This is a genomic window from Polaromonas sp. 39-63-25 (assembly GCF_002278925.1).
Classification (GTDB): Bacteria; Pseudomonadota; Gammaproteobacteria; order Burkholderiales; family Burkholderiaceae_C; genus Polaromonas.
The window spans coordinates 1-204,413 of record NZ_NCJH01000011.1 but is presented as its reverse complement, the minus strand read 5'-3'; the positions used below and the strand labels follow the sequence as shown (position 1 = coordinate 204,413).

The window sequence follows — 204,413 nt, the reverse complement described above, 5'->3', positions numbered from 1 at the left end:
ACAGCATAGCTATGCGTTCCAGGACGGCAGGCTTGTCCACACCGACAGCATTGCACACAACACCCCGAAGCCAAGCCTCGCCATGACAGACGCGGAGCGCCGCCTGTTCCGGGAGCAATCCGTCAACTGATACGGAGCGAGGAACCGAGCCGGGTGCAGGCCATCCGGACGATCCATTCATATCCTTAGGAGTTTTCCATGAAATCGAAGATTAATGTTTTTTTTGCGTCGGCCGTGCTTTCCATGAGCGCTACTGGATTTGCCATTGCTGCGATTGACGCTCCAGCCGGCGCCCAGAACACGGGCACGGTGACTGCCACAACGAGGCTGACAGCCGGTGAAGTGCGCAAGGTGGACCTTGAACAGAGCAAACTGACCATCAAACATGAGGCACTCGAGAACCTGGGCATGCCTGGCATGACAATGGTGTTCAAGGTTCCGGAAGCCACACTGCTCCAGGGCCTCAAGCAAGGCGACAAAATCCTGTTCCGAGCTGAAAAAGGCGAAGCAGGCTTCACAGTCGTGGCGCTTGAGCAAGCCAAGTAAGGCAATGGGTCCGGGAGACAACGATTGGCCATCGACTCAAGCGTACTTCGATCTAGCCTGACCCAAAGGTGGAGAACGGCCACCCGCGGTATGTCTTGAGCGCAGGCTGCGCACCCCCTTCCTGTTGCACTGATTCAACCTGTCCGATCCGGCTATTGATGATGCAGGTGCAACTTCACCCCGCGCAGCAGGACAGCTGGTTCACATCTTTGTTGAAGGTCTGCGCGCAGAGCTTCAAGCCCTCGACCATCGTCAAGTATGGGAACAACTGGTTGGCCAGATCCTGCACGGTCATGCGCGAGTGGATGGCCAACACGGCCGTCTGGATCAGCTCGCCCGCATCCGGCGCGACCGCCTGCACGCCGATCAACCGCCCCGAGCCAATTTCAGCCACCAGCTTGATGAAGCCGCGGGTGTCGAAGTTGGCCAGCGCGCGCGGCACGTTGTCCAGGCTCAGCGTACGGCTGTCGGTCTCGATGCCCTGCTGGCGGGCCTCGGCCTCGCTCAAACCCACCGTGGCCACTTGCGGGTCGGTGAAGACGACCGCAGGCATAGCGCTCAGGTCGAGCGCGGCGTCGCCACCGGTCATGTTGATGGCGGCACGGGTGCCAGCCGCTGCCGCGACATAGACAAATTGCGGCTGGTCAGTGCAATCTCCGGCAGCGTAGATCAGCGGGCTGTTCGTGTGCATTCGTTTGTCGATGACGATGGACCCCTGTGCATTGACGGCGACACCCGCCGTTTCCAAGGCCAGGCTGCGCGTATTGGGTGTCCGGCCAGTAGCGACCAGCAGCTTGTCGGCACGCACTTCGCCCTGCCCCGTGGTCAGCACGAATTCGCCGCTCACATGGGCGACCTGGCGGGCTTGCGTGTGTTCCCGCACCTCGATGCCCTCGGCACGAAACGCGGCTGTGACGGCCTCGCCGATGGCCGGGTCCTCGCGGAAGAACAAGGTGTTGCGCGCCAGGATCGTGACCTGGCTACCCAGCCGGGCGAAGGCCTGCGCCAGTTCCAGCGCCACCACCGACGATCCGATCACGGTCAGGCGTTGGGGAATGGTGTCGCTGACCAAGGCTTCGGTCGAAGTCCAGTAGGGTGACTCTTTCAAGCCTGGAATCGGCGGCACGGCCGGGCTGGCACCGGTGGCGACCAGGCAGCGGTCGAACGCCACCACGCGCTCGCCGCCATCTTTCAAACGGACGACAAGGCTTTGGTTGTCCTTGAAACGCGCATCACCGTGCAGAACGGTGATGGCCGGGTTGCTGTCCAGAATGCCCTCGTATTTGGCGTGGCGCAACTCATCGACACGGGCCTTCTGCTGGGCCAGCAGAAGGCCGCGGTCAATCGCTGGCGCGGTCGCTGCGATGCCACCGTCGAATGGGCTTTCTCGGCGCAAATGGGCGATGTGGGCGGCGCGGATCATGATCTTGGACGGCACGCAGCCGACATTGACGCAGGTGCCGCCGATGATGCCGCGCTCGATGAGGGTCACATGCGCGCCTTGCTCGACGGCCTTCAGCGCCGCCGCCATCGCGGCCCCGCCGCTACCGATGACGGCGATATGCAGTCCACCCCCATCACCGCCAGCCTTGTCGCCGCCGCCCAGCCATCCCAGCGCCTTGCCAATCAATCCGCCCGGCACTGAAGTGGATGGGGCATCGGCGAGTGTGGCCTTGTAGCCGAGCCCGGCCACGGCAGCGGTGAGCGCCTCTGGCGAGGTGCCGGGATCGGTGGCGAGTTGCGCAGAGCTGTTCGGGTAGGACACGAGCGACGACAGCACGCCCGGCACTTTCTCCAGGGCTTCCTTGACATGTGTCGCGCACGAGTTGCAGGTCATTCCGGTGATACTCAAATACATTGCATCGTTCCTTTTCGTTTCGGCAACTGCCAATGCAGTTAGCCGTGTTTGGGTGGTAGTTCGCAGCGGCGGTTGGCCGGTGAGAGCAGATCCCAGATCGACACCCCGACCATCAAGGCCAGACCGACATAGAGGAGGTTCGCCGTCCACCAATTGCCAAAAAACAAGAGCATGGCCGCCAGCACGATAGCTGGGCCGACCATCCCGAGCAGGCTCCGGTGCCATTGCCTGTGACTCAGCCAACCTAGCGCATATGCCAGCAAAGCCGGAGCGGCAAACAAGGCATAGCCGGGTGATGAACAGGCCCTCGTACTCGCTCAAAAAGCCCAGCCCTATGGCCGTGCCGAAGCTGGCGAGAGCCGGAAAGCAGGCCCCGCAGCCCATGGCGGACACGACGGAGCCCAGCCCGCCGGCCTTGTTGCCTATGGAGTCGAGAAGGTTTATGGTGATTCTCCAGAGTTGACGGGGTGGCTCAGCGCTTGACGCTGGATGGGTAGCCGGCGTCCTCGGTCGCCTTGGTGAGCTTCTGCACACTGGTCCTGCCATCGTCGAAGCTGACAACGGCTACCCGTTTCTCGTAGCTCACTTCAACCTTTTGCACGCCATCAACCTTGGAAATTGCCTTCTTGACGGTGATCGGGCAAGCGGCGCAAGTCATGCCCGGTACGGACAGAGTGACGGTCTGGGTAGCAGCCCACACGGGCGCAATGACGGCAACCAGGGCAAGGGCGGAAAACAACTTCTTCATGATGGGCTCCTGTGGTCAATAAAAAAGTGGTGCGATGTACGGGAATCCGAGCGCGACCATAACCAGTGCGGCCACGACCCAGAAAAGGAACTTGTAGATCGCTCGTATCTGAGGAATCGCGCACACGTCTCCCGGTTTACAGGCTTGCGCCGGACGGAAGATGCGCCGCCAGGCGAAAAACATGGCCACCAGTGCCACGCCAATGAAAACGGGACTGTAGGGTTCCAGCGTCGTCAGGTTGCCGATCCATGCTCCGCTAAATCCCAGGGTGATCAGCACCAGCGGCCCAAGGCAGCAGGTGGACGCGAGGATGGCGGCCAGCCCTCCAGTGAAGAGCGCCCCGCGCCCATTTTGCGGTTCAGCCATGTGCGTTTCCTTTCGAATCTGAATGGGATGGCGTAAGCTTACTTCCGTAGTCATGTACGGAGTCAAGCGATATGAAAAGCGAGTTGGAGAATCTGACCATCGGCGTTTTTGCCAAGGCGGCCGAGGTCAACGTGGAGACAATCCGGTTCTATCAGCGCAAGGGGTTGTTGCCAGAGCCCGACAAGCCTTATGGCAGCATCCGCCGCTATGGCGAGGCGGATGTCACGCGGGTGCGGTTCGTGAAATCAGCCCAGCGGCTGGGTTTCAGTCTGGATGAAATTGCCGAACTGCTGCGATTGGAAGATGGTGCGCATTGCTCGGAAGCCAGTAGCCTGGCCGAGCGCAAGCTCACGGATGTGCGCGCGAGAATGACCGACTTGGCGCGCATGGAGACCGTGCTGTCTGAGTTGGTGTGTGCCTGCCATGCGCGCAAGGGGAACGTTTCCTGCCCTCTGATCGCGTCGCTGCAAGACGGAACGAAGCTCGCTGAGTCGGCGCGGGGGAGTCACGGGTTGGCTACGCCTTAGTGTGCTTTATTTTCGGTTTTCTGAGACGCCCCATATTTACTCTTTTAAATCAATAGCTTAGGTTAATTTTTTCGAATTTTTCAGAAATCACGGCTACTCCTCGGATGTGCGTAGCGACAATTGGAGCCACAAAGGCAGAACGACATCATGCAACGAGAAGAACAGCATCTGGCTGGCGTGGGTATGAACCACGACCAAAACGCGGGCCACGGCCACCAGGGCAGGCCCATCAATTCAATGAAACTGCTGAGCCCGTTCGTACTGCGGAGCAAAACGAGTACACCTACCCAATGCACCCGCAGGTCCATCAGATCGGGACGCGGATTGAAACAGAGTTCGTCATGCGCCGAAAAATGAAAACAGACGCCCATCTGGATCCCGCCCTTGACGCCCGGCGTCGCTTGGGCACCCTCCTGTTCACGGTACCCAAGCTGTTGAACCGACACTTGCAGCCGGTACTCGGCTGGCGACGCTTTGTCCTCATTCCGAAACTCTTCGCTCTCGCAGGAACTTACAAGAAGCAATTCTCGAAGCCAGGCGACGACGCGCAACTGCGGCGGGTGAAAGACACTTTCCTGCTGGTTGGCGTCCTGTATAACGAACTGGTGAAGGCTCAGGGCGCCGAGCGGGCACTCTCCACAACCCAGTCCTTTCTGCACGACCTGGGATGTGCCGTCCAGCGGAAGGCGTACTTCCCGCCTGGCGGAAAGGCACGAACTTGGGATTTCTTCCACGATGCGCACGAAACGCAGATGCGGGAAGGTTTCATCAGTACCAACGAGAACGACGGCATCCAACGCTCGGACTCCCGGGTCACGCTCGACATCGTCCGGTGTCGGTTCCACGAATGTTTCAGGGACATGGGCAATCCGGCGATCACCCTGGCATTCTGCCGTTCAGACGAAACGGTTTTCAACGAGTATTCGCCGATCATGCGCTTCCATCGCGGCAACTCCCCAGTCAACACGATTGCGAGAGGCGCGCCGCGGTGTACGTTTATCTACGAACGGGTGTCGACCTGAAGCCGACGGGCTCGGACTATTTCAGCGCCAGTGTGAGTCTGATTTGCGGTAAGTCAATTGGCCGTCTGCTGAAGGCGTAGAAAATCTGGAAAAATGAGTGTGCTTACCCTAAACGCGGGTTAGACCGGCTTCAACGAGCGCGCATGGCTATCGCAAGCTCAACTTAGGTTCCGATTGATAAGCTAGGGTCGGCATTGGTTTTCGGGCACCGATCGCCGAAGACGGAACTTTCCAGCGCTTCACCGGTCACATGTCCCTTAAACTCAAGCAATGATCCGAAACCGCCGCCAACGTCTGATCACAGTGCTCTTCGCACTGGTAAGCCTGCTGTTCATGCAGCTGGCGGTGGCAGGCTACATCTGTCCCGGTTCTGAACCAAAAATCGCCGAAGCGTCCGCGATGTCCGAGGCCGGAATGCCCTGCGCCGAAGCCATGCCGCTCAACATGGACGATCAGCAACCCAACCTGTGCCAGGCACATTGCCAAGCGGGTCATCAGTCAGCCGACAAGCATGAGCTGTCCTCCCCCGTTGCCATCAGCGCTTTGCCTGCCAACTTCAGTTTGCAGATTGCCCTCCCGGTGTTTTCTGACGCGCCGCTGCAGGCGCCTCATCTGCAGCGCACCACCGCTCCCCCTGTCGCCATCCGGAACTGCTGCTTCCGCCTCTGACCTCCCGGACCACCTGGCTCCTGTCTGCTGCACCTCCCCGTGCATCGGCAGGTCGTTGTTCGTGCTCTGGAGGTTTTATGTCTATTTCTTTTCCGATTTCCCGGATCACGGCCGCCGCCTGGATGGTGGCCATCGCTTCTGCGTCGTGGGCTGCTGATCCTTTGACCCTGATCGAGGCGCAGCGCATTGCCGTTGATCGATCCCAGCAATTGGTCGCCCAAGAGGCACTGACCGCCGCCGCCAAGGAACAGGCCGTGGCGGCCGGCCAGCTCCCCGACCCGGTGCTCAAACTCGGCATCGACAACCTGCCGGCCGACGGCGCGGACCGCGGCAGCCTGACACGCGATTTCATGACCATGCGCCGCATCGGCGTCATGCAGGAAATCACCCGTTCCGCCAAGCGCCAGCTGCGCTCGGAACGCTTTGAACGCGATGCGCAGCGAGTGCAGGCGCAGCGCCAGCTGACGCTGGTGAACCTCCAGCGCGACACCGCGCTGGCCTGGTTGGACCGGTATTACACCCAGGCCATGCGCGAGCTGGTGCAGCAACAGCTCGAAGAAACCCGGCTGCAAATACAAGCAGCCGACATCGCCTTTCGCGCCGGCCGGGGGAGCCAGTCCGACGTGTTCGCCGCCCGTAGCGCGGTGATCCAGCTGGAGGACCGGGTCAGCCAGATTGGCCGGCAGTCACGCAACGCCGGCCTGATGCTAGCCCGTTGGGTGGGTACGACGGATGCGGATCGACCGCTCTCCGGCTCTCCGTCCTGGCAAACCACCTCCCTTCAGATTGGGGTTTCAAGCGAGCACATAAAGCAACACCCTGATCTGCGAGCGATAAGTGCAGAAATTGACACTGTGGAAACCGATGCACGGCTGGCCCAAGCGAACAAACAAGCCGACTGGAGCGTCGAAGCCAGCTACGCCCAGCGCGGTCCGACTTACTCCAACATGATCTCCATCGGCGTCTCCATCCCCTTGCAGTGGGACCAGAAGAACCGCCAGAACCGCGAGCTGGCCGCCAAGCTGGCCTTGGTCGACGAAGCCAGGGCCCGCTACGAAGACATGCTGCGTAACCATGAGGCCGAGGTGCGTGGCTGGCTGAATGACTGGCAAACGGGCAAGGACCGGGTCACCCGGTACCGAAATGAGCTGATACCGACAGCCCGGCAGCGCACCGAGGCCGCGCTGACCAGCTACCGCACGGGCAAGAGCGACCTGGCCGGGGCATTGGCCGCGCGCCGAGATGAGCTCGACATCCACATGCAGGCCCTGACGCTGGAAATGGAAACTGCGCGTTCCTGGGCCCAGCTCAATTTCCTCGTCCCCGAACACAGCATGCCGGCACAAGCCAAGGAACAGCCATGAACAAGAAATACCTTATTGCCGCGCTGATCGCTGCCGGTGTACTGGGCGCTGCAGGCTATGGCCTGTACGCCCTGGGCATGAAAAACGGCGGAAACATGGCCGCCACCGCCATTCCAGGTGAAGCGTCGCCGACCCCAGCGGCGACACCTACAGCTGGACCCCAGAGCGTTGCCGAGGGCGAAGAAGCCACCCGCCGCCACATCAGCGCAGGTCTCAAAGCGGGTGATACCGATCCCGTCAGCGGGCGAAAAATCCTGTACTACCAGGACCCTATGATGCCGGGCAACAAGTTCGACAAACCCGCCAAGTCCCCGTTCATGGACATGATGCTGGTGCCGGTCTATGCAGACAGCGATTCCGACCAGGGCAAGGTCACCGTTAGCTCCCGGATTCAGCAGAACCTGGGGGTGCGCACCACAGTAGTCACCGAAGGCACGCTGTCGCCTCAAGTCTCTGCGGTCGGCAACATTGCGTTCAACGAACGCAACCAGGCCACGGTGCAAGCCCGGGCGACCGGCTATGTCGAGCGCTTGCATGTGCGAGCCACGCTGGATCCGGTAGCCAAGGGTCAGCCTTTGGTGGACCTGTATGTTCCAGACTGGGTGGCGGCTCAGGAGGAATTTTTGTCCCTGAAACGCATGCAGGGGAATGACCTCGGTTCGCTGGTCGACGGCGCCCGCCAGCGTATGCGCCAGGTCGGCATGAGCGACGAGCAAATCCGCCTGGTGGAGACCAGCGGGAAAACGCAGGCTCGCACTACGATCACGGCGCCATTGGGCGGCGTGGTGGTGGAACTGCTGGTACGCGAGGGCATGACGGTGTCGGCGGGAATGACCCTGTTCCGCATCAATGGGCTTTCTTCCGTATGGGCCAACGCCGAGGTACCCGAAAGCCAGGCGGCGCTGTTGCGACCGGGTGCCAAGGTGCAAGCCCGCAGTCCGGCCGTGCCCGGGACGACCTTCGAAGGCAAGGTGCAAGCCATCCTGCCGGACGTCAATGCGGCGACGCGCACGCTCAAAGCTCGATTGGAACTGGCGAACCCGGGCTCACGCCTGGTACCGGGCATGTTCGTGACCATGCAGTTCATGGACATGCGGGCTGAGAAGTCCTTGCTGATCCCTACAGAAGCCGTGATCCTGACCGGCAAACGCACGGTCGTGATGCTGGCCGAGGAGAACGGACGCTTCCGGCCCGTTGATGTCGAAACAGGTATTGAAAGCGGCGGCCAGACGGAAATCAAGCGCGGCCTGCAGACGGGCCAGCGGGTGGTGGTGTCGTCGCAGTTCCTGATCGACTCGGAAGCAAGCCTCAAAGGCGTGGAGGCACGGCTCAACGAGGTGCCGAAACCCCCTGCCTCCGGCAGCGCACCACGACATACAGGCCAAGCCAAGATCGACGCCATTAGCAATGACGCAATCACTCTGTCCCACGGGCCGATTCCATCCCTTAAATGGGGAGCGATGAGCATGGACTTCAAGGCACCTCCGCCCCAAGAGCTACCGCGTAACCTGTCTGCTGGCGATACCGTAAATTTTGAGTTTTACATCGACCCTGAGGGACTGCCTCAGCTCACCCGGGTGTCGCCTTCGGTTGCCGCAACCGCCGCAACGCCAGCGGCCTCGAGGAGCACGAAGTGATCGCCGGGCTAATTCGCTGGTCCATTGGCAACCGCTTCCTGGTGCTACTGGCCACGCTGATGATCGCGGCCTGGGGCGTGTACTCGGTGATGAGAACGCCGCTGGACGCCCTGCCCGATCTCTCAGATGTGCAGGTCATCATCCGGACGACTTACCCCGGCCAAGCACCCCGCATTGTCGAGAACCAAGTCACCTACCCTTTGACCACGACCATGTTGTCGGTGCCTGGCGCCAAGACGGTGCGCGGTTACTCCTTCTTTGGTGACTCCTACGTTTACGTGCTGTTCGAGGATGGAACCGACCTCTATTGGGCGCGCTCTCGCGTTTTGGAGTACCTGAACCAGGTCCAGTCACGCCTGCCGGCCGCGGCCAAGGCCTCACTGGGGCCAGATGCCACCGGCGTTGGCTGGATCTACCAGTACGCCCTGATTGACCGCAGCGGCAAGCAGGATGCCGGGCAGTTGCGAGCTCTGCAAGACTGGTTCCTCAAATACGAACTCAAAACCGTGCCCAATGTGGCCGAGGTCGCCTCGATCGGCGGCATGGTGCGCCAGTACCAGGTCGTTCTGGATCCGGACAAGCTGGCCGCCTATGCGATTCCGCATACGAAAGTGGTGGAAGCCATCCAGAAGGCCAACCAGGAAGCCGGCGGTTCGGTGCTCGAACTTGGAGAAGCCGAATACATGGTTCGAGCCTCGGGCTACCTGCAGAGCCTGGAGGATTTCCGCTCCGTCCCACTAATGACGTCGGCAGCAGGCGTCCCAGTGCGCCTGGGTGATGTGGCCCGCATCCAGATCGGCCCCGAAATGCGCCGTGGCATTGGGGAACTGGACGGCGAAGGCGAAGCCGTCGGCGGCGTGATCATCATGCGCTCCGGCAAGAACGCCTTGGAGACCATCGCGGCTGTCAAGGCCAAGCTCCAGACTCTGCAGACCAGCCTGCCCAAGGGCGTTGAAATCGTGCCGACTTACGACCGGTCGGGTCTGATCGAGCGTGCCGTGGACAACCTCACCTTCAAGCTGCTGGAAGAATTTCTGGTTGTGGCCGTGGTGTGCTTCATCTTCCTGTTCCACCTGCGCTCGGCGTTCGTTGCGATCATCTCGCTGCCGCTAGGGATCCTGGCCGCCTTCATCGTGATGCATTACCAGGGCGTCAATGCCAACATCATGTCGCTGGGTGGCATCGCGATTGCCATCGGTGCAATGGTGGACGCTGCCGTGGTGATGATCGAGAACGCCCATAAACATCTTGAGCATTGGGGTCGCGATCACCCGGGCGAAACGCTGCATGGCGAGGCGCGCTGGCGGGTCATTGGCGACGCGGCGGCTGAAGTCGGGCCGGCGCTGTTTTTCTCGCTGCTGATCATCACCTTGTCGTTTATTCCGGTGTTCACGCTGGAGGCCCAGGAAGGACGGCTATTCTCGCCACTGGCATTTACCAAGACCTATGCCATGGCGGCGGCGGCCGGGCTGTCGGTGACCTTGATTCCCGTGCTGATGGGCTACCTGATCCGCGGCCGCATTCCCGATGAAAAGTCCAACCCCCTGAACCGCCTGCTGATTGCCATCTACCGGCCGATGCTGGAGGTCGTATTGCGCGCACCCAAGCTCACCTTGCTGGCTGCTGGGGTCGTCCTGGTCATCAGCCTCTGGCCGCTGCAGCATATCGGCGGTGAATTCATGCCGAGGCTGGACGAAGGTGATCTGCTCTACATGCCCTCTGCGCTGCCAGGCCTGTCGGCCGGTAAAGCCAGCGAGTTGCTGCAGCAGACCGACCGGCTGATCAAGACCGTCCCCGAGGTCGCCAGCGTGTACGGCAAAGCCGGCCGCGCCGAAACCGCGACCGACCCGGCGCCCATGGAGATGTTTGAGACCACCATCCAGTTCAAACCGCGAGAACAGTGGCGTGCCGGCATGACCCAAGACAAGCTGGTCGAGGAACTGGACCGCATCGTCAAGGTGCCTGGCCTGTCCAATATCTGGGTGCCACCGATTCGCAACCGCATCGACATGCTGGCGACCGGCATCAAGAGCCCGGTAGGTGTCAAGGTGGCGGGGACCGATCTGATCACAATAGACCGCCTGACTGGCGAGATCGAGCGGGCGCTCAAAGACGTTCCCGGCGTCACGAGCGCCTTGGCCGAGCGGCTGACCGGCGGTCGCTACATCGATGTCAATATCAAGCGCGATGCGGCATCACGCTTTGGCCTTAACATTGCCGACGTGCAATCGGTCATCAGCACAGCCGTAGGCGGCGAGAACATTGGTGAGACCGTCGAGGGTCTGCAGCGCTTCCCGATCAATGTGCGCTATCCCCGTGAAATCCGGGATTCACTGGAGAAGCTGCACAGCCTGCCCTTTGTAACCGAGCGCGGGCAGCGCCTGGTCCTGTCCGACGTGGCGGAGATCCGTATCACCGACGGTCCACCCATGCTGCGCAGCGAAAACGCCCGCTTGTCAGGTTGGGTCTATGTGGACATCCGGGGTCGCGACCTGCGCTCGGCCGTGCAAGACATGCAAAAAGCCGTCACCGACAAGGTCAAGCTACCGCCAGGCTATTCCGTCTCCTGGTCGGGGCAGTTTGAATTCCTTGAGCGCGCGACGGCCAAGCTCAAAGTGGTGGTGCCGTTCACCCTGCTCATCATCTTCGTGCTGCTGTATCTCACTTTCAAACGGTTCGATGAAGCGTTCCTGATCATGGCCACCCTACCGTTCGCTCTCGTAGGGGGCATTTGGCTGCTGTACATCCTGAGCTACAACCTGTCGGTGGCCGGTGCGGTAGGGTTTATCGCCTTGGCCGGTGTATCTGCGGAGTTCGGGGTGATCATGCTGCTTTACCTCAAATCGGCCTGGGATGACCGACTTGCGAGAGGCAAGACCACTACGGCCGATCTGCTGGACGCGATTCAGGAAGGTGCTGTATTGCGTGTGCGGCCCAAGGCGATGACGGTTGCTGTGATCTTGGCTGGCTTGTTTCCCATCATGTGGGGTACAGGCACAGGTTCCGAGGTCATGCAGCGCATTGCGGCACCCATGGTCGGTGGGATGATCACCGCCCCCTTACTGTCCATGTTCGTTATTCCAGCCGCATATCTGCTGATGCGGCGCCCTTCGTCCGGCGAAATGAAGTTGACAACATTTTGGAAATGAAAGTGTCAACACTCAATCACTTTCCTTAATCCATGCGGGTTCCGGGTCACTATTGCAATCCGTCGATTTCAAAAAATCCGCAGCTCGGTGGCTTTTTTCGGCCTTCTCTATGAAATGAAGTGCCAACAGGCTGTTGAATTGCGTTGAAGTCTGACCCGAGGGGATGCGGACAAAAACTTGGACTACCAGGAGGTAGTTCATGTATTCATACGAAGACAGGATTCGAGCGGTCGAGCTCTGCACCCCGCCTTCGCTTACGTGCTGATCAATCAAGTACCAACTGTACTAACGCTGAATTTTCTCTCCTCAATAAGACCGTCACCCAGCGTAAAGTAGAAACACGCGCCTTCACCCAATGCCGCCTCCGCCCAGATTCGGCCACCATGCCGTTCAACTATCCGTTTCACAATCGACAGACCGATACCAAGTCCAACAAATTCATCGGCACGATGGAGGCGCTGAAAGGGCTCGAACAAATGATTTGCGTGCGCAGGATCAAACCCGGCGCCATTGTCACGTACAAAGTAAATTTGCTGACCATCCACTGACTGAGAACCGATGCAAACCTTCGGATTGATTTCTTTTGACGAAAATTTGCATGCGTTAGACAGCAAATTTGAAAATACCTGTCGCAATAACACCCGGTCCGCCAAAACGGGCGATTGATCGGCAGGAATTTCTACCAGGCAATGCCTGGACATCACCTCAGGCATTTCTCGTACGACATTGCATACCAACTCGGCAATATTGACCGGTTGTTTATCCAGCGGCTTCCTCCCGAGACGCGAGAGCCTGAGTAAACCCTCAACCAACTGCTCCATCAAAATAACGCCGGAACGAATTCTGGAGAGGTACTGTCCAGCTTTGTCGTCAAGTTTCCCCTCAAATTTGTCAGCGAGCAACTTCGAGAATCCATCTACTACATGTAGCGGGGCGCGCAAATCGTGTGATACAGAAAAGGCAAATGCATCCAAATCCTTGTTCGTTACTTCCAGCTCGCGAGAGTAAGTACGAAGTTGGTGATTCGTCTTCTGCAAATCGTTTGCTTGGGCTTGGAGTTTGTCAGCCATTTCGTTGAAACTGACTCCAAGCCGGGCCAGCTCATCATTGCCTCGCACTGCAACTCGTACATCGTCCACACCGCTGGTGAGAGCTGTGGTCGCGTCACTAAGAGCTCTGATTGACCGGAGAATGCTCGCTGCAAAAAATAATCCCAAGCCGGCGGAGATACCCATGATTGCCAAAACAAGCAAGAGTTTTTCTCGCGCAGCCTTAGAAATTTCGGCCAAGATATTTTGTTCTGGGACCATGTAAAAAACAGTCCACGGCACGCTGGACAAACGATGTGCCACACCAAAGTTAACGGCATTGTTCAGTGGCGATGACCCACGAAATACCTCAGAATCGGTGCCTGCCGCGCGGGCGCGTTCAAAATGTTGCGGAAAAGCGTGCACATCTCCAAGAAATTCCCGCGTGCGGTCACCGAACCGGTTCACCGCCACCTGGCTTTCCACCTCATCCCGCCCGAGATCACCGCTTGGTCGGTAAAGCAAAGACTCTTCCCGCGACGTCCCGATCCGAATGCCCAGCTTGTCATACAGCACCGCAAAGCTGTTGGGCCCCGCCGTCCCGTGGGAGGATCGTAGAACTTTCCAGAACACCTCTGCGTGCACCCCCATGGCCACAATGCAAATGACCCGGTTCTGGTCATCACGTACGGGCTCCAAATAGACAACTGTCGGCTGCAACTGCCCCTGTCGGATCCCGAAGGCTATGTCGCTGGTGACAGATTGGCCGCGTAGCGCCTTGATGACATTGGGCCGTGTTGACCGGTCGGACCCGACAAGCGATTTCTCTGATGCAACGACTATTCGGCCAGTACCGTCCATGACAGTAAGTCCGTGAATAGCAGCATCGCTCTTATTGAAAGTAGCAAAAATCCCGAGCAAGCGATCCTGATGGTCTTGGCGCCCATTCTCAGGCGCAACGCAGTACGCCTTCACGGCAGGCAGGTTTGCAACACGAACGGCTGACTGCCGGTATCCGTTGTGCGTACTGTCCATTTCGCGTGAGATCTGCTCCGCACGTGCGGCAAGCAATGCTTCTGCATCTTTGATCCCTTTCTCACGCATTTCGCGAATGTCAAAGAAGGCCGACACACCCAGTGGAATCACCGATGTCGCCATCAGTAACCCAGCCAGTTTGGACCGTAAAGACAATTCACCAAGAAGCATTACTCATCCTATTCCTTTGGCCCACTTGCAGCCATTCGTCGGCCTGCAAAAATAAGAAAAAATACTCAATAGTCCATTTCTTCCGATAATTTATTCAAAAAAATGGGGAACTTGGAGTAAACACTAGCCCAGAACTTCCATGGAAGATGTGGTGCACCGAATTTGTAATAGTTTTAAATCGGCGGCCCGCAGACTTAGCGATTCGGAAAGACTCAAAAAAACTGAGTTGAAATTTCAATTTGTAGGCCAGTTTGTGGGGATATAAACTTGCATTCACCACAGAGGAGTAAAAAATCCGCCGGAGAGAAAAACCAGCATGCCTAAATCAAGTTGCATTGACAAGCTGCGGGCGGCGATTCAAGCGGAGCGGCTTAGTGGTCAGATAAATTTGGACCGCGATCGTGCGCTGCACGAAAAAATGATCGCCTATCAACAAGGAGGGCCTGCACCCACGGCAGAAGAATTAGTGCAGTGGCCTCAGGTCTACAGGAGACTTGAAGTCATACGTCAATTGAAAATGCCGTCTTGTCGGAGAGAGAGTGAGCAACGGCCCCGCAATATTTAAGACCTAAAAGAAATTCTCTAGTCCCTGAAATTGGCCCGCGGATCGCTGGGAGTTTTAAATGAACAATTGAGCTTAGCCTCAAGCCGCATGTGTGTCAGCTCCTGGGAGCGTGGCATCAAAAGCCAAAAGCCCAAAGCTCAACAAGGCCGCCGCGCTGGCTCACTGCCCAAGCCCACCAAAGCTCTAGTGCTACGCTGGGAAGCCGGCAGCCAGCTCGCACCGCGAAGGCCGTCTCGCCAGGCAAATACCAAGCGCCACCGCAACACGACGTCTGCACGCCCAAGTAGGCAACAGTGCATTGCCGGGATCAAAAAAAAGAAGGAGCAGTTTTGTCAGCCTTTATGCGATGGAGCCATCGATTAGGAAACTAATAGGGTGACCAGCCCGGCCGGCCATTGCAGCAGACTCCAAACCTCTTATCGCCCCTCACCTAGCAATGACGGACCATCAATAAATAGCGAAGATGAGATATCACTCTTGAGCACCCGCTGCATATATTTCAGCGCCTGTTTCTTCGCTGTGGCGGATTCTGCAGCCGTGCAGTCTTCAGGAACGTGCGTGCTGTAGCCTTGGAGGAAAGCATCGGCTACTGTGAGCTGGACACAGATATCCGCTGCGAGCCCCGTTACGATAATGCGTTTGGCACCAATACGGTTGAGAAGATAATCCAGTGGTGAACCCAAAAACGCTGAATGTCGAGGTTTGAGAACGGTTAGATCGCCTTTTTGCGGCGTTAACGCTCTCGCGATCTGAGCAGATTCGCCCCCACCTTCACTGACTTTTTTGACAATATCTCTGAAATTCGATTGCCAGCTACCGAAGTTGTCGTTTGCGTAGATCGTTGGAATCCCGCACTTTTGCAACCTTTGCTTTAATGCGGCTGTCGAATGGGCGGCCAACAACGCTTCGGACGCTAGATCCCCGGCTCCGGGGAAATCTAGAGGGTTGATGAAGTCAACGAGCAGCAACACGCAACCCGCCGAGGGCAGGTCAGTGTCATTCATTGGGACCCCGCATGCACATCATTGCCCGAATTCTTCAAGATGCTGATTTTTCCATCAGCCTCCAGGAAGGCAAATCGCATCTCCTTGCTATCGCAGTCGGCTTCGCGCAAAGCCTGTTCCATGTCTGCCAGGGGAACGCGCTGCCGGTTGAGAACGTCACGGTAGACTTGGCCATCCCTCCCAACCAGAATAGGACGGCCTTCCAATAGGTGCTGCACCTGATGTATTCGGGACGTCACTAACGCCACCGCCATGTTAAGAGTAACCAAGGTGAGAGCAGCAAGTAGCCCACCAGTGATTGACTCTTCCCCACCGTTGAGCGCTGATGAAACCGACTCGCTCAAAAGCATGACAACCAGCAGATCAAACGGCGTGAACTGGCCGACAGTTCGTCGACCTGAAACACGTACCATTGCCAGCAGCGCCAAATAAATAAGGGTGGCTCGTACAGGTAGCTCCCACCAGTTCACCCCAAGTTCAAACATTCGGCTTCCTTCGTAATTGATGTCGAGCCAAGTTAAGCCAGCATGCGGAAGGGTCGTGAATAAGAGATGGCTGTTGTATGTCCATTTGTCCAGCATTGCCCTTGAAGTTGAGCCCTCAGTAAAGGCTACCTCCAGACGTTGGCATGATCCTCAAAGTCAGAACGCTGAGGCCGCACGACGCAAAATCGCTGGCCTGTCGGCGCCTCCATCACCCACCAACGCTTGATCTGCGCGACGCGTCGCGCGCCCAGGCTCTCAAGACGCACGACCTCCGCCTCAATATCGTTTGTTTCGATATCAATATGCACTCGGCTGGAATGGGAGACTGACTGAACCAACACGGTTACTTCTCCTGGCGGCGTGGCCAGTTGGCGATAGTTCGAGTTTTCGGGGTCAGGGAGTTGCTCAGCTACCCCTCCCAATGCTTTTGACCAAAATGCAGCGGCTGCCTCCAGATTTTCGGTCTGACAGTCGATGACGATTGTTGCTAGCCGGCTTTGATGCATGTTCCCCGATTCCTCATTATCTCGATGGAATTGTGGACATCGTATGGTCCCGCTTTCGGCCGATTTTGTAGGACGGGTTCGATGCATTTTGGGAGAAAACTGCATTTGCTCCTGAATAGCAGGCCCGGTGCGCCGTCGAGTCACTTTGAACCGCACCTTGGTCAAGCCGAACTGGCGCTTGATCACGCGAAACGGATGCTCCACCTTGGCCCGGATGCTGGTCTTGCGGTGTTCTTCCTTCTGGATCCGGTCTTTGCCCTGCCTTCGGGTACCCGAACGGCCTCAGGCAGAGCTCATTCAGCCGTAGCGGACTACGTTAAAGCCCTCATCCGCGGCGGGTGCGACGAAATGACTCGTAATTTGGTCGAAATCCTCATCACTCGTTTCAAAGGGGTTCCCTCCTGATGTATTGCGAGCACGTAAACGGGCCCTACAGACTTCGTCGGAGACGTCAAGATAGTGCAGCAGATGTGACGAGCCCGCTTTCTCGAAGATCTCGCGTGCCCAAGCTCTTGTGCGGGTGGTATTTGATGGGAAATCGAGCACGACCGAAATTCCGGCGGTGAGCAGTGCTTCGATGTGGCTGGCCATCGCCCCACGTAATCTACCGGCACAGCGAACGTAGTCCAAGATGGCATGAATCTCGTTCGGATACAGACGTGCGAGCCAATCATCTTCGCAAATGAGAACCGTCATCGGCTCCATCGCAAGGCGCCTGGTCAACGTCGATTTTCCGGAGCCAATTTTTCCGCAAACCATGTGAAATACTGCTGGCGCGGAAAAGGCTTTCGCATTTTGCGTCGTTTCGAATGTACTCATTGCGATCTCCAGTGACTTTGAGAAGCCCCGGAAGACAGAAAAAAACCCGCCTCACGGGGCGGGTTGCTTATGGCTACACAGGCCGCGCGCTAACCCACCATCTTTCGAATGGTGTGAATAATCGACGCAATTTGCGAGCAAGCCATAGTGAGAAATGATAGCGGATGCCGGAGGTCTTGCCAAGCCATGTACGGCTGCTACCTACGTACCCTAGGGCGCGCGGAGGGGTTCGGCATGTACGTCCGTTGTTGGCCGCATTCTGCCATCTAAGCAAATGTCTATTGCTTGACCGATAGAAGCAAGTCGCTCTGCCGTGTAAGTCAGTAGTCAACATGGTCAAGAGCAGAACTTTTAGGGTTGCCGGTCAACGATTACCGGCACAGATGGTCAAGTAGACCGGAATATGCAGCCAGAATTCGGCTTGATTATTCCGCAGGGTATCGGTCACATTGCAATCCGTGCTCCCGAACTCATCGAAGATGCCACCAATGAATTGCCGGGATCATTCCGATTACTCGTTGAACGGCCACTCGATCACCTGAAGGTATTGGACAAGCAGGTAATTGAGTTGGAAGTCCAGATCAAGGCCTGGCATCGAGACAGCGAACTCAGCCGAAAGCTAGAGTAGCCACGATCGGTGATGCCAGGTGATCGAGTAGTGCTCGCCTTGGGCGCAGGACCTGACCCAGCAGCGCGGGCGCGGCTACAAGTACCTGAGCCAGATGCAGCACGAGATCAACCGCCAGCGCTCCAGAGTCAGGGCGTGGGTGGAACACGCCATCGGGGTGATCAAACGCATCTTCGGCTTTGCCAAAGTGCGCTACCGGGGTCTGGCCAAGAATGGCAACCGCCTGTTCGTGGCGGCCGCGCTGGGTAATTTATCCACCGTTATTCACCGTCAGAGGGCCCCTACTGGATGGCCTGCGGGCACAGGTGCGCCCGCTGGGGCCCCAAACGCGCCGCCAAGGTTCCAGAGGACCTCCTTTGACACTCAATCCACTTCGAATCCGCAGCTGGTCGACCCGTTGCGGGAGAAATCAGTGCTTGATCAGAGCTTCCCCTAGGAGTTGAGGCAAAAAAATCGCGGAAACAGCGGCGCACTGTGACGCAGATCCACAAACTCGCTCCTTCAGTTGCGTAGAACTCTACTTGCATAGAAATTCCAATCTGATAAGATAGTAATTGATTACTTACTTTAGGGGGCGAAACGATGAATGACCATGCTAAACATTTACCTGCCGACGAGCGGCGCGCAATAACCGTCGAGACGGTAGTCGAACTGGCTGCCGAACAGAATCCCAATGACATCACCACCTCCGCCATTGCCAAGCGCATGGGCCTGACCCAGGGCGCGATATTTCGCCACTTCCCCAGCAAGGATTCCATCCTGCAAGCGGTCATGGCGTGGGTAGCGGAACGCTTGCTCTCACGGGTGGACAAGGCCGCGCAGGACGTTGCTTCCCCGATTGCCGCGCTGGAGGCAATCTTTATGACGCATATTGATTTCGTGGCCGAGCATCCCGGGGTGCCGCGGATGATGTTTGGCGAATTGCAACGTGCGGGGGAGACGGCCCCCAAGCGCATGGTGCAGACGCTCATCCGCCACTATGGCGAGCGTTTGCATCGGCTGATTAAGGAAGGCAAAGCACAGGGGGAGCTGGATGCCGCGCTCGATACCGAGGCTGCCGTCACCCTCTTCATCGGCACCATCCAGGGGCTGGTGATGCAATCGCTGCTGGCCGGCGATGTTGCCAACATCCGCCGCGATGCGCCACGTGTATTTGCAATTTATCGGCGTGGCATCGGGAGCGCCCTATGAAACGTCTACCACTGCAAAGCCGCACCTTGGCGCTCCTGGCCGTCATCGTCCCGTTGCTTGCACTATTTATCTACGTTGGCCTCCGATCCGGCCCGCTGGCGCCGGTCGCGGTGACGGTCGTGACCGTGGAATCGCGGACAGTCACACCGGCGCTGTTCGGCATCGGCACGGTGGAGGCGCGCTACACCTACAAGATCGGGCCAACGTTTGCCGGGCGCGTCAAACGCCTGGAGGTGCATGTAGGCGACCAGGTCAAGGCCGGACAGGTGCTCGGCGAGATGGAGCCGGTCGACCTCGATGACCGAGTGCGCTCACAGGAGTCGGCATTCAAGCGTGCGGAAGCAGCTTTGCGCGAGGCAGAAGCCCGGCAAGCCTACGCGCAAACCCAGGCGCGCCGCTATGAGCAATTGTTTGCGGTGCGCTCGACCAGCGAGGAAATCGTCACCACCAAGCGGCAGGAGCTGCAGATCGCCGATGCCGGCCTATCCGCTGCTCGGGAAGATATTGCCCGGGCACGCTCCGACCGTGAAGCACTGGTTGCGCAGCGGAGCAATCTGCGACTGATCGCGCCGGTCGACGGTGTAGTCGCCGTGCGTGATGCCGATCCCGGCACGACCATCGTCGCAGGCCAGGCCGTGGTGGAAGTGATCGACCCCAAGAGTTTGTGGATCAATGTGCGCTTCGACCAGATCAGCGCATCGGGGCTGGCTGGGGGGCTACCGGCTCGTATCGCACTGCGTTCGCGTGGCGGCAAGACCTTGAAAGGTCGCGTGCTGCGGGTGGAACCCAAGGCCGACTCGGTAACCGAGGAAACGCTCGCCAAGGTGACATTCGATAACAAACCAGAACCTTTGCCACCGGTGGGTGAACTGGCCGAAGTCACGGTTGACTTGCCGGCGCTCCCGGCCGCTCCACTGATCCCCAACGCTGCCGTCCAGCGTGAGGGCGACAAAGTCGGTGTCTGGCAAATCGTGGATGGTGATCTGCGTTTCTCCCCGGTCAAGCTCGGGACTTCCGACCTCAATGGTTACGTGCAGGTGCGCGAAGGGCTCAAGAATGGGGACCAGGTTGTGACCTATAGCGAAAAGGCACTGACGGCGCGCAGCCGCATCCATGTGGTCGACCACATCCCCGGAGTGCCACGATGATCAGCTTGGCCGGCCGCGACATTCTCCATGCCTGGGGAAAGTTCGTCTTCACTGGCATCGGTCTGGGTCTGCTGATCGGCGTCACCCTAGTCATGGCCGGGGTGTACCGGGGCATGGTGGACGACGGCAAGGCGCTGCTCGACAACAGTGGCGCCGACCTTTGGGTGGTGCAAAAAGACACTCTGGGTCCTTATGCGGAGTCGTCAAGCCTCAACGATGACGTGCATCGCGCCATCCTCGCCATGCCGGGAGTCGCCCAGGCAGCGAACGTGACCTACCTGACCATGCAGGTGCGCAAAGGCGAGAGTGATGTACGCACCATGGTGGTCGGCATCGCGCCCGGCGCGTTGGGGGCTACACCCGGATGGCCTCCTTATCTCGTCGCTGGACGCCAGATCACGCGCGGTCACTACGAGGCAGTGGCCGACATCGCCACCGGCTTCAAACTGGGAGATCGTCTTGCCATTCGCCGAAATCATTACGCCGTCGTAGGGCTGACACGGCGCATGGTGTCGTCCAGCGGCGACCCGATGGTATTCATTCCGCTCAAGGATGCCCAGGAGGCTCAGTTCCTCAAGGACAACGACGCCATTTGGCAAAGCCGGCGTCGCACCGAAGCCAACCCGGCCTTCAATCGACCCGGTGTTCCAGGTTTGCTGGATGTCGTGATTGCTTCACAGAGCACCAACGCGTTCGTCAATGCCGTACTGGTCACACTGAAACCTGGCCATGCGCCGGACGAGGTTGCCGAATCCATCCGACGCTGGAAGCGTTTGACGGTCTACACCCGGGCACAGATGGAAGACATCCTCGTCGGCAAGTTGATCGCCACCTCGGCCAAGCAGATCGGCATGTTCTTAGTGATTCTGGCCATCGTTAGCGCGGCTATCGTTGCCTTCATCATCTATTCGCTGACGATGGACAAAATCCGCGAAATCGCGGTGTTGAAGCTAATCGGCACACGCAATCGAACCATCGCCGCGATGATCATGCAGCAGGCGCTCGCCCTGGGCGTGATTGGTTTCGTGGTCGGCAAGATCACAGCCACTTTCTCAGCGCCCCTGTTTCCCAAGTACGTACTGCTGATGCCATTCGACTCCATCGCCGGTTTTTTCGCCGTGCTCGTGATCTGCGTTCTAGCCAGCATCGTCGCCATTCGAATGGCGCTCAAGGTCGATCCGGCCGAAGCCATTGGAGGTTGAGATGAGCGGCAAAGGCATCCACATCGAAAGTTTAAGCAAGCGGTATGGCGATGGTGACACCGCTGTCTTTGCCTTGAGAGACGTGAATATGCATGTTGCGCCAGGTGAAGTGGTGGGACTGATCGGCCCTTCCGGCTCGGGCAAGAGCACGCTGCTCAAATGTCTGGGTGCGGTGATCGAGCCGACAGCCGGTCGCATGACGCTGGGCGATGAAGTGATCTACGACGATGGCTGGAAAGTCCGCGACTTGCGCGCCTTGCGGCGCGACAAGATCGGTTTCGTTTTCCAGGCACCATACCTGATTCCGTTTCTCGATGTCACCGACAACGTGGCGCTGCTGCCGATGCTTGCAGGCGTCGCGAATGGAGAGTCGCGCGCGAAGGCACTGGAACTGCTCACCGCGCTCGATGTGCAACACCGGGCTCGCGCCATGCCCTCGCAACTCTCCGGTGGCGAGCAGCAACGGGTCGCCATTGCGCGAGGTTTGGTCAATCGCCCTCCGGTGATCCTGGCTGATGAGCCCACAGCTCCACTAGACAGTGAGCGCGCCATGGCTGTAATCCGCATCCTCAATGACATGGCTCGGAAGTTCGAGACCGCCATCATCGTCGTCACCCATGACGAAAAGATCATCCCCACTTTCAAGCGCATCTACCACATCCGCGACGGTGTGACCCATGAGGAAGCTGGCGAAGGGCGTGGGTTTGATTGACTTTGAAAGTAAAGGAGCGGGCACCATGACGAGCGACAGCATGAATCGGTTCGAGCAGGAGCACCTCAAGCGATGGTGGGAAACCACGCGCTACTACCTGCTCGCGGATATGGGAAGTCTGCCTGGAGCCGCCGCCGTGGCCGAGGATGGATGGTCGCCTCCGCAAACGGACAGTCACGGTGGCCGGAAAAGGTTCATTGCCAGGGTGAGAGGCCGACTCTTGCGCTCAGTCAAGCGCGGGGGGGAAGACGACCCGCTGCGGGAACTGGAGAGCATATTCCAACAGCAGATCACGTTCATCGCCAGGCACCCCGACGTCCCCAGGCGCCTGTTGTCGTGGTTGGCACAGGATGGCCATCCCGGTCTTCAGCGGCGCGTGCGGATGCTCATCGGTTACTACGCCACCCGCCTGGCCCAAATCATCGCTCGCGCCGAACAGAAGGGACTCATCAGAGCGGACGTCAAACCACATGCGGCGGCAACTTCCCTTGTCGGCGTCATCCAGAAACTGGTGCTCGAAACCCATGCCATCCCGCAGCGGGGGGAATCGTTCCTGCGGAAGGCTGCCGAGGCTTGCGCCCTTTACCGGGCCGCACTGGCTGTTCCATCGAAATGAAAGCAGGCGGGAAATTTCTAGGAGATGGAAAAAACGTGAGGATATCCATGCCAAAAAACGGATTCCGTATCTGGGCAATTTCCGTAGTCGCTGTCGGCTTCGGCCTGCTGACCATCAAGGAAGGCGGCGCGATCCTGTTTGGTGGCGAAGCGGCGCAAGCCTCTGTCGGAAACTACGTGCCGTTCGTGCCCTGGTTCAACTTTCTGGCCGGCTTCGCCTACGTCATCGCTGGCGCTGGACTGTGGCTGCGGCATCGCTGGGCGGTGTGGCTGGCCGTCGTCATCGCCGCAGCGACTGCGTTTGCCTTTGCGGCATTCGGCGCGCACGTCTATGCCGGCGGGGCCTATGAAATGCGCACGGTCATCGCGATGAGCTTCCGAACGCTGGTGTGGGTGGCGATCGCAGCCATTTCCTGGCAAGGCCGGTCGCGCGGGAAACCCGCCATAACGGCGAGAGATATGAAATGAACCTGAAGAAGCGTCTCGCCACCGTGCGAACATGCGCGCCAGAACGTCAGCCCTGGACAAGGAGGAACGCGATGAGCACACATTGCTTGCAGCAGGTGCCGTTCGAAGCGCTCGGCAGCCCCAAAGTCTTCCAACGGCACGGGGACACCTTCGACAGCCCGGACCGGATCGCACCATCAGAAGGAAATACAAAATGAGCATCACCTTTCTCGGCGCAGCGCGCGAAGTCACCGGTTCGTGCTACCTGGTGGAGACTGCGGACACACGCTTCCTGGTGGACTGCGGCATGGTGCAGGGCGGGCGCGAGGCACCGGCGCGCAACCGCAAGCCGTTCGCATTCGACCCGAAATCCATCGATTTCGTGTTGCTGACTCATGCGCACATCGACCACAGCGGCCTGCTGCCCAAGCTCACCCGTGCGGGCTTCCAGGGGCCGATCTATGCCACCTCCGCGACCACCGACCTGCTCCAGGTGATGCTGCCCGACAGCGCGCATATCCAGGCGGGTGATGTCGAGCGGGCCAAGCGCAACAGCAAGTCGGCACATGATAGGAGCGCGGCGCCGACTCCGCTCTACACGATGCAAGACGCGCGCGACTGTCTGCGCCAGATGCGACCCATCGCCTACGACCAGGAACTCACGCCACATCCGGTCGTGCGCTGCCGCTTCCGCGACGCCGGCCACATCCTTGGCTCGGCCATCATCGAGGCTTGGGTCACCGAACACGGCCAGACCACCAAGCTCGTGTTCAGCGGCGATCTTGGCCAGCCGGGGCGTCCGATTCTGCGCGACCCGACGCCTATCGAGGAAGCGGACATCCTGCTCATGGAGTCCACCTACGGTGACCGCACGCACAAGGATCTGGCAGCAACAGAGGACGAGTTGATCGGGATCGTCGAGCGCACCCTGCACGAACAGGGGGGCAACGTGATTGTTCCGGCGTTCGCGGTCGGCCGCACCCAGGAGATCTTGTATCACCTGCACCGCCTCACCCGCGAAGACCGGTTGCGTAATCTAAAGGTGTTCGTCGACTCGCCGATGGCCACCGAGGCCACGCGGATCACCATGCAGCACCTTGAACTGTTCGATGACGCGGCTAAGCGGCTGGCGGACTGGCACACCATCGGCAAGGACTTGCCCTACCTGCACTTCGTGGCCAGCGCGGAGGAATCCATCGCGCTGAACCAGATCCGCTCGGGCGCCATCATCATTTCCGCCAGCGGCATGTGCAACGCCGGGCGCATCAAGCACCACCTGCGCCACAACCTGCCCCGGCGCGAATGCAGCGTGCTGATCACGGGATTCCAGGCGCAAGGCACCCTCGGTCGGCGTCTGGTTGATGGCGCGAAACGGGTGCGCATCTTCGGCGAAGACATCCTCGTGCGCGCGGCGATCCACACCGTGGGTGGATTGTCGGCACATGCCGACCAGCCCGCATTGCTGGGCTGGTCGGCCAACTTCCGCAAGCCTCCAGCCCGAACTTTCGTGGTGCATAGCGAGGCCAGCGCCGCGCTCGCAGTCGCCGAGCGACTGCGCACCGAACGTGGCTGGGACGTGGCAGTGCCGGAGCCCGGCACGCGCGTGCAATGGGGCGGCCGGACTGGAGGTGGCGGACATGACTGATTCTGACCAACGCAAGACGCTGCGAGAGGCTATCATGAACGGGCCGGCGTATCGGCTGGCTCATGAGGACGTCGAATTTCTCGCCCAGGACGACCTGCGTCCGCTGCGTCTGCAACTGGAACTGCTCAAGCCCGAGCATGAGCTGCGCGAGCAAGGGATCGGCTCAACCGTCGTCGTCTTCGGCAGCGCGCGCGTCGTTTCCCACGAGGAGGCGCAAGCAGGGCTTGCCGATCTCGAGGCGCGCATGGCAGCCGGACAGTCCGACCCGCTGCAGGCACGCGATCTTGCCACGGCCAGGCGTCAGTTGGCCCATGCGCGCTACTACGAAGAGGCGCGGCGCTTTACGCACCTGGTCTCGTCCCGTTTCCAGCAGGAAGAACGACGCGATTTCGTGGTTGTGACTGGGGGCGGCCCCGGCATCATGGAAGCGGCCAACCGCGGCGCATTCGAGGCCGGTGCGCGCTCCATCGGACTCAATGTCACCCTGCCGCACGAACAGGAGCCCAATCCCTTCATCAGCCCCGAGCTTGCATTCCGGTTCCGCTATTTCGCCCTGCGCAAAATGCACTTCCTGCTGCGTGCGCGGGCGCTGGTCGCCTTCCCGGGCGGATATGGCACGCTCGACGAGCTGTTCGAGGTGCTAACCCTGGTGCAGACCGGCAAGATGGCGCGCATTCCCATCGTGTTATTCGGGGGTGAATTCTGGCGGCATGCGGTGAACTTCGACTTTCTCATTGAGGAAGGAATGATCAGCGTCGCCGATACCGCACTGTTTACGGTCGTCGAAAAGGCTGAAGAAGCGGTAGCCGTTTTACACGATTTTTACCAAGGCACGCCACCGTGAGCTTCGCAACAGGTGCCCATTTGAATAGAGGTTCCGTCATGAACATTGAAGTTACGGATCAATTGGTCTCAATTACCACTGTTAGGGAGACGGGCGCGTGAGTGCAAGCCCCCAAACAATAGGGTGGGCACGCGTTGCCGCCACGCTGGGTCTGCTGCTGCTGTTTTCCGGCTGCGCGCACTATCAGGCGAATGCCAAGCTGGAGCGGCACGACCCGGCATCCGGCTACCGACTGGAAACCCTAGCCCCAGACGAAAATTCGGGCAGTCTGCTAGTGGTCCTGACATTCTCCGGCGGAGGCACGCGCGCCGCCACGATGGCCTATGGTGTGCTCGACCAACTCGCCAAAACCGAGATCATTTGGGAAGGTCGTCGCAAACGCCTGCTCGATGAGGTGGACATCATCTCCGCCGTGTCGGGCGGCAGTTACACCGCTGCCTACTATGCCCTGTACCGCGAGCGCCTGTTTACGGACTTCGAACGCGATTTTCTCAAGCGTGACGTGCAAGGCGAGATCGCGCGCAAGATACTGGCCCCAGCCAATCTGGTGCGCTCCTCGAGCCCACAATTCGGCCGCATCGATCTGGTTGCCGAATACCTCGACGAGAACATATTCCGCGGCGCCACCTTCGGTGACCTGCAGCGGCGGGGCCGACCGTTCCTCCTGATTAATGCCAGCGACATGTCGTTGGGCACGCGCTTCGAATTCACCCAGGATCAGTTCGACCTGATGTGTTCTGACCTGACGCCCTATTTGCTTGCCCACGCAGTAGCGGCATCGAGCGCCGTGCCCATCGCGTTCAGCCCGCTGACCCTGCGCAATTACGCGGGCGAGTGCGATTATCGGGAGCCGGACTGGGTGCCTCAAGCCTTGAATGACCGCGCCGAGTCAGCGCGCCGATTTTACAAGGCGAGCGAACTGCGCTCCTATCTCGATCGAGCGAGACGTCCATACATTCACCTGCTCGATGGCGGCATTTCGGACAACACCGGCCTGCGTGGCCTGCTCGATCGCATCCTCGCCGAACGCAACCCGCAGCGCCTGACCCGTGCCCTGGGAGCACCGGCGCTACGCAAGGTGGTACTGATCATGGTCAGCGCCGAAACCCGCCCCGACCTGTCGCTGGACCGGGTCGAAGCCGTGCCGACGGTGTTCCAGGTGATTCGCAACGTCAAGGACATTCCGATTAACCGCTATTCGTTCGAAACCACCGAGTTGTTCAAGTCACAAATCGAAAACCGCGTTCGGCGCGAAGGCGGGCAAGAGACCGAATTCTATCTGGTCGAAGTGACCCTCGAGGCGATCACCGACGAAAACGAACGGGAGCGTTACATGAGCATTCCCACCTCTTTCGCGCTGCCCGCCGAAACTGTCGACGAGCTACAGCGACTCGCGCGCCGCCTGCTCACAGATTCCCCCAACTATCGCCGTTTGCTGCTCAACCTCGGTACAGGCAAAGACGCCGATGTGCCGACTGGGCAGGCCATCCCTTAAGAACACGAACCAATCGCATAAGGAAACTTCCATGCAACACCGACATCCTTTCAAAACATATTTCACAGTCACAGCCATCGGCACGCTCCTGGCTATCACCTGCTTGCAGGCCTGGGCCGATAACGCTGGCAAGGCCAAGCCGCTGGCGCTCCGCAAGATCATGCAAGACATGGGCAAGAACATGCAGGTCATTACCGATGGCATTTCCCGTGAGGACTGGGAACTGGTGGCAAAAATTGCAACGCTGGTTGCCGACCATCCCCAGCCGCCACTGGGCGAGAAGATGCGCATCCTGAGTGTTGTCGGCGCCGATGCTAGCAAATTCAAGGGCTATGACGAAAAAACCCACCAGGCAGCACAAGCAGTGGGGCAGGCAGCTACGCGCGAGGACGGGCAAGCGGTGATTTCCGCGTTTGCGAAACTGCAAAACAGCTGCCTCGCATGTCACCAGGATTTTCGTAAGCCCTTCCTGGAGCATTTCTATGACAAACGCTGAAGTGGTCAGAGCCCGAAGCCTCGATCAGCACCCCGACCCTGGGCGGGCCAGGTGACACTATGAGCAGGGGGACACAAACCGTCGATGCCGAACTGGAAAAGATTCAGCATGCATCATTTAGCTACTTTCTGCATGAGACGAACCCCGTCAACGGGCTGGTGATCGACAAGACTGCAGCGGATTGGCCGGCCAGTATTGCCGCCACCGGCCTGGCGTTGGCGGCTTACCCGGTGGCTGTCGAGCGCGGATTCATGTCGCGCGGCGTGGCAGTGGGACGAACGCTTGCGACCCTGCGGTTTTTCTGGAACAGCCCGCAAGGCCCGGAGCCTGACGCCACTGGCTATCAGGGCTTTTACTATCATTTTCTCGACATGCAGACCGGTCGGCGTGCCTGGCAATGCGAACTGTCAACCGTAGACAGCGCTTTTCTGCTGGCGGGCGCGTTGACGGCGGGAATTTATTTTGACGCGGACACGGCCGACGAGCATGAAATCCGCACCCTCGCCGATGCGCTCTATCGCCGCGCCGATTGGCCGTGGGCGCAAGATGGCGGCGCCACGGTCACGCACGGCTGGACGCCCGAAAGCGGATTTCTCAAGTACCGCTGGGAAGGCTACGACGAGGCGTTGCTGCTGTATACGCTGGGGCTGGGCTCCCCCACTCATCCGCTACCCGAGAGCAGCTACGCCGCGTGGACTTCGACTTACCGGTGGGAGCAATGTTACGGACAGGAATATCTCTACGCCGGTCCGTTGTTCACACATCAGCTCTCGCATGTTTGGATCGACTTTCGCGGCATTCAGGACGCTTTCATGCGTGGCAAGGGCATCGACTATTTCGAGAACAGCCGCCGCGCGACTTATGCGCAACAACAGTACGCGATCGACAACCCGCTCAAGTTCGCTGGCTATGGTCGGCATTACTGGGGACTTACCGCGAGCGACGGCCCCGGCCCGGACACCATCAAAGTGAACGGCATCGAGCGCCAATTCTTCGATTATGTGGGGCGCGGCGTGCCGTACGGACCAGATGACGGCACCATCGCGCCGTGGGCCGTGGTGGCATCGCTGCCGTTCGCGCCAGAGATTGTGCTGCCAACGATGGCCCATCTTATTCGCCAGGTTGAATTAACAGAGTCCGATCCCTACGGCTTCAAAGCGACTTTTAACCAGACCCATCCCGCAATATCCGGCAACCCCTTTGGATGGGTATCGCGCTGGCATTACGGGCTTAATAAAGGGCCGATTATTTTGATGATCGAAAATTATCGAACCGGTTTGTTGTGGCAACTGATGCGAAACTGCCCATACATTGCCAGCGGCTTGCGGCGAGCGGGTTTCACGGGAGGTTGGCTATGAAGGCCTCGGTGACACCTGCCGATAGTTCGCGCCGTCGCAGGTGCGTTTCGCATGAATTTGCCGCAAATTTTCCTCCTCTCACGATGCCTCTGCCGCCAAGGCATGGGCGGGGAAAAGCCGCGTTGATACTCACGCTGTTTTTACACATGGCGCCGGCTATCGCCCAAGCCGCCAATGAAGATATCTCCAGAATCAAAGGTTGCAAGGCAGATGAGGTCCTCAGATTCAGGGGCTTGACCGCCAGACTGGAGAACGACCTCTTTGCCGACACCGACCAAAACTACACGAACGGAGTGGCTCTCACCGCTGTTTCACACGACATCGCCGGCAAGCTTCGAACCGAGTGCCTGCCGACCCCGGTGCGACTGCATGCGGAACTCATCAAGTTTGTGAACCCCGGTTTTTGGTCCGATGCGGAAGACTCCGTCCATACGCAAAACGTGGTGGTGAAGTTTGGCCAGTCCATGTTCACACCGAAAGATTTCGCCAGAACCGATCTGATCCTGGACGATCGGCCTTATGCAGGATTGCTGTACGTTGGCATGTCGTGGAACCGTCGCAAACATGAACCACAAAGCAACTTGGAGATACTCGACACGCGCGAGATCACATTGGGCGTCATCGGCCCGTTGTCTCTCGCGGAACAGTCACAAAATCTGGTTCACGATGTAATCGGTGCCGATAAATTTCTGGGTTGGCAACATCAGTTGAAGAATGAGCCTGCGATGCAAATGGCGATGGACCGCAAATTCAAGGACTATCGCGGAACGGGCGCGATTCAGCCTGGTTTCTCTGCCGATTCGATACGCTCACTGGGACTGCGACTAGGCAACATCGAAACCTCCGCTGCCCTGGGCATCGAAGGGCGTATCGGCTGGAATCTACCGAACGATTTCGGGACCTATCCGATCAGACCCGGCGCCGAAAACCGCCCGCCATCCGCAGCCTCCATCCACAGCGGCTCAAACCATGCCTATCCTACGGTGGCCAAACCGCGTCCAGGTATTCACCTTTTCGGAACGCTGGAAACAAAGCTCGTCGCGCACGACTTTTCACTCGACGGAAACCTCTTTAGATCAAGCCACAGTGTTACGCGTCGGCCGTGGGTGGCCCAGGCTGCTGTCGGGATCAGTGTTCATGGCCTGGTGGTTGGACATGGCGTCAAGTTGGCCGTGATGCGTGTTTACCGTTCACGGGAATTCGAGGAGCAGCGGACGAACCAAGCTTACGGCTCTGTCGCGCTGAGTATTGAGTTCTAAAAACGTATTGCGCATCTTGGCCCGCTCCCATCCACCGTTTAGACAAACAAAGGAAGAAAAAATGAACAGTCGAAATCACAGCCGAAAGTTGCAACCATGGGGGAAAATGGTTTTATTGTTACCTCTGGTCGCCGTGCTGGCGGGATGCGCGGTGGGTCCTGATTTCCAGCGTCCTGCTTCACCTGCTGTGACGGGCTATACGACCGCTCCGCTGCCTGTCGTGACCGTCGCCAGCCCAGGGATACAGGGAAACCAACAGCAGTTCGTTTCAGCACCCGTGCCAGCCGAATGGTGGAAAGAGCTCCGCTCCGACAAACTCACCGACCTGATCGGCCAGGCACTGCAAGCCAGCCCCACGCTGGCAGCGGCACAGGCCACCTTGCGTCAAGGGCAGGAGACTTATGCGGCGCGAGCCGGCTCCACCTTGTATCCCCAAGTCGATGCCAACCTGAGCGGGCAGCGTCAGCGCGTTAACCCCAGCACATTGGGGCAAACCGGCGACGCACGCGTGTTCAACCTCTACAACACCTCGGTGGGCGTGCATTACCAACTCGACTTGGCCGGTGGCAACCGGCGGGCACTGGAAGCACTGGCGGCCCGCGCCGAGTATCGGCGCTACGAATTGGAAGGTGCGCGGTTGACCTTGGCGGCGAACATCGTCACCACCGCCATCACCCAAGCCAGGCTCGCTGGGCAAATCCAGGCCACGGAGGCCATCCTCCGCGCCCAGGACGAACAATTGCACATCACCCGAGAGCGGGTTCGCCTCGGTCAGGCTGCGCCGGACGATGTACTGGCCTTGCAAACCCAGGTGGAACAGACCCGCGCTGGACTTCCCTTGCTGCGCAAACAACTCCAGCAGAACGAACATCTGCTGGCGGTGCTCGCTGGCCGGGCGCCGGGCGCGGGAGGCTTACCCACCTTCACCCTGGAGGAGTTCACCCTTCCGTCTGACCTGCCGCTGGTCTTGCCGTCCGAATTGGTGCGCCGCCGCCCCGACATTCAGGCCGCAGAAGCCCTATTGCATGCCGCCAACGCGGAATACGGCGTCGCGGTCGCCAAGTTGTATCCACAACTCAACATCAGTGCCAGCCTCGGTTCGCAGGCATTGAGCACCGGCGCATTGTTCGGCGGCGGCTCGGCGGTATGGAGTCTCATCGGGCAGTTGACCCAGCCGCTTTTCAATCCCGGCTTGCCCGCCGAAAAGCGGGCGTCGTTGGCCGCATTCGATGCGGCGGCAGCAAATTACCAAAGCGTCGTGCTCGAAGCCCTACGCAATGTGGCCGACGTACTGCGCGCATTGGACAACGATGCACAAACACTGGCTGCACTGGCAACCGCCGATATCGCAGCGCAGGGTTCTCTGGAATCCATGCAAAGGCAATATGCATTGGGCGCCGCCAGTTACGTCCAACTGCTTACTGCACAACAGCAGGCGCAACAGAATGGAATCAACCTGATAGCGGCTAAGTCACAACGCCTCGTCGATAGCGCCGCCTTGTACCAGGCATTGGGTGGGGGCTGGGTCGCGTCGGCTCAAAGCTTACGCTAAGGAGAATGATAGTTACTTTGGCGTTTGCCCCCTTGGAAACGAGCGTAAGTGCTTGAAAGCAAAGGCGGGTGGCCGACCCAGGATCGATAGGATGGTTGTTTACGAAGCACCCATACCATCTTTGCAAAGGTCCGCACGAACAGTGGCGGCGAGTATTTACTGACCGCATCATGGAACTGGCTGCGAATGAAGCCGATGTTTTGCAGGTTGCGGACTGGGCTATCCAGGCGCAAACGGTGCACGGTGGGCGCGATGCGACCGAGGTTGCCGGTGAGCAGTGGTGGAGCGGCGTGCCGCCTATTCCCGAGTAGGGAATTTTTCAAGGTCGGCTGAACCAGGAAGACCTGATGCAGGGACCGCATCAGGTCAGTGCGCCTCCCCTACCCCCTGGTTGGCCCCAGCCGGCCAAGTCTTAAGCCGCCAATTCCCCCAAGCGCGCCGCAGCCTCTGTTTTGCTCAGGCCTCTCAAGGCCGCTATGGATGCAAATTGGCTGGCACGTGGCCGTGTTTTCCCGTTCTCCCACTTGTAGACGGATTGATCAGAAACGCCTAACAACAAGGCTGCTTCCGAAGCCGACAGGCCCAGGCGTTTTCGTTGTGCCTGTAAACCGCTTGCGCTGAAACGAAAGCTGCTGGCCGGTTCATCGGACATGGCCACCGGTGCCGCTTTGGCAGCAGCTTTTCCGAGACGACCAACAAGTTTTTCGAGGGCCGAGATTCGGCGCTTCAAAGCTGCAATGTCCGAACGGTGGTGCGCTGACGCTTTCTTCAGCTGTTGCGTATCGGATCGCGTTTCCTTGCGGGCAACGCGGGCGATCTCTTCTTTCAGAATGGCGGCTATATTGGGCATGGTCTTTGTTCTTCTATGGCAAGGAGCACCATCATAAATGGCTGGTGTAGCTGTGAAGCCACAGCGTGCTGTTGATCGCGAGATCCGACTGTCAAGCCCAAGTGCCCGTCCGCACTATTGCTGTTAACTGACCTCAGGACAGAGCGACTGCGCCGCGGCCCACGTAGGCAATAACGACAATATGTACTTATCAATGGCCAGCTACGTATGACTGTGTCTGCTTTCGGCCAGGAGCAGTCATCAGAAAACTTCGGCGGAATGACAGCTTCAGACTGCAGGCAGACGTCGCGCCGCCAGCCGGCATGGGGTCGCTCGGCGGGCCACGTACGATGTTTGCACCAGTTTGTCGACGAGGCGGGCCACATAGCGGGAGTTGAGGAGTCAGGTGCCGTAGTTAAGGCGCTTTCGCAGTACGCGCGAGAGTTGTTCATCACGCGCGCGCTTTCGCCGCCGCTTGTTCGATCAGGATGCTCGAAATGATCTGCTCGCGCGTAGGTGTGGTGATGTAAGCGTCGACGTTGAGGCAGTTCACCAGCAGGCGCGTGAGCTGTATATATTCGTTCAGTGCCTTGACATCACCCCGATGATATTGAGCGACGTGCTTGACGACCTTGCCGACGTTCTCGCGCGCTTCGTCCAGGCCCATCTTAAGAGTCTGGATGGTTGCTACCTCGATCTTCTTAATGCGGCCGAACTCCTTTTGCATGTCATCGACTAATTCTTTGGACGCGTTGACTACGGCCCCATAGCTCGGCTCAATCAGTTGGAGCTGGTCTGCGACGTGCGCGAGAGCCAGCGCCCGCCGTAGCGGGAGTGGAATGGCTGCTGCAGCATAAACGAGAGCAGCGTTTTGATTGAGGAAGTCGCGAACCTCCGAATTCGTTTGCGCGATCAGTGACAGCTGTTCGCGCATGCGCTTAACGAAGTCGTCGGCCTCCGTTAGTAGCCCGGTAGTCAGCACAAAAACTTCCCGCCAGCGAGGCTCATTGGCATGTCGTTGGACCAGGTCCGCTGGGCCGCTTTGATTGGTGTTCTCGGTGATTGTGCGCGCAGTGAAGTATTCCTGAAACGTCAAGTGCGAGAACGAGTAGATGCGCTGGGCACGCTCGACCAGCACACCGTGCTGCGACTCGATTTCCTTGAGTACCTCAGCGGCATCCACATCTCCCGCATCAGTGCCGGGCGCTACCTTCAGGTTAGTCATGAACACGCCGATTTCCTGCTCGAGGTCAGACTGGCGAATGAAATAGGCGCCCCGCTCAAAAGACTTGGCCGCAATGCGGCTGAGCAGCAGCTCTTTCTTGGCTAGAGACAGCTGCTGGTAGGCTGTGTTTCGCCGGACCGAGCGAGAGGCATCCCACTTCTTCAAAAGAGCGTCCAACGCTTCCTTGTACAACTCGGCGCGATTGTTGGGGAACGTCATTCCCTCGTCGAAGGCCAAGCACATCAGCGTCAGGAGCAACGGCGTTTGGCATAGATCGCGAATGGCTTTGTTCTTTTCGAGAGAGAGCTCGGCCAGGCAGAGGTCGGCTTTCTGCGATTGATCGCAAAACCAGTTGCGCACGAATTGCTTGACCTGGCCTTGGTGAAAGTCGGCAAGTTCTACATCCGAGAATTGCTCGAACAGATAGTTGTAGGCGGCCGTACGGCAGCTGACGACGATTCGCACCTGCGGATACTTGCTCGCCAGATCTCGGATTTCCTTGTGCGCTTTGACGAGACGATCGCTGTCATTGACTTCGTCGAGCGCGTCGAACAGAAGGATGAGGGAGCCGGCCTCCAACATTCCTTCCACGAAAGCCTTCGGATCCTCGAAGCCGCAAATCTTGAACTCATCACGGATGTACTCAAGCAAGGTGTCCTTGCCATCGCTCCAGTCCTTCATCGGAATGAAGACCGGCATGCGGCGCTCCGTGAACTGGCCGTCGATAGCAGACAACGCGATCCACTTGAGAAAAGTGGTCTTACCGCCACCTGGCTTTCCCAACACGACGAGACGTGGCTCTCGATTGACCACCTGCTGACCCTCAAGGGTGTTAGACACCTGCCCGAAGCCGTTCTGGTCGCAATTGAGTTGCTCTTCGAGATCCTCGATGGAGGAGCGGCGCTGCGCCGATATTTTGTGAAGCATGTTCACCCGCACGAAGATGTTGTGGATTGGCATCGGTCGCGCCATGCCGATGATGCGCATCGTGCCGTACCGTTCCTGCACTCTCTCGCAATACTTCGCCGCCTCGAGTCCGAAAGGGTCTTCTTTCTCGTAGCGGTGTTTCACCCACTCGGGAACTTTTGCAACCTTGCTCCAGGCAGCCGTGATCACGTCCTTGATCAACTCCTTGCCAACAGTGACCACAAGTTGATCCGAAGTGGCATCGCCAGTGATGATCGTCATTGAAGTCCTTTGCATCTCGTCGAACACTTTGGTTGAGGCCGAACGCGTAGCGAATTGAGACCCGGTCTGAGAACTAATGCGATTACCGGAGCCGTGGCCAACGATTATCCGCCACACTTCGGTTGGCTGCTGATTGGCGCGCGATTGAAAGACTGCTTTGGCATCTCCGAGATGTTGAAGGCGGTGATCCTGCCATCCAGAAAAGCGTGGAGGTTACGTCTCGTCCCCTATGCGACGTAGGTTGTTCGCAGTCTTCTTTCGAAGAAGATATCCGGACTCTTTCGACGTCATAGAATCAAACGACTGCTTCCGCTGCGAAGCAGTCGTCGGCTCTTGCCGACCGTAGGACTGCATTGTGTGGATTTCCGCTCTTGTTTGATCCGTTTTTCCGTTGAGCGCGGAGCCATTAGTGGCACCCTTGCACAAGGCTGGATATCCACATTTCGGGGTTGAGATAGGGTCAAGCTGCTGTGAAAAAGGAGGGTCACATCGTCGTGAAACTCAAGAGTGCCAAGCCATGACTGCTTGAATCTGGGCTAAATTGACGTTGCTCCCATTCACCAATACCTTCCCCACCAAACGGCCGTAACGGTCGGTATTCTCCCCAACCACTTCTACCCACCTTCCGTAAACTAGGTCGGACAGGCGCGAGCGTGGCCTTTCCCTAACGCCACGGACCCTCAATGAAGGCCAGTGTCCCGGCTCGTAGCGCCTGGGTTAGCGGGACTGGAACTCCCGTACATTCCTTGATGTTGGATCACGGCGGCCCTCAGGGAATTGACAGCGCTACGAGACGTCAGGCCGTGAGCTTCTATCGGACGCTCGACCAGCCGGGCAATAAACAGCTTGCCATACCGCGGAAACACCACATAGCTCAGCCGGTCCTTGACGCCGAACATGCGATGGAGTTTCAGAGCCAATCCTGAGTGTGGTGACGGCAAGCGCAGTTTGCCACTTTTCCATTCATTGCGGCAGGTTTTGATCAGGCCCACCCGGGCAAGCTTTTCGAGAAACTCCCTCGCTTGGGGCGCTTGCGGCCTGGTGCTGGGAGCACGGGCGGAGTCTTCACGGTGCCTGACAGGAAGGTAAGTACACGGCCTCGCGCGTTTGCCGATCTTCCAACATCCGTCCTGCTCCACGGTGGCGCACCACCGGTACTTGCCGGCCATGACGGAAGTGTCCCAGCCCCACGATACGGACTGCTGCGCCACCATGCCAAGCATCCGCTCGTGGGCTTCCATCCACATCGAGGACAGTGCGAGGCCAGCCGCGTGCATCTCCAGCCATTCACAGGCAGCGTTGCCGAAGGCGTTCTTGTGGTTATAGCGCGGCAGCCCCGGCAAACTGGCTCCGCGCATGTAACCATTACTCGCGACCGTGGTACGTACTTGCCGCAGGTCGTGGCTGCCCCATACGGCGGCCAGCCATATCAGATAGGTAAATGCGGAACGGGCGTCGGGATACCGCTGCAAAAAACTCAAAATCACGTCACTGTCGCTGGACATCGAGATGCGATTGATCCAGTACTGTCCCTTTAGGACGTGCCTGCGTATATGCCGGTCAAACGATTTGAAAAACTGATGGCGCAGGGAAATGATTTCTTTCATCCGCTGAAAAACTTCTCCCGAAGAACGAGGAAATGGCCCCCCCCTCGCCTCAAACTCCGCTATCAGAGACTGCACGGCAGCAGGAGGCATAAAGGCGGAAGGCAAGCGAATCTTGGTCAAATCGCTCCACTGCTGCGCGGAGCACTCCAGGCTTCCTTCTCCCTGAAAGGTTTCCCATTTATCCTTCACACTCATCATGATGACGCGATCAGAGGTTTGTTCCAGCCACTGCGCCAGTTCATCGAACGCCTTTGTCTCCCCGGGCTCAAGCAAGGGCCGCCGCGCGGTTTCCCGGGTGAAGAAGCCGAGTTTTCCGCAATCACACTGACCGGGGATTTGGAAGAGCTCTGATCTGACGCAAGCGCTGATGGCGCGCCCGCATGGGCATTTATCGTCGATCTCGCAACCGTGAATGGGGCAGCGCTCCACGGCCCGCATGGACATCAACGTGCTGTGATAGCCAAGTCCCAGGCATTGCCGGCAAAATCGCACGGTAGCGGTATGAAACAGGTGATAGGTCCACGGGGCCAAAGCCTCCAACGTGGCAAGGCGGAAGTTAGAAATTGGCTCCCCCATCGCGTGGGCCAATTTCCCCAAATCAATCACGCTGTTGTTGGTGATCAAACTCTTTTGTCTTGCCGAATAACGAGAGCGTTGCTTAGCATAGGGGTCTATCAAGCGAGGCGTCCGAGCATTGAGCTGCACCACTCTGTGCATGGTGTGCCATAGGGATGCGTAGGGCAATAAAGATCCGGCATGCCAGGTCAGATCCGACAATTCAGAGGATTCAGTGGTAGGTTTGAGCATTTTTTGATGACCGCCCGGGAATAAACACGAGGCTCATGAGCCTCGTATGGCCGGTATCGGCCACGGCCTGCTTCCACGCGTCAAAGCTCGTGCATTGCTCCCACGCCGATCCGGCAGCAGCGGTCTTCAGCAGTACCTGCCGCGCTCCAATCGTAATGCTCTGCATTGGAAACTCGATGGGGCCACTGTAGTTAGCCGGCAGGAGCGTATTCAGAGCGCTCCATAGTTCGTGCGTGTAATTCTTGACGCGGAAACCCTCGGCAAAGGCTTGTTGTGCCAGACCGGCCGTATAGCTGATGCCCGAACCTTCGGGCCATTCGCTGTCCTCGTCGTAACCCTGTAGAACAAACTTAAGTTCTTCGGGGGTTCGAATTCCCCGGAAAGGCCAATCATGCAGCATAAACCGCGCTGACACATGGGCACTCCCAGTTAAGGCAAGGGTGCGCGGCCGGTCGTTGAACTGGAACGCGGCCACCGAAATGACACAGAGTTGCACTTTCTCGCCCTCCAAGGTCGCATGTAGTTGCACAAGCCAGCGCCACTCGCGCTCACTCATGCTTTGGGCTTCGTCGATAACTAGGACGACATAACGGTCCGACGAAAGACAGGCAATCTGGACAAAGCGCTCCACCAGTTGATTCGAGATCGTAGTGCCGCGCCGCTGTCCGATTGGGCCCTGTCCCGTTGCCGCCAAGAGCTTGCCATGCAGCATCCCCGGTGATGACGAACCTCCATCTTGGTGTGACCAGATCACCAAGGGAACCGGACCACCCATTCGCTCGGAAAGAAGTTTCCGCAGCCAGTATGTGAGCACATGGGTTTTTCCGAACTGCGATGGGCCGTAGATGATGGCGCCCTTGATTCTGTTGTAAAGCCAGGCGAATACGACGTCTGCCATCTCCGCGGCCGCTGGCGTAAAAAGGCCGTAGTCTTTGAGCACCACGGGGTGCCTGGAGTCAACCTGGCTGGGTACCAAGGGCGGGATCATAAAGCACTCCGGTTGGCGGCCTTACGCCGTTGGGGTAACTGCTCTTGCGCCTGAACGGGGGGGGCCTGATTCACAGGAGCATCCGAGGAGTTTGCCGGTCGGGCAGTATCAAAGTCAGGCGCATTGCTTGCCGACGGAGCACCACGCCGTGCCCGCTCCACCATGGATTCCCCAACCAGGCGTTCCGCGGTCACCTGCATGATCCGCCGCGCTTCCAGATAGGCCGGGTGAGGGGCGAGCTTGCGGTTGGGACTGTTTTCCGCATAGTCGATAAGTTGCATGACGGGACAGGTGTTTCGGCTGAGATGGATCAACTTGCGATAGGACAATGAGCGGATAGCAGACCTCACGTACAAACTGTGTGGGCTGTGATTCCAGGGGGGCGCCGCATTCATGAAGCCGAGGTCTTCGCCATCTTCCGTGGAGACAGAAACCAGCCGGACATCGTCCTCGTCCTCAGCGGATACCCACAGCAATTTGCCAACCAGTTCCAGTCTTGACTGAAGCCATTCACTCGAATACTCTGCGTTGAAAAAATTGACATGGATACCTGTCAGACCGTTGGAACTGGCCAAGACTGGGCAGAGTTTTCGGCGGCAAAGAAGGCGCCGGACTAAAGCAGGATCCGCCAGGCGGATGTAGTTTTCCGAATTGGAGGCCAGGAAAAGCAATTGCGAAAGCGGACTGCGATAGCCGAGACTGGAATGGGGCGTGGCGTTGTAGTTTGCTAGGGTGACCTCCAGCAGTTCGTGCAAATATTCCAGTTGAAACCCGCTCTTAATGGCCTCCTCCTCTGGGTCACGGCCACGCCTTTCGCTCGGCTTGGATCCGGTGCTCATCGAAAGTTTTTTCAGTATCGAAGCTATTTGCCTGAAAAAAGTTTCGATGAAAGGCCGGTCATCAAGGCTTCGCCGGCTGCTGTATGAGTCAGAATCTTGAGGACACACCAGATTGGCATCCACAACATCCTTCAGGATGTGCCTCACGCGCTGGCATACATTGGCAAGCGCGCCGTCTACACTGAACTCATCCCAACAGGCGCCCACCAACTTCGGGTCAAAGCCGCCAGGAAATCCAGCGCCGCTGCTGTACCCCTTATCTAAAGAAAACTGCAGCGGCTTCGGCTTCCAGGGCTGCAGGGCGAACTTGATCGCACCGATCACGTCATCAGCGGAGGGTTCCCGCCTTAAGGAGAGGAAATAACCCAGGACGCAGCGGCTGCGCACTTCGATGATGACAATAACCCAAAGCCTATGCACCAAAACAGGCTCCAACCTGCCGTCATGACTTGGAACGAGAACTGTGCAGCGGACGTCGAGTTTGTGGCCATCGCATTCGACCCGCCGGTATAGGGGTAAATGGGGCCGTTTCGTGCCATCTCCGGCCTTGGCTTTTTTGACTACTTCGGGCCCGCCCAGGATGGCTCGAGCTTCCTGTGGATTCTCAGCCAGCACTTTGTTGATGAATGCGCCTATGGTGACCTGGCCTTGCTTGGCAACGGTGAACGGCCACTTGCTGCCTGCGTCAGGGGTAAGTTTTCTTGCCTCTTCCAAAAACCAGAGAATCAAATCCTGCTTGGGTTGTCTGTGGCTTTCAAAGTGGCGCCGGTTTTTCTTGAGAATCTGGTTTATGAAGCGGTCCTTCAATTTGCTGCCCTTTTCGGTTGAAAAAAGCAGCTGTAAAGCACCTACAGTGCCCATTCCCCACGGATCGGGCTCAAGCGGTTTGCGGCGGATATACGCCTTGATACGTTGATGGGGGTTGATGCCTCTCCAACCATAAAGCCGTCCATCTTCGTGGGTCACCAGGCATCTTTCGGTGATGAGCCTGTGAATAGAGCCGCGCCCAAAACCTGTCTCGGCCTTGATGTCATCTTCGCTGGCTCCCTGCAAGTAAAGCAGGATGCCCTGCTTACGTCGGAGAAAGAGTTCCCTTCTCTTCTCAGTTAGGGCACCAACATCAAAATCTGGCCACGCATCAGTATCTAACTCAGTGCGAGCTATTGACGTTAGGCGTTCTCTCGCCCCAATCCGACGGCGCTTGCCCATGGTAATGAATTAAGTGCGCTACAAAGATACAACTTCGGTTATGCAAGTCAAGTGTTGTCAACTTTGGTTGCAACTTGGAACGTAGAAGTAAAAAAGGCGTTGAAATTTGCCCATGGCGAGAGCCTGACCGAAGCCTCGATTTGTTTACAACTTTGCTTAAGTAAACGGTTGTCAGCCGCACCCCATAAACCAGGGTCGGAGATCCGGGCAGTCACCCGCCCGCTCTGCCGACGATGCGACTCCGGCTGACCATGCAGCGGACCGGCCGGTAGTTCGACGGCGGTGTTGACGAGGCGGCGGACGGGCACGAGGCCAAGGTCCCGATTTGTGGCGTGACCACCATGCCTGGCAACAGTCTCCCTTATCCCAAGTGCAGATGACGGATCTGGGCGCTATTTGCGCCAGGTGACGGTTTCGCAGCGTGCCAGCATTGGGAAACGTCGTCTGTCCTTCAAACAATTCCTTGTGGGTACGATGATTTACAGCTACATTACTTCTGTGGGCGTAGCGCTGCCCACGCAAAAGTAAGCCCGCAACTAGCGGGCTTTTTTGTTTCCGAGACCTCGATGAATTTTCGTCGAGGTTTTTTTTCGCCCTTACTCCGGGCATCTACCTGAGCTGCACCATGCGTATATTGCGTGAGCTGCTGGAGTGGATCTTCATCGCGATGGATCTGTACGGTCTCATCGAAATGCTGGTTAACTTCATCAAATCCCTCTAAGCAACGCACAGCCTGCCCTGATTCCGACTCTCGCGCGATCGGGCTGACTTAAGCGAAAAAGTCAGTCTAGGCCCAAACTCGTCCAAAATTTGTGAAGTGTGGACTGTAGGCGCGGCTCGGACAGGTTCTGAAAATCAGCGGCCAAAGGCGCATGCCGCTTGATACCCTGATTACTTCGATGGCGCAGCTTCCTTGCCAGCCTTTTTACGGGCGGCTTCCACAGCCTTGTCTGCGGCCTCTTTGGTCGCTCGTGCCGCGTCGCGGCTGGCTTCATCGGCTTTGTGCAGGGCGTCGCGGGCCGCCTGGACGGCCTTGAGGGCATCTTCCTTGCTGGCGCGGCCGACCTGACGGGCGCCCTCTTCCGCTTTCTGCACGGCTTCGCGTGTGGCCTCGGTCGCCGTCTTGGCCTTGCTTTCGGCGTTGCGGGCCAGTTCCTTGCCCTCAGCACTTGCCTTATCCACCGCGACAGTGGCCAGCTCTTCCGCCTTGCGGGCGGCGACTTCGGCTTTCCGGGCCGCGCGATGTGTAGCTTCTGCGGCGCGCTTCGTGGCGTTGCCCAGCGCTGTTTCGGCCTTTTCCAATGCAGCCTTGGCACTGGAGGCGGCCTTGCGGCCGGCCTCGGCGGCGTCCTGGGCGGCTTTTCTGGCCGTTACGTTGGCCCGTTCCAGCGCGCTGTCGCTGGCGGCAAAACCTGCTGCACTCGCTACGGCCAGCGTGATGAGGATCAGGATGCGTTTGAAGTTCATGACGGTCACTCCAGGAAGGGTTGATGGAAAGCAACATCGCACCCCGCAGCCACACTCGTCTTGATGCAGCGCAAGGGTACCGGCGGGCTGCCGAGCTGGCCCGGACGGCCCTGCTTCGACGGCACAAAAAGCGGCCGCGCCGGCCTCTTGACTTGATCCATCTCAACGCCGGCCAGCCCGGCCTTTCCTACAGTGGCACGGAAGGGTGCGAGCCCTGTGTACAGCCCATCAACGACGCAGAGAAAACCATGGCCACCAGCAAACCCACAATGAACAAACGCCCCGCCTCGGGCAACGTAGCGGCTCTGAAACACCTTGCCGGAAAGGCCTGACATGCGGGTCGCACTGATCACCGGCGGCACTGCCGGCATTGGGGCCGCCACAGCGCAAGCCCTGCTCGCTGCGGGCTACCGCGTGGCCGTCAATTACGGCAGCAACCAGGCTGCAGCTGCGGCCTTCACGGCCCGCACCGGCATCGCGGCTTTTGCCTGGAACGTGGCCGACGCTGACGCCTGCGTGGCGGGTGTTGCGGAAGTCGAGGCCGCCTTGGGGCCCATAGAAGTTCTCGTCAACAACGCCGGCATCACGCGCGACGCGATGCTGCACAAGATGAGCGCTCAGCAATGGCGCGAGGTGATCGACGTCAACCTGGGCAGTTGCTTCAACATGTGCCGCGCGGTGATCGAGGGCATGCGCGAACGCCGTTTTGGCCGGGTGATCAACATGAGTTCGGTCAATGGACTCTCGGGCCAGGCAGGCCAGACCAACTATGCCGCGAGCAAGGCCGGGCTGATCGGCTTCACGAAGTCGCTGGCGCTCGAAGGCGCTTCCCGCAACATCACGGCCAATGTCATCGCACCGGGCTACACCGACACCGCCATGGTCAGCGCAGTGCGCCCCGAGGTGATGGAGCAGATCCTGAAAACCGTGCCGGTCGGCCGCCTGGCCACACCGGCAGAGATCGCCCGCGCCGTCGTTTTCCTCGCCGCCGACGACGCCGGTTTCATCACAGGCATCACGCTGTCGGTCAATGGCGGCAAGTACCTGGACTGAGCACTGTCGTTTTCGATAGGCTGCACTGTGGCGGGACCGGCAGCGGCATCGGGCCACACAGCACGATCCTGACGCGCTGCACCGGGGTCAGCGTCCGGGTACGACCAGGCCTGGAATGGCGTGCCCGCTCTCGTGGCAAGCAATGCGCTGGCGGTCGTCGGCGCTACGCAGCACCGGCCGTTCGGGGGCGAGCACGATCTTTTCCAGCGCATCGAGGCTGCCTTTTTGCGTCATGCTTTGCTTGTTGAGGGGGCCGACACCTCTCCTTGGATGAGAGGAACTTGGCCATGCTTGCGCGCCACCAATATCCGCCAGACCGCGACGCCCCCGGTCTGCCGGCGCTACGCGCGCTCCGGCGTCAATGCCGTGCGCAGTTTCTCCAGGGCAGCCACGCAATCGAGGACCACCACCTGAAGATGGGCGGCGGCATCGTCGGAATGCGGCGACGGGGCTGACGCGAGGTGCGCGTCCACGGTTTTTCCGAGCCGCGACTGGACCGATTGGAACAGGATGTCCCAGTCCTCGAACGGAATCTGCAGACGGCATGCCGCCCCCTGTCCAGCGGGATGGGTTTCCCCTGGCAAACCGGTGTTGTCCTGCGCCTGCAATTCCGTCGGCGGAGCGGTTGTGACGGGCGAAGGAGGCGCCTTGAACAGGAGATCGAGGTTGACGAAACCAAGCGCCTTGAGGGCTTTGTGCGCAAGATTTCGCATCTGTCTGGTGGGCAAGGAGGCTGTTCGCTTCATGCGGGAACCTGCGGAATTTGCTGCATAACGCTGCAGCGACGGTAAGGCGCTAATGCGACCGAGGCTCGGTACGCCATTGCCTTGGGTCGTTTATAGAAGTTTCAAAGACGACGGTCGGTCCGGTACCGGACTTAGCCGAAAAAAATGAAGAAATATGTAGGACGTCACGCCGTCTGGATGGGCGGAAAGCCCTTGACGGCCCCACAGGACAAGCCGCTCAGGGCGAACGGGTCCGGTGAACCGGATGGCCGCGAGGCGCTTGCGCCTAGCTGGCCATCTCCATCGGCAGCAAGCGGTCATATTCGTCCTTGACGACCTGGTAACACTCGCAGGAACGCTGCTCCAGCCCCTTTCGGTCCAATACCTTGATGCGGCCGCGGGCGTAGCTGATCAGCCCGGCCTCCTGCACCTTGAGCGCCGCTTCCGTGACGCCGACCCGGCGCACGCCCAGCATGTTGGCAATCAACTCCTGGGTCATCACCAGTTCGTTGCCCGGCAGGCGGTCCAGGCTCAGCAGCAGCCACCGGCACAGCTGTTCGTCCAGGGAGTGATGGCGGTTGCAGACGGCCGTTTGCGACATCTGCGTGATCAGCGCCTGGGTATAACGCAACAGCAGGTTCGTCACCGGCCCAGCCTTGTCAAACTCGTCCTTCATGAACTTTGCTTTCAGGCGGTAGCCCTTGCCGCCGCTTTGCACCACGGCACGGCTGGGCGTGGTGTTTCCGCCCATGAAGAGCGAGATGCCGACGATACCCTCGTTGCCGACCACCGCAATTTCGGCCGAGTCGCCATTTTTCATGACGTAGAGCAACGAGACGATGGACGAGGTCGGAAAATAGACGTAGTGCTCGACTTTGCCGGATTCATAAAGCACCTCGCCCAGCGGCATCTCAAACAGTTCAAGATGCGGCAACCAGGCCTTGAGCTGCGCGTCGGGTAAAGCGGCGAGCAGACGATTGAGTTTTATTTCGCTCGAACTGGCCACGACCGTCTTCGCAGGTGCGCTTGGCGAGGAGGAAGCCCGGAGCGGCTTTGTTTTGGGTGAAGGCATAGGCAATACAGAACCAGGTGATGAGCCTGTCTTCCCAGCTTGCCGAGGTGGCAGCTGGACGGCCTCAGCTTTCAGCATACGGTGGTGACACCCGCTGGTCTGTGCGATGGCGAACGGCCGGGAGTCGGCTCTCTTTGTAGGCGAATCGCTCGCCCAACAATCACGCACTTTCTAGGACTGTTTGCGCTCCATCAACTTCACCAGCGCCCACAACACCCGGTTCGCCGGCGTTGCCACGCCCAGCGCCGCGCCGCGCTTGACGATCAGTCCGTTGAGGTAGTCGATTTCGGTGGGTTTGCCGCGTGCCAGGTCCTGCGCGGTCGATGAAAACTGGCCGGGCATGCTGGCGGCGAGCTTGTCCACCGCGGCATACACGTCGCCCGCCACCTGCACGCCTTCGGCCTGCGCCACGGCCAGGCATTCGGCCACCACGTCGCGCATCAGGTCGGGCACACCTTCACCGGCCACCGTCTGGCCATACGGCAGCTGGGTGATGGCCGAGACGGCGTTGTAGGCGCAGTTGAGGATCAGCTTGGCCCACAAGGCGCCGCGCACGTTGTCGGAGATCTCGGTCGGCACGCCGGCGGCGATCAGCGCCTGCGCCACGGCCGCGCTGGCCGGGGACGGCTCGATCACCAGCTCGCCACGGCCGTGGTGTTTGACGTGGCCGGGACCGGCCATTTCAGTGGCGACGTAAACGACGGCGGCGGCCACCGTGTGTTGCGGCAGCACGGTGCGCAGCCGGTCGGCGTTGTCCACGCCGTTTTGCAGGCAGAGCACCAGGGCATCGGGCGCCAGATGCGGCCGTATCAGCGCGCCTGCGGCTTCGGTGTCGGTGGACTTGACGCAGAACAGCGCCAACCGGGCGCCCTGCACCGCGCCGGGCTCGCTGCTGGCGGCCAGGCGCACGTGCTCGTCGAAGGTCCGGGTTTCCATGTGCAGGCCGTCGCGTGTGATGGCTTCCACGTGTTGCGCCCGGGCGATCAGCACCACGTCGTGGCCGGCACGCGCCAGCATACCGCCGTAATAGCAGCCGACGGCGCCTGCGCCCATGACGGCGACCTTGAGAGGGTTCTGGGAAGGGATCAGGGAGGGGTGGGAGTTGTCTGTCATGGGTGAAATTTTGATGAGAACTGTGCCCCTGGCCAGGCCCGGGACAGGGCCCGCTCGGGGACAACGGATGGCGCATTCTAGAAAGACTTCGGCAAATGTGCTGGCGCCGACGTCGCCTGCCCGTTCTTGCTGCCCCGTCGCCCCGACCGTGCGCTGCCGGCAGGTTATCCTGCCCGCATGTGTATGCAATTTCCAGACTGGCGGGCGAAGAACCCGCAGCGTGCGGGGCAATGACGGCGTGGCAGATCGCGCTTTTCCTGCTGTGTGTGGCCCTGGCGACCTGCGCCCAGAACCTCAGCGGTTTTGCGTTCGCGCTGATCCTGCTGGGCCTGGCCGGCCTGCTGGAGCTCGCCCCGCTGGCGGACCTGGCCAACGTGGCCACCGTGCTGGCACTGGCCAACGCTCTGGTCGCCCTGCGTCGCTCGGGCCGCACGCTCGATGTGCCCGCCTTCCGCGACACCACGCTGGGCAGCGCCATGGGTATTCTGGCGGGTGTGCTGCTGGTCGGCTGGCTCAGCAGCAACGTCACGCTGGTTTTGCGTGTGCTGCTGGGCCTGACGGTGGTGGCCTGCGCCATCGTGGTGCTGCTGCAGGCCGCGGCCCTGCGTGAACGCTCGTCCGCCGCCTCGTTTCGCACCTGGGGCGTGGTCTCGGGCCTGCTGACCGGTCTTTTTTCGACCGGCGGGCCGCCGCTGGTCTACCACCTGTACCGCCAGCCGATGCCGCTGCGGACGGTGCGCGACACTCTGGTGGCAACGCTGGCGGCCAGTTCGCTGATGCGGCTGACCATGGTGCTGGGCACCGGGCAGTTCAGCGCCAACGCGCTCAAGCTGTGCCTGCTTGCCGCGCCGCTGGTGTTCGCGCTAAGCTGGTGGCTGGAGCGGCACCCGCCCGGCTGGTCGCGGCCCACGGTGCTCAAACTGGTCAGTGCGCTGCTGCTGCTGACGGGGGTCGGGCTGCTGGTTCCGGCGCTGCTGCAGATTGCCAAAGCCGGTCTTTAGAACCCATTGAACGCCTGAATCCATGAACTACTGGCTGATGAAATCCGAACCCGGGGAATGCTCGGTCGACGACGTACTGGCGGCCCCGAAAGCCACGGTGCCCTGGGTGGGCGTGCGCAACTACCAGGCGCGCAACTTCATGCGCGACACCATGCGGGTCGGCGACGGTGTGTTGTTCTACCACTCCAGCTGCGCTGAGCCGGGCATCGTCGGCATCGCGCGTGTGGCCTCCACCGCCTACCCCGACCCGACGCAGTTCGACCCGGCCTCGCCGTACTACGACGCCAAGTCCAGCCCCGACGCACCGCGCTGGCTGCTGGTGGACGTGCAGGTGCTCCAGAAGATCCCCACCATCACCCTGCCCGCGCTGCGCGACCGGCCCGAGCTGGCCGAGCTGCTGGTGCTCAAAAAAGGCAACCGCCTGTCCATCACGCCGGTGGAGGCGCGCCACTGGCAGTCCATTTCAAAACTCGCCGACAACCCGGCACCTGGCCACGCATAGCGCGGGTCAATTCCCGGTCAAGGCCTTCAGACACTGAACCAGGCGACCATCCGCGCGGTACAGCTCGTCCAGTATGGAAAAGTGGTTGCATCCCGTGATCGATTCAAGCTTGAGTTGGGCGCCGGCCCCGAGCGCGGCTTGCGCATAGTCCGTGGACTGACGTTTCAGTTCCGGCAGTTCGTCAGCGCCGAACACAAGACACAACGCAGGCTGTGACGCCTCGATCCTGTGCAGCGGGCTCAGGCGCATCGCATCGTCCTTGCTCAGGCCGAGCTTGTCGTTCAGGGCGCACAGGGAAATCGGCTCGAGGTCGAAAATGCCGCTGATGGCCAGCGCGCCTTTCAAGCGATGTTCACCAGCCAACAGCGCGGCAGCAAGATGGCCACCGGCCGACCAGCCACCGACAATCAGCTGGGCGGGGTTGAAATCCAGCTTCAGGGTCTGGGCGCGATCAAGCAGGAAATCGATGGCCCAGGCGCATTCATCAAGAATTTGCTGAAGGCTGGCCTCCGGTGCCAGGGTGTAACCCACGATGGCCACGTCAAACCCGTTTGCCATCGGGCCTTCGGCGACAAACGAGAACATGTCGCGGCTGTTGCGTTGCCAATAGCCGCCGTGGAGAAAAACAAACAGTGGCGCATTCGGCACGCCGCAGGCGAAGTAGTCGATTTTTTGCCTGTCTCCACTGCCGTAAGCCATATTGAGCCGGGTTCCGTGGCTGATGCGCAGCGCCTCGCTGCGCTGGCGCCACCGTTCGAGCCATTGTGGACTGTCGACCACGGCCCCGCTGTTGTTGTAGGCTTCGGTCAGGGCCTCGCGGTTCATGCCGCGATACACCGCCCCACTGGGTCCGACAGTGCTGACCTCCGGTATGCCGCTCATGCGTTCACCATCGCCGCATCCTGTCGTTGCGGCGCCAGATGGCTGGACAAACCATTCGTTATTTCGCGCCGCAAGGCATTGAATTCAACCGACGAGACATCGCGGGGGCGTGGCAGATCGATACGGATATCGCTGGCAATGCGGCCCGGGCCGGCGCTCATGACCACCACGCGATCGGCCAGAAAAATGGCCTCTTCCACCGAATGGGTGACAAAAACGACGGTCAACCGGGTTTCACGCCAGATCGTCAGCAATTCTTCCTGCAGTTTGGCGCGGGTCAATGCATCGAGCGCGCCAAACGGCTCATCCATCAGGAGGATGCGTCCGTTGTTGGCGAGGACGCGGGCAATGGCAACACGCTGCTTCATGCCGCCGGAGAGCTGACCTGGAAAGCGGTTGACGAAGCCGCTCAGGCCGACCATCTCGGCGAACCTGTCGGCGATCGCTGCCGTTTCCCGCCGGCTGCGGCCGGCATGTTGAGGGCCGAACCCGATGTTGTCACGCACGGTAAGCCAGGGGAACAGGCCGTAGTCCTGAAACACCATGCCGCGATCCGGGCCCGGCCCTGTGACGGGCAGGCCGTAGGTTTCGATGTGGCCCGCGGTGCTTTGTTCGAACCCGGCCAGAATGCGCAGCAGGCTGGACTTGCCGCAACCGGATGCGCCCAGCAGGCAAACGAACTCGCCCTGCGCAACCGTGAGGTTGATGCCTCGCAACGCCTCGACCGATCCGTTGGAGGCTTTGTAGGTCTTGTCGACACCGCTGACTTGCAGGGCAGGCACCTTGAAACGGTCAGCCGATGGAAGGGATTCGTCAAGCATGGTGTTGGGGGCTCCAGCGCATCAGGCGGTTGTTGATGAGGACAATCACGCGATCACATAAAAATCCGGCGATGCCGATAAAAATCATGCCGGTGATGACGAGGTCGGTGCGGGACAGGGTTCGCGCATCCATGATCACGGCACCCAGACCCAGCTGCACACCCGTCATTTCTCCAACCACGATCAGGATCCACGCAAAGGACAACCCAAGCCGCAGGCCATTGAAGATGCTGGGCAACGCCCCGCGCAAGGTCACCGACCGGAACTGGGCCGTGCCGGTGCAGCCCAGCATGGCTGCCGCTTCGAACAGCCGGGGATCGACTGATCGCACACCGAAAACGGTGTTGAGCATGATCGGGTAGAAAGCACCGAGAAACACCAGGAAAATCGCGGAATTGGCGCCCAGGCCGAAGAAAATCATCGCCAGCGGAAGCCAGGCGGTGACCGGTATCGGCCGCAGCAGCGACAGCATGGGGTCCAGCATCATGCGCAGGAGCTGCGAACGCCCCAGCATCAGGCCCAACGGTATTCCTGCCAAAGCGGCAAGGCCGAAGCCGAAAAACACGCGCCCGGTCGATGCCGACAAATGCTTCAGCAGCGTGGCGCTGAAGGCATCGTCATACACGCCGCCGAACGTGAAATCCCACATCATCACCGCCACGGCTTGTGGCAAGGGAATCAGCATCGTGCCGGACCATTTGACCCATGCCCACCACAGCAGCAGCAGCAGGACAGGCACCACCAGCGCCAGCGCCGTGGCACCGCGCCAGCCGGCTGGTGAATTTTGTGCCGTGACCGGCAGCGCCGGCGCGAGGGCCGCGGCGGCCGCAGGCTCGGCCATGGTTTGAGCGCTGACAGACATGATCAGGAAGACAGCGCGCTGAGTGTCGCCGTGGGGATCAGACGGCTGTAATCCGGCAGCGCCCTGATCTGCTTGCGCTCCAGCATTTGCGAGCCGTAATAGCGGGCCTGGGTCACGAACTTGTCGTCGATGCGCCAGGTCAGCTCCACATTCGGCGCAGCCAACTCGATCGAGCGCCGCTGCTGCCCCAGACGTTGCATGGCCATGGCAATGAAGGCTTCCTTGTCCGACATGGCAAATTCACTGGCGGCACGATGGATTTTCAGCAAGGCGCGCACCTTCTCCGGGTCTTTCTTCAGCATGGCTTCGCTGCTGGTCAGCACCATGTTCAGGGAACCGGTCGGGGTCGTGTAGGGGTACTCCAGAATGCGGCCGGTGCCGTTGGCCAGGCTGATGCCAGGTGCGGGCTCTGCACCGACATAAGCGTCCAGATCGCCGCGAGCCAGCGCCGACGCCATGTCGCTAAAGGAAACCCGCACGACTTCAACGTCGCGCAGCGTCATTTTCTCGGTGGCGAGGCGGTCCATGAACACGACCTCCTGGGTGGAACCGGGCCAGATGCCAATGCGTTTGCCCTTGAGGTCGGTGAACGTCGTCAATTTGGAGGATGCGGCAGCCACGATGGCCATGCCGCGGTTGCATGCTGCGCCGACGATCACCACGGGTTCGCCGGCGGCAGCACCCAGCGTCGCCGCGGCCAGGCCGTAGATGCCGAAATCGACCGTGCCGGTCACGACCGCATTCTTGCCATCCGTCGGGCTTTCAAAAGGGATCACCTCGATGGTGGTGCCGGCCGGCGCGAACTTTGAATAGAAATACGGGGTAACGCCATGAATCAGCTTGAGCGTGCCGACCTTGATAACGCGCTGCTGCGCAAAAACAGGCGACAGGCGCATGCCTGTCAGGGTGACGGCGGCGAGGGCCGCCGTGCGTTTGAGTACCGAGCGGCGGGTGGGATGGGTCATGGTCAAACTCCTTGGCGAGTCAAAAAAACAAACATTGAAGGACGACATCTATAAGCGCCACGCTATGGAGCCTGGCGCCGGGTGGCTTCTGCTGCATTGCAGCATTAAGGCAATATTAGGTTGAGAATTTACAAAAGTACATTCAGAAGTAAAAATGCCATCCATAAATTAAACTTATACATTTGGAGTCCGGATGCAAAATCCTCTCGACCTGCGGCTGCTCAAGACCTTCATCCTGCTGGTCGAAACCGGCAGCGTGTCAGAAACCGCCAGGCGGGTCAGCCGGACCCAGCCCGCGGTGACCCTGCAGCTGCAAAAACTTGAAGAACTCGTGGGCGCACGGCTGTACAACACCGTCGGTCGCAAACCCGTCCTGACGCCGGAGGGCGAACTCCTGCTGGGCTACAGCCGCACCATTCTTGGCCTGCACAACGAGGTGCTGACACGGCTGCACGCCCCCCGGCTGGGAGGCCGGGTCATCCTTGGCATACCGGATCTCTATGCCGCCTACGTGCTCCCGCCCGTGCTGTCGGCCTTCAATCTGGCGCACCCCAATGTCGATGTCGAAATTCGCTGCTCACTGTCGAACCGCCTGATGACGGCCATCGGGCGCGACGAAATCGATGTGGCACTGGTCACGGGCATGCCGGCCTTCAAGCAGGGTCTGGTGGTGGCGCAGGAGCCGCTCGTCTGGGTGGCCGGCGAAACAGGCCCACCGCAGCACGTCAACCCCTTGCCGCTGGCGATGCTGCCGCCCGGAAATATCTTTCGCGACCATGCGCTGGCAGCCCTCGATCAGGTGGGCCGGAGCTGGCGCCTGGTTTGCGTGAGCGAAAGCCTGAGCGGGATCCAGGCGGCGGTACTGGGCGGCATCGCGGTGAGTGTGGTCGGTCTGAGTTCAGTGATACCGGGCATGCGCGTGCTGGGGCGCAGCGACAGTTTCCCGGCGCTGCCCAAGGTCGACCTCACGCTGTACCGCGCCGCAGGGCGCAACAACCCGGCCTCGGATGCCCTGGTCGCTGTCATCACCCGACACTTCCGGCAATCGGCCATGGCGCCGACGGACCGCGTTGCGCCCACGCAGGCAGGAAGTGGCGCGCATGAGTAAGCACCTGAGAACGGCAGGGCATCCGCCCTGCCACCCTGCAACACACCCTGAACACCCGGGTGTGCTTGTTGGTTACCATGTTGCTGGTGCTCCGGCCTGATGCCAGGGCTCGCCCATCACCCCCCTGGTTGGGACGCCTCACTCAAACCATCTGAAGAACAAAGCCCGTGATCACTGCCCTCAAACTTGTTGTTCTCCTGCTTGCTGCTCTGCTGGTCATGCTGCTGGTGGCCGGTCAGCTGGGTTTGTTCGTGGGGAAACCGCCGCAAGACCTGGGCGTGCGGGATGGCCGCCTCAAGCCGCCGTCACCCACACCGAACAGCGTGTCCAGCCAGGCCGCCAGCCATGCCGACCACCCGCAGCGCAGTGGCGCCGACATCGCGCCCTTGCGCTACACCGGTGACGCCAGGGTCGCCCTGCGCCGCCTGTCCACCTTGCTGGAATCCACGCCCGGTTGCGTGCTGGTGACGCAGGAGCCGGCTTACCTTTACGCGCAGTGCCGCACCCGGTGGCTGAAATTCACGGACGATGTGGAGCTCTCCCTCGATGAAGCGGGCGGCGTGATTCATGTGCGCTCGGCCAGCCGGCTGGGGCGCAAGGACTTTGGCGTGAACCGCGCGCGCGTGGAGGCCCTGCGCGCACGTTTTGATCAAGCCCCAAGACCCTAGTTAGCTACCAAAACAATAGCTGGTTGCGCCCGTCCCTATTGGGCTGGAGGCACTTTTGGCATGTAATCAGGAACTCAGCCCGCTGCCGGCCGACGGTGGTGCGCAAAAAAGGTCCACATCATCAGCGTGGCGTCGGGGCCATCCGGCGCGCTGAAATCCACACTCGCATCGCCGCCGCTCCAGGCGTGGCCCAGGTGTTCTATCTCGCAACTCACCAGGTGCGGCTTTCTGCCGGCGTAATACGTGGCGCTTTCATAGGCATGGCGCGGATGGCGCCCGGTGGTGCGCGCCGGGTAGCGGCGCAGCACCGGTTCCGGGCGGGTGATGGCCGCGGCGTTGAAAATCGTGAACTGTTCGGTCAACTGCGTCATGTTGATGCGCCGCACCACGGCATCGCGCGCGCCGTGGATGAGAATCGCCGGCATGCCCGGGAAGGCCGGCAGGGCCGCGGTGAAGGACCGCGCCGCATCGCTGTGGGCTGCACCGGCGCCGTGCTGCATGGCCCGGTAGGCGCTCACGGGCGAATCGGTCGTGCCGAACACGGGTGCCGAGTGCAGGCCCACGGCGGCCACCCGGTCGGGGTAGCGCAGGGCCAGGATGTTGGCCAGCCCGGCGCCGGCCGACAGGCCCGCCACATAGGTACGCGTCGGGTCCAGCGCGTGTTTGGCCTGCACATGGGCCATCATTTCTGCAATCAGCCGAACGTCGCCCTGCCCCTCCTGGGTGGCACGTTGGTACCAGTGCCAGCAGCGGTGCGCGTCGACCGTGGCCGACTGGTGCGGGTAGAGCACGGCAAAACCCTTGCGTTCGGCCAGCTGGTTCATGCGCGTGGAAATGGCAAAGTCGGTGGCGGTTTGCTGGCAGCCGTGCAGCATGACCACCAGCGGCCGGGGTGCCGCGTTGGCTGCTGCCGGCAGGTAGAGCCAGTACAACATGCGCCGTGCGGGCGCGAGCTGGCCGGCGGCCGGCACGGAGAAATACGCCTTTTGCCAGGTTCCGGGCAGGCCGGACACGGCGCGCGTCGGCGGCGCAGCGGGTTTACGCAGGGCTTTCAGTGCCTTGGGCCTGGCCAGCTTGACGGGCTTGGCGCGGCGCACCGGGCTGGCGGCAACCGTGGGCACCAGGCTCTGGAACAGCCGGCGGCCCTGCACCTGCTGGACCCTGCCCATGCGGCGCATGCTTTTCAGCCAGAGGCTGCTCAGGCTTTTGGCCATGGGGCTCCGCAGAGGCTTGAATTGGTTAGCATGCATTCATTTTGCTGCATTGCAGCATAGACGTCCACGCCATCGGCTGCCGTTTGTGTGGTCCTTCACGCCGCGTGTCTGTCAGGACACTGACGTGGCGCAAGGGGTGCCGCCTCAGCCCTTGGTAGGATGGGAAAATTCGTGTTGTTTGCGCCTTGTTTTTGCACGCCTTTTTCCCCCTCTCTGCCTGCCATGCCTGATTTCCTGACCGCCGCCCTCTATAAATTTGTCGATCTTCCCGACTTCGCCGACCTGCAGGCGCCCCTGCAGGCCTTTTGCGAAGCCCAGGACGTGCGCGGCACCCTGCTGCTGGCGCAGGAAGGCATCAACGGCACGATTGCCGGCCCCGAAACCGGCGTGCGCGCCGTGCTGGCGTATCTGCATGCTGATCCGCGCCTGGCCGACCTGCCGCACAAGGAATCCTGGGCGCAAAAGCTGCCGTTTTACCGCATGAAGGTGCGCCTGAAGCGCGAAATCGTCACCCTCGGCGTGCCCGGCATCAACCCGAACGAGATGGCCGGCGACTACGTGAAGCCGCAGGACTGGAACGCCCTGATCGCCGACCCCGACGTGGTGGTGGTGGACACCCGTAACGACTACGAGTTCGGCATAGGCACCTTCGAGCGCGCGCTCAATCCCAAAACCCGGAGCTTTTCTGAACTGCCTGCGTGGGTGCAAGCGCAGTCCGCACCGGGCGGGCTGCTGGCCGCCAAAGACGGCAAAAAGCCCAAAGTGGCGATGTTTTGCACCGGCGGCATACGCTGCGAAAAATCCACCGCCTTCATGCGCACCCAGGGTTTTGACGAGGTTTACCACCTAGAGGGCGGCATCCTCAAGTACCTGGAAACCGTGCCTGAAACCGACAGCCTCTGGAAAGGCGAGTGTTTTGTGTTCGACGAGCGCGTCTCCGTCGTGCACGGCCTGGCCACCGGCCACTACGGCCTGTGCCGCGCCTGCCGCGACCCGATCAGCGAGGCCGACATGGCGTCGCCGTTGTACGTGCCCGGCGTCAGCTGCCCGGCTTGCCATGACAAGAAAACCGACGAACAAAAACGCGGCTTCATCGAACGCCAGCGCCAGGTCGAATACGCCAACCGCCGGCGCCAGCCGCACATAGGCGCAAAACTGCCGTCGTCAGTCGCCGGGGACAGCGAAGGCGCCTGATGGGCGCCCTGCCCGCTCTTCCCATCCTTTACTCGTTTCGCCGCTGCCCGTATGCGATGCGCGCGCGGCTGGCCCTCAGCATCAGTGGCCAGGCGCATGAGCTGCGCGAAGTCGTGCTCAGGAACAAACCCGCCGACCTGCTGGCCGCTTCACCCAAGGGCACGGTGCCGGTGCTGGTGCTGCCCGGCGGCGAGGTGCTCGACGAAAGCCTGGACATCATGCGCTGGGCGCTGGGCCGCAACGATCCTGCGCAGTGGCTGGCTCCGCCGGACGCTTCGTCCGACGAGATGGCCGCCCTGATCGCCGCCAACGACGGCGACTTCAAGCGCCACCTGGACCGCTACAAATACCCGAACCGTTATGTCGATGAGTCCGGCGGTGATGCGGCCGGCTTTGTGCTGAAGCACCGCACGGAGGCGGCGCTGTGGCTGGCGCAGCTTGATGCGCGGCTCGGCGACGGTTGGCTGTTCGGCACCCAGCCCAGCCTGGCGGACATGGCCATTCTTCCTTTTGTGCGCCAGTTCGCCCATACCGATGCCGACTGGTTTGCCGCGCAAGCCTGGCCGCGCCTGCGGCGCTGGCTGGCGGCGTTCGAAGCCAGCGACTTGTATACGGGTGTGATGGGCAAACAGGCGGCGTGGCAGTCCGCTTCCGACGGAAAGGCTTGATGCACGGGGCATGAGGCGCTTCCCTGATTTTATGCATCAAATTGGCCTCCAGCCCTTTATTAACAAGCGCAGGCAGCTATCAATAAAGAAGCAAAACCACCTCTTCGGAACGCACCAATTCACACCTCAGGCGTCACCATCTCCGCATAGTCATAAAGCGCGCCCAGCACTTCCTCACCGCGCTCGTCCGCCGTTTCCGACAGCACATCAAGCTGGGCCAGAAACGCATCCACATTGCGCGCCCCGCCCTCACCTTCGAGCAGCCGCGCGGCGCGGTGCGCGTCCCAGCGCTCGGCCTCGTCCGGCGAGAGTGTCGCCTCGAAATTGCGCGCGCGGTAGCGAAACACCAGCTCTTCGAGCCGGTCGTCGTCGAAGCCGGTGCGACTGTGAGCGAGTTCGGCCGGCGGCAAGGCGCGCAGCTGGTTCAGGCGGCGCCTGTCGTCGTTGTTGATGAAGCCGCCGTACAGATCTTCGTCCACATCAGGAATGCCCTCTTTGGGCCGCGCAAAAACTTCGGGCCAGATCGCGCTCATGTCGGGCAGGCCGGCGGCCTTTTCGGCGTTGCGCAGCGCGACTTCGATGTCGATACCCCACTTTGCTGCCATCTCCGGGCTCAGGGTGGCCAGCTTGCGCACGACCATGGGCGACTTGTTCAGGTGCACTGATTTGATGGGCAGCCGCGGCACGCCTTCCGGCAGGTCAGCGCTTTTGCTGAACAGGCGCTGGCGCAGGGTTGCCAGGTCGAGCAGCGGCAGCTCGCCGGGGTCCTGCGCCAGGTCCCAGGCCAGCAGCTCGTTTTTGTTCTTGGGATGCATGGCCAGCGGCCACATGACGGCCAGGCAGCCGCGCTCGGGCGGGAACATGCCCGACACATGCAAAAACGGCTGCGCCGTCTGCGGGCTGGTGGGCAGGCCCAGCTCAGCGGCCACGCGGTCTTTCTTGTGCAGCCCCAGGCAGAAGTCGAACAGCTTGGGCTGGGCCGTGCGGATCAGGCGGGCCAGCGCAATCGTGGCGCGCACGTCCGACAAGGCGTCGTGCGCCGCTTCGTGCAGCAAACCGTTGGCACGCGCCAGGTCCTCGAGCTTGAAGCTGGGGCGCAGCGCGCCAGCCTCGCCGGGGCGGCGTTCATCGGGTTTCATCGGCCACTCGATGCCTTCGGGCCGCAAGGCGTAGGCCATGCGCACCACGTCGAGCAGGTCCCAGCGGCCGCAGGCGTTTTGCCACTCGCGCGCGTAGGGGTCGATCAGGTTGCGCCAGAACAGGTGGCGCGTGACCTCGTCGTCGAAACGGATGGTGTTGTAGCCCACGCCAATGGTGCCGGGCTCGGCCAGCACGGCTTCGATGCGGGAGGCAAATTCATACTCCGGCAAGCCGCGTTCCAGGCACAGCTGCGGCGTGATGCCGGTGAGCAGGCAGGAGGACGGGTCGGGCAGGTAGTCGCGCGCCGGCTGGCAGTAAATCATCAGCGGCTCGCCAATTTCGTTGAGCTCGGCGTCGGTGCGTATGCCGGCAAACTGCGCCGGCCGGTCGCGGCGCGTGTTCAGGCCGAAGGTTTCGTAGTCGTGCCAGAGGAAGGTGTGCGTCGCCATCGGTCGGAGCCGGTCAGGGCCACGGTTATGCATCAAATATGCCTCCAGCCCTTATCAGACGGGCGCAAGCAGCTATGGTTTCAGGAGCAATTCAAGCGGCCCAAGAAAAAGGCCGGCAGCGTGATGCTACCGGCCTTTTGGGCTCTTTCAGGCGCTTTCGAAGCGCAACGCCATTTTCCGGCGGCCCCGAGGCGCTGTGTCAGTCGGCCGTTGCCTCTTCGGCCTCCGGCTTGGCCCGGCCTTCTTTCTTCGGCAGCGGCTGGATGTCGAGCACGACCTCGCCGTTTTCCACGCCTTTTTCGTCGGTGGTCACCTTCATGTCCACCGTCAGGCGCCCGCCGTCGGTCAGGCGGCCGAACAGCAGTTCGTCGGCCAGCGCGCGGCGTATCGTGTCCTGGATCAGGCGCTGCATGGGCCGTGCGCCCATCAGCGGATCGAAACCCTTCTTGGCCAGGTACTTGCGCAGCGTGTCGGTAAACGTCACGTCGACCTTCTTCTCGGCCAGTTGCGTCTCGAGCTGCAGCAGGAACTTGTCGACCACGCGCAGGATGACGGTTTCGTCGAGTGCCTTGAAGCTCACCACTGCGTCCAGCCGGTTGCGGAACTCTGGCGTGAACAGGCGCTTGATGTCGGCCATCTCGTCGCCCGCCTCGCGCGGGTTCGTGAAGCCGATGGTCGCCTTGTTCATGGTCTCGGCGCCAGCATTGGTCGTCATGACGATGATCACGTTGCGGAAATCGGCCTTGCGCCCGTTGTTGTCCGTCAGCGTGCCGTGGTCCATGACCTGCAGCAACACGTTGAAGATGTCCGGGTGCGCCTTTTCGATTTCGTCGAGCAGCAGCACGCAATGCGGTTTCTTGGTCACGGCCTCGGTCAGCAGGCCACCCTGGTCAAAACCGACGTAGCCCGGAGGCGCGCCAATCAGCCGGCTCACCGCATGGCGCTCCATGTACTCGGACATGTCGAAGCGGATCAGCTCGATGCCCATGATGTAGGCCAGCTGCTTGGCCGCTTCGGTCTTGCCGACGCCGGTGGGGCCGGAGAACAGGAAGGAACCAATCGGCTTGTCGTCCTTGCCCAGGCCCGAACGCGCCATCTTGACGGCGGACGCCAGCACGTCGAGGGCCTTGTCCTGGCCGAACACCACGCTCTTGAGGTCGCGTTCCAGCGTCTTGAGCTTGCCGCGGTCGTCGTTGGACACGTTGGCGGGCGGAATGCGCGCGATCTTGGCCACGATCTCCTCGACCTCGGCCTTGGTGATTGTTTTCTTGCGCTTGGACGGCGGCAGGATGCGCTGGGCAGCGCCGGCCTCGTCAATCACGTCGATCGCCTTGTCGGGCAGATGCCGGTCGTTGATGTACTTGGCGCTGAGCTCGGCGGCGGCCTGCAGGGCGGCCACCGCGTATTTGACGCTGTGGTGCTCTTCAAAACGCGACTTCAGGCCCTTGAGGATCTCGACGGTTTCCTGCACCGTCGGTTCGACCACGTCCACCTTCTGGAAGCGGCGCGACAGGGCCGCATCTTTTTCGAAGATGCCGCGGTACTCGGTGAATGTGGTTGCGCCAATACATTTGAGCTGGCCCGAGCTGAGCGCGGGTTTGAGCAGGTTGGACGCGTCCAGCGTGCCGCCCGAGGCCGCACCGGCCCCGATCAGGGTGTGGATCTCGTCAATGAACAAAATGCCGTTGGGCTTGTCTTTCAACGCTTTCAGCACGCCTTTGAGGCGCTGCTCGAAATCGCCGCGGTACTTGGTACCGGCCAGCAAGGCACCCATGTCCAGCGAGTAGACCTGCGCTTCGGCGAGGATCTCTGGCACGTCCTTCTGCGTGATGCGCCAGGCGAGGCCCTCGGCGATGGCGGTCTTGCCCACGCCGGCCTCACCGACGAGCAGCGGGTTGTTCTTGCGGCGGCGGCACAGGATCTGGATCACACGCTCGACCTCGTAGTGGCGGCCGATCAGCGGATCGATCTTGCCTTCCTTGGCGAGCTGGTTCAGGTTCTGGGTGTACTGCTCCAGCGGCGAGGCTTTTTCGTTCTTCTCGCCGCCCTCTTCGTTCTCGGCAGCGCTCTCGCCGGCCTTGGTGGGCTCGGGCGGGTCGCTCTTCTTGATGCCGTGCGCGATGAAGTTCACGACGTCCAGGCGCGTCACCCCCTGCTGGTGCAGGTAATACACGGCATGCGAGTCTTTTTCGCCGAAGATGGCGACCAGCACGTTGGCGCCTGTGACTTCCTTCTTGCCGTTGCCGGTGGACTGCACATGCATGATGGCGCGCTGGATCACGCGCTGGAAACCCAGCGTGGGCTGCGTGTCCACGTCGTCGCTGCCGGCAACCTGCGGCGTGTTGTCCTTGATGAAGTTGGCCAGCGACTTGCGCAGGTCATCGATATTGGCGGAGCAGGCGCGCAGCACCTCGGCGGCGCTGGGGTTGTCGAGCAAGGCAAGCAGCAGGTGCTCCACGGTGATGAACTCGTGGCGCTGCTGGCGGGCCTCGACAAAGGCCATGTGCAAGCTGACTTCTAGTTCCTGGGCAATCATTGCTTTTCCTTTCGGCTTGCTGCTGGGATATCTGATGGGATCATTGTGTAACTCTTCAAGCCGATATGGGCTGTTTTTTCAATTATTCAATGGGCTCGCACACACACTGCAGCGGATGGCCATTCTTTCGCGCCGCTTCCGTGACCTGGTCGACCTTGGTGGACGCGACATCCTTGGAAAACACGCCGCACACGCCTTTGCCGTCCAGGTGGATCTTCAGCATGATCTGCGTGGCCGTTTCCCGGTCTTTGTTGAAAAATTCCTGGATCACCACGACGACAAACTCCATCGGGGTGTAGTCGTCGTTGAGCAGCACGACCTGGTACATCTGCGGCGGCTCGGTCTTTTGCGGACGGCGCTCAAGCACGACCGCATCCCCGCCATTGGCATCCTCGGGCTTGAAGGCCGGTGCCTTGGGTGGTGCGGGAGTTTTGGGAGGTTTGCTGGCCATGGAAATCATTCTAGCGACCGGAATTGTCCGGTGCGCCTGACAGGGAAATTGGTGGCGGGAACGCGACAATCAAGCGCGCGCAATTGACTTTCGACCTGGCGGTTCAAAAGCCCATGAAAAAAGCCGCCCGACCTGCGCCGTGACGGCTTTGCAGCATATTCTGCCTGGTTTCCCGGCCACGCAGCGGGCGGCCCGGCAGCGTGCTTTCTTACATGTGGTCGATCATGACCTGGCCGAAGCCGGAGCAACTGACCTGGGTTGCGCCATCCATCAGGCGGGCGAAGTCGTAGGTGACTTTCTTGGACTCGATCGACTTTTCCATCGAACTGATGATCAGGTCAGCGGCCTCCGTCCAGCCCATGTGACGCAGCATCATTTCGGCCGACAGGATTTCGGAACCGGGGTTCACATAGTCCTTGCCGGCGTATTTCGGCGCCGTGCCGTGGGTGGCCTCGAACATCGCGATGGTGTCGCTGAGGTTGGCGCCGGGTGCAATGCCGATGCCACCCACCTGCGCGGCGAGCGCGTCGGAGACATAGTCGCCGTTGAGGTTCAGCGTGGCGATCACCGAGTATTCGGCCGGACGCAGCAGGATCTGCTGCAGGAAGGCGTCGGCGATCGAATCCTTGACGGTGATTTCCTTGCCGGTTTTCGGATTCTTGAACTTCATCCACGGGCCGCCGTCGATCTCGACCGCGCCGAACTCCTTCGCGGCCAGCGCGTAGGCCCAGTCACGGAAGCCCCCTTCGGTGAACTTCATGATGTTGCCCTTGTGGACAATCGTCAGGCTGGGCTTGTCGTTGTCGATGGTGTACTGCAGGGCCTTGCGCACCAGGCGCTCGGTGCCTTCACGCGAAACCGGCTTGATCCCGATGCCCGAGGTGTTGGGAAAGCGGATTTTCTTGACGCCCATCTCGTCCTGCAGGAACTTGATGAGTTTTTTGGCCTTGTCGGACTCGGCCTCGAACTCGATGCCGGCGTAGATGTCTTCCGAGTTCTCGCGGAAGATCACCATGTGGGTCTTTTCGGGCTCCTTCACCGGCGAGGGTACGCCCTTGAAGTACTGGATGGGACGCAGGCAGACATACAGGTCCAGTTCCTGGCGCAACGCGACGTTGAGCGAGCGGATGCCGCCACCGACCGGCGTGGTCAGCGGGCCCTTGATGGAGACCACATAGTCCTTGACCGCAGCCAGGGTTTCTTCCGGCAGCCAGACGTCGGGACCGTAGATCCTGGTTGACTTTTCACCGGCATAAACCTCCATCCAGTGAATTTTTTTCTTGCCGCCGTAGGCCTTGGCCACGGCCGCATCGACCACCTTGAGCATGACCGGCGTGATGTCCGCACCCGTACCGTCACCTTCAATGAACGGAATGATCGGCTCATCCGGGACATTCAATGAATTGTCGGCATTGACGGTGATTTTCTGCCCCTGGGCGGGCACCTTGATGTGCTGATACATGTGAAGAAGTCTCCGGTGCGCGCTTGACATCACAGTGAATGACTGCCCGGCGCTGTTTAGGTGATAACCCGCAAATTTTAGCCCCAAAACTTCCCACGACACATTTGAGCGCCTGCATGTCAACCGTTTGCAAACAGGGCTCGTTACAGTCATGTCCACGAGTTTTTCGGGGGACCTGGTTCAAAAACTTATTAGGAAAACTCCAAATGAACAAGATTCTTGCTGCCCTGATCGCTGGCCTTTTCGCTGCTGGTGCTTTTGCCCAAGCTGCCGCACCTGCCGCGCCCGCAACACCGGCCACGGCTGCCGCACCGGCTGCACCCGCAACCGCTGCAACGCCAGCCGCACCCGCTGCCAAGGTAGATGCCAAGGCCGCCAAGGCCGAAAAGGCCGCCGCTGCGAAAGCCGCCAAAGCTGAAAAAGCAGCTGCCGCCAAAGCCGCCAAAGCCGAAAAAGCCGCCGCTGCAAAAAAGGCCAAGGAAGAAAAAGCAGCTGCCGCCAAAGCTGCCAAAGCTGAAAAAGCCGCCGCTGCCAAAAAAGCCAAGGAAGAAAAGGCTGCTGCAGCGAAAGCCGCCAAAGCTGAAAAAGCCGCCGCTGCCAAGAAGTAATTCTTCGCGCGCAGCTGAAATGCCCGCTATGCGGGCATTTTTCATGGCTGTCGTTTATGCTGAGAGCCTGACCTCTTTCCGGTGAAACACCTTATGCCCTTCCTGTCCTGTTCCCTCAAGTCACCCATGCGCGGGCTGGCGCTCGCACTTTCCTGCATGGTGTTGGCCACCGGATGTGCGCTGGCGCAAGGAACGCCACAAACAAACCTGCCGCGGGTCAAACTGTCGGCAGGAATGCACCAGATCGACGCGCAACTGGCCTTGACCCCCGAGCAGCGGCAAATCGGGCTGATGTTTCGCCAGGAAATGCCGTCAACCGAAGGAATGCTGTTTGTGTTCGAACAGCCTGCCCAGCAGTGCTTCTGGATGAAAAACACCCTGCTGCCGCTGACCGCTGCGTTTGTCGCCGACGACGGCACCATCGTGAACCTCGCTGACATGAAACCGCAGACGACAGACTCGCACTGCTCGGAAAAACCTGTGCGTTATGTGCTGGAAATGAACGTCGGCTGGTTTGCCAAAAAAGGCATCAAGGCCGGCAGCAAACTGGCGGGACCGGTGTTCGCGCCGTCCCGCTGAACAGGCATGCGCCGCGCCATTGGCGGCACCATGAAAAAAGCCGACCTGAAGTCGGCTTTTTTGTGGGCCGGTCAAGGCGTCAAGGTTGTTTACGCCTTGAAAGACGCCAGTGCCGCGTTCAGGGTCTTGCTCGGCCGCATCACGGCATCGAGCTTGTCGAAGTCAGGCTTGTAGTAACCGCCAATATCCGCCGGCGTGCCTTGCACGGCCGACAGTTCAGCCACGATGGCCTGCTCCTTCTCGGCCAGTTGCCTGGCCAGCGGTGCAAACTTGGCCGCCAGTGCCGCATCTTCCGTTTGTGCAGCCAGTTCCTGGGCCCAGTACATGGCCAGGTAAAACTGGCTGCCGCGGTTGTCCAGCTGGCCGGTCTTCGGCGACGGATTTTTGTTGTTGTCGAGAAGCTTGCCAGTGGCGGCATCCAGCGTTTTGGCCAGAATCTTCGCCTGGTCGTTGCCAGTCTTTAGCCCCAAATCTTCCAGCGACACCGCCAGGGCCAGGAATTCGCCCAGTGAGTCCCAGCGCAGGTGGTTTTCTTCCACCAGTTGCTGAACATGCTTGGGTGCGGAGCCGCCGGCGCCGGTTTCATACATGCCGCCGCCGGCCATCAGAGGAACGATGGACAACATCTTGGCGCTGGTGCCCAGCTCCATGATGGGGAACAGGTCGGTCAGATAGTCACGCAGGATGTTTCCGGTGGCGCTGATGGTGTCCAGGCCACGCACCACGCGCTCCAGCGTGTAGCGCATGGCACGCACCTGGCTCATGATCTGAATGTCCAGACCCGCCGTGTCGTGTTCGTGCAGGTACATCTTGACCTTGGTGATCATCTGCGCTTCGTGCGGTCGGTAGGAATCGAGCCAGAACACCACCGGCATGCCGGAGTTGCGCGCGCGGGTCACCGCCAGCTTGACCCAGTCGCGGATCGCGGCGTCCTTGACCTGGCACATGCGCCAGATGTCGCCGGCTTCCACATTCTGGCTCAGCAGCACCTCTCCGGTGGACAGGTCGGTGATGTTCGCCACGCCGTCTTCGGCGATCTCGAAGGTCTTGTCGTGCGAGCCGTATTCCTCGGCCTGCTGGGCCATCAGTCCCACGTTGGGCACCGTGCCCATGGTCTTCGGATCGAAGGCACCGTGCCACTTGCAGAAATTGATGATCTCCTGGTAGATGCGTGCGAAGGTCGATTCGGGCATCACGGCCTTGACGTCCTTCAGTCGGCCGTCGGCGCCCCACATCTTGCCGCCGTTGCGGATGGCCGCGGGCATGGATGCGTCCACGATGATGTCGTTGGGCGAATGGAAGTTGGTGATGCCCTTCGCCGAATCGACCATGGCCAGTTCGGGCCGGCCTTCGTGGCAGGCGTGCAGGTCGTGCTTGATTTCGTCCTGTTTGCTCTGGGGCAGCGTGCCGATCTTGTTGTACAGATCGACCATGCCGTTGTTGACGTTGACGCCCAGTTCCTCAAACAGTTTGGCGTGTTTTTCGAACGCCTCCTTGTAGAAGATCTTCACGCAGTGGCCGAAAACGATGGGGTGCGACACCTTCATCATGGTCGCCTTGACGTGCAGCGAGAACATCACGCCGGTCTTGAAGGCGTCGTCGATTTCCTTTTCATAGAAAGCCACCAGTTCCTTCTTGCTCATGAACATGGAGTCGATGATCTCGCGATCCAGCAATGCGACCTTGGGCTTGAGTACGATGGTCTTGCCGCTTTTGGTGATCAGCTCCATCTTGACGTCGCGCGCACGGTCCAGCGTGATGGACTTTTCGCCATGGTAGAAGTCACCGGCGTGCATGTGCGAGACGTGCGAACGCGAGGCCTGGCTCCAGTCGGCCATGCTGTGCGGGTTCCTACGCGCGTATTCCTTCACGGCCCTGGGTGCGCGGCGGTCCGAATTGCCTTCGCGCAGCACCGGGTTCACCGCGCTGCCGGTGCACTTGTTGTAGCGCGCGCGGATGTCCCTGTCCTCGTCGGTCTTGGGACTTTCCGGGTAGTCCGGGAGCTTGTAGCCCTTGCCCTGCAGTTCCTTGATCGCGTCCTTGAGCTGGGCCACCGATGCGCTGATGTTAGGCAGCTTGATGATGTTGGCCTGCGGCTTGAGCGTCAGCTTGCCCAGCTCTGTCAGGGTATCGGCCACCCGTTGTTCCGCAGTCAGGCATTCCGGAAACTGCCCCAGGATCCGGCCGGCCACCGAAATGTCGGCGGTCTCGACCTTGATGCCTGCAGGCGCGGTGAAGGTGCGAACGATGGGCAGGAAGGCGCTGGTCGCCAGTAGCGGAGCCTCGTCGGTCAGGGTGTAGATGATGGTGGGTTGCTCGGTGCTCATCGCTTATCTCCAGAAATTGTTATGGGGAACGCCACCGGCTGCGTCACAGACCGGAGGTCAAGATCGGATGCTGTCTGACTTTCCTTAGGGGAATCTGACCCAAGCTGCATTCTATGCAATGCAATATCATGATACGAAATTGCAGGCATTTGAACCCACTTTTTTTCCACGCAGACAAAAAATACCGGTGCCGGCAGATGAAAAGACCGTCCGCAGCCCAACGCGGAGGCTTGGTCAAGGGGGTGCCGCCAGCCCCGGGAGCGCAAGCCCTGTGACGGCCATAAAACAAAAGGGCTCGAAGATTTGATCTTCGAGCCCTTTTGTTCGAGAAGGATGGTTTAAACAGCTTGGCGAGATTTAACACCAGGTTGTTTTACGCAAAGCCCGCTCTCCGAGGAACACGGCAACCCGCCGAACGGATGTCAGGCGAAGTTCTTGGCGGCGAAGTCCCAGTTCACCAGCTTGTCGAGGAAAGTCTCGACAAACTTGGGACGCTGGTTGCGGTAGTCGATGTAATAGGCGTGTTCCCACACGTCCACCGTCAGCAGCGCCTTGTCGGCGGTGGTCAGCGGTGTGCCGGCCGGGCCGGTGTTGACGATGTCCACCGAGCCATCGGCTTTTTTCACCAGCCAGGTCCAGCCCGAACCGAAGTTGCCGACAGCCGACTTCACAAAGGCTTCCTTGAAAGCCGCGTAGGAGCCGAACTTGGCGTTGATGGCCGCGGCGAGCGCACCGCTTGGCTCGCCGCCGCCGGCCGGTTTCATGCAGTCCCAGAAAAAGGTGTGGTTCCAGATCTGGGCCGCGTTGTTGTACACGCCACCGCTGGATTTCTTGATGATCTCTTCGAGCGTCATGGCCTCGAACTCGGTGCCTTTTTGCAGGTTGTTGAGGTTGACCACATAGGCGTTGTGGTGCTTGCCATGGTGGTACTCAAACGTCTCCTGGCTGTAGTGGGGAGCCAGCGCGTCGATGGCGTACGGGAGTGGGGGGAGTTTGTGTTCCATGTTTTTTTTCCTCGTGAGGTGTTGTTGATGAAGTGAAAAAGCCGGTTCTGACGCCCATTGTAAAAACTAAATCAGCCGGGGTGCAGAAACGGTCAAATCGACCGCGCCGTCGGCAAGGGTAGCGCGCAGCGCCTGGCCGGGATGGGTGGCGCGGGCGCTGGTGACCGCCTGCCCCTGCAGATCGGCCAGCCAGGCATAACCGCGCTGCAGCACGAGCTTGGGGTCGAGCGGCTCCAGCCTCAGTTGCGCACGCTCCAGCCGGCGTTGCTGCTGCGCCAGCGCTCCCGCCATGGCCTGCGGGAAAGCCAGCGCCAGCCCCTGGAGACGGCTGTTCTCCCGCTGCACCCCCGACTGCAGCGCATGCCGCAGGCGCTGCGTCTGTCCGGCCAGCCGGGCTTGCTGGCGCGTCACCAGATGGGACGGTCGGCTCACGCGGGACGCGGCCCAGTCGAGCCGCTGGTTCTGGGCCTGCAGCTGTCGCTCCACGCCGTCCTGCATGCGCCCCTGGGCGAGATCCAGCGCGCCGAGCCAGACGCTTTGCGGCTGGGCGCACATTTCGGCCGCCGCGGTGGGGGTGGGCGCGCGCAGGTCAGCGCAAAAATCGGCGATCGTGAAATCGGTCTCGTGGCCAACGCCACACACCACGGGCACCGGCGAAGCCACGATCAGCCGCGCCAGTTGTTCGTCATTGAAGGCCCACAGGTCTTCCATGGCCCCGCCGCCGCGTACCAGCAGCAGCACGTCCACTTCTGCGCGTTCGCTGGCCTTGCGCAGGGCCTGGCGCAATTCCTCGGGCGCCTGGGCGCCCTGCACGCTGGCCGGGTAGATCACCACCGGAATGTGCGGCGCGCGGCGCTGCAAAGCCGTCACCACGTCATGCAGGGCGGCTGCGCCCAGCGAGGTCACCACGCCGATGGCGCGCGGCAGCAGCGGCAAGGGCCGCTTGCGGCCGGGCTCGAACAGGCCTTCGGCCTCCAGCCTGGCCTTGAGCAGCAGGAATTGTTCGAACAGGTTGCCCTGCCCGGCTTGCCGCATGGACTCGACCACCATTTGCAGTTCGCCGCGCGGCTCGTAGACGCCGAGCCGGCCACGCACTTCGACCAGTTGGCCGTCGCGTGGCGAAAAATCCAGCAGGCTGGCGGCTCGCCGGAACATGGCGCAGCGGATCTGACCCTGCCCGTCTTTCAGGGAAAAGTAGCAGTGACCACTGGCGGCCCGCGAAAACCCGCTGACCTCCCCCTGCACGGCCACCGGGTTGAATCGGGCCTCCAGGCTGTCGGCAATCGCGCGCAGCAGGGAACCCACGGGCCATACCCGTACACCCGGCGAGGCTCTTTCTGGCGCCCCGGAGGACTCAAACACGCGCAAACCCCCTGATTACACGGGGGTAATACTCCACAGAGCCGCATGACAGCGGGGTTAAACCCGAGGTTTGCCGGGGAAGCCTAGATAAACTCATGTAACTCATTGATTTATAAGAACTATATTCTGCTTATTTTTTCATCGTTCTGTCACAGGGCCCATTTGGCGCGGGCTGGCGGCCCTCCGCCGGCTACTTGCTAACAAAGTTATCCACAAGATCTGTGAGTTAGGTCCTACAAGCATCCGCCTTGCGACAAGGCGGCGGGCACACAGCGTTGCGTCCGGGTCACGCCCCTGGCTGGGCCATAATCCACAGCAACTATTTGCCGGGAGACGTTTACTTGTTTTCGATCATACAAGCCGCAGGCTGGCCCATCTGGCCCCTGGTTGCCTGCTCCATACTGGCCCTGGCCCTGGTCATCGAGCGTTTTGTCAGCCTGAAAACCGGAAAAATTGCCCCGCCCAAGTTGCTGGACGAAGCCATCACCGTGTCGCGCAGCACGGTTCCCGCCCCCGATGTGGTGTCGCACCTCGAGCAGAACTCCCTGCTCGGGCAGGTGCTGGCCAGCGGTTTTCGTGCGCTCAACACCAACCCGCGCATCAGCGAGGACGATCTGCGCTCCACCATCGAAGGCGCGGGTCGGCGCGCCGCCCACACCCTGGAGCGTTACCTGGCGGCCCTGGCCACCATCGCCTCGGCCGCGCCGCTGCTGGGTCTGCTCGGCACGGTGATCGGCATGATCGAGATTTTCGGCTCGCAGGCCGGCAGCGGCGGCGTGGCCAATGCCGCCGGCGGCAACCCCGCGCAACTCGCACAGGGCATCTCGATTGCGCTGTACAACACCGCCTTCGGCCTCATCGTGGCGATCCCGTCGCTGATCTTCTGGCGTTATTTCCGCGCCCGGGTGGACGGCTACCTGCTCACGATGGAGATTGCCTCCGAGCGTTTTGTGCGCCACCTGAACACGCTGCGCAAATCATGAATCAGGCCCCCACGCTCGTTGCTTCGCGTACTTCGCTGCCCCCCGGGGGGGCGCATTTTTTCTTGGGGCGGCCCGGCGAAAAAACCCCGACCACCAAGCCCCTCAGGAGCGCGGCATGAATTTCCGCCGTTCATCGCGCGACGAGCCTGAGATCAACCTGATTCCCTTCATCGACGTGCTGCTGGTCGTGCTGATCTTCCTGATGCTGTCGACCACCTACAGCAAGTTCACCGAGCTACAGATCAAGCTGCCGGTGGCCGACGCCGACCAGCAGCGCGACTACCCCAAGGAAGTGATCGTCGCCGTCAGCAGCGACGGCCGCTACATGGTCAGCAAGGTGCCGGTTCCCGGCCGCAGCATCGAGGCGCTGAGTGCCGCCATCAGCGCGGCGGCCAAGGCCGGCAAGGACAGCGTGATCATCATCAGCGCCGATGCCAGCGCCACGCACCAGTCGGTCATCACCGTGATGGAAGCGGCCCGGCGCAGCGGCCTGGCCCAGATCACCTTTGCCACCCAGAGCGCGGCGCAGGCCGGCGCCCGGTAAACGTGACGACCCGGCTGCAGCAGGCCTGGCTGCGGCGCGGCATGCTCGCCTGCCTGCTCTGGCCGCTGTCCCGGCTGTACGGCCTGCTGGCCGAGTTGCGCAGGCTGGCCTTCCGGGCCGGCTACTTCAGATCTGAACGCCTGCCCTTGCCGGTGGTGGTGGTGGGCAACGTCGTGGCGGGCGGTGCCGGCAAAACCCCGGCGGTGATTGCCCTGGTGCAGCACCTGCAGGCCCGCGGTTTGCAGGTCGGGGTGGTCTCGCGCGGCTACGGGCGCACCAGTGCGCATTGCCTGGAGGTCTTGCCGGGCACCCCCATCGACGAGTCAGGCGACGAGCCGGCCCTGATCCGGCGGGCGACAGGCGCTCCTGTTTTTGTAGCATCCCGGCGCACCGAGGCCGCACGCGCGCTGCTCGCTGCACACCGCGCGACACAGGTGATCGTCTGCGACGACGGCCTGCAGCATTACGCGCTGCAGCGTGATGTCGAGATTGCGGTGTTCGACGAACGCGGCGTCGGCAATGGCTGGCTGCTGCCGGCCGGCCCCCTGCGCGAACCCTGGCCGGAGCGCCGGCAACGCGGCGTACGCGCCGGCGGGCGCGGTATCGACCTGGTGCTGCACACCGGCGGCCACACCGCCTTGACGGGTTTTTCAGGGGTTCCGGGTTTTGGTTCGACGCGGCGCCTGGCTGGCCACGCGCTGCGCGCCGACGGCAGCCGCGTGGCTCTGGAGAGCCTGGCCGGCCGGCCGCTGCTGGCGCTGGCCGGCATCGCCAAACCCGAGGCTTTTTTTGCCATGCTGCGGGCCCGCGGCCTGGTACTGGCCGAAACCCGGGCATTGCCAGATCACTACAGTTTTGATAGCTATCCGCGCCCGCAGGACAAGGGCTACACCGTTATTTGCACTGAAAAAGACGCGGTCAAGCTTTTCCCCCGGCAAGCGGACGTGCTGGCCGTGCCGCTGGAGTTTTCACCCGAACCTGCCTTCTTCACGGCGCTCGACGCCTTGCTGGCCCCCCTGCTTTCTCCATTACCATCCTCCCATGGACACCAAACTGCTTGAACTGCTGGTCTGCCCCGTGACCAAGGGCCCGCTCGACTACGACCGTGAAAAACAGGAGCTGATCTCGCGCAGCGCACGTCTGGCCTACCCCATCCGCGACGGCCTGCCGGTGATGCTCGAGAGCGAGGCACGCACCCTCACAGACGAGGAACTCGGCCTGTGACCTGCCGCGCATGAGTTTTACCGTCCTCATTCCGGCCCGCCTCGCGTCCACCCGCCTGCCCGACAAACCGCTGGCCGACATCGCGGGCGTGCCCATGGTGGTCCGCGTGGCGCAGCGCGCCTTGCTCAGCGGCGCATCGCGCGTCGTGGTGGCCACCGACAGCCCACGCATTGCCGAAAGCTGCGCGGCCTTCCAGGTCACGACGGTTTTAACCCACGCCGATCACCCCAGCGGCAGCGACCGCCTGGCCGAAGCCTGCAATCTGCTGCGGCTCGGCAACGACGAAGTGGTGGTCAATGTGCAGGGCGACGAGCCGCTGATTGATCCCGCGCTGATTGACGCGGTGGCGGGTTTACTCGCCGATCGGCCCGACTGCGCCATGAGTACCGCCGCGCACGCCATCAACTCGATCACAGACCTGAACAACCCGAACGTGGTCAAGGTGGTGCTGGATGCGCGCAATACTGCGCTGTACTTCAGCCGTGCGCCCATACCCGCAGCGCGTGATGCCGGCGGTCAGGCATGGTGGGGTGCCGGCAGTCAGTTGCCGCCGCCCCTGCGGCACGTGGGCATCTATGGCTACCGCGTCGGTTTCCTGCGGCAGTTTCCGGCCTTGCCGCAAGCACCGCTGGAGCGGCTCGAGCAACTCGAGCAACTGCGCGCGCTCTGGCACGGCCACCGCATTGCCGTCCACGTCACCGCGCAGGCGCCCGGGCCCGGCGTCGATACCCCCGAGGACCTGGAGCGCGTACGACGGCTGTTTGTGTAAGCTGCGCGCGGGGGGACGCATGCTATCCTTCAGCTCAAAATAATGTGAGGCCGGGGCCGGCATCAGGCCACCCGCCCGCTGCCGATTCATAAAAATCCAAGGACATCCATGAGACTGATTTTGTTGGGCGCGCCAGGCGCTGGCAAGGGAACACAAGCGACCTTCATCTGCCAGAAATACGGCATCCCCCAGATTTCCACCGGCGACATGTTGCGTGCCGCGGTCAAGGCCGGCACACCCCTGGGCATCGAAGCCAAAAAGATCATGGACGCCGGCGCGCTGGTCAGCGACGACCTGATCATCAACCTGGTCAAGGAGCGTATCGCCCAGCCGGACTGCGCCCAGGGCTTTCTGTTCGACGGTTTCCCGCGCACCATTCCCCAGGCCGACGCCATGAAGTCCGCCGGTGTGAAGCTGGACTACGTGCTGGAAATCGACGTGCCCTTTGAGGCCATCATCGAGCGCATGAGCGGCCGCCGTTCGCACCCGGCCTCGGGCCGCACCTACCACGTCAAGTTCAACCCGCCCAAGGTGGACGGCAAGGACGACGTGACCGGCGAACCGCTGATCCAGCGCGAAGACGACAAGGAAGAAACCGTGCGCAAGCGCCTCGAGGTCTACAGCGCCCAAACCCGTCCACTGGTGGACTACTACTCCAGCTGGGCCAAGGCAGCACCCGACGCAGCGCCCAAATACCGCGCGATCAGCGGCATGGGCGGTGTGGATGAAATCACGGCCAGGGCTTTCGAAGCGCTGTCGAACTGAGCGCTCTCACCGCACGATAAAAAGGCCGTCTGTCGACGGCCTTTTTGCTGGGCGTCACTCGGCGCCATTCGCCGTCACTCAGGCCGGACTGGACCTCAGGCCATACGCCTTGCCGTCGACAAACAGGTATTCGGCGCGCAACACCGCGTCCCCCTTCTCGCCGGCAAAGGTGAAGCCCACCACCGAGACCTGCGTGCCGGGCTTGATCTCGGCGACTTTCCAGGCCTGCAGGCGCGTCAGGGGCGCCAGCTCGATCTCCCAGCGCCTGTCCTTGCGCGTGGGCACAACGGCCCTGGCCAGCAAGGCCTTGCCATCGACCGGGGCGCTCTGCGCAGGCAGCGCGCGCTGGGCAAGGTCGGCCGGCAGCTTCAGTGTGGCCGGCAATTCAATTTCCAGCTCGACATGCGGGTTCTGCCAAAGGGACTTGAGCACCCTGCCTTCAAGGTAGATCGGCCGGTCCTGGTCAAACCCGCTCCAGCCGTGGTGCGCCCGCGCAAAAGGCATCAGGCCGGTGCTGGAGACGGCACACAGGGCCCCGATCACGTCACGTCGTTTCATCTGTCAGCTCCTTGAAGGATGGTTTGCTCAGAGATAGGCAATCCAGCGGCCACACGCCAAGACAGCCAGCCAGATCAGGGTGGACACCGCCATCTGCACGCGTGCCCAAGCATCGAGTTTGTCGAGCGAGCCGCGTCCATGGAACCAGGCTGCATTACACGTCGCGGTGAATAACAGCAGCATCTTCAGGGTGAAAGCGCGGTTCGCCAGCAATTCGGCAGGCTGGGACGCAAACATCAGCAGGCCGGATGCAGCCGCGATGGCAAAGCCGCTGAGGGCAAGGCCCAGGCTCAGGCGTGCCAGGTCCCTCACGGGCAAGGCAGCACCCAAGCCGAACACGCGCAATTCCAGCAGCACCAGGTTGCCGAGCAGCAGCGCAATGCCGCTGATATGCACCATCTCCAGCGCCGGATAGGCCCACAGGTGGGATTTCAGGGCTGCAAACATCGCGTCAACGGCTTCCGCCCATCAATTGAAGCATCAGGTCCACCCGAGCCTTCACCGGGCTCAGGCCCTGCGAATCGGTTATGGCGTCGCCGGCCCTGACCAGCACCCTGCCCTCGAGGCAACGTGTGGCGCGAACCACGCGCACGCCGGCCGCCTGCGCCTGAAGCAACGCCGCCTCGAGCTCATGGTGCAGCGTGCCATTGCCCGTCGCCGCCACCACCAGGCCTTGTACACCGCTGGCCACCAGCGACTGAACCACGCCGGCGCCCGCGCCCGCGTAATTCATCACGATCTCGACGCGGGGCCAACCCAGTCCATCTTGCTGTTCTACTACTTTTTTGATAGCTGACGGCGCTTGATGAACGGGGGCTTCAGGCCAATTTCTTACCAAGCGCAAGCGCCCTTCCTCGACATAACCGATCGGTCCGGCATCGCCCGAGCTGAAGGCATTGAGCCGGTAGGTATGCACCTTCTGCACGTCAGGCGCGCCGTGAATGACACCCGCGCACACGGCCAGCACGCCGCGAGCGCCGGGATGCGCGGCCACGGCCGCGGCGTCCAGCAGGTTCTGCGGGCCGTCGGGTGCCAGCGCCGTGGCTGGGCGCATCGCACAGGTCAGCACAACAGGCTTGCCGGGATGGAGCAGCGCGTGCAGCAACCAGGCCGTTTCCTCCAGCGTGTCGGTGCCATGTGTCACGACGATGCCCTGCACATCGGGTTGCGCCAGAAAGTGACTGACCCGCGCGGCGAGCCGGGCCCAGACGGCAAAACTCATGTCCTTGCTGTCAATTTGCGCCACCTGCTCGGTCACCAGATCGCAAGGACCTTCGGCCAGGGCCGGCACGGCTTCAACCAGCTGGGTGATGCCCACCTGCGCAGCGGTGTAGCCGGTATGGTCCGAGGCACTGGCGGCGGTGCCGGCAATCGTGCCGCCGGTACCGAGAATCACGATTTTTCTGTTCATAAGCGTTGAGACTTGCATTCTTTAAAAAACTGGATGAAAATACAGCTACTGGATATTAAAACAGCTTGCCAGGGTTTCTCACCCCATTCTGGACGATGGAACCCCCTGTTTGACAAGGAGCCCCGTGATGAGCAGCTTCAACGATTTTTCCGAAATGCCCAAACTGACTGCACGCCAGCAGCAAATACTTGAACTGATTCAAAGCGCCATCGCCCGCACCGGCGCCCCGCCCACGCGCGCCGAAATCGCCAACGAACTCGGGTTCAAGTCCGCCAACGCCGCCGAAGAACACCTGCAGGCGCTGGCCCGCAAGGGTGTGATCGAGCTGGTCAGCGGCACCTCGCGCGGCATCCGCCTGCGCAGCGACACCCTGCGCTCCATCAACGAGTCACGCATCAAACAGTTTTCCCTGCCGTTGCAAAGCCTGGCCCAACTCGCCCTGCCTCTGGTGGGGCGGGTTGCTGCTGGCAGCCCCATTCTCGCGCAGGAGCATGTGGACCACACCTATCATTTCGAGAGCAGCCTGTTCCAGCGTCAGCCCGACTACCTGCTCAAGGTGCGCGGCATGAGCATGCGCGATGCCGGCATCATGGATGGAGACCTGCTGGCCGTGAAACAGACGAAGGAAGCCAAAAACGGACAGATCGTGGTGGCGCGCCTGGGTGATGACGTCACCGTCAAGCGTTTTCGCCGCAACAAGAATCTGATCGAGTTGCTGCCCGAAAACCCTGACTTCAAAACCATTGTGGTCGAGCCCGGCGATGCCTTCGAAATCGAGGGACTGGCTGTGGGCCTGATACGCAACACCATGCTGATGTAGCCATGGTCCGGGCAGTGCGCTTGCAGGGACTGCCCATTTTCTTTTCCGCGCAACAGGTGGCGGGCGTTTGGTCGCATGGACCAACACCCTGGTGCGGCGGTTGTTCAGTTTGAAATCCTGCCTGTGTTTACCTCTACTTCTGGAGTTTTCATGGGAATCGCCGTTTTTTCACGTTCGCCCGCTCTTTCACCCCTTTGGTCGGTACTGCTTTCGCCACTGCAAGCGCTTTCCGCTTTGCTGCGGCCGGCACAGCCAGCGATCACCTTGCCCGCCTTTGTCGCGGCATCACGGCGCCAGGCGACGGAGGACCTGCCAGTGGTCCTCAAAACCACGGTCGCCGGCGCCCACCATGCGGCGGTGACAAACCATAAACCCTGTCAAACCGTGGCCAAGGCCACGTCGCCGCGCCGGCTGAAAATCGTCCGCGAATTTGAGGCCGGCGTGAGCCCCTCATGCGCGGGCCGCATGGTCATTTCGGGCCGCATGGCCGATGTCTGTGCCGAGCTCGACCGCATGGCCCAAAGAGAGGCCGCTGTCCAGGCCGCCTGAAAAACCTTGCTGCACTTGCTGCCGCGCGGCGGCCTGCAACCGGGAAGGACAGCTGCTTTCCTTTTCGGGGCGGCTTGCCGTCCTTGAGCCCGCGCCACCTCACGGGGGAAAACTTGCAGGCACAATATCGGCATGAATATTGTGATTCTTGACGACTACCAGGATGCGGTACGCAAACTCGCCTGTGCCGCGAAACTGGACGCTTACCAGGCCAAGGTCTACACCAACACCGTCAAAGGCATAGGCCAGCTCTCGGTACGGCTCAAGGACGCCGATGTAATTGTGCTGATCCGTGAGCGAACACATTTGCCGCGCCAGCTGATTGAAAAACTGCCCAAGCTCAAGATGATTGCGCAGACCGGCCGCGTCGGAAGCCATGTCGATGTCGGCGCCTGTACCGAGCGCGGCATTGTCGTCGCCGAGGGTGTGGGATCACCGACGGCACCGGCAGAACTCACCTGGGCCCTGATCATGGCCGCCATGCGCCGGATTCCGCACTATGTCTCGCACCTCAAGCACGGCGCCTGGCAGCAGGCCGGCCTGAAAAACGCCTCGATGCCGCCCAACTTCGGCATCGGTTCGGTCCTCAAGGGCAAGACCCTGGGCATCTGGAGCTACGGCAAGATCGGCCAGATCGTTGCCGGTTATGGCCGTGCTTTCGGCATGCGCGTCCTGGTGTGGGGCAGCCAGGCCTCGCGCGCACGCGCCCAGGCCGACGGTTATGAAGTGGCCCTTTCCAAGGGCGAGTTTTTCCGGGACAGCGATGTGCTCAGCCTGCACCTCCGGCTGCAGGACGACACACGCGGCGCGGTGACCCTGGAAGACCTGGCACAGATGAAAACCTCGTCCGTGCTGGTCAACACCTCACGCGCCGAGCTGATCGAACCCGAAGCACTGATTGCCGGCCTGAACCGCGGGCGTCCGGGACTGGCAGCTGTCGATGTGTTCGAGTCCGAGCCTATCCTGCAGGGCCATGCCTTGCTGCGCCTGGAGAACTGCATCTGCACGCCGCATATAGGCTATGTGGAGCAGGAAAGCTACGAAATGTATTTCAACTCTGCGTTTGACAACGTGGTCAACTTCATCAAGGGCACGCCCACCAATATCGTGAACCCCGGAGCGCTGCAGGTACGTCGCTGATGCGGGCTGCCAGCAAACCCGCAAGCCTGCAACAAAGCCCTGACTTTCTGCCGGCCTGACCACCGCCGCAGGTGAAGGCGAAGACCCCGACACCTCGAAGCCGATCAGGTTGAAGTCGCCAGATCCGTCTGTCAGAGCCGCGGACACAGGCGTTTTCGGCGCAGACGCAAGGCCGGCGGGCAGTCGTGCCGCGAGAGGATCGGCCCGTCCTTCTCCGGCGTGCGCAGCTCAATCATCAGCCCTGCAATGAACGCATGGATCCAGACTCTCGCGGCCACGCGGGACGCTGGACAGGCGACGGATTCTCAGGTCGAAAAAAAACACTAGCACTGCGCGGGCTGGATGGCCCCGCAGGCCGGGTTTGCCGGATGGTCGAAATGCTCTTTTCAGGAGCGTGAGGATTTGTCGAAGTCGTCGGGCCGGTAGCCCGTGTCGTAGTCGTCAAAGTCCACCAGGGAGTCCAGCCCCGTCGGCCTCACGGAGTTGGGCGCAATGGACAAAGGTGAGGCCATGGACGCTGCACCGGTACGCTGACCGTCCCTGCGCCGTGCCGTGTGCAGCAGTTCCGCAAGGCTGGAGGGGGAGCCGGCCTGTGCACTGTTGCCTCGGGGATCATGCCTCGCCGATGGTGTCCTGGCCGTTGTCTGGTTGCCCATAGGTTTGCTGTCGTTGCCTTCCGACAGCTGGGTCAGGTCAATGTCCAGACCCAGGCGTGGCGAGGACCTCGGCTGCATCGCCAGATCGGGCCACAGGGTGTCACCGCGGCTGCCTTCCGAGCCGGATTCAAGTTCGATGATTTCGCGGCCCACCGCATACAGCAGCAGCAGTTCGCGATACTCTTCCAGGGCCAGTACCTCTGCGCCGTCCCCAGGCTCCCGAAACAGGGCCTCTTCAATGATCCTGAAGACCTGCCGCGTCGGCCAGGCAGCCTGGACACGCAACAAAATGGCGGCATAGGCGGCGCCCCCCGCACTGGTTGCGACGTAACGGTCAAAGGACAGAATCCGGGTGTTGAAGACCTTGTTGACATCGTCACGCAAGTCTTCGTAATCCTGCACGTTGCCGGCCTGGTGATAGAGATCCAGCAGGTCCAGATAAACCAGCGCACTGGTTTTGACGTTGTCGACCAGGTGCTTGCGAAGCAGCGCGATGGCCTTGGCCTGCTGCCCCAAAGAACTGAAAAATTCCACTTGCTGCTGAAGATCAAACAGTTCCGGAACCTTGACGGTACGTGGCACGAAAGGCACGCTGACCGAGAAGCGGGGCCGGTCGCGCGGCGGCAGCGACGGGATGGACTCGGCCGCCGGGTAGCGGGAGGCGCGCCTGAGTTCGTCGAACAGTGATTCATTGACGTCAAGCTCGGCGGCCCGGCTTGCAGCGGCCAGGGTCACGCTTCTCGAAAGGCCGGATTCCGTAATGAAAGTACTGTGTTCGGAGGAAGATGTGGCGCCCGCCGCCTGGGCGGTGGAGCGCTGGTACAACACGAAAAGCAGGCCCATGACCGCGATGGAAAAAAGTGCGGCCAGGCCATACACCACCACCTTGCCAAATCGCGCGTTCTCGGCCTGCTCGAGCTGGTGCCGGTTTTCGGCCAGCGCCGCCTGGTTGCGCATCATGTCTGCACGCAATTGGCGAAGCTCGGCTTCCAGCGTCTGGACCTTGTTGCTCTCCAGGGTGCCGGCCGCCGCTGACGCCGCCAGGGGGGCGCCCGCAGACAGTGGTTGCGGATCTGCCGCCGCAAGCGTGGTCTGCAGACTGGCCCCCACCGCGCGCGGTTTGGTCGCCGCAAGCACCACATAACGGCGTATGGTTTTTTGCACGCATCCGGCACGCAGATGCACGGTGACCACGGGTCCCTCGACGGGTATCGCAGAGCGGATATGGACCAACCAGTCCTGGGCGGCGGCGGCCTTTTCCGGCGTTATCCGGACACTGGCCTTGTCGAGCGGCTTGTCCACGTAGAAAACATCGGCTTCAATACACAGCGCCTGCGGGTCGTCGCCGGCGTCAAGCATCAGCTGCATGGAAAGATCCAGCGGCTGCCCCAGCACGGCTGAGCGGGTGCTGGGCCCCAGTGTGACTGCCAAAGCGCCCGCCGACAGACACAGCCACAAGCCCCCTGTCATAAGGGCGCGGTGTTGGATTGGACGCAAAAAGGTGTTCACTTGGCTGATTCTGGCATGTCCGGCACATACGGAAGGTGCAGACAGAGGTCCCTGGGACAAAAAGAGACAAGGCCCCGGGCCCTGCAGGCCCCGGGCCGACCCGTCTGACCCTGCAGCCCACCTCCCCGCACTATCGTGGATAAACCCGACGCGCAAGTCTAACTCGCGCTCCAGGACCACGCAAACGACGCGAACCCTGCGAACACCCCCTCCAACAGGAGGCCGGACGCGGCCCGGGCTGCTGGATAATACTTTTCCATGAAACCACTTTATAAAACTGTTGGCCTGGTTGGCACGGGCGCCATGGGCCGGGGCATCGCACAAATCGCCGCTCAGGCGGGCAGCACAGTCAAGCTGTTCGACGCCCAGCCGGGCGCAGCCGACAAGGCGCGCGACGCGCTGGCGGCGCAATGGGACAAACTGGTGGACAAGGGCCGCCTCGACGGCGCGCTGGCCGCCGCCCACAAAGCCCGCCTGCTGTGCGCCGACACCCTTGACGATCTGGCCGATTGCGACCTTGTCATCGAGGCGGTTGTAGAACGTCTGGATGTGAAGAAGTCACTGTTTTTGTCACTGGAAAGTGTTGTTTCCGGACAAACCATCCTGGTGAGCAACACCTCCTCGCTGTCCATCACGGCCATCGCCGCCGGACTCCAGCACCCGGGGCGTTTTGCCGGCTACCATTTTTTCAACCCTGTCCCCCTGATGAAAGTGGTCGAGGTGATTGCCGGCCTCAAGACAGAAGCTGCCACCTGCAGCGCGCTGGCGGACTATGCGCGGCAAATGGGCCACACGCCAGTGCAGGCCCAGGACACGCCGGGCTTCATCGTCAACCACGCCGGAAGGGCCTACGGCACCGAGGCCCTGCGCATTGTCAGTGAAGGCATTGCCGATTTCGCCACCATAGACCGCATCCTCAGGGACCAGGCCGGCTTCAAGCTCGGGCCGTTTGAACTGATGGACCTGACCGCGCTTGATGTCTCGCACCCGGTGATGGAGTCGGTGTACCACCAGTATTACGAGGAGCCGCGCTACCGCCCCAGCGTGATCACCGCACAACGTCTGGCCGGTGGCCTGCTGGGCCGCAAAACCGGCGAAGGGTTTTACCGCTACACCGACGGCGCCGTGCAAACCCCTGCGGAACCGCCCGTGCCCGTGGTGGCCGAGATGCCCCCGGTCTGGGTGTCGCCCCGGGCAGCGCGCCGATCGGAGCTGCTGCAACTGCTCAAGAACCTCGGCGCCAGCATCGAGACCGGCGCATCACCTTCGATGAATGCACTTGTGCTGGTGGCGCCGCTGGGCTTTGACATCACCACCGTGGCCGTGGTCGAGCGGCTCGATCCCGCACGCACGGTGGGCATCGACATGCTGATCGACGACGCAGCCTGCAAGCGCCGCGTGCTGGCGACCAACCCTGCAACCCGCAGCGACATGCGTGACGCCGCGCACGCGCTGTTTGCGCGCGACGGCAAGGCTGTCAGCGTGATTCGCGACAGCGGCGGCTTTGTCACGCAACGTGTGGTGGCCGCCATCGTCAACATTGCCAGCGACATCTGCCAGCAGGGTATCTGCAGCCCCAAAGACCTGGAGACCGCCGTCACGCTGGGCCTGGGCTACCCCATGGGCCCACTCGCCATGGGTGACCGTTACGGCCCCACCAACATCCTTGAAGTGCTGTTCAACATGCAGACCGTGTACGGCGATCCGCGTTACCGCCCTTCCCCGTGGCTGCGCCGCCGCGGCGCGATTGGCCTGAGTCTCACGCATCAGGAGTCCTGACATGGCAGGCGCACTCAAAAGCACCAGCGACGGCGCCACCCTGGTGCTGACCCTGAGCAACCCCGAATTCAAGAATGCACTCGGCCCTGAAATCTATGCCGCGGGCGTGGAAGCGCTCAACGCCGCCGAGAACAACCCCGACATCCGCAGCGTGGTCATCACCGGCGAAGGCGCCAACTTCTGCGCCGGCGGCAACCTGCATCGCCTGCAGGCCAACCGGCAACTGCCGACGGAGGTGCAGGCGCAGAGCATCAACGGCCTGCACAGCTGGATCGATTCGATACGCACCTTCCCGAAACCGGTGATTGCAGCGGTCGAGGGCGCTGCGGCGGGTGCCGGTTTTTCACTGGCACTGGCCTGCGACTTCGTGGTCGCGGCAGACAACGCCGTCTTTGTGATGGCCTACAGCAGCGTGGCGCTGTCGCCCGACGGCGGCGGCAGCTGGGCCTTGAGCCGCGCCCTGCCGCGCGCGCTGGTCGCCGAACTGCTGATGTGCGGCGAGCGGATAGGCGCACCGCGGCTGCAGGCGCTGGGCCTGGTCAACCGCAGCGTCGCTGCCGGTGATGCGCTCAACGAGGCACTGAAACTGGCCGACACGCTCAATGCCCGCGCGCCCAACGCGCTGGCCAGCATCAAGGAACTCCTCAATGACGCACAGGCCAACACCCTGAGCCAGCAGCTGGACGCCGAACGCGGGCATTTCGTGCGCAACCTGCACCACCCCAATGGCGGCGAAGGCATTGCCGCCTTCCTGGAAAAGCGGCCGCCGGCCTACGACTGAGCAGGCCCCGGGCGCGCAGGCCGCGCTGGTGCAGGGGGCGGGTGGCCGGGACACCGAGGCGACAGATGGATGTCCGCGGCATCGTCGCTGGCGTGACAATAGCTCTCTTGTGAGTCACCCAAAAGACAGGCTATGGACGATCCCATTCTTACGATAGACGAAAGAGAGGCCATCAACGGTGGCCGCTGGTTTTCATCCCTATCTCCCTCACTCAGGCACGACATACTTCGATGCGCATACGTCCAACGTTTCAAGGATGGCGAACTGATCGCCGCCCGCGGCGACCCGCCGGAACAATGGATTGCCTGCGCCAAAGGCGCGGTTCGCGTGAGTTCGACCTCGATCTCGGGCAAGCAGATCACGCTGACCTATGTGGAGCCCGGCATCTGGTTTGGCGATGTGGCCATCTTCGACGGCGACCGGCGCACGCACGACGCCTATGCGCACGGCGAGACCACCATCCTGTGTGTGGCCAAGGCCGACTTCAAGAAAATCCTGGCTGCGCATGTGGAACTGTACGAAGCCATGCTGCGCCTGCACGCGCGCCGCATCCGCCAGCTCTACGGTCTGGTGGAAGACCTCAACACCCTGCCCCTGCGCGCACGGCTGGCCAAGCAGCTGCTGCACCTGGTGCGCAGTTACGGCGTCAGCAGCTTGAGCGACGGGCGCGAGGTGCGCATCGGCCTGCAACTGGCGCAGGAAGAACTGGCGCAGCTGCTGGGTGCCTCACGCCAGCGTGTGAACCAGGAACTCAAAGCCATGGAGCGCGAGGACGCGATACGCATCGAACCGGGCGGCCTGGTGGTGCGCAACCGCGAGGCGCTGATGCGCATTTCTGAAGCCGACCTGGAAAAATAAAGCGATGAGCAACTTTGACCACTTCCTGGGCACACGCGCGGTGTCGGGCCAGCACGCTTTCGACATGGAAGCGCTGAGTGCCTACCTCGAGAAGCATCTGCCGGGTTTCCAGGGTCCGCTGAGCGCCGAAATTTTCAAGGGCGGCCAGTCCAACCCGACCTACAAGCTGATCACGCCCCAGCGCTCGTACGTGATGCGCGCCAAGCCGGGGCCGGTCGCCAAACTGCTGCCATCGGCCCATGCGGTCGAGCGCGAGTTCAAGGTCATGACCGGCCTGCAGGGCACCGACGTGCCGGTCGCCAAAATGTACTGCCTGTGTGAAGACGAGGCCGTGATAGGCCGCGCCTTCTACGTGATGGAGTTTGTCGAGGGCCGTGTCCTGTGGGACCAGGCCTTGCCGGGCATGACGAATGCCCAGCGCGGCGATATTTACCGGGAGATGAACCGCGTCATTGCCGCGCTGCACAAGGTGAAGTTCGCCGAGCGCGGGCTGGCCGACTACGGCAAGCCCGGCAATTATTTCGAGCGCCAGATCGGTCGCTGGAGCAAGCAGTACACCGCCTCCATCACCGAGCCCATCCCCGAGATGGACGCGCTGATGAAATGGCTGCCCGAGAACATTCCGGCCAGCGCCCGCGATGAATCCATGGTTTCCATCGTGCATGGCGACTTCCGGCTCGACAACCTGATGTTTCACCCGACCGAGCCTCGTGTGCTGGCCGTGCTGGACTGGGAACTCTCGACCTTGGGCCATCCGCTGGCCGACTTCAGCTATCACTGCATGGCCTGGCACATTCCGCCCGGTGCTTTCCGCGGCATCGGCGGCCTGGACGTGGCCAGCCTCGGCATCCCGACCGAGGCTGAGTACATCCGCCTGTATTGCGAACGCACTGGCTTTGCCAGCCCGGAACTGATCAAGGCCGACTGGAATTTTTACCTCGCCTACAACCTGTTCCGGCTCGCGGCCATTTTGCAGGGCATCGCCAAGCGCGTCGAAGCCGGCACCGCGGCCAGCGCACAGGCCGTCGCCTCTGCCAAAGGCGCGCCCGCGCTGGCGCGCATGGCCTGGGACTTTGCGCAAAAAAGCCAGTCGGGCCACAAGCCCGGCTAAAAGAAACCTTTACCCAGGAGATAGCTACATGGAATTCAACTTCACCCCCAAGGTCCAGGACATGCAGGCCCGCCTGCTGGCCTTCATGGACCAGCATGTTTACCCGAATGAGGCGCGTTTCTTCCGCGAGATTGCAGAGAACCGCGCCAAGGGCAACCCGTGGATTCCGACAACCATCATCGAGGAACTCAAACCCAAGGCCCGCGCGGCGGGCTTGTGGAACCTGTTCCTGCCGCACTCGCCGCGGGCACCCGAGGGCCTGTCCAACCTCGAATACGCGCCGCTGTGCGAAATCATGGGCCGCGTGCCTTTTGCGCCCGAAATCTTCAACTGCTCGGCGCCCGACACCGGCAACATGGAAACGATCGCCCGCTATGGCTCGGAAGCCAACAAGGACCGCTGGCTGGAACCCCTGCTCAAGGGCGAGATCCGTTCGGCCTTCCTGATGACCGAGCCCGAAGTGGCTTCGTCCGACGCCACCAACATCCAGTGCAGCATCGTCCGCGACGGTGACGACTATGTGATCAACGGCCTGAAATGGTGGTCGTCGGGTGCCGGTGACCCACGCTGCGCAATTTACATCGTCATGGGCAAAACCAACCCCGACGCGGGCCGCCATGAGCAGCAGTCCATGATCCTGGTGCCGGCCAATGCGCCCGGCATCACCGTGATCCGCCCCCTGAGCGTGTTCGGCTACGACGACGCACCGCACGGCCACATGGAAGTGCGGCTGACCAATGTGCGCGTGCCGGTGGGCAACCTGCTGCTCGGCGAAGGCCGCGGTTTTGAAATTGCGCAAGGCCGCCTTGGCCCCGGACGCATTCACCACTGCATGCGCAGCATCGGCATTGCCGAACGCGCACTTGAACTGATGTGCAAGCGCCTGAACACCCGCATCGCTTTCGGCAAGCCGGTGGCACGCCAGTCGGTCTGGCACGAGCGCATCGCCGACGCACGCTGCATGATCGACCAGGCCCGCCTGCTGACACTGAAAGCCGCCTACATGATGGACACGGTCGGCAACAAGGTCGCCAAGGCCGAAATCGCCATGATCAAGGTGGTCGCGCCCAACATGGCTTGCCAGATCATTGACTGGGCCATCCAGGCGCATGGCGGTGGCGGCGTGTCCGATGACTTCCCGCTGGCCTATGCCTACGCCCACCAGCGCACGCTGCGTCTGGCCGACGGCCCTGATGAAGTGCACCGCGCTTCGCTAGCCAAGCTGGAACTGGCCAAACACCTGGCCATGCCCGGCGAGGTCGAGATGCCGATCACCCGCGGCAGCTGACAGGAAAAACCCGGCGCTGATCAGCTATAAAAAATATAGCTGCTCGCGTCCGCGGTTATTGGGCTCAGGCCATTTCTGGCTTGAATCAAAGGGGAATGTCCGTCGACAGGCCGGCCAGCGCCGATTCACAGGCGCTGGTGTACACGATGGCTGCATGTTGCAGCGTGGCGATGCTGAATGGGCTGTACTGCATGCGCAGGTAGGCTTTGCCGCGGAGCAGCATCAGGATGAAGGGGGTCTGCGCATCCGGGCCCGGCTCGGGCCAGTGGAGCAGCAGTTCGGCCAGGCTGCCGTCCAGCCATGCCAGGGCATGTTCGCGCTGGTCCGCCAGCACGGTGTAACGTTCCCAGAATTCTGGCACCACGCTGCTCCAGCCAACTTCGTCATACATCGCGAGCCAGCGCATCTCCTCGGGCAGGCTGGGGTCGGCCGTGGTCTGCAGCGTGTCGGTGTAAATCGCGTAGGCGCGTTTTTCCAGCGACTCCTTGAGCGGCCGGTTCATGATGAGCACCGCCGCATCTTCGTTGATGTCCAGCGCTGCACGGGCTCGGAGTTCCTCGCCGACGATGTAGTCGCGTGATGCCGCCCCGCTCTCCAGCTTCCAGGGCTTGCCTTTCACCTTGCCGGTCAGCACACAACCGGCGCCCTTGCCCTGGCTGGAGTAACTGAAGCCATGCGTGCTGGCCCACTCCGACACCGCGTCGGGCCTTGCCGCTTGCAGCGGCTGAGTCTCGCCTCGCACAAAGACCTTTTTCAGGCGCTCAAACATGATTCCGGCTTTTCTCTTAAAGTGCTTGAGAACTTGTCTGCCTGCCCGCAAGGGGCGCGGACAAGCACTTTGCCATCATAGTTCCAAAGGTTGCGTTCATGCTCAAAGTCTATTCCTGGCCCACGCCCAACGGCCACAAGGTCCACATCATGCTGGAAGAGTGCGGCTTCCGCCTCGGTCGCGACTGGGAAGCGATTCCGGTCAACATCGGCACCGGCGACCAGTTCCAGCCCGAGTTTCTGGCCATCAGCCCGAACAACAAGATTCCCGCGCTGGTGGACCCCGAGGGGCCAGACGGCAAACCCATGGCACTGTTCGAATCCGGTGCCATCCTGCTGTACCTGGCGGCCAAAACCGGCAGATTCCTGCCGAAAAGTGACCGGTTGAAGTTCCAGGTGCTGCAATGGCTGATGTTCCAGATGGGCGGCGTCGGCCCCATGATCGGACAGACCCACCACTTCCGCCAGTACGCGCCCGAGAAAATCGATTACGCGATCAACCGCTACACCAACGAGACCCGACGGCTTTACGGTGTGATGAACCAGCAGCTGGCGGGCAGCAAGTTCATCGCCTGCAACCAGTACACGATTGCCGACATCGCCATCTTTCCGTGGCTGCGCAACTGGGAAAACCACGGCATCGACTGGGCCGACTACCCGCACCTGAAGAAATGGTTTGACGTCATCGCGGCCCGGCCTGCCGTGCAGCGCGGCGTCAAGGTGCTTGCCGATCTGCGCCGCCCCATCACCGACGACAAGGCACGCGAAGTGCTGTTTGGCAAGACGCAATACCAGAAACGCTAGACGCGCAGCTGCAGCCGAGTCAGTTGTACTCGATGTTGACCGCGCCGTTGACCGGTTGCGACACGGCAAAGGTCAACCCTGAACCACCGCTGACGGCCAGGGAGCCATCGGCCTTGCGCGTCACATTGACGGCCCCGGTACCGGCCGCTGGCGGCGCGGCACCTGCGCCCGAGCTGCCCTGTGCAGCCGTGGCGCCCTGTGCTGCGGCTCCACCTTCCGCCGCCCCGCCTCCCTGAGCGCCGCTTCCACCGGCGCCGGCGGGAGGCGCCCCCCCGACACGCAGCAAGGGGCCACTGGTGGACAGGCTGCTTGTGAAACTTTCGACCGTGAAGACCGTCCCCGGCAAGGCCAGGGGCGTTTCAACCACCGCAGGCGCTGGGGCGGGTGTTACTACGGGTGTCGCTACAGGTGCAGGCGCGGGCACCGTGACAATGACCGCCACCGAGCCGACCACCGTTGCGCTGGCGATGCCTGCCGCCGTCACCGCATGGCTGCTGCCGGTCATCAGGATCAACCCACCGATCATGAACACGCAGGCAATACCCGGCTGAGGTTTTTTTGGCCGCCAATCATTTTTTTTCATGGTGCTCCTCGCGGGGAAGACCGGACTCCGCTCCGGCCGGCATTTTTCGCAGCAGAAAATCCACGCCGTTGATGAATTTTCCGTCGGGCAGGATGTTGATCTCACGCACACCCGGATCGACCAGACCGAACCGCCTCAGTTGCTCCAGAGAGACCTGCACATGGTAGCGGCCCTGGGGGATGGCCGGAACAATGTAATAACCGTCTGAACTGGTTTTGATTGTATTCACCACGCGCCGGTGGCTGTCAAGCAATTCGATCACAACATCGCCGATGCCGCGCCGTGTATTGTTCTCGACCAGGTACACCGTGCCATCTATTTCGCTGGTCAAAATGATGGGGAAATCAATTTCCGCCACATGCCCGGGGCGTGGCACCACACGCACCCCCTTGCGCTGCGGCGCCCAGTAGGGATCCTCCAGTGTCTGCGTGTCGACCGCCAGGTCCACATGTTGCCGCGTCGGCAAACGGTCCAGCCAGGCAATCCCCGCGGCATCGGTCCGCACCGGCGCCCGGCTGCCGTTGACGGTGATCGCGGCGTTTTCAACCGCTTCTTCGCCAGCGTCCATGGCTCCGTTGGCATTGCTGTCCACAAAAACACGCGCCGATGCTGCACCGCTGTCGGCTTTGGGCAGCGCGTCAAAACGCCACTGTCCCTGGCGTGGTTCCCTGCCCATGGCAATAAAGAGTTGCACGCCCAAGGTCAACACCCCCGTGCTGGAATAGCTGGTGCTCAGTCCCAGCCCGTAACTGCCCAGGCTTTTGTTCAGGCCTGCCGTGTACAGTGTCTCCCGGCTGCTGATGGAGCGCACCACGCCGAGATTGAGCAGGTAGCCTTCGCCCAGCCGCCTGTCGCCCGAAAGCACAACGGTATCGAGTTTTGCCTCGGGTTTGAGCAGGTAGCCCAACTGGCCACTCAGACCGGTGACCCCGACGCGATAGCTCAGTTGCAGGGCACCGCTGGCCGTGGTCGTACCACCCGAGTTCTGCCAGGTCAACTGATTGGCCACCGAGGTGCCCTTGACATAGGCGGCGACGCGGCCGGTCAGGGCCACGTTGCGGAGACCGGATTGAAACTGCTCGCGCTGGACTTCCACGGTCACCGGCAAGCGCGGCAACCAGCCTGCCGGAATGGCCCCGTCCAGCCGCAACTTGTCGCGTGTGCGCAAGGGATCGGTAGTGGGTAAAAACAGCTCGCTGTAGAAGTCCTTGAGCCGCAGGTGGCTGTAACTCAGTGAGACAGGCCCGACACGGGTCTTCAGGCCTGACTCATTGAGCCAGCCGCCATTGGGCGAGCGGAAAAAATCATTGCTGAGAATGGCGGATTTCCAGAAACCACGCAGCCCCAGGTTGCTGTACAGCTGTCCATCCGCAGTGTTGATGCCGGTGGTTGGGCCGGCCGTCACCGATGAGGGCAAGCGCACAAAACCAGCGGTCCCGGTCAGGTACTTGTTCAGGCCCCACTCAAACTGGGCGACCGAACGCGACTGGCCGGCGCTGTCCTGGTGCTGGGCGAGGCTGTAATAAAACGCACCGGGCGGCGTGCTGGATTGCTCGAGCAAAAAACTCTGGCGCTCCACCCGTTGCTGGCCGAGCGGTCCGTGAAACACCAGGCGAAATTCATTGAGACCATAGGCCAGGGGCTGGTCGTCAAAGCTGTAGCGGCCGTCCGCACGCGAGCTCTGAAAACCGACCAGCGCCTCGTTGAAATACAGCTCCACATCCCAACCGGGCGGCAAATCACCCTGCAGCGTATGGCGATCAAAACTTGTCGGCTGGGTGATCGGTCGGTTGCTGAGCGTCAGCCCATAACCCTTGCCGGTTGCACTGCGGCCGGCGATGTGGGTCACACTCGGGGCGGAAACACCGCTGCCGAACATCACCGACCGGGCGCGCATGGGGCCAAGCAGGCCCGCATCCGGATCGTGGCGTGCCAGTGTGAAACGCACGTCCGGCGACGGATCCTGGCGGGTGCTGCTGACAAAAAATGCCGATTCCAGGCCGAGCAGGTCGCCCGTCAGGTAGGCGGTGTAGCTGGCGCTGGTCTGCCGGCTGCCATTGCCGGTACGCAGGCCCATCCCGAAGGTCTGGTCGATAAAAGGCACGCCCAGCACGCGGTAAGGCATGTCCACGCGTGGGTAGCCCGGGTCTTCGTAACCGGCGCGGGCGCCCAGCTTGCCTGCGCGGCGCTCACGCTCCAGGCGCTCCTGCAAGGGAAGGCGTTCCCTGGGCTTGACCCGCAGTGTCAGGCTGGACAGGTCCACCTCGAAATCAAGCGGCAACCACCGGGAAAGCAGCGAAGCCGCGACGTAGATGTCGTCGCCCTGCTGACGGACCAGCGTCCGGTCAAACAGCTGGGTCTGGTCGGCCAGCGTGATCCTGCCCTGGGCCGTATCCAGGCTGAAACCCCGAGCCTCGCTCAGCACATAACCGTCGGCCGTGCCCTGTTCGGCCTGCGTCCGGATCGCCAGCGTCAGCAGCCTGGCCAGTTCGCCCAGGGGCAAAAATGTCTCGCGGCCAGCCTGGTAGGTCGTGATGGCATCGGTCAGCACATGTTCATCGAGTTGCACCTCGAGCAATACCAGGTTCAACTCATCGGCGCGGCGCAGGGGCCCGGGAATTGCCGCTGGAGGCGCTGGGGGCGCCGTTGCGGCCGCCAGCACCGGCTGCTGGCGGGCCGGGGGCGCTGCCGGAGGCGCCGCAGGTGCAGGTGCAGGTGCCACGGATGGTGCGATGTCCAGCACCAGCCTGTAACCCCTGCCCGCTTCGGGCTTGAGCGAAAAAATGTTGGGTTCGGCCTCTGCCTTGAGTCCCAATTCCAGCAGAACCGGTCCGGTACCGGAAGGGGATGACCTGACCTGGATAGGTTGCATGTAGGGGTGATCGGCAGCGATCTGGCCCGTCAGTCCGGTCAGCGCCGCATTGAGCGCCACCTCTTCGAGCTCCAGCACCACCCGCCCGGGATGGCGCAGGATATACAGACTGAAGCGCAGCTCCGTCCGGGACTCAAGCACGATGCGCGTCCGGGCATCACCCCTTTCCACTGATGCTGCGCTGACCAAGATGCTGGCGAACGCCATGCCCGGCGCCAGCACCAGCGCCACCGGGAGAAGCAGCCGGATCCTGCAGCTACGCATCGAAACCCCGCCGGCAAGGCGTCGAAATAAAGCGTGGCCCCTCATGATGAAAGCTGCTGCGTCATGGGTGGGCGCAACCGCTGTCCCGGTCAGGGCAATTCGATGGCGGCTTCCGCCAGCAACTTGCCACCCGCGTCAGGACGCTCCCGATAGCTCACACGCAAGGTGCCGCGTGCGAGCACCACTCCGGCTGGCGGCTGTAGCGCCAGCCTGACGCGGCGCAAGGCATTGGGCGTGTAAACGGCCACGCCACCGGCTTTTCCGACTTCCTGCGGCACGCCGCCCTGTGGAGTGAACGTTGCAATCAGATCCCCATACACAGAACGGTTGCCGCTGCGCTGCAACACCACGGCCAGCATCGCAGGCTGGCCAGCCACGGGCCTGGGCAGTTCCAGCCCGGACAGCGAGACGATGGCCGACGTTTCACCGTGCCGCACGATCACAGGAATCGATACGCCCACGAGCGCCCTCAGCTGGACACCGACTTCGCCCGGCCCCGGCTTGGTCGCCTGGGCGTCAATGCTGCTGGCGCCGGTGGCCTCGGGAACCAGATCAAACTGCAGATGTGAGCGGTATTCACCCACCGGCAGGTCTGCCGGTTTGCGCAACAGGATGCGGATGGTCTGGCCGCGACCAGGGGCCAGCACCACCTGCCGCGGCGAATAACGCAACAAGGCATCGGCAAACTGCTCACCGGGCAAAGCAGGTTCTGCCGCGGTGAACTCACCGGTTTCGTTCATGCGCCGATTCACCAGATGGACACGGTACGTGGTGCTCTCCTGTCCATTGTTGATCAACTCCAACTGGGCCGCCCGCTGGTTTTTTTCAAACACGACACGTGTGGGAAACAGCATCAGGTCTGCCGATGCAGGCGGCGCAGTCAGGAAAATGAAGCACACCCCCGCGAGCCAGCCAAGGCATCGCAGGGTGAAGCGGATCCGCAGCACCAACACCCCTGCGGCACCTGCTGGCACTGAACGGGCAATAAAAGTGGAGGGTGTCATGCCGGGGTTCCTCGTTTTTTCATGAAGCGTGGCTTGTCAGTTGTACTCAACCATGACGTCGAAACTGCCGCTGTAGCTGCCGGTGGCCTGGTTGCTTCCAACGGTGAGCGTGGCCCCGACGGTCAATGTCTGAGTTCCACCGCCACCAATCAGGCCGGTTCCCCCCGGATTGCTCGTGAAGGTGTTGACGGCCATGGAATTCGGGCCACTCGTCAACACCACCACACCGTTCGATGGCAAGGTAATGGCGTAGGTCGCACTGCTGGTACCGCTCACGGTGTACGACGCAGCGGATCCGGCACCGGAAGGCACCAGAAAAACGCCGCCCCCTGAACTGCGGGCACCGGCGGCGCTGATGGTCACCGTTCCACTGCTGGCGCCGGGAGCAAAGCTGCCAAAGGCCAGTGCCTGGTTGGCCCCCAGCGTCTGCGCCCAACCCGTGGACGCGATAGCGGCCGCGCAGGCCAGCGCGGACAGGAGGCGGAGCGTTTTCATCGCAGGCATTTCTCGACAACCCCGTTGGAATACGAGGCCAAGTGTTGTGGGACCACGGTCCCGGAAACCAGACCGGCTTGCCGGCCACACCGCTTTCAGTCGCCTGGAACGTTCGCGGGCTGGCCCGGCCTGCCGGGAATCGCAGACTGCTTAGTTGTAATCAACCGAAACGTTGAAGCTTCCGGTGTACGACCCAGCCACCTGACTGCCGACGGTGGTGATGGTTGCCCCTACCCCCAGCGTCTGTGCGCCGGCAGTCAATGCGCCTGTACCGGACGGGTCGCTGGTGAAGTTGCTGACCGCCATGGTTTCGGGTGCAGACGCTGCACCGGTCGTGATGTTCACCGTGCCGTTGGTCGGCAGGGTAATCGCATAAGTCAGCGTTCCTTCGCCGGTGACGTTGAACGTTGCCCGACCCACCGTCGAGGTGACGAGCAGCGTACCGCTGTTGGTTCGCGCACCACTCGTTGCGTTGATGGTCACCGTCTGTGCGGCTGCGCTGGTGGAAAACGATCCGAAACGCAGGGTTGTGCCGGCGGCGATGGCGATCGGCGCCACCACCGTTGCGGTGGCATCGTTCGAGGTCGTTGCGGCCTGCGAGTTGATGCCGTGCCCCGCCATTCCCAGAACCAGGGCGGATGCCAGTGTTGTGTGCAATGCACGCCGCTTGAATGTCGAAAAATGCTCTGATTTCATGATCACCCCTTTGTTAATGAATCAACGTCAACATGCATCAGCCTGACCAGACGCCCGCCGTATGGCGGAAGTGGGAAAGCTGCATTTCCAGGATGCCGGACTGCCCTTTTTGTCCCTCCGGCAGAGTTTTTTGTATCTTTTATGCGATTCTATTTATCTAAATGTGACTTTTGTAGAAAAAATTGCGATTCCATTGGTGACTTTTTAACAAGTTAACTTTTTTTATGCTAAAGGATGAATTTTTGACAATTCGCTGGGGTGGCTCTATGACTTTGGGCCTATATCCACGTCGAGCCAAGCGAGCACAGCGACGTGATTTCGCAACGCATGGGCGCGGCAAGGCACCGCGCACGGACGCAAGGCTGCGCCTGAGACGGTCAGAACAATAAAAATGGGGAGGGTTGGCGGACGCAGCGCATTCAGCACTGGTCTGCCCGGAGGGGATCGAACCCCCGACCCTCAGCTTAGAAGGCTGATGCTCTATCCAACTGAGCTACGGGCAGATATGAAAAAAGCCCACAGAGTGAGCTTTTTCATTGGATTCTTGGTCGGAGTACAAGGATTCGAACCTTGGACCCCCTGGTCCCAAACCAGGTGCGCTACCAGACTGCGCCACACTCCGACTAGTCGAATATTATAGCCCGAACACAGCCCGACTTTGCGACCTGCTGCGTTTATTTGCAAAGGCAGCCCTGCAAACACCAGGACCGGCCGGGAGCAGTGCAAAAGGTTTCACAATGGCAACCCTGAAACACCGTCAAACACAGGAGGCTCCATGGGGGTAAGCATCGTGAGACTGGGTACGGCCCGGCAGGCTGGCGAAGGTCTGCGCATAGGCACGGTACGACGACCACCGCGCGGCGTGCCCAAAAGTGAATTCGCGACGCAGGACTGGTACGACGTCTGGTACCCCAACCTGGCCCCCAGCGCCGAGACCATAAAACTGGGCCAGTCCGTGGAGACCGACAAGGACTGGGCCGCGTTCAGCAAAAAATACCGCGCCGAAATGAGCGAGCCCGATGCCAGCCGCAACCTGGACCTGCTGGCGGCGCTGTCGCACCAGACAAATTTTGCGATGGGTTGTTACTGCGAGAACGAGGCACGCTGCCACCGTTCGCTGCTGCGGGACCTGCTTCAGGAGCGTGGCGCAGAGATTACCTGAACGTTGAAGCGCCCTCCCCCTTCAAGCAGGGGCCGCGGAACCGGCTTCGCCGGGCCGCAGGCGCAGCGGCCCCCTCGGGGGGCAGGGAGCTACACGCAGTGAGCGACCGTGGGGGCCATGTTCAGAGTTTGACGTACTCGTACTCGACCGCGTTGGCATTGATGCCGCGGTCCGGCGGTGCGATCCAGCCCGCCATCTTGCCGGGTTCGGTCACGCGCTGCATCAGGCTGTGGATGAAGGTCTTGTCTTCATCGGTCGGAAGCCAGGCGTCCTTTCTGGCTTCAAATTCAGCGGCGCTGATCGGGTTGCCCTGTGGATCGGTGTGGGCGGCCGACCAGACACCGACACTGCGGCGGAAACGAGAGTTCGGCAGGCTCAGCTCGAAGTCCACACCGGCGCGTTTGATCGCCATGTTCCAGCGCGTGACGCCGACATTGCAGTCCTTCACATATTCCAGACGCGTGATCTCGTTCATGCCGTTGCGGGTGGAAATGGTTTCGTTCTTCAGGCCGCCTTTGCCGTCCGGCACCTGGATGGTCATTTCGCTTTCGAGTTCGACGTGGTCGGCGAACTTGGCTTCGTCCGGTCGGCCCTTGATGCCGTTGCTGAAGTAGTTGGCCGCGTTCGACGAGGCCTCGGAGCCAAACAGGTCCAGCGAGGAGGTGAACCAGAAATTCATGAATTTCTGGACGGTGGGCAAGTCGATCACGCCGGCCTTGCGCAGCGTGTCCACGTTGTCGGTGTCCAGCTCTTTCATGACTTCCAGCGTGCGTTTGATGACGCGGCCAATGCCGGTCTCGCCGACAAACATGTGGTGGGCCTCTTCCGTCAGCATGAACCGCGTGGTGCGCGCCAGTGGATCGAACGCGCTTTCGGCAAAGGACTTGAGCTGGAACTTGCCATCACGGTCGGTGAAGTAGGTGAACATGAAGAAGCTCAGCCAGTTGTCCATGGGCTCGTTGAAGGTGCCCAGGATGCGCGGCTTGTCGGCGTCGCCGCTGTGGCGCGTCAGCAGCTCTTCGGCTTCCTCGCGGCCGTCGCGGCCGAAATGCGCGTGCAGCAGGTAGACCATGGCCCACAGATGGCGGCCTTCCTCGACGTTGACCTGGAACAGGTTGCGCAGGTCGTACAAAGAAGGCGCGGTGTGGCCCAGCAGGCGTTGCTGCTCGACCGAGGCCGGCTCGGTGTCGCCCTGGGTGACGATCAGGCGGCGGAAGGCGCTTCGGTATTCCCCCGGCACTTCCTGCCAGACGTCCTGGCCCATGTGGTCGCCAAAACCGATCTTGCGGTTTTCTTCCTGGTCGGCCAGAAAAATGCCCCAGCGGTAGTCGGGCATGGGGGTGTAGCCGTAGCTGGCCCAGCCGGACGCATCCACGCCGACGGCGGTGCGCAGGTAGACCTCCTTGGCATTGAAGTCGCTCGGGCCCATTTCGTCCCACCAGCTCATGAAGGCCGGCTGCCAGTGCTCGAGCGCACGCTGCAGCTGGCGGTTCTCGCCGAGGTTGACGTTGTTGGGGATCAGGGCTTGCAGGTCAATGGTGCTCATGGTGTTAAATCCTTTTCCAATCAAATTTCGCTTTTTTGCCGGTACCGAAAAGTTTCAGGGCACCGTCTTCCCCGACCGCATTCGGTCGGATGAAAATCCAGTTCTGCCAGGCCGACAGGCGGCCGAACACGCGTGTTTCCATGGTCTCCTTGCCGGGAAAGCGCAGCGAGGCTTCCATGCCGGTCATCGCATCGGGCGACAGGCTGGCGCGTTCTTCCAGCATGATGCGGATCTCGTCATCCCAGTCGATGTCGTCGGGGCTCAGGGTCACCAGGCCCAGCTCGAGCGCCTGATCGGCACGCAGCGGGCTGTCACCGAGTTTTTGCAGCTGCGCGATGGTGGCCTCGTCTTCATAAAACCGGGTCTGCAGCCGTGTCAGGTGATTGACGGCCGGGAACCAGCCGAAATTGGCGGGGCTCAGTTGCAGCGTGGGCGCGACGTCGGGCGAATCCGGCAGGTCCAGCATGTAGATGCGGTCGCAGCTAAGGGCCAGTTCGTAAAACGTGCCGGCAAAACAGGAACCGGCATCGACCAACGCGATCAGCGAGCGGCTGGTCACGTCCAGGCGCGCCAGCGTGCGGCGCAGCGCGCCGGTGGTTTCCTTGACCAGCCAGTGGTCCTTGAGCTGGGCCAGCACCTCGTCCATGCGGATCACCTGGCCGGCGTCGCCATGCGTCTTGATGACCCAGGTGCCGACTTCGAGTTCGTTGGTGCGCAGATTCAGGATGGCGTCGTCGAGCTCGCGCTGCAGCTTGAGCGGGTACCAGTTGGCACCGGCGGCTTCGATGGCTGCCGGCGTGGACTCAATCGCGGCGGCCGGCGCCTTGACGGTGATGGTGGCAATGCGTTTTTCGCGGTCCACCTGCGCATCGACCACGCTGTAGTGGTAACCGGCATCGTCGATGAGCACCTTCAGCGGCGTGAGTTCAATGCCTTTTGAGGCTGCAGCCCTTGTGGACTGGGCGCGAAGCGCTTCTATTTCAGTAGCAAGCAAGGCGCTGAACTGCTGCGGCTTGGCATAGGCGTCGATGAGTTTCCAGTCGCGGGCCCGGTCGGCGCGCACGCCTTCGGACGTGGTGCAGAAGATATCGGCCAAGTCGCGGCGCACCTTGCGCTTGTCGGTCACGCGCGTCAGGCCGCCGGTGCCGGGCAACACGCCGAGCAGCGGCACTTCGGGCAGGCTCACGGTGGAACTGCGGTCGTCGACCATCACAATGCGGTCGCAGGCCAGGGCCAGCTCGTAGCCGCCGCCGGCGCAGGCGCCGGTCACGGCGGCGATCGCCTTGAGGCCATCATGGCGCGAGGAGTCTTCCAGGCCGTTGCGGGTCTCGTTGGTGAATTTGCAGAAGTTGACCTTCCAGCCGTGCGTGGACAGGCCCAGCATGTAGATGTTGGCGCCCGAGCACCAGATCTTTTCCTTGCCCGACTCGAACACCACCACCTTGACGGCAGGATGCTCGAAACGGATGCGGTTGATCGCGTCGTGCAGTTCGATGTCCACGCCGAGGTCGTAGCTGTTGAGCTTGAGCTTGTAGCCGGGCTTGATGCCGCCGTCTTCGTTGATGTCGAGCTTGAGGCGCGCAACGTCGCCCTCCACGCTCAGGGTCCAGTGCTGGTACTTGGTCGGGTGTGTGGCAAAGCTCACGAGCTCGCGCTCCTGGCCCTCAATCACCTGTTTGAACAAAAGTGGTTCGGTCATGGCGTTCATGGAGTCTCCTTGGGTTGCGCCTGGGCAGGAACGGCGCGTTCCAGGTCTTTCAGGCTTTGTTTGAGGGTTCGGGCGGCGGTGTCCACCACGGCATCGGCGCGGGCATACAACGCTTCGCGGCTGGCCAGGATACGGCGCAGGTCTTCCATCGCCTCGTCCGTGGCGCCGCGGGTGGCAGTAAAAGGCCGCATGTCGCCCTGCGCCACCACGCGTGCCATGTGTTCTTCCGGGCTGGCCTTGAGCCAGACGCAATAAAAGCGGCTTTGCAGCAGGTCAAAGGTTTCGCGCTCGCTGACGATGCTGCCGCCGGTGGTCATGACAACGCCGTCGGCATGGTCCTCGGCAATACGAAACAGCGCGCGGCGCTCGTAGCGGCGGTAGCCGGCCTGCCCGTGCAGCAGCAGGATTTCGTTCATGCTGGTGCCGGCTTCGCGCTCGATCTCGCGGTCGAGTTCGACAAAAGGCACGCCGCGCTCGGTGGCCAGCTTCAGGCCCAGCGTGGACTTGCCAGCACCGCGCAGGCCGATCAGGGCAATGCGCTGTTCGCGGCCCAGCGCATCGCTCAGGCCGAAGGTGCTGCCGAGCAGTGCGTAGGCCTGGTCCAGCTGCGTGTCGTCGAGCCGGCCCAGCAGCCCCTGGACACGGGCCAGCGCCGGGCGCGGTGCGTCCTGCAGCAGTTCCAGAATCGAGATGTTCAGCGCGCGGGCCGCGGCTTCGAGCGAGTTGATCGAGACATTGCCCTTGCCGCTTTCCACGTCGGCCAGGAAACGCTCGCTCAGGCCGGAGTCACTCGCCAGCGCCTTGCGCGTCATGCCGCGGCGGGCGCGCCAGGCGCGCACCCGGGCACCCAGCTCGGCGAGCGTGGCCTTGTTCGCCTGGTCGGACAGGGTTTCGACGTTGGACATCTGCGTTATTTGAAAAAAGTTTGCGTTAAATCAATATTGCACTATACTTCACGTAATTCGCTTGTCAAGCAGTTTATTGCATCTTTTTCGGAGATCACTGATGAAACTCAAAATTCTCGTGGGCACCATGACCAGCACAGCCGACTACGTGGCGCAAGCCATCCAGATGGATTGCGCCGATCTCGTCAGTGATATCGAGGTTCAGCTGATGGACGGCCTGGACATCAGCGTCTTCGACAGCGCCGCCGAAGAAGATGCAATATATCTCATCTGTTCATCCACCTACGGCCAGGGCGATGTGCCGGACAACGCCCGGCTGCTGTATGACTCTCTCGATGCCCAGCCCAAATTCCTGGGCCACGTGCGCTACGGCGTGATCGCCCTCGGCGACCGCACCTACCTGCAGACCTTCTGTTTCGGCGGCAAGAAGTTTGACGAGCGCCTGCAGGGCCTGGGCGCGCAGCGTATCGGGGAGGTCTGGTGCCACGACGCCAGCGCCGGCACCCTGCCCGAGACCGAGGGTGCCGCTTGGTGCCGCGAGTGGCTGGCACTGGCACTGAGCAGCACGCCCAGCACCGAAACCGCCTGAGTCTTACTGAAAAAAGCCTCCAGCCCAATAGTGGCGGGCGCAGGCAGCTATAAAAACGAGAGCATCCGGAGACCCCATGAACCTGAGCCGCGCCGACCATTCGGTAAGCCCCCCTCGCGTTGACATTCCCCGCGACTACAACGCCGCCCATGACCTGCTGGAGCGCAATGCCAGCCGCCCCAGCAAGACCGCCTTCATCGACGCAGTCAGCGGTGCGACGCTGAGCTACGGCGAGCTGGACGAACAGGCGCACCGTTTTTCCAATGCGCTGCGAGCCCAAGGCTTCGCGCCCGAGAGCCGTGTGCTGCTGGCCATGCTGGACACCCCCGAATGGCCGGTGGCTTTTCTGGGCTGCATCCTGGCCGGTGTGGTACCGGTGGCCGTCAACACCCTGCTGACCACGCCCGACTTCGACTTCATGCTGCGCGATTCGCGCGCCCAGGGCCTGATCGTGTCCCAGCCGCTGCTGCCCGCGTTTGAGCCGCTGATCGGGAACATTCCCACGCTGCGCAGCGTGATCGTCGCCGGCGTCGACGATGCGACGCCGCATGCGAGTCTGGCCCAGATGATCCGGGCACAACCAGCTACAAAAATCGTAGCGCCGACCTGTGCCGACGACGCCTGTTTCTGGCTGTACTCCAGTGGCTCCACCGGCGCGCCCAAAGGCACGGTGCACCTGCACAGCCACCTGATCCAGACCGCCGAGCTGTACGGCCGCGGCGTGCTGGGCATCCAGGAGACGGACGTGGTGTATTCCGCGGCCAAGCTGTTTTTTGCCTACGGGCTGGGCAACGGCCTGACCTTCCCGATGAGCGTGGGCGCCACGGCCATCCTGCTGCCGGCACGCCCGACCACGGCCGAGGTCTTCCGCATCCTGAAAGAGCACCAGCCCACCATCTTCTACGGCGTGCCCACGCTGTACGCCTCCCTGCTGGCGGACCCGGCCCGCCCGCCCCGGGCTGCGTTGAATCTGCGCGTCAGCACCAGCGCCGGCGAGGCCCTGCCCGCCGGCATCGGCAACAAGTGGGCCGCCGAGTATGGCTGCGACATCCTCGACGGCATCGGCTCGACCGAGATGCTGCATATCTTCCTGAGCAACCGGCCTGGCGAAGTGCGTTACGGCAGCACCGGCAAGGCCGTGCCCGGTTACGAGCTGCGCATCGTCGGTGATGAGGGACATGACTGCGGCGTCGGCGAGATCGGCGAGCTGCAGATCAAGGGCCCGAGTTCGGCGCTGATGTACTGGAACAGCCGCGCCAAGACCAAAGCCACGTTTGCCGGCGAGTGGACACGCAGCGGCGACAAATACACGGTCGATGCCGACGGGTACTACACCTACAGCGGCCGCACCGACGACATGCTCAAGGTCGGCGGCATCTATGTCTCGCCTTTCGAAGTGGAGGCGTCGCTGATGACCCACCCGGCGGTGCTGGAAGTGGCGGTGGTCGGCTTGGCCGATGCCGACCAGCTGGTCAAGCCGAAGGCGTTTGTGGTGCTCAAGAAAGGTCAGGCAGCCTCGGCCGACGACCTCAAGGCGCACGTCAAGCAGCAACTGGCACCTTACAAGTACCCGCGCTGGATAGAGTTTGTGGACGAGCTGCCGAAAACCGCGACCGGCAAGATCCAGCGCTTCAAGTTGCGCCAGCAGGTCGCGGCCTGAACCCGCAGTCTGGCAGGGTATTTGCTTTAAACGTAAACAATTTAATCCTAAATCTCGGGTTTTTCACTAGGGTTTTCGCAGCACCGCGCCGTTACCATCAAAGCCTTCCGGCGCTATTCGTTCCGTCCCAACCAGGAGTTATCCATGACCTCACGCCTTCCTTCACGTCGTTTGATCCTGAGCCAGAGTGCGGCCGTCATCGGCGCCGCCTCCACCGGCCTGCTGCTCCCTCAAGTGGTGCGGGCGCAGTCCGGCAAGGTGCGCGTGGGTTTCATGCTGCCTTACACCGGCACCTTCGCGCAGCTCGGCGTGGCGATTGAAAACGGTTTCCGCCTGGCCATCGACCAGCAAGGCGGCAAGCTCGGCGGCCGCGAGATCGAGTACTTCAAGGTGGACGACGAGTCCGAGCCTTCCAAGGGCGTTGAAAACGCCAGCAAGCTGGTGCAGCGCGACAAGGTCGATGTGCTGGTCGGCACCGTGCACTCGGGCGTGCAGATGGGCATCCAGAAAGTGGCGCGCGACTCCGGCGTGCTGAGCCTGATCCCGAACGCCGGTGTGCATGCCGCCACCCGCGGCCTGTGCGCCCCCAATGTATTCCGCACCTCTTTCAGCAATTCGCAGCCCACCCGCGCGCTGGGCCAGGCCATGGTCGCCCGTGGCCACAAAAAAGCCGTCTGGATCACCTGGAAATACGCTGCCGGCGACGAGGCCTTTGAAGGCTTCAAGGAAAGCTACACCGCGGCCGGTGGCACCATCATCAAGGAACTGGGCCTGCCCTTCCCCAATGTCGAGTTCCAGGCGCTGCTGACCGAAATTGCCGCGCTCAAGCCCGACGCCGTGGCCTGCTTCTTTGCCGGCGGCGGCGCTGCCAAGTTCATCCGCGACTACGCGGCGGCTGGCCTGAAAGGAAAGATTCCCCTGTACGGCTCAGGCTTCCTGACCGAAGGTGTTCTGAACGCAGCCGGCCCCGCGGCCGACGGCATCATCACCACCATGCACTACAGCGACTCGCTGGACACGCCGCGCAACAAGGCCTTCCGCCTGGCCTACGCCACAGCCTTCCGCAGCCAGCCCGATGTGTATGCGGTGCAGGGTTACGACACCGGCCTGCTGCTGGTCCAGGGCGCCAATGCGGTTAAGGGCGATCTGAACAGCAAACCGGCCCTGTACAAGGCGCTCGAGTCCGCCGTGATCGACAGCCCGCGCGGCAAGTGGACCATGAGCAAGGCCCACAACCCGGTGCAGGACATCTACCTGCGCCAGGTCGAGAACAAGGAAAACAAGGTGATCGGCGTGGCCGCCAAGGCGCTTGCAGACTCTGGTGCCGGCTGCAAGATGGGCTGATTTTTTTCTGCTTCAAAATGGGAGGTTTCGGGCCTCCCATTTTTTTGCCTTGTTTCGCAGCGAAGCTTCAACGCCCCATCATGACCCTCACCACCTATCTTCTTTACCTCGCGGCCGTCGCCCTGCTGATCTTCACGCCGGGCCCGACCATGCTGATGTGCATGACGACCTCGCTGAACCATGGCCCGCGCAAGGCCATGACCTCGGTGGCCGGCAGCGTCAGCGCCGTGCTGGGCGTGATGTTGCTGTCAGCCCTGGGCCTGGGCGCGCTGCTGGCGGCCTCGGAAACAGCCTTCACGGCGGCCAAGTTGCTGGGCGCGGCCTACCTGATTTACCTGGGTGTCAAAACCTTTCGCAATGATGCGCCCGTGCTGCGGGCCGATGCGGGTCCGCTTGAGGCGCCGCGCCGCTCGTTTTTCCTGCGCGGCTTCCTGGTCGGCGCGAGCAACCCCAAGGCCGTGCTTTTTTTCGCCGCCTTCTTTCCCCAGTTCCTCGATCCGCAAGCGCCCTTCGTGCCGCAGTTCGCCATCCTCGCGCTGACCTTCATGGCCTTCGAGTTCAGCGTGCTCAGCGGCTGCGCGCTCGGCGTGTCGCGCATTGCACCGCTGCTGCGTTCGAGCCGCGCGGTGCGCTGGTTCAATCGCGTCTCGGGCGGGCTGTTCACGCTCATGGGCGGGCTCCTGTTGCTCACCCGCAGGCAGGCCTGAAGCGACACGATGGATCTCGCCAATTTTCTCATCCAGCTGCTCAACAGCGTCCAGTACGGCCTGCTGCTGTTCATGCTGGCCGCCGGCCTGACGCTGATTTTCGGGATCATGGGCGTGGTCAACCTCGCCCACGGCAGCTTCTACATGCTGGGCGCTTACCTCGCCTGGTCGCTCAGCGCCTATTTCGGCAGCCTCACGCTGGCCATCCTCGGTGGGGCCGTGCTGTCGGCAATTTTCGGACTCGCGCTGGAGTGGCTGCTGTTTCGCCACTTCTACCAGCGCGACCACCTCGACCAGGTGTTGCTGACCTTCGGATTGATCTACATCTTTGAAGAGCTGCGCTCCATTGTCTGGGGCGACGATGTCCATGGTGTGCCGATTCCCGAGTTGCTCAGCGCGTCGATTCCGCTGACCGAGAACCTGTCCTACCCGGTCTACCGCCTGTTCATGTCCGGCGTGTGTATTGCGCTGGCCATCGGCCTGTACCTCCTGATTTCAAAAACCCGGCTGGGCATGAAAATCCGCGCCGGTGCCTTCAACCGCGACATGGCAGGTGCACTGGGCATCAACATCAAGCTGATCCATGCCGTGGTGTTTGCACTCGGCGTGACACTGGCCGCGGTGGCTGGCATGATCGCCGCGCCAATCGCCAGCGTCTACCCCAACATGGGCTCGCAGGTGCTCATCATGTGTTTTGTGGTGGTGGTGATCGGCGGCATCGGCTCGGTGCGCGGAGCCCTCATTTCCGCGCTGCTGGTCGGCCTGGTCGACACCTTCGGCAAGGTGCTGCTGCCACAGGTGGCCGGCATGCTGGTTTACATGTTGATGGCGGCGGTGCTGCTCTGGAAGCCTGAAGGTTTGTTCAAGCAATGAGCACGATGAAAGCCAACCTTGAAGTCCTGCCGCGCGGCGTGCAGGTCACGCTGGCACTTGGCCTGGTCGCCCTCATCGCCTTCCCTTTTGCGGGCACCGACTTCTACACCCAGATGGTCACACGCATGATGATCATGGCGATTTTTGCCATGAGCCTGGATTTGCTGCAGGGCGTCACCGGCCTGGTCTCGCTGGGGCACGCCGCCTACTTCGGCCTGGCCGGTTATGCACTGGCTTTCCTCATGCCGCAAGGCGAAGCCGTCAGCCTGTGGTGGACACTGCCCGTGGCCGTGCTGGCCTCGGGGCTGGCCGCGCTGATCATCGGATTTTTCGTCGTTCGCACCCACGGCATCTACTTCATCATGGTCACCATGGCCTTTGCGCAAATGGTGTTCTTCCTGTTTTTTGACAACAAGGTGCTGGGTGGTTCGGACGGGCTGTACATCAATTTCAGGCCCGACACCACCTTGTTCGGCTGGATGCCTTTCGATCTGGACAACAAGCGAACGCTGTATTACTTCACGCTGGCCGTGATGCTGGGGGTCTACGCCTTTTTGCGCCGCCTGCTGTGGAGCCCGTTCGGCCGCGCGCTGGCCGGCATCCGCGTCAATGAACACCGCATGCGTGCCATGGGCTTCGGCACCTTCCGCTACAAACTCACGGCCTTCTCGCTGGCCGGCGCGCTGGCCGGCCTGGCCGGCTACCTGTGGGGCACACAAACCGGCTACATCAATCCCGAACTCATGGGTTTTCACATGAGCGCGCACGCCATCATGATGGTCATCCTCGGCGGCATGGGCAACTTCGCCGGCGCGATTGTCGGCGCCTTCGCTTTTGAGTACCTGCTGCATGTCTTCAAGGATCTGCCGCAGGTCGGCAGCGTCAACCTCGGCAAGCACTGGCAGTTGTGGATGGGCTTGTTCATCGTGCTCCTGGTGACTTTTGCGCCGCGCGGCATCCTGGGCCTGGTGGAACGCTTTGGCAAAAGCAGGAGAGCTGGCGATGAGTGAAATACTGCTCTCTGCGAAAAACCTGACCAAGCGCTTCGGCGGCCTGGCGGCGGTCAGCGACGTCTCGCTGGACCTGCAGCGCAAGCAGATCCATGCCGTGATCGGCCCCAACGGCGCCGGCAAATCGACGCTGACCAATCTGCTCTCCGGCGACCTGCCGCCCACCTCGGGCTCGGTGCGGCTCGGCGACCGCGACATCACCGGCTGGAACCCGGAACAAATTTCGCGCCAGGGCTTGGGCCGCAGCTACCAGAAAACCAATATCTTCCTGCCCTTCACGGTCTGGGAAAACGTCCGCCTGGCCGCGCAGTCGCGCCAGCCGCATGCCCTGCACTGGCTCAGCCGTGCTACCAATTTAAAAGCAGTCAACGCCCGGACAGAAAGGGCCATCGAGCTTTCCGGCCTGGAAAACCGCAAACAGGCGATCGCCGGTGCCACCAGCCATGGCGAACAGCGCCAGCTTGAAATTGCCATGACGCTGGCCACCGAGCCGCAGGTGCTGCTGCTCGACGAGCCACTGGCCGGCATGGGTGTGGCCGAGGCCGAACGCATGGTCGCGTTGCTGCTCAAACTCAAGGCCGACCATGGCATCCTGCTGGTCGAACACGACATGGACGCGGTCTTCACGCTGGCCGACCGGCTGACCGTCATGGTCAACGGCCAGGTCATTGCCAGCGGCACGCCCGCCGAGATCCGGGCCGATGCCGGCGTGCAGGCGGCTTACCTCGGGGAACATTAATGCCCCCACGCTTTTCACTTCGTGTAATGCGCTGCCCCCCGAGGGGGCGCTGCGCCTGCGGCCTGGCAAAGCCAGTTCCGCGGCCCCTGCTGGTAAAGACGGGCCTGCCGAAGGATGCCCTGCTCCGGAAATCTTATGAGTGATTTATTGATCGATGCAAAAGGCATCCAGACCTATTACGGCGCAAGCCATATCCTGCGCGGCATCAACTTTTCCGTCGCGCGTGGTGAAACCATAGGCCTCATGGGCCGCAACGGCATGGGCAAAAGCACCCTGCTCAAAAGCATCATGGGTCTGGTCAAGCCGCGCTCGGGCAGCCTGGACATCATGGGCCAAGCGATGCTGGGCCGGGCCCCGTACGAAATTTCCCAGCTCGGCATCGCCTATGTGCCCGAGGGCCGCGGCATCTTCGGCAACCTCAGCGTGGTCGAAAACCTCAAGATGGCGGCGCGTGCCGGCAGACCGGGAAGCGCCGCAGACGGCGTGGGCCGAAGAAACGACTGGACCTACGACCGGGTGCTGGAGACCTTCCCCCGGCTGAAAGAACGCCTCGGCCACGGCGGACAGCAGCTCTCGGGCGGCGAGCAGCAGATGCTCACCATCGGCCGCGCGCTGATGACCAACCCCGATGTGCTGATCCTCGACGAAGCCACCGAAGGTCTGGCACCGCTGATTGCGCGCGAAATCTGGCGCATCTGCGGTGTGATTCGCGAGAGCGGCATCAGCAGCGTGATCGTCGACAAGAACTGGAAACACGTCACCCGGATCACCGACCGCAACGTGATTCTGGTCAAGGGCGAGGTGGTGTTCGAAGGCAGCTCGGCCGACCTGCATGCACGGCCGGAGCTGCTGACGCAATACCTGGGCGTCTAGCCCGCGCTGACTATTTCCAGACAGCCGTCAGCTTGATTTTGTCGTCTTCGACTCAGCCGTGCACTGCCCTTTTACCTGGGCAGTTTCTATAGCTTCGACCTCACCCTTGAGTCTTGCAACATCACCTTCGTGATCGCCGGACAGTTTGCTGAAAGGGATGCCCAAGAGGAATACACCAAAAGCATCACCGTTTGCCTTGGTGTCCTGCATTTTGGAAAACTTGTCAAGGTCTGCACGCGTTGAAGCCATTTTGATGGTCAGCGCGGCGCAGTCGAGATGAGTGAATTTCTCATAGGACACGTGCGAAGCCCTGATTGAATCGGGACGATTTGCACAGGCGATCAAAGATATGGCGGATTTGGATGCGTGAGCCACCCCGGCAGAGGTGCTCCGGCACGCATTCTACGCATTAACTTCCCTCTGATCCATCAGGGCGCAGAACCCAGTTCTCTGGCCTACCAGACATCCAGCAACGCTTCTCGCGGGGACGCCCTGCGACAACAGGCGCGCTTTCGCTTTCATGCAGCCGTACTTCGAGACCGAAGTACCAGGGGCCCGTCGCAATCGACAAAGCCCGACCCACATGGCATCATGGCCTCACGCCGGGCAACATGACCGGCCCCCCCCTGAAAGGCTGGATGCATGCGTTGGCCCTGGCAAGTTGAGGCGCCGCTCCGGCCATCACAAACGCATGCGGACTCAGCGCAGGATTCGATCGGTCGCCCGATCGCCTGGCTGAGTGGCGGCCTGATGGTGGTTTCCGCCTGTGCGGTGGCCGTCGCCCTCTTTTATCTTCGCGGCGAAGCCTTGCACGGCGGTGAGAAACTGACCCAGTCGCTGGTACAGGTGATCGAGGAACAAACCGGCCGGTCCTTTCAGGCGGTGGACCAGCGCCTTCAACTTGCGGCCAGCCGGCTGCTGGTATTGCAAGATGAAAAGCGGCTTGACGAACACACGGCCCGGACCATGCTGCGCGAGCAGCTGAGCAGCCTCCCCTTCGTGCGCGCCATCTGGGTGCTGGATGCCGGCGGCCGCATCGTTTTCGACTCGGACCTCGGCAACATCGGGGCCAAGCTGACAGACCGCGAGTATTTCCAGATCTACCAGCAGCGCCCGTCTGCCGGTTTCCACATCAGCACGCCGGTACGCAGCCGCTCCACGGGCAGTTGGCTGATCAGTGCGTCCAGGCCCCTGCGGGCGGAGAACGGCAGCTTCGCGGGCGTGATCGTGGCCGCCGTGGAACCGCCTTATTTCGACAGGCTCTGGCGCGGAGTGGACCTGGGCGGCGGCGGTGCGATTGCGCTGTTCCGCCGGGACGGGATGCTGATGATGCGCAGCCCGATGGACGACACCGCCATGGGCAAGGCCTTTCCAGACCTGCCCCTGTTTTCCGAACAGCTCCCCAAAAGCACACAAGGCGTTTACCAGACCACCAGCGTGATCGATGGCCGTGCCCGCATGATCGCCTACCGGGTCATCGACCCCTATCCCGAGCTGGTGATCTACGTTGGCACCCCGTACGACGAGGTACTCGCGCCCTGGAAGCGTTTTGCCACGCTGACCTGGCTGATCTGGCTGGCAGCCGCAGCGACAGTGGCGCTGCTGTCAGCGCTGCTCTACCGGTATTCCCAGCAGCGTGCACGCACCCGGTTGCGCTTTCGCCAGCTGGCCCAGGCCATGCCGCAAATCGTGTTCATCACCGATGCAAGCGGGCACATGGCGTTCGTCAATGAACAATGGACCCACGTGACGGGCCTGCCGGCGGAGGCTTCACTCCAGGGCGGCTGGTTCACACGTGTTCACCCGGAGGATCTGGAAAGGACCGCCGAGGATTTCCGCCTTGCCATCGAAAGCGGGCAAAGCCTGCACAACGAACATCGCCTGCTCTGCGGTGACGGCACCTATCGCTGGCAGCTGGCGCGGGTGATTCCCAACCGCGACGACGCCGGGCGCATTGTCTCGTGGTACGGCACTTCCACCGACATTGACGACCTGAAACAGACCGAAGCTGCGCTGCATGCCCAAACCGAGCTGCTGCGCATGGCGGGGCAGTTGTCCCGGGTGGGCGGCTGGGCACTGGAGTTGCCCGAGATGCACTTTCTCTGGTCGGATGAGGCCTTGTTGATCCTCGAGCAGCCACCGGACAGCGCGCCCACCCTGGCCTCCGCGATCCGCCTTTGCACAGAACAGTCGCAGGCGCTGGCCACCCGGGTAGCACGGGAATGTGTGGAAAGCGGCACGCCCTTCGACGTCGAGGTGGAGATGGTGACCGGCACCGGCCGCCACATCTGGGTACGCTCGCTGGGCCAGGCCGTGCGGGACGGCCATGGCAGCATCATCCGCATGCAGGGGGCGCTGCAGGATGTCACCGAACGCGTCAAGGCCGAGCATGAAGTCCAGGCCCATCTGCAGACCTTGCAGCGTGCCGCAGAGGCGGCACAGGCCATCACCCAGCACCACACGCTGGAGGCGGTCATGCAGGAAGTGGCCGAGCAGGCGCGCAGCATCATCGGCGCGCATCAGGCCGTTGTCAGCCTGACCCAAGGCGGCGACTGGTCCCAGGGCATCACGGCGCTGTCGCTGTCCGATAAATACGCCAGGCAGCGGCATTTGATCGAACCGCCCAACGGCAGCGGTATCTATGCGGTCGTTTGCGAAACCAACCGGCCCTTGCGCCTGACCCAGGCCGAGCTTGTAGCTCATCCGCGCTGGCGCGGCTTGGGAAGCTACGCAGACAAGCACCCGGCCATGAACGGCTGGCTCGCCGTGCCGCTCACGGCACGGGACGGCAGCAACGTCGGCCTGTTGCAGCTGTCGGACAAATACGAGGGCGACTTCACCCGGCAGGACGAATACGTTGTTGCCGAACTCGCCGAGCTGGCCCTGATCGCGATCGACAACGTCAACCTGCTGGCACAGGTTCAGGAGTTCAACAGCGGACTGGAGGAAAAAATTGCCCAGCGCACAAGCGAGTTGTCCCGCCAGGAAGCCCTGCTCAGGGCGCTGGCCGAGCAGGCACCGTACCCGATCTGGACGATTGACCCGGAGGGCAATGCCACCTTTGTCAGCCAGGCCTGGTACGAACTTTTCGGCGGCGCACCCCCCGACTGGCACGGCACCGCCTGGATGGGGCTGGTGCATCCGGACGATTTGCCCGGCATGCTTGAAGCATGGCATGGCCACCGCCAGACACGCACACCCCACGCCGGAACACGGCGCCTGCGCACGCCCGATGGCAGCTACCGCCTCATGTCCTACCGCGTGTCACCAGTGCTCAACGACGCCGGAGAGGAGATGTTCTGGGTCGGCATTGATGTGGACATCACGGAAATCAAGGCGACCGAGACCGCCTTGCGGCTGACGAATGCGGAACTCGAGGCATTCTCCTACTCGGTCTCCCACGACCTGCGCTCGCCGCTGACCACGGTCGACGGCTTCAGCCGCCTGCTGCTCCAAGAGCTGCGGGGCCAGGAGTCGCTCAAGGTCCAGCACTACCTGGCCCGCATCCAGGCGGGCGTCGACAAGATGGGGCACCTGATCGAAGGCCTGCTGTCCCTGGCCCATGTGACACGGCAGGCCCTCCAGCACGAGCCGGTGAACCTGAGCGCCATCAGCACCGAGATACTCGCGCGCCTGCAGTCCGCGGACCGTACGCGCCATGTGGTGTTCAGCGTGGAGCCTGGCCTGCTGGTGCAGGGCGACAGCCGGCTGCTGCAAGCCGTCATGGAAAACCTGCTGGGCAACGCCTGGAAATTCAGCGCGCGCTGCTCCAACGCCGAGATATCGGTGGGCCGGCTGTCGCCGCGCGGCGCCTTCTTTGTGCGCGACAACGGAGCCGGCTTTGACATGGCTTACGCCGACAAGCTGTTCGGCACCTTCCAGCGTTTGCACGATGTCGCGGAGTACGCCGGAACAGGCATCGGCCTGGCCACGGTCGCGCGCGTGATTTCACGCCATGGCGGCCGCATCTGGGCCGAGTCGGCGCCGGAACAGGGGGCGACTTTTTTCTTCACGTTGCCGGCAGCGACATGACGCCCTGCCGCGCTGCTACATCAGCGGCCGCAGTTCCCGCGCCGCGTCGAACAGCAGCGGCAGCAGATCGCGCTGCATCTGCTGGGCGCTCAAGCGCTGCGGCGACGCGACAACATTGAGCGCAGCCACCGTCCGGCCCTGCATGTTGCGCAGCGGCACCGCGAGCGCATGCACGCCCAGCTCGTGTTCTTCCACCGCCAGGCAGCAGTCGTCGGTGCGCACCTGTTCGATCACCGCGCGGAACTGCCGGATGTCAATGATGGTGCGGGTGGTCAGGCGTGGCAGCGTGCGGCCCTTGAGCCATTGGGTCAGTGCAGACTTGGGTTTAGCTGCCAGCAGCACACGCCCGGTGGACGTCGCATGCGCCGGCAGGCGCGCGCCCAGGTGCAGGCCGTAGGCCAGCACGCGCACAGCGCCGCCGGTTCCGTTTTTCCATTCGTAGCCGCTGCGCCCGACGATCACCACCTCGTCGCCGTCGAGCACCCCGGCAGAGAACGACTCCTGGGTCTGTGCCGCCAGCCGGTTCAGGGTGGGCTGAACGGCACGCGGCAGCCGCGCCGACGCCAGGTAGCTGCCTGAAAAGCGCAGCACCTTGGGTGCCAGCCAGAAATAGCTGCCGTCGGTCTCCAGGTAACCCAGGTGCGCCAGCGTCAACAGGTGGCGGCGCGCGGCCGCGCGGGTGATGCCGGCACGTTCGGCGGCCAGCGTGGCGTTCAGGCGCTGGCGCTGCGTGTCAAAACTCTCCAGCACTGCCATGCCCTTGGCCATGCCTTCGATCATGTCGGCCTTGGCAATGGGCCGGCTGGTCTGGAGGACCGCGCCCATCAGCTCGGAGGGTGGTGAATTTCTGCTCATTGCGCGATCATCGCACAAACCGACTGCAGATCGTGCACCGCGCGCGTGGCCGTCTGGCAGTCGCCGGGCATGGGGCCTACGCTAGCGACTCAGTCAAAACGAAACGGAGACAGACATGCGTACCCAGGTTGCCATCATCGGTGCAGGCCCCTCCGGCCTGCTGCTCGGCCAGTTGCTGCACAAGGCCGGCATAGCCGCGGTTATTGTTGAACGCCAGAGCGGCGACTACGTGCTGGGCCGCATCCGCGCCGGCGTGCTGGAGCAGGTCTGCATTGACCTGCTCGACGAAGCCGGCGTCGGCCAGCGCATGCACCAGGAAGGCCTGGTGCACGGCGGCTTTGACATGCTGTTCAAGGGCGAGCGCCACCGCATTGACATGAACGGCCTGACCGGCGGCAAAAATGTCATGGTTTACGGCCAGACCGAAGTCACCCGCGACCTGATGGATGCGCGCCAGGCGGCGGGCCTGCCCACCATTTACGAAGCCGGCAACGTGGCCGTGCACGACTTCGACACGAAGAAGCCCCGGGTGACTTACGAAAAAGACGGCCAGACGCATGAGATCGAATGCGACTTCATCGCCGGCTGCGACGGCTTTCACGGCGTGTGCCGCGCCAGCGTGCCCGAAGGCGCGGTGGCCGAGTACGAAAAGGTCTATCCCTTCGGCTGGCTGGGCGTGCTTTCCGACACCCCGCCGGTGCACCATGAACTCATTTACGTCAACAGCACGCGCGGCTTTGCGCTGTGCTCGCAGCGCAGCGCCACGCGCAGCCGCTACTACCTGCAGGTGCCGCTGACCGACAAGGTCGAAGCCTGGTCGGACGACGCCTTCTGGAACGAGCTGCGCCTGCGGCTGGACAAAAACGGCCGTGAGAAACTCGTCACCGGCCCCTCGATCGAGAAAAGCATCGCCCCGCTGCGCAGTTTTGTTGCCGAGCCCATGCGTTTTGGCAGCATGTTCCTGGCAGGGGACGCCGCCCACATCGTGCCGCCCACCGGCGCCAAGGGCCTGAACCTGGCCGCCACCGACGTGAAATACCTCTCCAGTGCGCTGATCGAGTTCTACGCCGACAAAACCGAAGCCGGCATCGACACCTATTCCGAGCGCTGCCTCAAGCGCATCTGGCGGGCCGAGCGTTTCTCATGGTGGTTCACCAGCCTGATGCACCACTTCCCCGAAAACGGCCCCATCGGCCAGAAGCTTCAGGACGCCGAGCTGGACTACATCGTTCACTCGGAAACCGGCGCGCGCTCGGTCGCTGAAAACTACGTTGGCCTGCCGCTCGATTTCGGAAACTGAGAGTGGTGTGACGGCCTCCGTCAGCCGCCATCCGCCTCATAAATCAGCAGATCGCCGGGCTGGCAATCCAGAAACTCGCAGATCTTCTGCAGCGTGTCGAAACGAACGCCCTTGACCTTGCCCTGCTTGAGCAGCGACAGGTTGGCTTCGGTGATGCCGACGTAGGCGGCCAGGTCTTTGGACCTGGCCTTGCGCTGCGACAGCATCACGTCGAGTTTGACGACGATGCCCAAGGGAAACCTTCAGACGAACTGCGCGTTTTCTTCAGCGAGGGCCACGGCCTTGGCCATGACCGCAGAGATCTGCCACACCATGCCGGCAAACAGCAGCGTCATCAGCTCGTTGCTGCCCAGGCCCATGGACAGTGCGCGCTGACCGGCCGGTGCGCCCAGGGTCAACACCACGCTGATGGCCATGGAAACAAAAAAGCCCGCCACCACCGAGGCAAAAATGCCCGCGGCGAAACCGCGCAGATAACGCACGTTGCGCAGGCTGAAATACTCGCTCTGGGAGAAGCCCGAAAAACAGCGCATGGCGCAGACCAGACCGTAGGATGCGCAACACACCGGCACCATGCCCAGTACCACGGCCAGCACGCGTTGCCACAACGCCACGTCCAGCATGGCCACCTGCAGCGTCGACAGGCTGACGCCCGATCGGAGCAACAAACCCTCGGTCGGCGTGGTCACCAGCTGATAGAGCACCGCCAGCGGCAAGGCCACAGCCAACAGGGCGCAAACCCAGGCAAAGGCACTGTTCAGGCGTTGCACGTCAGGGCGTGTCAGGGTGCTTGCGGCGAATGCGTTTTTCATGGGAGCCTCCTGTGTCTTGAGGCGCCCATTATGGCTTCAAATATCTGTAAAACAATAATTATTTATTGTAAAACATTAATTTTTACAAAAAAGAAACAGGACTGACTGGCATCCGGGGGGGGGTACCGGCAGCCTCCGCCGCAGGCGCAAAGTCTGGTAAGGTCAATTGCCTCTGGCCGCCTTCTACCTTCCTGCCCTCCAGACCATCCGCCACCACGATGACCTCCTCTGCCCCCGCCAAAAAAAACCCGCCCCTCCAGGCCCTGCAGGGCATCCGCATCCTGAGCCTGGCCCTCAACCTGCCCGGCCCGGCCGCGCTGATGCGTTGCCGGCAGATGGGCGCGACCTGCATCAAGCTCGAGCCGCCCTCGGGCGATCCCATGGGTCTCTACAACAAGCCGGCCTACGCGCAGCTGCATGAAGGCGTGAAGGTGCTGGCGGCCGACCTGAAAACCGAAGCCGGCCAGAAGGCACTGCACCGCGAACTTGAAAAAACCGATGTGCTGCTCACCTCCTTCCGTCCTTCAGCGATTGACAAGCTGGGCCTGGGCTGGAAAAAAATCCACACGCTGTACCCCGCGCTGTCGCATGTCGCCATCGTCGGTGCCCCCGGCGCACGCGCTGAAGAGCCCGGCCACGACCTGACCTACCTGGCCGACAACGGCCTGGTACCCGGGCTGGAGCTGCCCGCCACGCTGTACGCCGACATGAGCGGCTCGCTGATGGCCAGCGAAGCCGTGCTGCAGGCCGCCTTGCGGAGGCAGGAGCCCTATGCAGGCACCGGTGACCCGCATCCACGCGGGGCCTTTTTCGAAGTGGCCCTGTCCGATGCCGCGGCCTACCTGGCGCTGCCGCGCCAATGGGGCCTGACGCAGCCCAGCGGCTCGGTCGGTGGCGCGCATGCCGGCTACCGCATCTACCCCTGCCGGGACGGCCGTGTGGCGGTGGCCGCGCTGGAGCCGCACTTCGCCGCCGCCCTGTGCGCAGCCGCGGGCGTGGAAGCCGCGGACATCCGCGCCATGTTTGCACCCGCCACGCACGAGGCAATCGCCGCTTTCATGCGCACGCAAACCCGTGCACAACTGGACAAACTGGCTGCGGAGAAAGACATCCCGCTACACACGCTATCGAATGAATAGCTGGTAGCGACCGGCTGGCGAGGGCTGGAGCTTGCGCTCCATGGCGCGCCATACATCGGCCGGTGGTGGCTTCAGACTTGCCGGTAGTGATTGGGCCCGTTCGGCCAGATCTCCAGCACCTCGTGCACCCACAGGCTGCTCTGCATCAGCCGCGGGGGATCCTCAGGGCGGCGGCGCCAGTCGAACTTGGCGCTTTTTTGCACATAAAAAGTCCAGTGGCCGCCGTCCTGAAAGCCAAGCACCGCGCCAAACGGGTCATACATGCCTATCTGTTGGTACGGGATGCCTTTGGTCTGGGCAAAACGTTTCTTGAGCGCCTTGAGTTCGCGCTTTTCCTCCACCATGTAGTGCGGCCGCTCAAGCACATGCCCCGTGCGGCGTTGCACCTGGACGAAGCGCGCATCCATGTCCGCTATCTTGGCCTGGATCTTCAGCTGCTTCTGGTCCCAGGGGTCCACGCGCGTGGTGGGTGAAATGGCCGCTGCGTTGATGTGTGTCACCTTGGGCGCATTGGACGGGCCTTCGATGTAAACCGAGCAGCCGTCGATGGTGGCGGTGGCAAAAAAACGCACTTCGTCACCGTTATAGCCGTCGGGCTCGGACAGCGTCATCCGCGCGGTGCCGTTCTGCTCATAGGGCAAGTAAAACATCGGCCGCAACACCTTGGCCTTTTTGTGCGACAGGAACTGGGCGGACACAGACTGCGGTTCGATGTGCAGCTTGAGGTGCGGTGCCGGAAGCGCCTCGGGCCGTACATCGAAGTAGCTCACCCTGTCGGCCTTGGCCACATGCAGGTAGTCGAAACCAGACTTGGTCTTGGGCGAAAGCAGCTCCTTGCTGTAGTCCGTGCGCCCCGGCTTTTCACCCTGGCGGCCCAGGTCACCCGTCAAGATCGCATGCAGGCGCATCACGCCCAGGCGATCCTTCGGATTCAGCAGCTTGGAAACAAAACCTTCTGACATGGCCCCTCCTTCCCTGATTGATTGCAAGGCAATGTACGCACGCGGCAACTGCAGGTCAAGGAGAGCGCAGGCCGCCTGGCGAAGCAGCGCACACGCGCTACCAGATTCATAGCTGCTGGCGCCCGCCCAATAAGGGCTGGAGGCCGATTTGACCTCATAAACCGGCACAACGCCGCCCGTGCGCGTAGGATGGGGGCGCCACCCTGTCGCAGGCCACACCATGACCGAGTTCGAACTCAAGCTTGAAATCCCGCCCGCCCGGCTCGCTTCGGTGGAAGCGGCGTTGCGCCGCGGCATGACACGCACCCAGCGCCTGCGGGCACGCTACTTCGACACGGCCGACCGCGCACTGGCGGCGCAAGGCGTGGTGCTGCGCCTGCGCAAGGAAGGCCGGCACTGGGTACAGACGGCCAAGGCCCCCGGCAGCCGGCCGCTGGAGCGGCTGGAGCACAACGTCGTGCTGGGTAGCCAGACCGCACCCCTGCCCGACCTGACGCGCCACGACGGCACACCGGTCGGCGAGCGCCTGCGCCAAGCCCTGAAGCGCCAGCCCGACGCGGCGGCGCCCGATCTCACCCTTGTCTACGCCACCGACATGGTTCGCCTCACGCGGCTGGTGCGGGCGCGCGGCGCGCTGGTCGAAGTGGCGCTGGACCAGGGCCACATTTCCGCCGGCGACAGGACGCTGCCCGTGCGCGAGCTGGAGCTCGAACTCAAGCAGGGCCAAGCCGCCGGCGCCGTGGCCCTGGCCACCACCTGGTGCCTCAGGCATGGCCTGTGGCTCAGCAGCGTGAGCAAGTCCCTGAAAGGCCAGCGCCTGGCGCTGGGCCAGGACTTCGGCGCGGCCGTGGCCGCCGAAGCGCCGCGCTTTCCCCGCCACGCCTCGGGCCGCGAGGTGGCCGCCGCGGTGGTGGCCGCCTGCCTGAACCAGGTGCTGGCCAATGCCAGCGACGTGGCCGCCGGCTGCATCGCGGAAGAGAACATTCACCAGCTGCGCGTCGGTCTGCGCCGGCTGCGAACCGCACTGCAGGAACTCGAGGCCCTCGCAGGCGGCTGGGGCGATCAGGGCGAGGCCTGGAAGGCGGCGCTGACCAGCGTTTTCCGCGAACTGGGCCAGCACCGCGACCGCGACTACCTGCTCGGCAAGCTGCAGGGTCAGATCGAAGCCGCAGGCGGGCCGCCGCTCGACTGGCAGGAAACACTGGGCACCCTGCCCAGCACCGCCGAGTCGGTACGCGCGCCGGCTTTCCAGCAGGCACTGCTGGGCCTGATCGGTTTTGTTCACGCCGCCCCCGGCGAGGGCGCGTCTGCGCCCGACGACACATCGCCAAAAAAATTCCTGCGCAAGCGCCTGGCCAAACTGCACAAGCAGGTGCTGGTGCAGGGCCGCCAATTCACGGCCCTGCCTGAGGCCGAGCAACACGCGCTGCGCAAGCGCCTCAAGCGCCTGCGTTACCTCGCCGAATTTGCACAACCCCTGTTTGCCAGACGCAAGGCCGCCGCCTACCTGGCGGCCCTCAAGCCGCTGCAGGACGCGCTGGGCATTTACCACGACGAAGTGGCGGCGCTGCAGGTCTGGCAAGGCCTGTCAGGCCACGACCCACGCGCCCTGTTCGGTGCCGGCTGGCTCAGCGCGCGGCGCGAGGTACATGTGCAGGCGTGCCAGCAGGCCTGCGACCTGTTGGCACTGCAGGCCAAGCCGTTCTGGGACTAGAAGCCTGCTGCCCTGCGCCGCGCCAGCAGCACCATCGCCGCGCCAAGTAACAAGCCGCCCAAACCTTGCTGCGCTGTCAGCGGCTCGGCAAACAGCCAGGCGGCCGCCAGCGCCGCCACCAGCGGTTCAATCAAGGTGCCCACGACGGCGGCAGTGGGTGACAGCCGACGCGCCCCCCACGCAAACGCCAGGTAGGCGACTGACGTGGTGGCCACACCGGTGTATGCCACCTGCAACCAGGCCGTGCCGTCACGCGGCCACGTCATGCCCTGCGCGCCAGCCAGCACAAGCATCAGCAGCGCCGCCACCGTCATGCCCCAGGCGGAGGCGCTGACGGCCGGCACATGCGCCGGCATGCGCGCATTGCCCAGCACCACCAGCGAGTACAAACCGGCTGACGCAAACGACCAGGCCAGGCCCGCCGCATAGTCTTTCGGCAGTGTGATCGCTTCGGCGGGCATGACGATCAACCCCACGCCGATCAGCGCGAGCACCAGCGCCGCCAGCAGCCGTCCGCTGGCGCGTTCATACCCGCGCAACACCGACAGCAGCGCCACGATCACCGGCGCGCAGCAGATCGAAATCACCGTCGGCAAGGCCGCGCCGATGTAGGCGACGCCCATGAACCAGCAGGTCACGTTCATCGCCATGGCCAGGCCGGTGACAACAATCAGCGCCCTCTCCCGCCACGGCAAATGCCGCCATTGACCGGCGGCCGGTGAGGCGGCCACCTGCCGCCAATGCCACCACCACAAGAGCGGCAAACCCAATGCAAACCGCGCCAAAGAAAGACTGAACGGCGACATGCTGCCGCCCTCCATCACCGACTGGGCAACCAGCGCGCCTACACCCCACAAGACGCCCGCAAGCAGGACGCCACCCCAGGCCAAAGCGGCCGATGTTCGGGAATTCATGAAAAAAGATCTCCATCCGTGCGCCTGCTGCAAGACTGTATGCAGCCAGGAAAGAGAAAGGCAGGCAGGCGCGTCAACTCATGGCCGCGCGCTGTTGTTCACCGAATAGAACAAGCGCGGCCGCATGCGCGACCCGGCGGGAGGCCGAGTGCAGTCGAGTTAGGCGGAAGGGGGAGAAAGTTGGAGGAACATGATCAGCATCTTAATCAAGTGATATCTGTGAACGGTCCATGGCAGGCCAAGCTATAGCGATGAGCCGGGGAATTCACTGCGGTCGCCCACCTGTGTTGTCGAAGATCGATGAATCGGCGTTGCACGAACTGTGGACTTCGGGATACTACACACTTGCGGCACTCGCAACAGTTTTCGAGGTGCATGAATCAGTGGTTAAGCGCGCCGTTTACCGTCGTCACAAGCTAGGACATTCGTCGCTGCTATAGATGATTCAAGGTATGCTGATGTGAGGGAGAACGAGGGTATGACAACCGCATCAGACAATTTCGAAAAGAGAATCCAACGAATTCACGATCTTATCGAGCAGCCGAACTCGGAGGTCATATGGAATGATCGCATTCCTGATCCCGACACGCCAAGCCAGCAGCGGCAAATTGATGTTTCGATTCGTCGCGGTGGAAAACTTACTCTAGTGGAATGTCGAATTCACCAAGCCGTGCAGGATGTCAAGTGGATTGAAGAGCTGATCGGCCGACGTGTCAGTTTGAACGCCGATGCGGTGATTGCAGTTTCAAACTCTGGGTTTACAAAAAACGCAAGGGCTAAGGCCAAGGCGTTTGGCATTATTCTCCGCGACTTCCAATCGTTGACCGCCGAGGAAATAATGTCTTGGGGTGAGGCCGCGGATATAGCACTCACGTACTTCGAGTATCGAGAGATTTCAATACGCTTAGGCCTGGCGGGCGGTGCGACTCCTCCGCCAGATGATTTGATCCTGGAGCAACTGGAAAAATCTGGATTGCTATTTAAAGTAATTCAGGAGGCGAGTGACCGCTTCGATCAGGAAGTTGTGCCGGAATTTCGAAAATTTCATTTGACCTGCCGTATCTCGGAGGTTTCGTTTGGGGACGCCGATGTTGAACAGGTTTGGATGACCGCGGAAGTTCGGCGGGTCACGCAAGAGGTCGCAACCCCTTCAGTAGTCGCTTATGACGCGCCCGAAACGAATGCCGTTGATCGAGGGACTGTAGTTCAGCAGCTCGAGTTGGGAGATTTCGAGATCACGCACGCGTCGGACAATATTTGCATCGCTGCCGATCTGGGAGACATTGCGCTTCCGTCGAACAGCTTTTTTTATTGCTTCGCTGTGAGATTTAAGAAGGCCAAAAATCTCCTGAGCATGGAAGTGATCCGACCCCCGCCATTCAGGATTTCGCTTCGCGGCGTAAAAATGCAAATAGCATTTAGGGATAAATCGGAAAAATGATTGGGCACGCTCGACCAAGTGTTGCTCTTGAGCCACCCAATTCGAACATGACTTTGACAGGCTATTTCTCGCTGCTGGCGGTCGCCTTCAAAAACTCAAACAACCGCCCAGCCGGCTGCGACTCCGCGAGATCCACCGGCGCACACGACGCCACCAACCGCTTGGCCCAGACATCCGACAAGGGTCGCACAGTCAGCCGTTCGCTGCCCGCCCAACGCAGCAGCAGGCCCCACCGCCGCGCCCACGCCCTGCTCCACTAACTACTAATCGCGTCAAAACTGCTCAAAGTGGCACGCAGGCGGAGTTGCTGGTGATGCCCGAATGCTCACTATTTGATAGCTTCTTGCGCCCGTTATATAAGGGCCGGAAGCCTGTAGGACTCATCAAAACCGTTGAGAGGCGCACGCAACGGTGCTGCCAACTCAGCGCCCTTGCCCAGCCAGCTGCGCCTTGAGCGCAGCGTTTTCCGCCATCAGTTCGCTGATGGTCTGCCTGAGCCGCGCAATCACCCCCTCGGGCGACTCGGGTTCGGTGCGCGCCACGGCGCGGGTTTCGCGCACCTGGCGGGCCGCTTGCTGCAGCTCCTTGCGGCCGCCGGCGGCGGCAGCCACCTGCGCTTCGACCGGCAGTGAGGCCACGGTGGCCGCGGCGTTGATGGAAATGGCACCGGACTTCACCGCTGCCATCAGTTCGGGGGCGGCCGACTTCTGGATTTTCTCGATCTGGCTGATGGTGTTGCTGCTGATGCGCGCGGCTTTCGCCACCGCGTCGCGCGTCAGCAGGGGTACGGGCGCCGGGGTCGGGGCCTCTGTCGCCTGGCCGGACTCGGAAGGCGCCTCCGCCGGCGTTTGCGCGCGTGCCGCCAGGATGTCTTTTTTGCGCAGGGCCAGCACGCCGCGCTGGAAGTCGGACACGCTGCGCCGCCCCAGGTGCTGGTCAATCATCCACAGGTGCACGTCGTCGATGGATTTGAAATGGCTGTTCTGCACGGTATGAAAAGGGATGCCGTGTTGGGTACAGATGCTGTGGCGGTTGTGCCCGTCCACCAGCACGTCGCCCCACAACACCAGCGCATCGCGGCAACCTTCGGCCAGCAGGCTGCGTTCAAGGGCCTCGCGTTCGTCGGCTGTCAGCGGGTCGATGTAGGCAAGCAGTTCCGGGTTGACCGTGATGTTCATGGTGAGTTCGTCAGGGATGGCTGGCAAAAAAACGTCTCCAGCCCTCCACGCAGAAAGGGCTGGGTCGTCAAAAAAAAGGAAGTCACGCGGCAGCAGCAGGGTGCGGCCCGGTGCGTGACAGTCGGCGGGGGCAGCCTGCAGGAGGCGCCCCGGGCAAGATCATAACGAGGACCAGCCGCGGGCCGGACGCTCACGCGCTTGCAAGTGCCGCCCTGGCTGAGGGTGCAGGCTGGCTGGAAGCGCCTTGACTGAAAACTTCAAATCAAAAAGGCTTCCAGCCTTTTACCAATGGGCGCCGGCAGCTATTAAAACAGTAGCAATCTCGACAGCCTGACCTGTGGCAACCCCTCGACAGGCCAGGCTCACGGCGAATGCTTAGCGCGCCGCCGGCAGGCGCCCCAACACCTTTTCAAGCGCCAGGCCAATCGCAATCAGCCGTCTGTCGCTGCCGGCCGGCCCGTCAAGCTCCAGCCCTGTCGGCATGCGGCTGCTGGCGCCCAGGCCCATGGGCAGCTGAATGCCGGGAATGCCGGCGTTGCTGCCGGGGTCGGTGTTCTGGATGAACAGGCCGAAGTTCTCCAGGCTGCTGGCCTCGGGCGTGGCGGGCAGCGCGGTGCGCGGCACGGTGGGGAACACCAGCGCGTCGAGCCGCTGGCCGGCAAAGGTGTCGGCGTACAGCTTGACCAGCGCGGGCCGGTGCACCGTCATCGCGGCCTGGTAAATGGGCGCGGCATCAACCAGGCCGTTCGGCCCGGGCAGCTTGCGCGGAATCACCAGCGCGTCGTAAGTGCCTTTCACGTCCGGGCTGGCGATGCTTGCTGCCATCTGGCGGATGCTGACGCCGGTGTTGTACCTGGCCAGGTAGGCCACCATGTCGTCGTAGGCTTCGTACAACGCCACGGGAAAGCCCACCTTGCCATTGAGCTCGGCCAGTTGCGGCATGGCGACATCGACCACGGTGACACCAGCCGCTTTCAGCCGGGCCAGCGATGTTTCCCAGGCGCCGCGTGTGTCGCTGTCCAGATTCGCCAGGAAGCCGGGCACCACGCCGAGGCGAACAGCTTTGAGGTCTGCAGGCAGCAGCGCGGGCGCACCGGTGACCACGCGGTCCAGCAGCTCCACGTCGGCCATGGCCACGGCCATCGGGCCGGCCGTGTCGCGCGTATGCGAAATCGGCGCGATGCCGGCTTGCGGGTAGCGCCCCATGCTGGGCCGCAGCGAGGCACAGCCATTCAGTGCGCAGGGCACGCGCAGCGAGCCGCCGGTGTCGGTGCCCAGCCCGGCGGGTGCCATGCGCGCGCCCAGCGCGGCCGCGCTGCCGGCCGACGAGCCGCCGGCCATCTTTGTCACGTCGTAAGCGTTGCGCACACCGGGCTGGGGGCCGGTGTTGAAGGCCGGGTTGTAGCCCGAGATGCCAAAGGCCAGCTCATGCAGGTTGGTCTTGCCGAGCACGATGGCGCCCGCGTCGCGCAGCTTCTGCAGCACGGGTGCGTCGGCGGTGGGCACAAAGTTTTTCAGCGCCGGTGTGCCGGCCGTGGCGGGCAGGCCGCGCGCCTGGATGTTGTCCTTGACGACGATAGGCACGCCCTGCAGCGGCAGGCAGGCGCCGCCGCCTGCGCGGCGCTGGTCGGCCGCGCGCGCAGCCTGCAGGGCGCCGGTTTCGTCCAGCGTGACGAAGGCGTTCAGCTCGGGCCGGGACTTGGCCCGCAGCAGGTAGGCCTGCACCAGCGCCTCGCTGCTCAGCGTGCCGCTGCAAATGCGGACCGCGGCTTCGGTGGCGGTGAGGCTGTCGATGTCGGGCGCGCCGCGCAGGCCGCCAGGGCCGCTGCAGGCTGAAAGCGCGGCGGCAGCCACTAGCGTGCTGCAGGTATGTGGAAGGGAAAGACGGGCCATGGTCACTCCAGTGGGTTCAACGGGTTCAGTGCTTGCAGCGCGATCATGGCGGCTGCCGCCCCGGCTGTCTGTCATCGAATTCGATGACACGGCGGATTGACCGGCGCCGGCGTTGGCGCTAGGCTTGCCGCAGCATCCCGTCCCCTTCTGCACCTTCATAGAGGCCCGCCATGTTTCTGTCCAGCACCGAGCAACGCGCACTGGCCACCTGCTTTTCGCTGCTGGCCGAGGACCTCAATGAGCGCGAAATCCGCGAGCGCATGGGTCAGGCCACGCTGGCGCTGTTCCGTGCGGAATACTTCGCCTCCTACATCTGGAGCGAGCCCTCCGGTTGCTTCGCCCACCCCGTGGCCATCAACATGGACCCGGCCAACCTGCAGCGTTACGAGGCCTGGTACCAGTACCGCGACCCCATCACCTTCGCGCTGCAGTCGCGCCGCCACGCCACCCTGGTCAGCGAGGTGATGCCGCGCAATGAGTTCCTGAAAACCGAGTTCTTCAACGACTTCCTGGCGCGCGACGGCCTGCACTGGGGCATCAACCTGCATGCCTTCGACGGCGACGAGGCGCTGGGCGACCTGCGCATCTGGCGCGGGCGCAAGGGCCGCGAGTTCAACCACCACGACCAGCAACTGCTGGACATGCTGGAGCCGGCCTTCGTGGCCGCACTGCGGCGCGCGCGCCGCTCGCTGCCGGCGCCCAACCTGGCCGGCCTGCCGGCAGCAAGCTTGAGCCGGCGCGAAATGGAGGTGGCGCGCTGCGTCTGCCGCGGCCTGACCGACAAGGAAATTGCACGCGAACTCGCGATCGCCCTGCCCAGCGTGCGCACCTACCTGCAGCGTCTGTTCGACAAACTCGGCGTGCACCGCCGCGCCGGTCTGGCGCAGCTGGCGGACCGCCTGCATTGAGGCGGCCTGGCCGGCATTCGACAAAAATAGCCTGCAGCCCTTGTCAGACAAGCGCCAACAGCTATCATAAAAATAGCAAATCGAAACAAAGCCGCCGACGCGGGCCGCCCGCCCGTGGCCACCATGCCGGCGCCGCGCGACCCCCGTGGCTTGTGGAATACGCCCCGACATGCGAAAACGGCGGTATTACTGACATGAGTTTGCGTCTGCAGGGGCTGCGCCAGGGCGGATAATCAAGGCCCCGACACGGAGAGAGAACCCCTTGTTTTCAATGCGTCAAGACCGCTGGATCAGCCTGATCGGCGGGATCATCTTTCTGGTGACCACCCTGGCAGCGGGCATCGCCGTGTACGTCGTCATGGAGCGACAGACGGAGTCTGTTCTCAGCCGCGGCCTGCAGGCAGCGCTGCAAAGCAACGCCCGCCTGTTTGAAAGCCAGATCAACCAGGCCCTGACCGATGCGCGCACCGTGGCAACGCGTCCTTTTCTGATGCAGACCCTGAAAACGTTCGGGGCCAAGCCGGACGATGCCGCGGCAACGCTGGCGATGCAGCAGGCGGCCACCTCGTTTCTGCCCACCGGTTTCAACGGTTTGTCCTTTCATGACGCGCGGGGCCGTGAAGTGACCCGCGCCGGCAGTTTTTCGCCCAGTGGCGAGCAACAGGTCCTGCTGAGCCAGAAGGACCGCGCATTCCTGCTGTGGAACGGCCAATTCATTGTCCAGACGCACTTGGACATTCTCGACCCCCAGGGCCTTCGCGTGGGCGAGGTCAAGACGGAGACCGCCCTGCCCTTGTTGACCCGGGTCTTTGGCGATATGGCCACCATAGGCCAGAGTGCCGAGTTCGCGGTCTGCGCACCGCTGGACGACGGCGGCAAGGACATGAACTGTTTTCTGGGGCGCGTGTCCGGTACGTCGTTCAAGCGCGTTGCGCGCGTCGTCGAGGGCCAGGCCCTGCCCATGAACCACGCCCTGCTCGGCAACACCGGCATCATCGTTGCCCGGGACTACCGGCGCGAACAGGTGGTGGCGGCCTACGCGCCGATTGCGCCTTTCGCTTTCGGGATGGTGCTCAAAATCGACCAGAAGGAGCTGTACGCGCCGATCTACGCGCAGCTCAAGTTCATCCTGCCCCTGCTGGCAGCGCTGGCAATCATTGGCATGCTGCTGCTCAATGTTCTGGTCGCGCCGCTGGTGCGCAAACTGGTTCTCTCCGAAAAAGCCGCGCTGGATGCCAACGCCCAGCTGCGCAACAGCGAAACGCAGTTGCGCGACATCACCGACACCTTGCCGGCCCTGCTTTCCTACGTCGATGCGGATGGGCGCTTCCGCTTTCACAACCGGGCCTATGAAGAGGCGCTGGGACTGACCTCGGAGCAGATCGACGGGAAACACCTGCGCGAAGTCCTGGGCGAGAAGATCTATCAAGCCACGATCCCCCAGGTTGAACAGGTCATGGCGGGTTACCCGGTGGTGTACGAACGCATCCGGAACAACCTTCGCGGCGACCCGCGTGACTATGTCGTCAACTACTTCCCGCGTTATGGCGAAGGCAAGGACGAGGGCCGGGTCATCGGCTTTTATTCGCTGGCAACCGACATCACCGAACTCAAGCGCCTGGACCGCATCAAGAGCGAATTCGTCTCCACCGTGAGCCATGAATTGCGCACACCGCTGACCTCCATTCGCGGCTCGCTGGGCCTGATCGCCGGCGGCGTGGCCGGGCAGCTGCCCGACGCCGTCAAGTCGCTGGTGGAGATTGCCAAGAACAACTGCGAACGCCTGATACGGCTGATCAACGACATCCTGGACATCGAGAAAATCGAGTCCGGCAAGATGCAGCTCGACCTGCAGGTGCTGGCGCTCAAACCCCTGCTGGAGCAGGCGCTCGCGGCCAACGAAGGTTTTGGCGCCGCAAAAAACGTGCGCCTGCGCCTGGTTTGCCCCGACGAGACCTTGCAGGTGCACGCGGACAGCGACCGCCTGACCCAGGTCGTGACCAACCTGCTGTCCAACGCGATGAAGTTTTCGCCGCCCGACGAGACGGTGGAAGTGCATGTATCGCGCGCCGGCACGGGCGTGCGGGTCGAGGTGCGCGACCACGGCCCCGGCATTCCCGACGAGTTTCGCAAGCGTATCTTCCAGAAGTTCTCGCAGGCCGACTCGTCCGACACGCGCCAGAACAGCGGTACCGGGCTGGGCCTGAATATTTCGAGGGCGATCATCGAACGCCTGGGCGGCAGCATGGGTTTCGAGAGTGAAGCGGGAACGGGCACCACCTTTTTCTTTGAGCTGCCGCAGGCGCCATGGGCGCAACCCGACGACCAGCCCGTGGCAACGCTTGCCGCCGGCACGCCGGCCAGCACCCGTCCGCGCATTCTCGTGTGCGAAGACGACCGCGACATTGCCCACCTGATCGGCCTGATGCTCGAAAAAGGCGGTTTTGACGTGGACCGGGCCTACACCGCCGCCATGGCACTGGCCTTTCTGGAGAAAAACAGCTACGCAGCGATGACGGTGGACCTGGGTCTGCCCGATCAGAGCGGGGTCACGCTGATCCGCACCTTGCGCGGGCAAGCGCACACGCGCGACCTGCCCATCGTCGTGGTGTCGGCCGCGGCCGCGGAAGGCCAGATCGAGTGCAACAGCCTGCCGCTGAACGTCTCGAACTGGCTGGACAAACCGATCAACGAGAACCAGCTGATCCTCGCACTTCGCCTCGCCATCGACCGCATGGCCAAAGGCAAGCCGCGCATCCTGCATGTCGAGGACGACTTCGACATGCAGCGCATCACGGCCGCCATCGCCCAGGACTTTGCCGTCTTCGAGTTTGCCGCCTCGCCCGAGGAAGCGCGTGCGCGGCTGCGGGAGCGGCACTTCGACCTGGTGCTGCTGGACCTGGCCTTGCGTGGTGCGTCGGGCTGGGAGGTGATGGCAGACATCGAGGCGCTGGACAAGCCGCCGCCGGTGGTGGTGTTCTCCGCCACGGAACTGAACCGTGCCAAGGCCGCCCGGTTCGCTGCCGTGCTGGTCAAAGCCCAGACCACGAACGCCGAAGTGCTGCAGATCCTGCAGCGCGTGCTGACCGAGGCGCATCCGGCTGGCCCGGCGCCGGCCTGAGCGAACGGCCTGTCGCCAGGGCCTGTCGGGGTTCACGGAGTTTCCGCGCCGCGCGTCAGATACTCCTGAATTGATAGCTGCCGGCGCCCGCCAGACAAGAGCTGGATACCGTTTTTCCTTGCAACCTGAAGCGCAGCCCGAAAATCTCAGCCCTGCTGGAGCAGCGTGTCGATCTGCTGGTCCTTGTGCTCCCACAGGTCGCCGAGCCACTGCTGGAAAGACATGCGAAACGCCGGATCGGCGGCGTAGTCACCCTCGCTGAACTCGGGGGGAATCGGCAGTTGCTGCGCGCGCACGATGATGCGCGGCGCCTGGCCGCAGAGAAACTGCCAGAAGGACGGCGCACCCGCGGGGTAGACGATGGTCACGTCAATCAGCGAGTGGAATTTTTCGCCCATGGCGTTGACGGCCAGCGCCAGCGCGCCGGCCTTGGGCTTGAGCAGGTGCCGGTAGGGCGAGGCTTGCGACGCATGTTTGGCGGGCGTGAAACGGGTGCCCTCGGCGAAGTTCATCACGCTGGTCGGCACCAGCGCAAACTTCTCGCAGGCACGTTTGGTGGCCTCGCGGTCCTGCAGGCGGCGCTCGGGGTGTTTGCGCAGGTCGGCCTTGGTGTGGCGCTTCATGAAGGGAAAGTCCAGCGCCCACCAGGCCAGGCCGATGACCGGCACCCAGATCAGCTGCTGCTTGAGGAAAAACTTCAGCATGGGAATGCGCCGGTTCAGCACATGCTGCAGCACAAAAATGTCCACCCAGGACTGGTGGTTGGCATTGACCAGGTACCAGCCTTCGTAACGCAGGGCGTCAACGCCGGCCACGTCCCACACGGTACGCTGGGTCAGCCGCATCCAGCCGCTGTTGCAGGCGATCCAGGCGGTGGCAATCGCGTTGAGCAGCGGGTCGATGCGCACACGCACCGCCTTGAAAGGCAGCACCAGCTTGACCAGCGACGCGGCGAACAGCAGCGTGCACCAGAACAGCGTGTTGACGACCAGCAGACACAGCGCAATCACGCCACGAAGAAAGGAAGGCAGAAGTCCGAGCATGGGCAGTTCAAAGCCTGAATTTTCGCCTGCGCGGGCCTGCCCGGCCTTGTGGAAGGTCAAAGGCACCGCGATGGTGTGACTGGAACGTGCCGCAGTGCTACGTTTTTAATAGCTGGTTACGCCCGCCGGATAAGGGCTAACGGATGAATTCAGTCGAAAACATGAGGCCCGTTTCCACTCTGCGAGGGGTCAGACCTCACCTGCGCAGCTCGGCGGCAAGGCCTTGCAGCATGCTGACTCTGCGAAACGTGGTTCGGAGACGCAGCCGGCGCTCGAGAACAGCATTGGAGAACTTGCTCTCCATTTGCCTGCCCTGGCATAACCAGTAGACCTGAGCCCCTTCGTGGACAAAGTCGTCCAGCGAGCTTCGCAGCAAGGCCAGTTCGCCGGATTGAGCTGGAGTGAGTGGCTCACGCAGAAAGGCAACATTGACCTCGCCTGATTGTGGAACCTGCTCGCGCAAATGCAGCGCTCTTGCAGCAACAGCCTCAACCTCGGCCGCGGTTCTGATGAACACCTCGGACGTGAAACCCAGAAGAGGAGCGAGACCCACTTCAACAGCGGTGGCCAACTTCTGGGAAGAACGTGAACGGGCCGTGAAGATGACATTTCCGGAGTTGATGTACGTCTTCGCGTCGTCATGGCCGAGCGTACGGAAGTGCTCCGCCAGCGCAGACATCTTGATGAAGCGCCCGGTGACGTTGATGGCTCGGAGGAAGGCTACGTGGACTGGCACGGGTGTTTTGGGAGGTCTAATGTTTGAGATAAGCGGATGCCGAAGGCAATCCGCACTTGACCGAAATGTTAGCCAGCATTGTTCGCGACTCGCAGAAGAACAGCTGCGACCACTAGTAGCGGCGTACCAACTGCAATGTGCCAAAACTCGGCCCCGAGACCCACGCCGATCGCGCCAATACCTCCGATAAGCGCTGCCAAAACGTACGCATAAGTACGAATCAGCATGAGAGGCTTATCGCGTGAATGCTCTTCCATGATGGCTAACGTAATGTAGACCGCAAAACCTGCGGTGTAACTTGGCGGCTGTGGATTAATCCGGGAAACCCGGCAGCGTAAGTGCTTGTCGGGATTCGGTTTTCAGACATCTATTGTTTACCCCGCACAATTAAATGGAAAATGGAACCACAAACCCCACAAAGGGAAATTGTAATGACCGCCCGGGAGAAGGTAGCTCAGACACGCCGACCCAGCGCACCACTGGCCAACGCCACACCACAAGCCACCAGCACACTGGCGGCCAGAGTCCCGGCGCCCAGCGGCTCACCCAGCAGCCAGGCCGCGCCGAGAGCGGTGCTGATGGGCACCAGCGCGGCGGACAGCGAGGCGTGCGCCGCGCCCAGCCGCGCGATGGCAATCATGTAGGTCACCAGCCCCAGCAGACCGGCAACCAAACCCTGTCCCAAGGCCTGCCAGGCCACGTCGATCCATGGCGCTGTCAACAGGCGCGGTGCGCCGACCACCAGCAGCACCGGCAACAGCAGCAGCAGGGACCAGGTGTTGATCACTGCCGCACCCTGCCAGGGCGTGAGGCCGCTGCCGCGGAACACCAGCGTGTACACAGCCCACAGCAGTGCAGCCAGGATAAACAGCAAATCGCCGCGCCAGCTTCCGGCTGCGGATGAAACGCCCGTCAGCGTGGACGCGGCGAACACCATCATGGCCGCGACGATCAGTACCAGGCCGGCCACGCGCTGGCCGCTGAAACGCTCGCCATGGACCAGCCGCACACCCAGCGCGGTGAACAGCGGCACGCTGCCGGCCATGAACACCCCCATGTGCGCGGCCGGCGCCCATTGCGCGCCCGCCAGCACCAGCAGCCCGAACGGCAGGCCGCCGCCCAGCACCAGCAGGACCAGCTGGCCGCGCGGCAGCCCCTGGGGAAACAGCCCGGTGCGCAGCAACAACGGCAACAGCACCAGCGCCGGAATGCCGTAACGCAGAACGGCCAGTTCCAGCGGCCCCAGGGTGGTGGTGACGCCGTGGCGTGAGGCGATTTGCCAGCCGCTGCCGATCAGGGCGGCGGCCAGCGCGGCCAGCAGGCCAATGGCGAGGTTGCGGTTCATGGGCGCAGTCTGGCTGCGCGGGCCGGCGGCGGCTATCAGATTCCTGCGCTTGTGGTTGCTACGGTTTCAGGCTGTGAGTTCGCGCCGGGCTTGTGCGGGCGTTACGCCGAGCTCGCGCACAAAGGCGGCGCCCAGATGGCTCTGGCTGCTGTAGCCGAGCTCATGCGCCAGCGCGGCAATGTCGCGTTCGCCTTCTTCCAGCCGTTGCAGCGCCGTGGCCAAGCGCAGCCGCTGGCGGTAGCCGTGCAGGCTCAGGCCGGTGTGTTTGCGAAAGGAGCGCGCCAGATGGAAAAGCGAACTACACGCAGCGTCCGCTACGTCGTTCAACGTCCACGGTACGGCGTCGGTTGCGGCGGTACGCGCCACCATGAAACGCTGCGCACGTTGCACCGCGGGTGCTGAGCGGCCTTGAAACGGCGCGACGGGTGGTGCGTATCGCAGCACGGTTTGCAGAAGCACCTGGGTGGACTCACCAGCCCTGCCCAGACCGATCGCGCGCCAATGCCGCCTCAGCAGCCACACGGCGCGCGGGCTCAGCGCCCACGCATCGGACGCCAGCAACGCATGACCGACGCCCGGCTGTGCGCTGACGACGATGCTGGTACGCGCGGCATCGGCACAAGGTTTCATCTGGTACAGCAGGCCGGCCGGCAGGCTCAACGCGGTCAGGCCATCAAGCAGCACGTTCTGCCCGGCCACGCGGAATTCGGTGGCGCCGCTGGCCGGCAGCACCAGGCGCGGCGAGGCCACGACGTAGTCCGGGCTCCATTGCGCGGAAGGCGCGTGCAGCACCACACGCTCGACTTTGAGGGTGGTGGTTTGCTGCAGCAGCGTGCGATTCTGGGGCATGGCCTCCACTATAAAACGAGGTGCGGCTGGCGTGGTCTGGCTGCAAAATTACTATCGATTTAATAGCTGCTCGCGCACGCTGCTTCTGGGCTGGAGGCCATTTTCTCTGCCTGAAACCGCCCCGCAAGCCGCCATGGCAGACCGGCGCAAGCCAGCCGGGTCAGCCGCTTATTTCACTGGTGAAGCTCTGGGCCAGCCTGCACTTCAAGGCAGGCGGCGCGCAGTTCCTGCAGGGTTCCCATGACCAGCCGCAGGCGCCAACGCCCGCCCCTGAGACTTTGATCAAGCAAGCGAAGTTACGCAGATACCTTTCAAGCATTCACGGGCCTGCTCATGTATCGGGCTTCTTCACCGTAAGTCTCCATGTGCCCGGCGCCTGAGCCGGTCGGCACCGCCGCCCGAAAACCGTAACGCTCCCAGAACGATTTCGAGTCGTTGACCGCCGTCAGGCAGGCGAACTGAACCTTCAACTGCTTGAGCGCCTGGAAATAGGCTTCAATGAGTGCGACCGCCACACCCGTGCCTCGTGCCGCGGGGTGTAACGCGAGATCGTGCAAGTAGAGAGCGTTTGCCGTGGGTGGAACGGAGAAAGACGGACCATTCAAGGGCGGAGGGCTGCCAGCTTCAGCCGGTACCGCAACGAGATAACCGGCGAGGCCGTCGGGCACCAGAGCAACAAAACACGAGGTCGGGGATGCCTTCAGCTTGGCGAGAAACGACTGCTCCGACTCCAGCTTCGTCTCGTCGTAGCAGCAGGATTGAATCTCAAGTATCGAGGCAATGTCTTCTGCCCGCATGGGCCGGATGACAGTCTCCGGCTTCATCGCGCCTTGCGCACGAAGGGCTTGGCCCCTGGTTTGCCCGAACCGTTGTCGCGCGGCGGCAGGCCGGTGTGCTGGGTCAGGATGCGGCCCTTGACCGGTGTCACGGGTTTGAGCGAAAGACCGGAAGTGCCGGCTTTCGCCGTCACGGTCGTCGAGTTCTTCTTGCGCGCGCTCACGTAGCCGCCGTCGGTCATGGGCTGGAAGGTTGGGATCAGGTGGTGCTTGCCGTTGCCGATCAGGTCGGCGCGGCCCATGGCTTTGAGCGCCTCGCGCAGCAGCGGCCAGTTGTTGGCGTCGTGGTAGCGCAAAAAGGCCTTGTGCAGGCGGCGCCGCTTGTCGCCGCGCACGATGTCCACCGTTTCGCTGTCGCGCGTGATCTTGCGCAGCGGGTTTTTGTTGGTGTGGTACATCGTCGTCGCGGTGGCCATGGGCGACGGGTAAAACGTCTGCACCTGGTCGGCGCGAAAGCCGTTTTTCTTGAGCCAGATCGCCAGGTTCATCATGTCTTCGTCGCTGGTGCCAGGGTGGGCAGCGATGAAGTAGGGAATCAAAAACTGCTTCTTGCCGGCTTCGAGCGTGTACTTCTCGAACATCTGCTTGAACTTGTCATAGCTGCCAATGCCGGGCTTCATCATCTTCGTCAGAGGCCCCTGCTCGGTGTGTTCCGGTGCAATCTTGAGGTAACCGCCGACGTGGTGCGTGACCAGCTCTTTCACGTACTCGGGGCTTTGCACGGCCAGGTCGTAACGCAGGCCGGAGCTGATCAGGATTTTCTTCACGCCCTTGAGCGCCCGCGCGCGGCGGTACATCTTGATCAGCGGGTTGTGGTCGGTGTTGAGGTTCTGGCAGATGCCGGGATAGACACAGCTCGGCTTGCGGCAGGCCGATTCAATCTCGGGCGACTTGCAGCCGATGCGGTACATGTTGGCGGTGGGGCCGCCCAGGTCGGAGATCGACCCGGTGAAGCCCTTGACGGTGTCGCGGATCGCCTCGATCTCGCGGATCACCGAGTCTTCCGATCGGCTCTGGATGATGCGGCCCTCATGCTCGGTGATCGAGCAGAAGGTGCAGCCGCCGAAACAGCCGCGCATGATGTTGACGGAAAAGCGGATCATCTCCCAGGCCGGGATCTTGGTCGCGCCGTCGTGGCTGCCGTTCTCGTCCTGGTAGGCCGGATGCGGCGCGCGTGCGTAGGGCAGATCGAACACGTAGTCCATCTCGGCGGTGGTCAGCGGAATTGGCGGCGGCGTGATCCACACGTCGCGCGCGGTTGCGCCTTCGCCGTGCGCCTGCACCAGCGCGCGGGCGTTGCCGGGGTTGGTTTCGAGGTGCAGCACGCGGTTGGCGTGGGCGTAGAGCACGGCGTCGCTTTTGACCTGCTCGTAGGACGGCAGGCGGATCACCGAGCGGTCGCGCGGCGGCACCTTGATCCTGCCCTGCATGTGCGACAAAGCGGGGTTGGGCACGAAGGTCAGCGGTTTGATGGTGGAGCCCATGTCCGTTCGGGCTGAGCTTGTCGAAGCCTTGGGAGCTCCTTCGACAGGCTCAGGGCGAGCGGTTGCGTGGACGGCGGTGCTTCCTGCCGATTCCGCCTGTGCCGCAACCTCAGCCGCTTCGTCCTCACGTGCGCAACTTGCGCCCTGCTCCTTGGCCTGCTCCGAAATCATCAGGTAAGGGTTGACGTGCGCCTCGACCCGGCCCGGCGCGTCCACGCTGGTGGAGTCGATCTCGAACCAGCCCTGGGCGGTCTCGTCACCCGTGCGGCGGATGAAGGCCGTGCCGCGGATGTCGGTCATGGTCGCGACCGGCTCCTTGGCGGCGATGCGGTGGGCAATTTCCACAATTGCGCGTTCGGCGTTGCCGTACAGCAGCAGGTCGCACTTGGCATCCACCGCGATGGAGCGGCGCACCTTGTCGGACCAGTAGTCGTAATGGGCAATGCGGCGCAGCGAGCCTTCGATACCGCCCAGGATGATGGGCACGTCCTTGTACGCTTCGCGGCAGCGCTGCGAATAGACGATGGCGGCGCGGTCGGGCCGTTTGCCGCCGATGTCGCCGGGGGTGTAGGCGTCGTCGCTGCGGATCTTGCGGTCCGCCGTGTAGCGGTTGATCATCGAATCCATGTTGCCGGCGGTCACGCCGAAAAACAGGTTCGGTTTGCCCAGGGCCTTGAATGGGTCGGCGCTTTGCCAGTCAGGCTGCGCGATGATGCCGACGCGAAAGCCCTGCGCTTCGAGCATGCGGCCGATGACCGCCATGCCGAAGCTCGGGTGGTCCACATAGGCATCGCCGGTGACGATGATGATGTCGCAGCTGTCCCAGCCGAGCTGGTCCATCTCGGCCCGGCTCATGGGCAGGAATTTCGACGTGCCGAAGCGGCTGGCCCAGTACTTGCGGTAGCTGGTCAGGGGTTTGGCGGCGCGCGCGAAAAAAGAGACGTCGATGGGGGCGTTCATGGGGGCCTAAAGAGGACCTGAAAGGGCAACCTTTTATTTTAAGGTTTTAAGCCCGCTAGTGCTCCTCACATGGGTACTTCGCGCCCCGAATCAACCCAAATCAACCCGTTTCGGCGTTTAAATGCCCGATTCAGGCCCGGGCATGGGCAATCAGGCGGTCCAGCATGCGGCCCAGCTGGTGCTGCTGCGTTGCCGACAGGCAGCCAAAAATCTCTTCGTTGCGCCGCGCAATCAGTGCCATCACGCGGCTCCACAAGCGCTGGCCTGCCCTGGTCAGCGTCAACACCACGCCGCGGCCGTCGGAGGTACTGGCCTCCTTGGACACCAGGCCGCGCTCCACCAGCGACTGCGCCGCACGGCTGGCCTGGCCCTTGTTGAGGTTGGCCTTGGCCGCGAGTTCCACCACCGAGAGCGGCGCAAAGTTGCCGATGGCCGCCAGGCAGCGCGCCTCGCCGACCGGCAGGTTGAACTCGTCGGCATAGGCATCACTGCTGAACTTGTCGGTCAGCTTGTTGACCAGGTGCAGCCGGTAGGTCAGGAACTCGTCCAGCCGCGGGATGCCGGGGGATTTATGCGGCATCAGCGGCCCCGGCGGCGCACTGTGTCTGCGCGTTGGCGATCAAGGGCAAGACCTGGTCGGCGCGCTCGAAGCGGCTCATCAGCGACAGGCTCAGCATCGCCAGCAGGAGCGGCGCCCTGGCCTCGCCCGCCTGCGCAAGGGCTTCGCACAGGGCGGAATAACTCCGGTCGAGGTCGGCATCGGTCATACAGCGAATCCTTTGAGTTCCAAAGCGGCCAGCAGCGGCGCCGGGTCCAGGCCGCGCCAGCGGCCCATCACATAACCGTCGGGGCGTACCAGCACCAGGGCCTCTGCGCTGGCATCGGGCAGGCCGTAACGCTGGCGCGCCTGGCCCAGGGTGTCGGCCTCGGGCTCAATCTCCAGCACCGCCACGCCGTGGTCCGGCAAGTCCCGCAGCGCATCGGGCAAAGCGCCGTCGGCGAACACCAGGCACACCATGTCGCGGCCAAAACATTGCGTGAGGTGCAGCGGGCCGTGCGGGCCGGCCAGCAGGGCCTCAGGCGCGGGCGCGCCGGGTGCGGCCAAGTCGCTGGCCCACGCACCGGCTTGCGGTACGTTGAGCGGTGAGTCGACATAGGTGATGGGCGAGGACTGGCGCGGGTTGATCAGCGGCCGCACCTTGTCGTCGCTGAGGGCCAGCCGCAAGGTGGCTTCACGCATCAGCTTGAACGCAAAGTTGGGCGGCGCCATGAACTCGGTGCTTTTGGCGCCATAGGCGATGTTCTCGCGCGCGGCATGGACCCGCTCGGTGGAATACGAATCGAGCAGGTTCTCGCCCGCCCTGCCCTCGATCACGGCGGCCAGCTTCCAGGCCAGGTTGCCGGCATCGTCCAGCCCGGAGTTGAGCCCGCGCACGCCGAAGATGGGCACCAGGTGCGCCGCGTCACCGGCGAACAACACGCGGCCGTGGCGGTAGCTGTCCAGGCTCAGGCATTTGGCGTTGTAGATCGAGATCCACAGCGGCTCCCAGGGTTCGTCCTCGCCGATCATGCGCAAATGGCTTTGCACACGCGGCAAGACGTTTTCGGGTTTGACCGCCTCGACCGGGTCTTCGTCGTCGCGGATCTGGTAGTCGATGCGCCAGACATCGTCAGGCTGGCGGTGCATCAGGATGGTGGAGCCGGGGTTGGACGGCGGGTCGAACCAGGCCAGGCGTTCGACCGCCCTTTTTGTTTTTTGCACGATGTCGACGATCACGTATTTGCCGTCGTACTGCGTGCCCTGCAACTGCAGGCCCAACTGCTCGCGCACAGTGCTGCGCCCGCCGTCGCAAGCCACCACCCAGTCGGCGTGCACGGTATGCGGGCCCGCCGGGCCCTGCACCTCGATCTCGGCACATAAAACTGCTGGATGTTGACCATGGGCGCAAAACGCTGGGTCGGCTCGCTGGGCATCTGGAAATGCAGCACCTCGGCGTCGCGCCAGTAGCTGCGCCCGCCGACCCAGGACAGGCCCTTGTCCACCAGCGGCTTGTCGGCAGCGACCCAGCCGAGGATTTCCTGCGAGCGGCGCGACATGCAGATGGCGCGGCTGCCGCTGCAATAAGCCTCATCGGCTTCCACCACCAGGCAGTCGATGCCGTAACGCGAAAGCAAAGCGGCCAGGGTGAGACCGACCGGTCCGCCGCCGGCAATCAGCACCGGAACACGGTCCGGGAACGGGGAATTCATGGAAGTCATGGGCAGGTACTTATTTGGTTGCGGACACAACTATAAGGCGAACTGGTTGCAGGCGCAACCAGATTGGAGAATTGACAACCCCCGCCCGTCATGGTGCCCGTCCCACCCTTGGCTATGATGGTTTTCATCACAACACCGGAGACAAGACATGCCCGAATTCAGCACCCTGCGCATAGCCAAGGACGCCGCCCACCCGCGCATCGCACGCCTGCTGCTCAACCGTCCCGAGCGGCTCAACGCCATCAACGACGCCATGCCGCGCGAGATCCGGGCCGCCATCGACTGGGCTGCGGCCGAGGATGAGGTCCACGTGATCATTGTCGAAGGCGCGGGCAAGGGGTTTTGTGGCGGGTACGACCTGAATCACTTCGGCGAAGGCAACATCGACCACCCCTGCCAGCAGGAGCAGTTCCCCTGGGACCCGATGGTGGACTACGCCTACATGAAGCGCAACACCGAAGATTTCATGAGCCTGTGGCGCAGTCCGAAACCGACGATTGCCAAGGTCCACGGTTACGCAGCGGCCGGCGGCAGCGATATTGCGCTGTGCTGCGACTTGCTGGTAATGGCCGACGATGCACGCATCGGCTACATGCCGACCCGCGTCTGGGGCTGCCCCACCACGGCGATGTGGACCTACCGGCTGGGCGCCACCCGTGCCAAGCAGCTGATGTTCACCGGCGACACCATCGACGGAAAAAAAGCCGCCGACTGGGGTCTGGCCAACGAAAGTGTGCCGCCCGATCAGCTGGAAGCGGCCACCCTAAAGCTCGCGCAGCGCATCGCCGGCGTGCCGCGTTCACATCTGGCCATGCACAAGATGGTGGTCAACCAGGTGATGCTGACCATGGGGCTGGAGCAGACGCAGATGATGGCCACCGTGTTCGACGGCATCACGCGCCACAACCCCGAGGGCATGTGGTTTCGCCGTTATGCCCAGGCCGAAGGTTTCAAGGCCGCGGTGCAGTGGCGTGACAGCGGCGAGCCGATTCCCGAAGGGGATGAGGCGCGAAACGCCATCCGCGACCTGTCGTCGCGACCGGCGAAGGCCTGAGCCGGATTCACCTGGCCAGGCTCGCGCACCGGCTGGACGGGCTCGCCGGGCGGCAAGTCGATCACCTCGGGCGGTAGCTCCGGTGACGGCGGCATCACCGGTGGCGGACTGCCGGGCGGCACGTGGGCCCTCCAGCCGGGAGGGGTGGCATGAAGAGTCATGACCGTGGGTGGCGCCTGCGGCGGCTGACCAGGGACCGCAACAGCGCGGCGGTCAGGGCACCCGCCGCCAGGGCGAGCAGCGCGGACTGGCCTGGTTTGCGGGCCACCTGGCTGGCCAGCGACCCGCGGTAGCGTGTCAGCACACCCGGTGCTGCCGCGTCATGGTCGGCAGGGGCCAGAATCCCGTCCGAAGCGGGGTTGCTCAGCACCGCCTGTTCGGCCGACTGCAGCACGTCCTCATTCAGCGGCCGCGATGGCGGGGCTGGCAGTGTGCGTTCTTCTTCAATGCGGGGCGTGATCATCAGGACGCTTTCTCCGGGTCAGTTCCGGTTCAGCAAAAAAAATGGCGGACCCCAACCGGGCCGCGTGCTTTTCTCGCAGTCCTCCAACCTTAAAAGGCCTGGCTGACCCGGCATGCGGGAAAGCCCACTGTCGCCCTGTAGGAGGAAGCCCCGGCGCGGCCGCGCCTGCGGCGGGGCCTCGCACAACGTTTGTGCGGCCCACGCGGCGGTCAGGCAGTGCGACGCATCGAAGTAAGACAGGTCTTACAAGGGCTCGCGACTGACCTTACAGCCACTGGCGCCCGGCAACTACGACCCCTGGCCGCCCCGCCCAGTAAGGTGGGACTGCTACTCCCTCCAGTGTTTCCCTCCGTGTTTTCCGCCGCGGTTTCTTCCACCGCCCCCTTCCCATGAGGACATCCGATGGCACTCGCAACATCCTCCCCCACCGACGCCCCCGGCACAGCGGGCACGCGCCAGCGGCATTCCCCTTTCGGACCCGCGGCCTGGCTGGTGGCGGCCCTGGTCGCTCTGGGCGCCCTGCTGGCGATGTTGCCCGAAGGCACGGCCGAACCGCTGCAAACCGTTATGGCCTGGCTGATGGTCGCCGTGGTGGCGATCCTGGCCGTGATGCTTGTCGCCAAGGGGCTGGAGCGCCTGCTCGACTGCGAGTCCAGCTAGCACCCCTGCAGCCGCCACGGGCGGCCTGTCCGGCCGGCACTCCCCTCCTTTTTTTTGAACCGTTTCCAAGGAACCCAGATGACGCAACCCAAGCGCAGTACAGCCAGCGCCCCCAAGCTTTCCAACGGGGCCACCGAAAAGCAAAAACAGCTTCAGGCTTTTACTGCCGACGCCGCCAGCACGCTGACGACCAACCAGGGTCTGCACATCCCGGACAACCACAATTCGCTCAAGGCCGGCGTGCGCGGTCCGACGCTGATGGAGGACTTCATCCTCCGCGAAAAAATCACCCACTTCGACCACGAACGCATTCCCGAACGCGCCGTGCATGCACGCGGCTCCGCGGCGCACGGTTTTTTCAAGCTCTACAAGCCGATGACGCAGTTCACCTGCGCCGGTTTTCTGCAGAATCCCGAGCTGGAAACCCCGGTGTTCGTGCGCTTTTCCACCGTCGCCGGCTCACGGGGATCGGCAGACACGGTGCGCGACGTGCGTGGTTTTGCCGTCAAGTTCTACACCGACGAAGGCAACTACGACCTGGTGGGCAACAACATCCCGGTCTTCTTCATCCAGGACGCGATCAAGTTCCCCGACCTCGTCCATGCCCTCAAGCCCGAGCCCCACAACGAGATGCCGCAGGCCGCGAGCGCGCACGACACCTTCTGGGACTTTGTCTCGCTGATGCCCGAATCGACCCACATGCTGATGTGGGCGATGTCGGACCGCGCCATTCCGCGCAGCTACCGCATGATGGAAGGTTTTGGCGTGCACACCTTCCGTTTCATCAATGCTCACGGCGACGCGCATTTTGTGAAATTCCACTGGAAGCCCAAACTCGGCGTGCATGGCCTGGCCTGGGACGAAGCCCAGAAAATTGCCGGCAAAGACGCGGACTACCATCGCCGCGACCTCTGGGAAGCCATCGACAGGGGCGATTTTCCGGAGTGGGAGCTCGGCGTGCAGATCATCGAGGAGGGCCAGGAAGACAAGCTCGGCTTTGACATCCTGGACCCGACCAAGCTGATCCCCGAGTCGGTGGTGCCGGTGCAGCTCATCGGCAAGATGGTGCTCAACCGCAACCCCGACAACTTCTTTGCCGAGACCGAACAGGTGGCGTTTCACCCCGGCCATCTGGTGCCGGGCATCGACTTCACCGATGACCCGCTGCTGCAAGGGCGCCTGTTTTCCTACACGGACACCCAGCTGTCACGCCTGGGCGGGGCTAACTTTCACGAGATCCCGATCAACAGGGCGGTCTGCCCTTTCCACAATTTCCAGCGCGACGGCATGCACCGCCAGGGCATCAGCAAGGGCCGGGTCGCTTACGAACCCAACACCCTGGCGACAGGCGCGGAATTTCGTGTCGATGGCGGCGCCCAGGGCTTTCACACCCACCCGCAGGCGCTGGAGTCTCCAAAAATCCGCAGGCGCAGCCCTTCGTTCGACGACCATTTTTCCCATGCCACGCTGTTCTGGAACAGCCAGAGCCCGGCCGAAAAAGACCACATCGTGGCCGCCTTCCGGTTTGAACTGTCCAAGGTCGAGGTGCCCGACATCCGCCAGCGCATGGTCGACAACCTGGCGCATGTGGATGCCAAGCTGGCCGCCCGGGTGGCTGCGCCGCTGGGCATCAACGCGCCAGACGCCAAGGCCGCGGCCGGGCGACTGGGCTTTCGCGACTACCGGATTGCGCAGACCGTCGATGAAGATGCGGCGCTGAGCATGGCCGGCCGGCCGGCCACCGACAACATCCGGACACGCAAGGTCGCCATCCTGGTGGCCGACGGTGTGGACCTGCTGAGCTTCAAGCGCCTGCAGCAGGAGCTGCTGGACGCCGGCGCCCAGTGCAAGGTGGTCGCGCCCCAGCTCGGCCCCGTCACCACTTCGTCAGGCAAGCAGCTTCCCGCGGACCACACGTTTTCCAACACCTCGTCCATCATGTTCGACGCGGTCGTGATCCCGGGTGGCGCGGCCAGTGCCGCCACGCTGGCACAGCTGGGCGACGCGGTCCATTTCGTGCTGGAGGCCTACAAACACTGCAAGACCGTCTGCGCCCTCAACGAAGGCGCGCAGTTGCTCGGTACGCTGGGTTTTGCGCTCGACACCAGGGACGGCGCGCTGATGGAGCCCACCGCGGGCATTCTGCTGGGCGACTCGCGCAAGGCGGCCGACGGCCAGATTTTGCAGGCCCTGATCGCCGCCATGGCCCGCCACCGCCATTGGGACCGGCTCAACGTGGACGCTGTCCCCGCATGAAGCCGGCACGGGTCAGGGCTTGAGCTGAAGCTCGTGGACAAACGCCGCCGGCTTCATTTGCAGCGGGCGGTAACCCACCGCCGCCCAGGTCTGGCGCATGTCGCGGTAGCGGCTTGAAAACACCAGGCCGCTCTGCCCGGTCTGGTAGATGAACTGCGAGTTCTCCAGATCGGCCAGGTCGTACACGGCGCGCAGCGACGCCGCGTGCCGGTTGGCAAACGGGATTTTGGCGTCGTTGGGCCAGTACTGGCCGACATTGATGGTGAAGGAGTCCCCGTCCGTCGGCACCCGCACGTCGAACACCCGGGCCAGCGCCGGCACGCTGCCGAAGGGCCGGTGCACCGACAGCGCATAGTGGACATCGCCCCACTTCCATTGGGCCGGTACCTGGCCATGGCTGGCCTGCAGGCGCGTGAGCGCACGGTCCAGCGCGGCGCTGGACTGGGCAGCGCAACCTGCGGCGCCACACCAGAAGGCGTCGTTGCGCTGGACAATCTCCTCGATGGCACTGCGAAAATGGCGCTTGCCATACATGGCCTTGAAACGCTCTTCGCCCAGCCTGGCGCCTATCACGCCACGCGTGAGTTCATCGGCCCAGACCGAGAAAATCAGCGGGGCCGCGCTGTCGGCGCGCATGCGGCCGTCGAAGCCGGCCAGGACGGCTTGCGCCTGCTGGGCCAGCACATGTTGAGATGCGGTCTTCTGCAACAACGGCAGCAGCGTCAGCGTGGCCAACGACAAGGGGTCGCCCTGGATCTTCTGCATGGACGCCAGATCATGCCGGGGGGTGTCACCCAGCAGCTTCTCGATACGGTCAAAGCGGTAAGGAGCCACCCAGTCCTGGCCCATGAAGAAGTCATAACCGGGCGGGGTCACGCTCTGGTTGGCATTGGCAAACCAGCCTTTCTTGCCGATGGCCACCGCGTCGGTCTGCGGCGTCTGGGCATACGGCAACCAGCCGGCCCAGTCGTACTTCGCCTCCCAGCCCGGTGAAGGTGCAATACCCCGTATGTCGTTGTCGGGCTGACGCAGGGGTACCTTGCCCACGGCCTTGTAGGCCACCTTGCCGGCCACATCGGCCATCACGAGGTTCTGCATGGGCGAGTGGTAATTCGCGTAGGCAGCCAGCAGGTCGTCCACGGACTGCGCCTGGTTGCCACGCATGCCGGCCACCACGGTCAGGTTGTCCGTCTCGAGGGCGCTCCAGCGCAGCGCAAGCACGTACTTGCCGGTGTCCAGCACCTCGCCATGCGCTTTTTGGACGTCGCTGAGCACCGGTCCGTGGCGGCTGGCACGCACCGTCAGGCTGACGTCCGGCTTGCCCTTGACGGCGATGGTTTCAAGGCGTGTCTTGAACTCGGCCCATGACGTCCGGCCCGCGGCCCCCGGCACCCGGTACTGCTGCGGATTGGCGGGGTTGATCTGCTCCAGGTAAAGGTCCTGCACGTCGGGACCGGTGTTGGTAAAGCCCCAGGCGACCTTGTCGGTGCGGCCCAGCACCACAAACGGCAGGCCGGGCAAGGTGGCACCGATCACGTCCATGCCCGGCAGCGTGCTTCCATCCGCGGCCTTGCCGGCGGGTGCCCGCAGGTGCGCAAAGTACCAGATGGCCGGCGCCGACAGGCCCAGGTGCGGGTCGTTCGCCAGCAGGGGTTTGCCGCTGCGTGTGCGGCTGCCGGGAAGCACCCAGTTGTTGGAGCCCTTGCCTTCGACGTTGCCGATGTCGCTCGCCCAGCCATTGATGTCCTGCGCCATCAGATCCCGCATCCCTTGCTGAGTTTTTGCGTCAAATCGGGCTTCAGCCCTTTCCATACCTGCGCCAGCAGCTCCTGTTTTAATAGCATCCGGCACGGTTTTGTAAATGCCGAGCCCGGCGTACAGCTTGGCGAAGTCGGTTCTGGAAGCCGGTGCCTCGCCCGGGTAAGGCGTGAACAGCTGCCACAGCTGTTCGGTCGTCAGTACTTTGGCCGCGGACAGGCGTGCAAATTCGGTGCCCCAGTTGCCGCCCAGATCCAGCGCCATCATCAGTGACCAGCCGACGCTGTCCTGCGGTGTCCAGGGCCGGCCCGAGCGACCGCCCGGCTTGACGCCAAGGATGTGGAATTCCGGCGACAGCGCCTGCGCGCTGCCGGCGTAAAAGGCGTTGATGCCGTCGCTGTAGGCCTGCAGCGCCGCCTTGCCGTCGGCCGGCAACACCTGCCACTGGCGCGCGGCCGCTTCCATGATGCCCAGCGTGCGCATGAGCTTGTCGGTGTCCAGCGTGGCCTCGCCCAGCACCTCGGAGAGTTCGCCGTGCATGACGCGGCGATTGAACTCGAGTTGCCAGCCACGCTCCTGCGCATGCACATAACCGAGCGCCATCCACGCGTCGCGCGGGGACTGGGCCTTGATGTGGGTGACGTCGGCGCCGTCGCGCGCCACGGTCACCGGCGCTGCCAGGGCGGGCAGCTTGAGTTCGCCGTCCAGCGCCGGAAAGGCCCGTGCGGCGTACACAGCCAGCGCAGCTGCCAGCAGCGCGACCAGAACCAGTACCCCCCAGAAAAACCGTTTGACCCAGACCATGATCGCCTCCTGCTTGTTGTGGGCGATAGCCTAACCGAATCAGGCCCCCACCATCAGGTGCAGGCGATCAGGCGGCCGCGACCGGCTTGAGCTGCAGCGACTTGAGCTCCAGAAACTCCTCAAACCCGTACACACCCGCCTCGCGGCCGTTGCCCGACTGCTTGTAGCCGCCGAAAGGTGCATTGGCATTGAAGGGGCCGCCGTTGATGTCGACCTGCCCGGTGCGGATGCGGCGTGCGACTTTCATCGCATGTTCGTCGCTGCCGCTCCAGACGCCGCCGCCCAGACCGTAAATGGTGCTGTTGGCAATCGCCACGGCTTCTTCCTCGTCCTTGTACGGAATCACCACCAGCACGGGGCCGAAAATTTCTTCCTGGGCCAGGGTGTCTGTAGCTTTGATGCCCAGGATGGTGGGCTGCACAAAGTAGCCCTTCTCAAAGGCGGGCGGCTGGTCACCGCCGGCAATCACGTCCGCGCCCTCTTCGATGCCGGTGCGGATGAACCCCAGCACACGGTCGCGCTGGTTCGCGCTGACCAGCGGTCCGAGCTTGCTGGTTTCCTCAAGGCTCGGGCCAACGCTGAACCTGGCGATCACGGTTTTCGCCAGCGCCTTGACCTCGTCATAACGGCCGGCCGGTACCAGCATGCGGGTGTGGGCCGAGCAGGTCTGGCCGCTGTTGAGCATGCAGGCCGAGATCGTTCCCTTGACCGCGGCTTCCATGTCGGCATCGTCGAGGATGACGCTGGCCGACTTGCCGCCGAGTTCCAGCGCCACGCGTTTGACCGACTGGCTGGCGAGTTCGCTGACACGTTTGCCGGCACGCGTGGACCCGGTGAAGCTGACCATGTCCACCTCGGGGTGGGTCGCCAGCACTTCGCCGACCACAGGACCCATGCCGTTGACGAGGTTGAACACGCCAGGCGGCAGGCCGGCTTCGTGAATGATTTCGGCCAGGATCATGGCATTGACGGGCGCGATCTCGCTGGGCTTGAGCACCACGGTGCAGCCGGCGGCCAGCGCCGGCGCGATTTTCAGGGTGATCTGGCTGAGCGGGAAATTCCACGGCGTGATGCAGCCCACCACACCGATCGGCTCGCGCACCACCAGCGAGTTGCCGACCTTCTTTTCCCATTCGAAATTGCGCGCGATCCTGGCAAAGTTGCCCCAGTGCCAGGTGGGCCCGCCCACCTGCACCGCGCGAGCCATTTTCAGCGGCATGCCGACTTCACGAGCGATGGTCAGCGCCATCTCGTCCGTGCGGGCCTTCAGGCCGGCCGCAACCTTGTCCAGGTAGGCGGCGCGTGTTTCGACGGGCAAGGCAGCCCAGGCGTCAAAAGCAGCGCGGGCGGCCAGCACGGCGCGTTCGGCTTCCAGCGCTGTGCCGGCCGGCACGGTTGCCATGACTTCCTCGGTGCTCGAGTCGTACACCGGCAGAGTCTCTGCCGATTGCGCCTTGACCCATTGGCCATTGATGTAGTGCGAGGGGTAGGTAGTCATATCAAGCTCTAAATAGAAAAAATTTGTGAAAAAACGGGGAAGCGAGAGGTAAATAAATCACAAAGAAAATCACAATGATTTTCGGGGCGTGACCAAATCCGGAACATTCAAAAAGTAATACCTTTGTCTACAACCCGAGAATCAACATGACATTTGGTTACTAACACTTTGATTTATTTGTTGTTTTACGTTAACCATGTCACGTGATACATCTTGCATCTGTAACCGTGGAGGCTTAATCTACCAGACCGCACGGTTCCGCACCGCCCTACTCTCGAAAGCACAAACGCTATGCGCTGGATTAAACCTGATTTGAAAAGCAGTTTGCTGGGTCTGCTCAATGGTGGCGAAGTGACGCCTTCCAGCCTGGAAAAGCGTACCGAAGGCATTCGGCAGTTGATGCTCAACGAACTCGGCGAGTTCGGCGAAAAACATTACCCGAAAATTGCGCTGCGGGTGCGCTACGCCCAGGATGCGCAGGGTCTCTGGTATGCCCGCGGTGACGTCATGGCCGTGCTGTCGGCCATGCAGGGCGAAACCATCGCCCGCCAGAAGGTCAGCGGCATCACCAAGATGTTTGAAGGCCTGCTGCCCGGCAGCCTCGGCTCGCGGCGCAGTTCCCTGACCAACTAGGCTGCCCACCACCGGGCAAGGTGCCAGGAGGCCGACAACACCGCCGGCCAGCTTGGTGTGTTTCCCCCGCTTAATGGCTATGACCCCAGAGCAGAAAAGCGTCCCTGTCCTCGACGGCCAGCGTCACCTTCCCCCCCACCGGCAACACCACCTTGGTCGGCACATGGCCAAACGGCAACCCGCTCAACACCGGCGCCTTGATCTGGCGCTGTAACCACGCCACCACTGTGGCCAGTTTGAATCCCTTGTCGTGCGGCACGAGCTTGTAGTTGGTGAACTGCCCCAGCACCACCGCCTTCTGCTGCGCCAGCACACCGGCGTGCAACAGCTGGGTCAACATGCGCTCCAGCCGGTACGGGTGTTCATGCACCTCTTCCAGAAACAGGATGCCGCCCTTCACCTGGGGCAGGTAAGGGGTGCCCACCAAGGAACACAGCACCGCGAGGTTTCCGCCCCACAAAACCGCATTTTTGACGCCAAATTTGCCCTCGGCCCCCGGCTGCCAGGCGCCATCAGCTATTGATTTCGTAACGATTTTCGGCAGGCGCCAGCCGGTGCCCTCGCCCTGCCCCGTGATCAGGTCGTCAAAGCAGGCTTCCATGATGTCGTCAGGCTGCCCTTCGGTCCCGAAGTCCTCGCCGAGTGCCGGGCCGGCCCAGGTCACCGCCCCGGTTTTGGCCAGCAGCGCGTTTTGCAGCGCCGTGAAATCGCTCAGGCCGACAAAACGTGTGCCCCGGGACACCGCCTTGTCCAGCGCCTTGTAGTTGATATGCGGCAGCAGGCGTGTCAGCCCGTAGCCGCCCCGGGAGATCAACGCTACATCGGCGCCGCTGGCGGCCGCCCGGGCGATCGCGGCCAGCCGGGTGTCGTCGTCGCCGGCAAAGCGCTGGTGGCTGCTCAGCGCGGCCTCGTCCAGTTCGACCTCGTAACCCAGCGCCGTCAGGCGCCGCACGCCGCGTTTGAAAGCGGCCTTGTCGCGCACGGCGCTGGAGGGGGAGTAGATGTAGATATGTTTTTTCACGAGACGAAGTATCCCACTGCCCGGACCAGCCCTTCCAAAGCCGCCGGTCAGCCCCCCAGAGAACGCACCGCCTGCCGCGCAATGCTTTCCCCATGCTCCTGCACAAAATGCCCTGCCTGAGGCAACACGAGGGGCTCGGGGCAGCCGCGGATCATGGCCTGCAATTGCAGCATGACCGGCAGGCCGAGCACGGGGTCCTGCGCACCGACGGCCATCAGGGTCCGGCCTTGCCAGCGTTCGCGCCAGAAACTGCGTGCCTCCCGTGAAATCGCGGCACCGTCCGATTTCTCGGCCTCCGGCACCATGGCCGGAAAGGCACGCAGGGCGGCGCGGTGGCCCCGGTCGGGGAAAGGCGCGTTGTAGGCGGCGCATTCTTCGGCACGCATCTGGGGGTTGCCGCGCGCGAACAGCCGCGCCACATCGAACTCGGGGTTTTTCGCGCACATCTCGCGCCAGGCCAGAAAACCCGGCGACAAGGGCACGTCGCCAGTCGCCAGCGTCGTGTTCATGACCAGCAGACCCCGATAGCGCTCAGGTGCGGCCATCGGCAGGGTCAGGCCCAGCAGGCCGCCCCAGTCCTGCACCACGAGAACGATGTTCTTCAGGTCCAGCCGCTCCACCAGCTCCAGCAGGTTCTGCCGGTGCCCGGTGAAGCTGTGAAAGCTGTCCTTTTTGGGCTTGTCGCTTTTGCCGAAACCGATCAGGTCGGGCGCCACCACCCGGTGCCCGGCCGCCAGGAACACCGGGATCATCTTGCGGTACAGATAGCTCCAGGCCGGATTGCCGTGCAGGCACAGCCAGGTGAGGCCCTCACGGGGCCCCTCGTCGAGGTAATGCATGCGCAGGCCGGCCAGGGACGGCAGGTCGCTGAGGTAGCGGGGTGTCCAGGGGTAGTCCGGCAGGCCGGCAAATGCGCTGTCGGGCGTGCGGAGGGCGTCATCGCGCAGGGGATGGTTCAGTTTTGTCTCCTGGCGCTGTTCGCTGCGCCGCTGCTGGAAAAAATCCTGCAGCATCGCACCGCATTCCCCGGCAAGCACCCCACCTTGCACCTGCGTCTGGTGATTGAGCTGCGGATGGGCAAACAGGTCGATGACGGAGCCGGCGGCCCCGGTTTTTGGATCCGGCGCACCGAACACCACGCGCTTGAGCCGCGCATGCAGCATGGCACCGGCGCACATGGCGCAGGGTTCCAGCGTGACAAACAGTTCGCACTCGTCGAGCCGGTAGTTGCCCCCGGCCTGGGCGGCAGACCGCAGGGCCTGCATTTCGGCATGGGCCGTCGGGTCATGCCCGTTGATGGGCTTATTGCAGCCGGTGGCGATCACCTGACCATGCCGCACCAGCACGGCACCGACCGGCACCTCACCCGCCTCGGCGGCTTGCCGGGCCTGCGCCAGCGCCAGTTGCATGTAGTCGGCGTCGCTCATGATTGCTTCGTTTTTAATAGCAGCTTGCGCAAGTACCACGGGGGCTGAAGCCCGATTTGATGCAGATTATTTGTCTTCCGGCATGGGCCGGGCCTGCTGCATCGTGTTTTCAATCGACTGGCGCACCTGATTCTGGATCTGCTGGCTTTGCTGCTGCGGTGTAGCGCCGGCCGCCGGCGCGGGCAAAACCAGACCAGCGTCAGCCGGCGCAACTTTCACAGGCGCCGGGGAGAGCTGTTTTTTTGCCAGTACGCCGATGATGGCGACCACGATCAGCAGGCTCAGAACGCCAAAGATGGCACGCATGTCAGGCCTCCTTGCGGGGGGCGGCAGCGCCCCCCATGCCCAGCCGCTCCATCCAGTCGGCCAGCGCCTGTTCGTCGGGCGTGCCGGCGGCATACATGGCTTTCATCGCAGCGTGCGACTCGGTCCGGTGCTGGTTGAGTTTGAGCTTGCACTGCAGGTCTGTGACCTGCAACTCGAAAGCCACAATGCCGGCCAGCATCTTGTGGGCAAACTCCTCGCCCAGGCCGCGCCACTGCTCGGCATACGGCGGCTCATGGTCGCCAATCAGTTTTTTGAGCAGCCGGTCCTTGGCCTGCGGGTCTTCGATCAGGCTGGCCTGCACGGTGCAGTGCACGGCCAGGTAATTCCAGGTCGGCACCCGCGCCAGGTCGGGGTAGACCTTGGGCGACAGGTAGGCATGGGGTCCGAGAAAGGTCGCCACGGCCTTCGGCCTGGCTTCTAGGTAGCGCCAATGCGGATTGGGTTTTGCGACGTGCCCCAGCAGCACCAGCTGATCACCGCGTTCTTCCAGATGCAGCGGCAGGTGCGTCACGTAAGGCAGCCCCGCGTCGTCCACGCTGATCAGGCTGGCGAAGGGATAGGTCCGAATCAGGTCCGGCGCATGAACGCCGCTGTCATCATTGAACTGGCGAGGCAGATACATAATCTGCGTACTTTAACCGTTCACGGACGTGCCGGAACAGGGGCGATGCCTGATTCTTCCTCGACGCAGTCCTCCGCGCGTTCCACCCGGTTGCGCCCTTTTTCCTTGGCGCGATACATGGCACGGTCAGCAGCGTTGGTCAGTTCAGCGGCTGAGGCAAGCTGTTCCGAGGACGTTGCCACGCCGATGCTGACCGTGACATGAATGCTCTCCTTGTCTTCGAAATCAAAAGCATGGCCCTCAATGATCTTGCGTAAACGCTCGGCGGGGATCATTGCCGCATCAGCCCCGGTTTCCGGCAGGATGAGCGTGATTTCTTCGCCGCCATAACGACAGGCAATATCCACCTCACGACAGGTACCCACCACCAGATCACCAATGCTTTTAAGGACCAGATCGCCGGCAAGGTGGCCGTAGCGATCGTTGATCTGCTTGAAGTTGTCAATATCCAGCAGCAGCAGGGAAATCGGTTGGCCCGTGCGCCCGCTGCGGACAAACTCTTCCCTGAGCCGCAGGTAATGCATGCGGTGATTGAACAGTCCGGTCAGACCGTCGTGGTCGGCGAGTTCGCGCAGACGCTGCTGAGCCTGATCCAGTTGCCGCCCGACCTTGCCCACCAGCCAGTAGAAAAAGCCCAGCAACGTCATGCAGGCCAAACCGCCAACCCACGCGCTCTCGCGAGCCAGTGCATCGAGCGTCTTTGCCTGGAGAGTTTTTGCCTGGGGCGAGATATCAACCAGCGTCACCATTCTTCCCACGCTGCGCCCGGCCACATCTTCGAGAGGCTGAATCACCGCCCGATACTCAGATGTCCCGGCCACCACGGGCACCACCACCTTCTGCTCGCCGATAAGACCGCGCTCCAGGAGCCGAAAAAGTTCCGGAGGTGTGTTCCCTTTCGACTGAATGCTCACCACCATATCGGGAAACCGGTTCCAGTCCGGCACACGTCCCAGTATGCGCATGCCCGATTCCCATGCCTGGCGGTCGAGGAATTTCTTGTCAATCAAGATGGACATCTTGACGTTCGCCTGTCGCTGTACGGCCCTCAGCACATGATCAATTTCCATCCCCAACTCGACGAAACCGAGCAGTTGCCCATCAGGATCGAACCACGGTGTGACCAAACGCAGCGTGAAAGTACCCAGCGGCCCCAACTCGACACCGTAGCTGGTTTTATTCTGCTGCTGTGCCTGCAGGGTGGTGTTGCGGTTTATGGTGTCGCCAAAGCGTTCCGGCTGATGCACGCGCAGGATATTCACCCGGTTCGGGCCGGAAAAATAGAGATGGGTGATATCGTATTTTTTTCTCAGTTCGGCAAACATGCCGGCCGAGCTCTGCAGCAATTGTTCACGGTCACGTCGCGCCAGGCTCTGGCGCAACGATCGGTCATTGGCCAGCGCCTCCATGGCCGCCCCCAGCATGTTGGCCGAGAGTTCGATCTGATCCCGGTAGACATGCTCGGCGAGCGCAGAGGTTTCCTCTGTATACCGGTTGATATCACCGGTCGCTTTGAGGCGGATCAGCGTCACGATGAGCAGCGTAGCAAACACCAGCACGCTGGCGAGCGGGAGCAAGAACCACATCCGCAGCCGCTGCGTTTCACCGCCCGTTTTTCTCAGAAAGACCATATATCCCCCCAAGACAGCAAAAAAAAGCCCTGCGAAAGCTGAAACCAGCCAGCCCCCCGACGGCAAGACTTATCCCTATGCTATATCACCGCCAGGCTCGCTAGGGGGCTGAGCGGGGGCAAAAGCGAAATTGAGCTGCAGATTCGAGGAAGATGCCTGCTTGCATCATCGCCGCACTCGTCAATCGCCCCATGGAAGCAATGGACTCGCCGGACGCCGCGCCCTACTCCCACTCGATCGTGGCCGGGGGCTTGCTGCTGACATCGTAGGTGACGCGGTTGATGCCGCGCACTTCGTTGATGATGCGGCTGGAAACCTTTTTGAGCAGCGCATAGGGCAGCTCGGCCCAGTCGGCGGTCATGAAGTCGCTGGTCTGCACTGCGCGCAGGGCCACGACGTAGTCGTAGGTGCGGCCGTCGCCCATGACGCCCACGCTTTTCACCGGCAGAAACACCGCAAACGCCTGGCTGGTCAGGTCGTACCAGCTCTTGCCGGTGGCGTCGTCGGTGAAGTTGCGCAGCTCTTCAATGAAGATGGCGTCGGCGCGGCGCAGCAAGTCGGCGTATTCCTTTTTGACTTCGCCCAGAATCCGAACCCCCAGGCCCGGGCCCGGGAAGGGGTGGCGGTACACCATGTGAAAAGGCAGGCCCAACGCCACGCCCAGCTCGCGCACTTCGTCCTTGAACAGCTCGCGCAGGGGTTCGAGCAGCTTCAGGCCCAGCTGCTCGGGCAGGCCGCCCACGTTGTGGTGGCTCTTGATCGTGATGGCCTTTTTGTTCTTGGAGCCGCCGCTCTCGATCACGTCCGGATAAATCGTGCCCTGGGCCAGCCAGGCCACATGGCGCGAATGGTCGTTCTTGAGCTTGCCGGCTTCGGCCTTGAACACTTCCACGAATTCGCGGCCAATGATCTTGCGCTTGGCTTCGGGGTCGCTGACGCCCTTGAGATGGCCGAGGAACTGGTCGGCGGCATCGACGCGAATGACTTTCGCGTGCAGCTTGCCGACAAACATGTCCATCACCATGTCGCCCTCGTTCAGGCGCAGCAGGCCGTGGTCGACAAACACACAGGTCAGCTGGTCGCCGATGGCGCGGTGAATCAGCGCCGCCGCAACGGATGAATCGACGCCGCCGGACAGGCCGAGGATCACTTCCTCGCTGCCGACCTGGGCGCGGATTTTCTCCACCGCCTCGCTGATGTAGTCGCCCATGATCCAGTCGGCCCGCGTACCGCAGATATCCAGGACAAAACGTTCGAGGATGGCCGCACCGCGCTTGGTGTGCGTGACTTCAGGGTGGAACTGCACGGCGTAAAACCGGCGCTCTTCGTCGGCCATGCCGGCGATCGGGCAGCTGTCGGTGCTGGCCATCAGCTTGAAGCCGGGCGGCAACTCGGTGACCTTGTCGCCGTGGCTCATCCATACCTCCAGCATGCCGTGGCCTTCGGAGGTCGCGTAGTCCTGGATGCCTTCGAGCAGCTGGGTATGACCATGCGCCCGTACATCGGCAGGGCCGAATTCGCGCTTGTGACCGCTTTGCACGATGCCGCCGAGCTGGTGCGCCATGGTCTGCATGCCGTAACAGATGCCCAGCACGGGCACGCCCAGGTCGAACACCGCCTGTGGCGCCTTGTCGGTGCTGTCCTCGTAGACGCTGGCGTGGCTGCCCGACAGGATGATGCCCTTGAGCTTGCCGTCCTGGGCGTAGTCGCGGACCCAGTCGCTGGTCACATCGCAGGGATGGACTTCGCAGAACACATGGGCTTCACGGATGCGCCGTGCAATCAGCTGGGTGACCTGGGAGCCGAAATCGAGAATGAGGATTTTTTGGTGCTGCATGAGAGGCGTTTCAGGCAAAAAAAGAAAAGGCGTCCTTCACGGACGCCTCGGGCCATCGGGATGATCAGTCTGCCCGATAGTTCGGCGCTTCCTTGGTGATCTGCACGTCGTGGACATGGCTTTCGCGAATGCCGGCCGTCGTGATCTCGACAAACTCGGCCTGGTTGCGCATGTCTTCAATGGTGGCACAACCGCAGTAACCCATGCTGGCCCGCAGGCCGCCGGCCATCTGGTAAATGATGGCAACCATGGAGCCCTTGTAGGGAACGCGGCCTTCAATGCCTTCGGGCACCAGCTTGTCGGCGTTGGGGTTGCCGGTGGTGGCTTCCTGGAAATAGCGGTCGGCACTGCCCTGCTGCATCGCGCCAATGCTGCCCATGCCGCGGTAGCTCTTGTAGCTGCGGCCCTGAAACAGAATCACTTCGCCAGGGGCTTCCTCGGTGCCGGCAAACATGCCGCCCATCATGACGGTGCCTGCGCCGGCTGCGATGGCCTTGGCGATATCGCCGCTGTAACGGATGCCGCCGTCGGCAATCAGCGGCACGCCGGTGCCGCGCAATGCCATGGCCACACTGTCAATCGCCATGATCTGCGGCACGCCCACACCCGCGACGATGCGGGTGGTGCAGATGGAGCCGGGACCAATGCCGACCTTGACCGCATCGGCACCCGCTTCCACCAGGGCCAGCGCCGCGGCGCCGGTGGCAATGTTGCCGCCGATCACATCGACCTGCGGATAGTTCTTCTTGACCCAGCGCACGCGCTCGATCACGCCGTGGCTGTGGCCGTGGGCGGTGTCGACCACGATGGCGTCCACACCGGCCTTGACCAGGGCTTCAACACGCTCTTCTGTGCCTTCGCCAACACCCACGGCCGCGCCCACGCGCAGGCGGCCCGAGGCGTCGCGTGCGGCATTGGGGAAATTGGTCTGTTTGGTGATGTCCTTGACCGTGATCAGGCCCTTGAGTTCAAAGTCGTCGTTGACCACCAGCAGGCGTTCAAGCTTGTATTTGTTGAGCAGGGCCTTGGCCTCGACGGCAGACGTGCCTTCCTTGACCGTGATCAGCTTCTCGCTCGGCGTCATGATCTGGTGCGCCTTGACGTCGTAGCGGGTCTCGAAGCGCAGGTCGCGGCTGGTCACGATGCCCACCACCTTGCCGCCGTCGCAGACCGGAAAGCCCGAGATGCCGAGCTGCTCGGACAGTTCCAGTATCTGCAGCACGGTGTGTTCGGGCGTGATGACCACCGGGTCGCGCACGACGCCCGACTCATAACGCTTGACCTTGGCCACATGGGCGGCCTGTTCCTGCGGCGTCAGATTTTTATGAACAATGCCGATTCCGCCCTCCTGCGCAATGGCAATGGCCAGCCGGGCTTCGGTGACCGTGTCCATCGCAGCCGAAATGGGTGGAAAGCGAGGTGTCCTTGGGCAGGACCTGGGAGAACGCTGGCACCAACAATACGTCGTCGAAGGTGAGCGCTTTGCCGAGTAGGCGCATAGGGATGGCTCCAAAAACACGATTGTACCCGCGCCGGTCCGTACAAACCCTAGCGCTGAAACTCCTGCCTGCCGCGTTACAAAAAGGCCACGCCCAACAGCGTTCATCTTCGCCCGCAGGAGCGCAACCGGTACACTGATCCCATGGAACTGAAAATCACGCCTAAACACCTTCTTCTGCTACTTGCCGGCTGGACTTTTGCGCTGTCGGCCGCCGCCCAATGGCAGTGGATAGGCAAGGACGGGCGCAAGGTGTTCAGTGACCGCCCGCCGCCAACCGACATCCAGGACAAGGACATCCTCAAGCAGCCCGGCGGCCGGGGACGTGCCAAGGCGCCAGTAGCCGCCACCGAGCCAACCGAGGGCACCCCATCCGCTGCAGCAGCGACGGCGGCGCCGGCAGCAAAGGCCGCGAAGACCAATACCCCGAAAATTTCCGGCAAGGATGCGGAGCTGGAAGCCAAGAAGAAAAAGCTGGAAGAGGAAGAAGCGGCCAAGAAAAAGGCCGACGATGAAAAAGTGGCCAAAGCCAGAGCCGACAACTGCGAACGCACCAAAAAGGCCATGGTGACCATCCAGTCGGGCGCGCGGATATCGACCACCAACACCAAAGGCGAGCGCGAGATCATGGACGACAGCGGCCGTGCAGCGGAAAGCAAGCGCCTGCAGGCAATCATCGACAGCGACTGCAAGTAGGCAGCCGTTCGCTCTCAGTACCCTGCCTTGGCCCCTTCCCTTTTTTTGGCAAACAACCCTGATTTTTTCATGCCCTGTTTATTGAAGCGCTCGCGCCGCGCGATCTTGGGGTCCACCCTCAGCGGGCGATAGATCTCCAGCCGGTCCTGCTGGTGCAGTTCCTGGCGCAAACTGGTTTTGCGCCCCCAGATGCCCACCGACAGCCTGCCTGCCGCCAGATCCGGAAACTCGGCCAGTAGGCCGCTGGCTGCAATGGCCTGCGCCACGGTGCTGCCGGTCGGGAGTGTCACCTGCCACTCGCGCACCTCGCGTGGTCCGGGCGAATACAGCACAAAAATGTCCAGCGCCGTCATGGCGCTCAGACCTCGGCCTCGCCATACACCTGGGCGGCCCTTTTGACAAAGGCATCGACCAGGCTGCCGGCAATCTTGTCAAACACCGGGCCCACCAGCGCTGCCAGCGCCGCGTTGTCGAAGTCGTAGCGCAGGGTCAGGTCGACCTTGCAGGCGCGCTGACTGCCGTCGCCCAGGGGGGTGAAGTCCCAGTCGCCGTCGAGCTTTGAAAAAGGGCCGTCCACCAGCTTGAGCGAGACCTGTCGGTCCGGCACATGGGTGTTGCGGGTGGTGAAACTCTGATGAATGCCGGCAAAGGCGATGCCCACCTTGGCCGTCATGCCCTGCGCGTCTTCTTCGACCACACTGGCCTGATCGCACCAGGGCAAAAACTGCGGGTAGCTGGCGACATCGGTGACCAGGGCAAACATTTCGGCTGCGCTGTACCAGATCAAAACGGACTTGTGAACGGTTTTCATACAATCATGGGCTGCGCTCGATTGTATTAGCCGATGCCGCCCTTACCTTTTACCCATGGCCACCAAAGAAGCATCCTCCAAAAAACCGGCCGCCGCGTCATCCGGAAAATCCACAGGCAAGCCCGCCATCAACCTGACACCCAAGGCTGCCGCTGCTGCCGTGCGCATTGCCGACAACAAGAAAGCCACGTTCAACTACCACATTGAAGAGCGCTTCGAGGCCGGCATGGTGCTCGAGGGCTGGGAGGTGAAGTCGCTGCGCGAAGGCAAGGTGCAGCTGACCGACGGTTATGTGGTGATCCGCAACGGCGAGCTGTTCCTGATCGGCTGCCAGATCAATCCACTCGGAACGGCATCCACCCATGTCCGGCCGGACTCGGTGCGCACCAAAAAACTGCTGATGCACAAGGACGAGATCCGGCGCCTGATCGGCAAGATCGAGCAAAAGGGTTTCACGCTGGTGCCCCTGAACCTGCACTGGAAGGCCGGCAAGGTCAAATGTGAGGTAGGCCTGGCCAAAGGCAAGGGTGAACACGACAAGCGCGACACCATCAAGGACCGCGAAGGCAAGCGCGAGGTCGAACGCGCGATGAAGTCGCGCAGCCGCTGACTTCCGTGCGAGGCTGAACCCTGTCTTGCAGAAATATTTGACGAGACAGGGAATAAACTGGCTCCAATAGGTGTTTGTGTGGATGCAGAGCTGCTCTGCCTCACCCCCCTCACCTACCGGAGTTCACCATGAAATACCTGACCATCGCCGTCCTCACCGCCGCCCTTCTCGGCGGCTGCGCTTCCATGTCCAGCCATCCCGCCAAAGTCGCCGACGGCGTGCTGGTCGGCCCGAACGGCATGACGCTGTACACGTTTGACCGCGATGTGACGGGCAGTGGCAAGTCCGTCTGCAATGGCCCTTGCGCCACCAACTGGCCGCCGCTGATGGCCGCCGCGACGGACAAGGCCTCGGGCGACTACACGGTCATCACGCGCGACGACGGCAAAAAGCAGTGGGCCATGAAAGGCAAGCCGCTCTACTACTGGGTCAAGGACACCAAGGCCGGCGACAGGACCGGTGACGGCGTGCAGAACGTCTGGCACATCGTCAAGCCCTGAACCTTCTTCAGTCGCACGACTGCAGCCCATGGACCGTTCCGAGCTGATTGCACAGATTCCCGGGTTGCGGCGTTATGCCCGCGCGCTGACCGGCAATGCCTGGGCCGCCGACGACCTGGTGCAGGACACGCTGGAGCGGGCCTGCAGCAAATGGCGTCTGTGGACGGCCGGGTCCGATCTGCGGGCCTGGTTGTTCACCCTGATGCACAACCTGTTCATGAACCAGCGGCGCAGTGCGGCGCGGCAATGGCAGGCTGGCCCCGCGCTCGACGTGGATGAGCTGGCCCACACGCTGGCCGCACCCGACGCCAGGCAGGATCAGGCCCTGGACCTGCAGCGTTGCCTGCTGCGGCTGCCGGACGACCAGCGCGCCGTGCTGCTGCTCGTCAGCTTGGAAGACATGAGTTACGAGCAGGTCGCGCGCGTGGTCGGCGTCCCGCTGGGCACCGTGATGTCGCGCCTGTCGCGGGCTCGCAGCCGCCTGCGTGACCTGATGGACAAGCCTGCGCAAGCTCAGGCGGCAACCGACAGCGCCCGAAACGTTTCCGCCTTGCGGCGCCTCCCCTGACAAGCCCACACCGCCATGGATGCTTCAAGAACATCGCCCCTGACCCACGACGAACTGAATGCGCTGGTCGATGGGCAACTGACGCCCGGGCAACGGGCCGCCGCCATGGCGCAGGTGGCCGACGACCCGCTGGCTGGCGAAACCTTGACAGCCTGGCAGGATCAGCGCGAAGCGCTGCGCGGCCTGCACCAGAAGCTGCTGGACGACCCCATTCCCGAAACCCTGCTGGCGGCGGTGCAACGCAGCACGCGCGAGCGGCAGACGCTGGACCCGTGGTGGCGCTGGGGCGGCATGGCCGCCGGCGTGCTGCTGGCATTTGCCGTCGGCTGGACGGCGCACGGTCAGTTCGGCAACAGGGGTTCTTATGCCGCAGGCCAGGCAGCACGCGCCAGCCAGGCGTTTGCACGCCAGGCCACGCTGGCCCATGCGGCGTTTGCGCCGGAAGTACGGCATCCGGTGGAAGTCGGCGCGGCGCAGCAGGAGCACCTGGTGCAATGGCTGTCCAAACGCCTGGGCAAGCCGCTCAAGGTGCCCGTGTTGTCCAGCCAGGGATATGAACTGGTCGGCGGCCGGCTGCTGCCCGGTGATGGCGGCGCCCGGGCGCAGTTCATGTTCCAGAACGCTGCGGGCGTGCGCGTGACCCTGTACCTGGGGGCGCTCGATGGCAGTCCCGTGGCAGGCAAGCCGGTGGACGCGGAAACCGCTTTTCGTTACAGCAACGACGGCCCAGTGCCAGCGTTTTACTGGATGGACCAGGGCTTCGGTTATGCCATGAGCGGCCCGGTCGCGCGCGAGGAGCTGATGCGGCTGGCCGAGCTGGTCTACCAGCAGCTTTAGAACGGTTTTATTGAAGGTCGCGCAATGGATGCGCGTCGGCCGCCCAGGGACTGGCGAAAAACGCCTGCACCATCTGCGGCTTGACGTCTTCAATGCGGGCCGGGTTCCACTTCGGCGTGTAGTCCTTGTCGACGGCCAGCGCACGTATGCCCTCCACCGTCTCGCTGGCCGCGCCTGGCCTGAGGTGAAAGCAATGGTGCACCATGTCGCGCTCCATGCGCAAATCGTCCGCCAGGTTCATGCTTCTGGCGCGACGGATCTGCTCCAGGGTCACATGCAGCATCAACGGTGAACGTTTGCGCAGCACGACGGCGGTCTTTTGCGCCCATTCATCGTCCTTCGCGGTTTCCAGGGCATCGACGATGTGTTTCACCCGGGCCAGCGAAAAATAGGCATCAAATTTGCCATCAGCCCTTTCGGGACGGGCGCCACCAGCTATCAAATGAGTAGCAATCCATAACTCGGCCGCCGAAACATCGGAAAAGGCCTGATCGCCCAGCTGCTGCCACAGACCCGGCAGGCTGGCAGCGGGCCGCTCGATGTCGGCCAGGCCGTACGCCAGCGCCTCGCCGGCACCGATCACCGCCCCGGTCAACGCCAGGTACTCCCCCGCACTGCCCGGGCAGCGGCTGAGGAAGTAGCCGCCACCGACATCGGGAAACAGCCCGATGTTGGTTTCCGGCATGGCCATCTTGGTGTGTTCGGTCACGATACGGACCTTGGCCCCGACGCTGATTCCCATGCCGCCGCCCATCACCACGCCGTCCATGAAGGCGATGTAGGGTTTGGGATAGTTGTGGATCAGGTGGTTGAGGCGGTATTCCTCGGTGAAAAACGCGTCCAGGTCCGAATCACCGGCCAGCGCGGCCTGGTGAAAAAAGCGGATGTCGCCGCCGGCACAAAAGCCGCCGAACAGGCTTTCCGGCGTGCCGGGACGTCCCGCCTTGTTGGTGCCCCGAATGGCCACGGCCACCACGGCCGCATCACCCTGCCATGCCGTCAAAGTCGCCGACAGGTCGCGCACCATGGACAGCGACAGCGCATTGAGCGCCTTGGGCCGGTTCAGCGTGATGAAGCCGACGCCCCCGCGCACCTCGGTCAGGATGTCGCTGTGGGCCGGTGCGTGTGTTGTTGTCTGGTTCATGCTCTCTGTCTCCATCCCATCAATTCATTGGCGACCAGCGCCCCGATAACCAGCAGGCCGCCGGTCAGCACACTGGCAGCGGGCACCTCGCCCGCGCCGGCCCAGGCCAGCAGAATGCCGAAAATAATCTCCAGCAGCGCCAGCAAGGCCATCTCGGGCGCTTTCAGCACCCGGGCACAAACCACCGACAGCACGCAGGGGATCGCCAGCTGGACCAGGCCCAGCAGGGCCAGCAGGCCGATGTCATGCGGCGTCGCGACAAACGGAAACGCCAGCGGCAGTGTGAGCAGCGAGGAAATCGCCGCACCCACCAGCACGGCCGGCACCAGGTCGATTTTTTCGCCGTGCGCCTGGCTGCGCTGCACCACGGTCCAGTTCACGGCCGCGGCCATGGGCACCAGCAGGGCCACCAGCGTGCCGGCGAGCTGCCCCGCGCTGGCGCCCAGGCTCACCTGGCTGCCGTGCATCCAGGCGATGCCCACACCCGCCACGGCAATGGCCACCCAGGTTCGGGGCGGAATACGGTGGCCGATGAAAACCCGAGCCACCAGCGCCGTGATAAACGGCCCCACCGCCATGGTGACCAGCACATTGGCCACGCTGGTCATGGTCAGCGCCAGCATGAAGGCGGTGAACATGATGCTCCAGCAGACGCCTGACAGCCACAGGAAGCGGCCCGCATGGCGAATCCTGGAAAACACCGCGCGCCCCTGGAACAGCGGCAGAAGGACCAGCAAGGACAGCAACGTGAAAAAACTGCGCCAGAAGGTCACTTCAAAACTGCGGGCCGATTCAAGATGGCGCGTCACCACGCCAGCGATCGACCACATCAGCGTGATCGCGATCATCAGGAGTACGGCTCTGGAATGCGTGAGTTTCATGGTTGAAAGAGTTTCGGACGGACATCCCTGTACAAAGTAAAAAGGCCGCTGGGAGCGAAGCGCACAGCGGCCGTGTCAAGCGTTCACCCCGATATCGCCGCCCTCCCCGACTTCATTCCAGCAGGGGCCGCGGATCCGGCTTTGCCGGTCCGCAGGCGCAGCGCCCCCTCGGGGGGCAGCGCAGTACACGAAGTGACAAGCGTGGGGGCTTTAGCGCCCAGCGCGCTTGCGCTCGCTTTCCTTCAGGTAACGCTTGCGCAGGCGAACCGACTTGGGCGTGATCTCGACCAGCTCGTCGTCCTCGATGAACTCGACGCCGTATTCCAGCGTCAATTCGATAGGCGGCGTGATCTTGATCGCGTCTTCCTTGCCGGACACGCGGAAGTTGGTCAGCTGCTTGGTACGCGTCGCATTGACCACCAGGTCGTTGTCCCTGGAGTGGATGCCGACGATCATGCCTTCGTATACCGGATCGTTGGCCTTGACGAACATGCGGCCGCGGTCGTCCAGCTTGCCCAGGGCGTAGGTGAAAATTTCACCGTCGTCCATGGAAATCAGCACGCCGTTCTTGCGGCCGCCGATCTCGCCTTTGTGCGGCTCATAGCTGTCGAAGATGTTGGAGATCAGGCCGGAACCACGCGTCAGGTTCAGGAATTCGTTGGTGAAACCGATCAGGCCACGCGCCGGAATGCGGTACTCCAGGCGCACGCGGCCACGGCCGTCGGATTCCATGTTGACCAGGTCGCCCTTGCGCTCACCGAGGGCCTGCATCACGCCGCCCTGGTGGGTTTCCTCGATGTCGGCCGTCACCAGCTCGATCGGCTCATGGCGCACGCCATCGACGTCCTTGTAGACCACGCGGGGCTTGGACACGGCCAGCTCGAAGCCTTCGCGGCGCATGTTTTCCAGCAGGATGGTCAGGTGCAGCTCGCCGCGGCCCATGACTTCAAAAATGCCTTCTTCGTCGGTTTCCTTGACGCGCAGGGCCACGTTGTGTTGCAGCTCTTTCTGCAGGCGGTCCCAGATCTGGCGGCTGGTGACGAACTTGCCTTCACGGCCGGCCAGCGGGCTGGTGTTGACGCAGAAGTTCATGGTCAGGGTCGGCTCATCGACCTTGAGCATGGGCAGCGGTGCAGGATTGGTCGGGTCGGTGATGGTCACGCCGATGCCGATGTCATTGATGCCGTTGATCAGCACGATTTCGCCGGGGCCGGCTTCCGTGGTCTGCACGCGTTCCAGGCCCTGGAAGGTCAACACCTGGTTGATGCGGCCCTTGACGGCCTTGCCGTCCGGACCTTCCATCACCACCACGTCCATCATGGGCCTGATCGTGCCCTGGCTGATGCGGCCAACGCCGATACGGCCCACAAAGGTCGAGAAGTCGAGCGCGGAAATCTGCAGCTGCAGCGGCGCTGCCGGATCACCTTCCTGATGCGGCACATGCTTGAGCACGGTATTGAACAGGGCCGACATGTCGGGACCCCACTGCTCACCGGGCGCGCCCTCTTCCAGCGACGACCAGCCGTTGATGCCCGAGGCGTAAACCACGGGGAAATCAAGCTGTTCGTCGGTGGCGCCCAGCTTGTCGAACAGGTCGAAAGCGGCGTTGACCACGTAGTCGGGGCGTGCACCGGGCTTGTCCACCTTGTTGACGACCAGGATGGGCTTGAGGCCCAGCGCCAGCGCTTTCTTGGTCACGAAGCGCGTCTGCGGCATCGGGCCTTCCTGCGCGTCGATCAGCAGCACCACACCGTCGACCATGGACAGGGCGCGCTCGACTTCACCGCCGAAGTCGGCGTGGCCGGGGGTATCGACGATGTTGATGTGCGTGCCTTCCCAGGTCACGGCGCAGTTCTTGGCCAGGATGGTGATGCCACGCTCTTTTTCGATGGCGTTGTTGTCCATCACGGTGTCGACAACTTTTTCGTGTTCGGCAAAAGTGCCGGACTGGCGCAGCAGCTGGTCGACCATGGTGGTCTTGCCGTGGTCAACGTGGGCGATGATGGCGATGTTTCGGATTTGCTTGTGGCTCATGGTTCGCTTTCTAAAAACTTCAATTCGGTGGCTGGTTAATGGGCCAATGCGGCAGGTGCCGCAGGGCTGGAAGCAAGGGACGCGCTGGCAAGCAGCATGTCCTGAATTTCAATCGGGCTGAGCAGGCGCCCGGGGATCAACTCATCGGCGGTGACATGGGCCGAGCCCAAAAAGGCCGGCGGCTCAGTTGCCTGTCCTGAGCCCGTCGAAGGGCCGTAGACCTGCACCATCGCGCTGTCCGGCCCCCACTGGCCCGGACTGCCGCGGCGCCGCAGGCCGCTCAGGAACCGCCCTGCATCATCGGCGCTCAATGTGACAGATGGAAAGGCAGCCACCAGCGACTGCACTGGCAGCAGGCAGGCTTCGCGTTCAGTCTCGCTCATGGCTTCGAGCGCCGGCAGGCTCACGCACTGGCTGTCGGTGTAGCCGCCGGTCTCCAGGCGCCGCAGCGAGCCGAGATGGGCGCCGCAGCCGATGGCCTCGCCAATGTCTTCACCGAGCGTTCGGATGTAGGTGCCTTTGCTGCACGATACTATTATTTTGATAGCTGCCGGCGCCCGTGGATCCTGGGCTGGAGCCATTTCCAGCTTGTAAATGGTGACATGGCGCGCGTCCCGTTCGACTTCCTCGCCCTTGCGCGCGTATTCGTAAAGCGCCTTGCCGTCTTTTTTCAGGGCCGAATACATGGGCGGCACCTGGGTTTGCGCACCGGTGAAGCGGCGCGTCAGGTCGGCCAGCAGTTCGGGCGTGATGGCCGGCACCGGCCGGGTCTCGATCACATCGCCTTCGGCGTCGGCGGTGCTGGTTTTCTGGCCCAGCAGCAGCACGGCCTCATAAGTCTTGTCGGCGTCAAGCTGCAGCTGGCTGAACTTGGTGGCCGCCCCGAAACACAGGGGCAACACGCCGGTGGCCAGCGGGTCCAGCGTGCCGGTGTGGCCGGCCTTGTCGGCACGCAACAGCCATTTGGCCTTCTGCAAAGCCTGATTGCTCGACAGGCCCAGCGGCTTGTCGAGCAGCAGCACGCCGTGCACGGGACGTCGCTGTATCTTTTGGCGATGAGGAGTAGTTTGCGTCATAAATTCCGACAGGCTCAGCGCACGGCCTGGCCGCGCACTCTGTTGGCACCGTTGTCCCTGAACCTGTCATCAAGGGAAACGGCGCGAACTCAGTCGTCCTGGGCGCGGGAGGAAACCGCCTTGGCAATCAGGGCGTTCATGTCGGCCGCACGCTCCGTGGTGCGGTCAAACTGGAAATGCAGGGTCGGCACCGTGTGGATCATCAGCTTCTTGAACAGGCCGTTGCGCAGAAAACCCGCGGCCTGGTTCAGCGCTGTTTCGCACTCTTTCGGGTCGCCGATCAGCACGCTGAAAAACACCTTGGCATGTGCATAGTCCGGCGTCACCTCGACAGCCTGGATCGTCACCATCCCGACCCGCGGGTCTTTGAGTTCGCGCGCGATCAGCTCCGTCAGATCGCGCTGGATCTGGTCGGCGACGCGAAAACCGCGATTCGGGGTGGATGATTTTTTACGCATACAAAATATTGGGACTTGTGGCGGCTGGCCCCGTGAAGCGCCAGCCGCAAGGCAGTCTTAAGGTCTTCAGGCCTCCAGCGTCCTGGCCACTTCACGGATTTCAAAGAACTCCAGCATGTCGCCAACCTGGATGTCGTTGTAACCCTTGACGTTCAAGCCGCACTCGAAGCCTTCCTTGACCTCTTTGGCATCGTCCTTGAAACGCTTGAGCGAGTCGAGTTCACCGGTGAAGATGACGATGTTTTCGCGCAGCAGGCGCAGACGCGCGCTGCGGCGAACCACACCGGCGGTGACCATACAGCCGGCAATCGAGCCGATCTTGCTGACCTTGAACACCTGACGAATCTCGGCCGTACCGATGACTTCTTCCTTCTTGTCCGGCGTCAGCATGCCCGACATCGCGGCGCGCAATTCGTCCACCGCATCGTAAATGATGTTGTAGTAACGAAGGTCCACGCCGTTGTTTTCGGCCAGCTTGCGGGCCTGGGCATCGGCGCGGGTGTTGAACCCGATCACCACGGCCTTGGAGGCGATGGCCAGATTGACGTCGGACTCGGAAATGCCGCCGACACCGGAGTACACCAGCTGTACCTTGACCTCGTCGGTCGAGAGCTTGAGCAGCGACTGGGCCAGCGCTTCCTGCGAACCCTGCACATCGGCCTTGATGATGATGGGCAACATCTTGACTTCGCCGGCGCCGATGTCGGAGAACATGTTCTCCAGCTTGGCAGCCTGCTGCTTGGCCAGCTTGGTGTTGCGGAACTTGCCGGCCCGGTAGGTGGCGATTTCACGGGCGCGACGTTCGTCGAGCATGACCATGAATTCATCCCCGGCCTGCGGCACTTCCGTCAGACCCTGGATTTCCACCGGAATCGACGGACCGGCCGTCTTGATCGGCTTGCCGTTTTCGTCCAGCATGGCGCGCACGCGGCCAAAGGTCGAACCGGCCAGCACCACGTCGCCGGCCTTGAGCGTGCCGGACTGAACCAGCACGGTCGCCACCGGGCCGCGGCCCTTGTCGAGACGGGCTTCAATCACCAGGCCCTTGGCCAGCGCATCCACCGGCGCCTTCAGTTCAAGCACCTCGGCCTGCAGCAGCACCTGCTCGAGCAGGGCATCGATGCCGGCGCCGGTATGGGCCGACACGCCGACAAAGGGCACGTCGCCGCCGAACTCTTCGGGAATCACTTCTTCAGTGACCAGCTCGCCCTTGACGCGCTCCATGTTGATGCCCGGCTTGTCGATCTTGTTGATCGCCACGACGATGGGCACTCCGGCCGCTTTCGCATGCTTGATGGCTTCCTTGGTCTGCGGCATGACGCCGTCGTCGGCTGCCACCACCAGAATCACGATGTCGGTCGCCTGGGCGCCACGGGCACGCATGGCGGTAAACGCCTCGTGACCCGGCGTGTCCAGGAAGGACACCATGCCGCGCGGTGTTTCCACGTGGTAGGCACCGATGTGCTGGGTGATGCCGCCGGCTTCGCCGGACGCCACCTTGGCGCGGCGAATGTAGTCGAGCAGCGAGGTCTTGCCGTGGTCGACGTGGCCCATGACGGTCACGACCGGTGCGCGTGGCAGCAACTCGGCCTGCTGGCCCTGGACATCCTCGTCGGCAAAAGCCTCCGGATCGTCCAGCGAAGCCGTCACCGCCTTGTGGCCCATCTCTTCCACGACAATCATCGCGGTGTCCTGGTCCAGCGGCTGGTTGATGGTGACCATCTGGCCCAGCTTCATCAGGTGTTTGATGACCTCGGAGGACTTCACGCTCATCTTGTGGGCGAGTTCGGCGACCGTGATGGTCTCCGGCACATGCACCTCGATGACCTTGAACTCGGTCGGTGCCACAAAGGTGGACTCGGAACGCGAATCGCGGTCCGAACTGCGACGGCCGCGCGGGCCGCCACGGAAATTGCCGCGACCCGGCACGACTGGCGCGCCGCGGGTCTTGATCTCGCCTTTTTTCTTGGCTGCGTCGTCTTTCCAGGTCGAAGACAGGTTCTCCGACTTGACTTCCTTCTTGCCTGCAGCACCCGCCACGGCGCCCGGCGCTGCCGGTTTCGCGGCACCCGGCGCGACGGCCGGCTTGTGCAGCGTACCCTTGATGACGGCTTTGGGGTCGACGTGGGGCACCAGAACGCGCTTGGGCGCATTCATCATGGCGCGAATGCCGGCGGCCTCCGCCTCGGCTTTCTTGCGGCGGTCCTGCAGGTCCTGCGCTTTCACGGCGTCGGCCTGGAACTCTGCGGTGGCCTTGGCCTTGGCGGCCGCCTGGGCGGCACTGGCGTCAGCAGCTTTCGAAGCGGCCAGAGCCACAGCGACGCTGTCCGGCTCGGCAGGTGCCGGTGCAGCCTTGGCGGCAGGAATGATTTTGCCGATGGTTGGTTTTTCCACCTTCTTCGCAGCCTCGGCGGCTTGCGCAGCAGCCAGCGCATTTTGCTCGGCGGCCTGACGCTCGTTTTCAAGGGCCTGGTCCCTGGCATCCTGCTCTTCACGCAGGCGGCGTTTTTCCGACAGCTCTTCTTCCTGGCGGCGCAGCAGTTCGGCATGGCGGCTGGCTTCTTCCTCGCGGCGAACCAGCTCGGCATCGTCAATCGCCGGCACTTCCGGGGCGGCAACCGGCACGGCCACTTCTTCGACGGGCTGGTCAGAACCTTCGTCGCGCTTGATGAAGGTGCGTTTCTTGCGCACCTCGACCTGGATGGTCCGGGCGCGCCCGGTGGCATCGGCCTGCTTGATTTCGGTGGTCGATTTCTTGACCAGCGTGATTTTCTTGCGCTCGGCACTGGCCGTGCCGTGGGCCGCCTGCAGATAGCTCAGCAGTTTCTGCTTGTCGGCCTCTGACAGGGGATCCGTGGCCTGCGCCTTGGCAACACCGGCACTGGTCAATTGCTCGATCAGGGTGGCGGTGGGTTTATTCAGTTCAGCTGCGAATTCAGCGACGGTAGTGGTACTGGACATATGTTTTTTTCCTGCTGGCCTCCATGATCATTGCTCTTGGGCCGTTGCCGGCGCGGCGGGCTCTGCAGCCTCATCGGTAAACCAATGCGCGCGCGCGGTCATGATCAGGGCTTTGGCCTCGTCCGCAGACTGGCCGGTGATATCGGTTAGTTCGTCGACGGCCAGATCGGCCAGGTCGTCACGGGTGCTCACACCCGCATCGGTCAATTTCGCAATCAGTTCGGGCGTCAGGCCTTCGACATCGCGCAGGTTCTGCGAAACACCTTCGACGTTTTCTTCCCGGGCGATTTCCATCGTCAGCAGGGCATCCTTGGCACGCGTACGCAGTTCGTTGACCGTGTCTTCATCGAAGGACTCGATCTCCAGCATCTCCTGCAGCGGCACATAGGCGACTTCTTCCAGGCTGGTGAAGCCTTCGGAGATCAGGATGTCGGCGATTTCCTCGTCCACATCGAGCTTTTCCATGAACAGCTTGCGGCTGGTGTCGGTTTCGGTGGCCTGCTTTTCAGCGGACTCGTCGGCCGTCATGATGTTGATCTTCCAGCCGGTCAGCTCGGCGGCAAGGCGCACATTCTGGCCACCACGGCCGATCGAGATGGCGAGGTTTTCCTCGTCCACCACGACATCCATGGCGTGACGCTCTTCGTCCACCACGATGGATGACACATTGGCCGGGGCCAGCGCGCCGATCACGAACTGGGCCGGGTCCTCGCTCCACAGCACGATGTCGACGCGTTCGCCGGCGAGTTCGTTGGTCACGCCGTTGACACGGGTGCCGCGCACACCGACGCAGGTGCCGATCGGGTCAACACGCTTGTCATGCGACAGCACGGCTATCTTGGCGCGCGAACCGGGGTCGCGGGCGCAGGATTTGATCTCCAGCAGACCCTGCTCGATCTCGGGCACTTCCTGGCGGAACAGCTCGATCATGAACTCGGGCGCGGTACGCGACAGGATGATGGGCGCGCCGCGCAGGGTGTTGTCGACTTCCATGATCATGGCGCGAACGCGGTCACCGGAGCGCAGGTTTTCCTTCGGAATCATGTCGCTGCGGCGCAGGCGGCCTTCAACGCGGCCGGATTCGACAATGATGTCGCCCTTGTCCATGCGCTTGACGGTGCCGACAAAAATCTTCTCGCCACGCGACATGAAGTCGTTGAGCAGCATCTCGCGCTCGGCGTCGCGGATTTTCTGCAGGATGACCTGTTTGGCCGCTTGCGCGCCAATGCGGCCGATCGGCAGGCTTTCAACCGGCTTTTCGATGTAGTCGCCTTCTTCGATGTCCGCAATCTCGTCGCGCGCATCGCTGACCAGCTCTTCGGCTTCCGGGTTTTGCAGGCCGGCTTCGTCAGGCACCACCAGCCAGCGGCGGAAGGTTTCATAGTTGCCGCTATCGCGGTCCACCACCACGCGAATGTCCACACCGTCTGCGTACACCTTTTTCGTGGCCGAGGCGAGCGCAAGCTCGACCGCGCCAAAGACGACGTCACGTTCAACATTTTTCTCACGCGATATGGCATCAACCAACATCAACAGTTCGCGATTCATTTCACAAGCCTGCCTTTCTTTTATATCTCTGTGGCGGGTGCGCTTTTCGGCCTGCGCCCCTTGAAGTCAACAACGGGCGCCAGACGCGCCTGCACTATTTCATCCAGCGTGAAACCCAGCGCCTGCAGCGGTGCGGGAATCCTCTTCTTGCTTACCTTTTGCCCGGGTTTGACGGCGGGCTCTTCGCTCCACACAATCTGCCACCCGGATGCCGCACGCTCGAGCGTGCCGCGAAATTTCTTCCGGCTGGCCGACACCCCGGACCCGGCCGCAGCCACCGCACCGATGGGCGCCTTGAGCGTGAGGTCGATCAACTCGCCGGCAAAGCGCTCGAAATCCTTTTCGCTGCGCAAGGGCCGGTCTATGCCCGGCGAGCTCACCTCGAGCCGGGAATACGCTGTACCTTCCACTTCCAGCACAAACTGCAGCTGGCGCGTGACTTTTTCGCAGTCTTCCGCATTGATGAACTGCTCGGCACCCTGAACATACGGCTGGTCAATCGTCACGCGCAGCAAACCACCGGCGGTACGCTCGATGTCCACCAGCTCGTAACCCAGTCCCGTGACTGTTTGCTCAATCGTCTCGTGTAATGCCATTCAGTTCTAAAAAAGCAGCTTCGTAAAAGTCAGGGTTGCAAAAACAAACGCCCAAAAAAAATGGGCGGTGAAAACCCGCCCATTTGGTCGTGAAGCGCATATTGTAACCTGCTGCTGACGCCTGTGCAAGCAGTTTACATGCCGGGGCGCCCTACCCGCCGCCGCCCTTGCGCAGGCCCCATCGGGCAAGCATCCGCAAATTCCGGAAAAGCAGCGAAATCAGCAAAAAGACTCAATTGACAAAATCCGCGTCAGCCTTGTGCCGCCACCAGGGTCTGCGTGTAAGGATGCCGCGGCCGCTCCAGCACCTCCTCCACGCTGCCGGCTTCCAGCACTTCGCCGTCCTTGAGCACCATGACCTGATGCGCCATGGCCCGGATCACGTCCACGTCGTGGGTGATCAGCAGATAGCTCAGGCCGCGCTCGCGCTGGAGTTTTTGCAGCAGCTGGAGCACCTGTTTCTGGATGGTCACGTCCAGGGCGCTGGTCGGTTCGTCCAGTACCAGCAATTGGGGCTGGATGATCAGGGCCCGGGCAATCGCCAGCCGCTGGCGTTGTCCGCCCGAAAACTCATGCGGGTAACGCTGCAGCAGGCCGGGGAAATACTGCCCCCGCGCGCCCTCACTGCGTGTAGCTTGCTGCCCACCAAGGGGGTGCTTTTCGTCTTGGGGCGGCCCGGCGACGAAACTCTGCGCCTCGCCCATGCCCACGTCCGCCAGCGCCTGCAGCACCCGCTCACGCCGCTGGCCGGCAGACAGCCCCGGCTCGTGAACGCGCAGGCCTTCACCGACGATTTCCTCGACCGTCATGCGCGGCGACAGCGAGGAAAACGGGTCCTGAAACACCACCTGCACCGCTCGGCGGATACGTTTGTTGCTGGCAGCATCGCCGCTCCAGGCCTGGCCCGCCGCCAGCAGCTGCCCCTGGTGCGGATGCAGACCCAGCGCGGCCAGGGCCAGCGTGGATTTGCCCGACCCGGACTCCCCGATCACCCCCAGGGTCTGGCCGGCGGGAACCTGGAAACTGGCGCCATGGAGGGCCACAAACTCGCCCTTGCGAAACCAGCCGCGCACCCCGGGAATCGGCAGCGGATACGTCACCCGCAGATCCCGGGCCTGCAGGACGGCGGCAGCAGCAGGATCGGCCCGGCCCTCCACCACGTCGCGTGCCGGCCGGCTGTCTATCAGTTTGCGGGTGTAGGCATGCTGCGGCTGGTCGAACACCTGCGCCACCGGCCCGGTCTCCACAATGCGTCCGTCCTCCATCACGGCAATGCGGTCGGCAAAGCGCCGCACCAGGTTCAGGTCGTGGGTGATCAGGAGCACCGCCATGCCGTTGCGCTGCTGCAGCCCGGTCAGCAGGTCCAGGATCTGCGTGCGCAGCGTGACATCCAGCGCCGTCGTGGGTTCGTCGGCCAGCAGCAGTTTGGGCTGGCAGGCCAGCGCCATGGCAATCATGGCGCGCTGGCGTTGGCCCCCCGACAACTGGTGCGGGTAGGAGCCGGCACGCCGGGCGGCCTCGGGGATGCCGGTATCCGCTAGCAATTTGATAGCTGCCTGCGCAGATTCGGCGGTGGTCAGAGCCTTTTTCAGCTGCAAGACTTCGGCGATCTGCTCACCCACGGTGAACAGCGGGTTCAGGGCCGTCATCGGCTCCTGGAAAATCATCGCGATGTCCTGGCCGCGGATACCGCGCAAGGCCCGCTCGGGCAGGGACAGCAGGTCGACAGCCCCGTCATGTCCGGCGAAGGTCGCCTTGCCACTGATGGCAGCGTTCTGCACGAGGCGCAGCAGACTCAGTGCGGTGACGGTTTTTCCGGAGCCCGACTCGCCGACCAGCGCGAGTTTTTCCCCGGGCTGGATGGAAAAATCGATGCCGCGCACCACTTCCTTGCCGGCGAAGGACACGCGCAGATTGTTGACCTCCAGAAGGCAGGACACGTCCGTGCCGGGCGTGGAGGTCGTGGAGGCCGTCGAACGCAGCGAAGGGCCGCCCCGAGCAAGTTCAGCCCCCTCGGGGGGCAGCGACGACACGTCAGTGCGGAGCGTGGGGGCCGTCATTTGTCCGCTTTCCGGGGGTCCAGCGCATCCCGCAACGCATCCCCCATGAAGGTCAGCAGCAGCAGGGTCATCACCAGCACCGCGAAGGTCGACAGCGAAATCCACCAGGCGTCGATGTTGGCCTTGCCCTGGTTCAGCAACTCGCCCAGCGAGGGTGTGCCGGGCGGCACGCCCAGGCCCAGAAAATCAAGCGAGGTCAGCGCCAGAATCGCCGCGCTCATGCGAAAAGGCAGAAAGGTGACCACCGGCGTCAGGCTGTTGGGCAGGATGTGGCGCCACATGATCTGCAGGTTGCCGACGCCCAGTGCGCGCGCAGCGCGCACATAGTCCATCTGGCGGTTGCGCAGAAACTCGGCGCGCACGTAGTCGGACAGGCCCATCCAGCCGAACAGGCTGAGCAGGAGCAGCAGCACGGCCACGCTGGGCGCAAAAATCGCGCTGAAAATGATCAGGAGGTACAACTCGGGCATGGAGCCCCAGATTTCGATGAAACGCTGGAAGGCCAGGTCGGTCTTGCCGCCCACATACCCCTGCACCGCCCCGGTGATGATGCCGACCACTACACCGATCAGCGTCAGCGCCAGCCCGAACAGCACGCTGAGGCGGAAACCGTAGATCAGCTGGGCCAGCAGGTCGCGCCCGCGGTCGTCGGTGCCGAAGATGTTGTCGCGCGACGGCGCCGACGGATTGGGCTCCTTCGCAAAATAGTTGATGGTGCGCGGGCCGTAGGGATTGAGCGGATAAACCGACCAGTTGTCCCCTTCCCTGAGTTTGGCGCGGACAAAGGGGTCGAGGTAGTCCGTCGGTGTATCGAAGTCCCCGCCAAAGGTCTTTTCCGAATAGTCCCGGACCAGCGGAAAGTAGAACGCCCCCTCGTACCGCACCAGCAGCGGCCTGTCGTTGGACAACACCTCGGCAAAGAGGCTCAGTACCACCAGCACGCAGAAAATCACCAGACTGCGGTAGCCCAGCTTGTTGCGCCGGAAGCGCTGCCAGGCGCGTCTGGACGGCGATACGGAAAGGGGCGAGGCAGGGATCGTCATGAATCAATCAAACTTCACGCGGGGATCAACCCAGACATAACAAAGGTCCGAGACCAGCTTGGTCAGCAGGCCGATCAGCGTGAACAGGTACAGCGTGCCCAGCACCACCGGGTAGTCGCGCCGGATCACGCTTTCATAACTGAGCAGGCCCAGGCCATCGAGCGAAAACAGGGTTTCGATCAGCAGCGAACCGGTGAAAAAGGCGCCGATGAAGGCCGACGGAAACCCCGTGATGATGGGGATCAGCGCATTGCGAAACACGTGTTTCCAGAGCACCTGGCGCTCGGACAGGCCTTTGGCCCGCGCCGTCAGCACGTACTGCTTGCGGATTTCCTCGAGAAATGAGTTTTTGGTCAATACCGCCGTGACCGCAAAACTGCCCAGCACCATGGCCGTGACCGGCAAGGTGATGTGCCACAGGTAGTCGGTGATGCGCGCGCCCCAGCTCAGGGTCTCCCAGTTCGACGAGGTCAGCCCGCGCAAGGGAAACCACTGCAGCTGCCCGCCAAAAATCACGAGCAACGCCACGCCCAGCACAAAGCCGGGAATGGCGTAACCGATCAGCACGATCAGCGTGGTGACGAAGTCAAAACGCGAACCCGCGCGCACCGCCTTGGCCACACCGAGCGGCACTGCGATCAGGTAGCTGATGAAAAAAGTCCACAGCCCGAGGCTGATGGACACCGGCAGCTTTTCCTTGACCAGTTGCCAGACGTCCTTGTGCTGGTAAAAACTTTTCCCGAGGTCAAACCGCGCGAACTGCCCGAGCATCTGGAAAAACCGCTCGTGCACGGGTTTGTCAAAGCCGTACAGCGCCCTGATTTCCTCGATGCGCTGCGCGTCCAGGCCCTGACGCCCGCGGTAACCGGACCCGGTGGCCGCCGCCCGCTCACCGCCAGAATCACGCCCCTGCAACTGCGCCACCATCTGCTCGACCGGGCCGCCGGGCACGAACTGCACCATGGCAAAGGTCAGCAGCAGCACCCCCAGCAGGGTGGGAATCATCAACAGCAGGCGTTTGAGGATGTAGCTGGCCATGGTTATGCAGCGGACAGCGAATGCATGAAGTGAAGAGCGTGGAGGGTCATTTGTTCGTGCTCGAAGCCCACCAGGTGCTCATGGCCCAGGTGTCGGCCTGGTAATACGGCGGAATCGTCGCCGGCAACACAAACGGCGCAGGCCGGTAACCGATCAGGAAGGCGTCGCCGTAATACTGCGGCACCGAGTAAAAACCGTGCGTCAGCACCCGGTCCAGCGCACGCATGGCGGCGGCCAGCTCGGGCCTGGTTTTGGCTGTCACTACCTTTTGCAGCAAGGCATCAACCGCCGGATCGGCAATGCCCCAGACATTGGACGAGCCTGGCGTTTTTGCCGCCTCGGATCCGAAACGCTCCAGCAACTCGCTACCCGGTGCGGTCGAGCCCGGCAGGCGCAACGTCGTGACCTCGAAGTCGAACGCGTCCATCTTCTGCTTGGACAGGGAAAAATCCACAACCCGGTAAGTCATGGTGATGCCGAGCTTTTCCAGCGCTTTCTGGAAGGGCCCGACGATGCGCACCAGCGAGGGCTGGTCGTTGAGGAACTCCATCGTGAAGGCCTCGCCTTTGGCATTGCGCAACGCGCCATCGCGGTAGGTCCAGCCGGCTTCGCGCAGCAGCGCCTGGGCCTGACGCAGGTTCTGCCGCAGGCTGCCCGGCGGCGTGGTGGCGGGAGCCACCGGCACCGCGCCAAACACCGCAGGGCTGAGCCTGGCGCGCAGCGGCTCCAGCAACGCCAGCTCGTCGGGCTTGGGCAGCCCCTCGGCATGAAATTCACTGTTCGGGAAATAGCCGTTGACGCGTTTGTAGATGCCGTAGAACAGCTGGCGGTTCATCCACTCGAAGTCCATGGCCAGCCCGATGGCGCGCCGCACGCGCACGTCCTGGAATTTTTCCTTGCGCAGGTTGAACACATACCCCTGGAAGTCGCCGGGGTTGCGGTTCTCGAAAGCCCGCTTGACGAGTTCGCCCGAGGTGAACTGCTTGCCGGTGTACTGGCGGGCCCAGTTGCGCGAGATGAACTCGCGCATGAAGTCGTATTCACCGGCTTTCAGCCCTTCAAAACGCGAGGTTTCGTCGAGGTAGATCTTGAAGGTGATGCGATCGAAGTTGAACTGACCCTTGCGGCTGGGCAGCTCGGCGCCCCAGTAGGCCGGGTCGCGGACATAGGTGATGTCGCGCCCCATGGCCAGGCTGGCGGGCTTGTAGGGGCCGGAGCCTATCGGCAGGTCGGACACGATGCGGTCAAACGGTTTGCCGCCGCCCCAGGCGCGGCTGAACACCGGCATGCCGCCCACGACCAGCGGCAACTCGGGGTTGGGCACTGCGAAATCGAAACGCACCACCCGTTCGGAGAGCACCTGCGCACCCTTGACCTCGGCATAAATGCTGCGGTATTGCGGCGCGGCCAGCTTGCCGGTCAACTGCGTGAACGAATGCAGAACATCAGCGGCCAGCACCGGCGAGCCGTCCTGAAAGCGCGCCTTGGGATGCAGGCGGAAGGTCGCCGACAGCCGGTCCGGCGCCACCGCGACGTCGTCGGCCAGCAACCCGTAGGCGGTGGTCGGCTCCTCGGCATTGCCGGTCAGCAGGCTCTCTATCATCAGCATGCCGATGCCGTAAGGCGCCGTGCCGCGCAGCGTGAAGGGGTTGAACTTGTCGAAGTTGGTGGGCCGGGTCGGCGGCACCATGCGGATCTCGCCGCCCTTGGGCGCGGCGGGGTTGACGTAATCGAAGTGGGTGAAGCCCGGCGGGTACTTGATGTCGCCGAACTGCGCATAGGCGTGGGCAGCCCAGGACGCCGGAGCCAGGCAGACCAGAACGGCCATCGTCAAGGCCCGCAAAAACGACAAATCCCGCATGCGACAATTCTGCACTACTTAAGTTGGCAAGGAGCGCATGCACGCAGCGCGCCCTTTGCCCATTTCCTCGCACACACTGGAGCACAAGCATGGGCACACCCACGGGATTTCTCACCGGCAAAAAACTGTTGATCACGGGCGTCCTGTCCAACCGGTCCATCGCTTACGGCATTGCCAAGGCCTGCCATGCTCAGGGCGCCGAACTGGCCTTCAGCTACGTGGGTGAACGTTTCAAGGACCGCATCACCGAATTTGCCGCCGACTTCGACTCCACGCTGATTTTTGACTGCGATGTCGGCGACGATGCGCAGATTGCCGCCCTGTTTGCCGACCTGACCAAGACCTGGCCGACCTTTGACGGCTTTGTGCACAGCATAGGCTACGCACCACGCGAGGCGATCGCGGGGGATTTCCTCGAAGGCCTGACACGCGAGGGTTTCAAGATTGCCCACGACATCAGCGCCTACAGTTTTCCGGCCATGGCCAAGGCCGCCCTGCCCCACCTCAACCCCAAGTCGGCCCTGCTGACCCTGACCTATCTGGGCGCCCAGCGCACCATCCCCAACTACAACACCATGGGCCTGGCCAAGGCCAGCCTGGAAGCCAGCGTGCGTTACCTGGCCGAATCGCTGGGCCCCAAAGGCATGCGCGTCAACGGCATCAGCGCCGGCCCGATCAAGACCCTGGCGGCCAGCGGCATCAAGGACTTCGGCAAGCTGCTGGGCATGGTGGCCGCCGCCTCGCCGCTGCGGCGCAACGTCACCATCGAGGATGTGGGCAACGTGGCCGCCTTTCTGCTGTCTGACCTGGCTTCCGGCGTCACCGCCGAAATCACCTATGTGGATGGCGGTTTCAGCCACACGGCCGGCATCGGCCGCGAGACCGAGGCGAGCTGAACCGGCTCGGGGTTCCATCCCGGGTTTGGAGTCAAATATGGCCTGAGCCCCCGATCCACGGGCGCCAGCAGCTATATAAAAGTGAGCATCATGGGGCCCGCGCCGGCGGGTCAGGCCCGGCGCCAGTACTCATACGTCCACGCTGTTCCAAAGCCCGCGCGCCGGTACAGCGCCTGCGCGGCGGTGTTGCCGGCTTCAACCTGCAAAAACACCCGCGCCATGCCCCGCGCCAGCGCAGCGTCCGCCAGTCCTGCCAGCACTCGTCCGGCGAGACCCTGGCCGCGGTGACCTGCGGCGGTGCGCATGCCGTGCACGCTGACCCAGCCATGACCAAAAGCCGCCACCCCGCCCGCGAGCACCTGGCCGTCTTCACGAACGCTGGCATACACCGAGCCCTGCGCCCGGCCCAATGCCCTGACCCGGCAGGCGCCGTCCACCGGATCAAAACCCTCGCCCAGGAAAAGCGCCGTCCAGGCCGCATCCGGCGCAGCATGGACCTCGGCGCTCGCCTGCGATGACACCTCGCGCATGCGCGCCACCGTGCCCAGCTGCACCAGCGTGGGTTTGTCGGCGCCGTAACCGCGCTGGCGCAGTTCATGGCGCAAGCCGTCAAAACAGGCGTCGATGGCCAGGCGAAACACCGCCGGAAGACCCCGCGCCGCGTAATACGCCTCGATGCGGCCCAGCACGCCCGGGTCGGTGTCCATATGCTGCAGCGGCACGGCACTTCTGGCACGGCCTATGGTTCCGTGATCAACAGGCAACAGCCAGCCCTCCCGCTCCTCCACGGTTTCGGGGGCCACGGCGGCCAGGGTGGCCTGTTCTATGGAAGCAACATCTTTGGCGTTCATGAATGAAGTGTGTACCGGTTCAGACTTGCAGCAAGCCCGTGCTCGACCGCACAATCGTCAGGCGCAGGCCAAAAAAGCGGGCAAAACAGGGAAAACGGGAAAAGGCCAATACTACTATTTTGATAGCTGACTCCGCCCTTTCCTCGGGCGCTTGCGGCATGAATCATGCAATAAATCCACCGACATGACGGCAGCTCCACCACCCACCCTCACTCTGACTCTCACGATCACCCGCGCGAGCGGCGCTTTCCTTCGCATCTGCGCGCTGCCCTGGCTGCTGGCGTTGACGGCCCTGCTGGCGCCTGCCCTTCCCGCCGCGGCGGCCGGCAACAGCCCGCCACTGATGCTGGCCAATGTCTACCACCCCGGCATCGTGCTGCAGGAGTACTGGGTCAGTGAAAAACTCGACGGCGTGCGGGGCTACTGGGACGGCGAAAAGCTGCTGACCCGCGGCGGCGAACGCGTCGCCGCCCCGGCCTGGTTCACCGCGGGCTGGCCCAGGCAGCCCCTGGACGGCGAGTTGTGGGCCGGCCGGGGTCAATTCTCCAAAGCGGTGTCCACCGTGCGCCAGCAAACACCGGACGACGCCGCGTGGCGCGCCATGCGTTTCATGGTGTTCGATCTGCCCACGCAGGCAGGGACCTTCACCGAGCGGATTCCGGCCCTCCATGGGGTGGTCAGCCGCATCGACCAGCCCTGGGTGCAGGCGGTTGCGCAGTCCCGGGTGGCCAGCCATGCCGAACTCCAGCGCCTGCTGGCCAAAACCGTCAGGCTGGGCGGCGAAGGGCTGATGCTGCACCGCGGCGCCTCGCTCTACCAGGGCCTGCGCAATGACGACCTGCTCAAGGTCAAGACGCACGAGGACGCGGAAGCCCGCGTGCTGGCCCAGTTGCCGGGCCAGGGCAAACATGCCGCGGCCCTGGGCGCCTTGCTGGTCGAGACGGTGGGCCCGGACGGCCTGCCGGGCAAGCGCTTCAAGCTGGGCACCGGTTTCAGTGATGAACAGCGGCGCCACCCGCCGCCTGTGGGCAACATCGTCACCTACCGCTTTCGCGGCCTGAATGACAGCGGTATTCCGCGCTTTGCGAGTTTCCTGCGGGTTCGGGAGGACATGGCGCCAGCACGGCCCTGAGCGCCGCTGCGCCGGCCGGCAGGCCGGTCGCGCCCTGATTACTCTTTCACGCAGTCGGCGTAATAGTGCTTCTTGCCGTCGGCATCTTCGATTTCGACCAGACCGTGAATGTCGGTCTCGAAACCCGGGCACTGCGCGTTGAACTCGCGCGAGAACTTCAGATAGTCGACGATCTTCTTGTTGAATACTTCGCCGGGAATCAAGAGCGGAATGCCGGGCGGATAAGGCGTGACCAACCCCACCGTGATGCGGCCCTCGAGCTTGTCGATCTCGACGCGTTCGGTCTTGTGCAGCGCGATGTGCGCGTAGGCGTCGCTGGGTTTCATGGCCGGAGTGAGGTCGCTCAGGTACATGTCGGTGGTCAGGCGCGCAATGTCGTACTTGGCGTAGAGCGCGTGGATGTGCTGGCACAGGTCGGCCAGACCCATTTTTTCGTAACGCGGGTACTTCTGACAGAACTCCGGGAGGATGCGCCACATCGGCTGGTTCTTGGCGTAGTCGTCCTTGAACTGCTGCAGCGCGGTCAGCATGCTGTTCCAGCGGCCCTTGGTGATGCCGATGGTGAACATGATGAAAAAGCTGTAGAGACCGGTTTTCTCGACCACCACGCCGTGTTCGGACAGGAACTTGGTCACGATGCTGGCCGGAATGCCGGTCTTGGCGAACTTGCCGTTCAGGTCCATGCCGGGTGTGACCACGGTGGACTTGATCGGATCCAGCATGTTGAAGCCGGTCGCCATCTTGCCGAAACCGTGCCAGTTGACACCGGCCTTCGCGTTCTTGGACTCGCCCTTGATGATCCAGTCATCCGAGCGGCCAATGCCCTCGTCCACCAGCTTCTCGGGGCCCCAGACCTTGAACCACCAGTCGTCGCCGTATTCCTCATCGACCTTGCGCATCGCGCGGCGGAAATCCAGCGCCTCGGCAATGCTTTCCTCGACCAGCGCGGTGCCGCCGGGCGGCTCCATCATGGCCGCGGCCACGTCGCAGCTGGCGATGATGCTGTACTGCGGGCTGGTACTGGTGTGCATCAGGTAGGCCTCGTTGAAGAGGTGCCTGTCGAGCTTGACGGTCTGCGAATCCTGCACCAGCACGTGGCTGGCCTGGCTGATGCCGGCCAGCAGCTTGTGGATGGACTGCGTGGCATACACCATGGCCTGCTTGGGCCGCGCGCGTTTTTTTCCCATCGCGTGGTAGCTGCCGTAAAACGGGTGGAAGGCCGCGTGCGGCAACCAGGCCTCGTCGAAATGCAGGTTCTCGACATAACCGTCAAGCATGCCCTTGATGGTTTCGGTGTTGTACAGCACGCCGTCGTAGGTGGACTGGGTGATGGTCAGCACACGCGGCTTGACCTTCTTGGCGTCCACGCCCTTGAGCAGCGGGTTGGCCTTGATCTTGGCCTGGATGGACGCCGGCTCGAACTCTTCCTTCGGAATCGGGCCGATGATGCCGAAATGGTTGCGCGTCGGCTTGAGGAACACCGGAATCGAGCCGGTCATGATGATCGCGTGCAGGATGGACTTGTGGCAGTTGCGGTCCACCACCACCACATCGCCGGGCGCCACGGTATGGTGCCAGACCATCTTGTTCGAGGTGGACGTGCCATTGGTCACGAAAAAGCAGTGGTCGGCATTGAAGATGCGGGCGGCATTGCGCTCCGAGGCGCCCACCGGGCCGTCGTGGTCCAGCAACTGGCCCAGCTCCTCGACCGCGTTGCAGACGTCGGCGCGCAGCATGTTTTCACCAAAAAACTGGTGGAACATCTGGCCGACCGGGCTTTTCAGGAAAGCCACGCCCCCGGAATGCCCCGGGCAATGCCAGGAATACGAACCGTCTTCGGCGTAGTCGAGCAACGCCTTGAAAAACGGCGGCTGCACGCCCTCTAGGTAACTCTTGGCCTCACGGATGATGTGGCGCGCCACGAACTCGGGCGTGTCCTCGAACATGTGGATGAACCCGTGCAGTTCGCGCAGGATGTCATTGGGGATGTGGCGCGAGGTCTTGGTCTCGCCATACACGTAGATCGGCACATCCAGGTTCTTGCGCCGCACTTCCTCGATGAAGTGGCGCAGGTTCAGCACCGCGGGGTCCAGATCCGGCCCCGGCGTGAACTCTTCGTCGTCAATCGACAAAATGAAGGCGCTCGCACGGCTTTGCTGCTGCGCAAACTGCGACAGGTCACCGTAGCTGGTCACGCCCAGCACCTCGAAACCCTCGGTTTCTATGGCTTGCGCCAGCGCGCGAATGCCCAGCCCGGAGGTGTTTTCGGAGCGGAAGTCTTCGTCAATGATGACGATGGGAAAGCGGAATTTCATCAAAAGGCCTTTGCCTGGAGCTGCCAAAAAAAACGGATCAGGGCCGAAGTGTAAGGATATTTGGTGAAGGCAGAGTCGGTCCGGCCTTTGAAGCGCCCGGTTAAGCTTGCCAAGGGGCTTTTGTGGCTCAAAATGTGGCTTTTAGGAAACTAAGGAAACGCGACATGACAAGCTTGGCCGATTCGACGATTTGGTGGCTGCTGGCCGGTGGCGCCGTGGCGCTGGAGCTGGTCACGGGGACGTTTTACCTGCTGATGCTGGCCGTCGGCATGACGGCTGCGGCCCTGGCGGCCCATCTGGGGGCCTCCGTCATGGTGCAGATTGTGGTTGCGGCCGTGGTCGGCGGCGGCGCCGTGGTGGCCTGGCACTGGAAACGCAGCAAAAGCCCCAGGCCCGCCCAGGCCAATGCCAACCGGGACGTGCAGATGGACATCGGCGAGACCGTGCATGTGCAGCAGTGGAACGACGATGCCACCGCCACTGTGAAATACCGCGGTGCCCAATGGACGGTGGAGCTCGCCGACCATGACGCCGCACCCCAGCCCGGCCTCTTCAAGGTCAGAAAACTCAACGGCAACCGCCTGGTGGTCGGCAAACTGTGAGAAAGTGCACGGTCTGATGCCCGGCAGCTGATGCTGCCCCTGTTTTTTGTTTTTTACGGAGAAACTCATGGAAATTGCACTCGTCATCCTGGTGATTGCCGTCATTTTTATCGCGCGCAGCATCAAGGTCGTGCCCCAACAAAACTCGTGGGTGGTCGAGAGACTGGGCAAATACCACGCCAGCCTGACACCGGGCCTCAATTTCCTGATCCCCTTCATTGACCGCGTGGCCTACAAGCACTCGCTCAAGGAAATCCCGCTCGACGTTCCCAGCCAGGTCTGCATCACGCGCGACAACACCCAGTTGCAGGTCGACGGCATCCTGTATTTCCAGGTCACCGACCCGATGCGCGCCAGCTACGGCTCATCGAACTACATCGTGGCCGTCACCCAGCTGGCCCAGACCTCGCTGCGCAGCGTCATCGGCAAGCTTGAGCTCGACAAAACCTTCGAGGAACGCGACATCATCAACGCCCAGGTCGTGGCCGCCATCGACGAGGCCGCGCTGAACTGGGGTGTCAAGGTGCTGCGTTACGAGATCAAGGACCTGACACCACCCAAGGAAATCCTGCACGCCATGCAGTCGCAGATCACCGCCGAACGTGAAAAACGCGCGCTGATTGCCGCCTCCGAAGGCCGCCGCCAGGAACAGATCAACATCGCCACCGGTGAGCGCGAGGCCTTTATCGCCCGCTCCGAAGGCGAAAAACTCGCCGCCATCAACAACGCGCAGGGTGAAGCGGCCGCGATCACCGCAGTGGCAGACGCCACCGCCCAGGCCATCGAACGTATTGCCGCCTCGATCCGCCAGCCCGGCGGTGAAATGGCCGTGCAGCTCAAGGTTGCCGAAAAGGCCGTGGAAGCCTACTCCCGCGTCGCGGCCGACGCCAAGACCACGCTGATTGTTCCCAGCAACATGACCGAAGTCTCGGCCCTGATCACCTCGGCCATGACCATGGTGCAGTCCACCCGGGCCGCCTGATCAGCATCGCAGAAGGCACCCACATGAGCGCCATGAACGTACTCGGTACGGAGCTGGTCCCCTGCTCCTACGACCCGCTGACCGGTTATTTCCGCGACGGCTGTTGCAACACCGACGAGTCCGACTCGGGTTCGCACCTCGTCTGCGTCAAGGTGACCAGCGACTTCCTGGCGTTTTCGGTAGCCAAAGGCAACGACTTGGTGACCCCGCGGCCCGAGTACCGCTTTGCGGGGCTCAAGCCCGGCGACCGGTGGTGCCTGTGCGCCAACCGCTGGCGCGAGGCACTGGAAGCCGGCTTTGCGCCGCCCGTGGTTCTGGAGTCCACCCACCTCAGGGCGCTGGAGTTCGTGACACGCGCGCAACTGGAAAAACACCGCTTTCGCAGCGCGCTTCACTGATCAGCGCCATCTTCCGTGCCGCGCACTGCTACAATGTGAGGCTTCGCGGAAAGGTGGATGAGCGGTTTAAGTCACACGCCTGGAAAGCGTGCGTGGGGTTATACCCACCGCGGGTTCGAATCCCGCCCTTTCCGCCAAAAGTATAGTTGCCGTGAGTTTTCCACACGGCAGTAAAAGCTCCTGAAAGCCCAGCTTGTCTGGGCTTTTTTGTGCCTGTCATTTTCCTGATTTCCGCATAGAGCTCCGCACACCGGCCCCCGTCTGGGCACCGCGCACGGTGACGGCCACCGCAGACAACTTCCTGTCACCGCGTTGAAGCAAAAAAAAAGCCACCTTGCGGTGGCTTTTTTGCTGGGGGCAGGAAAACTTATTCCAGGGCCGTTTTCTTGCCGTCCTTGTAGGTGTACAAGGTAATGGACGGGTTCTTCAGTTCGCCGTTAGGCAGGAACTCGATGGTGGTGGTCACGCCCTTGAAGCTGGTTTTGAGCAGCTCGGGGATGTAGACCTTCGGCTCGCTCGAGTTGGCGCGTTTCATCGCGTCGACCAGCACGAAGGTCGCGTCATAGGTGTACGGGCTGTAGACCTGGAACTGGTTCGGGTACTTCTCGTCGTAGCGCTTCTTCCACTCGACGCCGCCAGGCATCTTGGCCAGGGATGCGCCGCCTTCGGCACAAATCACGTTGCTCAGGGTCTTGGCGCCAGCAGCGAGTTTGGCAATCTCGGAGGTGCAGATGCCGTCGCCGCCGAAGTACTTGACCTTGCTCATGCCCAGCTGTTCCATCTGGCGCAGCATCGGGCCGGCTTGCGGGTCCATGCCACCGTAGAACACGGCGTCAGGGCTCTTGGCCTTGATGGCGGTCAGGATGGCCATGAAGTCGGTGGCCTTGTCGGTGGTGAACTGCTCGTCAACCACGGTCATGCCCTTTTCCTTGGCAGTCTTCTTGAAGATGTCGGCAACACCCTGGCCGTAAGCGGAACGGTCGTCGATGACGGCCACTTTCTTCAGCTTGAGCGTATCGGCGGCATAAAACGCCAGGCCGGCACCCAGGGCCAGATCGTTGGCAATGATGCGGTAGGTGGTGTTGTAGCCTGGCTTGGTCAGGTCAGGGTTGGTGGCGGCACCAGTGACGTGAGGGATGCCGCAGTCGTTGTAGACCTTGGAGGCAGGAATGGTCGTGCCCGAGTTGAGGTGACCGACCACACCGGCGACTTTGGAGTCGCACAGTTTTTGTGCGGCAGCCGTGCCCTGTTTCGGATCAGCAGCATCATCTTCAGCGACGATTTCGAAGGTGGCCTTCTTGCCGCCGATCATGACGCCCTGTTTGTTCAGGTCCTCAATGGCCATGCGGACGCCATTTTCATTGTCTTTGCCGTAATGGGCCTGCGCGCCGGAAGTCGGGGCGACGTGACCGATCTTGACAACGAGCGTATCACCGGCGGGTGCGGGAGCCGCAGCGACCGGGGCAGCAGGTGCAGGTGCAGTGGCGGCCGGCGCAGCTTCTTCTTTTTTGCCGCAGGCAACAACCAACATGGCGGCCAAAGCGACCGCAGTCCATTTCATTTGCATAAATACACTCCAATTAGGAAATTACCGTTAATGGTTGAGAACTGATTTTTTTACTCAACAGCCACGAACATAACGCAATTTCCGCGCCCGCACCATAGCAAGCAGCCCTAGTGTTGCGCTATGGAGGTGGAGTAAGAAACGAAATTGACCTGCTATTAGCGAATCTAATAAAGGGCGAGAAGCAGCCCCGTCACAAGCGGTAACGCGGGCTGCCCGACATGGCCAGTCATCGGCAAGAACCGCCCGCCTGAGGCAAAGACGTCACCCAAATGCAGCCGTCTCAGGTATTTTTCACCACCTCGAAGAAGCCGCCCGCATGAACATGGAAAGCCAAGGGCGCAGCCAGTTCAGGGCTTGTCCGGCAGCTGGCTGGCCAGTTCCTGTTCAAAGGCCTGGTTGACCGACTGCCGCACCACGATCTCGATTTCGTCCCTGAGGCTGGGCGCCAGTTCCTGGGTGTGCTCCAGCACCAGACGGCCCACGGTTTCGCGCAGCAGCCGGTCCAGCGTCAAATCGACGCGCTGCATCACGCGATGCACCATCTGCTCCTGAAAGTGCTGCATGTCCATTGCCGCGGGAGCGGGCCGGCCCCCGGGCGCGGCGGCCTGGGGCTGCACCACTTCCGTCAGCGTGGGCACAAATCGGGGTGGCGGGCGGTTCATGTTGCGCCCGCGCTGGCCAGATCGTGCCGCTTCATGGCATAACCGCGGTCGGCGTAATGCTTCCAGCGGCTGCGGGCGGCCGCGCGGTCGTCGTCGGCCAGGGTGACGAGTTCGATGAAGCGCTCGAAACGCTCAAACCCGGCCGGCACCCGGTGCCCGAGGTTGACCAGCACCTCATGGTGGGGACAGGCCTCCAGCGATCCGGCCAGCACCACCGGCGTGGCAGACACGGTGGACGGGGTGGCGCTCAGGTGGCAATGCGGCACAAACTCCAGCGGGGAAAAGGTCCAGAGCAACTGGTCGAGCCGGGCCAGCATGTCCGGCTCGGCCGTCACCACCACACGCGCGCCGCTGCCCCAGGCCTTGCGCAGCAGCCGGCAGCTGTAGGCCAGCTTGTCCGGCACGTTGAAATGAAAAGCAACTTCCGTCATGCGCGTGACCGGGCTCCCACCTTGGGGGAACGGGTTTTGGCTGGCGCCCTGGCCGGCTGAACCTGGCTCAGCAAAAAGTCGACCAGCAGGGGCACGGGCCGGCCGGTTGCGCCTTTGGCGGCACCGCTTTTCCAGGCCGTGCCGGCAATGTCCAGGTGCGCCCAGGGGAACTTGCCGGCAAAACGCTGCAGAAACTTGGCCGCGGTGATGGCGCCGCCAGCACGTCCGGCGACGTTGGCCACGTCCGCGAAATGGGTTTTCAGCCCGTCGGCGTATTCGTCGTCGAGCGGCATGCGCCAGCACAGATCGAGCGAGCTGTCGCCGGCCGCGGCCAGGGCCTGGGCCAGCGCGTCGTCACTGGAGAACATGCCGCTGCGCACGCCGCCCAGCGCAATCACACAGGCGCCGGTCAGGGTGGCAATGTCCACCACGGCGCGCGGCTTCAGGCGTTCGGCATACGTCAGCGCATCACACAACACCAGCCGCCCTTCGGCGTCGGTGTTGAGGATTTCGATGGTCTGCCCGCTCATGCTGGTCACCACATCGCCGGGCTTGATGGCGCGGCCATCGGGCATGTTTTCGCAGGCCGGAATCAGGCCCACCACATTGAGCGCGGGCTGCAGTTCGGCCAGCGCGCGGAAGGTACCGAGCACACTGGCCGCGCCACCCATGTCGTATTTCATCTCGTCCATCTCGGCGGCAGGCTTGATGGAAATGCCGCCTGTGTCAAAAGTGATGCCCTTGCCGATCAGCACCACCGGCGCTTCGGCCTTGGCGCCGCCGTCATAACGCAGCACGATGAACCGCAGGGGTTCTTCCGAGCCCTGGGCAACGGCCATGAACGAGCCCATGCCGAGTTTGGCGACCTCTTTGGGGCCCAGCACCTCCACCTTGATTCCGGGCAGTTTCCCGAGCTCCCTGGCGGCCTGGGCAAGCATCGTCGGCGTCGCGTGGTTGGCCGGCCGGTTGGCCCACTCCTTGGCAAGTGCGAGGCCCGTGGCCAGCCCGACGCCCTTGTCGAAGCCGGCACGGCTGGCCGCCAGCGAGGAGACGGCCACCAGCACCTGCTTGAGTTTTTGCTCGGCCGGCTTTGATTTGGTGGTGCTGTAAAGGTAGGCGGCATCGGCGCAGGCCAGCACGGCGGCTCGCACGGCTTCCTGACCGGCCTGCGGCAGTGCGCAGAGGCTGAGCAGCACCCGCCGCGCATTGGTGTTTTTCAGCGCGACCATCGCCGCGTGCACCGCCGTCCGGATACTTTTGGCGCTGCCGTCGCCGGCGCCTGCCAGCAGCACCCGCGTGGCCGCGATTCCCGCGGGCCGGTAGGCGCTGAGCAGCTTGCCTGCCTTGTTTTCAAAGTCCCCTGCTTTCAGGGCCAACGTCACCATTTTCGACACCGCGTCGGTGCCGGCGCTCATCTCGCCGGCCACCAGCACGATCAGGGCATCACATTTTTCGGCACAAATTCGGGCGGGGGTCAGGGTTTTGAGTTCAAAGTCCATAATCGAGGGTTAGGCGTCACAAGTGCAAAGTGCAGTTGTCGGTTGTTGTTAAGGGCAAGTTTCAGTCAATGTTATTCCAATCCTCGATCCGCAAAGAGCTGGCACGCAGTTTTGGGGCCACCCTTGTGGTTTTGATGACCATTGTGATCACCATCATCCTGATCCGCACGCTCGGGCAGGCCTCGCGCGGCAGCGTCAACCCGCAGGACGTGATGCTGGTCATGGGTTACTCGGCCCTGGGCCGCATGCCGATCATCCTGACGCTGTCCCTGTTTGTGGCCATGGTCAGCACCCTCTCACGCATGTACCGCGACAGCGAGATGGTCGTCTGGTTTGTCAGCGGCCGCGGCCTGGGCTTTTTTCTCGTGCCGCTGTTCCGCTTCGCCTGGCCGGTGCTGCTGGTGATCACGCTGATGTCGGTGTTTGTCTGGCCCTGGTCCAACCAGCAGACCCAGGAGGTGCGGGACCGGTACGAGCAGCGCGGCGACCTGGAACGGGTCTCCCCGGGCCAGTTCCAGGAGTCGTCCAGCGGCAACCGGGTCTTTTTCATCGACCGCGAGACCACCCAGGAAAAAGTCAGCAACAACGTTTTCATCGCCTCGACCGAAAAAGGCAAGAATTCGGTGACCACCGCCAGTTCCGGCCGCATTGAGACGGTAGGCAAGGACCAGATGCTGCTGCTCGACAACGGCCAGCGGCTTGAAAGCGAGATCGGCAAGTCGGCCCTGAAGATCACCGAGTTTGCGGAATACGGCAGCAAGGCCGGCGACAGCCCGCTGCTCAACGGGGCCAACATCCCCGAAAAATCCAAGTCCACCCGCGAACTGCTGAAATCGCCCACGCGGATCAACCAGGGCGAACTGGCCTGGCGCCTGGGCATGGCGCTGGCCGCGATCAATTTTGTCGTGATTGCGCTGGCGCTGGCCAGCGTCAACCCGCGCGCCGGGCGCAGTGGCAACCTGATTTTTGTGCTGTTCACCTTTGTCGTTTATCACAACCTGCTGAACCTGGGTCAGAGCTGGATCAGCGTGGGCGCGGCCAATTTCGCCGGCTTTGTGCTGGCCCTGCACGGCGGCGCCCTGTTGCTGGCGCTGGGCTGGTTGTCCAAGCGTCACCTGAACTGGACCTTCAAGGGCGCCATGAGCCGGCAGCGCAAGCGGCAGGCCAGCCGGCAGGCGGGCAAGGTGGCCGCATGAAGACCATACGCCGCCTGATTTACGGCGAGGTGCTGGCCTCCATTGCTTTTGTGGCCGTCGGATTTCTGGCGCTGTTTTTCTTTTTCGACCTGGTCGATGAGCTGCAGTACCTGGGAAAAAATGCGGCAGGCGTCGTCAGTTCCGACGCCAACACTTACCAGATCCGCCATGCGCTGCTGTATGTGGCGCTGCTGATTCCCAGCCACCTGTACGAGCTGGTGCCCATCTCGGTGCTGATCGGCACCATTTTCGTGATGGCCCGGCTGGCGCAGAGTTCGGAATACACCATCTTGCGCACCAGCGGCCTGGAACCCTGGCGGGCCTTGCGCCTGCTGCTGACCCTGGGGGCGATTTTCGTCGTGCTCTGTTTCGCCATCGGCGACTATGTGGCCCCAGCCGCCGACCGTGCCGCCCAGTTGCTCAAGGCGCGTTACCAGGGCCGCATCACCATCGGCCAGACCGGGGCGTGGCTCAAGGAAAAACAGGCCTACAACAGCTACGTGGTCAACGTCGGCGCCCTGTCCGCCGACAACGAAATGCAGGCCGTGCGGGTTTTCGAGTTCGACAACAAGGGGCTGCTGGTGTCCATCACGCAATCGGCCATCGCCCGGTTTGCGTCCGACGACTCCTGGCAGCTCGAAAACGGTACCCGGACCGAATTCACCGTACAGCCGGGACAGGCCTCGAGCAGCGGTGCCGGGCGTGAAACGGCCAAAATAAGCATCAACAAGATCGCCCAGTTCCGCTGGCCCACCGGGATCAGCGCAGAGATGGTCTCGGTTGCCGTGCTCAAGCCGGAACGCATGAGCACGATCGACCTGTTCGCCTACATCCGCCACCTCAACGCCAACGGCCAGACCGCCCAGCGTTACGAAATCGAGTTCTGGAAAAAGGTGTTTTACCCGCTGAGCTGCCTGGTGATGGTGGTGCTGGCCCTGCCGTTTGCCTACCTGCACTTTCGCAGCGGCGGCATCGCCGGTTATGTGTTCGGCGGCGTGATGATCGGCATCAGCTTTTTCCTGCTCAACAACGTGTTCGGCTACATCGGCAACCTGCAGAACTGGCAACCCTGGCTGGCGGCCGCTGCGCCCGGCCTGCTCTACACCGCCATTTCGCTGGGTGCCTTCGGCTGGCTGGTCCTGAGACGCTGATGGCCCGGCAAGGCATTGTCCTGTTTGCGCACGGCTCGCGCGACCCCCTCTGGCGCCTGCCCATCGAGGCGGTGGCCGAGGCGATCCGTGCGCGCGACCCCGACGCCCTGGTCTGCTGCGCCTACCTCGAGTTGTGCACGCCGGACCTGGCCCAGGCCGCTACCGATTTGATAGCTGCCGGCGCAAGCACAATAAAGGTTTTCCCGCTTTTTCTCGGTGTAGGAAAACACGCGCGGGAAGACCTGCCGCTGCTGCTGGCACAAGTTCGCGCCCAGCACCCGGACCTGCCGGTGACCCTGATGCAGACGGCTGGCGAGCACCCCCAGCTGACGGCACTGATGGCCGATATAGCCCTGTCCTGAACCGGGGGCGTGAGCTTTTTTTTTAAGCGCTGCCCGAGAGTTCTTAGGTTGAAACGGCATAATGAAGCGAATAATTAGCAAGAATCAGATATGAATCTTCACCAATTTCGCTTTGTCCAGGAAGCCGTCCGGCGCAACCTGAACCTCACCGAAACCGCACGCATCCTGCACACCTCGCAGCCCGGGGTGTCCAAGGCCATCATCGAGCTCGAAGAAGAACTGGGCGTGGAAATTTTTGCCCGCCACGGCAAACGCCTCAAGCGTGTGACCGAACCGGGCGAACATGTGCTCAAAAGCATTGACATCATCATGCGCGAGGTTGGCAACCTGCGGCGTATCGGCGAGCAGTTTTCAGCCCAGGACAGCGGCACCCTGTCCATCGCCACCACCCACACCCAGGCGCGCTACGTGCTGCCGCAGCCGGTGGCCAAACTCCGTGAAGCGTTTCCCAAGGTCAATGTCAGCCTGCACCAGGGCTCGCCCGACCAGGTGGCGCGCATGCTGATCGACGAGGTGGCCGAGATCGGCATTGCCACCGAGTCGCTGGCGCATTATGAAGAACTGGTCACGCTGCCCTGCTACGAATGGCAGCACATGCTGGTGTTGCCGCTGGACCACCCGCTGGCCAAACAGGACAACATCACGCTGGAAGACCTGGCCGAGCAGCCGCTGATCACCTACCACCCCTCGTTCACCGGCCGCACCAAGATCGACCAGGCCTTTGCCGCCAAACACCTGCATCCGCGCATTGCGCTCGAAGCGATCGACTCCGACGTGATCAAGACCTATGTGCGCCTGGGCCTGGGGGTCGGCATTGTGGCCGAGATGGCGCTCAAGGACGACGGCACCAACACCGACCTGGTCGCCCTGCCGGCCGGCCACCTGTTCGGCGTGAACGTGGCGCGTGTCGCCTTCAAGCGCAGTGCCTACCTGCGCAACTTTGTCTACAAGTTTGCCGAACTGCTCAATGACAAGCTCGACCGCGTCCAGATCACCCGGGCCATGAGCAGCCGCCACGGCGACTTCGAACTCTAAATTCCATCACTCCACCCTCACCATGACGACCATGCCTTCTGCCAGCGAGCGCACGCCACAGATACAGACCAAACTGCCCGCCGTGGGCACCACCATCTTCACGGTGATGTCGGCGCTGGCCCTTGAAAAAAACGCGGTCAACCTCGGCCAGGGCTTCCCGGACTTCGACTGCGACCCGAAACTGGTCGGCGCCGTCAACGATGCCATGACACGCGGCCTGAACCAGTACCCGCCCATGCCCGGCGTACCGGTGCTGCGCGAGGCGATTGCCGCCAAGCTGCAGCAACTGCACGGCCGCAGCTACAACCCCAACACCGAAATCACGGTGACGGCCGGCGCCACGCAGGCCATCATCACCGCGGTGCTGGCCGTGGTGCACCCCGGTGATGAAGTCATCGTGCTCGAGCCCTGTTACGACAGCTACGTGCCCAACATCGAGCTGGCCGGCGGCGTTCCCGTGCGCGTGCCCCTGACGCCCGGCACCTTCCGCCCCGACTTCGACAGGATCTCCGCCGCCCTCACCGCCAAAACGCGCGCGATCATCATCAACTCGCCGCACAACCCCAGCGCCACCGTCTGGACCCGCGAGGACATGTTGCGCCTGCAGGAGATCCTGGCGCCCACCGACGTGCTGCTGATCAGCGACGAGGTGTATGAACACATGGTGTTCGACGCCGCGCAGGGCCGCGTGCACGAAAGCGCAGCGCGCTTCCCCGGCCTGGCCGCGCGTGCCTTCATCGTCAGCAGCTTCGGCAAGACCTACCATGTGACCGGCTGGAAAATCGGTTATGTGGCGGCGCCCGCGTCGCTGACGACCGAGTTCCGCAAGGTACACCAGTTCAATGTGTTCACCGTCAACACGCCCATGCAATACGGCCTGGCGAGCTACATGGCTGATGCACGTCCCTACCTCGACCTGCCGGCGTTCTACCAGCGCAAGCGCGACCTGTTCCGCGCCGGCCTGGCGAAAACCCGCTTCAAGCTGCTGCCCAGCGAAGGCAGCTACTTCCAGTGCGTGGACATCTCGCAAGTCAGCGACCTCGGTGAAGCCGACTTCTGCAAATGGCTGACCACCGAGATCGGCGTCGCCGCGATTCCCTTGTCGGCGTTTTACGGCAACGGCTTCGACCAGCGCGTCGTGCGCTTCTGTTTTGCCAAGAAGGACGAGACGCTCCTCAGTGCGCTGGAGCGGCTGGCCAGGCTGTAATCCGCTATCACATTGATAGCTGGTTGCGCACAGCCTATAAGGGCTGGAGGCCGATTTCATCAGTGAAGTCGGCTTGAGACACATTCGCGGCATCACGCTGCGCCTATGGTCCTTTCTGGACAGTAGGACGGACTCCCCACTCCCACCCCTAGCCCCTGCCCTCGCCCCGCTGGGCGATGGAGGGGGACTTCATTTGGCCGCGTGTGTTGCGCCCGCGTGCAATCACCACGGCCGCTTGACTCCGACGTGACGCGCACAGCGCGTCACGTCTCCCCGCACCCGTTCCCCACCCGTCGGGGTGGGCCGAGGAGCACAGCCGAAAGCGGATCAGGGCGAGCGATTGTCTGAGCGAGAGGGACCCAGACCATCGGGTCGCCTTCTCTTTGCTTACTTTCTCTTGGCGACGCAAGAGAAAGTGAGTCGCCCGCCGGGGCGAGACCCGGCTTGTTGGTGCACTACAGAACACGCGCACAGCAAGGCAGCGCGTGATCCCCAACTGTAGGAACTCCCTGACGGTGAGTCAGCGCCCCTTCCTGCTTGATCCAGCCCAACCACAGGCAACAATCAGTTCATACATAACAAGGAGTTCTCCATGTCGATTTCAATGATTCTGCTCATCGTCCTCATCCTGATTCTGGTGGGCGCACTGCCGACCTGGGGCCACAGCCGCTCATGGGGCTACGGTCCAAGCGGTGGTTTGGGACTGATTGTCATCATCCTGATCGTGCTGCTGCTGATGGGCCGTATCTAGGACTCCCAGCACCTCGAACAAAAAAGGACCCTGCCTTGCGGCAGGGTCCTTTTTTTTTGCGCAGTGCGAGCCCTGTAAAACCGCCTCAGCTGTTCAATTGCGTCCAGGCCTTGTCCAAACGTTTAATACTCACAGGTTGCGGCGTGCGCAGCTCCTGCGCGAAAAAGCTCACGCGCAGCTCTTCGAGCAGCCAGCGCAGTTCCTGCAGCCGGGCATCCGTCGCACCCTTGCGTTCGGCCACCAGGCGCCAGTAGCGCTGCTCCTGCGGCCGCAGTTCAGCCAGCCGCGCCGCGTCGCGGGCGGGATCGGCACGCCATTTCTCCAGCCGCAGGGTGATGGCCTTGAGGTAGCGCGGAAAGTGCTGCAACTGCGCGTACGGCGTGAGCGTCAGGAAACGTTTGGGCACCAGACGCTGCAGTTGCTGCGCTGCATCCGCGGCGGCCTCGGCGGCGTTTTTGGTGTCCTTGATCTTGCGCTGCGCGGCGGCGAACTCGACGAGGATGGCGGCCGCCAGCCGTGCGACTTCGCTGGCAATCAAGGTCAGGCGCCCACGTCCGTCGTCGATGCGTTTTTTGAAGTCGGCCTCGTTGGTCGGCAGCGGCTCCAGCAAAAAGGCACGGTCCAGCGCAACTTCGATGATCTGCTCGCGCAGCTCTTCCAGCGTGCCGCCGCCCGAGTTGTCAGCCGCGCGGCCGACCAGCATGTAGGCCGTGGCCATTTTCTGCAGATCGGGCAAATTCTTTTCCAGGTACTTCAGCGCGTCCTTGATCTGCAGCGAAAACAGACGCCGCAGGCCGGCGCGGTGTTTGGCGGCAGCCACGTCGGGCTCGTCGAACACCTCGATGGTCACCGCATCGCCGAGGTCGATCAGCGCCGGAAACCCGATCAGCGTCTGTTTGCCCTTGCTGATTTCCATGAGTTCGGGCAGCTCGCCAAAACTCCAGCTGCTGTAGCGCTCCGGCGTCCTGACCGTGGCCGCCTTCTGGTTTGCTATGTTTTCAGGAGCAGCTTGCGCACGTCCATGCTGGGCTGAAGGCCGATTTGGCTCTGACTCTGGGCGCTCCTGCGGCGCGGAGCGCGTCTTCAACCCGGCCAACGCCTGGAAGGCGCCGCGTGCCTGCGACCCGAGCTCACCCTTGAGCGCACCGAGGTTGCGTCCGGTGCCGAGCTGGCGGCCATGTTCATCGACCACGCGGAAGTTCATGAACAGGTGCGGCGCCAGCATGTCGATTTTCATGTCCCCACGCTTGATGTCCAGCGAGGTCGCATCACGCACCAGCTTGAGCACGGCGTCCGTCAGCGAACCGACGCCGAACTTTTCCGGCTGCAGCAACTCGGCCGCGAAACGCGCTGCGGTGTCGGGCAGCGGCACCAGGCGCGAGCGCGGCCGCTGGTGCAGGGTCTTGATCAGGGCCTGGATCTTGTCCTTGAGCATGCCGGGCACCAGCCACTCGCAGCGCTCCTCATTGACCTGGTTCAGGGCAAACAGCGGCACATCGACGGTCACGCCGTCCCTGGCGTCGCCCGGCTCATGCAGGTAGGTCGCCGTGCAATCGACACCGCCCAGGCGCAGCGTTTTCGGGAACGCTTGCGTGGTGATGCCGGCCGCCTCGTGGCGCATCAGTTCCTCGCGGCTCAGGAGCAGCAGCTTGGGTTGCTTTTTGACCTCGTCCTTGTACCAGTGTTCGCAGCCGGCGCCGGTGCAGATGTCGGCCGGCAGCTGCTGGTCGTAAAAGGCGTAGATCAGCTCTTCGTCAACCAGCACGTCCTGGCGGCGCGCCTTGTGCTCCAGGTCCTGCACCTGTTCGATCAGCTTGAGGTTGGCCTGCAGGAAAGGCAGCTTGGTGTCCCAGTTGCCGGCGACCAGCGCTTCGCGGATGAAGATTTCGCGCGCCGTCACCGGGTCGACACGGCCGAAGTTGACGCGCCGGCCGTTGTAGATCACCAGGCCGTACAAGGTGGCGCGTTCCAGCGCGGTGACCTGTGCGGCCTTTTTCTCCCAGTGCGGGTCCAGCAGCTGTTTTTTCAGCAGGTGGCCAGCGACCTGCTCGACCCACTGCGGCTCGATGTTGGCAATGCCGCGGCCGAACAGGCGCGTGGTTTCCACCAGCTCAGCCGCAACGATCCAGCGCCCCGGCTTCTTGCTGAGCTTGGCGCCCGGGTGGCGGTAAAACTTGATGCCACGCGCGCCCAGGTACCAGTCGTCTTCCTCGTTCTTGATGCCGAGGTTGCCGAGCAGGCCGCAGAGCATGGACAAATGCAGTTGCTCGTAACTGGCAGGCTTGTCGTTGAGCACCCATTTCTGCTCGCCCACCACCGCGTGCAGCTGCGAATGGATGTCGCGCCATTCGCGCACGCGCCGGATGTTGATGTAGTTCTCTCTCAAGAGATTTTCATACTGGCGATTCGTCAGCTTGTGCACGGCGTCGTGCCCGCCACGCGCGTCGCCCAGCCACTTCCAGAGCTTGAGGTAACCGCTGAATTCGCTTTTTTCGTCATCGAACTTCGCATGCGCCTGGTCGGCCTGGGCCTGCTTGTCCATGGGCCGGTCGCGCACGTCCTGCACGCTGAGCGCGCTGGCAATCACCAGCACCTCGTCGAGCGCCTGCCGCTCTTTGGCTTCCAGGATCATGCGGCCCACACGCGGGTCCAGCGGCAGCCGGGCCAGGTTGCGGCCCACCGGCGTCAGTTCGTTGTCGTCGTCCACCGCACCGAGTTCGGCCAACAGCTGGTAGCCGTCGGCAATGGCACGGCCCTGGGGTGGCTCGATGAAGGCAAAACTTTCGATGGTGCCGAGGTGCAGCGCCTTCATGCGCAAAATCACCGCCGCCAGCGAGCTGCGCAGGATTTCCGGGTCGGTAAAACGCGGCCGGCCCAGAAAGTCCTGCTCGTCGTACAGGCGGATGCAGATGCCGTCGGCCACGCGGCCGCAGCGGCCGGCGCGCTGGTTGGCCGCCGCCTGCGACACCGGCTCGACCATCAACTGCTCGACCTTGTTGCGAAAGCTGTAACGCTTGACACGCGCCGTGCCGGCGTCGATCACATAACGGATACCCGGCACCGTCAGCGAGGTCTCGGCCACGTTGGTGGCCAGCACGATGCGCCGGCCGGTGTGGCCGTCGAAAATGCGGTCCTGCTCGGCCTGGCTCAAACGCGCAAACAGCGGCAGCACCTCGGCATTGCGAAACAGCGGCTGGTGCGCGAGGTGTTTGCGCAAATGGTCCGCTGCCTCGCGGATCTCGCGCTCGCCCGGCAGGAAGATCAGGATGTCACCGGCACTGTGCGGATTGCGCCAGAGTTCGTCCACGCCGTCGGCGATCGCGTCGTTAAGGTCGTAGTCGCGCGACTCTTCATACGGGCGGTAACGCTGCTCGACCGGAAACATCCGGCCCGAGACCATGATGACGGGTGCCGGCCCTTTACTGGAGGCGAAATAGTCCGCAAAACGCTGCGCATCAATCGTCGCCGAGGTGATCACCACCTTCAGGTCGGGCCGGCGCGGCAACAGCTGGCGCAGGTAGCCGAGCAGAAAGTCGATGTTCAGGCTGCGCTCATGGGCCTCGTCGATGATGATGGTGTCGTAGGCCTTGAGCAGCGGATCGGTCTGCGTCTCGGCCAGCAAGATGCCGTCGGTCATGAGTTTGACCGAAGCATCCCGGCTCAGCCGGTCCTGGAAACGCACCTTGTAGCCGACCACATCGCCCAGCGGTGTCTTGAGTTCTTCGGCAATCCGCTTGGCCACGCTGGAGGCGGCAATGCGGCGCGGCTGGGTGTGGCCGATCAGCCGGCCCTGGCCCGCCGGGTAGTTGAGCTTGCCGCGGCCCATGGCCAGCGCAATCTTGGGCAACTGCGTGGTTTTGCCCGAGCCGGTTTCGCCGCAAACGATGACGACCTGGTGGGCCTGGATGGCGGCGGTGATTTCCTCGCGTTTGCCCGAGACGGGCAAGGACTCGGGGAAATCGATCTGCAAGGGCACGGACAAGGGGGACGAGGACAAGGGATGGGGGTTCAAAACCACTGATTATCGGTGCTGGCGGGCGCCCGCCCGGCGACAGGGCTTCAGGCGGCTTGCAGCACCGGCAGCTCGACCGCTTCGCCGCTGGCCTGGTCCAGCCAGGCGACCCGGCTGGCATACGACATGGCGGTGCGCGACATCGCCTTGCAGGCGGCCAGCACGCTCGAAGCCCTGGCCGCCGGGTCGGACACCAGCAACACGCCGACACCGATTTCAGCCTGCCAGCGCGTCTGCTCGCTTTCGCGCCGCGCCGCATCGAGGCTGGTGTTGAGAACCACCGATTTGGACAGGCGTTTTTCCACCAGGTGCGCCAGCCGGATCAGCTGACCACTGTCGTTGCAGTCACGCAGAAGCAGCACAAAGCCGTCACCCGAAAACCGTCCCGTCTCGACGTAAGCCGGCACCGAGCGCCGCAAGCGCCCGGCACAGACAAACAGCGCGTGGTTGACCGCGGCCATGCCATGCAGGCGCTCCAGCGCGTAGAGGTTGCCTATGCTCACCACCATCACGCCCACTTGCGGCCCGGACCGGTGGGGCGCCGGCGGCGCGCCGTCCGCTGCGGCATCTGACCCAGCCGGATCGTCCCGGCGACGCCGGAAGATGTCCCCAACCATCTGCCCGGTTTCGGTGTGTGAACGCATGCGGGTCACCGGGTCGTAACTGGGGCCCATCGCCATGACCTGGTGCAGCTCGATCAGGTAGGAATAACGCGTCCAGAGCGCCACGGCCATGGTCACGAGGTAGGCCGTTCCGGCAAGCGCGCTGACCGCATGCACCGGCCAGGGCTCCTGCCCGCGCACCAGCGCGATCCAGCCCAGGCCCAGCATGGCCACCAGCATGAAAAACACCCCGAATACCGCTGTCCAGGCCAGCCGGTCCCCGCGGTACACGCTGCGCATCGACACGGCGAGTGCCACGGCACCCAGGGTCCAGGCGAACCCGAGACCCAGCACGAGCGAGGGCGCCGGCGGCAGCAGCCAGCCCGCGGCCATCACGCCCAGCACCAGCACCGTCAGCGCCAGCCGGGTGTGCAGCCGCGCCTTCCTGCTGGCCAGCAGGCCCAGGATGGAAAACAGCAGGTAAGCCAGAAAGCCCGAGACCAGCATCGCAATGTGCGCCAGAACCCGCGCCAGCGTGTCTTCATCGTCAATCGGCAGGCCACCCAGAAAGGCGACCACAAAAAAACCCGAGGCCGTGGCCGACAGGCCGGCGTTGAGCGAGATGCGGTGCAGCGAACGGACAAACGCGAGTGCCGCGCCCGCAAGCATCACGGCCGCCGTGCCGAAATAGACACCCCAGAAACCAAACGCAAGTTTGTCCATGAATGGCCGCATTATCCGGCGAAACGGCCGCCGCCAACAGGCACCAACGGCCGCCCGGCCGCGTCTCCCGCCGTCCCTTACACTCACTGCCATTGCCCGGAAGGCTGTGGCTTTTGCCCGGTTTTCCCGTCCCTCCAGCCTGTTGTTCACTTTTCCCGACCCCGAAAGCGCGCCCATGTCCGCCGTCTTCAATTTCACCTTTGTTCCCTGGTTCCGTTCGGTGGCGCCCTACATCCACCTGCACCGCGGCAAGACCTTTGTGGTCGGCATTGCCGGCGAAGCCATTGCCGCCGGCAAACTGCAGCACCTGGCCCAGGATCTGGCGCTGATCCAGAGCATGGGCGTGAAAATCGTGCTGGTGCACGGCTTCCGTCCGCAGGTCAACGAACAACTGGCCGCCAAGGGCCACGAGGCGAAGTATTCGCACGGCATGCGCATCACCGATTCGGTAGCGCTCGACTGCGCCCAGGAAGCCGCCGGCCAGCTGCGTTACGAGATCGAGGCCGCCTTCAGCCAGGGCCTGCCCAACACACCGATGGCCGGCTCCACGGTGCGCGTCATCTCCGGCAACTTCATCACCGCCCGGCCGGTCGGCATTGTCGACGGCGTGGACTTCAAACACTCGGGCCTGGTGCGCAAGGTGGACACCAAAGGCATCCTGCGCACGCTGGAGTTCGGCGCCATGGTGCTGCTCTCGCCCTTCGGTTTTTCACCCACCGGCGAAGCCTTCAACCTGACCATGGAGGAAGTGGCGACCAGCGTGGCGATTGAGCTGCAGGCCGACAAGCTGATCTTCGTGACGGAAATTCCAGGCATCCGCATCCACCCTGGTGAACCCGAAAGCGAAGACAACCCGATCGACACCGAGCTGCCGCTGGCCACCGCCGAGAAGCTGCTCGCGCAATTGCCCAACGCCACCCAGCCCACGGACACCGCGTTTTACCTGCAGCACTGCGCCAAGGCCTGCAAGGCCGGCGTCGAGCGCAGCCACATCCTGCCGTTCGCGGTGGACGGCGCGCTGCTGCTCGAAATCTACGTGCACGACGGCATTGGCACCATGGTCATCGACGAAAAACTCGAGAGCCTGCGCGAAGCCACCGCCGACGACGTGGGCGGCATTCTGCAGCTGATCGAGCCCTTTGAAAAAGACGGCACCCTCGTCAAGCGCGATCGCACCGAGATCGAACGCGACGCCGACCTCTACACCGTGATCGAACACGACGGCGTCATCTTCGGCTGCGCCGCGCTGTATCCCTACCCCGAAGCCAGAACCGCCGAAATGGCGGCGCTCACCGTGTCGCCGCAAAGCCAGAGCCAGGGCGACGGCGAACGCATCCTCAAACGCATCGAGCAGCGCGCCAAGCTGATGGGCCTGGACAGCATTTTTGTGCTGACCACCCGCACCATGCACTGGTTCATCAAGCGCGGTTTTGTGCAGGTCGACCCCGAATGGCTGCCCGAGGCACGCAAGCGCAAGTACAACGTCAATCGCAAGAGCCAGGTGCTGGTGAAGAAACTGTAGACAGGCACGACACCTCTGGTCACGTGCTTACCCCATTTGTCTTAGGCTTAGTAGTCCGCCGCGAGGCACAGGGCCTTTTTCACCACGAGACGAAGCGTGGCAGCAGCTCATTTCGTCACTGCCGCGAGTTCTCTTGCAAATTGCTCGACCTCATCGTACTTCGCGAGTTCTGCACCATGTAAGAAAATATCGCCCATACGTTCATACGTTTTCACCGGGCGGCTGTTATTTTTCTTAAACATTTTGCGAAATGCTGATAACTGTTGTCCGTTTGGACTGAACTCGTGAACTGCACGTGTCAGCAGTTTTTCGACATGGTCATGGCCTTTTTTTCCAATGCAAATGGCCCGGTACGCGCGCACGAACACCATATAAAAAAACTTATCCGACCGAAATATATCGAACTCAGTTAATTCCTCTACGGCTTTTGCCAAATTCAATGTCTTGAACAATGAGCGGTAAAAGTTGATCATTTCTGTCTTGATTGATTCCGAGCGTATCTCCCCGGTTGGCGCGATCAGGAATGTGTATGGGCATGGTTTTTCAATGTCCAAAATATCAATTGCATACATGCCGTGGCATGCCGCTAGAACCACTCCCACATTGTTCTGACACACGATATTGATGCCATATAGGATCTCGCCGAACTCCCGCCAACTCATGAATTCGTCGTTGCCGACAGCAATCCCGTGTTCTTCGTCACCGTGGGCTTCGATGTGAACTATCGGGCAGTAACCTCTAAACGCCATCCGGTGTAACTCATACAGTGCCTCACGGAACGCTTGTTTTCCGAATACTTTCACGTAGCGCACTGTCGTCGCTTCGCGGCTGGCAAGAATGTCTTTGAGTCCTTCACGCAGCCAAAGTCCCGTCTGCATGTCATTAGCTCCAAGCGCATCAATGATTGATATGCCTGAGGATCTGAATGTAGATTGCACCGTGAACATTAGGTCATTGTGATGCCTGTTTCGCGGCGCTCAAAGCGCATATGCCGCTACGCAGTTGCAATCCCGCGTAGGAGAAGGCCAGCGTCCGCTGGCGATGATGTCTCACGCCCTGCCCCCGGCCGGCTGGGCACAGTGGACAGGTGGCCACGCAAGCCGTGGCCCGCCATCCATCACCTCATCCAAAGGACACACCATGACCGAAAAAACCGCCAGAGTGCATTGGGAAGGCCAGGGCAAACAGGGCCAGGGTCAGATCAGTACCGAAACCGATGCGCTGAAAGCCTATCCCTACGGTTTTGGCAGCCGGTTCGAGGACGACCGCACAGGCACCAACCCTGAAGAGCTGTTGGGCGCGGCGCATGCGGCCTGTTTCACCATGGCTTTTTCATTCGCCTGCGACAAGGCCGGGTTTGCCACGGAGCAGGTGGACACGACGGCCAAGGTCAGTCTGATTCCTGACGGCGATGGCTTCCTGATCGACCGTATTGCGCTTACGCTGGAAGCAAAAGTTCCGGGCATCGATGCGGGTCAGTTTCAGCAGATTGCAGAAGCGGCCAAACGCGACTGCCCGCTGTCCAAGGCGCTGACCAGCGTGGCCCTGATCACATTGGCAGCCACGCTCAAGACCTGATCGAGATTGACCTGAGGCAGCGATCTGGCGCAGCGCTGCCCGAACACTCGGCAGGCTGGCCGCCGGCGTGCACGCGCGAATTCTCTCGCGGTGGCGCCGGGAGCACACGTGCGTCGACGTGCCCCCCCCTTGCTGACTGGTCAAGTCTGAGGACTGAAACACCCCGATGATCTTGAAAAGGACGCAACAAACCGCGTTGCAGTCAGCGAGATGGAAACCCCGAAAATGATGTGAATGACCAAGCTCGGATACATCACGGAGACGCCAAGGGCCCAGGGGGTTGAATCTCCAAAAATCAGCGGCAGCGCCAGGGAATTGAGGATGACATAGTAGCCAAGGCCGTAGATGGAGCCCACGGCCCATGCAGAAAATCTGTTTTTCAACAGAATGAGAAGCACGAGCAAGGGCGCTGCAGACAGCCAACCGATAACGAAGTGTTCGATGAACATCAACATCCGAAATGTCATCTCGGAATAGTTGGTGAAAAATACTTCGAGCAGCTTTTTCCCGTAGTGTCCAACGCGCAGCCCAAGAAGCTGGAATACGAAGCCGAAAGGAATCATCGCGATCGATGCAATGGTTCCGGATCGAAACGACTCTCTGGCAAGTCCCTGGAGCAGACTCTTTCGGTCCGGCATGTCTGTCATCGCTTGCTTCGCCATGGTTGATTCCTTCAGCACGCTCAGCGCGGCCCGAGGATGCGACTCAGCATCTCTGCCGACGGTGCGCCCTGCATGGTCTTCAGGTTGCCATCGGGGTCTTTGTAAAGTGTCGTAGGCGTGGCGGAAAAGCCCAATTGCTGCATCAACGCCTGGTTGGCACCCAGTTGGGCGCGAACTGCTGGCGGAATTTGCTCCAGGGGCTTCACGCCGCCGCTGCGATGTTGCTGTTCATGCTGCAGCAGCGCGGCCTGCGGGTCCTTGGCGGACAGGAGGGCCGCCGCCTTGCCCGGGCTGGTAGGGCCGAGGATGCCCACCATGACGTGGCGCAGTTGGACCTTGCCGGCCGTCACCCAGGGCCTGGCCTCGCTCCAGAACTTGTTGCAGTAGGGGCAGTTCGGATCGGTGAAGGTGTAAACGATGCGCGGGGCATTTTTTGCGCCATCGGCAATCCAGGTGCTGCCCTCCAGCTGCTTCCAGACTTTCGCGGTCAGGGGTTTGGTCACCAGCCGGTTCAGCGGTTCCTGACTCAGGTCATGGCCATTTGCATCGATCATGGAGCCGACGATCGCCTGTTTGCCGTCGGCGGTCAGGTAGATGGCCAGCGGCTGTTGCTCGACCATGGCGGCGTAGCCGGTCAGTCCGCCGGGCGCGTCGAATGTTCCGATCACCTCCACGCCTTTTGCCTCGAGCGCCTTGACCGGTGCGGGCCAGTCTTTGGCCTGTGCGCCCACAGCCATGCCAAGCATGGCCAGAAGAATTGCAGATTGAACATAGGTTTTTTTGATCATGGAAAATTTATTCCTTGGTTGAGAAAGGGGTAGGCGTGCGCAATGGGTTTAACTTGCTGGCCAGGGAAGCGGCCGACAGTTCACCCAGGTGGGTATCTGCCAGTTGTCCGCCGGCATCGTAAAAAAGCGTGGTCGGCAATCCGGTGGAACCGACGGCGCGGCCCAGTTCGGCGCCGGGGTCGAGCACCACGTTGGCCAGATTCAGCGCGCTGTTGCTCAGGTAACGCCCGGCGGTCGCCGCGTCTTCGCTCTGGTTGGCGAAGACAAAAGTGACCCCCGTTTCCCGCTGCTGGGCCGCGGCGAGGACGGGCATTTCGCGGCGGCAGGGAGGGCACCAGCTGGCCCAGAGATTGACCACCATGGGCTTGCCCTGGGCGAGCGCAGCGAGGTTTGTCGGCTCGCCCGCAAGCGTTGTCAACGCCACGGTTGGCAGAGCCGGTCGGGGGGCCTTGTCGAAGGTGCCGAGCACCCCCGACATCGCCGCCCAGGCCAGCACACCGGCACTCAGGCCCAGTGCCAGTGGTTTGCGCAGCGCCTCGCGGCGCAATCCGTGCCAGATCGCCACCAACAAGGCCGCCGTCAGACCGGCCCACGGTGAAAAGCCGCCGTCGCGAATGTCCAGGATGGACCACGGTGCTTCCCGGTACAGCTCAAACCAGGTCGCGACGAAGGCGATGCGCGCGACCACCAGTCCCGCCCACGCCATGTCGGACAGGACGTTGACGATGCCGGCTTTCCGGCGCCGCCCGGCCAGGTGGCCGACGCCGGCCGCAACCACCAGGGACAGCAGCACGAGCAGATGGCTGACCTGCAGGGAGAGGGGTCCCAGTTGAACGTTGAGCATGCTCAGCCTCCCTGCTTCGCACGCGCCAGGCGGGCAAGAAATTCGTCGGCATCGAGTTCGCCGATGATGCGCTCTGCGCGGCGCTCCCGGCCGTCGGGACCGATCAGCAACATGGTCGGCGGTCCAAGCGCCTGATGGGCGCGCATCAGTGCCTGATCGTCCGGGTTGTTGGCTGTGACGTCGGGACGCAGCAATTGCATGCCGTCCAAAGCCTGCTGCACCCGCGGCTCGGCGAAAACCGTGCGCTCGATCACCTGGCAGGACACGCACCAGTCGGCGTAAAAATCCACCAGCGTCCACTGCCCGCGCTGGCCGGCCTCGGCGACACGGACTTCCAGCGCCTGCTGTGTCTTGACCGGCTGGAACCGGGCCATGAAGTCATTGCCGGTTGCCGCATGCGCGGACGTGATGCCTTTTGCCGGGAAGGCCAGCGGTTGCAGGGGATTGTGGGCGCCTCCGGCCGCGCCGATCACCATCGCGCCACCCCACAGGCCAAGCAGCAGCGCCAGGTAACGGGACGTCAAACGTCCGCGCCCCAGGCCGAGCTTGCGGCCAAGCGCCAGCAAACTCAGTGCGATGGCCAGCAGCCAGGCACCCCACAAGCCCAGCGTCAGCGCCGCGGGCAATATCCGCGCCACGAACATGATGGCGGTGCCCAGCAGGACAAAGCCGAACAGCGCCTTGACCCGGTCCATCCAGTTGCCGGGACGCGGCAGCAGCCGCGCGCCCAGTGTGCCCACCAGCAGCAGCGGCACGCCCATGCCCAGACCCATGGCGAACAGGGCCAGGGCGCCGGTCACCACATCGCCGGTATTGCCGATATACAGCAGCGCGCCGGCCAGGGGCGCCGTCATGCAGGGGCCGACCAGCAGCGCCGAAAGCACGCCCATGGCGGCGGCGCCGGTCAGCGTGCCGCCACGCCGGCCCTGACTGGCGCTGTTCAGGCGGTTGCGCAGCACAGCCGGCAATTGCAGTTCGTAAAATCCGAACATGGCCAGCGCCAGCACGACGAACACCAGACCGAAGGTGCCGAGCATCCAGGGGTTCTGCAACACGGCCTGCAGATTGGCGCCCGCCAGCGCCGCCATCGCGCCGACGCCGGCGTAGGTCAAGGCCATCGGCAGCACGAAGGCCAGCGACAGGACAAAACCACGCCAGGGACTCGCACCGCTGCCTGCGATCAGGCTGGAGAGAATCGGCACCATCGGCAGCACGCAGGGCGTGAACGTCATCAACAAGCCCATGCCGAAAAACACGGCAAGCATCCAGCCCAGATGGACGCGCGACAGGCGTTCGGCCAGGTCCTGGTCCTCGCCCAGTGCGCCTGAGGGCGCCGGAGCCGGGCGGGTCGTGGCCGGGCCGGCCAAATCAGCGGGCGTTGCCGGGACATCCGCCAGATCAACACGCAGGGTTTGCGGCGGGTAGCAAAGACCCGCATCGGCGCAGCCCTGCCAGCCAACGGTCAGCGCCCGGGCACCGGTCGCCTCGACCAGGACCCTGACCTGGTCGTGATAGACCTCGCTCTTGCCGTAGGTTTCATCGGTCTTGGCCGTACCGGCGGGCCACAGGACCTGTAGCGCACCACCGGCGGGGTCGGCTTCGACCTTCATTTGCTGGCGATAAAGGTAGTAGCCCTTGCCGATGTCCCAGTTCAGGCGCACCTGGCCGTCGCCATCCCGGCTGACGTTCAGGCGAAAAGCCTGATCCACCGGCAGGAATTCCTGCCCGGCGTGCGCCGGCAGGGCCCACAACACGGGCACCATCACGATCAAATACAACAAACGCAGCATGAATGCCTTCACATCAGATGAAGCACCCATCTTTGCGTACCCGGATTAAGGCTGCGTTAACGCCGGGATAATGAAAGGCCTGGATACTATCCGGCATGGAGGACAGGCCATGCGCGTGTTGCTGATTGAAGATGATGAACTCATTGCCCACGGCATCCTGGCGGGTCTGCGTGCGCACGGCCTGACGGTCGATGGCGTGCGCACCGCGGCGCATGCCGAAGCCGCCCTGTCGGCCGCCCATTGTGACGTGGTGATTCTTGACCTCGGACTGCCCGACGAGGACGGCATGCGCCTGCTGCAACGCTTGCGGGCCAAGGGCATGACGTTGCCCGTGCTCATTCTGACAGCGCGCGATGCCGTGCAGGACCGTGTCGCCGGGCTGCGCGCCGGCGCGGACGACTACCTTCTCAAGCCTTTCGATCTCGACGAACTCGTGGCCCGCCTGCAAGCCTTGCTGCGCCGCGCCGCCGGGCGCAGCGTGGATGTCATCACGCACGGACCTTTGCGCCTGGATCCGGCCAGCGGTGAGGTCTCCCTGCACGGACGCGCGGTCGCCCTGTCACGGCGCGAACTGGCACTGCTGGCCGCTTTGCTGCATGCGGGTGGACGCATCCTGAGCCCCGACCAGCTCAAGGACAGTTTGTACGATTTCAGTGAAGAGATCGAAAGCAACGCCCTCAATGTGCATATCCATCATTTACGGCGCAAGCTGGGTGCCGATGTGATCGAAACGGTGCGTGGCGTGGGTTACCGGTTCAGCGCGGGGAAAACATGACGCTTCGGCTGCGCCTGTTGCTGATGATCGGCATCTCGATGATCCTGCTGTGGGGCGCAGTCGCGCTCTGGATGCTGCACGGTCTGGACAAGGAAATGCAGCGCACGCTGGATCAGCGGCTTGCGATGTCGGCCCATATGGTGGCCGGACTGATGTCGCAGAACCCCGCCGCCTGGGATGGCCGCACCGGGAAAGCAGGCCCGTCCACCCTGAGCATGCCGGTGGAGGCAAAAGGGCTGGCGTGCCAGGTATCGATGCGCGGCGAGGTGATCGCGCGTACGCCAGGCGCGACGCCCGAGTCGCTCGCAACGGCGGGCCTCGGCTTTGCCGACCGTGAAATCAAGGGTGAAAACTGGCGCAGCTATACCCTGGAAACAAACGGTTTGCGCGTTACCACGGCTGACCGCCTGACCGAACGGGATACCTTGCTGCGCAATGTAACGGTGGCAGCGTCCACCCCGTTTGTCGCTGCCCTGATCGGAAGTCTGCTGGTGCTGTGGTTCGGCGTTGGAAGTGGCTTGCTGCCGCTGGAGCGCCTGCGACAGGTGCTGGCCAGCCGGACGCCGGACGCGTTGACCCCGATTCAAAATGTCCCCGTCTCGCGGGACCTGCTGCCGCTGGTCAACACCCTGAACCATTTGCTGGCGCGCATGAGCGAGACCATCAGCCGCGAACGCCGCTTCACCAGCGATGCTGCGCATGAATTGCGCACGCCGCTCACCGCG

At 62.4% G+C, this 204,413-nt stretch carries 183 protein-coding genes, 3 tRNA genes and 6 pseudogenes; 90 read left to right on the top strand and 102 right to left on the bottom strand.

Features of this window, described 5'->3' with window-relative positions; all coding sequences use genetic code 11:
• Positions 1-198: 198 nt before the first annotated feature.
• Positions 199-546 carry a copper-binding protein gene (locus B7X65_RS15175; RefSeq protein ID WP_293595127.1) on the top strand — a complete coding sequence of 116 codons (348 nt, stop codon included), beginning with the start codon at positions 199-201 and terminating at the stop codon, positions 544-546.
• Between the two features lie 175 nt (positions 547-721).
• Here the strand turns inward: B7X65_RS15175 and merA are convergent, their stop codons facing one another.
• The 4 genes and pseudogenes from merA to merT form a co-directional block, all read right to left on the bottom strand.
• On the bottom strand, positions 722-2,404 hold the full coding sequence (merA, locus tag B7X65_RS15170) for a mercury(II) reductase (RefSeq protein WP_293595126.1): 1,683 nt from the start codon (positions 2,402-2,404) through the stop codon (positions 722-724).
• Between the two features lie 38 nt (positions 2,405-2,442).
• A pseudogene (merC, locus tag B7X65_RS15165) lies at positions 2,443-2,848 on the bottom strand (organomercurial transporter MerC).
• 28 nt (positions 2,849-2,876) lie between these two features.
• On the bottom strand, positions 2,877-3,152 hold the full coding sequence (merP, locus tag B7X65_RS15160) for a mercury resistance system periplasmic binding protein MerP (protein WP_293595125.1): 276 nt from the start codon (positions 3,150-3,152) through the stop codon (positions 2,877-2,879).
• A 15-nt stretch (positions 3,153-3,167) separates the two neighbouring features.
• Positions 3,168-3,518, bottom strand: a complete 351-nt coding sequence (gene merT, locus B7X65_RS15155; RefSeq protein WP_293595124.1) for a mercuric ion transporter MerT — start codon at positions 3,516-3,518, stop codon at positions 3,168-3,170.
• 71 nt (positions 3,519-3,589) lie between these two features.
• On the opposite strand from merT, the gene merR reads away from it, so the two are divergent.
• The 6 genes from merR (at position 3,590) to B7X65_RS15125 (ending at position 11,886) form a co-directional block, all read left to right on the top strand.
• The gene (gene merR / locus B7X65_RS15150; protein WP_293595123.1) at positions 3,590-4,045 is read left to right on the top strand and encodes an Hg(II)-responsive transcriptional regulator; all 456 of its coding nucleotides are present in this window, start codon (positions 3,590-3,592) and stop codon (positions 4,043-4,045) included.
• Positions 4,046-4,335: 290 nt separating this feature from the next.
• On the top strand, positions 4,336-5,067 hold the full coding sequence (locus tag B7X65_RS15145; protein ID WP_293595122.1) for an L-2-amino-thiazoline-4-carboxylic acid hydrolase: 732 nt from the start codon (positions 4,336-4,338) through the stop codon (positions 5,065-5,067).
• 270 nt (positions 5,068-5,337) lie between these two features.
• The gene (locus B7X65_RS15140) at positions 5,338-5,736 is read left to right on the top strand and encodes a hypothetical protein (protein ID WP_293595121.1); all 399 of its coding nucleotides are present in this window, start codon (positions 5,338-5,340) and stop codon (positions 5,734-5,736) included.
• A gap of 77 nt (positions 5,737-5,813) precedes the next feature.
• The gene (locus tag B7X65_RS15135; RefSeq protein WP_293595120.1) at positions 5,814-7,100 is read left to right on the top strand and encodes a TolC family protein; all 1,287 of its coding nucleotides are present in this window, start codon (positions 5,814-5,816) and stop codon (positions 7,098-7,100) included.
• Entirely contained in the window at positions 7,097-8,737 is a 1,641-nt protein-coding gene (locus tag B7X65_RS15130) for an efflux RND transporter periplasmic adaptor subunit (protein ID WP_293595119.1), read from the top strand. The genes B7X65_RS15135 and B7X65_RS15130 overlap by 4 nt, the downstream gene beginning before the upstream one ends.
• Entirely contained in the window at positions 8,734-11,886 is a 3,153-nt protein-coding gene (locus tag B7X65_RS15125; protein ID WP_293595118.1) for an efflux RND transporter permease subunit, read from the top strand. The genes B7X65_RS15130 and B7X65_RS15125 overlap by 4 nt, the downstream gene beginning before the upstream one ends.
• 12 nt (positions 11,887-11,898) lie before the next feature.
• On the opposite strand, the gene B7X65_RS15120 is transcribed toward B7X65_RS15125, so the two are convergent.
• The 6 genes from B7X65_RS15120 to B7X65_RS15095 all read right to left on the bottom strand — a co-directional run bounded on the left by B7X65_RS15120 (position 11,899) and on the right by B7X65_RS15095 (position 17,499).
• On the bottom strand, positions 11,899-12,087 hold the full coding sequence (locus B7X65_RS15120) for a hypothetical protein (RefSeq protein ID WP_293595117.1): 189 nt from the start codon (positions 12,085-12,087) through the stop codon (positions 11,899-11,901).
• A gap of 68 nt (positions 12,088-12,155) precedes the next feature.
• Positions 12,156-14,120: a sensor histidine kinase gene (locus B7X65_RS15115; RefSeq protein WP_293595116.1), complete on the bottom strand. Its 1,965-nt coding sequence runs from the start codon at positions 14,118-14,120 to the stop codon at positions 12,156-12,158.
• A 981-nt stretch (positions 14,121-15,101) separates the two neighbouring features.
• Positions 15,102-15,689, bottom strand: a complete 588-nt coding sequence (locus tag B7X65_RS15110; protein ID WP_293595115.1) for an isochorismatase family cysteine hydrolase — start codon at positions 15,687-15,689, stop codon at positions 15,102-15,104.
• Positions 15,686-16,174 carry a DUF421 domain-containing protein gene (locus tag B7X65_RS15105; protein WP_293595114.1) on the bottom strand — a complete coding sequence of 163 codons (489 nt, stop codon included), beginning with the start codon at positions 16,172-16,174 and terminating at the stop codon, positions 15,686-15,688. The genes B7X65_RS15110 and B7X65_RS15105 overlap by 4 nt, the downstream gene beginning before the upstream one ends.
• A 125-nt stretch (positions 16,175-16,299) precedes the next feature.
• On the bottom strand, positions 16,300-16,680 hold the full coding sequence (locus B7X65_RS15100) for a VOC family protein (protein ID WP_293595133.1): 381 nt from the start codon (positions 16,678-16,680) through the stop codon (positions 16,300-16,302).
• Between the two features lie 297 nt (positions 16,681-16,977).
• On the bottom strand, positions 16,978-17,499 hold the full coding sequence (locus B7X65_RS15095; protein WP_293595113.1) for an ATP-binding protein: 522 nt from the start codon (positions 17,497-17,499) through the stop codon (positions 16,978-16,980).
• A gap of 388 nt (positions 17,500-17,887) precedes the next feature.
• On the opposite strand from B7X65_RS15095, the pseudogene B7X65_RS15090 reads away from it, so the two are divergent.
• The 17 genes and pseudogenes from B7X65_RS15090 to B7X65_RS15010 all read left to right on the top strand — a co-directional run.
• Positions 17,888-18,121 (top strand): annotated as a pseudogene (locus tag B7X65_RS15090) (IS110 family transposase); the annotation flags it as partial.
• Between the two features lie 115 nt (positions 18,122-18,236).
• Positions 18,237-18,356, top strand: a pseudogene (locus B7X65_RS15085) (IS5/IS1182 family transposase); the annotation flags it as partial.
• 353 nt (positions 18,357-18,709) lie between these two features.
• Positions 18,710-19,318 carry a TetR/AcrR family transcriptional regulator gene (locus B7X65_RS15080; RefSeq protein WP_293595112.1) on the top strand — a complete coding sequence of 203 codons (609 nt, stop codon included), beginning with the start codon at positions 18,710-18,712 and terminating at the stop codon, positions 19,316-19,318.
• Positions 19,315-20,466: an efflux RND transporter periplasmic adaptor subunit gene (locus B7X65_RS15075; protein ID WP_293595111.1), complete on the top strand. Its 1,152-nt coding sequence runs from the start codon at positions 19,315-19,317 to the stop codon at positions 20,464-20,466. The genes B7X65_RS15080 and B7X65_RS15075 overlap by 4 nt, the downstream gene beginning before the upstream one ends.
• On the top strand, positions 20,463-21,668 hold the full coding sequence (locus B7X65_RS15070) for an FtsX-like permease family protein (protein WP_293595110.1): 1,206 nt from the start codon (positions 20,463-20,465) through the stop codon (positions 21,666-21,668). The genes B7X65_RS15075 and B7X65_RS15070 overlap by 4 nt, the downstream gene beginning before the upstream one ends.
• Position 21,669: 1 nt before the next feature.
• Positions 21,670-22,380, top strand: a complete 711-nt coding sequence (locus B7X65_RS15065; RefSeq protein WP_293595109.1) for an ABC transporter ATP-binding protein — start codon at positions 21,670-21,672, stop codon at positions 22,378-22,380.
• A 25-nt stretch (positions 22,381-22,405) separates the two neighbouring features.
• On the top strand, positions 22,406-22,996 hold the full coding sequence (locus B7X65_RS15060) for a hypothetical protein (RefSeq protein ID WP_293595108.1): 591 nt from the start codon (positions 22,406-22,408) through the stop codon (positions 22,994-22,996).
• Positions 22,997-23,043: 47 nt separating this feature from the next.
• On the top strand, positions 23,044-23,463 hold the full coding sequence (locus B7X65_RS15055) for a hypothetical protein (protein ID WP_293595107.1): 420 nt from the start codon (positions 23,044-23,046) through the stop codon (positions 23,461-23,463).
• On the top strand, positions 23,460-23,660 hold the full coding sequence (locus tag B7X65_RS15050) for a hypothetical protein (protein ID WP_293595106.1): 201 nt from the start codon (positions 23,460-23,462) through the stop codon (positions 23,658-23,660). The genes B7X65_RS15055 and B7X65_RS15050 overlap by 4 nt, the downstream gene beginning before the upstream one ends.
• Positions 23,657-25,087, top strand: coding sequence for an MBL fold metallo-hydrolase (locus tag B7X65_RS15045; protein ID WP_293595105.1), 1,431 nt, complete (start codon positions 23,657-23,659; stop codon positions 25,085-25,087). Before B7X65_RS15050 ends, B7X65_RS15045 begins: the two co-directional genes overlap by 4 nt.
• Positions 25,080-25,931, top strand: coding sequence for a TIGR00730 family Rossman fold protein (locus tag B7X65_RS15040; protein ID WP_293595104.1), 852 nt, complete (start codon positions 25,080-25,082; stop codon positions 25,929-25,931). Before B7X65_RS15045 ends, B7X65_RS15040 begins: the two co-directional genes overlap by 8 nt.
• A gap of 97 nt (positions 25,932-26,028) precedes the next feature.
• Positions 26,029-27,426 (top strand): patatin-like phospholipase family protein, encoded by a 1,398-nt coding sequence (locus B7X65_RS15035; RefSeq protein WP_293595103.1) that lies wholly within the window; start codon positions 26,029-26,031, stop codon positions 27,424-27,426.
• A gap of 31 nt (positions 27,427-27,457) precedes the next feature.
• Positions 27,458-27,922 carry a cytochrome c gene (locus tag B7X65_RS15030; protein ID WP_293595102.1) on the top strand — a complete coding sequence of 155 codons (465 nt, stop codon included), beginning with the start codon at positions 27,458-27,460 and terminating at the stop codon, positions 27,920-27,922.
• 59 nt (positions 27,923-27,981) lie between these two features.
• Positions 27,982-29,280: a glucoamylase family protein gene (locus B7X65_RS15025; protein WP_293595101.1), complete on the top strand. Its 1,299-nt coding sequence runs from the start codon at positions 27,982-27,984 to the stop codon at positions 29,278-29,280.
• Positions 29,277-30,539: a lipid A deacylase LpxR family protein gene (locus B7X65_RS15020; RefSeq protein WP_293595100.1), complete on the top strand. Its 1,263-nt coding sequence runs from the start codon at positions 29,277-29,279 to the stop codon at positions 30,537-30,539. Before B7X65_RS15025 ends, B7X65_RS15020 begins: the two co-directional genes overlap by 4 nt.
• Before the next feature lie 106 nt (positions 30,540-30,645).
• Positions 30,646-32,091, top strand: coding sequence for an efflux transporter outer membrane subunit (locus B7X65_RS15015; RefSeq protein WP_324487369.1), 1,446 nt, complete (start codon positions 30,646-30,648; stop codon positions 32,089-32,091).
• Positions 32,092-32,261: 170 nt separating this feature from the next.
• Positions 32,262-32,402, top strand: a complete 141-nt coding sequence (locus tag B7X65_RS15010; protein ID WP_293595098.1) for a hypothetical protein — start codon at positions 32,262-32,264, stop codon at positions 32,400-32,402.
• A 101-nt stretch (positions 32,403-32,503) separates the two neighbouring features.
• Here the strand turns inward: B7X65_RS15010 and B7X65_RS15005 are convergent, their stop codons facing one another.
• The 7 genes from B7X65_RS15005 to B7X65_RS14980 form a co-directional block, all read right to left on the bottom strand.
• Positions 32,504-32,941 carry a helix-turn-helix transcriptional regulator gene (locus B7X65_RS15005; protein WP_293595097.1) on the bottom strand — a complete coding sequence of 146 codons (438 nt, stop codon included), beginning with the start codon at positions 32,939-32,941 and terminating at the stop codon, positions 32,504-32,506.
• 430 nt (positions 32,942-33,371) lie between these two features.
• Positions 33,372-35,333, bottom strand: coding sequence for an NACHT domain-containing protein (locus B7X65_RS15000; protein ID WP_293595096.1), 1,962 nt, complete (start codon positions 35,331-35,333; stop codon positions 33,372-33,374).
• Positions 35,334-35,834: 501 nt separating this feature from the next.
• A complete protein-coding gene (locus tag B7X65_RS23915; protein WP_363103740.1) occupies positions 35,835-36,017 on the bottom strand; it encodes a thermonuclease family protein in 183 nt (60 codons plus the stop codon).
• Complete coding sequence (locus tag B7X65_RS14995; protein ID WP_293595095.1) at positions 36,014-37,747, bottom strand: hypothetical protein; 1,734 nt, start codon at positions 37,745-37,747, stop codon at positions 36,014-36,016. The genes B7X65_RS23915 and B7X65_RS14995 overlap by 4 nt, the downstream gene beginning before the upstream one ends.
• A complete protein-coding gene (locus tag B7X65_RS14990) occupies positions 37,728-38,690 on the bottom strand; it encodes an ATP-binding protein (protein ID WP_293595094.1) in 963 nt (320 codons plus the stop codon). The genes B7X65_RS14995 and B7X65_RS14990 overlap by 20 nt, the downstream gene beginning before the upstream one ends.
• A gap of 41 nt (positions 38,691-38,731) precedes the next feature.
• Positions 38,732-40,783: a hypothetical protein gene (locus tag B7X65_RS14985; RefSeq protein WP_293595093.1), complete on the bottom strand. Its 2,052-nt coding sequence runs from the start codon at positions 40,781-40,783 to the stop codon at positions 38,732-38,734.
• A gap of 891 nt (positions 40,784-41,674) precedes the next feature.
• The gene (locus B7X65_RS14980; protein WP_293595092.1) at positions 41,675-42,250 is read right to left on the bottom strand and encodes a hypothetical protein; all 576 of its coding nucleotides are present in this window, start codon (positions 42,248-42,250) and stop codon (positions 41,675-41,677) included.
• Positions 42,251-42,273: 23 nt separating this feature from the next.
• Here B7X65_RS14980 and B7X65_RS14975 point away from each other — a divergent pair, with 23 nt between their 5' ends.
• Together B7X65_RS14975 and phbB are read left to right on the top strand one after the other, a co-directional pair.
• Positions 42,274-42,582 (top strand): hypothetical protein, encoded by a 309-nt coding sequence (locus B7X65_RS14975; RefSeq protein WP_293595091.1) that lies wholly within the window; start codon positions 42,274-42,276, stop codon positions 42,580-42,582.
• Position 42,583: 1 nt separating this feature from the next.
• The gene (phbB, locus tag B7X65_RS14970) at positions 42,584-43,303 is read left to right on the top strand and encodes an acetoacetyl-CoA reductase (protein ID WP_293595090.1); all 720 of its coding nucleotides are present in this window, start codon (positions 42,584-42,586) and stop codon (positions 43,301-43,303) included.
• An 87-nt stretch (positions 43,304-43,390) separates the two neighbouring features.
• Here the strand turns inward: phbB and B7X65_RS14965 are convergent, their stop codons facing one another.
• From B7X65_RS14965 to B7X65_RS14950, 4 genes are all read right to left on the bottom strand, one after another.
• The gene (locus tag B7X65_RS14965; RefSeq protein ID WP_293595089.1) at positions 43,391-43,537 is read right to left on the bottom strand and encodes a hypothetical protein; all 147 of its coding nucleotides are present in this window, start codon (positions 43,535-43,537) and stop codon (positions 43,391-43,393) included.
• Positions 43,538-43,644: 107 nt separating this feature from the next.
• The gene (locus tag B7X65_RS14960; protein WP_293595088.1) at positions 43,645-44,049 is read right to left on the bottom strand and encodes a hypothetical protein; all 405 of its coding nucleotides are present in this window, start codon (positions 44,047-44,049) and stop codon (positions 43,645-43,647) included.
• A gap of 265 nt (positions 44,050-44,314) precedes the next feature.
• Positions 44,315-45,034 (bottom strand): Crp/Fnr family transcriptional regulator, encoded by a 720-nt coding sequence (locus tag B7X65_RS14955; RefSeq protein WP_293595087.1) that lies wholly within the window; start codon positions 45,032-45,034, stop codon positions 44,315-44,317.
• A gap of 237 nt (positions 45,035-45,271) precedes the next feature.
• Entirely contained in the window at positions 45,272-46,213 is a 942-nt protein-coding gene (locus B7X65_RS14950; RefSeq protein WP_293595086.1) for a 2-dehydropantoate 2-reductase, read from the bottom strand.
• A 230-nt stretch (positions 46,214-46,443) separates the two neighbouring features.
• Here B7X65_RS14950 and B7X65_RS14945 point away from each other — a divergent pair, with 230 nt between their 5' ends.
• A complete protein-coding gene (locus B7X65_RS14945) occupies positions 46,444-47,214 on the top strand; it encodes a TSUP family transporter (protein ID WP_293595085.1) in 771 nt (256 codons plus the stop codon).
• A 22-nt stretch (positions 47,215-47,236) separates the two neighbouring features.
• The gene (locus tag B7X65_RS14940) at positions 47,237-47,716 is read left to right on the top strand and encodes an EVE domain-containing protein (RefSeq protein ID WP_293595084.1); all 480 of its coding nucleotides are present in this window, start codon (positions 47,237-47,239) and stop codon (positions 47,714-47,716) included.
• A gap of 6 nt (positions 47,717-47,722) precedes the next feature.
• On the opposite strand, the gene B7X65_RS14935 is transcribed toward B7X65_RS14940, so the two are convergent.
• From B7X65_RS14935 to B7X65_RS14920, 4 genes are read right to left on the bottom strand one after another with little or no spacing between them, the layout of a single operon-like run.
• Positions 47,723-48,598 (bottom strand): alpha/beta hydrolase, encoded by an 876-nt coding sequence (locus B7X65_RS14935; protein WP_293595083.1) that lies wholly within the window; start codon positions 48,596-48,598, stop codon positions 47,723-47,725.
• Complete coding sequence (locus tag B7X65_RS14930; RefSeq protein ID WP_293595082.1) at positions 48,595-49,419, bottom strand: ABC transporter ATP-binding protein; 825 nt, start codon at positions 49,417-49,419, stop codon at positions 48,595-48,597. The genes B7X65_RS14935 and B7X65_RS14930 overlap by 4 nt, the downstream gene beginning before the upstream one ends.
• Positions 49,412-50,281: an ABC transporter permease gene (locus tag B7X65_RS14925; RefSeq protein ID WP_293595081.1), complete on the bottom strand. Its 870-nt coding sequence runs from the start codon at positions 50,279-50,281 to the stop codon at positions 49,412-49,414. Before B7X65_RS14925 ends, B7X65_RS14930 begins: the two co-directional genes overlap by 8 nt.
• 2 nt (positions 50,282-50,283) lie before the next feature.
• A complete protein-coding gene (locus B7X65_RS14920; protein WP_293595080.1) occupies positions 50,284-51,246 on the bottom strand; it encodes an ABC transporter substrate-binding protein in 963 nt (320 codons plus the stop codon).
• A gap of 193 nt (positions 51,247-51,439) precedes the next feature.
• Between B7X65_RS14920 and B7X65_RS14915 the strand changes: the two genes are divergently transcribed.
• The gene (locus B7X65_RS14915) at positions 51,440-52,354 is read left to right on the top strand and encodes a LysR substrate-binding domain-containing protein (protein ID WP_293595079.1); all 915 of its coding nucleotides are present in this window, start codon (positions 51,440-51,442) and stop codon (positions 52,352-52,354) included.
• Between the two features lie 167 nt (positions 52,355-52,521).
• A complete protein-coding gene (locus B7X65_RS14910; protein ID WP_293595078.1) occupies positions 52,522-53,022 on the top strand; it encodes a DUF1499 domain-containing protein in 501 nt (166 codons plus the stop codon).
• 74 nt (positions 53,023-53,096) lie between these two features.
• Here the strand turns inward: B7X65_RS14910 and B7X65_RS14905 are convergent, their stop codons facing one another.
• Positions 53,097-54,236 (bottom strand): PHB depolymerase family esterase, encoded by a 1,140-nt coding sequence (locus B7X65_RS14905; protein WP_293595077.1) that lies wholly within the window; start codon positions 54,234-54,236, stop codon positions 53,097-53,099.
• Between the two features lie 222 nt (positions 54,237-54,458).
• On the opposite strand from B7X65_RS14905, the gene B7X65_RS14900 reads away from it, so the two are divergent.
• Entirely contained in the window at positions 54,459-55,430 is a 972-nt protein-coding gene (locus B7X65_RS14900; protein WP_293595076.1) for a rhodanese-related sulfurtransferase, read from the top strand.
• Positions 55,430-56,098 (top strand): glutathione S-transferase, encoded by a 669-nt coding sequence (locus B7X65_RS14895; RefSeq protein ID WP_293595075.1) that lies wholly within the window; start codon positions 55,430-55,432, stop codon positions 56,096-56,098. Before B7X65_RS14900 ends, B7X65_RS14895 begins: the two co-directional genes overlap by 1 nt.
• Positions 56,099-56,217: 119 nt before the next feature.
• Here B7X65_RS14895 and sbcB read toward each other — a convergent pair whose 3' ends face one another.
• The 4 genes from sbcB to icd all read right to left on the bottom strand — a co-directional run bounded on the left by sbcB (position 56,218) and on the right by icd (position 62,136).
• Positions 56,218-57,687 (bottom strand): exodeoxyribonuclease I, encoded by a 1,470-nt coding sequence (gene sbcB / locus B7X65_RS14890; protein WP_293595074.1) that lies wholly within the window; start codon positions 57,685-57,687, stop codon positions 56,218-56,220.
• 199 nt (positions 57,688-57,886) lie between these two features.
• Positions 57,887-60,223 (bottom strand): ATP-dependent Clp protease ATP-binding subunit ClpA, encoded by a 2,337-nt coding sequence (clpA, locus tag B7X65_RS14885; RefSeq protein ID WP_293595073.1) that lies wholly within the window; start codon positions 60,221-60,223, stop codon positions 57,887-57,889.
• Positions 60,224-60,305: 82 nt separating this feature from the next.
• Complete coding sequence (gene clpS, locus B7X65_RS14880) at positions 60,306-60,674, bottom strand: ATP-dependent Clp protease adapter ClpS (protein ID WP_096662820.1); 369 nt, start codon at positions 60,672-60,674, stop codon at positions 60,306-60,308.
• A gap of 208 nt (positions 60,675-60,882) precedes the next feature.
• Positions 60,883-62,136 carry an NADP-dependent isocitrate dehydrogenase gene (gene icd, locus B7X65_RS14875; RefSeq protein ID WP_293595072.1) on the bottom strand — a complete coding sequence of 418 codons (1,254 nt, stop codon included), beginning with the start codon at positions 62,134-62,136 and terminating at the stop codon, positions 60,883-60,885.
• Between the two features lie 38 nt (positions 62,137-62,174).
• Between icd and B7X65_RS14870 the strand changes: the two genes are divergently transcribed.
• Both B7X65_RS14870 and B7X65_RS14865 read left to right on the top strand, forming a co-directional pair.
• The gene (locus tag B7X65_RS14870; RefSeq protein ID WP_293595071.1) at positions 62,175-62,744 is read left to right on the top strand and encodes a hypothetical protein; all 570 of its coding nucleotides are present in this window, start codon (positions 62,175-62,177) and stop codon (positions 62,742-62,744) included.
• Between the two features lie 93 nt (positions 62,745-62,837).
• The gene (locus B7X65_RS14865) at positions 62,838-63,323 is read left to right on the top strand and encodes a DUF192 domain-containing protein (protein WP_293595070.1); all 486 of its coding nucleotides are present in this window, start codon (positions 62,838-62,840) and stop codon (positions 63,321-63,323) included.
• Positions 63,324-63,412: 89 nt separating this feature from the next.
• Here the strand turns inward: B7X65_RS14865 and B7X65_RS14860 are convergent, their stop codons facing one another.
• From B7X65_RS14860 to xseA, 3 genes are all read right to left on the bottom strand, one after another.
• Positions 63,413-65,650, bottom strand: coding sequence for an NADP-dependent isocitrate dehydrogenase (locus B7X65_RS14860; protein WP_293595069.1), 2,238 nt, complete (start codon positions 65,648-65,650; stop codon positions 63,413-63,415).
• A gap of 422 nt (positions 65,651-66,072) precedes the next feature.
• Positions 66,073-66,654 (bottom strand): Fe-Mn family superoxide dismutase, encoded by a 582-nt coding sequence (locus B7X65_RS14855; RefSeq protein WP_096662315.1) that lies wholly within the window; start codon positions 66,652-66,654, stop codon positions 66,073-66,075.
• Positions 66,655-66,720: 66 nt separating this feature from the next.
• Entirely contained in the window at positions 66,721-68,022 is a 1,302-nt protein-coding gene (gene xseA / locus B7X65_RS14850) for an exodeoxyribonuclease VII large subunit (protein ID WP_363103751.1), read from the bottom strand.
• A gap of 335 nt (positions 68,023-68,357) precedes the next feature.
• On the opposite strand from xseA, the gene B7X65_RS14845 reads away from it, so the two are divergent.
• From B7X65_RS14845 to adk, 6 genes are all read left to right on the top strand, one after another.
• Complete coding sequence (locus tag B7X65_RS14845; protein ID WP_293595067.1) at positions 68,358-68,999, top strand: MotA/TolQ/ExbB proton channel family protein; 642 nt, start codon at positions 68,358-68,360, stop codon at positions 68,997-68,999.
• Between the two features lie 115 nt (positions 69,000-69,114).
• Complete coding sequence (locus tag B7X65_RS14840) at positions 69,115-69,543, top strand: biopolymer transporter ExbD (RefSeq protein ID WP_293595066.1); 429 nt, start codon at positions 69,115-69,117, stop codon at positions 69,541-69,543.
• Between the two features lie 41 nt (positions 69,544-69,584).
• The gene (lpxK, locus tag B7X65_RS14835) at positions 69,585-70,604 is read left to right on the top strand and encodes a tetraacyldisaccharide 4'-kinase (protein ID WP_293595132.1); all 1,020 of its coding nucleotides are present in this window, start codon (positions 69,585-69,587) and stop codon (positions 70,602-70,604) included.
• Entirely contained in the window at positions 70,585-70,767 is a 183-nt protein-coding gene (locus B7X65_RS14830) for a Trm112 family protein (RefSeq protein WP_096662311.1), read from the top strand. Before lpxK ends, B7X65_RS14830 begins: the two co-directional genes overlap by 20 nt.
• 10 nt (positions 70,768-70,777) lie before the next feature.
• Positions 70,778-71,536 (top strand): 3-deoxy-manno-octulosonate cytidylyltransferase, encoded by a 759-nt coding sequence (kdsB, locus tag B7X65_RS14825; RefSeq protein ID WP_293595065.1) that lies wholly within the window; start codon positions 70,778-70,780, stop codon positions 71,534-71,536.
• 108 nt (positions 71,537-71,644) lie between these two features.
• Entirely contained in the window at positions 71,645-72,301 is a 657-nt protein-coding gene (adk, locus tag B7X65_RS14820) for an adenylate kinase (RefSeq protein WP_293595064.1), read from the top strand.
• 78 nt (positions 72,302-72,379) lie between these two features.
• Here adk and B7X65_RS14815 read toward each other — a convergent pair whose 3' ends face one another.
• The 3 genes from B7X65_RS14815 to B7X65_RS14805 are packed head-to-tail and all read right to left on the bottom strand — an operon-like array spanning position 72,380 to position 74,270.
• Entirely contained in the window at positions 72,380-72,859 is a 480-nt protein-coding gene (locus tag B7X65_RS14815; RefSeq protein WP_293595063.1) for a DUF6152 family protein, read from the bottom strand.
• Positions 72,860-72,886: 27 nt separating this feature from the next.
• Positions 72,887-73,306: a hypothetical protein gene (locus B7X65_RS14810; RefSeq protein WP_293595062.1), complete on the bottom strand. Its 420-nt coding sequence runs from the start codon at positions 73,304-73,306 to the stop codon at positions 72,887-72,889.
• 4 nt (positions 73,307-73,310) lie between these two features.
• Positions 73,311-74,270 (bottom strand): asparaginase, encoded by a 960-nt coding sequence (locus B7X65_RS14805; protein WP_293595061.1) that lies wholly within the window; start codon positions 74,268-74,270, stop codon positions 73,311-73,313.
• A gap of 127 nt (positions 74,271-74,397) precedes the next feature.
• On the opposite strand from B7X65_RS14805, the gene lexA reads away from it, so the two are divergent.
• From lexA to B7X65_RS14790, 3 genes are all read left to right on the top strand, one after another.
• Complete coding sequence (gene lexA / locus B7X65_RS14800) at positions 74,398-75,090, top strand: transcriptional repressor LexA (RefSeq protein ID WP_293595060.1); 693 nt, start codon at positions 74,398-74,400, stop codon at positions 75,088-75,090.
• A 315-nt stretch (positions 75,091-75,405) separates the two neighbouring features.
• Positions 75,406-75,639 (top strand): hypothetical protein, encoded by a 234-nt coding sequence (locus B7X65_RS14795; protein ID WP_293595059.1) that lies wholly within the window; start codon positions 75,406-75,408, stop codon positions 75,637-75,639.
• A gap of 132 nt (positions 75,640-75,771) precedes the next feature.
• Positions 75,772-76,779 (top strand): D-2-hydroxyacid dehydrogenase family protein, encoded by a 1,008-nt coding sequence (locus B7X65_RS14790; RefSeq protein WP_293595058.1) that lies wholly within the window; start codon positions 75,772-75,774, stop codon positions 76,777-76,779.
• A gap of 386 nt (positions 76,780-77,165) precedes the next feature.
• Here B7X65_RS14790 and B7X65_RS14785 read toward each other — a convergent pair whose 3' ends face one another.
• Complete coding sequence (locus tag B7X65_RS14785) at positions 77,166-78,803, bottom strand: hypothetical protein (RefSeq protein ID WP_293595057.1); 1,638 nt, start codon at positions 78,801-78,803, stop codon at positions 77,166-77,168.
• 399 nt (positions 78,804-79,202) lie between these two features.
• Between B7X65_RS14785 and B7X65_RS14780 the strand changes: the two genes are divergently transcribed.
• The 5 genes from B7X65_RS14780 to B7X65_RS14760 all read left to right on the top strand — a co-directional run bounded on the left by B7X65_RS14780 (position 79,203) and on the right by B7X65_RS14760 (position 84,761).
• Positions 79,203-80,723, top strand: coding sequence for a 3-hydroxyacyl-CoA dehydrogenase (locus B7X65_RS14780; protein WP_293595056.1), 1,521 nt, complete (start codon positions 79,203-79,205; stop codon positions 80,721-80,723).
• 1 nt (position 80,724) lies between these two features.
• Entirely contained in the window at positions 80,725-81,504 is a 780-nt protein-coding gene (locus B7X65_RS14775) for an oxepin-CoA hydrolase, alternative type (RefSeq protein WP_293595055.1), read from the top strand.
• A 132-nt stretch (positions 81,505-81,636) separates the two neighbouring features.
• Positions 81,637-82,362, top strand: a complete 726-nt coding sequence (locus tag B7X65_RS14770; protein ID WP_077594314.1) for a Crp/Fnr family transcriptional regulator — start codon at positions 81,637-81,639, stop codon at positions 82,360-82,362.
• Positions 82,363-82,366: 4 nt separating this feature from the next.
• Positions 82,367-83,473, top strand: coding sequence for a phosphotransferase (locus B7X65_RS14765; RefSeq protein ID WP_293595054.1), 1,107 nt, complete (start codon positions 82,367-82,369; stop codon positions 83,471-83,473).
• A 28-nt stretch (positions 83,474-83,501) separates the two neighbouring features.
• Positions 83,502-84,761 carry an acyl-CoA dehydrogenase family protein gene (locus B7X65_RS14760; RefSeq protein ID WP_293595053.1) on the top strand — a complete coding sequence of 420 codons (1,260 nt, stop codon included), beginning with the start codon at positions 83,502-83,504 and terminating at the stop codon, positions 84,759-84,761.
• 85 nt (positions 84,762-84,846) lie between these two features.
• Here the strand turns inward: B7X65_RS14760 and B7X65_RS14755 are convergent, their stop codons facing one another.
• The gene (locus B7X65_RS14755) at positions 84,847-85,530 is read right to left on the bottom strand and encodes a hypothetical protein (RefSeq protein WP_293595052.1); all 684 of its coding nucleotides are present in this window, start codon (positions 85,528-85,530) and stop codon (positions 84,847-84,849) included.
• Between the two features lie 98 nt (positions 85,531-85,628).
• On the opposite strand from B7X65_RS14755, the gene B7X65_RS14750 reads away from it, so the two are divergent.
• Complete coding sequence (locus B7X65_RS14750) at positions 85,629-86,333, top strand: glutathione binding-like protein (RefSeq protein WP_293595051.1); 705 nt, start codon at positions 85,629-85,631, stop codon at positions 86,331-86,333.
• 19 nt (positions 86,334-86,352) lie between these two features.
• Here B7X65_RS14750 and B7X65_RS14745 read toward each other — a convergent pair whose 3' ends face one another.
• The 7 genes from B7X65_RS14745 to B7X65_RS14715 form a co-directional block, all read right to left on the bottom strand.
• The gene (locus tag B7X65_RS14745; protein WP_293595050.1) at positions 86,353-86,916 is read right to left on the bottom strand and encodes a hypothetical protein; all 564 of its coding nucleotides are present in this window, start codon (positions 86,914-86,916) and stop codon (positions 86,353-86,355) included.
• Positions 86,903-90,052: a carboxypeptidase-like regulatory domain-containing protein gene (locus B7X65_RS14740; protein WP_293595049.1), complete on the bottom strand. Its 3,150-nt coding sequence runs from the start codon at positions 90,050-90,052 to the stop codon at positions 86,903-86,905. The genes B7X65_RS14745 and B7X65_RS14740 overlap by 14 nt, the downstream gene beginning before the upstream one ends.
• An 89-nt stretch (positions 90,053-90,141) precedes the next feature.
• Positions 90,142-91,056: a molecular chaperone gene (locus B7X65_RS14735; protein ID WP_293595048.1), complete on the bottom strand. Its 915-nt coding sequence runs from the start codon at positions 91,054-91,056 to the stop codon at positions 90,142-90,144.
• A 36-nt stretch (positions 91,057-91,092) separates the two neighbouring features.
• Positions 91,093-91,551 (bottom strand): DUF4402 domain-containing protein, encoded by a 459-nt coding sequence (locus B7X65_RS14730; protein ID WP_293595047.1) that lies wholly within the window; start codon positions 91,549-91,551, stop codon positions 91,093-91,095.
• 150 nt (positions 91,552-91,701) lie between these two features.
• A complete protein-coding gene (locus B7X65_RS14725; RefSeq protein ID WP_293595046.1) occupies positions 91,702-92,247 on the bottom strand; it encodes a DUF4402 domain-containing protein in 546 nt (181 codons plus the stop codon).
• Between the two features lie 426 nt (positions 92,248-92,673).
• A tRNA-Arg gene (locus B7X65_RS14720) sits at positions 92,674-92,750 on the bottom strand.
• A gap of 42 nt (positions 92,751-92,792) precedes the next feature.
• A tRNA-Pro gene (locus tag B7X65_RS14715) sits at positions 92,793-92,869 on the bottom strand.
• A 153-nt stretch (positions 92,870-93,022) separates the two neighbouring features.
• On the opposite strand from B7X65_RS14715, the gene B7X65_RS14710 reads away from it, so the two are divergent.
• Positions 93,023-93,409, top strand: coding sequence for a DUF488 domain-containing protein (locus B7X65_RS14710; protein WP_293595045.1), 387 nt, complete (start codon positions 93,023-93,025; stop codon positions 93,407-93,409).
• A gap of 121 nt (positions 93,410-93,530) precedes the next feature.
• Here B7X65_RS14710 and boxB read toward each other — a convergent pair whose 3' ends face one another.
• From boxB to B7X65_RS14695, 3 genes are read right to left on the bottom strand one after another with little or no spacing between them, the layout of a single operon-like run.
• On the bottom strand, positions 93,531-94,955 hold the full coding sequence (boxB, locus tag B7X65_RS14705; RefSeq protein WP_293595044.1) for a benzoyl-CoA 2,3-epoxidase subunit BoxB: 1,425 nt from the start codon (positions 94,953-94,955) through the stop codon (positions 93,531-93,533).
• 4 nt (positions 94,956-94,959) lie between these two features.
• Positions 94,960-96,663 (bottom strand): 2,3-epoxybenzoyl-CoA dihydrolase, encoded by a 1,704-nt coding sequence (gene boxC, locus B7X65_RS14700; RefSeq protein ID WP_293595043.1) that lies wholly within the window; start codon positions 96,661-96,663, stop codon positions 94,960-94,962.
• A complete protein-coding gene (locus B7X65_RS14695; protein ID WP_293595042.1) occupies positions 96,660-97,568 on the bottom strand; it encodes a helix-turn-helix transcriptional regulator in 909 nt (302 codons plus the stop codon). Before B7X65_RS14695 ends, boxC begins: the two co-directional genes overlap by 4 nt.
• Before the next feature lie 100 nt (positions 97,569-97,668).
• Here B7X65_RS14695 and B7X65_RS14690 point away from each other — a divergent pair, with 100 nt between their 5' ends.
• From B7X65_RS14690 to B7X65_RS14655, 8 genes are all read left to right on the top strand, one after another.
• On the top strand, positions 97,669-98,157 hold the full coding sequence (locus B7X65_RS14690; protein WP_293595041.1) for a flavodoxin domain-containing protein: 489 nt from the start codon (positions 97,669-97,671) through the stop codon (positions 98,155-98,157).
• A gap of 76 nt (positions 98,158-98,233) precedes the next feature.
• Complete coding sequence (locus tag B7X65_RS14685; protein WP_293595040.1) at positions 98,234-99,817, top strand: benzoate-CoA ligase family protein; 1,584 nt, start codon at positions 98,234-98,236, stop codon at positions 99,815-99,817.
• 144 nt (positions 99,818-99,961) lie between these two features.
• Entirely contained in the window at positions 99,962-101,161 is a 1,200-nt protein-coding gene (locus tag B7X65_RS14680) for an ABC transporter substrate-binding protein (RefSeq protein WP_293595039.1), read from the top strand.
• Between the two features lie 80 nt (positions 101,162-101,241).
• Positions 101,242-101,868 carry a LysE family translocator gene (locus B7X65_RS14675; protein ID WP_293595038.1) on the top strand — a complete coding sequence of 209 codons (627 nt, stop codon included), beginning with the start codon at positions 101,242-101,244 and terminating at the stop codon, positions 101,866-101,868.
• A 9-nt stretch (positions 101,869-101,877) separates the two neighbouring features.
• Entirely contained in the window at positions 101,878-102,741 is an 864-nt protein-coding gene (locus tag B7X65_RS14670; RefSeq protein WP_293595037.1) for a branched-chain amino acid ABC transporter permease, read from the top strand.
• A complete protein-coding gene (locus B7X65_RS14665; protein WP_293595036.1) occupies positions 102,738-103,751 on the top strand; it encodes a branched-chain amino acid ABC transporter permease in 1,014 nt (337 codons plus the stop codon). The genes B7X65_RS14670 and B7X65_RS14665 overlap by 4 nt, the downstream gene beginning before the upstream one ends.
• Positions 103,744-104,490, top strand: coding sequence for an ABC transporter ATP-binding protein (locus B7X65_RS14660; RefSeq protein ID WP_293595035.1), 747 nt, complete (start codon positions 103,744-103,746; stop codon positions 104,488-104,490). Before B7X65_RS14665 ends, B7X65_RS14660 begins: the two co-directional genes overlap by 8 nt.
• Before the next feature lie 135 nt (positions 104,491-104,625).
• Positions 104,626-105,363, top strand: a complete 738-nt coding sequence (locus B7X65_RS14655; protein WP_293595034.1) for an ABC transporter ATP-binding protein — start codon at positions 104,626-104,628, stop codon at positions 105,361-105,363.
• A 27-nt stretch (positions 105,364-105,390) separates the two neighbouring features.
• Here B7X65_RS14655 and B7X65_RS14650 read toward each other — a convergent pair whose 3' ends face one another.
• Positions 105,391-105,663, bottom strand: a complete 273-nt coding sequence (locus B7X65_RS14650; RefSeq protein ID WP_293595033.1) for a hypothetical protein — start codon at positions 105,661-105,663, stop codon at positions 105,391-105,393.
• 450 nt (positions 105,664-106,113) lie between these two features.
• Between B7X65_RS14650 and B7X65_RS14645 the strand changes: the two genes are divergently transcribed.
• A complete protein-coding gene (locus B7X65_RS14645) occupies positions 106,114-109,395 on the top strand; it encodes a PAS domain-containing protein (RefSeq protein WP_293595032.1) in 3,282 nt (1,093 codons plus the stop codon).
• 15 nt (positions 109,396-109,410) lie between these two features.
• Here the strand turns inward: B7X65_RS14645 and B7X65_RS14640 are convergent, their stop codons facing one another.
• Positions 109,411-110,250: an IclR family transcriptional regulator C-terminal domain-containing protein gene (locus B7X65_RS14640; protein ID WP_293595031.1), complete on the bottom strand. Its 840-nt coding sequence runs from the start codon at positions 110,248-110,250 to the stop codon at positions 109,411-109,413.
• 115 nt (positions 110,251-110,365) lie between these two features.
• On the opposite strand from B7X65_RS14640, the gene pobA reads away from it, so the two are divergent.
• Positions 110,366-111,550 (top strand): 4-hydroxybenzoate 3-monooxygenase, encoded by a 1,185-nt coding sequence (gene pobA / locus B7X65_RS14635; RefSeq protein ID WP_293595030.1) that lies wholly within the window; start codon positions 110,366-110,368, stop codon positions 111,548-111,550.
• Positions 111,551-111,570: 20 nt separating this feature from the next.
• Here the strand turns inward: pobA and B7X65_RS14630 are convergent, their stop codons facing one another.
• Together B7X65_RS14630 and B7X65_RS14625 are read right to left on the bottom strand one after the other, a co-directional pair.
• Positions 111,571-111,783, bottom strand: a complete 213-nt coding sequence (locus tag B7X65_RS14630; protein ID WP_293595029.1) for a helix-turn-helix transcriptional regulator — start codon at positions 111,781-111,783, stop codon at positions 111,571-111,573.
• Positions 111,784-111,792: 9 nt separating this feature from the next.
• Positions 111,793-112,362: a DUF2975 domain-containing protein gene (locus B7X65_RS14625; RefSeq protein ID WP_293595028.1), complete on the bottom strand. Its 570-nt coding sequence runs from the start codon at positions 112,360-112,362 to the stop codon at positions 111,793-111,795.
• Between the two features lie 218 nt (positions 112,363-112,580).
• Between B7X65_RS14625 and B7X65_RS14620 the strand changes: the two genes are divergently transcribed.
• Positions 112,581-113,501 (top strand): CoA transferase, encoded by a 921-nt coding sequence (locus tag B7X65_RS14620; RefSeq protein WP_293595027.1) that lies wholly within the window; start codon positions 112,581-112,583, stop codon positions 113,499-113,501.
• Between the two features lie 71 nt (positions 113,502-113,572).
• Here the strand turns inward: B7X65_RS14620 and B7X65_RS14615 are convergent, their stop codons facing one another.
• Complete coding sequence (locus B7X65_RS14615) at positions 113,573-114,463, bottom strand: hypothetical protein (RefSeq protein ID WP_293595026.1); 891 nt, start codon at positions 114,461-114,463, stop codon at positions 113,573-113,575.
• A 220-nt stretch (positions 114,464-114,683) separates the two neighbouring features.
• Between B7X65_RS14615 and B7X65_RS14610 the strand changes: the two genes are divergently transcribed.
• On the top strand, positions 114,684-116,177 hold the full coding sequence (locus B7X65_RS14610) for a CYTH and CHAD domain-containing protein (protein ID WP_293595025.1): 1,494 nt from the start codon (positions 114,684-114,686) through the stop codon (positions 116,175-116,177).
• Here the strand turns inward: B7X65_RS14610 and B7X65_RS14605 are convergent.
• Positions 116,174-117,091, bottom strand: a complete 918-nt coding sequence (locus tag B7X65_RS14605; RefSeq protein ID WP_293595024.1) for a DMT family transporter — start codon at positions 117,089-117,091, stop codon at positions 116,174-116,176. The two genes, B7X65_RS14610 and B7X65_RS14605, sit on opposite strands and share 4 nt — an antisense overlap.
• Before the next feature lie 478 nt (positions 117,092-117,569).
• Here B7X65_RS14605 and B7X65_RS14600 point away from each other — a divergent pair, with 478 nt between their 5' ends.
• The gene (locus B7X65_RS14600; protein ID WP_293595023.1) at positions 117,570-118,532 is read left to right on the top strand and encodes a restriction endonuclease; all 963 of its coding nucleotides are present in this window, start codon (positions 117,570-117,572) and stop codon (positions 118,530-118,532) included.
• A 422-nt stretch (positions 118,533-118,954) separates the two neighbouring features.
• On the opposite strand, the gene B7X65_RS14595 is transcribed toward B7X65_RS14600, so the two are convergent.
• Both B7X65_RS14595 and iaaH read right to left on the bottom strand, forming a co-directional pair.
• Positions 118,955-119,710: a hypothetical protein gene (locus tag B7X65_RS14595; RefSeq protein WP_293595131.1), complete on the bottom strand. Its 756-nt coding sequence runs from the start codon at positions 119,708-119,710 to the stop codon at positions 118,955-118,957.
• Positions 119,711-120,085: 375 nt separating this feature from the next.
• Positions 120,086-121,603: an indoleacetamide hydrolase gene (gene iaaH, locus B7X65_RS14590; protein ID WP_293595022.1), complete on the bottom strand. Its 1,518-nt coding sequence runs from the start codon at positions 121,601-121,603 to the stop codon at positions 120,086-120,088.
• 170 nt (positions 121,604-121,773) lie between these two features.
• Between iaaH and B7X65_RS14585 the strand changes: the two genes are divergently transcribed.
• Both B7X65_RS14585 and B7X65_RS14580 read left to right on the top strand, forming a co-directional pair.
• Complete coding sequence (locus tag B7X65_RS14585; protein WP_293595021.1) at positions 121,774-122,511, top strand: LuxR C-terminal-related transcriptional regulator; 738 nt, start codon at positions 121,774-121,776, stop codon at positions 122,509-122,511.
• 271 nt (positions 122,512-122,782) lie between these two features.
• Positions 122,783-125,632, top strand: a complete 2,850-nt coding sequence (locus B7X65_RS14580; RefSeq protein ID WP_293595130.1) for an ATP-binding protein — start codon at positions 122,783-122,785, stop codon at positions 125,630-125,632.
• A 146-nt stretch (positions 125,633-125,778) separates the two neighbouring features.
• Here B7X65_RS14580 and B7X65_RS14575 read toward each other — a convergent pair whose 3' ends face one another.
• From B7X65_RS14575 to B7X65_RS14535, 9 genes and pseudogenes are all read right to left on the bottom strand, one after another.
• Positions 125,779-126,675 (bottom strand): acyltransferase, encoded by an 897-nt coding sequence (locus B7X65_RS14575; protein ID WP_293595020.1) that lies wholly within the window; start codon positions 126,673-126,675, stop codon positions 125,779-125,781.
• 196 nt (positions 126,676-126,871) lie between these two features.
• Positions 126,872-127,411: a DUF1697 domain-containing protein gene (locus B7X65_RS14570; protein WP_293595019.1), complete on the bottom strand. Its 540-nt coding sequence runs from the start codon at positions 127,409-127,411 to the stop codon at positions 126,872-126,874.
• Positions 127,412-127,865: 454 nt separating this feature from the next.
• Positions 127,866-128,756 carry a DMT family transporter gene (locus tag B7X65_RS14565; protein ID WP_293595018.1) on the bottom strand — a complete coding sequence of 297 codons (891 nt, stop codon included), beginning with the start codon at positions 128,754-128,756 and terminating at the stop codon, positions 127,866-127,868.
• A gap of 66 nt (positions 128,757-128,822) precedes the next feature.
• The gene (locus B7X65_RS14560; RefSeq protein ID WP_293595017.1) at positions 128,823-129,605 is read right to left on the bottom strand and encodes a helix-turn-helix transcriptional regulator; all 783 of its coding nucleotides are present in this window, start codon (positions 129,603-129,605) and stop codon (positions 128,823-128,825) included.
• A 311-nt stretch (positions 129,606-129,916) separates the two neighbouring features.
• A complete protein-coding gene (locus B7X65_RS14555; RefSeq protein ID WP_293595016.1) occupies positions 129,917-130,429 on the bottom strand; it encodes a GNAT family N-acetyltransferase in 513 nt (170 codons plus the stop codon).
• Positions 130,426-132,885: a YgiQ family radical SAM protein gene (locus B7X65_RS14550; RefSeq protein ID WP_293595015.1), complete on the bottom strand. Its 2,460-nt coding sequence runs from the start codon at positions 132,883-132,885 to the stop codon at positions 130,426-130,428. Before B7X65_RS14550 ends, B7X65_RS14555 begins: the two co-directional genes overlap by 4 nt.
• Before the next feature lie 130 nt (positions 132,886-133,015).
• Positions 133,016-133,465 (bottom strand): MarR family winged helix-turn-helix transcriptional regulator, encoded by a 450-nt coding sequence (locus B7X65_RS14545; RefSeq protein WP_293595014.1) that lies wholly within the window; start codon positions 133,463-133,465, stop codon positions 133,016-133,018.
• Positions 133,455-133,652 (bottom strand): hypothetical protein, encoded by a 198-nt coding sequence (locus B7X65_RS14540; RefSeq protein WP_293595013.1) that lies wholly within the window; start codon positions 133,650-133,652, stop codon positions 133,455-133,457. The genes B7X65_RS14545 and B7X65_RS14540 overlap by 11 nt, the downstream gene beginning before the upstream one ends.
• Positions 133,649-135,144: pseudogene (locus B7X65_RS14535) on the bottom strand (FAD-dependent monooxygenase). The gene B7X65_RS14540 and the pseudogene B7X65_RS14535 overlap by 4 nt, the downstream one beginning before the upstream one ends.
• Positions 135,145-135,289: 145 nt before the next feature.
• Between B7X65_RS14535 and B7X65_RS14530 the strand changes: the two are divergent.
• Positions 135,290-136,198: pseudogene (locus B7X65_RS14530) on the top strand (crotonase/enoyl-CoA hydratase family protein); the annotation flags it as partial.
• 157 nt (positions 136,199-136,355) lie between these two features.
• Here B7X65_RS14530 and B7X65_RS14525 read toward each other — a convergent pair.
• Entirely contained in the window at positions 136,356-136,661 is a 306-nt protein-coding gene (locus B7X65_RS14525) for a hypothetical protein (RefSeq protein WP_293595012.1), read from the bottom strand.
• Positions 136,662-137,063: 402 nt separating this feature from the next.
• Here B7X65_RS14525 and B7X65_RS14520 point away from each other — a divergent pair, with 402 nt between their 5' ends.
• Together B7X65_RS14520 and B7X65_RS14515 are read left to right on the top strand one after the other, a co-directional pair.
• The gene (locus B7X65_RS14520) at positions 137,064-137,321 is read left to right on the top strand and encodes a hypothetical protein (protein WP_293595011.1); all 258 of its coding nucleotides are present in this window, start codon (positions 137,064-137,066) and stop codon (positions 137,319-137,321) included.
• A 78-nt stretch (positions 137,322-137,399) separates the two neighbouring features.
• Positions 137,400-139,577, top strand: coding sequence for a catalase (locus B7X65_RS14515; RefSeq protein WP_293595010.1), 2,178 nt, complete (start codon positions 137,400-137,402; stop codon positions 139,575-139,577).
• Between the two features lie 12 nt (positions 139,578-139,589).
• On the opposite strand, the gene B7X65_RS14510 is transcribed toward B7X65_RS14515, so the two are convergent.
• Together B7X65_RS14510 and B7X65_RS14505 are read right to left on the bottom strand one after the other, a co-directional pair.
• The gene (locus tag B7X65_RS14510) at positions 139,590-142,139 is read right to left on the bottom strand and encodes a penicillin acylase family protein (protein ID WP_293595009.1); all 2,550 of its coding nucleotides are present in this window, start codon (positions 142,137-142,139) and stop codon (positions 139,590-139,592) included.
• 67 nt (positions 142,140-142,206) lie between these two features.
• Positions 142,207-143,637: an aldehyde dehydrogenase family protein gene (locus tag B7X65_RS14505; RefSeq protein ID WP_293595008.1), complete on the bottom strand. Its 1,431-nt coding sequence runs from the start codon at positions 143,635-143,637 to the stop codon at positions 142,207-142,209.
• Positions 143,638-143,949: 312 nt separating this feature from the next.
• Between B7X65_RS14505 and B7X65_RS14500 the strand changes: the two genes are divergently transcribed.
• A complete protein-coding gene (locus B7X65_RS14500; RefSeq protein WP_240523514.1) occupies positions 143,950-144,270 on the top strand; it encodes a hypothetical protein in 321 nt (106 codons plus the stop codon).
• Positions 144,271-144,340: 70 nt separating this feature from the next.
• Here B7X65_RS14500 and B7X65_RS14495 read toward each other — a convergent pair whose 3' ends face one another.
• The 7 genes and pseudogenes from B7X65_RS14495 to guaB all read right to left on the bottom strand — a co-directional run bounded on the left by B7X65_RS14495 (position 144,341) and on the right by guaB (position 152,634).
• A complete protein-coding gene (locus B7X65_RS14495) occupies positions 144,341-145,291 on the bottom strand; it encodes an LD-carboxypeptidase (RefSeq protein WP_293595007.1) in 951 nt (316 codons plus the stop codon).
• Between the two features lie 47 nt (positions 145,292-145,338).
• Entirely contained in the window at positions 145,339-146,718 is a 1,380-nt protein-coding gene (gene tadA / locus B7X65_RS14490; protein WP_293595006.1) for a tRNA adenosine(34) deaminase TadA, read from the bottom strand.
• 66 nt (positions 146,719-146,784) lie between these two features.
• Positions 146,785-147,024, bottom strand: coding sequence for a hypothetical protein (locus B7X65_RS14485; RefSeq protein ID WP_293595005.1), 240 nt, complete (start codon positions 147,022-147,024; stop codon positions 146,785-146,787).
• 1 nt (position 147,025) lies between these two features.
• Positions 147,026-147,667 carry an FMN-binding negative transcriptional regulator gene (locus B7X65_RS14480; RefSeq protein WP_293595004.1) on the bottom strand — a complete coding sequence of 214 codons (642 nt, stop codon included), beginning with the start codon at positions 147,665-147,667 and terminating at the stop codon, positions 147,026-147,028.
• Positions 147,668-147,687: 20 nt separating this feature from the next.
• Positions 147,688-149,298, bottom strand: a complete 1,611-nt coding sequence (locus B7X65_RS14475; protein WP_293595003.1) for a diguanylate cyclase — start codon at positions 149,296-149,298, stop codon at positions 147,688-147,690.
• A gap of 223 nt (positions 149,299-149,521) precedes the next feature.
• Positions 149,522-151,135, bottom strand: a complete 1,614-nt coding sequence (gene guaA / locus B7X65_RS14470; protein WP_293595002.1) for a glutamine-hydrolyzing GMP synthase — start codon at positions 151,133-151,135, stop codon at positions 149,522-149,524.
• 64 nt (positions 151,136-151,199) lie between these two features.
• Positions 151,200-152,634: pseudogene (gene guaB, locus B7X65_RS14465) on the bottom strand (IMP dehydrogenase).
• A gap of 143 nt (positions 152,635-152,777) precedes the next feature.
• Here guaB and B7X65_RS14460 point away from each other — a divergent pair.
• Entirely contained in the window at positions 152,778-153,329 is a 552-nt protein-coding gene (locus tag B7X65_RS14460; RefSeq protein ID WP_293595001.1) for a DUF4124 domain-containing protein, read from the top strand.
• Between the two features lie 14 nt (positions 153,330-153,343).
• Here the strand turns inward: B7X65_RS14460 and B7X65_RS14455 are convergent, their stop codons facing one another.
• Together B7X65_RS14455 and B7X65_RS14450 are read right to left on the bottom strand one after the other, a co-directional pair.
• Positions 153,344-153,682, bottom strand: coding sequence for an RnfH family protein (locus B7X65_RS14455; RefSeq protein WP_293595000.1), 339 nt, complete (start codon positions 153,680-153,682; stop codon positions 153,344-153,346).
• A gap of 5 nt (positions 153,683-153,687) precedes the next feature.
• Positions 153,688-154,140: a type II toxin-antitoxin system RatA family toxin gene (locus tag B7X65_RS14450; RefSeq protein WP_293594999.1), complete on the bottom strand. Its 453-nt coding sequence runs from the start codon at positions 154,138-154,140 to the stop codon at positions 153,688-153,690.
• A 55-nt stretch (positions 154,141-154,195) separates the two neighbouring features.
• Between B7X65_RS14450 and smpB the strand changes: the two genes are divergently transcribed.
• From smpB to B7X65_RS14430, 4 genes are all read left to right on the top strand, one after another.
• Positions 154,196-154,750: an SsrA-binding protein SmpB gene (smpB, locus tag B7X65_RS14445; protein ID WP_240523512.1), complete on the top strand. Its 555-nt coding sequence runs from the start codon at positions 154,196-154,198 to the stop codon at positions 154,748-154,750.
• Positions 154,751-154,878: 128 nt separating this feature from the next.
• A complete protein-coding gene (locus B7X65_RS14440) occupies positions 154,879-155,250 on the top strand; it encodes a hypothetical protein (protein ID WP_293594998.1) in 372 nt (123 codons plus the stop codon).
• A gap of 28 nt (positions 155,251-155,278) precedes the next feature.
• The gene (locus B7X65_RS14435) at positions 155,279-155,818 is read left to right on the top strand and encodes a sigma-70 family RNA polymerase sigma factor (RefSeq protein WP_293594997.1); all 540 of its coding nucleotides are present in this window, start codon (positions 155,279-155,281) and stop codon (positions 155,816-155,818) included.
• A 15-nt stretch (positions 155,819-155,833) separates the two neighbouring features.
• Positions 155,834-156,655 carry an anti-sigma factor gene (locus B7X65_RS14430; RefSeq protein WP_293594996.1) on the top strand — a complete coding sequence of 274 codons (822 nt, stop codon included), beginning with the start codon at positions 155,834-155,836 and terminating at the stop codon, positions 156,653-156,655.
• A gap of 7 nt (positions 156,656-156,662) precedes the next feature.
• Here B7X65_RS14430 and B7X65_RS14425 read toward each other — a convergent pair whose 3' ends face one another.
• The 12 genes from B7X65_RS14425 to B7X65_RS14370 form a co-directional block, all read right to left on the bottom strand.
• The gene (locus B7X65_RS14425) at positions 156,663-157,799 is read right to left on the bottom strand and encodes an enoyl-CoA hydratase/isomerase family protein (protein ID WP_293594995.1); all 1,137 of its coding nucleotides are present in this window, start codon (positions 157,797-157,799) and stop codon (positions 156,663-156,665) included.
• The gene (locus B7X65_RS14420; protein WP_293594994.1) at positions 157,796-158,680 is read right to left on the bottom strand and encodes a DMT family transporter; all 885 of its coding nucleotides are present in this window, start codon (positions 158,678-158,680) and stop codon (positions 157,796-157,798) included. Before B7X65_RS14420 ends, B7X65_RS14425 begins: the two co-directional genes overlap by 4 nt.
• 210 nt (positions 158,681-158,890) lie before the next feature.
• Complete coding sequence (typA, locus tag B7X65_RS14415) at positions 158,891-160,714, bottom strand: translational GTPase TypA (RefSeq protein WP_293594993.1); 1,824 nt, start codon at positions 160,712-160,714, stop codon at positions 158,891-158,893.
• A gap of 35 nt (positions 160,715-160,749) precedes the next feature.
• Positions 160,750-161,790: a tRNA pseudouridine(55) synthase TruB gene (gene truB / locus B7X65_RS14410; protein WP_293594992.1), complete on the bottom strand. Its 1,041-nt coding sequence runs from the start codon at positions 161,788-161,790 to the stop codon at positions 160,750-160,752.
• Between the two features lie 89 nt (positions 161,791-161,879).
• The gene (gene rbfA, locus B7X65_RS14405; protein ID WP_077594385.1) at positions 161,880-162,248 is read right to left on the bottom strand and encodes a 30S ribosome-binding factor RbfA; all 369 of its coding nucleotides are present in this window, start codon (positions 162,246-162,248) and stop codon (positions 161,880-161,882) included.
• Between the two features lie 66 nt (positions 162,249-162,314).
• Positions 162,315-165,209, bottom strand: coding sequence for a translation initiation factor IF-2 (gene infB / locus B7X65_RS14400; RefSeq protein WP_293594991.1), 2,895 nt, complete (start codon positions 165,207-165,209; stop codon positions 162,315-162,317).
• 27 nt (positions 165,210-165,236) lie between these two features.
• The gene (nusA, locus tag B7X65_RS14395) at positions 165,237-166,757 is read right to left on the bottom strand and encodes a transcription termination factor NusA (RefSeq protein ID WP_293594990.1); all 1,521 of its coding nucleotides are present in this window, start codon (positions 166,755-166,757) and stop codon (positions 165,237-165,239) included.
• A gap of 20 nt (positions 166,758-166,777) precedes the next feature.
• Complete coding sequence (rimP, locus tag B7X65_RS14390) at positions 166,778-167,353, bottom strand: ribosome maturation factor RimP (RefSeq protein WP_293594989.1); 576 nt, start codon at positions 167,351-167,353, stop codon at positions 166,778-166,780.
• A 251-nt stretch (positions 167,354-167,604) separates the two neighbouring features.
• Complete coding sequence (locus tag B7X65_RS14385; protein WP_293594988.1) at positions 167,605-169,413, bottom strand: ABC transporter ATP-binding protein; 1,809 nt, start codon at positions 169,411-169,413, stop codon at positions 167,605-167,607.
• Positions 169,410-170,456 (bottom strand): ABC transporter permease, encoded by a 1,047-nt coding sequence (locus B7X65_RS14380; protein ID WP_293594987.1) that lies wholly within the window; start codon positions 170,454-170,456, stop codon positions 169,410-169,412. The genes B7X65_RS14385 and B7X65_RS14380 overlap by 4 nt, the downstream gene beginning before the upstream one ends.
• A 3-nt stretch (positions 170,457-170,459) precedes the next feature.
• Positions 170,460-171,494, bottom strand: a complete 1,035-nt coding sequence (gene yejB / locus B7X65_RS14375) for a microcin C ABC transporter permease YejB (RefSeq protein ID WP_293594986.1) — start codon at positions 171,492-171,494, stop codon at positions 170,460-170,462.
• Positions 171,495-171,540: 46 nt separating this feature from the next.
• A complete protein-coding gene (locus B7X65_RS14370) occupies positions 171,541-173,322 on the bottom strand; it encodes an extracellular solute-binding protein (protein WP_293595129.1) in 1,782 nt (593 codons plus the stop codon).
• Positions 173,323-173,444: 122 nt separating this feature from the next.
• Between B7X65_RS14370 and fabI the strand changes: the two genes are divergently transcribed.
• The gene (gene fabI, locus B7X65_RS14365; protein WP_293594985.1) at positions 173,445-174,251 is read left to right on the top strand and encodes an enoyl-ACP reductase FabI; all 807 of its coding nucleotides are present in this window, start codon (positions 173,445-173,447) and stop codon (positions 174,249-174,251) included.
• A gap of 110 nt (positions 174,252-174,361) precedes the next feature.
• On the opposite strand, the gene B7X65_RS14360 is transcribed toward fabI, so the two are convergent.
• Complete coding sequence (locus B7X65_RS14360) at positions 174,362-175,102, bottom strand: GNAT family N-acetyltransferase (RefSeq protein WP_293594984.1); 741 nt, start codon at positions 175,100-175,102, stop codon at positions 174,362-174,364.
• Positions 175,103-175,286: 184 nt separating this feature from the next.
• On the opposite strand from B7X65_RS14360, the gene B7X65_RS14355 reads away from it, so the two are divergent.
• Positions 175,287-176,234 (top strand): DNA ligase, encoded by a 948-nt coding sequence (locus tag B7X65_RS14355; RefSeq protein ID WP_293594983.1) that lies wholly within the window; start codon positions 175,287-175,289, stop codon positions 176,232-176,234.
• Between the two features lie 38 nt (positions 176,235-176,272).
• Here B7X65_RS14355 and B7X65_RS14350 read toward each other — a convergent pair whose 3' ends face one another.
• The gene (locus tag B7X65_RS14350) at positions 176,273-178,549 is read right to left on the bottom strand and encodes an arginine/lysine/ornithine decarboxylase (protein ID WP_293594982.1); all 2,277 of its coding nucleotides are present in this window, start codon (positions 178,547-178,549) and stop codon (positions 176,273-176,275) included.
• A gap of 164 nt (positions 178,550-178,713) precedes the next feature.
• On the opposite strand from B7X65_RS14350, the gene B7X65_RS14345 reads away from it, so the two are divergent.
• From B7X65_RS14345 to B7X65_RS14330, 4 genes are all read left to right on the top strand, one after another.
• On the top strand, positions 178,714-179,151 hold the full coding sequence (locus B7X65_RS14345; protein ID WP_324488028.1) for an NfeD family protein: 438 nt from the start codon (positions 178,714-178,716) through the stop codon (positions 179,149-179,151).
• Between the two features lie 67 nt (positions 179,152-179,218).
• The gene (locus B7X65_RS14340) at positions 179,219-180,133 is read left to right on the top strand and encodes a stomatin-like protein (RefSeq protein ID WP_293594981.1); all 915 of its coding nucleotides are present in this window, start codon (positions 179,219-179,221) and stop codon (positions 180,131-180,133) included.
• Between the two features lie 23 nt (positions 180,134-180,156).
• Entirely contained in the window at positions 180,157-180,531 is a 375-nt protein-coding gene (locus tag B7X65_RS14335; protein WP_293594980.1) for a DUF2237 domain-containing protein, read from the top strand.
• Between the two features lie 47 nt (positions 180,532-180,578).
• Positions 180,579-180,668, top strand: a tRNA-Ser gene (locus tag B7X65_RS14330).
• Between the two features lie 230 nt (positions 180,669-180,898).
• Here the strand turns inward: B7X65_RS14330 and B7X65_RS14325 are convergent.
• The 4 genes from B7X65_RS14325 to B7X65_RS14310 form a co-directional block, all read right to left on the bottom strand.
• A complete protein-coding gene (locus B7X65_RS14325) occupies positions 180,899-182,098 on the bottom strand; it encodes a branched-chain amino acid ABC transporter substrate-binding protein (protein ID WP_293594979.1) in 1,200 nt (399 codons plus the stop codon).
• Positions 182,099-182,445: 347 nt separating this feature from the next.
• On the bottom strand, positions 182,446-182,760 hold the full coding sequence (locus tag B7X65_RS14320) for a hypothetical protein (RefSeq protein ID WP_293594978.1): 315 nt from the start codon (positions 182,758-182,760) through the stop codon (positions 182,446-182,448).
• Complete coding sequence (locus tag B7X65_RS14315) at positions 182,757-183,191, bottom strand: DNA polymerase III subunit chi (RefSeq protein ID WP_293594977.1); 435 nt, start codon at positions 183,189-183,191, stop codon at positions 182,757-182,759. Before B7X65_RS14315 ends, B7X65_RS14320 begins: the two co-directional genes overlap by 4 nt.
• Complete coding sequence (locus B7X65_RS14310) at positions 183,188-184,690, bottom strand: leucyl aminopeptidase (protein ID WP_293594976.1); 1,503 nt, start codon at positions 184,688-184,690, stop codon at positions 183,188-183,190. The genes B7X65_RS14315 and B7X65_RS14310 overlap by 4 nt, the downstream gene beginning before the upstream one ends.
• 68 nt (positions 184,691-184,758) lie before the next feature.
• Between B7X65_RS14310 and lptF the strand changes: the two genes are divergently transcribed.
• The 6 genes from lptF to B7X65_RS14280 all read left to right on the top strand — a co-directional run bounded on the left by lptF (position 184,759) and on the right by B7X65_RS14280 (position 190,392).
• Positions 184,759-185,886, top strand: a complete 1,128-nt coding sequence (lptF, locus tag B7X65_RS14305) for an LPS export ABC transporter permease LptF (protein ID WP_293594975.1) — start codon at positions 184,759-184,761, stop codon at positions 185,884-185,886.
• Positions 185,883-187,037, top strand: coding sequence for an LPS export ABC transporter permease LptG (gene lptG, locus B7X65_RS14300; RefSeq protein ID WP_293594974.1), 1,155 nt, complete (start codon positions 185,883-185,885; stop codon positions 187,035-187,037). Before lptF ends, lptG begins: the two co-directional genes overlap by 4 nt.
• On the top strand, positions 187,037-187,399 hold the full coding sequence (locus tag B7X65_RS14295) for a CbiX/SirB N-terminal domain-containing protein (RefSeq protein ID WP_293594973.1): 363 nt from the start codon (positions 187,037-187,039) through the stop codon (positions 187,397-187,399). Before lptG ends, B7X65_RS14295 begins: the two co-directional genes overlap by 1 nt.
• 90 nt (positions 187,400-187,489) lie before the next feature.
• Complete coding sequence (locus B7X65_RS14290; RefSeq protein WP_293594972.1) at positions 187,490-188,434, top strand: CysB family HTH-type transcriptional regulator; 945 nt, start codon at positions 187,490-187,492, stop codon at positions 188,432-188,434.
• A 22-nt stretch (positions 188,435-188,456) separates the two neighbouring features.
• The gene (locus tag B7X65_RS14285) at positions 188,457-189,641 is read left to right on the top strand and encodes a pyridoxal phosphate-dependent aminotransferase (protein ID WP_293594971.1); all 1,185 of its coding nucleotides are present in this window, start codon (positions 188,457-188,459) and stop codon (positions 189,639-189,641) included.
• A gap of 592 nt (positions 189,642-190,233) precedes the next feature.
• Complete coding sequence (locus B7X65_RS14280; RefSeq protein WP_096699913.1) at positions 190,234-190,392, top strand: DUF3309 family protein; 159 nt, start codon at positions 190,234-190,236, stop codon at positions 190,390-190,392.
• An 85-nt stretch (positions 190,393-190,477) separates the two neighbouring features.
• On the opposite strand, the gene hrpA is transcribed toward B7X65_RS14280, so the two are convergent.
• Together hrpA and B7X65_RS14270 are read right to left on the bottom strand one after the other, a co-directional pair.
• A complete protein-coding gene (gene hrpA, locus B7X65_RS14275; RefSeq protein WP_293594970.1) occupies positions 190,478-194,389 on the bottom strand; it encodes an ATP-dependent RNA helicase HrpA in 3,912 nt (1,303 codons plus the stop codon).
• A gap of 62 nt (positions 194,390-194,451) precedes the next feature.
• A complete protein-coding gene (locus B7X65_RS14270; RefSeq protein WP_293594969.1) occupies positions 194,452-195,729 on the bottom strand; it encodes a diguanylate cyclase in 1,278 nt (425 codons plus the stop codon).
• A gap of 175 nt (positions 195,730-195,904) precedes the next feature.
• Between B7X65_RS14270 and argA the strand changes: the two genes are divergently transcribed.
• Positions 195,905-197,251 (top strand): amino-acid N-acetyltransferase, encoded by a 1,347-nt coding sequence (argA, locus tag B7X65_RS14265; protein ID WP_293594968.1) that lies wholly within the window; start codon positions 195,905-195,907, stop codon positions 197,249-197,251.
• Between the two features lie 107 nt (positions 197,252-197,358).
• Here the strand turns inward: argA and B7X65_RS14260 are convergent, their stop codons facing one another.
• The gene (locus B7X65_RS14260) at positions 197,359-198,129 is read right to left on the bottom strand and encodes a hypothetical protein (protein WP_293594967.1); all 771 of its coding nucleotides are present in this window, start codon (positions 198,127-198,129) and stop codon (positions 197,359-197,361) included.
• A gap of 262 nt (positions 198,130-198,391) precedes the next feature.
• On the opposite strand from B7X65_RS14260, the gene B7X65_RS14255 reads away from it, so the two are divergent.
• Positions 198,392-198,829, top strand: coding sequence for an OsmC family peroxiredoxin (locus B7X65_RS14255; RefSeq protein ID WP_293594966.1), 438 nt, complete (start codon positions 198,392-198,394; stop codon positions 198,827-198,829).
• Positions 198,830-198,969: 140 nt separating this feature from the next.
• Here the strand turns inward: B7X65_RS14255 and B7X65_RS14250 are convergent, their stop codons facing one another.
• From B7X65_RS14250 to dsbD, 4 genes are read right to left on the bottom strand one after another with little or no spacing between them, the layout of a single operon-like run.
• The gene (locus tag B7X65_RS14250; protein ID WP_293594965.1) at positions 198,970-199,491 is read right to left on the bottom strand and encodes a hypothetical protein; all 522 of its coding nucleotides are present in this window, start codon (positions 199,489-199,491) and stop codon (positions 198,970-198,972) included.
• A gap of 20 nt (positions 199,492-199,511) precedes the next feature.
• On the bottom strand, positions 199,512-200,279 hold the full coding sequence (dsbG, locus tag B7X65_RS14245) for a thiol:disulfide interchange protein DsbG (RefSeq protein WP_293594964.1): 768 nt from the start codon (positions 200,277-200,279) through the stop codon (positions 199,512-199,514).
• Between the two features lie 7 nt (positions 200,280-200,286).
• Positions 200,287-201,123, bottom strand: coding sequence for a TlpA disulfide reductase family protein (locus tag B7X65_RS14240; protein ID WP_293594963.1), 837 nt, complete (start codon positions 201,121-201,123; stop codon positions 200,287-200,289).
• 2 nt (positions 201,124-201,125) lie between these two features.
• Positions 201,126-202,913: a protein-disulfide reductase DsbD gene (dsbD, locus tag B7X65_RS14235; RefSeq protein ID WP_293594962.1), complete on the bottom strand. Its 1,788-nt coding sequence runs from the start codon at positions 202,911-202,913 to the stop codon at positions 201,126-201,128.
• 109 nt (positions 202,914-203,022) lie between these two features.
• On the opposite strand from dsbD, the gene B7X65_RS14230 reads away from it, so the two are divergent.
• On the top strand, positions 203,023-203,688 hold the full coding sequence (locus B7X65_RS14230; RefSeq protein WP_293594961.1) for a response regulator: 666 nt from the start codon (positions 203,023-203,025) through the stop codon (positions 203,686-203,688).
• A partial coding sequence (locus B7X65_RS14225) for a sensor histidine kinase N-terminal domain-containing protein (RefSeq protein ID WP_293594960.1) occupies positions 203,685-204,413 on the top strand: 729 nt, incomplete at its 3' end. The genes B7X65_RS14230 and B7X65_RS14225, both read left to right, overlap by 4 nt.

Bases quoted from the DNA above. Each gene is read 5' to 3' on its own strand.
- B7X65_RS15175 (WP_293595127.1), top strand. From the start codon at position 199: ATGAAATCGAAGATTAATGTTTTTTTTGCGTCGGCCGTGCTTTCCATG.
- merA (WP_293595126.1), bottom strand. From the start codon at position 2,404: ATGTATTTGAGTATCACCGGAATGACCTGCAACTCGTGCGCGACACAT.
- merP (WP_293595125.1), bottom strand. From the start codon at position 3,152: ATGAAGAAGTTGTTTTCCGCCCTTGCCCTGGTTGCCGTCATTGCGCCC.
- merT (WP_293595124.1), bottom strand. From the start codon at position 3,518: ATGGCTGAACCGCAAAATGGGCGCGGGGCGCTCTTCACTGGAGGGCTG.
- merR (WP_293595123.1), top strand. From the start codon at position 3,590: ATGAAAAGCGAGTTGGAGAATCTGACCATCGGCGTTTTTGCCAAGGCG.
- B7X65_RS15145 (WP_293595122.1), top strand. From the start codon at position 4,336: ATGCACCCGCAGGTCCATCAGATCGGGACGCGGATTGAAACAGAGTTC.
- B7X65_RS15140 (WP_293595121.1), top strand. From the start codon at position 5,338: ATGATCCGAAACCGCCGCCAACGTCTGATCACAGTGCTCTTCGCACTG.
- B7X65_RS15135 (WP_293595120.1), top strand. From the start codon at position 5,814: ATGTCTATTTCTTTTCCGATTTCCCGGATCACGGCCGCCGCCTGGATG.
- B7X65_RS15130 (WP_293595119.1), top strand. From the start codon at position 7,097: ATGAACAAGAAATACCTTATTGCCGCGCTGATCGCTGCCGGTGTACTG.
- B7X65_RS15120 (WP_293595117.1), bottom strand. From the start codon at position 12,087: ATGAACTACCTCCTGGTAGTCCAAGTTTTTGTCCGCATCCCCTCGGGT.
- B7X65_RS15115 (WP_293595116.1), bottom strand. From the start codon at position 14,120: ATGCTTCTTGGTGAATTGTCTTTACGGTCCAAACTGGCTGGGTTACTG.
- B7X65_RS15110 (WP_293595115.1), bottom strand. From the start codon at position 15,689: ATGAATGACACTGACCTGCCCTCGGCGGGTTGCGTGTTGCTGCTCGTT.
- B7X65_RS15105 (WP_293595114.1), bottom strand. From the start codon at position 16,174: ATGTTTGAACTTGGGGTGAACTGGTGGGAGCTACCTGTACGAGCCACC.
- B7X65_RS15100 (WP_293595133.1), bottom strand. From the start codon at position 16,680: ATGCATCAAAGCCGGCTAGCAACAATCGTCATCGACTGTCAGACCGAA.
- B7X65_RS15095 (WP_293595113.1), bottom strand. From the start codon at position 17,499: ATGAGTACATTCGAAACGACGCAAAATGCGAAAGCCTTTTCCGCGCCA.
- B7X65_RS15080 (WP_293595112.1), top strand. From the start codon at position 18,710: ATGAATGACCATGCTAAACATTTACCTGCCGACGAGCGGCGCGCAATA.
- B7X65_RS15075 (WP_293595111.1), top strand. From the start codon at position 19,315: ATGAAACGTCTACCACTGCAAAGCCGCACCTTGGCGCTCCTGGCCGTC.
- B7X65_RS15070 (WP_293595110.1), top strand. From the start codon at position 20,463: ATGATCAGCTTGGCCGGCCGCGACATTCTCCATGCCTGGGGAAAGTTC.
- B7X65_RS15065 (WP_293595109.1), top strand. From the start codon at position 21,670: ATGAGCGGCAAAGGCATCCACATCGAAAGTTTAAGCAAGCGGTATGGC.
- B7X65_RS15060 (WP_293595108.1), top strand. From the start codon at position 22,406: ATGACGAGCGACAGCATGAATCGGTTCGAGCAGGAGCACCTCAAGCGA.
- B7X65_RS15055 (WP_293595107.1), top strand. From the start codon at position 23,044: ATGCCAAAAAACGGATTCCGTATCTGGGCAATTTCCGTAGTCGCTGTC.
- B7X65_RS15050 (WP_293595106.1), top strand. From the start codon at position 23,460: ATGAACCTGAAGAAGCGTCTCGCCACCGTGCGAACATGCGCGCCAGAA.
- B7X65_RS15045 (WP_293595105.1), top strand. From the start codon at position 23,657: ATGAGCATCACCTTTCTCGGCGCAGCGCGCGAAGTCACCGGTTCGTGC.
- B7X65_RS15040 (WP_293595104.1), top strand. From the start codon at position 25,080: ATGACTGATTCTGACCAACGCAAGACGCTGCGAGAGGCTATCATGAAC.
- B7X65_RS15030 (WP_293595102.1), top strand. From the start codon at position 27,458: ATGCAACACCGACATCCTTTCAAAACATATTTCACAGTCACAGCCATC.
- B7X65_RS15025 (WP_293595101.1), top strand. From the start codon at position 27,982: ATGAGCAGGGGGACACAAACCGTCGATGCCGAACTGGAAAAGATTCAG.
- B7X65_RS15020 (WP_293595100.1), top strand. From the start codon at position 29,277: ATGAAGGCCTCGGTGACACCTGCCGATAGTTCGCGCCGTCGCAGGTGC.
- B7X65_RS15015 (WP_324487369.1), top strand. From the start codon at position 30,646: ATGGTTTTATTGTTACCTCTGGTCGCCGTGCTGGCGGGATGCGCGGTG.
- B7X65_RS15010 (WP_293595098.1), top strand. From the start codon at position 32,262: ATGGAACTGGCTGCGAATGAAGCCGATGTTTTGCAGGTTGCGGACTGG.
- B7X65_RS15005 (WP_293595097.1), bottom strand. From the start codon at position 32,941: ATGCCCAATATAGCCGCCATTCTGAAAGAAGAGATCGCCCGCGTTGCC.
- B7X65_RS15000 (WP_293595096.1), bottom strand. From the start codon at position 35,333: ATGACGATCATCACTGGCGATGCCACTTCGGATCAACTTGTGGTCACT.
- B7X65_RS14995 (WP_293595095.1), bottom strand. From the start codon at position 37,747: ATGCTCAAACCTACCACTGAATCCTCTGAATTGTCGGATCTGACCTGG.
- B7X65_RS14985 (WP_293595093.1), bottom strand. From the start codon at position 40,783: ATGGGCAAGCGCCGTCGGATTGGGGCGAGAGAACGCCTAACGTCAATA.
- B7X65_RS14980 (WP_293595092.1), bottom strand. From the start codon at position 42,250: ATGAACTTCAAACGCATCCTGATCCTCATCACGCTGGCCGTAGCGAGT.
- B7X65_RS14975 (WP_293595091.1), top strand. From the start codon at position 42,274: ATGGAAAGCAACATCGCACCCCGCAGCCACACTCGTCTTGATGCAGCG.
- phbB (WP_293595090.1), top strand. From the start codon at position 42,584: ATGCGGGTCGCACTGATCACCGGCGGCACTGCCGGCATTGGGGCCGCC.
- B7X65_RS14965 (WP_293595089.1), bottom strand. From the start codon at position 43,537: ATGACGCAAAAAGGCAGCCTCGATGCGCTGGAAAAGATCGTGCTCGCC.
- B7X65_RS14960 (WP_293595088.1), bottom strand. From the start codon at position 44,049: ATGAAGCGAACAGCCTCCTTGCCCACCAGACAGATGCGAAATCTTGCG.
- B7X65_RS14950 (WP_293595086.1), bottom strand. From the start codon at position 46,213: ATGACAGACAACTCCCACCCCTCCCTGATCCCTTCCCAGAACCCTCTC.
- B7X65_RS14945 (WP_293595085.1), top strand. From the start codon at position 46,444: ATGACGGCGTGGCAGATCGCGCTTTTCCTGCTGTGTGTGGCCCTGGCG.
- B7X65_RS14940 (WP_293595084.1), top strand. From the start codon at position 47,237: ATGAACTACTGGCTGATGAAATCCGAACCCGGGGAATGCTCGGTCGAC.
- B7X65_RS14935 (WP_293595083.1), bottom strand. From the start codon at position 48,598: ATGAGCGGCATACCGGAGGTCAGCACTGTCGGACCCAGTGGGGCGGTG.
- B7X65_RS14930 (WP_293595082.1), bottom strand. From the start codon at position 49,419: ATGCTTGACGAATCCCTTCCATCGGCTGACCGTTTCAAGGTGCCTGCC.
- B7X65_RS14925 (WP_293595081.1), bottom strand. From the start codon at position 50,281: ATGTCTGTCAGCGCTCAAACCATGGCCGAGCCTGCGGCCGCCGCGGCC.
- B7X65_RS14920 (WP_293595080.1), bottom strand. From the start codon at position 51,246: ATGACCCATCCCACCCGCCGCTCGGTACTCAAACGCACGGCGGCCCTC.
- B7X65_RS14915 (WP_293595079.1), top strand. From the start codon at position 51,440: ATGCAAAATCCTCTCGACCTGCGGCTGCTCAAGACCTTCATCCTGCTG.
- B7X65_RS14905 (WP_293595077.1), bottom strand. From the start codon at position 54,236: ATGGCCAAAAGCCTGAGCAGCCTCTGGCTGAAAAGCATGCGCCGCATG.
- B7X65_RS14900 (WP_293595076.1), top strand. From the start codon at position 54,459: ATGCCTGATTTCCTGACCGCCGCCCTCTATAAATTTGTCGATCTTCCC.
- B7X65_RS14895 (WP_293595075.1), top strand. From the start codon at position 55,430: ATGGGCGCCCTGCCCGCTCTTCCCATCCTTTACTCGTTTCGCCGCTGC.
- sbcB (WP_293595074.1), bottom strand. From the start codon at position 57,687: ATGGCGACGCACACCTTCCTCTGGCACGACTACGAAACCTTCGGCCTG.
- clpA (WP_293595073.1), bottom strand. From the start codon at position 60,223: ATGATTGCCCAGGAACTAGAAGTCAGCTTGCACATGGCCTTTGTCGAG.
- clpS (WP_096662820.1), bottom strand. From the start codon at position 60,674: ATGGCCAGCAAACCTCCCAAAACTCCCGCACCACCCAAGGCACCGGCC.
- icd (WP_293595072.1), bottom strand. From the start codon at position 62,136: ATGTATCAGCACATCAAGGTGCCCGCCCAGGGGCAGAAAATCACCGTC.
- B7X65_RS14870 (WP_293595071.1), top strand. From the start codon at position 62,175: ATGACTGCCCGGCGCTGTTTAGGTGATAACCCGCAAATTTTAGCCCCA.
- B7X65_RS14865 (WP_293595070.1), top strand. From the start codon at position 62,838: ATGCCCTTCCTGTCCTGTTCCCTCAAGTCACCCATGCGCGGGCTGGCG.
- B7X65_RS14860 (WP_293595069.1), bottom strand. From the start codon at position 65,650: ATGAGCACCGAGCAACCCACCATCATCTACACCCTGACCGACGAGGCT.
- B7X65_RS14855 (WP_096662315.1), bottom strand. From the start codon at position 66,654: ATGGAACACAAACTCCCCCCACTCCCGTACGCCATCGACGCGCTGGCT.
- B7X65_RS14840 (WP_293595066.1), top strand. From the start codon at position 69,115: ATGAATTTCCGCCGTTCATCGCGCGACGAGCCTGAGATCAACCTGATT.
- lpxK (WP_293595132.1), top strand. From the start codon at position 69,585: ATGCTCGCCTGCCTGCTCTGGCCGCTGTCCCGGCTGTACGGCCTGCTG.
- B7X65_RS14830 (WP_096662311.1), top strand. From the start codon at position 70,585: ATGGACACCAAACTGCTTGAACTGCTGGTCTGCCCCGTGACCAAGGGC.
- kdsB (WP_293595065.1), top strand. From the start codon at position 70,778: ATGAGTTTTACCGTCCTCATTCCGGCCCGCCTCGCGTCCACCCGCCTG.
- adk (WP_293595064.1), top strand. From the start codon at position 71,645: ATGAGACTGATTTTGTTGGGCGCGCCAGGCGCTGGCAAGGGAACACAA.
- B7X65_RS14815 (WP_293595063.1), bottom strand. From the start codon at position 72,859: ATGAAACGACGTGACGTGATCGGGGCCCTGTGTGCCGTCTCCAGCACC.
- B7X65_RS14810 (WP_293595062.1), bottom strand. From the start codon at position 73,306: ATGTTTGCAGCCCTGAAATCCCACCTGTGGGCCTATCCGGCGCTGGAG.
- B7X65_RS14805 (WP_293595061.1), bottom strand. From the start codon at position 74,270: ATGAACAGAAAAATCGTGATTCTCGGTACCGGCGGCACGATTGCCGGC.
- lexA (WP_293595060.1), top strand. From the start codon at position 74,398: ATGAGCAGCTTCAACGATTTTTCCGAAATGCCCAAACTGACTGCACGC.
- B7X65_RS14790 (WP_293595058.1), top strand. From the start codon at position 75,772: ATGAATATTGTGATTCTTGACGACTACCAGGATGCGGTACGCAAACTC.
- B7X65_RS14785 (WP_293595057.1), bottom strand. From the start codon at position 78,803: ATGCAGCTGATGCTTGACGCCGGCGACGACCCGCAGGCGCTGTGTATT.
- B7X65_RS14780 (WP_293595056.1), top strand. From the start codon at position 79,203: ATGAAACCACTTTATAAAACTGTTGGCCTGGTTGGCACGGGCGCCATG.
- B7X65_RS14775 (WP_293595055.1), top strand. From the start codon at position 80,725: ATGGCAGGCGCACTCAAAAGCACCAGCGACGGCGCCACCCTGGTGCTG.
- B7X65_RS14770 (WP_077594314.1), top strand. From the start codon at position 81,637: ATGGACGATCCCATTCTTACGATAGACGAAAGAGAGGCCATCAACGGT.
- B7X65_RS14765 (WP_293595054.1), top strand. From the start codon at position 82,367: ATGAGCAACTTTGACCACTTCCTGGGCACACGCGCGGTGTCGGGCCAG.
- B7X65_RS14760 (WP_293595053.1), top strand. From the start codon at position 83,502: ATGGAATTCAACTTCACCCCCAAGGTCCAGGACATGCAGGCCCGCCTG.
- B7X65_RS14755 (WP_293595052.1), bottom strand. From the start codon at position 85,530: ATGTTTGAGCGCCTGAAAAAGGTCTTTGTGCGAGGCGAGACTCAGCCG.
- B7X65_RS14750 (WP_293595051.1), top strand. From the start codon at position 85,629: ATGCTCAAAGTCTATTCCTGGCCCACGCCCAACGGCCACAAGGTCCAC.
- B7X65_RS14745 (WP_293595050.1), bottom strand. From the start codon at position 86,916: ATGAAAAAAAATGATTGGCGGCCAAAAAAACCTCAGCCGGGTATTGCC.
- B7X65_RS14740 (WP_293595049.1), bottom strand. From the start codon at position 90,052: ATGCGTAGCTGCAGGATCCGGCTGCTTCTCCCGGTGGCGCTGGTGCTG.
- B7X65_RS14735 (WP_293595048.1), bottom strand. From the start codon at position 91,056: ATGACACCCTCCACTTTTATTGCCCGTTCAGTGCCAGCAGGTGCCGCA.
- B7X65_RS14730 (WP_293595047.1), bottom strand. From the start codon at position 91,551: ATGAAAACGCTCCGCCTCCTGTCCGCGCTGGCCTGCGCGGCCGCTATC.
- B7X65_RS14725 (WP_293595046.1), bottom strand. From the start codon at position 92,247: ATGAAATCAGAGCATTTTTCGACATTCAAGCGGCGTGCATTGCACACA.
- B7X65_RS14710 (WP_293595045.1), top strand. From the start codon at position 93,023: ATGGGGGTAAGCATCGTGAGACTGGGTACGGCCCGGCAGGCTGGCGAA.
- boxB (WP_293595044.1), bottom strand. From the start codon at position 94,955: ATGAGCACCATTGACCTGCAAGCCCTGATCCCCAACAACGTCAACCTC.
- boxC (WP_293595043.1), bottom strand. From the start codon at position 96,663: ATGAACGCCATGACCGAACCACTTTTGTTCAAACAGGTGATTGAGGGC.
- B7X65_RS14695 (WP_293595042.1), bottom strand. From the start codon at position 97,568: ATGTCCAACGTCGAAACCCTGTCCGACCAGGCGAACAAGGCCACGCTC.
- B7X65_RS14690 (WP_293595041.1), top strand. From the start codon at position 97,669: ATGAAACTCAAAATTCTCGTGGGCACCATGACCAGCACAGCCGACTAC.
- B7X65_RS14685 (WP_293595040.1), top strand. From the start codon at position 98,234: ATGAACCTGAGCCGCGCCGACCATTCGGTAAGCCCCCCTCGCGTTGAC.
- B7X65_RS14680 (WP_293595039.1), top strand. From the start codon at position 99,962: ATGACCTCACGCCTTCCTTCACGTCGTTTGATCCTGAGCCAGAGTGCG.
- B7X65_RS14675 (WP_293595038.1), top strand. From the start codon at position 101,242: ATGACCCTCACCACCTATCTTCTTTACCTCGCGGCCGTCGCCCTGCTG.
- B7X65_RS14670 (WP_293595037.1), top strand. From the start codon at position 101,878: ATGGATCTCGCCAATTTTCTCATCCAGCTGCTCAACAGCGTCCAGTAC.
- B7X65_RS14665 (WP_293595036.1), top strand. From the start codon at position 102,738: ATGAGCACGATGAAAGCCAACCTTGAAGTCCTGCCGCGCGGCGTGCAG.
- B7X65_RS14660 (WP_293595035.1), top strand. From the start codon at position 103,744: ATGAGTGAAATACTGCTCTCTGCGAAAAACCTGACCAAGCGCTTCGGC.
- B7X65_RS14655 (WP_293595034.1), top strand. From the start codon at position 104,626: ATGAGTGATTTATTGATCGATGCAAAAGGCATCCAGACCTATTACGGC.
- B7X65_RS14645 (WP_293595032.1), top strand. From the start codon at position 106,114: ATGGTGGTTTCCGCCTGTGCGGTGGCCGTCGCCCTCTTTTATCTTCGC.
- B7X65_RS14640 (WP_293595031.1), bottom strand. From the start codon at position 110,250: ATGAGCAGAAATTCACCACCCTCCGAGCTGATGGGCGCGGTCCTCCAG.
- pobA (WP_293595030.1), top strand. From the start codon at position 110,366: ATGCGTACCCAGGTTGCCATCATCGGTGCAGGCCCCTCCGGCCTGCTG.
- B7X65_RS14625 (WP_293595028.1), bottom strand. From the start codon at position 112,362: ATGAAAAACGCATTCGCCGCAAGCACCCTGACACGCCCTGACGTGCAA.
- B7X65_RS14620 (WP_293595027.1), top strand. From the start codon at position 112,581: ATGACCTCCTCTGCCCCCGCCAAAAAAAACCCGCCCCTCCAGGCCCTG.
- B7X65_RS14615 (WP_293595026.1), bottom strand. From the start codon at position 114,463: ATGTCAGAAGGTTTTGTTTCCAAGCTGCTGAATCCGAAGGATCGCCTG.
- B7X65_RS14610 (WP_293595025.1), top strand. From the start codon at position 114,684: ATGACCGAGTTCGAACTCAAGCTTGAAATCCCGCCCGCCCGGCTCGCT.
- B7X65_RS14605 (WP_293595024.1), bottom strand. From the start codon at position 117,091: ATGAATTCCCGAACATCGGCCGCTTTGGCCTGGGGTGGCGTCCTGCTT.
- B7X65_RS14600 (WP_293595023.1), top strand. From the start codon at position 117,570: ATGACAACCGCATCAGACAATTTCGAAAAGAGAATCCAACGAATTCAC.
- B7X65_RS14595 (WP_293595131.1), bottom strand. From the start codon at position 119,710: ATGAACATCACGGTCAACCCGGAACTGCTTGCCTACATCGACCCGCTG.
- iaaH (WP_293595022.1), bottom strand. From the start codon at position 121,603: ATGGCCCGTCTTTCCCTTCCACATACCTGCAGCACGCTAGTGGCTGCC.
- B7X65_RS14585 (WP_293595021.1), top strand. From the start codon at position 121,774: ATGTTTCTGTCCAGCACCGAGCAACGCGCACTGGCCACCTGCTTTTCG.
- B7X65_RS14580 (WP_293595130.1), top strand. From the start codon at position 122,783: ATGCGTCAAGACCGCTGGATCAGCCTGATCGGCGGGATCATCTTTCTG.
- B7X65_RS14575 (WP_293595020.1), bottom strand. From the start codon at position 126,675: ATGCTCGGACTTCTGCCTTCCTTTCTTCGTGGCGTGATTGCGCTGTGT.
- B7X65_RS14565 (WP_293595018.1), bottom strand. From the start codon at position 128,756: ATGAACCGCAACCTCGCCATTGGCCTGCTGGCCGCGCTGGCCGCCGCC.
- B7X65_RS14560 (WP_293595017.1), bottom strand. From the start codon at position 129,605: ATGCCCCAGAATCGCACGCTGCTGCAGCAAACCACCACCCTCAAAGTC.
- B7X65_RS14555 (WP_293595016.1), bottom strand. From the start codon at position 130,429: ATGAAGCCGGAGACTGTCATCCGGCCCATGCGGGCAGAAGACATTGCC.
- B7X65_RS14550 (WP_293595015.1), bottom strand. From the start codon at position 132,885: ATGAACGCCCCCATCGACGTCTCTTTTTTCGCGCGCGCCGCCAAACCC.
- B7X65_RS14545 (WP_293595014.1), bottom strand. From the start codon at position 133,465: ATGCCGCATAAATCCCCCGGCATCCCGCGGCTGGACGAGTTCCTGACC.
- B7X65_RS14540 (WP_293595013.1), bottom strand. From the start codon at position 133,652: ATGACCGATGCCGACCTCGACCGGAGTTATTCCGCCCTGTGCGAAGCC.
- B7X65_RS14525 (WP_293595012.1), bottom strand. From the start codon at position 136,661: ATGATCACGCCCCGCATTGAAGAAGAACGCACACTGCCAGCCCCGCCA.
- B7X65_RS14520 (WP_293595011.1), top strand. From the start codon at position 137,064: ATGGCACTCGCAACATCCTCCCCCACCGACGCCCCCGGCACAGCGGGC.
- B7X65_RS14515 (WP_293595010.1), top strand. From the start codon at position 137,400: ATGACGCAACCCAAGCGCAGTACAGCCAGCGCCCCCAAGCTTTCCAAC.
- B7X65_RS14510 (WP_293595009.1), bottom strand. From the start codon at position 142,139: ATGGTCTGGGTCAAACGGTTTTTCTGGGGGGTACTGGTTCTGGTCGCG.
- B7X65_RS14505 (WP_293595008.1), bottom strand. From the start codon at position 143,637: ATGACTACCTACCCCTCGCACTACATCAATGGCCAATGGGTCAAGGCG.
- tadA (WP_293595006.1), bottom strand. From the start codon at position 146,718: ATGAGCGACGCCGACTACATGCAACTGGCGCTGGCGCAGGCCCGGCAA.
- B7X65_RS14485 (WP_293595005.1), bottom strand. From the start codon at position 147,024: ATGCGTGCCATCTTTGGCGTTCTGAGCCTGCTGATCGTGGTCGCCATC.
- B7X65_RS14480 (WP_293595004.1), bottom strand. From the start codon at position 147,667: ATGTATCTGCCTCGCCAGTTCAATGATGACAGCGGCGTTCATGCGCCG.
- B7X65_RS14475 (WP_293595003.1), bottom strand. From the start codon at position 149,298: ATGGTCTTTCTGAGAAAAACGGGCGGTGAAACGCAGCGGCTGCGGATG.
- guaA (WP_293595002.1), bottom strand. From the start codon at position 151,135: ATGCAGCACCAAAAAATCCTCATTCTCGATTTCGGCTCCCAGGTCACC.
- B7X65_RS14460 (WP_293595001.1), top strand. From the start codon at position 152,778: ATGGAACTGAAAATCACGCCTAAACACCTTCTTCTGCTACTTGCCGGC.
- B7X65_RS14455 (WP_293595000.1), bottom strand. From the start codon at position 153,682: ATGACGGCGCTGGACATTTTTGTGCTGTATTCGCCCGGACCACGCGAG.
- B7X65_RS14450 (WP_293594999.1), bottom strand. From the start codon at position 154,140: ATGAAAACCGTTCACAAGTCCGTTTTGATCTGGTACAGCGCAGCCGAA.
- smpB (WP_240523512.1), top strand. From the start codon at position 154,196: ATGGCCACCAAAGAAGCATCCTCCAAAAAACCGGCCGCCGCGTCATCC.
- B7X65_RS14440 (WP_293594998.1), top strand. From the start codon at position 154,879: ATGAAATACCTGACCATCGCCGTCCTCACCGCCGCCCTTCTCGGCGGC.
- B7X65_RS14435 (WP_293594997.1), top strand. From the start codon at position 155,279: ATGGACCGTTCCGAGCTGATTGCACAGATTCCCGGGTTGCGGCGTTAT.
- B7X65_RS14430 (WP_293594996.1), top strand. From the start codon at position 155,834: ATGGATGCTTCAAGAACATCGCCCCTGACCCACGACGAACTGAATGCG.
- B7X65_RS14425 (WP_293594995.1), bottom strand. From the start codon at position 157,799: ATGAACCAGACAACAACACACGCACCGGCCCACAGCGACATCCTGACC.
- B7X65_RS14420 (WP_293594994.1), bottom strand. From the start codon at position 158,680: ATGAAACTCACGCATTCCAGAGCCGTACTCCTGATGATCGCGATCACG.
- typA (WP_293594993.1), bottom strand. From the start codon at position 160,714: ATGAGCCACAAGCAAATCCGAAACATCGCCATCATCGCCCACGTTGAC.
- truB (WP_293594992.1), bottom strand. From the start codon at position 161,790: ATGACGCAAACTACTCCTCATCGCCAAAAGATACAGCGACGTCCCGTG.
- rbfA (WP_077594385.1), bottom strand. From the start codon at position 162,248: ATGCGTAAAAAATCATCCACCCCGAATCGCGGTTTTCGCGTCGCCGAC.
- infB (WP_293594991.1), bottom strand. From the start codon at position 165,209: ATGTCCAGTACCACTACCGTCGCTGAATTCGCAGCTGAACTGAATAAA.
- nusA (WP_293594990.1), bottom strand. From the start codon at position 166,757: ATGAATCGCGAACTGTTGATGTTGGTTGATGCCATATCGCGTGAGAAA.
- rimP (WP_293594989.1), bottom strand. From the start codon at position 167,353: ATGGCATTACACGAGACGATTGAGCAAACAGTCACGGGACTGGGTTAC.
- B7X65_RS14385 (WP_293594988.1), bottom strand. From the start codon at position 169,413: ATGACGGCCCCCACGCTCCGCACTGACGTGTCGTCGCTGCCCCCCGAG.
- B7X65_RS14380 (WP_293594987.1), bottom strand. From the start codon at position 170,456: ATGACGATCCCTGCCTCGCCCCTTTCCGTATCGCCGTCCAGACGCGCC.
- yejB (WP_293594986.1), bottom strand. From the start codon at position 171,494: ATGGCCAGCTACATCCTCAAACGCCTGCTGTTGATGATTCCCACCCTG.
- B7X65_RS14370 (WP_293595129.1), bottom strand. From the start codon at position 173,322: ATGGCCGTTCTGGTCTGCCTGGCTCCGGCGTCCTGGGCTGCCCACGCC.
- fabI (WP_293594985.1), top strand. From the start codon at position 173,445: ATGGGCACACCCACGGGATTTCTCACCGGCAAAAAACTGTTGATCACG.
- B7X65_RS14360 (WP_293594984.1), bottom strand. From the start codon at position 175,102: ATGAACGCCAAAGATGTTGCTTCCATAGAACAGGCCACCCTGGCCGCC.
- B7X65_RS14355 (WP_293594983.1), top strand. From the start codon at position 175,287: ATGACGGCAGCTCCACCACCCACCCTCACTCTGACTCTCACGATCACC.
- B7X65_RS14350 (WP_293594982.1), bottom strand. From the start codon at position 178,549: ATGAAATTCCGCTTTCCCATCGTCATCATTGACGAAGACTTCCGCTCC.
- B7X65_RS14345 (WP_324488028.1), top strand. From the start codon at position 178,714: ATGACAAGCTTGGCCGATTCGACGATTTGGTGGCTGCTGGCCGGTGGC.
- B7X65_RS14340 (WP_293594981.1), top strand. From the start codon at position 179,219: ATGGAAATTGCACTCGTCATCCTGGTGATTGCCGTCATTTTTATCGCG.
- B7X65_RS14335 (WP_293594980.1), top strand. From the start codon at position 180,157: ATGAGCGCCATGAACGTACTCGGTACGGAGCTGGTCCCCTGCTCCTAC.
- B7X65_RS14325 (WP_293594979.1), bottom strand. From the start codon at position 182,098: ATGCAAATGAAATGGACTGCGGTCGCTTTGGCCGCCATGTTGGTTGTT.
- B7X65_RS14320 (WP_293594978.1), bottom strand. From the start codon at position 182,760: ATGAACCGCCCGCCACCCCGATTTGTGCCCACGCTGACGGAAGTGGTG.
- B7X65_RS14315 (WP_293594977.1), bottom strand. From the start codon at position 183,191: ATGACGGAAGTTGCTTTTCATTTCAACGTGCCGGACAAGCTGGCCTAC.
- B7X65_RS14310 (WP_293594976.1), bottom strand. From the start codon at position 184,690: ATGGACTTTGAACTCAAAACCCTGACCCCCGCCCGAATTTGTGCCGAA.
- lptF (WP_293594975.1), top strand. From the start codon at position 184,759: ATGTTATTCCAATCCTCGATCCGCAAAGAGCTGGCACGCAGTTTTGGG.
- lptG (WP_293594974.1), top strand. From the start codon at position 185,883: ATGAAGACCATACGCCGCCTGATTTACGGCGAGGTGCTGGCCTCCATT.
- B7X65_RS14295 (WP_293594973.1), top strand. From the start codon at position 187,037: ATGGCCCGGCAAGGCATTGTCCTGTTTGCGCACGGCTCGCGCGACCCC.
- B7X65_RS14290 (WP_293594972.1), top strand. From the start codon at position 187,490: ATGAATCTTCACCAATTTCGCTTTGTCCAGGAAGCCGTCCGGCGCAAC.
- B7X65_RS14285 (WP_293594971.1), top strand. From the start codon at position 188,457: ATGACGACCATGCCTTCTGCCAGCGAGCGCACGCCACAGATACAGACC.
- B7X65_RS14280 (WP_096699913.1), top strand. From the start codon at position 190,234: ATGTCGATTTCAATGATTCTGCTCATCGTCCTCATCCTGATTCTGGTG.
- B7X65_RS14270 (WP_293594969.1), bottom strand. From the start codon at position 195,729: ATGGACAAACTTGCGTTTGGTTTCTGGGGTGTCTATTTCGGCACGGCG.
- argA (WP_293594968.1), top strand. From the start codon at position 195,905: ATGTCCGCCGTCTTCAATTTCACCTTTGTTCCCTGGTTCCGTTCGGTG.
- B7X65_RS14260 (WP_293594967.1), bottom strand. From the start codon at position 198,129: ATGCAGACGGGACTTTGGCTGCGTGAAGGACTCAAAGACATTCTTGCC.
- B7X65_RS14255 (WP_293594966.1), top strand. From the start codon at position 198,392: ATGACCGAAAAAACCGCCAGAGTGCATTGGGAAGGCCAGGGCAAACAG.
- B7X65_RS14250 (WP_293594965.1), bottom strand. From the start codon at position 199,491: ATGGCGAAGCAAGCGATGACAGACATGCCGGACCGAAAGAGTCTGCTC.
- dsbG (WP_293594964.1), bottom strand. From the start codon at position 200,279: ATGATCAAAAAAACCTATGTTCAATCTGCAATTCTTCTGGCCATGCTT.
- B7X65_RS14240 (WP_293594963.1), bottom strand. From the start codon at position 201,123: ATGCTCAACGTTCAACTGGGACCCCTCTCCCTGCAGGTCAGCCATCTG.
- dsbD (WP_293594962.1), bottom strand. From the start codon at position 202,913: ATGCTGCGTTTGTTGTATTTGATCGTGATGGTGCCCGTGTTGTGGGCC.
- B7X65_RS14230 (WP_293594961.1), top strand. From the start codon at position 203,023: ATGCGCGTGTTGCTGATTGAAGATGATGAACTCATTGCCCACGGCATC.